Annotated in this window: 182 protein-coding genes and 1 other RNA gene (1 of these 183 cut by a window edge); 97 read left to right on the top strand and 86 right to left on the bottom strand. The window is 31.9% G+C overall.

The genetic code is table 11. From position 1 onward, the window contains the following. Positions 1-2504, bottom strand: a 2504-nt coding sequence (locus tag V8G56_RS11745) for an HYR domain-containing protein (RefSeq protein WP_395438643.1), incomplete at its 3' end; no start/stop codon positions are given. Between the two features lie 546 nt (positions 2505-3050). Here V8G56_RS11745 and V8G56_RS11740 point away from each other — a divergent pair. The 4 genes from V8G56_RS11740 (at position 3051) to V8G56_RS11725 (ending at position 7308) form a co-directional block, all read left to right on the top strand. Next, positions 3051-3536, top strand: coding sequence for a SixA phosphatase family protein (locus tag V8G56_RS11740; protein ID WP_395438642.1), 486 nt, complete (start codon positions 3051-3053; stop codon positions 3534-3536). Between the two features lie 176 nt (positions 3537-3712). Then, complete coding sequence (gene ppk1 / locus V8G56_RS11735) at positions 3713-5776, top strand: polyphosphate kinase 1 (RefSeq protein WP_395438641.1); 2064 nt, start codon at positions 3713-3715, stop codon at positions 5774-5776. Position 5777: 1 nt separating this feature from the next. After that, complete coding sequence (locus V8G56_RS11730) at positions 5778-6683, top strand: Ppx/GppA phosphatase family protein (protein ID WP_395438640.1); 906 nt, start codon at positions 5778-5780, stop codon at positions 6681-6683. A 97-nt stretch (positions 6684-6780) separates the two neighbouring features. Continuing rightward, a complete protein-coding gene (locus V8G56_RS11725) occupies positions 6781-7308 on the top strand; it encodes a porin family protein (RefSeq protein ID WP_395438639.1) in 528 nt (175 codons plus the stop codon). On the opposite strand, the gene miaE is transcribed toward V8G56_RS11725, so the two are convergent. The 3 genes from miaE to V8G56_RS11710 are packed head-to-tail and all read right to left on the bottom strand — an operon-like array spanning position 7305 to position 10219. Next, positions 7305-7886 (bottom strand): tRNA-(ms[2]io[6]A)-hydroxylase, encoded by a 582-nt coding sequence (gene miaE / locus V8G56_RS11720; RefSeq protein WP_331630410.1) that lies wholly within the window; start codon positions 7884-7886, stop codon positions 7305-7307. The two genes, V8G56_RS11725 and miaE, sit on opposite strands and share 4 nt — an antisense overlap. A gap of 1 nt (position 7887) precedes the next feature. Continuing rightward, entirely contained in the window at positions 7888-8460 is a 573-nt protein-coding gene (locus V8G56_RS11715) for a hypothetical protein (RefSeq protein ID WP_395438638.1), read from the bottom strand. A 10-nt stretch (positions 8461-8470) separates the two neighbouring features. Continuing rightward, entirely contained in the window at positions 8471-10219 is a 1749-nt protein-coding gene (locus tag V8G56_RS11710; protein ID WP_395438637.1) for a DNA polymerase III subunit gamma/tau, read from the bottom strand. Between the two features lie 101 nt (positions 10220-10320). On the opposite strand from V8G56_RS11710, the gene rnpB reads away from it, so the two are divergent. Then, positions 10321-10630, top strand: an RNA gene (gene rnpB, locus V8G56_RS11705) — RNase P RNA component class A. Between the two features lie 94 nt (positions 10631-10724). Here the strand turns inward: rnpB and V8G56_RS11700 are convergent. From V8G56_RS11700 to V8G56_RS11675, 6 genes are all read right to left on the bottom strand, one after another. Continuing rightward, the gene (locus V8G56_RS11700; RefSeq protein WP_395438636.1) at positions 10725-11330 is read right to left on the bottom strand and encodes a DUF2306 domain-containing protein; all 606 of its coding nucleotides are present in this window, start codon (positions 11328-11330) and stop codon (positions 10725-10727) included. A 105-nt stretch (positions 11331-11435) separates the two neighbouring features. Beyond that, entirely contained in the window at positions 11436-12182 is a 747-nt protein-coding gene (locus V8G56_RS11695; protein ID WP_395438635.1) for a hypothetical protein, read from the bottom strand. Positions 12183-12222: 40 nt separating this feature from the next. Further along, positions 12223-13161: an ester cyclase gene (locus tag V8G56_RS11690; RefSeq protein WP_395438634.1), complete on the bottom strand. Its 939-nt coding sequence runs from the start codon at positions 13159-13161 to the stop codon at positions 12223-12225. Between the two features lie 163 nt (positions 13162-13324). Next, a complete protein-coding gene (locus V8G56_RS11685) occupies positions 13325-13864 on the bottom strand; it encodes an RsmD family RNA methyltransferase (protein WP_395438633.1) in 540 nt (179 codons plus the stop codon). Then, entirely contained in the window at positions 13864-14721 is an 858-nt protein-coding gene (locus V8G56_RS11680; RefSeq protein ID WP_395438632.1) for a DUF3822 family protein, read from the bottom strand. The genes V8G56_RS11685 and V8G56_RS11680 overlap by 1 nt, the downstream gene beginning before the upstream one ends. Beyond that, the gene (locus V8G56_RS11675; protein ID WP_395438631.1) at positions 14669-15409 is read right to left on the bottom strand and encodes a hypothetical protein; all 741 of its coding nucleotides are present in this window, start codon (positions 15407-15409) and stop codon (positions 14669-14671) included. The genes V8G56_RS11680 and V8G56_RS11675 overlap by 53 nt, the downstream gene beginning before the upstream one ends. A gap of 128 nt (positions 15410-15537) precedes the next feature. Between V8G56_RS11675 and V8G56_RS11670 the strand changes: the two genes are divergently transcribed. Genes V8G56_RS11670 through V8G56_RS11640 form a run of 7 tightly spaced genes read left to right on the top strand, consistent with a single transcriptional unit; the run spans position 15538 to position 21329 of the window. Continuing rightward, positions 15538-16962, top strand: a complete 1425-nt coding sequence (locus V8G56_RS11670; protein ID WP_395438630.1) for an ATP-dependent DNA helicase — start codon at positions 15538-15540, stop codon at positions 16960-16962. A gap of 20 nt (positions 16963-16982) precedes the next feature. Then, the gene (locus V8G56_RS11665; protein ID WP_395438629.1) at positions 16983-17549 is read left to right on the top strand and encodes a DUF4126 domain-containing protein; all 567 of its coding nucleotides are present in this window, start codon (positions 16983-16985) and stop codon (positions 17547-17549) included. A gap of 48 nt (positions 17550-17597) precedes the next feature. Continuing rightward, positions 17598-18326, top strand: coding sequence for a 3-deoxy-manno-octulosonate cytidylyltransferase (kdsB, locus tag V8G56_RS11660; RefSeq protein ID WP_395438628.1), 729 nt, complete (start codon positions 17598-17600; stop codon positions 18324-18326). Next, positions 18317-19021: an HAD family hydrolase gene (locus V8G56_RS11655; RefSeq protein ID WP_395438627.1), complete on the top strand. Its 705-nt coding sequence runs from the start codon at positions 18317-18319 to the stop codon at positions 19019-19021. The genes kdsB and V8G56_RS11655 overlap by 10 nt, the downstream gene beginning before the upstream one ends. Before the next feature lie 2 nt (positions 19022-19023). Continuing rightward, entirely contained in the window at positions 19024-19641 is a 618-nt protein-coding gene (locus V8G56_RS11650) for a CatA-like O-acetyltransferase (protein WP_395438626.1), read from the top strand. A gap of 55 nt (positions 19642-19696) precedes the next feature. Continuing rightward, positions 19697-20779, top strand: coding sequence for an iron-containing alcohol dehydrogenase family protein (locus tag V8G56_RS11645; protein ID WP_395438625.1), 1083 nt, complete (start codon positions 19697-19699; stop codon positions 20777-20779). A 1-nt stretch (position 20780) separates the two neighbouring features. Beyond that, the gene (locus tag V8G56_RS11640) at positions 20781-21329 is read left to right on the top strand and encodes a 1-acyl-sn-glycerol-3-phosphate acyltransferase (protein ID WP_395438624.1); all 549 of its coding nucleotides are present in this window, start codon (positions 20781-20783) and stop codon (positions 21327-21329) included. Positions 21330-21406: 77 nt separating this feature from the next. On the opposite strand, the gene V8G56_RS11635 is transcribed toward V8G56_RS11640, so the two are convergent. Then, a complete protein-coding gene (locus tag V8G56_RS11635; protein WP_395438623.1) occupies positions 21407-23977 on the bottom strand; it encodes a zinc-dependent metalloprotease in 2571 nt (856 codons plus the stop codon). 204 nt (positions 23978-24181) lie between these two features. Here V8G56_RS11635 and V8G56_RS11630 point away from each other — a divergent pair, with 204 nt between their 5' ends. Beyond that, positions 24182-24910 carry an NYN domain-containing protein gene (locus V8G56_RS11630; protein WP_395438622.1) on the top strand — a complete coding sequence of 243 codons (729 nt, stop codon included), beginning with the start codon at positions 24182-24184 and terminating at the stop codon, positions 24908-24910. Positions 24911-25016: 106 nt separating this feature from the next. Here the strand turns inward: V8G56_RS11630 and V8G56_RS11625 are convergent, their stop codons facing one another. The 7 genes from V8G56_RS11625 to gcvT all read right to left on the bottom strand — a co-directional run bounded on the left by V8G56_RS11625 (position 25017) and on the right by gcvT (position 32965). Beyond that, complete coding sequence (locus tag V8G56_RS11625; protein ID WP_395438621.1) at positions 25017-27527, bottom strand: cation-translocating P-type ATPase; 2511 nt, start codon at positions 27525-27527, stop codon at positions 25017-25019. 106 nt (positions 27528-27633) lie between these two features. Then, complete coding sequence (locus tag V8G56_RS11620) at positions 27634-29256, bottom strand: M1 family metallopeptidase (RefSeq protein ID WP_395438620.1); 1623 nt, start codon at positions 29254-29256, stop codon at positions 27634-27636. Between the two features lie 11 nt (positions 29257-29267). Then, the gene (locus V8G56_RS11615) at positions 29268-29723 is read right to left on the bottom strand and encodes a VOC family protein (protein WP_395438619.1); all 456 of its coding nucleotides are present in this window, start codon (positions 29721-29723) and stop codon (positions 29268-29270) included. Positions 29724-29867: 144 nt separating this feature from the next. Next, positions 29868-30584, bottom strand: a complete 717-nt coding sequence (locus V8G56_RS11610) for a YebC/PmpR family DNA-binding transcriptional regulator (protein WP_331630452.1) — start codon at positions 30582-30584, stop codon at positions 29868-29870. A gap of 88 nt (positions 30585-30672) precedes the next feature. Further along, positions 30673-30963 carry a 4a-hydroxytetrahydrobiopterin dehydratase gene (locus V8G56_RS11605; protein WP_331630454.1) on the bottom strand — a complete coding sequence of 97 codons (291 nt, stop codon included), beginning with the start codon at positions 30961-30963 and terminating at the stop codon, positions 30673-30675. Positions 30964-31021: 58 nt separating this feature from the next. Then, the gene (locus tag V8G56_RS11600; RefSeq protein WP_395438618.1) at positions 31022-31849 is read right to left on the bottom strand and encodes a sugar nucleotide-binding protein; all 828 of its coding nucleotides are present in this window, start codon (positions 31847-31849) and stop codon (positions 31022-31024) included. Between the two features lie 33 nt (positions 31850-31882). Then, complete coding sequence (gene gcvT, locus V8G56_RS11595) at positions 31883-32965, bottom strand: glycine cleavage system aminomethyltransferase GcvT (RefSeq protein WP_395438617.1); 1083 nt, start codon at positions 32963-32965, stop codon at positions 31883-31885. A gap of 217 nt (positions 32966-33182) precedes the next feature. On the opposite strand from gcvT, the gene V8G56_RS11590 reads away from it, so the two are divergent. Beyond that, complete coding sequence (locus V8G56_RS11590; protein ID WP_395438616.1) at positions 33183-34667, top strand: aminopeptidase P N-terminal domain-containing protein; 1485 nt, start codon at positions 33183-33185, stop codon at positions 34665-34667. A 33-nt stretch (positions 34668-34700) separates the two neighbouring features. Here the strand turns inward: V8G56_RS11590 and V8G56_RS11585 are convergent, their stop codons facing one another. The 6 genes from V8G56_RS11585 to thrA form a co-directional block, all read right to left on the bottom strand. Beyond that, positions 34701-35051, bottom strand: a complete 351-nt coding sequence (locus V8G56_RS11585) for a hypothetical protein (RefSeq protein ID WP_395438615.1) — start codon at positions 35049-35051, stop codon at positions 34701-34703. Between the two features lie 92 nt (positions 35052-35143). After that, positions 35144-35386, bottom strand: a complete 243-nt coding sequence (locus tag V8G56_RS11580) for a CBU_0592 family membrane protein (RefSeq protein ID WP_395438614.1) — start codon at positions 35384-35386, stop codon at positions 35144-35146. Between the two features lie 19 nt (positions 35387-35405). Then, a complete protein-coding gene (locus V8G56_RS11575; protein WP_395438613.1) occupies positions 35406-35921 on the bottom strand; it encodes a GNAT family N-acetyltransferase in 516 nt (171 codons plus the stop codon). A gap of 5 nt (positions 35922-35926) precedes the next feature. Further along, complete coding sequence (gene thrC / locus V8G56_RS11570; protein WP_395438612.1) at positions 35927-37222, bottom strand: threonine synthase; 1296 nt, start codon at positions 37220-37222, stop codon at positions 35927-35929. After that, positions 37223-38146 (bottom strand): homoserine kinase, encoded by a 924-nt coding sequence (locus tag V8G56_RS11565; protein WP_395438611.1) that lies wholly within the window; start codon positions 38144-38146, stop codon positions 37223-37225. A 4-nt stretch (positions 38147-38150) separates the two neighbouring features. After that, positions 38151-40595: a bifunctional aspartate kinase/homoserine dehydrogenase I gene (thrA, locus tag V8G56_RS11560; RefSeq protein WP_395438610.1), complete on the bottom strand. Its 2445-nt coding sequence runs from the start codon at positions 40593-40595 to the stop codon at positions 38151-38153. Between the two features lie 552 nt (positions 40596-41147). On the opposite strand from thrA, the gene V8G56_RS11555 reads away from it, so the two are divergent. Together V8G56_RS11555 and V8G56_RS11550 are read left to right on the top strand one after the other, a co-directional pair. After that, positions 41148-42431 carry a T9SS type A sorting domain-containing protein gene (locus V8G56_RS11555; protein WP_395438609.1) on the top strand — a complete coding sequence of 428 codons (1284 nt, stop codon included), beginning with the start codon at positions 41148-41150 and terminating at the stop codon, positions 42429-42431. Positions 42432-42584: 153 nt separating this feature from the next. After that, on the top strand, positions 42585-44132 hold the full coding sequence (locus V8G56_RS11550) for an NAD(P)H-hydrate dehydratase (RefSeq protein WP_395438608.1): 1548 nt from the start codon (positions 42585-42587) through the stop codon (positions 44130-44132). 32 nt (positions 44133-44164) lie between these two features. Here the strand turns inward: V8G56_RS11550 and V8G56_RS11545 are convergent, their stop codons facing one another. Further along, positions 44165-45214 carry a TlpA family protein disulfide reductase gene (locus tag V8G56_RS11545; protein ID WP_395438607.1) on the bottom strand — a complete coding sequence of 350 codons (1050 nt, stop codon included), beginning with the start codon at positions 45212-45214 and terminating at the stop codon, positions 44165-44167. Positions 45215-45339: 125 nt separating this feature from the next. Here V8G56_RS11545 and hutH point away from each other — a divergent pair, with 125 nt between their 5' ends. Next, entirely contained in the window at positions 45340-46848 is a 1509-nt protein-coding gene (gene hutH, locus V8G56_RS11540) for a histidine ammonia-lyase (protein ID WP_395438606.1), read from the top strand. A 5-nt stretch (positions 46849-46853) separates the two neighbouring features. Here the strand turns inward: hutH and V8G56_RS11535 are convergent, their stop codons facing one another. Genes V8G56_RS11535 through V8G56_RS11515 form a run of 5 tightly spaced genes read right to left on the bottom strand, consistent with a single transcriptional unit; the run spans position 46854 to position 50815 of the window. Next, positions 46854-47708: a substrate-binding domain-containing protein gene (locus V8G56_RS11535; RefSeq protein WP_395438605.1), complete on the bottom strand. Its 855-nt coding sequence runs from the start codon at positions 47706-47708 to the stop codon at positions 46854-46856. A 4-nt stretch (positions 47709-47712) separates the two neighbouring features. Then, positions 47713-48576: a nucleoside phosphorylase gene (locus tag V8G56_RS11530; RefSeq protein WP_395438604.1), complete on the bottom strand. Its 864-nt coding sequence runs from the start codon at positions 48574-48576 to the stop codon at positions 47713-47715. Beyond that, positions 48566-49507, bottom strand: a complete 942-nt coding sequence (locus tag V8G56_RS11525) for a DUF1835 domain-containing protein (RefSeq protein ID WP_395438603.1) — start codon at positions 49505-49507, stop codon at positions 48566-48568. Before V8G56_RS11525 ends, V8G56_RS11530 begins: the two co-directional genes overlap by 11 nt. A gap of 3 nt (positions 49508-49510) precedes the next feature. Further along, a complete protein-coding gene (locus tag V8G56_RS11520) occupies positions 49511-49840 on the bottom strand; it encodes a translation initiation factor (protein WP_395438602.1) in 330 nt (109 codons plus the stop codon). Between the two features lie 24 nt (positions 49841-49864). After that, positions 49865-50815 carry an isopenicillin N synthase family dioxygenase gene (locus V8G56_RS11515; protein WP_395438601.1) on the bottom strand — a complete coding sequence of 317 codons (951 nt, stop codon included), beginning with the start codon at positions 50813-50815 and terminating at the stop codon, positions 49865-49867. A 133-nt stretch (positions 50816-50948) separates the two neighbouring features. Here V8G56_RS11515 and V8G56_RS11510 point away from each other — a divergent pair, with 133 nt between their 5' ends. From V8G56_RS11510 to V8G56_RS11500, 3 genes are all read left to right on the top strand, one after another. Next, the gene (locus tag V8G56_RS11510; RefSeq protein ID WP_395438600.1) at positions 50949-52952 is read left to right on the top strand and encodes an alpha-ketoacid dehydrogenase subunit alpha/beta; all 2004 of its coding nucleotides are present in this window, start codon (positions 50949-50951) and stop codon (positions 52950-52952) included. Between the two features lie 49 nt (positions 52953-53001). After that, positions 53002-53415 (top strand): 3D domain-containing protein, encoded by a 414-nt coding sequence (locus V8G56_RS11505; protein ID WP_395438599.1) that lies wholly within the window; start codon positions 53002-53004, stop codon positions 53413-53415. 624 nt (positions 53416-54039) lie between these two features. Continuing rightward, the gene (locus V8G56_RS11500) at positions 54040-54708 is read left to right on the top strand and encodes a hypothetical protein (RefSeq protein WP_395438598.1); all 669 of its coding nucleotides are present in this window, start codon (positions 54040-54042) and stop codon (positions 54706-54708) included. Between the two features lie 71 nt (positions 54709-54779). Here the strand turns inward: V8G56_RS11500 and V8G56_RS11495 are convergent, their stop codons facing one another. Next, a complete protein-coding gene (locus V8G56_RS11495) occupies positions 54780-57086 on the bottom strand; it encodes a S9 family peptidase (RefSeq protein ID WP_395438597.1) in 2307 nt (768 codons plus the stop codon). Between the two features lie 161 nt (positions 57087-57247). Between V8G56_RS11495 and V8G56_RS11490 the strand changes: the two genes are divergently transcribed. From V8G56_RS11490 to V8G56_RS11455, 8 genes are all read left to right on the top strand, one after another. Next, the gene (locus V8G56_RS11490; protein ID WP_395438596.1) at positions 57248-58798 is read left to right on the top strand and encodes a DEAD/DEAH box helicase; all 1551 of its coding nucleotides are present in this window, start codon (positions 57248-57250) and stop codon (positions 58796-58798) included. 193 nt (positions 58799-58991) lie between these two features. Beyond that, positions 58992-59441, top strand: a complete 450-nt coding sequence (locus V8G56_RS11485) for a cold-shock protein (protein ID WP_331628644.1) — start codon at positions 58992-58994, stop codon at positions 59439-59441. Between the two features lie 49 nt (positions 59442-59490). Beyond that, on the top strand, positions 59491-60237 hold the full coding sequence (ppk2, locus tag V8G56_RS11480; RefSeq protein ID WP_395438595.1) for a polyphosphate kinase 2: 747 nt from the start codon (positions 59491-59493) through the stop codon (positions 60235-60237). A 40-nt stretch (positions 60238-60277) separates the two neighbouring features. Beyond that, on the top strand, positions 60278-61183 hold the full coding sequence (locus V8G56_RS11475; RefSeq protein ID WP_395438594.1) for an EamA family transporter: 906 nt from the start codon (positions 60278-60280) through the stop codon (positions 61181-61183). 62 nt (positions 61184-61245) lie between these two features. Then, the gene (locus V8G56_RS11470) at positions 61246-62796 is read left to right on the top strand and encodes an SDR family NAD(P)-dependent oxidoreductase (RefSeq protein WP_395438593.1); all 1551 of its coding nucleotides are present in this window, start codon (positions 61246-61248) and stop codon (positions 62794-62796) included. A gap of 72 nt (positions 62797-62868) precedes the next feature. Further along, positions 62869-63756 carry a carbon-nitrogen hydrolase gene (locus V8G56_RS11465; protein ID WP_395438592.1) on the top strand — a complete coding sequence of 296 codons (888 nt, stop codon included), beginning with the start codon at positions 62869-62871 and terminating at the stop codon, positions 63754-63756. Next, positions 63756-64784, top strand: coding sequence for an agmatine deiminase family protein (locus V8G56_RS11460; RefSeq protein ID WP_395438591.1), 1029 nt, complete (start codon positions 63756-63758; stop codon positions 64782-64784). The genes V8G56_RS11465 and V8G56_RS11460 overlap by 1 nt, the downstream gene beginning before the upstream one ends. A 57-nt stretch (positions 64785-64841) precedes the next feature. Continuing rightward, positions 64842-65657, top strand: a complete 816-nt coding sequence (locus V8G56_RS11455) for a DMT family transporter (protein WP_395438590.1) — start codon at positions 64842-64844, stop codon at positions 65655-65657. A 195-nt stretch (positions 65658-65852) separates the two neighbouring features. On the opposite strand, the gene V8G56_RS11450 is transcribed toward V8G56_RS11455, so the two are convergent. The 8 genes from V8G56_RS11450 to V8G56_RS11415 form a co-directional block, all read right to left on the bottom strand. After that, positions 65853-66974, bottom strand: coding sequence for an ABC transporter permease (locus V8G56_RS11450; protein WP_395438589.1), 1122 nt, complete (start codon positions 66972-66974; stop codon positions 65853-65855). Then, complete coding sequence (locus V8G56_RS11445; protein ID WP_395438588.1) at positions 66974-68080, bottom strand: ABC transporter permease; 1107 nt, start codon at positions 68078-68080, stop codon at positions 66974-66976. The genes V8G56_RS11450 and V8G56_RS11445 overlap by 1 nt, the downstream gene beginning before the upstream one ends. 84 nt (positions 68081-68164) lie before the next feature. Beyond that, positions 68165-68887, bottom strand: coding sequence for an ABC transporter ATP-binding protein (locus V8G56_RS11440; protein WP_395438587.1), 723 nt, complete (start codon positions 68885-68887; stop codon positions 68165-68167). 4 nt (positions 68888-68891) lie between these two features. Then, on the bottom strand, positions 68892-69794 hold the full coding sequence (locus V8G56_RS11435; RefSeq protein WP_395438586.1) for an ABC transporter ATP-binding protein: 903 nt from the start codon (positions 69792-69794) through the stop codon (positions 68892-68894). A 6-nt stretch (positions 69795-69800) separates the two neighbouring features. Beyond that, positions 69801-70259 carry an OsmC family protein gene (locus tag V8G56_RS11430; RefSeq protein WP_395438585.1) on the bottom strand — a complete coding sequence of 153 codons (459 nt, stop codon included), beginning with the start codon at positions 70257-70259 and terminating at the stop codon, positions 69801-69803. 49 nt (positions 70260-70308) lie between these two features. Next, positions 70309-71199 (bottom strand): HlyD family secretion protein, encoded by an 891-nt coding sequence (locus V8G56_RS11425; RefSeq protein WP_395438584.1) that lies wholly within the window; start codon positions 71197-71199, stop codon positions 70309-70311. Positions 71200-71202: 3 nt separating this feature from the next. Further along, positions 71203-72453 carry a TolC family protein gene (locus tag V8G56_RS11420; RefSeq protein ID WP_395438583.1) on the bottom strand — a complete coding sequence of 417 codons (1251 nt, stop codon included), beginning with the start codon at positions 72451-72453 and terminating at the stop codon, positions 71203-71205. 4 nt (positions 72454-72457) lie between these two features. Beyond that, the gene (locus tag V8G56_RS11415) at positions 72458-73069 is read right to left on the bottom strand and encodes a TetR/AcrR family transcriptional regulator (RefSeq protein WP_395438582.1); all 612 of its coding nucleotides are present in this window, start codon (positions 73067-73069) and stop codon (positions 72458-72460) included. A gap of 133 nt (positions 73070-73202) precedes the next feature. Between V8G56_RS11415 and V8G56_RS11410 the strand changes: the two genes are divergently transcribed. The 4 genes from V8G56_RS11410 (at position 73203) to V8G56_RS11395 (ending at position 78658) form a co-directional block, all read left to right on the top strand. Next, positions 73203-74975, top strand: coding sequence for a TrkH family potassium uptake protein (locus V8G56_RS11410; protein ID WP_395438581.1), 1773 nt, complete (start codon positions 73203-73205; stop codon positions 74973-74975). 13 nt (positions 74976-74988) lie between these two features. Then, positions 74989-75672, top strand: a complete 684-nt coding sequence (locus V8G56_RS11405; protein ID WP_395438580.1) for a potassium channel family protein — start codon at positions 74989-74991, stop codon at positions 75670-75672. Positions 75673-75695: 23 nt separating this feature from the next. Then, positions 75696-76262: a Crp/Fnr family transcriptional regulator gene (locus V8G56_RS11400; RefSeq protein WP_395438579.1), complete on the top strand. Its 567-nt coding sequence runs from the start codon at positions 75696-75698 to the stop codon at positions 76260-76262. A gap of 74 nt (positions 76263-76336) precedes the next feature. Continuing rightward, positions 76337-78658, top strand: a complete 2322-nt coding sequence (locus V8G56_RS11395) for a glycoside hydrolase family 3 C-terminal domain-containing protein (protein WP_395438578.1) — start codon at positions 76337-76339, stop codon at positions 78656-78658. Positions 78659-78710: 52 nt separating this feature from the next. Here V8G56_RS11395 and V8G56_RS11390 read toward each other — a convergent pair whose 3' ends face one another. From V8G56_RS11390 to V8G56_RS11375, 4 genes are read right to left on the bottom strand one after another with little or no spacing between them, the layout of a single operon-like run. Then, on the bottom strand, positions 78711-80111 hold the full coding sequence (locus V8G56_RS11390) for a TolC family protein (RefSeq protein WP_395438577.1): 1401 nt from the start codon (positions 80109-80111) through the stop codon (positions 78711-78713). A 2-nt stretch (positions 80112-80113) separates the two neighbouring features. Then, on the bottom strand, positions 80114-81466 hold the full coding sequence (locus V8G56_RS11385; RefSeq protein WP_395438576.1) for an HlyD family secretion protein: 1353 nt from the start codon (positions 81464-81466) through the stop codon (positions 80114-80116). 3 nt (positions 81467-81469) lie between these two features. Then, positions 81470-83140, bottom strand: coding sequence for a peptidase domain-containing ABC transporter (locus V8G56_RS11380; RefSeq protein WP_395438575.1), 1671 nt, complete (start codon positions 83138-83140; stop codon positions 81470-81472). Beyond that, positions 83140-83811, bottom strand: a complete 672-nt coding sequence (locus V8G56_RS11375; protein WP_395438574.1) for a TetR/AcrR family transcriptional regulator — start codon at positions 83809-83811, stop codon at positions 83140-83142. Before V8G56_RS11375 ends, V8G56_RS11380 begins: the two co-directional genes overlap by 1 nt. A 399-nt stretch (positions 83812-84210) precedes the next feature. Between V8G56_RS11375 and V8G56_RS11370 the strand changes: the two genes are divergently transcribed. The 4 genes from V8G56_RS11370 to V8G56_RS11355 all read left to right on the top strand — a co-directional run bounded on the left by V8G56_RS11370 (position 84211) and on the right by V8G56_RS11355 (position 88104). Then, on the top strand, positions 84211-84837 hold the full coding sequence (locus V8G56_RS11370; protein WP_395438573.1) for a hypothetical protein: 627 nt from the start codon (positions 84211-84213) through the stop codon (positions 84835-84837). 714 nt (positions 84838-85551) lie between these two features. Further along, positions 85552-86514, top strand: a complete 963-nt coding sequence (locus V8G56_RS11365) for a fatty acid desaturase family protein (protein WP_395438572.1) — start codon at positions 85552-85554, stop codon at positions 86512-86514. Between the two features lie 79 nt (positions 86515-86593). Then, the gene (locus tag V8G56_RS11360) at positions 86594-86785 is read left to right on the top strand and encodes a cold-shock protein (protein WP_395438650.1); all 192 of its coding nucleotides are present in this window, start codon (positions 86594-86596) and stop codon (positions 86783-86785) included. A gap of 245 nt (positions 86786-87030) precedes the next feature. Further along, positions 87031-88104 (top strand): ice-binding family protein, encoded by a 1074-nt coding sequence (locus V8G56_RS11355; protein WP_395438571.1) that lies wholly within the window; start codon positions 87031-87033, stop codon positions 88102-88104. A 175-nt stretch (positions 88105-88279) separates the two neighbouring features. On the opposite strand, the gene V8G56_RS11350 is transcribed toward V8G56_RS11355, so the two are convergent. From V8G56_RS11350 to V8G56_RS11340, 3 genes are all read right to left on the bottom strand, one after another. Further along, positions 88280-90466 carry an amino acid permease gene (locus V8G56_RS11350; protein ID WP_395438570.1) on the bottom strand — a complete coding sequence of 729 codons (2187 nt, stop codon included), beginning with the start codon at positions 90464-90466 and terminating at the stop codon, positions 88280-88282. 216 nt (positions 90467-90682) lie between these two features. Next, positions 90683-91423 carry an acyl-CoA desaturase gene (locus tag V8G56_RS11345; RefSeq protein ID WP_395438569.1) on the bottom strand — a complete coding sequence of 247 codons (741 nt, stop codon included), beginning with the start codon at positions 91421-91423 and terminating at the stop codon, positions 90683-90685. A gap of 69 nt (positions 91424-91492) precedes the next feature. Continuing rightward, positions 91493-92062 carry a Crp/Fnr family transcriptional regulator gene (locus V8G56_RS11340; protein WP_395438568.1) on the bottom strand — a complete coding sequence of 190 codons (570 nt, stop codon included), beginning with the start codon at positions 92060-92062 and terminating at the stop codon, positions 91493-91495. Positions 92063-92212: 150 nt separating this feature from the next. Here V8G56_RS11340 and V8G56_RS11335 point away from each other — a divergent pair, with 150 nt between their 5' ends. Continuing rightward, positions 92213-93556, top strand: coding sequence for a DEAD/DEAH box helicase (locus tag V8G56_RS11335; RefSeq protein ID WP_395438649.1), 1344 nt, complete (start codon positions 92213-92215; stop codon positions 93554-93556). 2 nt (positions 93557-93558) lie between these two features. Beyond that, entirely contained in the window at positions 93559-94872 is a 1314-nt protein-coding gene (locus V8G56_RS11330) for a DEAD/DEAH box helicase (protein WP_395438567.1), read from the top strand. Between the two features lie 320 nt (positions 94873-95192). Here V8G56_RS11330 and V8G56_RS11325 read toward each other — a convergent pair whose 3' ends face one another. The 3 genes from V8G56_RS11325 to V8G56_RS11315 form a co-directional block, all read right to left on the bottom strand. After that, complete coding sequence (locus V8G56_RS11325; RefSeq protein ID WP_395438566.1) at positions 95193-96578, bottom strand: MFS transporter; 1386 nt, start codon at positions 96576-96578, stop codon at positions 95193-95195. 279 nt (positions 96579-96857) lie between these two features. Continuing rightward, positions 96858-97955, bottom strand: a complete 1098-nt coding sequence (locus tag V8G56_RS11320) for a 6-phosphofructokinase (protein ID WP_395438565.1) — start codon at positions 97953-97955, stop codon at positions 96858-96860. A 34-nt stretch (positions 97956-97989) separates the two neighbouring features. Next, entirely contained in the window at positions 97990-99057 is a 1068-nt protein-coding gene (locus V8G56_RS11315; protein ID WP_395438564.1) for a 6-phosphofructokinase, read from the bottom strand. A gap of 251 nt (positions 99058-99308) precedes the next feature. Between V8G56_RS11315 and V8G56_RS11310 the strand changes: the two genes are divergently transcribed. Continuing rightward, positions 99309-100505, top strand: coding sequence for an acyl-CoA dehydrogenase family protein (locus V8G56_RS11310; RefSeq protein ID WP_395438563.1), 1197 nt, complete (start codon positions 99309-99311; stop codon positions 100503-100505). Between the two features lie 44 nt (positions 100506-100549). On the opposite strand, the gene V8G56_RS11305 is transcribed toward V8G56_RS11310, so the two are convergent. Together V8G56_RS11305 and V8G56_RS11300 are read right to left on the bottom strand one after the other, a co-directional pair. Next, positions 100550-101194 carry a thiamine phosphate synthase gene (locus V8G56_RS11305; RefSeq protein WP_395438562.1) on the bottom strand — a complete coding sequence of 215 codons (645 nt, stop codon included), beginning with the start codon at positions 101192-101194 and terminating at the stop codon, positions 100550-100552. Positions 101195-101257: 63 nt separating this feature from the next. Next, complete coding sequence (locus V8G56_RS11300; protein ID WP_395438561.1) at positions 101258-101953, bottom strand: arylesterase; 696 nt, start codon at positions 101951-101953, stop codon at positions 101258-101260. An 82-nt stretch (positions 101954-102035) separates the two neighbouring features. Between V8G56_RS11300 and V8G56_RS11295 the strand changes: the two genes are divergently transcribed. From V8G56_RS11295 to V8G56_RS11280, 4 genes are all read left to right on the top strand, one after another. Continuing rightward, on the top strand, positions 102036-102725 hold the full coding sequence (locus tag V8G56_RS11295; RefSeq protein WP_395438560.1) for an ABC transporter ATP-binding protein: 690 nt from the start codon (positions 102036-102038) through the stop codon (positions 102723-102725). 44 nt (positions 102726-102769) lie between these two features. Beyond that, positions 102770-105265, top strand: a complete 2496-nt coding sequence (locus tag V8G56_RS11290; protein ID WP_395438648.1) for an ABC transporter permease — start codon at positions 102770-102772, stop codon at positions 105263-105265. A gap of 122 nt (positions 105266-105387) precedes the next feature. Beyond that, positions 105388-107082, top strand: coding sequence for a hypothetical protein (locus V8G56_RS11285; RefSeq protein WP_395438559.1), 1695 nt, complete (start codon positions 105388-105390; stop codon positions 107080-107082). Positions 107083-107091: 9 nt separating this feature from the next. Then, positions 107092-108312 (top strand): radical SAM/SPASM domain-containing protein, encoded by a 1221-nt coding sequence (locus V8G56_RS11280; protein ID WP_395438558.1) that lies wholly within the window; start codon positions 107092-107094, stop codon positions 108310-108312. A gap of 31 nt (positions 108313-108343) precedes the next feature. Here V8G56_RS11280 and V8G56_RS11275 read toward each other — a convergent pair whose 3' ends face one another. Beyond that, entirely contained in the window at positions 108344-108979 is a 636-nt protein-coding gene (locus V8G56_RS11275; RefSeq protein WP_395438557.1) for a hypothetical protein, read from the bottom strand. A gap of 310 nt (positions 108980-109289) precedes the next feature. On the opposite strand from V8G56_RS11275, the gene V8G56_RS11270 reads away from it, so the two are divergent. From V8G56_RS11270 to V8G56_RS11245, 6 genes are all read left to right on the top strand, one after another. Then, complete coding sequence (locus V8G56_RS11270; RefSeq protein WP_395438556.1) at positions 109290-110060, top strand: outer membrane lipoprotein-sorting protein; 771 nt, start codon at positions 109290-109292, stop codon at positions 110058-110060. Next, positions 110060-111280, top strand: coding sequence for an ABC transporter permease (locus V8G56_RS11265; protein WP_395438555.1), 1221 nt, complete (start codon positions 110060-110062; stop codon positions 111278-111280). The genes V8G56_RS11270 and V8G56_RS11265 overlap by 1 nt, the downstream gene beginning before the upstream one ends. Before the next feature lie 2 nt (positions 111281-111282). Then, positions 111283-112500 carry an ABC transporter permease gene (locus V8G56_RS11260; protein WP_395438554.1) on the top strand — a complete coding sequence of 406 codons (1218 nt, stop codon included), beginning with the start codon at positions 111283-111285 and terminating at the stop codon, positions 112498-112500. Between the two features lie 4 nt (positions 112501-112504). After that, on the top strand, positions 112505-113203 hold the full coding sequence (locus V8G56_RS11255) for an ABC transporter ATP-binding protein (protein ID WP_395438553.1): 699 nt from the start codon (positions 112505-112507) through the stop codon (positions 113201-113203). A gap of 5 nt (positions 113204-113208) precedes the next feature. Next, complete coding sequence (locus V8G56_RS11250; RefSeq protein WP_395438552.1) at positions 113209-114357, top strand: hypothetical protein; 1149 nt, start codon at positions 113209-113211, stop codon at positions 114355-114357. 345 nt (positions 114358-114702) lie between these two features. After that, positions 114703-115056 carry a hypothetical protein gene (locus V8G56_RS11245; protein ID WP_395438551.1) on the top strand — a complete coding sequence of 118 codons (354 nt, stop codon included), beginning with the start codon at positions 114703-114705 and terminating at the stop codon, positions 115054-115056. A gap of 334 nt (positions 115057-115390) precedes the next feature. Here V8G56_RS11245 and V8G56_RS11240 read toward each other — a convergent pair whose 3' ends face one another. Together V8G56_RS11240 and V8G56_RS11235 are read right to left on the bottom strand one after the other, a co-directional pair. Then, the gene (locus V8G56_RS11240) at positions 115391-115771 is read right to left on the bottom strand and encodes a hypothetical protein (RefSeq protein WP_395438550.1); all 381 of its coding nucleotides are present in this window, start codon (positions 115769-115771) and stop codon (positions 115391-115393) included. An 18-nt stretch (positions 115772-115789) separates the two neighbouring features. Further along, positions 115790-117910: an elongation factor G gene (locus V8G56_RS11235; RefSeq protein WP_395438549.1), complete on the bottom strand. Its 2121-nt coding sequence runs from the start codon at positions 117908-117910 to the stop codon at positions 115790-115792. A gap of 220 nt (positions 117911-118130) precedes the next feature. Here V8G56_RS11235 and V8G56_RS11230 point away from each other — a divergent pair, with 220 nt between their 5' ends. From V8G56_RS11230 to V8G56_RS11220, 3 genes are all read left to right on the top strand, one after another. Further along, positions 118131-118748 carry a YqaA family protein gene (locus V8G56_RS11230; RefSeq protein WP_395438548.1) on the top strand — a complete coding sequence of 206 codons (618 nt, stop codon included), beginning with the start codon at positions 118131-118133 and terminating at the stop codon, positions 118746-118748. Positions 118749-118809: 61 nt separating this feature from the next. Beyond that, positions 118810-119100, top strand: a complete 291-nt coding sequence (locus V8G56_RS11225) for a DUF3817 domain-containing protein (protein WP_395438547.1) — start codon at positions 118810-118812, stop codon at positions 119098-119100. A 1-nt stretch (position 119101) separates the two neighbouring features. After that, entirely contained in the window at positions 119102-120358 is a 1257-nt protein-coding gene (locus tag V8G56_RS11220; RefSeq protein WP_395438546.1) for a mechanosensitive ion channel family protein, read from the top strand. A 157-nt stretch (positions 120359-120515) separates the two neighbouring features. Here V8G56_RS11220 and leuB read toward each other — a convergent pair whose 3' ends face one another. Genes leuB through leuC form a run of 4 tightly spaced genes read right to left on the bottom strand, consistent with a single transcriptional unit; the run spans position 120516 to position 125160 of the window. Continuing rightward, positions 120516-121574: a 3-isopropylmalate dehydrogenase gene (leuB, locus tag V8G56_RS11215; protein WP_395438545.1), complete on the bottom strand. Its 1059-nt coding sequence runs from the start codon at positions 121572-121574 to the stop codon at positions 120516-120518. Between the two features lie 18 nt (positions 121575-121592). Next, positions 121593-123113 (bottom strand): alpha-isopropylmalate synthase regulatory domain-containing protein, encoded by a 1521-nt coding sequence (locus V8G56_RS11210; RefSeq protein WP_395438544.1) that lies wholly within the window; start codon positions 123111-123113, stop codon positions 121593-121595. A 4-nt stretch (positions 123114-123117) separates the two neighbouring features. Beyond that, a complete protein-coding gene (gene leuD, locus V8G56_RS11205; RefSeq protein ID WP_395438543.1) occupies positions 123118-123714 on the bottom strand; it encodes a 3-isopropylmalate dehydratase small subunit in 597 nt (198 codons plus the stop codon). 51 nt (positions 123715-123765) lie between these two features. Further along, a complete protein-coding gene (leuC, locus tag V8G56_RS11200) occupies positions 123766-125160 on the bottom strand; it encodes a 3-isopropylmalate dehydratase large subunit (RefSeq protein WP_395438542.1) in 1395 nt (464 codons plus the stop codon). Positions 125161-125473: 313 nt separating this feature from the next. Between leuC and V8G56_RS11195 the strand changes: the two genes are divergently transcribed. Then, complete coding sequence (locus tag V8G56_RS11195) at positions 125474-125890, top strand: glyoxalase (protein ID WP_395438541.1); 417 nt, start codon at positions 125474-125476, stop codon at positions 125888-125890. 2 nt (positions 125891-125892) lie between these two features. Here the strand turns inward: V8G56_RS11195 and V8G56_RS11190 are convergent, their stop codons facing one another. From V8G56_RS11190 to V8G56_RS11180, 3 genes are all read right to left on the bottom strand, one after another. Continuing rightward, positions 125893-126570, bottom strand: coding sequence for a DUF2461 domain-containing protein (locus V8G56_RS11190; protein ID WP_395438540.1), 678 nt, complete (start codon positions 126568-126570; stop codon positions 125893-125895). Positions 126571-126655: 85 nt separating this feature from the next. Further along, positions 126656-127210 carry a hypothetical protein gene (locus V8G56_RS11185; protein ID WP_395438539.1) on the bottom strand — a complete coding sequence of 185 codons (555 nt, stop codon included), beginning with the start codon at positions 127208-127210 and terminating at the stop codon, positions 126656-126658. Between the two features lie 193 nt (positions 127211-127403). After that, a complete protein-coding gene (locus V8G56_RS11180; RefSeq protein ID WP_395438538.1) occupies positions 127404-128180 on the bottom strand; it encodes a tRNA pseudouridine synthase A in 777 nt (258 codons plus the stop codon). Positions 128181-128284: 104 nt separating this feature from the next. On the opposite strand from V8G56_RS11180, the gene V8G56_RS11175 reads away from it, so the two are divergent. Then, positions 128285-128719 (top strand): hypothetical protein, encoded by a 435-nt coding sequence (locus V8G56_RS11175; RefSeq protein WP_395438537.1) that lies wholly within the window; start codon positions 128285-128287, stop codon positions 128717-128719. Between the two features lie 59 nt (positions 128720-128778). Here the strand turns inward: V8G56_RS11175 and hisIE are convergent, their stop codons facing one another. The 18 genes from hisIE to V8G56_RS11085 all read right to left on the bottom strand — a co-directional run bounded on the left by hisIE (position 128779) and on the right by V8G56_RS11085 (position 147023). Continuing rightward, positions 128779-129372: a bifunctional phosphoribosyl-AMP cyclohydrolase/phosphoribosyl-ATP diphosphatase HisIE gene (gene hisIE / locus V8G56_RS11170; protein WP_395438536.1), complete on the bottom strand. Its 594-nt coding sequence runs from the start codon at positions 129370-129372 to the stop codon at positions 128779-128781. 8 nt (positions 129373-129380) lie between these two features. Further along, a complete protein-coding gene (gene hisF, locus V8G56_RS11165; protein WP_395438535.1) occupies positions 129381-130136 on the bottom strand; it encodes an imidazole glycerol phosphate synthase subunit HisF in 756 nt (251 codons plus the stop codon). Positions 130137-130151: 15 nt separating this feature from the next. Next, positions 130152-130886 carry a 1-(5-phosphoribosyl)-5-[(5-phosphoribosylamino)methylideneamino]imidazole-4-carboxamide isomerase gene (hisA, locus tag V8G56_RS11160; RefSeq protein ID WP_395438534.1) on the bottom strand — a complete coding sequence of 245 codons (735 nt, stop codon included), beginning with the start codon at positions 130884-130886 and terminating at the stop codon, positions 130152-130154. 2 nt (positions 130887-130888) lie between these two features. Then, positions 130889-131479 (bottom strand): imidazole glycerol phosphate synthase subunit HisH, encoded by a 591-nt coding sequence (gene hisH, locus V8G56_RS11155; protein WP_395438533.1) that lies wholly within the window; start codon positions 131477-131479, stop codon positions 130889-130891. Continuing rightward, positions 131480-132613 (bottom strand): bifunctional histidinol-phosphatase/imidazoleglycerol-phosphate dehydratase HisB, encoded by a 1134-nt coding sequence (hisB, locus tag V8G56_RS11150; protein WP_395438532.1) that lies wholly within the window; start codon positions 132611-132613, stop codon positions 131480-131482. 12 nt (positions 132614-132625) lie between these two features. Beyond that, the gene (gene hisC / locus V8G56_RS11145; protein ID WP_395438531.1) at positions 132626-133660 is read right to left on the bottom strand and encodes a histidinol-phosphate transaminase; all 1035 of its coding nucleotides are present in this window, start codon (positions 133658-133660) and stop codon (positions 132626-132628) included. Beyond that, complete coding sequence (hisD, locus tag V8G56_RS11140; protein ID WP_395438530.1) at positions 133657-134943, bottom strand: histidinol dehydrogenase; 1287 nt, start codon at positions 134941-134943, stop codon at positions 133657-133659. The genes hisC and hisD overlap by 4 nt, the downstream gene beginning before the upstream one ends. 10 nt (positions 134944-134953) lie before the next feature. Further along, complete coding sequence (gene hisG, locus V8G56_RS11135) at positions 134954-135811, bottom strand: ATP phosphoribosyltransferase (protein ID WP_395438529.1); 858 nt, start codon at positions 135809-135811, stop codon at positions 134954-134956. 331 nt (positions 135812-136142) lie between these two features. After that, positions 136143-136958, bottom strand: a complete 816-nt coding sequence (locus V8G56_RS11130) for a prohibitin family protein (RefSeq protein ID WP_395438528.1) — start codon at positions 136956-136958, stop codon at positions 136143-136145. Positions 136959-136970: 12 nt separating this feature from the next. Further along, on the bottom strand, positions 136971-139004 hold the full coding sequence (locus tag V8G56_RS11125) for a VWA domain-containing protein (RefSeq protein WP_395438527.1): 2034 nt from the start codon (positions 139002-139004) through the stop codon (positions 136971-136973). Positions 139005-139074: 70 nt separating this feature from the next. Next, the gene (fabG, locus tag V8G56_RS11120; RefSeq protein WP_395438526.1) at positions 139075-139821 is read right to left on the bottom strand and encodes a 3-oxoacyl-[acyl-carrier-protein] reductase; all 747 of its coding nucleotides are present in this window, start codon (positions 139819-139821) and stop codon (positions 139075-139077) included. 179 nt (positions 139822-140000) lie between these two features. After that, the gene (gene sucD / locus V8G56_RS11115; protein WP_395438525.1) at positions 140001-140873 is read right to left on the bottom strand and encodes a succinate--CoA ligase subunit alpha; all 873 of its coding nucleotides are present in this window, start codon (positions 140871-140873) and stop codon (positions 140001-140003) included. Positions 140874-140947: 74 nt separating this feature from the next. Further along, a complete protein-coding gene (locus V8G56_RS11110; RefSeq protein WP_395438524.1) occupies positions 140948-141886 on the bottom strand; it encodes a UDP-3-O-(3-hydroxymyristoyl)glucosamine N-acyltransferase in 939 nt (312 codons plus the stop codon). Between the two features lie 54 nt (positions 141887-141940). After that, positions 141941-142507 carry an elongation factor P gene (gene efp, locus V8G56_RS11105; RefSeq protein WP_331629226.1) on the bottom strand — a complete coding sequence of 189 codons (567 nt, stop codon included), beginning with the start codon at positions 142505-142507 and terminating at the stop codon, positions 141941-141943. Positions 142508-142539: 32 nt separating this feature from the next. Next, the gene (gene lpxA / locus V8G56_RS11100; protein ID WP_395438523.1) at positions 142540-143325 is read right to left on the bottom strand and encodes an acyl-ACP--UDP-N-acetylglucosamine O-acyltransferase; all 786 of its coding nucleotides are present in this window, start codon (positions 143323-143325) and stop codon (positions 142540-142542) included. 2 nt (positions 143326-143327) lie between these two features. Next, on the bottom strand, positions 143328-144734 hold the full coding sequence (locus tag V8G56_RS11095; RefSeq protein ID WP_395438522.1) for a bifunctional UDP-3-O-[3-hydroxymyristoyl] N-acetylglucosamine deacetylase/3-hydroxyacyl-ACP dehydratase: 1407 nt from the start codon (positions 144732-144734) through the stop codon (positions 143328-143330). Beyond that, a complete protein-coding gene (lpxD, locus tag V8G56_RS11090; protein ID WP_395438521.1) occupies positions 144715-145749 on the bottom strand; it encodes a UDP-3-O-(3-hydroxymyristoyl)glucosamine N-acyltransferase in 1035 nt (344 codons plus the stop codon). Before lpxD ends, V8G56_RS11095 begins: the two co-directional genes overlap by 20 nt. A 53-nt stretch (positions 145750-145802) precedes the next feature. Beyond that, complete coding sequence (locus V8G56_RS11085; protein ID WP_395438520.1) at positions 145803-147023, bottom strand: HD domain-containing protein; 1221 nt, start codon at positions 147021-147023, stop codon at positions 145803-145805. 114 nt (positions 147024-147137) lie between these two features. Here V8G56_RS11085 and porX point away from each other — a divergent pair, with 114 nt between their 5' ends. The 4 genes from porX to V8G56_RS11065 all read left to right on the top strand — a co-directional run bounded on the left by porX (position 147138) and on the right by V8G56_RS11065 (position 150014). Further along, positions 147138-148691 (top strand): T9SS response regulator signal transducer PorX, encoded by a 1554-nt coding sequence (gene porX / locus V8G56_RS11080; RefSeq protein WP_395438519.1) that lies wholly within the window; start codon positions 147138-147140, stop codon positions 148689-148691. A gap of 95 nt (positions 148692-148786) precedes the next feature. Further along, complete coding sequence (gene tsaE / locus V8G56_RS11075) at positions 148787-149215, top strand: tRNA (adenosine(37)-N6)-threonylcarbamoyltransferase complex ATPase subunit type 1 TsaE (RefSeq protein WP_395438518.1); 429 nt, start codon at positions 148787-148789, stop codon at positions 149213-149215. A 171-nt stretch (positions 149216-149386) separates the two neighbouring features. After that, positions 149387-149530, top strand: a complete 144-nt coding sequence (locus V8G56_RS11070; protein WP_395438517.1) for a hypothetical protein — start codon at positions 149387-149389, stop codon at positions 149528-149530. Further along, on the top strand, positions 149493-150014 hold the full coding sequence (locus V8G56_RS11065; RefSeq protein WP_395438516.1) for a hypothetical protein: 522 nt from the start codon (positions 149493-149495) through the stop codon (positions 150012-150014). The genes V8G56_RS11070 and V8G56_RS11065 overlap by 38 nt, the downstream gene beginning before the upstream one ends. Here the strand turns inward: V8G56_RS11065 and V8G56_RS11060 are convergent, their stop codons facing one another. Next, entirely contained in the window at positions 150015-152444 is a 2430-nt protein-coding gene (locus V8G56_RS11060; RefSeq protein WP_395438515.1) for a TonB-dependent receptor domain-containing protein, read from the bottom strand. 188 nt (positions 152445-152632) lie between these two features. Between V8G56_RS11060 and V8G56_RS11055 the strand changes: the two genes are divergently transcribed. From V8G56_RS11055 to V8G56_RS11040, 4 genes are all read left to right on the top strand, one after another. Continuing rightward, a complete protein-coding gene (locus tag V8G56_RS11055; RefSeq protein ID WP_395438514.1) occupies positions 152633-153832 on the top strand; it encodes an alanine dehydrogenase in 1200 nt (399 codons plus the stop codon). Between the two features lie 36 nt (positions 153833-153868). Next, positions 153869-154240 carry a hypothetical protein gene (locus tag V8G56_RS11050; RefSeq protein WP_395438513.1) on the top strand — a complete coding sequence of 124 codons (372 nt, stop codon included), beginning with the start codon at positions 153869-153871 and terminating at the stop codon, positions 154238-154240. Positions 154241-154244: 4 nt separating this feature from the next. Then, positions 154245-154838, top strand: a complete 594-nt coding sequence (locus tag V8G56_RS11045; protein ID WP_395438512.1) for a sugar transferase — start codon at positions 154245-154247, stop codon at positions 154836-154838. Positions 154839-154942: 104 nt separating this feature from the next. After that, positions 154943-156010 (top strand): polysaccharide biosynthesis protein, encoded by a 1068-nt coding sequence (locus tag V8G56_RS11040; RefSeq protein ID WP_395438511.1) that lies wholly within the window; start codon positions 154943-154945, stop codon positions 156008-156010. 4 nt (positions 156011-156014) lie between these two features. Here the strand turns inward: V8G56_RS11040 and V8G56_RS11035 are convergent, their stop codons facing one another. Next, a complete protein-coding gene (locus V8G56_RS11035) occupies positions 156015-157190 on the bottom strand; it encodes a proline dehydrogenase family protein (RefSeq protein WP_395438510.1) in 1176 nt (391 codons plus the stop codon). 183 nt (positions 157191-157373) lie between these two features. On the opposite strand from V8G56_RS11035, the gene aroB reads away from it, so the two are divergent. Both aroB and V8G56_RS11025 read left to right on the top strand, forming a co-directional pair. Continuing rightward, entirely contained in the window at positions 157374-158441 is a 1068-nt protein-coding gene (gene aroB, locus V8G56_RS11030) for a 3-dehydroquinate synthase (protein WP_395438509.1), read from the top strand. A 176-nt stretch (positions 158442-158617) separates the two neighbouring features. Then, complete coding sequence (locus V8G56_RS11025) at positions 158618-158932, top strand: hypothetical protein (protein WP_395438508.1); 315 nt, start codon at positions 158618-158620, stop codon at positions 158930-158932. Between the two features lie 71 nt (positions 158933-159003). On the opposite strand, the gene V8G56_RS11020 is transcribed toward V8G56_RS11025, so the two are convergent. From V8G56_RS11020 to V8G56_RS11005, 4 genes are read right to left on the bottom strand one after another with little or no spacing between them, the layout of a single operon-like run. Continuing rightward, positions 159004-161388 (bottom strand): GumC family protein, encoded by a 2385-nt coding sequence (locus V8G56_RS11020; RefSeq protein WP_395438507.1) that lies wholly within the window; start codon positions 161386-161388, stop codon positions 159004-159006. A gap of 15 nt (positions 161389-161403) precedes the next feature. Next, positions 161404-162183: a polysaccharide biosynthesis/export family protein gene (locus V8G56_RS11015; protein ID WP_395438506.1), complete on the bottom strand. Its 780-nt coding sequence runs from the start codon at positions 162181-162183 to the stop codon at positions 161404-161406. Between the two features lie 38 nt (positions 162184-162221). After that, positions 162222-164174 (bottom strand): polysaccharide biosynthesis protein, encoded by a 1953-nt coding sequence (locus tag V8G56_RS11010; RefSeq protein ID WP_395438505.1) that lies wholly within the window; start codon positions 164172-164174, stop codon positions 162222-162224. Further along, positions 164171-165262 (bottom strand): DegT/DnrJ/EryC1/StrS family aminotransferase, encoded by a 1092-nt coding sequence (locus V8G56_RS11005; RefSeq protein WP_395438504.1) that lies wholly within the window; start codon positions 165260-165262, stop codon positions 164171-164173. The genes V8G56_RS11010 and V8G56_RS11005 overlap by 4 nt, the downstream gene beginning before the upstream one ends. A 1022-nt stretch (positions 165263-166284) precedes the next feature. Here V8G56_RS11005 and V8G56_RS11000 point away from each other — a divergent pair. The 19 genes from V8G56_RS11000 to asnB all read left to right on the top strand — a co-directional run bounded on the left by V8G56_RS11000 (position 166285) and on the right by asnB (position 188888). Beyond that, positions 166285-167283: an SDR family oxidoreductase gene (locus V8G56_RS11000; protein WP_395438503.1), complete on the top strand. Its 999-nt coding sequence runs from the start codon at positions 166285-166287 to the stop codon at positions 167281-167283. A gap of 112 nt (positions 167284-167395) precedes the next feature. Beyond that, positions 167396-168676 (top strand): nucleotide sugar dehydrogenase, encoded by a 1281-nt coding sequence (locus V8G56_RS10995; RefSeq protein WP_395438502.1) that lies wholly within the window; start codon positions 167396-167398, stop codon positions 168674-168676. A gap of 42 nt (positions 168677-168718) precedes the next feature. Continuing rightward, positions 168719-170242 carry a lipopolysaccharide biosynthesis protein gene (locus V8G56_RS10990; protein WP_395438501.1) on the top strand — a complete coding sequence of 508 codons (1524 nt, stop codon included), beginning with the start codon at positions 168719-168721 and terminating at the stop codon, positions 170240-170242. A gap of 4 nt (positions 170243-170246) precedes the next feature. Then, positions 170247-171530, top strand: a complete 1284-nt coding sequence (locus V8G56_RS10985) for a hypothetical protein (RefSeq protein WP_395438500.1) — start codon at positions 170247-170249, stop codon at positions 171528-171530. Between the two features lie 92 nt (positions 171531-171622). After that, complete coding sequence (locus tag V8G56_RS10980; RefSeq protein ID WP_395438499.1) at positions 171623-172591, top strand: polysaccharide pyruvyl transferase family protein; 969 nt, start codon at positions 171623-171625, stop codon at positions 172589-172591. A gap of 5 nt (positions 172592-172596) precedes the next feature. Continuing rightward, positions 172597-173694 (top strand): glycosyltransferase family 4 protein, encoded by a 1098-nt coding sequence (locus V8G56_RS10975; RefSeq protein WP_395438498.1) that lies wholly within the window; start codon positions 172597-172599, stop codon positions 173692-173694. A 2-nt stretch (positions 173695-173696) separates the two neighbouring features. Continuing rightward, positions 173697-174827 (top strand): glycosyltransferase family 4 protein, encoded by a 1131-nt coding sequence (locus tag V8G56_RS10970; protein ID WP_395438497.1) that lies wholly within the window; start codon positions 173697-173699, stop codon positions 174825-174827. A gap of 62 nt (positions 174828-174889) precedes the next feature. Further along, positions 174890-175393 (top strand): serine O-acetyltransferase, encoded by a 504-nt coding sequence (locus tag V8G56_RS10965; RefSeq protein WP_395438496.1) that lies wholly within the window; start codon positions 174890-174892, stop codon positions 175391-175393. Between the two features lie 239 nt (positions 175394-175632). After that, complete coding sequence (locus V8G56_RS10960) at positions 175633-177120, top strand: AMP-binding protein (RefSeq protein ID WP_395438495.1); 1488 nt, start codon at positions 175633-175635, stop codon at positions 177118-177120. Positions 177121-177131: 11 nt separating this feature from the next. Next, on the top strand, positions 177132-178622 hold the full coding sequence (locus V8G56_RS10955; RefSeq protein WP_395438494.1) for an AMP-binding protein: 1491 nt from the start codon (positions 177132-177134) through the stop codon (positions 178620-178622). 28 nt (positions 178623-178650) lie between these two features. After that, complete coding sequence (locus V8G56_RS10950) at positions 178651-178890, top strand: acyl carrier protein (protein ID WP_395438493.1); 240 nt, start codon at positions 178651-178653, stop codon at positions 178888-178890. Between the two features lie 10 nt (positions 178891-178900). Continuing rightward, the gene (locus V8G56_RS10945) at positions 178901-180349 is read left to right on the top strand and encodes an MBOAT family O-acyltransferase (RefSeq protein WP_395438492.1); all 1449 of its coding nucleotides are present in this window, start codon (positions 178901-178903) and stop codon (positions 180347-180349) included. Between the two features lie 6 nt (positions 180350-180355). Further along, positions 180356-181282: a hypothetical protein gene (locus tag V8G56_RS10940; RefSeq protein ID WP_395438491.1), complete on the top strand. Its 927-nt coding sequence runs from the start codon at positions 180356-180358 to the stop codon at positions 181280-181282. Between the two features lies 1 nt (position 181283). Then, entirely contained in the window at positions 181284-182381 is a 1098-nt protein-coding gene (locus V8G56_RS10935; protein WP_395438490.1) for an EpsG family protein, read from the top strand. Positions 182382-182399: 18 nt separating this feature from the next. Next, positions 182400-183290 carry a glycosyltransferase family 2 protein gene (locus tag V8G56_RS10930; RefSeq protein ID WP_395438489.1) on the top strand — a complete coding sequence of 297 codons (891 nt, stop codon included), beginning with the start codon at positions 182400-182402 and terminating at the stop codon, positions 183288-183290. Beyond that, a complete protein-coding gene (locus V8G56_RS10925) occupies positions 183290-184438 on the top strand; it encodes a glycosyltransferase family 1 protein (RefSeq protein ID WP_395438488.1) in 1149 nt (382 codons plus the stop codon). Before V8G56_RS10930 ends, V8G56_RS10925 begins: the two co-directional genes overlap by 1 nt. Continuing rightward, a complete protein-coding gene (locus V8G56_RS10920; protein WP_395438487.1) occupies positions 184438-185838 on the top strand; it encodes a phenylacetate--CoA ligase family protein in 1401 nt (466 codons plus the stop codon). The genes V8G56_RS10925 and V8G56_RS10920 overlap by 1 nt, the downstream gene beginning before the upstream one ends. A 2-nt stretch (positions 185839-185840) precedes the next feature. Further along, positions 185841-186980, top strand: coding sequence for a glycosyltransferase (locus V8G56_RS10915; protein ID WP_395438486.1), 1140 nt, complete (start codon positions 185841-185843; stop codon positions 186978-186980). 12 nt (positions 186981-186992) lie between these two features. Further along, a complete protein-coding gene (gene asnB / locus V8G56_RS10910) occupies positions 186993-188888 on the top strand; it encodes an asparagine synthase (glutamine-hydrolyzing) (RefSeq protein WP_395438485.1) in 1896 nt (631 codons plus the stop codon). A gap of 690 nt (positions 188889-189578) precedes the next feature. Here asnB and V8G56_RS10905 read toward each other — a convergent pair. Continuing rightward, positions 189579-191552: a NosD domain-containing protein gene (locus V8G56_RS10905; protein ID WP_395438484.1), complete on the bottom strand. Its 1974-nt coding sequence runs from the start codon at positions 191550-191552 to the stop codon at positions 189579-189581. 533 nt (positions 191553-192085) lie between these two features. On the opposite strand from V8G56_RS10905, the gene V8G56_RS10900 reads away from it, so the two are divergent. The 14 genes from V8G56_RS10900 to V8G56_RS10835 all read left to right on the top strand — a co-directional run. Then, complete coding sequence (locus V8G56_RS10900) at positions 192086-193240, top strand: glycosyltransferase family 4 protein (protein ID WP_395438483.1); 1155 nt, start codon at positions 192086-192088, stop codon at positions 193238-193240. Between the two features lie 20 nt (positions 193241-193260). After that, positions 193261-194670, top strand: a complete 1410-nt coding sequence (locus tag V8G56_RS10895) for an MBOAT family O-acyltransferase (protein ID WP_395438482.1) — start codon at positions 193261-193263, stop codon at positions 194668-194670. Positions 194671-194675: 5 nt separating this feature from the next. Continuing rightward, positions 194676-195611: an SGNH/GDSL hydrolase family protein gene (locus V8G56_RS10890; protein ID WP_395438481.1), complete on the top strand. Its 936-nt coding sequence runs from the start codon at positions 194676-194678 to the stop codon at positions 195609-195611. A 435-nt stretch (positions 195612-196046) separates the two neighbouring features. Continuing rightward, entirely contained in the window at positions 196047-196193 is a 147-nt protein-coding gene (locus tag V8G56_RS10885; RefSeq protein WP_395438480.1) for a hypothetical protein, read from the top strand. A gap of 6 nt (positions 196194-196199) precedes the next feature. Beyond that, a complete protein-coding gene (locus V8G56_RS10880; protein ID WP_395438647.1) occupies positions 196200-196694 on the top strand; it encodes a sugar-transfer associated ATP-grasp domain-containing protein in 495 nt (164 codons plus the stop codon). 414 nt (positions 196695-197108) lie between these two features. Beyond that, positions 197109-197999, top strand: a complete 891-nt coding sequence (locus tag V8G56_RS10875; RefSeq protein ID WP_395438479.1) for a phenylacetate--CoA ligase family protein — start codon at positions 197109-197111, stop codon at positions 197997-197999. A 151-nt stretch (positions 198000-198150) separates the two neighbouring features. Further along, a complete protein-coding gene (locus V8G56_RS10870; protein ID WP_395438478.1) occupies positions 198151-198756 on the top strand; it encodes a sugar transferase in 606 nt (201 codons plus the stop codon). A gap of 2 nt (positions 198757-198758) precedes the next feature. Beyond that, the gene (locus V8G56_RS10865; protein WP_395438477.1) at positions 198759-199856 is read left to right on the top strand and encodes a hypothetical protein; all 1098 of its coding nucleotides are present in this window, start codon (positions 198759-198761) and stop codon (positions 199854-199856) included. Positions 199857-199874: 18 nt separating this feature from the next. Further along, a complete protein-coding gene (locus V8G56_RS10860; RefSeq protein ID WP_395438476.1) occupies positions 199875-201371 on the top strand; it encodes an AMP-binding protein in 1497 nt (498 codons plus the stop codon). Between the two features lie 3 nt (positions 201372-201374). Continuing rightward, positions 201375-201623 carry an acyl carrier protein gene (locus V8G56_RS10855; RefSeq protein WP_395438475.1) on the top strand — a complete coding sequence of 83 codons (249 nt, stop codon included), beginning with the start codon at positions 201375-201377 and terminating at the stop codon, positions 201621-201623. Positions 201624-201666: 43 nt separating this feature from the next. Further along, positions 201667-202332: an acetyltransferase gene (locus tag V8G56_RS10850; protein ID WP_395438474.1), complete on the top strand. Its 666-nt coding sequence runs from the start codon at positions 201667-201669 to the stop codon at positions 202330-202332. 31 nt (positions 202333-202363) lie between these two features. Next, positions 202364-202978 (top strand): sugar transferase, encoded by a 615-nt coding sequence (locus V8G56_RS10845; protein WP_395438473.1) that lies wholly within the window; start codon positions 202364-202366, stop codon positions 202976-202978. A 27-nt stretch (positions 202979-203005) separates the two neighbouring features. After that, entirely contained in the window at positions 203006-203650 is a 645-nt protein-coding gene (locus V8G56_RS10840; RefSeq protein WP_395438472.1) for an acetyltransferase, read from the top strand. A 1-nt stretch (position 203651) separates the two neighbouring features. Continuing rightward, positions 203652-205991, top strand: partial view of a GNAT family N-acetyltransferase gene (locus V8G56_RS10835; RefSeq protein ID WP_395438471.1) — the 5' portion only. It continues 327 nt past the right edge of the window; 2340 of the gene's 2667 nt are visible here — the first part of the coding sequence; its start codon is at positions 203652-203654; its stop codon lies off the right edge, out of view.

Genomic DNA, 205991 nt, shown 5'->3' with positions numbered 1-205991 from the left:
GCATTAACAGTAAGATCTTGAACATCGCTGATAACTAAGGCATCAGCAGGAGTTACCGTAAATGTAGCCGTATCTTGTCCTGTTTGACATAAATCGGTTACATTATAAACGACGTCTACAGAACCACCACATAAAGCAGGAGCAGTATATTGTTCAGCAAAGTCTCCAGATGGACTACATCCACCGCTTACAGAGAAATTATTTAACCATGCAGCAAAGGCAGTATCTAAATCTTCTTGTGTTGAATACGTTCCAGCAGTTACTGTTTCATTTGGTACATCACTAATAACTAGCGTATCGGGGACAACATTAATAGTTTGTGTATGTGTATGAAAATTACCTGTAAGGTCATAAATTGTCCAAGTTCTAGTAATTACAGTTATTATAGGACAAGTACCAGGTGCAGTACTATCAGAATATACGGGATCTAAAGGAGTTGAATCACAATTATCAATATTATATCTCGTAACAGTACCAGTTAGAGTTAAATCGTCTGGATCATCATTACAAGTTATAGTAACTGTAGGAGGCGCATCGAAACGCGGTGATTCATCATCAATTATCGTTACAGTTTGATCACAACTAGCAGTTCTATCTGAATCATCTGTTACAATCCAAGTTACAAGAGTTTCACCTAAATCAAATTCAAAAGTTGTAGGATCAATATCAACACCACCAACTTGAGCAACTATAGATTTTATGACACAGTTATCATTTGCTACTGGACTTCCTAATAACACAGTAGTTGAACAATTTCCTTCACCATCATCAGAAGTATTAGCGGTTACATCACCTGGGCAAGTAATTATTGGGTCTTGAGTATCGTTCACAATCACATTAAAGCTACACTGAGCAGTTCTACCAGCAGCATCAGTTACTTGATAAGTGACAAGAGTAGTTCCTATTGGGAAGGCACTACCAGAAGCCAAACCAGCAGTAAGTACAGTATTAGCATCTGGACAGTTATCTGTTCCAACTGGCGTAGTATAATTCACCACAGCGTCACAGCTATCAGCATCATTACTTACAACAATATCATCAGGACAAGTAATAGTTGGAGCTTCGTTATCGGTTACAATAACATCAAAACTACAGTATGTAGTAAGCCCTACACCATCAGTTGCAGTATACGTTACAGTGGTAGTTCCAACAGGGAAAGTATCACCAGAATTAAAATTACTCGTAAGTGAAGCAATTTCACAATTATCTCCAGCTATAGGTTGTGTCCAAGTCACTAAAGCACCACATTCACCTGTGTCATTATTTACAGATATATCTGTAGGGCAAGATGAAAAAACTGGTGGAGTCGTGTCGGGATCAGTACCAATAGTAACAGTTGTTGTAGCTTGACAGGTAGCACCTCCATTAATTACCTGATCAAATTCAATAGTATACGTTCCAGCACCAATAGGATTATTAGTATTTTCTGGAGTAAACGTATAAACAGTGTTAGGATTAGTAGTTAGTGGATATGAAAATTCTCCTATTTTCACATCATTGGAATCAAAAAGTTTATATGTGGAAGCTGAATTACCATCATTGATTGCTCCTGAACCTTGAACTCTAATTTGTCCATCAGTTTCTCCAGAACAAGAAACATCTGTACCCGTAGCTGTCACTTCTAGACCAACCACAGTAATTGTAAATGAACAAGATTTTGTTATCACACTTCCATCAGGGGCAGTGTAAGTTGCAATATATTGTAAATTATGGACTCCAACAGGATAAAATCCTTGGTTAGGACCAGTTACTGTAAAATCAATTCCAGCCTTACAACCATCTTCATTTAAAAAACCTTCAATAGCAATTATAGTATCACCAGTATTTGCATTAGTAGGTTTGTCGCCTATATATGTAAAAACAAAACGAAGTTTATAAATTCCTGTGATACCTGTTACAGCACCGTTTCCTGGGTCAAAATTAACAGCCCATGAATATGTGGATTGCGCACCAGTAACAGTATAAGTATTAAGAGCTTTATTAGGATAAGGGTTACCAAGATTGTCTATCCCTCCATCTAAAAATAATTGAACGTTATAGTTCCCTTGATCATAAACAAGGTCTATAGTTACATTGGTATCATCTTCTAAAATAAGATAAGGTGTAAGAATTTTAGATTTTTCATCCTTATCACGATCATTTCCAGAAAATAATTTTACATATCCACCACCCGTACCAACACGTGATATATAATTAAAATTCCAGCAATCTTGTGATAGTAATTGTTCATTTAATTCAAACAACATATTGAAGTTACCTCCTGTGCTATTATTAGAACAAGTTTGAGAAACATCTGGGGTGTTCCAAATTACATTTGCACCATAAGGAGAGGACGTATCACCTGGAATTGCATAGGTGTCGGCACAAACCGCAATGTCGCTTGGACAATTAGCTAAGGTAATGCAGCTATTATCCTGACTGTATAAATTGGAAAAACCAAGGCACATAAATAGTATAAGTACTAAATATCTTTGTAAATTAGTTTTTAGAGTAATAGTTTTCATAGGCTTGTAAATTATAATACTATAGCAACTTTTAATATTTAATTTTGATTATACAAATTAATAAAAAGATGTAAAGAGAAAGGGTCTTGTTCTTTTTCATGACTTATTTAGATTTTATTTAAAACTAATATTTAAACAAATTCATGTGAATTTTATTAATTGCGTTTAGCTACCAATAAAAATACACTTAATAAAAGTTTTTGAGGGAAAAACAGTGAGGGAGAAACATTGATTAAAAATGTTTTAATCGTAGTTGAAATTTGATTTGGGGTCATAAATTTCTATTAAATATGTATAACAAAATAACGTACATGTTGCAACTAAAAAAAAATTATATGTTATAGCACATAAATATTCGACAAAACGCTCTAACATTTAATTTTAACGTGATTATCGTTTAATTTAGCGATATAATGATATCAACCATTATTTGTTAATTTTTTTAAAAAATATTTCAAATTCAATTAATATTAATCTGCAAATAAAATACATTTAAACGAAAAAAACAACATTTTGCCGATAAAAAATGCATTTAAACGAGTAAATATGAAAAAATTAATCTTAATAAGGCATGCAAAATCTTCTTGGGAATACGATATCCCAGATCATACTAGGTCTTTAAGCAAGAGAGGATTAAGGGATGCGGATATGATTTCCCATAATTTAAAAAGTCAAATTAATCCAGATTTAATAGTATCCAGTGAAGCTGTAAGAGCTAAAACAACCGCTGAAATTTTTATAAAAAACCTGAATTTTGATTTGGAAAAATTCAATTTAAATGATGAATTATATGATTTTTATGGAGAGTCATTAATAAGGGTTATAAAAAATAGCAATGATACCATTACTGAGCTAATGATTTTTGGTCATAATAATGCCATCACAAACTTTGTTAATAGTTTTGGAGATACAATTATTGATAATGTTCCAACATGTGGCGTTACTATAATAATTTTTGAAATTAATTCTTGGAAGGAACTCAAAAAGGGAAGAACCATAAAAACCCTATTTCCTAGAGATTTAAAATTTTAAAAATTACAAGTTTCAATTTTTTTAAACATTTAGTAAACTAATAATTACTGATTAATCATGATGGAAAGTAATTTTCACATCTCTTAAAAGTCGCAGAAAATAAGCCTTTATTTCATTAGTTATAGTTTATATATTTTGTTTAAATAGAATATATTTGTCAATAATTAGAATTTTAAATGACTAAAAACGAAAAGCACTCTAATATTTACATTAACAGAGAAATAAGTTGGTTACAGTTTAATGCGAGGGTTTTACAAGAAGCTGCAGATAAATCAGTACCACTCATTGAACGCTTGCGGTTTTTAGGTATTTTTTCTAACAATTTAGATGAATTTTTTAAAGTAAGGTATGCAACTGTAAAGCGAATTGTACAGGCCGGGAAAGCAGGTAAAAGCGAGCTTGGAGGTATTAAAGCGGCTGAATTACTTGAAATTATCACTAAAATTGTTATTAAACAACAAAGCGACAGTCTAGACATTTTAAGTAATATTGAAAAGAAACTAGAAAAGGAAAATATTTTTAGAATTGATGAAACTCAAATCCAAGATTTTCATCATGATTTTCTAAAAAACTATTTTATTCAAAAAATTAGTCCTGCATTAGTAACAATCATTTTAAATGATGTTGTTGATCTTCCAAATTTAAAAGACAGTGCTGCTTATTTAGCAGTTAGGATGGTTATGAAAGATAATCAAAAGCAATTTGCTTTGATTGAAATACCTAAAACCTTTAATCGTTTTATTGAACTGCCTCAAAATGAGGGGAAGAATTATATCATTATGATTGATGATTTATTGAGATATTTTTTAAACGACATCTTCAATATATTTAATTATAAGGCCATTTCAGCGCATATGATTAAAATTACACGGGATGCTGAACTTGATTTTGAAAGTGATTTAAGTAAAAGTTTTATTGAAAAAATTTCAGATAGTGTTAAGGATAGACAAATAGGGCAGCCGGTTCGTTTTGTATATGATAAAAACATTCATAAAGAAACTTTAGAATATTTAATGACAAAAATGGGGATTGATACTGCAGACAGTATTATTCCAGGAGGCAGATATCACAATCGGAGAGATTATATGAGTTTTCCAAGTTTGGGAAGAACAGATCTTCTTTATGAAAAAATCAAGGAACTACCAATTAAAGGATTAAGTCTTGAAGGAAGTATTTTTGAAGAAATTTCAAAAAAGGATTATCTTCTATACGCACCTTATCATACTTTCTCCTATGTCGTAAAATTTTTAAGAGAGGCTGCTTTAGATCCAAAAGTAAAAACTATTAAAATTACTATTTATAGACTTGCTGAGATTTCTCATGTAGCTAGTTCATTAATAAACGCCGCTATAAATGGAAAGAATGTGACCGTTTCAATTGAATTGCAAGCAAGATTTGATGAACAAGCCAATATTGATTATGCACATCAAATGGAAAAAGAAGGCATCCATTTGGTTTTTGGAGTTCAAGGCTTAAAAGTTCATAGTAAAATGTGTGTCATTGAAAGGGAAGAAGGAAAAAAAATTAAGAGATATGGCTTTATTAGTACAGGTAATTTCAATGAATCTACTGCAAAAATTTATACCGATAATACCTTATTTACAGCTAATCAAAGTATCCTTAAGGATTTAGATAAGGTTTTTGAATTTTTTGAAACCAATTATCAGATTTTTAAATACAAGCACATTATTACATCGCCTCATTATACCCAAAAAGCCTTGTTTAATTTGATTGACACAGAGATTTATAATGTGAAAAGTGGTAAACCCGGATATATAAAAGTCAAAATGAATAGTATTACAAGTTATAATATGGTTGACAAACTTTATGAAGCCAGTAATGCAGGCGTTAAAATTCAAATGATTGTTCGTGGTATTTGTTGTTTAATTCCAGGGATTAAAGGGATGAGTGAAAATATTGAAGTTATTAGTATAGTTGATAAATTTTTAGAACATTCAAGGCTTTATGTATTTGGTAATAATAATAATCCTAAGGTATATATTTCTTCAGCGGATTGGATGACAAGAAACATAGAAAATAGAGTAGAAGTAAGTTGTCCCATTTATGATGAAAATATTAAGAATGAGCTTTTAGATACTTTTGAAATAAGTTGGAGCGATAATGTAAAGGCGAGGATTCTAAATGATTCACAAAATAATGAATACAGAAAGAATAATAAAGAAGAAATTAGGTCTCAACTGGCAATTTATGATTATTATTCAAAAAAGTTAAATAACTAGTATGTTATTAATTCAAAAATATGCCGCAATTGATATTGGTTCCAATGCCGTAAGATTGCTTATTATGAACGTTATTGAGGAGGCTGGAAAACCAGTTTTATTTAAAAAGAACTCACTGGTTAGGGTTCCCATACGTTTAGGTTCAGATGTGTTTATTTCGCAAAAAATCTCTGAAGAAAATACGCAACGCATTACAGATACGATGCTGGCGTTTAAATTATTAATGAAATCTCATAAGGTTGTTAAATATAAAGCTTGCGCTACGTCGGCCATGCGAGAAGCGATAAATGGCAAAGAAGTGGCTAAATTGGTTTATAAAAATTCAAAGATCCGTATTGATATTATTGAAGGTGAAGAAGAGGCAGCAATCATAGCCGCAACAGATTTACATACATATATTGATAATGATAAAACCTATTTGTATGTAGATGTTGGAGGAGGAAGTACGGAGTTCACCGTAATTCACGAAGGGAAATCGGTTGCGTCAAGATCTTTTCAAATTGGTACGGTAAGGTTGCTAAATGACATGGTTAAAAAGGATGCTTGGTTAGAATTGGAATTATGGATTAAATCTCAGGCGAATTTATATGATAAAATTGAAGTCATTGGTTCTGGTGGAAACATAAATAAAATCTTCAAAGTTTCGGGTAAAGCCATGGGTAAACCTCTAACCTATTTTTATTTAACTTCTTATTATAACATTTTGCAAAGTTACTCTTATGATGAGCGAATTACCATTCTAGATTTGAATCAGGATAGAGCGGATGTTATTATTCCAGCTATGAGAATCTATCTATCCTCTATGAAATGGAGTGGGGCAAAGCATATTTATGTTCCCAAAATTGGTTTGGCTGATGGTATTATTAAAAGTATATACTATGATACGGTTTCAAGCAATACACAGTAAAATTCTGCACTTTAGCTTTTAAATATATATTTTTTCGGAATAAGATATATATTCGTTGGCATTTATTGCTTTAAATTAAAACCCAAACCTATTAATTATGAAAAAATTATTAGTATTAGTTTTAGTACTTGGTTACTCGTATTATGGATTTTCTCAAGATGCAAAATATGGCGTTCGTGGTGGATTAAACATTTCAAATTTAGATTTTGATGGTAATTCTTTAGCAGATAACAAACACAGAAATGGTTTTGTAATTGGTTTTTTTGCAGAATTTAGGTTATCAAATAAAATTAGTATCTCTCCTGAATTACAATTTTCTGCGGAAGGTGCAAAGCAAGAACCTCTAAACCTGGATTATATTCAAGCACCTATCCTATTTGACTTTAAACTTGGTCCTAGGTTATTTTTTGAGATTGGCCCGCAAGTTGGGTTAAAGATCAATAAAGTGGATGATGGTATCAGAAATTTCGCTTATTCAGGGGTTGGTGGTTTATCTTTTAATATTACACCTATGATTTTTATGGACGCTAGATATACCTATGGTTTTTCAAATATTTTTGATGAAGAATTAGGCATTAAGGCCATTAATACGAACATGCAGATTGGAGTTGGTTACAAATTTTAACCATGAATAGCTTCAGTTTTTCCTAAATTACTTATAATTTTAGATTCATATTCAAGGAGTTGTTGCCATTTAGCATCAACTTCTTTTCTATCTCCATATTTACGGGCAAACCCTAGAAACATAGTATAATGATTGGCTTCACTTATCATTAAGTTTTTATAGAATTCTGCCAACTCTTTATCTTTTAACTCTTCTGAAAGTAATCTAAAGCGTTCACAACTTCTAGCTTCAATTAAAGCCGCATAAAGCAATCGATGCACCAATTGCGTAGTTCTGCTACCTCCTTTGGGAAAGAATTTTACGAGTTCTATAACGTAATCATCTCGCCTGTCTCTTCCAAGTGTCCAGCCTCTCGCAATAATTTTATCATGTACCATTTTAAAATGACTGATTTCTTCTTTCACTAAAGAAGTCATTTCTTGAACCAATTCTGAATACTCAGGAAAACTTACTATTAAAGAAATAGCGGTACTTGTTGCCTTTTGCTCACAAAAAGCATGGTCAGTAAGTATTTCTTCTATGTTTTTTTCAACAATATTAACCCATCTTGGATCTGTTGGAAGCTTTAAACCTAACATATTAGCTGTATTTTTGATTTAATTTATCAGTGATAAACAATTTTCCTTGCGCGTCAAACTCTAAGGAGTAATTAATGTTTTTATTAGTCCCAGGCTCAACAAACAATACGTTTATTATCACCTTATTATTGATTATAGAAGCATATTCATTTATCCAAACGCCTTGCAGTATTTTATTTTGTATCATCTTTTCCAAGGATTTATCACATGTAATAAGAGCCTCTTTATTGATAAGCTTTGATAAAATTTCCTGATTATTTTTTATGATAGTTATACTTGAGTTTATATTTCTATAATAGTTTTTGTGCTGGATATTATTTTTAGTGTAAGTATTCAATAAACTATTATTCATATCAGTATATGACTTTATTTTTATCTCGTAGCCATTACTTAAAATTGTATCTGTGCTAGTTTCTAAATAGGATTCTGGGATATAGTTAATACGTTCTGAAAACGCCTCATATAATCCATGTTCTTTTAGAATCTCTTGATTTGATTTATAAATTTTACTTCTGCCATCACAGCTAATTAAAACAAAGGAAATTAAAAAAATAATAAAAGTTAAATGCTTCATATACAACAATTTATATATCTAAATCAAAAGTCTTTCTTAAAGATTCAATATGCGGATTTTTTTCCTTTAATTTGTTATATTTCTCTTTTGCTGTATAGGCATATTGCTTTTCTTTTTCTTCATTAACGGTGATAGATAAATTTATATCAAAATTATTTAAAGATTTTCTAATAAAGGATAAAAGATCATATTGTTGTCGTTCTAACTCAACCTTATTGGTAAAGTTTGGAAATTCTAAATGAATAGTCGTACCGTTTACCTTTGGAATATCAATAGATAAAATTGAGGCTAAATTATGTTTGCCTTCATCTTGAAGAATTTTAATAAACGCTTTCCAGCAATCAATAAGTTGTTTTTCAGTAAAGTCTTCTTTTGGTAAATCTTCTTCATTTATAACAACATCCATTTGTTTAATTTGGAATTCCTTTTTAGCTCTGATGCTGCTTAAAGATAAGCCTGAAGATCTTTTGACTTCTTTATTTAATATTATTTTTGGTGGTTCCGAAACAATTGAATTTTCTGAGCTTAATTCAGATTCTTTCAAGCCGTGATTTTGAATATTTTTTTCAGCTGTTGGTGGAGAAACTGATTCAGAAACTTGATCCTGGTTGGTTTGTGGTAAAGTAACTGGAATAGGTGTAATTCCTTTATTTTTAAAATAGGAAGGCGGAATTATGTAATGTTTAGTATTTTTTTTTTCTCCATCAAAAGTGATAGAGGCAAGTTGCATAAGACAAAGTTCAATAAGTAATCTTTGATTTTTACTGCTTTTATATTTCAGATCGCAATCATTTGCTAATCTTATTCCTTCCAATAAAAACTCTTGGCTGGCACTTTTAGCCTGTTCTAAGTACTTTAATTTAGTTTGTTCACCAACTTCCAGTAAATCTAAAGTTTGCGGGGTTTTACTAACTAATAAATCTCTGAAATGCGAAGCCAGTCCTGCCATGTAATGATGTCCGTCAAAACCTTTAGATAAGGTTTCATTGAATTGAATTAAAAGTTCAGGAATTTTATTATTTAAAATAAGATCTGTACTTGTAAAATACGTTTCATAATCAAGTACATTCAAATTTTCAGTTACAGCCTGTCTGGTTAAGTTTTTTCCGGAAAAGCTCACAACTCTATCAAAAATTGAAAGGGCATCTCGCATCGCTCCATCGGCCTTTTGAGCAATGATGTGCAAGGCATCATCATCAGCGGTAACACCTTGTTCTTTAGCAATGTATTTTAAATATTCTTTAGCATCCTTAACTGTAATACGTTTAAAATCAAATATTTGACATCGTGATAGTATGGTAGGGATTATTTTATGTTTCTCTGTAGTAGCTAAAATAAAAATGCAATGTTTAGGGGGCTCTTCTAAAGTTTTTAAAAAGGCATTAAAAGCTGATTGAGACAACATATGTACCTCATCAATAATATAAACCTTGTATTTTCCAACTTGTGGTGGTATTCTAACCTGATCCGTTAAACTTCTTATATCATCAACAGAATTGTTAGAAGCCGCATCAAGTTCAAAAATATTAAAAGCAAAATCTTCATCATCTGATACACTGCCTTCACTATTTATCATTTTAGCGAGAATTCTGGCACAAGTTGTTTTGCCTACACCTCTAGGACCTGTAAATAATAAGGCCTGAGCTAAATGATTATGTTCAATGGCATTTAATAAAGTATTTGTAATAGCCTGCTGACCCACAACATCCTTAAAAGTTTGTGGTCTGTATTTTCTAGCCGATACAACAAAATGCTCCATTGAAATTTCTTGAATAACAAAGTTAAAAATTCGGTATAAAATTAAGTATTATGCTGTTGAAATTTAAAAGGAGTTATTAACAATTTATGTACTTTTGCAAATAAGTAAATCGCCTTATCGCTATTTTAATTTATTGAAATGGAGGAAAGTCCGAACACCATAGTGCAACATAGTGGTTAATGGCCACCAGTCGTGAGATTAGGAAAAGTGCAACAGAAAGGATGTACAGGTAATGCTGTAGTGAAATCAGGTAAACTCTATGTGGTGCAATGTCATGTAAACCAGTGCTTGAAGGCTGCACGCCTGATGCTGGAGGGTAGACAGCTAAAATGTATTGGTAACAATACATTCAGATAAATGATAAGGGCTCTTTGTTGAGTACAGAATTCGGCTTATAGATTTACTTACTCATAAAAAACCCTTCTTAATTATTAAGAAGGGTTTTTCAATTTAAAACGGTTGGTTAGATAAAAGATATTTTCTTAAAACAATATTGTTGACGATACTATTTTTTCTTGTTCCATTGTAAAAAAACCTCTGTAAGGAAAAGGGGTACAGCCCAAGCGAGCCAAATACAAGTTGGGCCGCGTTCTTCAAATGTTTTCATAATAGATTGAGCTAAAGAGCTTTCATCTAAAAAGCGAAATAACACAAATGCAAAGGTTATGACATACGAGCGAATCATCCATTCTTTGTGTTGTGGTATTCTTTTTAGTCTTATCATTCTGTATGCCATTAATACACTTATAAGCCAAGGTAATGCTAAAAAGAACAACGCTATACACCAAGCTGTATTGACTTGTTTTGCGACTGTAAAGCTCATATACATGGCACATAATGAGCCAATTATTATGGCAATAATGTAGACTTTACCTAAATTTCTGTGAGTTTTAATATAGCGGTTTCTAAATGTGTTGCTAAATTGAATCGGGCCAATAAGTAATGCGGTCATTCCTCCTAATAAATGGCCTACAAGCCACCATCTGTTGGGCCAATAATAATTTCCAAATTGTTCTATGCTAAAATTAGCATATGGAAAAGCACGATCTATAATATAATACAAAGCTATTACGCTAAGAATTATGAGAAAAATTGTTTTTAAGTATTTCATTTTAGTCCGAATTTTTTAATTAAAAAAAAGGATACTTTTTTAAGTGCATCCTTTTTTATTTATTTAATTGGTTGGTTAGGTTGATAATAATGATTTACTAGTTTATTATTTAGGTGAGTATGATAAATCTGGTCTCATGTATCCTGTGACTTCTTCAAGTCTAGATACATATTTCATTAATTTTTCAAATACAGGCCCTCTTTCTTCACCTAATATTTCTTCATTGGCTTTGCCTTGTACAGCAGAATCTAACTCATCTTTTGAAGATACTGCAACTAAATAAAAGTTCTCTGGACAACCAAAACCGCTTCTATACACTCTGTAATAGCTTTTTGATCCTTTACTTTCAAATAATTGCTTAACACCTTTCATGGCTTCCCAAATATTTCTTGAATTTTCTGGCGTATAATATAAATAATACCAATTTCTGTAATTTAATCCTTCTTGAGTCATAGAAATACCTTCAGGCATATAGGTTAATCCTTCAGCAAGTGTTATTACAAAGTCAGAATGAGAATCGTAACATTTATCGAAGTCTGAAAAGATTTTACCCCACGCATCACCCATAGCTTTTGACATATCAGAATAAAGATTTTTATCCAATTCAGCAAAATTTTCCATAGGACTGATGTACATGTATTTCATGTCATTTGTTGTTGCTGTAACCCAAGGTCCTTCAGGATTATGCTCATTGCAGGCATCAACAAATGCTTTTGCTGTTTTCTCATATTCACCTACCATGGAAGGTTTTACGTTATCTACATGAATTTGATAACGCTGTTGAGCTTGAGAAAAATTAAATGTAAAGCTCATTAAAAGAGCCATAAAAAAAGTTGCTTTGATTGTTTTCATATTAGTTATAATATTTAGTTGGTTAATTTTTTTAATATTTCTATTTAGAAGGTGTTGATAATGTTTGCCCTATCTGAGTCATTAAACTCAAATTATCATAATAAACATCTTCCATGGCTACTTTTCCTTCTTTATTAAAGCCTATATGTGACATACCAGTTACTTTAACCTTTTTTCCGGTTGCAGGAATCCCATTAAATTCTCCGGTATTAGTACCAGTTAATTGCCAGTGCAAGACTACATTATTTTCCCAGAAGGATGATTTATGAAGCAACGTAATCTTAAAATCGGGAAATCCAGCAAATAAGGGATTCATATTTTCAACTAATCCCTGACTACCAGAAGCTACTTTTTCATCACTAACGGTTTTTACATAATTATCAGCTAAAATATCAGGTAATACTGACGCGTCTTTTTTATTAAGAAATTCACTCACAAAAATATTAATCTTATCCATCATTGCCTTTTCATCTGCAGGCATCGCATTTTCTTTCTCTATCTGCTGCATTGCAGCTGTAAATTCTGAAAGATTGTAAAACCCTTCTTCTCTCGTTATTTTACCATCTTCAAATTTAAAAGCCAAGTGTACAGGTATTTCAAGTTTTTTATTATTCGCAGCTAGTTCTCCAATCCAATTACCCCAAAAGTAGACCCAAGTACTTCCTTTATCATTAGTAACCATTTCATACCAAGGCAGATCTTTGTCTACTTCAAAATGATAACTAGAAAGATTGCTAAGAATAGCTTTTAATGATTGAGCCGTTTCATCTGCTGAAGCTCCATTTTTCCATGTATTATGGTAAATTTTAGCTGTATCGGCATAGTGGGTAGCCCAAGATTCCCAATCTCCTTTCTGATAATCATTTATTAGCGCTTTTGCTTCTTCAATCTCCGAAGAAGACATTGTAAATTGTTTAGTTTTTTTTTCACAAGCTGTGATTAAAATAGCAGCCAATCCAATTAATAAAAATTTTTTCATATTTATGATTTTAGTTGGTTAATAGTAAGAGCAAACCATAAAAAAGACTCAAAAAAATATTATTTCTTTGGTTTAAGATAAGAATGAGTAGAGTCAGGGACTCTTAGGGAGAAATCTAATGTACTCAAAAAAAAGGAATTATGAAAAAATATTTTTTTGATCTTTATTTTATTTCAAAAAAACTAAAGACATTGCTGCCATAATTTTTTGAATAACTATAAAAATCTTGATTTGACAAAATAGTGTGCTTTGAATGTTCAATAATGAGCAAGCCGCCCTCAAGCAAGAGGTTGTTTTTAAAAACTAATTCAGAAATTAGAAAAAATTGTTCGTCCTCAAAACCATATGGAGGATCAGCAAAAATGATATTGGTTTGGATATTGGCTTTTTCTAAATATTTAAAAACATCACTTTTAATAGTTTGTATAGGCATTTTAAACGTTTCTGCCGTTTGATTAATAAACTTGATACATCCAAAATCCTGATCCACACAAATGAGGCTGGTGGTTCCTCTTGATGCAAATTCATAGCTAATATTACCAGTACCAGCAAACAAATCTAAAACTGATATATCATCAAAATAATATAAATTATTTAAAACATTAAATAATCCTTCTTTAGCCATATCTGTAGTGGGGCGTACAGGTAGATTCTTGGGTGCTACAATTTTTCTGCTTTTATATAAGCCCGATATGATTCGCATTAGAAACTTTTTATTAAAGTGAAATCAGAATAATTTGTTTTTGGTTGATTTTTGTAATTGTAAGAATCAAATCTGTTACCAAAACTTACATTTCTAATGTATTTATAAGATACATCATAAAGTTCACTGTCTTTGTTTATATCACCTAAAAAAACTAAATGTAGTGTTTCCGGATTTAATTCTAATTGTTCTGTAGTAAAAAGCAGATAGTATATAAAGTCTTCCTTAGTAGTGTAATCAAAAGTATTATAGATTAAAAGTTCGCCTTTATTTACAATAATAATTTCGAAATGATCTTGGCTAATATGCACATATACCTTAGTCTCTATAGCATTTTTTTCAAGTGCTAAAATATTTTCAATTAAGACTGTTGAAAAGTGCTTATAGGTAAAGCTGCCATATTGATCATAAATAAAATTATTAAGGTTTACATAAGGTACATAAACATTAACACTATCATTTATTGAAATAGCATCAAAGGTTATAAAATCTGATTTTAAAATTTTTAAATTAAATTTCAAATAATCTGCAAGATAATCTTCGTTAAAAAGTGGTTTGGGCACCAGACTAGAAAGATCATTAACATGGATAACATTGACGGCATTAAAGTTATCATTTAATAATTCTTCACTATTAAAGACCTGTTTTAATTTTTCGAGCAGCTCAATAGGATTAACCTTATTTTCAAATGCAATATGTTTTATATAAGTAATAGTATTCGAATCCTTGTGCAGGATACAAAAAGAAAGTCCACTCAAACTTACTTGAATGGACAATTCTTGATTTATATTTAAATTTAAAGTTTTAGTCGTTTGCGCCATATACTTTTGGCCAGTTTCCATTGGTGTTAACTTCATCCATAGAGCCTACTTTTAAAGCATCTCCATTAACGCCGTCAACTGAAACTACCTGATTTTCTTGAATTACAAGGTCTCTGTTTTGATCAAATAAAATGATATCTTTTTTAACCTTAGCTTCAAAAACCGGAATTTTTACATCATTTTGCTCTAAAACACCAGCTTTCAATTCAAATTTAGCACCTTCCTGTCCTACAGGAACGTTCATCATTGTTTTGTAGCGGGTAGATGTTTTGAATAAAGAATCCTTCACTGAAACATGATCTAAGGTGTCCACAATAACAATACTCTTATAAGTAGTAACTCCACCAAATCTTTTGGTTAATTCAACATCAACTATACTACTATCACGTCTTTGGGTAATAGTAAATGAATCTGTTTCAATAAACTTTACTAAGTCATCAAAGTTATCAGTAAATTTACCTCTCACTTGTTTGTACGCAAGTTCAGAATCCCTAATGTCAATTAAACTTTTAATAACAGCCTCATATCTTTTGTTCTTAACTTTGTTGAACTGAATAGGCTCATAAATGGACATGTAAGTCTGATAGCCTAAAAACCCAATAAGAATCCAGAGAGCAATTATTAAAAATGGTTTAAACTTTGAAGGGATAAATTTGTCAACTAGCTTTACTAAACCAAATGTTACTAGAATTACAACAACAGCAATAATAATTATTTTAAACATAGTAAGTTTATTTATTAATTTTCATATTAATGGTCTTACGCAAATCTACAATTTTTTTTTAATCGTAAAAACCAATGTTCATAAAAATCATTTCTATATTTGAATAATTTAAATATTTAAGCCATTAAATGACTTCATCTGAATTTTATTCACTTATAAAACAGCAATTTCCGTTTGAACCAACCCTAAAACAAAATATTGTATTAAATCAACTCTCTGAATTTATTTTTGACAAGCAACCCAATGCACTTTATTTATTAAAAGGGTACGCAGGTACTGGGAAAACAACCATTGTTGGCACAATTGTGACTAATTTATGGAAGGCAAAAAAAAGTGCTGTTTTAATGGCTCCAACAGGTAGAGCCGCTAAAGTAATCTCCAATTATTCAGGTAAAGAAGCCTTTACTATTCACAAAAAAATTTATTTTCCAAAAAAAGAGAAAAATGGAGGTGTTAAATTTATACTTCAGCCGAATAAGCATAAAAACACTTTATTTATTGTTGATGAAGCCTCTATGATTCCAGATACACCCGGAGAATCAAAACTTTTTGAAAACGGATCACTTTTGGATGATTTGATGCAATATGTATATTCTGGACATCAGTGCAAATTGCTTTTAATTGGTGATACAGCCCAATTGCCTCCAGTAAAATTAGATTTGAGTCCGGCTTTAAATGAAAACACACTCAGTTTAAATTATAATAAACAAGTTACAAAAATGGAACTTGATGAAGTGGTAAGACAAGAAATGGATTCAGGAATCCTGGCTAATGCTACGGTATTACGAGAAGCTTTATTAAACACGTTTCATGACTCGTTCAAGTTTGATTTAAGCGATTTTAAGGATATTGTCAGATTAATAGATGGTCAGGAAGTTATGGATGCTATTAATGACGCCTATAGTACCTTGGGAAATGAAGAAACTACCATTATTGTTAGAAGTAATAAACGCGCTAATTTATACAATAAAAATATTCGTGATCGAATTTTATTTAATGAGAACGAATTAACCCCTGGTGATTATATCATGGTGGTGAAAAATAATTATTTCTGGATTAAACCAACCACAGAGGCGGGGTTTATAGCCAATGGCGATATTATTGAGGTACTTGAAATTTTCAATATTATAGATCTTTACGGATTTCGTTTTGCTGAAGTAAAAGTAAGAATGGTAGATTATCCAAAAATGCAACCCTTTGAAACTGTTTTACTGCTTGATACTATAGAGTCTGAATCACCATCTTTATCTTATGAGGATTCCAATAGATTATATCAAGAAGTCATGAAAGATTATGAGTCTGAAAGCAGTAATTACAGGAAGTTTTTAAAAATAAAATCGAATAAATATTTTAATGCCTTACAAGTTAAGTTTTCTTATGCTATTACTTGTCACAAATCTCAGGGAGGACAATGGCACACGGTTTTTGTGGAGCAGCCGTATTTGCCAAATGGCATTGATAAGGAATATTTGAGATGGCTGTATACTGCAATCACAAGAGCCAAAGAAAAACTTTACTTAATTGGATTCAAAGATGATTTTTTTGAAGCATAGTTTTTGATTATATTTAGATTGTGAATGTAGAGTCCATATTAAGTATCTGTCTCGGGGTTGGCCTTGCAGCCTCTGCTGGATTTCGGGTTTTTTTGCCATTATTTGCAATTAGTATGGCAGGCTATTTTAATTTTTTAGAATTGAATGAGTCCTGGATATGGATTGGAAGTCTTTCCAGTATGATTATTTTAGGAGTCGCTACTATTGTTGAAATAGTTGCTTATTTTATTCCGTATGTTGATAATCTGCTCGATAGTATGGCAGTGCCTTTAGCGGGTTTAGCAGGAACCATAATTGTTTTATCAACACTGGTCAACTTTAATCCGGAAATTACATGGGTATTAGCAATAATAGCTGGAGGAGGAACAGCAGCAGTCATATCTGGCACTTCAAGTGCCACGAGATTAACATCAACAGCCACCACAGGTGGAATAGGAAATCCTGTTGTTTCTTTCATTGAAACAGGAACGGCTATTGTAATGTCATTCATTTCAATTGTGCTTCCGGTTATTGCTATCATTTTTGTTTTTCTTATATTTTTAATCATTTTTAGATTATATAGAAAGTTTACTAAATCCAAAGTTTAGGTTCTTAATAAATATTATATTTTTGACATTCATTTTAGATAAATATTGATGAAAATAATTTCAATGATTCCAGCACGCTACAGTGCTTCTCGTTTTCCAGGTAAGCTAATGCAAGACCTTGGAGGTAAAACGGTTATTTTAAGAACTTATGAGGCTACAGTAGCAACCAATTTATTCGATGATGTCATCGTTGTCACTGACAGTAAAATTATTTATGATGAAATTGTAAATAATGGTGGTAAGGCGATGATGAGCATAAAAGAGCATGAATGTGGTAGTGATAGAATAGCTGAAGCCGTTGAATTTTTGGACATTGATATTGTTGTTAATGTGCAAGGTGATGAACCATTTACTGATAAAGAATCCTTACTAAAACTGATGGAAGTTTTTAAAGATGATGGTGATAAAAAAATAGACTTAGCTTCTTTGATGGGGCAAATCACAGATTGGGATGAAATAAATAATCCTAATACTGTAAAGGTGGTTGTTGACAACAATAATTTTGCTTTGTACTTTTCAAGAAGCCCAATTCCTTATCCAAGAGATAAAAATGTTGGAGCTAAATATTTTAAGCATAAAGGAGTTTATGCGTTTAGAAAGGAGGCTATTTTAGATTTTTATCGTTTACCTATGTTAACATTGGAAGCCTCAGAAAAAATTGAATGTATCAGATATTTAGAATATGGCAGACGCATCAAAATGGTAGAGTCAAATGTGGATAGCGTTGAAATTGATACCCCTGAAGATTTAGAACGTGCAAGAAAAATATGGAAATAAAATATAAAGACATAAAAGTTATTGGTTTTGATGCAGATGACACCTTATGGGTTAATGAAACCTATTTTCGTGAGGCTGAAGAGCAGTTTTGTGATTTAATGGTTGAATATGAAACGCCAAATAAAACAGATCAAGAGCTTTTTAAAATGGAAATGAAGAATCTTCCATTATATGGTTATGGCGTTAAAGCCTTTGCTTTATCAATGGTTGAAATGGCTTTAGAAATATCGAATCACAATGTCTCTCAAAAAACCATTCATGATATTTTGAATATTGGAAAAAACATGCTTGAAAAACCTGTAGAATTATTAGATGGAGTGGAAGAGGTGCTTAAGGATCTATCAAAAAAATACAGATTAATATTAGCAACAAAAGGTGATTTACTTGATCAGGAACGTAAACTTGAAAAATCTGGTTTAACAGAGTATTTTCATCATATTGAAGTGATGAGTGATAAACAAGACGTGAATTATTCAAAACTTTTAAATCATTTAGACATTAAACCTTCAGAATTTTTAATGATTGGTAATTCATTAAAATCAGACATTTTACCGTTGGTTCATTTAAAGGCTCATGCCATTCATGTGCCATTTCACACTACTTGGGCGCATGAGCAAGTAACTGAAAAAGAAACTAATGGAAAAACCTATAAAACAATTAGCAGTTTAAGAGAGTTGAAAAAATTGTTAAATTAGAGATGAAGGTATTAGACATTAACACCTGGAACAGGAAGCAGCATTATTATCATTTTAGGGGGTTAATGGACCCCTATTTTGCAGTTACTATGCCGTATAATGTTTCAAAAGCCTATCAATTTGCAAAAGATAATAATCTGAGTTTTTTTGCCAAATATTTGCATGATTGTATGAAAGCAATTAATGCCGTAAAACCCCTAAAGTTTAGGGTTATTAATGAAGATGTGGTTGAATATGACGTGATTCATGCCTCACCAACTATAATGAGAGAGGATCATACATATGGATTTTCTTTTGTTGATTTTCATAAGAATTTGGAGGTTTTTATAGAAAATATAGAATCAGAAAAATTAAGAATAGAAAATTCAACTGATTTGTACCCACCAAAAAACGGATTGGACTGTATTCATTGTTCCGCTATGCCATGGGTTAATTTTACAGGTCATAAAGAACCAATTTCAAAACATTTTGACTCTGTTCCTAAATTGGCGTTTAGCAAAACCCATAAAACGGGTGATGGTTTAGTAATGAATGTCTCAATAAGTGTTAATCACGCCTTAGTTGATGGTTATGATGTTGGATTATTTGCTGAAAAGTTTCAAAGGTTTTTAAATAATTAATTTCAAAATAGTGTTAATTTTAATATTTATAAAATATTTATAAAATATTGATAAGATGAGTTATAGAAATTTTCCAATGGTACCAAGAGTAGTTTTTGGCAGAGGTAGTTTTAATCAATTAGAAGAGATCATATCACCAAAACGACTCAATGTTAATGCCCCTTTTATTTTTCTGGTAGATGATGTATTTAAGGGGAATGCCTGGTTAACCTCAAGAATTCCTCTAGCCTATGATGATAAAGTTCTTTATATATCGGCTAATGAAGAGCCTAAAACATCACAAGTAGACAGTTTGGTGGAAGAAATTATACTCACATCTAGGCAAGGAACCTCAGGGATTATTGGTATTGGAGGTGGCACAATTTTAGATTTAGCAAAAGCAGTATCCATCATGATAAATAATGAAGGTGAAGCTAAAAATTATCAAGGATGGGACTTGGTTAAAAATCCAGCTGTTTACCATGTGGGTGTTCCCACTTTGTCAGGTACAGGTGCTGAAGTTTCTAGAACCTGCGTGCTTACAGGACCAGAAAAAAAATTGGGAATCAATTCAGATTATACACCCTTTGATCAAGTTATTCTTGATCCCGAATTAACTAAAGATGTTCCAAAAAATCAATGGTTTTATACAGGAATGGATTGTTATATACATTGTGTAGAGTCTTTGACAGGCACTTTTTTAAATGCCTTTAGCCGATCCTATGGTGATATGGCATTACAACTATGTAAAGAAATATTTTTAGGAGACAATCTTTCAGTAAATGACGCTCAGGATAAACTAATGATGGCTTCATGGCATGGCGGTATGAGTATTGCTTATTCTCAAGTAGGTGTTGCACATGCAATGAGTTATGGGTTGTCTTATTTATTAGGAACAAAACACGGCATTGGAAACTGTATTGTATTCGATCAATTAGGAGAATTTTATCCGGAAGGCGTTGCTCTGTTTAAAGACATGGTAAAGAAACACGATATATACATCCCTACAGGGATTTGTGCTCATTTAGATGATTCTGAATTTGATAAAATGATAAATATTTCATTAGGTTTAGTGCCACTTTGGGAAAATGCCTTAGGTAAAAATTGGCAGAAAATAATTACGCGAGAAAAATTAAAAAGTCTTTATAAAAAAATGTAATATGCAATGGCTCGCTAAATTTATATATTTTAAGATTTTAGGTTGGAAAGTTGTTGGAAACACCGATTTATCAAAAGATGAAATAAAAAAAGCAGTTATTATAGCTGCACCTCATACCAGCTGGCATGATTTCTACATTGGTGTTTTACTGCGTGCGGTTTTAAATGTAAAAACTAATTTTGTTGGTAAAAAGGAATTGTTTGTATTTCCTATAGGCTGGCTTTTTAGGTTATTAGGTGGAGCGCCCATAGATCGACATACCAAAGAAAATAAAGTCAGTGCCATTGCTAAACTTTTTAATGAAAAGGATGAATTTAGAATGGCCATGTCACCCGAAGGAACACGCAAAAAAGTTGATAAATGGCGCACAGGTTTTTATTACATAGCTAAAGAAGCCAAAGTGCCAATTATTATGTTTACCCTAGATTTTGAGAACAAACAAAATAAAATCTCAGAACCTTTTTATCCAACAGACAATATTGAAAAGGATTTTGAATTTATGCATAATTTTTACAAAGATGTGAAGGGTAAAATACCAGAATATTCCTAAAAGTACTTATTATATAAAATAAAAAAAACAACTTCAAAGGTTGATCGAAGTTGTTTTTTTTATTGAAATAAGATATTCTATTTTACTTCTTTTAATGCATTATCAATAAGCGTTCTTAAATGTTGCTTATGAGCTCTAGAAGCAATGTCTCCTGTTGGAGCAGCCATTGCTCTAATCGCATTTAAATTGTATAAAGCCATAGATTTTGCATTGTTGGTATAATTATCCGATTGCTTTCCGGTTAATATTGCGATCAAATTATTGGTATATTCTATTTGTAGATTTTGTCTAAATGAATTGACGTTGCCAGAAATATCTGGTTTTAAAATAGCATCATTTAAATCTTTCATAACAGATGAAAGCGTATATTGATTACCATATAATTCAGAATCTGATATTCTTTGAAGGGTATTATAATGTAAAAGATGATTCAATACATTTTTTTGATAACTTAATACCTGGTTGTGAATTTTTGGGTCTTCTGGAGTTCTAAAATTAAATCCTCTGCGTTGCATAGCCAGATAATTATATAGATCATCTGGAGCATCAAAAGCATTAGGAGCAAAGACATACTTACTTAATGCAGCCATAGCTCTTTTTTGGTCTTTTAAGCTTACAGGGGTATAAGGTTGTGTTGCACCTTCTTGCCCTGCAACGGCACGATCTACATAAACACCTCCAATAAATCTGGAAATGGTATTGGCAGCCGAACCTTTTTGTCCACTTAACAGATAATAAACACGTCTTAATTCTTGATAAGAGTCGCCATTTTTAGTAAACCTAGATTTGGTTTCTTTCATTAAATTATTGGATAATTCAATTCTATCAATAGCCCATTTTATTTGGTCATTGGATTGATCTGAAACGTTCACTCTTGGGTCAATTGCTTTTCCAGGAGAACGCATATCATCAGCATCATTTCCAAAAATATGTTCTGGTTTTGTTGATTCATTTAATAAAGCTTGGCGTTCATCTTCTGTTTTAAACGCTGTATATCCTAATTGAATGGCCCAAAGATCATATGGACCAACAGCCACATCGTCATATTGCCCTTGTTTACTTCTATCTTTTGTTACATTTAAAGCAGCATAATCCATTACTGAAGCTGTTAAACATTTTCCTTCAATAAAATCTGCATTATTCAATTGTTCCGGAGAATATAATTGACTGGCCTTCATGTTGTGGTTCAGTCCTAAAGTATGCCCAACTTCATGCATAATCAAAGCCATCATAGATTCCTTTTTTATGCGTTCAACCTCTCTATCTGAAGCTCCAGAAGCAGAAGCAACGGCATTAGCAAACATCAATTCTTGATGTAATTCTTCTCCAAGAGAGCAATATTTTCCGCTTTGATTATTTATATCAGTATTATCAAATGGTTTATGAATTGAAGCTAATTCAAATACTTTATCATATAATACTCTATTAGTAAAATGAGCAAATTCTAGCATAACATCTGCACCCAAAATTTCTCCTGTTTTAGGATTCACAAAACTTGGTCCATAGCCTCCAAAAGGCGGATTAGGTGAAGAAGTCCAACGCAACACATTGTATCTAATATCTCCAGCGTCCCAAGTGGCATCATTAGGTTGCACTTTAACAACCATAGCGTTTTTAAATCCTGCTTTTTCAAAGGCTACATTCCATTGTAGTACAGCATCTTTTATGGTTTCTCTCCATTCAAAAGGTGTAGAATTTTCAATCCACCAAGTTATTGGTTGAACCGGTTCTGAAATCGGGGCTTCTGGATTTTTCTTAACTAAATTCCATCTATGAATTAAATCTCTATATGGTGCAGAACTAGTGGTTGTTTGATCTTCAACCTGAGTTGTAAAATAACCCACACGTTGATCATCAAATCTTGGTTCATAATTATTTTCTGGCATAGCAATCAAACTATGGTAAACTTGAATGCTAACATTTCTTCCGTCTGCAACCGCATTTGAACCTCCGTTTAGTACAGAAGGGGATGAGTAAACATATTCAACAGCTAAATCAGTATTTTTATCATAATTTCTAATCGCGTTAATTTTGGTTTTAGATTTATCTAAACTACCAAGTTTGAATGAAGTGGGAGATTCTCCAGGTCTGGATGGCCTTTTAATTTGAGATAATGTTTCACTTAGAAATAAATTATCTGCTTTAATTAAGTAAAGACCCTTTTCTTTATCATAGGCTTCAATTTCAATACTGGCCATATTTCCGTTGCTAATATTGGCCTCTTTTGATTTTGATAAAGGGCTGTTAGGATTAAAATAAAATGAGGTATTTTGAGTAATAAATTCTAAATTATTGAAATATTTTTCAATTTTGAACACCTTTGATCCAGTATAGGCGCCTCTAAAACCTCCGGCATCAATAACCCCATTACCAATCTGACTGAAGTAAATAAATTCTTTAGCTATTTGATCTTTGGAGATAAGCATTTGGATAGTACCCTTAATTGTATCTTGATAAATTTTAAATAGACCATCAATTTCTTTACTCGACTTTACAAGCTCTTGAATGGTTTTTTCTTTATCCTTGGCTGCCGGTTTTTGAACACTTTCAGAATTATTATCTTTTTTCTTGTTCCTTCTGTTTTGAGCCTCATGGTTTTGAGGTATTATAAACAACACTAATAGCATAAATAAACTAAGAGTTTTCATGCTTTTAAATTGGATTTGTTTCATCTTTTTCTTTAGATATTTCTAATGATTTGAAAATTATTTTGAATTAGTCGCCTAAAATTAAATATTATATTTCTGTCTTCTTTGTTAAAAAGTGTTAAAAGAGAATGATTTAATTGTTATACATGCTTCTTTATAAATAAATATTAACGGCAACTTTAATTATTTTGTAACTTTGACGATATGATAAAAGATTTAAAAATAGCCGTTTTAATTGATGGTGATAATATTCCTTCAAAGTACATCAAGGAGATGATGGAAGAAATTGCTAAATATGGAACACCCACTATAAAAAGAATTTACGGTGATTGGACAAAACCTCATTTAGCAAAATGGAAAAATGTTCTGCTTGAAAATGCTATAAGTCCAGTACAGCAATATAGTTATACAACCGGTAAAAATGCTACTGATTCTGCTATGATTATTGATGCTATGGATATTTTATATTCCAATAAAGTAGGTGGATTTTGTTTGGCTTCATCTGATAGTGATTTCACAAAACTTGCTACTCGTTTGCGAGAAGCGGGGTTACAAGTGTTTGGAATAGGCGAAAAGAAAACGCCTGATCCTTTTATTGTAGCTTGCGACAAGTTCATTTATTTAGAAATCTTAAATACCCATGTCGAAAAGTCGGATGTTAATGGGAAGTCAGAAAAGAAAAATTTATATAACATCACCCCAAAAGTTATACGCATGCTGAAAAATTCTGTAAGCGATGCAGCTGATGATGATGGTTGGGCATTTTTAGGGGATGTAGGTTCTTTAATATTAAAAAAGCAACCTAATTTTGATGCAAGAAATTTTGGTTTTGAAAAACTGACACCACTTTTTAAGTCTTTAGATACTTTTGAAATGGAACAAAGAGATCAAAGTAATGGCAGATTTAAACTCATTTATGTTAGAAATAAATAATATTCTCTTTTAATCTAAATAATTATAATCTACTTTTTTACATTTTTATAAATCGAATTGTTGGCAATTTTACCTATAAGTTCAATGTTTGAAAATGCGTTCATTATTAATTTGTTCTGATTTTAAATATTTTAACCAGTTCGAACCAAATTACCGAAGCAAAACCAATGCCTATGCATAATAATATTTGATTAAAATTTAATTGTTCAAATTCAAAAAAGCCAGTCAATGGTTTTACAAATAGCAATAAACTAACTATTGTAACCGTAATTGAAATTATTAATAGTACTAAGTTGTTTTTATATTTAATGGTGGTTAAAATAGTATAGTAAAAAGAGCGATTTACTAATGTTAAGAAAATATTAGCTGCTATTAAAACAGTGAAAACCATGGTTCTTGTTAAGGTTTCTGCATAATTATTTTGGATTGCATATTGATATGTAAATAATGTTCCAAGTGTAATCGTTAATCCTTGAATAATACTGGTTGTTAACTCTCTAAAACTAAAAAATGTTGTGGACAAAGGTCTTGGCTTTTGAGACATAGTGTTTACTTCCATTGGTTCATTTTCAAATATGATAGAGCAGGTAGGACCCATTATTAATTCTAAAAATATGATATGAATTGGTGAAAATATATTGGGATATACCCAGCCTAGTGCTAATGGAATAAATACCGTAAGAATAATTGGTATATGAATGGATATGATATACTGTATGGCTTTTTTTAAGTTTTTGTAAATCCTGCGTCCCATAGCTATAGCGTCCACCATTTTTGATAAATCATCTTCAAGTAAAATTAACGATGCTGCTTGTTTTGCAATTTCAGTGCCTTTTTTACCCATTGCAATACCAATATGAGCCGCTTTTAATGCCGGACCATCATTTACGCCGTCACCGGTCATTGCAACCACTTGATTTTTAGATTTTAAAGCATTAATTATTTTTAATTTAGCTTCTGGGAACATTCTGGTGAATATATTAGTTTGCATGACACATTCCTCCAATTCTGAATCATTTAATTTCATTAGTTCTCCACCAGATATGCATTTTTCATACCCCTTAAAACCAATTTGTTTGGCTATGGAAGTCGTTGTTTCATTATTGTCGCCTGTAATAATTTTTACTGAAATCCCTGCCTTATAAAAGCTTTCTATAACCTCAGAAATATTTTTTTTAGGGGGATCATAAAAAGCGATAAGGCCTTTAAAATCAAATTTGAAATCCTGTTGTTTTTGAGGAAAATCCTGGCCTTCAAATATATATTCAGCAACTCCTAATACACGATAGCCTTCATAGGAAAATTTTTGAACGATGTTTTCAAACTGTTCTTTTTCAAGTTGAGATAAATTTGAAATCTCAAAAAAAGCCTCCGGAGCGCCTTTAGAAGCAATAACGGTCTTCCCATTTTTATTTTGAAAAACATGAGTCATCATAGGGGGGTTCCCCGACAATGGATATTCGTGAATTATTTTATAATTACTGCGTTCATCTATTCTGTTCATATCTGAATAAGCCTGATGCAAAGCAATTTCCATGGGATCAAAAGGGATAGGCTCACTAGCCCACATGGACAGCGTAATTAGATTTTCTTCATCATTGGTCAAATTACCATCCTTTAGGTTCTTGATTTTTCCGCTTGAGTGCACATATATTTCAGCTAAGCTCATTTTGTTTTCAGTGATGGTACCTGTTTTATCAGTACAAATGACGGTAGCACTTCCTAAGGTTTCTACCGTTTTCAATTGTTTCACAACAATGCCTAATTTCATTAATCGCCAAGCGCCTAATGCCATAAAAGTTGTAAAAGCTACAGGAATTTCTTCTGGTAAAATACTCATTGCTAGGGTAAGTGCCTTAAGCAAACTATCGAGTAAATTATATGATTGGTAGTAATTAATAACCCAAACAATTAGAAAAATGATGGTTCCGGCGAATACCATTTTTTTTACAAAAGCACTTATTTGTGTTTCTAATGGCGTTTTTTCTTCAGAGATGCTTTCTAAACTTTTTCCAATTTTACCAAGCTTCGTTTCATTTCCAATATTTGTTATTTTAACAATGGCTAAACCGCTAGTTACATAGGTTCCCGAATAAACGGTATTATCTTTTTTTGTTTTATCTTTAAATACGCTGAAGGCTTCTCCTGTTAGAATAGATTCGTTTACTGAAAAATCATTGGAATGAATAATGTAACCATCTGCAGTAATAAAGGTGCCTTCTTCAAGTATTAAGTGGTCACCAACAACTAAATCTTCACTTTTAAGCTCTTCAGTTATGTCGTTTCTTATGACCTTACAATGAGGTTGGGAGAATATTTTTAATTTTTCTATGGCATTTCTACTTCTGGAATCTTGATGTAAAGAAATAATTGCGACTAATATAATGGCTGAAGCAAGAAAAATACCATCGCCAATTTCTCCACTTATAAAATAGATGCTGGACGCAACCAGTAATAAAATAATCATGGGTTCTTTTAAAATGTTTTTTATTGCTAATAAAAACGTGTTGTTTTTTTTAGAACTTAAAACATTTCTACCATATTTCGTTCTTGAAGCTTGAACTTCTGCGTCAGTTAATCCTTTTATTTTGGAATTATTTTGAGCAGGAATAGGCATGTTATTTTTATAAAAAATTAAAAGATATAATTATCCATTAATTAATATAAAAGTACAAAATAAATCATCTATTAAATGAGTATATTTTTATTAACCAAGCTAATGATTATTCTTTTTTTATGGAGTTTAAATCAAAAAACAGCCATGTATTGGGGTCTATCTCCATGGACGAAATGTTTTTAGATTTTGGGAATGTTATTTTTTGAAGTCTATCATTTACATCTATAGTTTCGATAGATGAACTGCCGTCTTCAAAATTAATTTTCAAATCAACAGGAAAAAGGAACAGATTTTCTTGAGTTTGTTTAATTTCAATATTTAATCTAGCGGTTGTATTCCAAACAATATCAAGTATTGGATGTCCAGATTGGTATAACCATTGTTTGAAAAAGGAGTTTAAATCTGATCCAGAAATAAGTTCCATGACATGTTGAAAATCTTCAGAAAGCGCGTTGCTGTATTTATAAGTATCGTAATAGGTTTTAATGCCTTCCCAAAATAATTTATCACCTAATTTTTTCCTTAGCATATGTAATACCCATGAAGCTTTTTCATAGGTATGAGGACTTAATAATTTTGCATAATCAGTAACTGTCGTATCTATAATAGGAGATTGATTCTTATTATAATATTGCAAAGCTTTCAGTCTATCTTCTTTTAATTTTCTTACAAAAGAATCACGTCCGTATCTGTTTTCATAAAATAAATTTTCAAAATAAGTAGCAAACCCTTCACTTAGCCAAACGTGATGCCAGTTGAGTTCTGAAGCTGAATCTCCAAACCATTGGTGGGCAATTTCATGGGCAATAACGGCTTCGTAATCACCATTTCCAGTCACACTTTTTTCATTATAGAAAATATTGCCCGCATTCTCCATACCTCCGAAAAGCGTTTTTGACTGCACATTAGCTAGCTTTTCAAAAGGATAAGGACCCACATGATTAATCATAAAGTCCAGAACTGGAACGGCCAAAGCATAATCTTTAAAACCATGGACTCTGTCTTGGGGATAGACCCATGATGATACCGGGATATTATAAATTTCCTCCAGATTTTCAACAGCAAATTGGGCCACACCAATGACCATCACTTTTACGGGTATCGGGGTTTGCATTTTCCAACGTGTTAAGGTTGTATTTCTGTCTAAATTAGTGCGTTCTATTAAAGTTCCATTGCCAATTGTTTGATAATGTGAAGGTGCTGTGATATCCCATTCAACAGTTGCTTTATCAGATGGATGATCAACTACGGGTAACCAATTCTTAGCTCTGTCGGGCCAGTTATCACCAAAAAAGGTCCTGTCTCCATATTTATTTTTTGAAATTATTAAACCATCAGTAGGAATGCCATGATATTTAATAGTATAAATTCTTATATCATTAGTTTTGGATTCAGGAATATTTAATAACAATTGATTGCTATTATGCTTAAATATAATAGGTAAATTGTTTTCCAATATAGCATCTACCTTCATGCCAATATTGTTTGATTGTTGTTCAACTAAATCAAGGTCAAAACTGGTTACAGATTTTTTGAATTTGATGGTGATTTCAGCAAGACCATCAATTTCATTGGATTCATCAGTTAATGTTAAATGGAAATTATAATTGAGAATATCTATAGATTGAAATCGTGAGTCATGATTTTGAGCTGAAACATATAGAAAACTACAATTGAAGATAAAAACTATAAAAAGAAATTGTTTGAAGGACCGCTGTTTAAGTTTCATTTAAAAATAATTTATTGTTCTACACTGTTTATTTCAATCCAGTAGCCATCAGTATCTTGAATATATATCTGTTTAATGCCATCTGCTCTATGTGTTACTTTGTTTAATGCTCCAGGCCAGTCAGAATAGGTTATTTCCATTGCTTGGACTTTTTTTAAAAAAACATCAAAATTTGATGTTGATAGAGCAAAGTGAACCGCTTTGTTTAAAGTAACAGGTTCTTTAACAATTGAAATTAAATGTAGTTCTTTCCCATCTCCAAGCGAAAACCATCTTATTCCTTCCATTTTTGTTCGATTAGTAATTTCATTAAGGTTTAAGACGTTCTTATAAAACTCTGCTGCTTTATCCACATTTTGAACAGAAAGTGCTATGTGATTAAGCTTGACTTGAAACTGATCTTCACTTTGACAAAATGCTTTAGATGAACTTGTTAGTAAGATGAGGAATACAAATATCTTTCTCATGTATTTATTAATGGATTGGTTTGTATGTAAATATAGATAATAAATCTTCAAAAAATGAAATTGATTGAACACGCAATAAAGAATTCCATTCATATAAAAAAAGAGAGCAAATGCTCTCCTTTTATATCTTTAACAAATAATATATTATTCAGTTTCTTGCATGGTGTGATAAACATATTGCACATCATCATCTTCTTCAAGTTTTTCTAATAGTTTTTCAACATCAGCGGCCTCTTCAGCAGACAATTCTTTTGTAACCTGCGGAATTCTTTCAAAACCTGATGATAAAATTTCAATATTCTTTTCTTCTAAAGCGGCTTGAATGGCACCAAAACTTTCAAAAGGCGCATAAATTAATATACCATCTTCATCGGCAAATACTTCTTCTGCACCATAATCAATGAATTCTAATTCTATTTCTTCAGGATCTAAACCGTCTGCTTTGATTCTAAAATTACAAGTGTGATCGAACATAAAAACCACCGAACCAGAGGTTCCTAAACTGCCGTCACATTTATTAAAATAACTTCTTACATTGGCCACAGTTCTCGTATTATTGTCCGTTGCAGTTTCAACTAATACAGCAATCCCATGTGGTGCATATCCTTCAAAAATAACTTCTTTATAATCGCCCTGGGTTTTGTCACTTGCCTTTTTGATAGCACGCTCCACATTGTCTTTAGGCATGTTTACGGACTTGGCGTTTTGAATCACAGCTCTTAACCGTGAGTTACTTGCCGGGTCTGGTCCGCCTTCTTTGACTGCCATGACGATATCTTTCCCAATACGTGTAAAAGCTTTGCTCATAGCCGACCAACGCTTCATTTTACGTGCTTTTCTAAATTCAAAAGCTCTTCCCATATTAATGTTATTTTAAGTCCCTGATTTAGGGTGTTTTATATTTTAAATTCTGAGCGCAAAAGTAATAAGGCTGACCGAAAAAATAAAATTATTCTTCAGGCTCAACAATAGTTTCAATAGCTTCTGCCAGTTTAAAGTCTAAATCTGTAACGCCATGTGCCGAATGGGTTGATAATGAAATAGTTAAAACATTATAAACATTGGACCAGTCCGGATGATGATTTAATGCTTCGCACTCAAAGGCTATTCTGCTCATAGCGCTAAAGCAATCTTTAAAATTTTCGAATTCAAATTCAGCATGTATAGCATCATCATAATATTCCCAATCTGGAAATCTTAATAGTCTTTTTTCTATTTCTTGTTCTGACAGTTTACTCATGATATTTATCTTTTAATGGTCTGTTTACTAATTTAATGATTTGATTGTAGAATATATATTATAATTTCATTTCTGTTAATATTTCTTGACTGTATAACTGCAGATGCTTTGGTAATAAATTATCTTTTGGTAATACTGCTAAATACCGGTCGTCATTTGTAGTATATACATTTTTAAAGACGGCATTTTTTTGTCCTAATGACTCAATAATTTCTTTTATAAAATCATCATGATGCACTAAATCATTACTACCCAGATGAAAAACACCAAACCTGTTTCTATTAATGATATAATGTATTTGCTGACTAACTTTTGAATCTGTGGTCACATTCATAATTAAATTAGGAAAAACCTCAATAGGAATCTTTTGGTTAAGGTTTTGCTTTATTATTTGTATTCTTGGTGATTGAGCTCCAAAAACCATTGGCATTCTAATAATAGCAACTTTCTTTTTTGGCAATCTTAAAAGCATGTTTTCAATTTTTATTTTAAAATGTCCATAAATACTGTTGCTTAATGTTTTGTCATGTTCGTAACTAGGGTATTTGCTATAAGCATCAAAAACATTGGCTGATGATAAATAAATAAGTTTACAAGAATTAGAAGTGATATATTCTATAATATGTTTGTGAACTATTATCTGTGCAGAAAAATCACCTCTTAAAGAGGAAATAATAATAGTAGGTTTTACTATATTCAGAATTTCAAAAATATCATCTTCTTCTAAATGATATTGAAAAAAATGGTTGTTCTTAATATAATTTGCATTCTCTTTGTAGTAAGTACCAAAAGTTCTGAAATAGGGGTAAAGTTCTTTATATAAAGAGCCACCTAAAAACCCACTGGCACCTAAAATTAATATTCTGTGTTTGCTCTCTTTCTTCAAATTCAATTTAATACGGCATTTGAGTCATTAATTTTAGCCCTTATAAAAAGGAAGCTTTACAATGGTTGCAGGAATAGCGTTTTTTCGAATCTGAATATTTATTTTACTTCCAACTTTAGAAAATCCTGTGGTTACATATCCCATACCAATACCTTTATTTAATGAGGGTGCCATGGTACCTGAAGTAACTACTCCAATTTTATTGCCATTATTATCAAAAATATCATAACCATGACGTGGTACACCGCGCTCATCTAATTCAAAGGCCACTAATTTACGTTTTGGTCCGTTTGCTTTTTCTGCTTCTAAAGCTTCAGAATTAGTGAATTTCTTATTGAATTTAGTAATCCAGCCTAAACCAGCCTCAATAGGAGAGGTAGTGTCATCAATGTCATTACCATATAAGCAATAACCCATTTCTAAACGCAAGGTATCTCTTGCTGCCAGTCCAATAGGTTTAATACCATAAGAAGCACCTGCTTCAAATACTTTATCCCAAATTTGTTTGACTTCAGAGTTTTTGCAATATATTTCAAAACCACCACTTCCTGTATAACCGGTAGCTGAAATGATAACATGTTCAATACCGGCAAAATCACCCACTATAAAATTGTAAAATGGAATGGTAGATAAATCATGACTAGTCAATGATTGCATGGCTTCCACGGCTTTGGGACCTTGAATAGCCAATAAAGAGTAATCATCTGACAGATTTCTCATAGTGGCACCTACATCATTTTTTGATTGTATCCAATTCCAGTCCTTCTCAATATTGCTGGCATTCACTACCAATAAATACGTTAATTCCTTTAGTTGGTAAACAATTAAATCATCTACAATACCACCATTATCATTAGGTAAACAACTGTATTGAGCTTTTCCAATGGTTAATTTTTCAGCATCATTACTGGTTACTTTTTGTATGAGTTTTAAAGCATGTTCACCTTCAATCAAAAATTCACCCATATGTGAAACATCAAATACCCCAACAGCATTACGCACTGTTTCATGTTCTGCATTGACGCCTTCATATTGCACAGGCATGTTAAAACCTGCAAAAGGAACCATTTTTGCTCCTAATGCTTCATGTGTAGATGTTAAAGCTGTATTTTTCATACTTATTGTTTAAATTTTTGTTGCGCAAATGTATTGAAAAATTATAGATTTCTTTTTAAGAAACTTAAAGATTAAAGGCAATATGGCGTTAATAAAATCATAATTTCAGAAGGCTTTGGATTGGTCATTTTATCACACAATTTATTAGTAACTCAAAAAATTTAATGTTTAGTTACAAATTTTATTATTATTTTTCACGTTAAAATCAATTCAAAACATGAAACCAGCCATCCAACTCCTTTGTTTTTTCTTAGTAACTTTTTCAACCCTTGCACAAAATGGCACGCCATCAGATTACCTCACTTCAGAATTTCACAAGAGCAGAAGAGACGGATTAAGAGCTGATATGCCTAAAAATACAGTGGCGGTTTTCTTTGCTAATGCTTTAAGAAATAGGGCTAATGATGTTGAATATGTGTACCATCAGGACCCGGATTTTTATTATTTAACGGGTTATAAAGAACCCAATGCAGTTTTAGTTATTTTTTCTGATAAACAAACCAATGATAAAGGAGAAACCTATAATGAATTATTATATGTTCAAAAGCGAAATGCCTTGGCAGAACAATGGACAGGTAAACGCTTAGGGGTTGAAGGTGCTCAACAACAATTGGGGTTTGAAATAGCTTTGAATGGAGAAGAATTTATAAAGAATGGCATTAATTTCGCGAATTTTGATGCGGTCATGTTTGACGAATTTAAAGATGATTACCGAGATTCTGAGCGCGATGATGCAGATTTATTTGATTTAATAAAAGCTTTTAAAACTCAGATTGATTTAATCGAAACCACCGTTATTCCAAATAATCAAATGAATGTGGAATTGAATGGGAATAGCAATGCCATTCAAAAGAAAAAAGCAACTGTTGATAATGAGACTTTATTAAAATTAATGGCCGGACTTCGTGAAATTAAAACTGAAGAAGAAATGAAGTTGTTAACCAAAGCAGTTCGTATCTCTGCTATGGGACAAAGGGAAATTATGAAAGCGATGCATGTTGGTATGTCTGAAGCAGAGATTCAGGGTATCCATGAGTATGTGTATAAAAAATACGGCAGCGAGTATGAGGGTTATCCAAGTATAGTTGGTGCTGGCAATAATGGTTGTGTGCTACATTATGTTGAAAACAGTAAATTAAAAGTTGATAATGATATGGTTCTGATGGATTTAGGTGCTGAGTACCATGGATATACTGCGGACGTAACCAGAACCATCCCTGCTAACGGAAAATTCAATCCGGAGCAAAAACTTATTTATGATTTGGTATATGAAGCACAAGAAGCTGGTATTGCAGTTTCGGTTATTGGAAATAATTTAAGAACGCCAGATGACGCCGCCCGTAAAGTAGTCAATGAAGGTTTGATTGCTTTAGGCATTGCTAAAGATGATATCGAAGCCAGACGTTATTTTCCTCATGGAACTTCACACCATATTGGTTTAGATGTTCATGACACCAGTTTGAGAGGAGCTTTTAAACCTAATATGGTCATTACTGTAGAGCCAGGTATTTATATTCCTGAAGGAAGCCCCTGTGACAAAAAATGGTGGGGTATCGCTGTGAGGATTGAAGATGATGTGTTAATTACTGCAAATGGACCTATTGTGTTATCTGCAGAAGCCCCGCGTAAATCTGAAGCCATTGAAGCCTTAATGAAAGAAACCAGTCCTTTAGGAAGTTTAGAATTACCAACGTTGGATTAGGAGTTTGATTTCATAGCTTAATTTATTATCACCTTATTTTTTAATCTTTTTAAAAGTTAATTGCGTATGTCCCAAAAAGTCATATTCAACAATGAGTGCTGTTGGTTTTAATTCTTTTATGTAAACAGTGATCAAATCAGTTATAACTAATGAATCACCCTTGATTTCCCAAGTATATTTTTCTATTCCTGTTTCTGGTATAATAATAGAATCTGAAGTTATGGTTACGATAAATTTTTCCTCACCTTCTGGTAGCGAAATTTCATTAGATTCAATATCCAATGCAGACGTGCAGTCCCACAAGCCAATAAGATTCTCTTTATCGATTTGATGTGAACATGAAATTATTAAAAATATGCTGAAAACAAAGACTACTTTTTTCATTCGAACTGATTAAATAATTAGTTGAGTTTACTTTAATAAATCTTTAAAACACTAATCTAATTTAGACTTTTCTGAATAAAAAAAGAAGTTTTTTATACTGTTATGCGTTTATATACAATCATTGAATATAATGACACTAATGCCCAAACAGCTTCCAAAATAATAAAGGGCCAATAATTTAGTAGGATAGAGGCAAGGCAAGCCATGGAAGCACCGGTAAAATTAAGTATGATAAATATGAGACTTTTATTTGATGCTTTTCCTGAAACGTTTAAAACATAGGCCAGTAATATTTGAAAAACCCCTAAAAATCCAATCCAGTCTATAAAATTCATGTCGTTGAAAATTTAATTTTTAAAAAGTTAATAGCATTTGATGGTTTGGATTGGAGTGTGTTGCAGTAATTTGAAAGTCATGATGCCCCACAATTTTAAATCCGGCCTTTTTATAAAAATTAATGGCTTTATGGTTTTCTGTCCATACAAATAACCACATGCCCGCCTGTTTATGTTTAACAGATTTATTAAGGTTAAAATTAAAAAGTTCTAAGCCTAATTTTAGACTGTGAAACTCCTCCAATAAATAAAGTCGCTCTAATTTGGTGATGTTTTTAACGGGGATATTTGGATGTTGATAATTATAAATAATTTTAGAATAGCCAACAGCCGTTTCATTAAAGTAAATAATGTAAAAAATACTATTGGCGTCTTTTAATGCGTCTTCAAAGGCTTTATTTGTGAAATTCTTGTTCACATATTCATTAATATTTTCTTCTGAAGCACTTCTGCCATGTGCTTGTAAGAAGGAGGTTTTACCTATTTTGGTAAGTAGTTCAATATCTTTTAAAGTTGCTCTAACAATAGATGTCATAAGAACTATTTATTTAATAAAAAAGCTTTTAATTCCTCATAGGTACTGATTTTGAAAGAGACCTTTTCTTTGCCCATTACTTCTTGTATCTGATCAGGTAAGGGTTGTTTTTCTTTGATCACTTCTTCTACAACGTCTAAAAACTTAGTAGGGTGGGCCGTTTCTAAAAACACACAATGCGCGTCAGGATGTTGTTTTAAATAAGCTTTGCAACCTAAATAACCCACGGCGCCATGCGGATCTGCAACATAGTTGAATTTTGTATAAATTTCCTTTATCGCTGATTTGGTTTCTGCATCTGAAAAACTGTAGGAAGACAGGTTATCCTTTAAAGTCTCAAAGGAATTATTATAAATTTCCTGTATTCTTATAAAGTTGCTGGGATTGCCAACATCCATCGCATTACTAATGGTTTGAATGGATGGTTTTGGTTGGTATAACTGCGTATTTAGAAATTCAGTAACTACCTTATTTTCGTTGTTTGAAGCAATGAAATGAGATACTGGCAGACCTAATTGTTGTGCTATCATACCTGCACAAACATTACCAAAATTGCCACTTGGTACCGAAAAAACAATGTTCTTATGCTTGTAATGTAATTGTTTGTACGCAAATAAAAAATAGAATAATTGCGGTAACCATCTTGCCACATTGATGGAATTAGCAGAAGTAAGCTGCATTTGACCGGTTAATTGCTCGTCAAGAAAGGCTCTCTTGACCATATCCTGACAGTCATCAAACGTACCCTGAACTTCCAGAGCCTTAATATTTTGACCCAAGGTAGTCAGTTGTTTTTCCTGAATATCGCTCACTTTTCCGCTAGGATATAGGATTACCACATTCACACCTTTGACTCCCAAAAAGCCATTAGCTACTGCACCTCCTGTATCACCAGAAGTAGCTACTAATACAGTAACTAAATTGTTGTTGTCTTTATTGAAATACCCTAAACAACGTGCCATAAAGCGAGCCCCAACGTCTTTAAAAGCCATGGTTGGGCCGTGAAATAGTTCTAACGTAGAAATATTTTCATTTAATGGGACCACAGGAAAATCAAATGATAAAGTTTCTTCAATAATGGTTTTTAATACCGTTTCAGGTATTTCAGGAGCAACAAATTGTTTGATGGCTAAAAAGGCAATTTCTGTATAAGATAAATCATCTATATTTTCAAAAATAGTTTTGTCCAAAGGCGTCATGCTCTCAGGAAAATATAAGCCTCTATCCGGAGCCAATCCTTTTATTACGGCTTCCTTAAAAGAGGTATTTGGCGCTAATTTATTGAGTGAGTAATAGTTCATTTAACTTATTATTTTCATTCCTTCTGTATTGATCTTACAGACAAACATGTCAAATTCAATTCCAGTAGTTTTATATATATTATTAATAGCAACTTCCACATCTTTAGCTGTTTTAATTCCTTTACTTAAACTAAAAATAGAAGGTCCAGAACCTGATATACTACATCCTAGAGCACCTGCCTTTAACGCGGCCTTTTTAACATCACTAAAATGCGGAATTAATTGACTTCGGTAGGGTTCTATAATCTCATCGTGCAGTGATTTACTGATTAAATCATAATCATTGCTGTGTAAGGCATGTACCAAACTCCCTAAATTGGCCCATTGTGTAATGGCCTTTTGTAGTGGAATTTCTTTTGGTAAAATAGCTCTGGCTTCTGCCGTTTTTATTTCAATTTGTGGGTGAATTACCGTAACATATAAATCATCCGGAGTTGGCAATTGTAAGATTTCTAAAGGAGTAATGCTTTTAACTAATACAAAGCCTCCGAAAATAGCTGGTGCCAGATTATCAGCATGCTCACATTTGCTTGCAATAGCTTCACCTTTCATAGCAAAATAGGTAAGTATTTTTTTGTTATAAGGCCTGCCCAATAACTCGTTAATTCCAAAAACACTGCCTGCTGCACTAGCTGCACTGCTACCAATACCACTTCCCGGTTTAATTTTTTTGTAGATTTCTATTTCAAAACCACAATCTGGTTTGGCGTCTTCAATAAGAGCTAAAGCAGAAACGCCAGCGACATTTTTTTCTGTTTCATAAGGCAAATCATAGCCTTCAATTTTAGTGATATAAATACCTTTTTTAGAGGTTCTTCTGATAATCATTTCATCACCAACCTTGTCCAGACAAAAACCTAGCACATCAAACCCGCATGCAACGTTAGATACGGTTCCTGGGCAAAATATTTTAATTTCATTCATACTCTTACTTGTTTCCAATGCGTATTATGTCTGCAAATAACCCTGAGGCTGTTACATCAGCACCAGCACCAGCACCTTTTATAATCATTGGTTGTTCAGGATAACGTTGTGTATAAAACATCACGATATTATCTTTTCCTTCTAAATTGTAAAACGGATGCCCTTCTGGAATTTCCTGTAGACCAACACTCGCTTTTCCATTGTTTAGTTGAGCCACATATTTCAACTGACAATTCTTTGACTGGGCTGAAGCGTACAATTTTTGAAAATGTGCTTCATCTGAAATCAAAGATTTATAAAAATCATCAACCGATTTGGTTTCCAAATTAGCCTTTGTTAAGAAGGACGTATTTTCAATAGCTTCCAAATCCATTTCGAGACCACTTTCTCTGGCTAAAATTAATATTTTTCTCGCGACGTCTACACCGCTTAAATCAATACGCGGATCGGGCTCTGTGTAACCTTCTACCTGTGCTTGTTTAACCACCTCATGAAAGGTAGTTGAATTATTAAAATTATTAAAAACAAAATTCAAACTTCCAGATAACACTGCTTGAATGGATGTGATTTTATCACCTGAAGCTATTAAATTGTTTAAGGTGTCTATTATTGGTAAACCTGCACCCACATTAGTTTCAAATAATAAAGGGGCATTGTATTTTAAAGATAATCTTTTTAATAATTTGTAGTTTTCATAATTACTTGAGCAGGCAATTTTATTACAGGCCACAACACCAATACTTTGTCTTAAATACTCTGGATATAAACCGGCTACTTCTTCATTAGCAGTAACATCAACAAAAATACTATTTCTTAAATTAAGCGTTTTTATTTGGGCAAGGAACCCTTGTAAACTGGCCTTTTCTCCTTTTTGCAATTGTTCTTTCCAGGTATTTAAATCTAACCCATCATCATCAAAAACCATCGTTCTGGAATTTGATAAACCAACAACATGTAAGCTGATTTTTAATTGTTCTTTTAAATATTTTTTTTGTTGTTTGATCTGTTCAATAAGTCTTTCTCCAACATTTCCAACACCCGTAATAAAAACATTCAACTGTTTGGTTTTTATTTCAAAGAATTGTTCATGTAAGCAGTTTAAAGCTTTTTTTACATCATTTTGAAGGATGACCGCTGAGATATTTTTTTCTGAAGCCCCTTGAGCAATTGCTCTTATGTTGATATTATTTTTTCCAAGAGAACTAAACATTTTTCCACTAATGCCCTGATGGTTTTTCATATTATCACCTATCAGTGCAATAATGGATAAACCAGCTTCAACAATAATTGGATCAATTTTATTTAAGGCAATTTCGTTTTCAAAAGTAGTATCAATAGCGCTTTTTGCTACGTCTGCATCTTTATCATCAATTCCTATACAAATACTATGTTCAGAAGACGCTTGTGTGATTAAAATGACGTTGATCTTTTCTTGAGATAAGGTTTCAAATAAGCGTTTTGAAAAGCCAGGAATTCCAATCATGCCGCTTCCCTGAAGTGTAAGCAAGGCAATGTTGTTAATATTGCTAATGCCTTTAACCGGTATACCTGAATTGATATGATTATTGGAGATAATTGTTCCAACTGACTCCGGATCTAAAGTGTTTTTAATATGAATTGGAATGTTTAAGTCAAGAACTGGCTGCACCGTTGGTGGATATAATACTTTGGCCCCAAAGTGCGATAATTCCATGGCTTCCTGATAAGATAATTTTTCAATGGGATAGGCCTGTTTTACCAATTTTGGGTTGGTTGTGAACATACCACTAACATCGGTCCATATTTCCAGCTGTTCTACTTTTAAAGCGGCTGCAACAATGGCAGCTGTAAAATCTGAACCACCTCTACCTAAGGTGGTTTGTTCGCCTGTTTTTGAATGTGAAATGAATCCAGGACAAATAGTAATTTTTTGCTTAGTTGATTTAAAATACTCCCGGATATTTTTATTAGTTTGCTTATAATCTACGTCGGCTTTTGTAAAATTGGAGTTAGTGATAATCAATTCCTGAGAATTTTTTAATTCCGCTGACAATCCTCTGGACTTCATTGCTTCCGCTATGATATATGATGATAGTAACTCGCCATAGCTGGTTAATTTATCCGATGTCTTTTGAGATAATTCATTAATAAGATAAATACCTTCTAATAAACTGTTGAGTGTTTCTAATTTATCACTAATTACATTTAAGATTGTTTCATTTGAAAAAGGTATTAATTCTTTAATAATATCTAAATGAATTTCTTTAATGGTATTAAAAGTTTTAGAAAAACCAGCGTCTTTATTTTTAGCTAAGCTACCAGCCAGTAATAATTTATCAGTGATACCACCAACTGCAGAAACTACGCATATGATAGTATCTTTTTCTGCGTAAGAATTGAGAATATCAATGACGTTATTTATATTTTTTGCAGAACCCACCGATGTTCCGCCAAATTTTAAAACTTTCATTTGTAATGAGTTAATGTTTTAATAAAATATTTTTATAGTGGTAATTTTAATAAATTACGAAAATGGCCTGAAGTATATATGATTATCAACCCCAAAGGGTAGTAATAACTGTAGTTGTAACAAAAATAGAAGTATTTCCTCTTGCTGAAAAGGAACGTAAATGAGTTGGATTTTGGTTTAAATGATTCATTTTTTAGAAAAATACTCTTCAAAAGTATTACAATTATACTTATAAAAAAACTAAACTTATTTTTTTACGGTATTCTTATTATGAGGCTTTTTTCGTAGAATAAAATGAACTTAATTGATTGTTAAATAAAAAAATGATAACAATTAAATAAGTCTCCTATTATATTAATCATTTCACTTTAATCAAAATTCACAATTTTCTAAACTCATTTGGCGAGTAAAATTTTATTTTTTAATAAAAAAGTAAGAATATACTGAATATATTCTAGTATTTATTCGATAAAGTGTAAAAATATAACGTTTAAGTGTGTTTTGTATCAAAAAAATTCTATATTTGTATGCGTTAATTATATAATCCTAAAAATGACATCAAAAACCCTTCAAAGTTATAGTTTAATAGTTCTTTTGGTTTTAAGCTATTTTTCTATCCAGGCACAAGTCACTAATGTATTTGATTTTAATACTACAAATCAGTTACAGACTGATTTTACACAAGGTGGTAATTCTAAACTTATCACACAGGGTCAGAAAGATGGAATAGGTGGTTCTGGTACTGTAAATGTATTAGGTGAAACCGATGAGGTTTTTACATCTAAACAAGGTTACTCCATCTCTGGGAAAGGTGCTCATTATGAATTTAAAACATATTTTAAAAGTGAGTATAACAGTGGTTATGGTGGTTTTGGTTTTACTTCAAACCCTAAGGCAACACATCATTTCTATGCGGCTCCAAATGCAGGTCTAGGGATTTCTGTGCATGGTGGTGGCTTTATTTTTAATAGTGGATTAACTGCTGAATCTGGTAAATGGACTAACCCCGATGTGTTAAATAGCACGTCTCCAGATAAATGGTATTTAGCGGTTTTATCAATTGATTTGTTAGGCAACAGTTATTTTGATATGACAGTTAACATATATCCATCCAATGAAGATGGAACTCTTATAAATCCTAATGATCCGATTGAAACCAAAACATGGAAAGTTCAAAATAAGGCAATGGCTAACTCTAAAATAATATACGCCTACTTTGCTTTTGGTGGTCACAGAATTACAAAATTTGATAATTATATTATTAGTCTAAAAGGAGGGTCAACTAGTATAGAAGCAGGGGCGCCAGTGGTTATCGGCAGTTCTGTATTAAATAATTATACAAAGCAAATAGATATAAGTGGAGATGTTACCGATGATAGAGGGGATGATGTCACTGAAAAAGGAATAGTTTACAGTACCTCTGAGAGTCTTCCAACAATATCTGATAATAAAATAACCCTTGGCAGTGGAATAGGTTCTTTTAGTTATGAATTAGAAAGTTTATTAGCAAACTCCATCTATTATATCAGAACTTATGCTAAAAATTCAAAGGGGGTATCTTATGGAAGTCTAAGTTCTATAGATACCAATGACCTTCAGGATATAGAAATTGATTTTAAAGCAAAAATTAAAACATACCCAAACCCTTCAACTAATTATATAAGTCTTTCTGGTTTAGCCGAATCTGAAAATTATACTATTTATAATATGCAGGGAAAACAAGTAAAGCGAGGTACCGTAACAAATGATGATAAAATAGAGGTGAAATCACTGACTAAAGGCATGTATCTTTTAAAATTAGAAAATTTTGAAATAATAAAGTTTATTAAAGAATAGATATTTTAAGGGCTTCTTTCAGTTTTTAAAAAAATTTACTCAAATCCTTAGATGAAATTTAGCTAAGGATTTTTTTATTGCCTAAATTGTAGCTTTATTTTCTCCATTCAAAAACATGAATTCTATATTTTATTTTAAATCTCTTTACAATCCATGAAACTATTTTCTAAAGAACAAATTTATGAAGGCGATCAGCTAACCATTGAGCGTCAAAAAATATCTTCTACAGATTTAATGGAAAGAGCTGGTACTCAAATTTTCAATTGGATAAATCTGAGAATGCAAGGAGCACAGGTGCCAATACATATTTTCTGTGGTATTGGAAATAATGGTGGAGACGGAATGGTTTTGGCAAGACACTTGATTTTAGAAGGTTATAATGTTAAAACCTACATTGTAAATTATAGTGATAAACGAAGCAAAGATTTTTTAATTAATTATGACAGAGTTAAAAATATAACTAAAAAGTGGCCTGAATTTGTGCATAATCAGGATGATTTTCCAGAAATCAAACAAGATCATGTTATTGTAGATGCTATTTTTGGTATTGGCCTTAACAGACCTGTTGCGGATTGGGTAAAAAAATTATTTATTCATCTTAGAAAATCAAAAGCCTTTACGTTATCAATTGATATTCCGTCTGGCCTGCAGACTGATAGTATCCCATTAGATGACGACTGTGTTGTTTTGGCATCTTATACCTTGAGTTTTGCATCACCGAAATTAGTATTCTTTTTGCCTAAAACGGGTAAATTTACTATCAATTGGGAAGTTTTGGATATAGGTTTGGATTCTGAATTTTTGACAAACACAAACACAACATTTAATTTAATTGGAAAGTACGAAGCTATTCCAATTTATATCCCTAGAGATAAATTTTCTCACAAAGGGCAGTTTGGTCATAGTTTAATAATTGGAGGTAGCTATGGTAAAATGGGTGCGGTAACTTTAGCAAGTAGAGGCGCATTAAGTGCCGGCGCTGGTTTAGTGACCGCTTTTATTCCGAAATGTGGATATCAAGTATTACAATCTTCATTTCCTGAAGCCATGGTGATTACCGATGCAAATGATGATTATATTACTAATGTTGAATTTAATTTTAGTCCTTCAGTCATTGCTTTTGGAATAGGCGTAGGGGTCAATATGAAAACTGTGGAGGCATTTAAGGTTTTATTAGAAACTAATAAAGTGCCAATGGTTATTGATGCGGATGGCTTGAATATATTATCCAATCATCCTCATTTTTTGGAGTTATTACCAGAGGAAACCGTTTTAACACCGCATCCTAAAGAATTAGAAAGGTTAATAGGAACATGGAGTCATGATTTTGAAAAATTAGAAAAGGCTAAAGAATTTTCAAATAAACATAAAGTTGTTTTAGTGATAAAAGGTGCTAATACAATTACAGTTTTTGAAAATAAATTTTACATCAACGCTACCGGAAATCCGGGGTTGTCCACAGCAGGTTCTGGTGATGTATTAACTGGAATTATTACAGGATTAATTTCACAAGGTTACAATCCTTTATCTGCCGCTGTTTTTGGAGTCTATTTGCATGGGAAATCTGCAGATATTGCTGTTGAAGACTATGGCTATCAAAGTTTAATCGCTAGCCATGTAATTGAGTATTTAGGAGCGGCTTATATGGATTTATTTAAACAACCTGAAACATCTTCAGAAAAACATAAAGATGATGCATAAAAAAAGCTGCTATTAGCAGCTTTTTTTATTTCTTACAGTTCTAAACTATTAAAAAGTTGTAAGAGTTTTGGACTTGAAGGTCTCGGAGCATCTGGATTAACAACTGTTCCGTCAGGACCAATTAAAATAAATCTAGGAATACTATTCACTTTAAAACCTCTTGTAAAATCTGATTCCCAAGCTTTATCGGCAAATAATTGTGTGCCGCCCATTTCCTTTTCAGCAATCATTTTTTTCCAACCTTCTTTTGAAGCTTCTACGGTTTTTTCTTTATACCCTCTGCCATTATCTACAGAAATACTCACGAATTCTATGTTTTTTCCATGATAATTTTTTTCGATTTCTTTTAACGAAGGTATTTCAGCTTTACACGGACCACACCAAGTTGCCCAGACATCAACATACACGTATTTCCCTTTAAAATCTGATAAGGAACTTGTTCCGCCTTTGTAATTTTCATAATTAACGAAAGCAGGAGATGGGATTCCTAATAAATCTGCAAATTCTGCAGCTCTCTTTTCTTTATATTCCTTTTGCTTGGAGTAGTAACCTAACATTTCATCCATGAACTGGTCAATTTCGCTTCTTTCAGAGGCATATAAAGCAGTATCAATAGCTTTATTTGATTCTAAAAAATCACTTAATGAAGCATTAATATCTGAAATTTTCGATTTAAATTCTGGCTCTTCAAAATCAAACAAACTTGGCGGGTAAATTGTTTCCTGCATTAGCGCTTTTTTAGCCAGGTAATTATTGGTTTCTGCACCAATACCTGAATAACTTATGGTTTCATCAAACATTTTAGCATCTAAATTCATGTTTAATTCATACCCGTTTTTCAAAAACAGTGTGGTACTTTCTCCACCATCGTAAAAGTTATATTTTCCGTCCGCCACTTTTAAGGTGTCACTAAAGGTGCCGTCTTCATTTACTTTAATGGTTTTAGTATATTCTCTATTGCTAATAACGATGCTGTCACTGTTTTTATCAATTATTTTTCCTGTAAATAATACATAATCTTTAGGTTCATTTTTACAGGCTAAAATCCCTAAAACGCTTAATAACAAAATAGTTTTTTTCATTTTTATTTATTTTATAACGTAAAAATAAATATTTCTAAGTTTTAAGCAGATAAATTTATTAATTATTAACATTTGTTGTGTAATTTATACGGAATGTAGACTTTTGGATTAAATTAAAATATTCAATGAATCCCTATCATATCATTTCTTCAAAAGTTTTGGATTTAACTACCATAAAACGTATTATATCTGAACAAAAAAGACTACAACTCTCAGAAGAATCTATTGTAAAAATAAATAAGTGCAGAGCTTATTTAGATAATAAACTAAAAGGTCAGAATAAACCTATTTACGGTATTAACACTGGTTTTGGTGCCTTGTATAATGTAAAAATATCAAAAGAGAATCTCACCATACTTCAAGAGAATTTAGTCATGTCTCACGCCTGTGGGACCGGAGATCGTGTACCAGATGAGATTGTGAAATTAATGCTGCTTTTTAAAATACAATCCTTGAGCTATGGTCATAGTGGCATTCAATTAAAAACCATTGAAAGACTGATTGATTTTTATAACCATGATATTTTACCAATTGTTTATACACAGGGTTCCTTAGGTGCTTCCGGTGATTTAGCGCCTTTAGCACATTTATCTCTACCTTTAATTGGAAAAGGAAATGTCGTTTTTAAAGGAAAAGAGTTGTCTGTTTCTGAGGTTCAAAATCAGTTTGAATGGCACCCTATTTCTTTACAATCAAAAGAAGGACTGGCTCTTCTAAATGGAACTCAATTTATGAGTGCTTATGGGGTTTATATAATTTTGAAATCACATAAACTGGCTTATTTAGCAGATTTGATTGGCAGTATGTCATTAGATGCATTTGACGGTAGAATAGAGCCATTTAATGAATTGGTTCACTTAGTAAGACCTCATAACGGTCAATTAGAAACAGCCAAACGAATAAGGGAGTTTTTGGAAGGGAGTGATTTAATCAATCAACCAAAAAAACATGTTCAAGACCCGTACTCTTTTAGATGCATGCCTCAGGTGCATGGCGCTTCTAAAGACACTTTAAGTTTTGTAACTAAAACGTTTATGACTGAAATTAATTCAGTCACAGATAATCCTAATATTTTTGTGGAGGAAGACAAAATTATTTCAGGAGGAAATTTTCATGGTCAGCCTTTGGCATTAGCTTTTGATTATTTAAAAATAGCCATGGCTGAATTAGGAAATATATCTGAAAGGAGAACCTTTCAATTAGTATCAGGATTAAGAGGTTTGCCAGTATTTTTAGTTAATAATCCCGGTTTAAATTCTGGTTTTATGATTCCTCAATATACGGCAGCAAGTATTGTAAGTGCGAACAAACAATTAGCAACGCCTGCAAGTGTTGATTCTATAGTGTCTTCAAACGGTCAGGAAGATCATGTGAGTATGGGTGCTAATGCAGCTACGCAAGCCTATATGTTGGTAAATAATGTGGAACGCATTTTGGCTATAGAATTATTTAATGCCTCACAAGCTTTATTTTTTAGAACGCCATTAAAATCTTCTGAATTTATTGAATCTATATTGAAAATATACAGAAAAGACATCTCTTTTGTAACGGATGACAGAGTTTTACATGATGACATCAATACTTCAATTGATTTCATTCAATCCTTAGACATTGATAGTGAGGAGTTATTTTAATGAATTTATAACTTATAGATTAAATCCTCATAATGGACAATTTTTGAAATAATTTTTAAGTCAAAAAGCTGTTTTTGGGTATTTGAGATGGTTTGCTCATCGATAACATTTTGAGACCAATCTGTGAGTGATAACCATTCTTGTACATCCTCAATTTTTTGACCATAACGCTTTGCTATTGTCTGGTCTATATCAGGAATATCTTTAAATACTGCCGTAGATTTGTTGATGATGTTTAAGATGGTTTGAATATTTTTTTTATTCGATTTTATAAAGTCTTCTCTTGCCGCAATTACAAAACAAGGCCATGGCGTTGGGCAATGACCCATACATCTAAAAACACCTTCATCTACAATAGGTTTTGTGGTGAATTTTTCCCATAAAAAGTAATCAGCGGCTCCCTTGCTTAATCCTTCAATAGCACCCTCTAAATTATTGATGACTTTAAACTTGAGGTCTTTCTTTAAATCCCAATGATTATTTTGAGCATTTATATAAGCCATTAAATGGGAACCTGAACCATATCTGCTAATAGCCGCTTTAGTTCCTTTTAAATCTTCAATTTTTTTATAAGGTGAATCGTTTGCAACATGTATACCCCAGATTAAAGGTGATTGCACAAAAGTCTGAATAATTTTAACGGCATTACCTTCAATAATGTCTTTAATAATACCTTCAGTTAGAACAACTGCCAAGTCTATTTCCTTGTTTTTAAGTGCTTTACACATTTCGCCTGTGCCACCGGGGTAATCTTTCCAACGCAAGTTAATACCTTCGTTTTTGTATTCTCCATTTTTAAGAGTTAAATACCATGCAAGATTAAAGTGTTCAGGTACGCCACCAATATTAATTTCAATCATTATACTAAATCCTTTCCAAAGTATATTTTATAAGATTTTCAATCACTAGCCCTGGATTTTCGCTAAAAGTTCCGTTGGCTCTGTTTACAATAATCGCATTAATTGACAGGGCTTTATGGCCTAATAATTTTGAAAGTCCATAAATAACGGAAGTTTCCATTTCAAGATTAGTTATTCTCAAACCATTGAAGCGAAAAGAATCAATTTTATGGTTTAATTCTGGGTCTTGCAAAGGTAAACGTAATACACGCCCTTGTGGTCCATAAAAGCCACCGGCTGTAGCAGTTACTCCTATGAAGGTTTTGTTGCTACCCAACTTTTTTTCTAAACTAGTATCATTATTAATGATTAAAGGTCTTCCTTTATTGGGGTTCCAATTAGTGTGTGTTATGAAAGCATTTTCAATTTCTGGATTTGTTACCGGGTCTATTTGATAAGCATGTAACATGGCGTTTAGATCCAATCCATGTGTGCTCAATACAAAAGAATCGACAGGAATGTCATTTTGCAGAGACCCAGAGGTTCCCACTCTTACAATATTTAAACGGGTTAATTTTTCTTTGGGTTGCCTGGTATTTAAATCAATGTTTACAAGAGCATCCAACTCATTTAAAACAATATCAATATTGTCTGGACCAATTCCAGTAGAAATTACGGAAAGACGTTTTCCTTTATAGGTGCCAGTATGCGTTTTGAATTCTCGCTTTTGTGTTTTGAAATCAACAGCATCAAAATATTTTGAAATTTTTTCAACTCGGTCTTGATCTCCTACCAAAATGATGGTTTCAGCTATGTTTTCAGGTTTTAAATTTAAATGATAAACGCTTCCATTTTTATTTAAAATGAGTTCAGATTCTTTAATGGGCATTGCGTATTGTTTTAATGAGTTTATTTTCTTGTTTATTAAAGTGAAAATCAAGTTTATTAACACCTCCAAATGTAATATTGTTATTCAATTCATAAGCAAAATTATACTTGCCCAAAAGGGCTTCATGACCTTTGCGGTTAAGTGAAAGTCTGTTTTCGTCAAATATAATAAAAAGACTAAGCTTATTAATAATTCTGTTGAACTGAATATCGCTATATCCATAATAACCCTGATAATTTAAAGCATAGCCTAGAAGCTGATTTTTAGATTTAATGTCATTATCTTTAACAATTTCTAAAAGATTTTGTTCTAAAACATCAAGTCCAGATTTAGAATCAGGAAAACGTTTTAAATGTGCTTTAAGGCAATTATTTAAATATTTAAAATTTGAAGTTTTAACAATATAAGGTTTTAATAGGTTATGATCTTTACCGCAATAGATATTCCATATACTTTTTGCTAATTCAATATCTTCAGTAGTTAATTTTATTTTTTCAGAAAAATGTTTATGAAGTTGCACAGGAGATAATTCTGTTAAACCTTTTAGGTTTTTCTCTCCTTCAATTCTACCACTACAAACTAAATAAAGAGGTAATCCAATTTTCTTTTGACTTAATAATTTAATAACGCCAAGCATATTTATATGACAGAATAAATCATATTCAAACCATAGAATGATTTCGTCATACTTTTCAGTATGATCAAGAACCATTAATTCTCCTTTAATTTCTTTAATATCTAATTCAATGTCATAAAAAGCATTGAAAAAAGAAGCGCGTTTTTTTAAAAAAGTATCAGAATTTATGTTCGACATAGTAGGGCCTTCGCATAACATTTCTTCCCAGGTAAGGATATCTCCGCTGTAGTCTAATTCTTTTAGAATACCAGTCAAAATACTTCCGTTAGTAATATGAAGTGTTTTTTCAGACATTAATTATCCTCCCACACGTTTTACGTTAAACCCTTTGTCTTTTAACATTTGCATGATTTTATCACGGTAATCACCTTGAATGATGATTTTGTCATCTTTAAAACTGCCGCCAACGCTTAATTTTTGTTTTATTTCTTTGGCTAAAAGTTTAAAATCTTCATTTGCACCAGTATATCCTTCTAAAATAGTGATTGGTTTCCCTTTGCGTTTTTCATATTTACAAATAATGGGCTCGTCCTGCAACCATATACTATTTTGGTCTTCTGTTTTATCTGAAGGAACCTCCTGAATATGTTCAGGGAACAAATTTTTTAATTGATCTTGCAAATCCATAATAGTGTATTGCTATAAATTGAATTATTTTTTAATCAGACCTAGTTCAATTAATCGTTCATTTAAGAATTCACCGGCAGTGATATCATCAAAGGCCTTTGGATTATTTTCATTTATACAACCTTCCAAAACATCTAATTTCATATCACTGATAGGATGCATAAAAAATGGAATGGAATATCTTGAGGTGCCCCATAATTCTTTGGGTGGATTAATGACTTGATGAATAGTAGATTTTAATTTATTATTAGTGTGTCTGGAAAGCATATCACCAACATTAATCATGAGCTCATCAGGTTCAGCAATGGCATCTATCCATTCACCTTTATGATTTTTTACTTGTAGACCTCTTCCCTGGGCACCCATAAGTAAGGTAATTAAATTGATGTCACCATGGGCCGCTGCTCTGACAGCTTCTTTAGGCTCCTGAGTGATTGGCGGATAATGTATGGGTCTTAAAATAGAGTTACCATTTATTATGTAATTATCAAAATAAGTTTCTTCTAAACCTAAATGCAACGCCAAGGCACGTAAAACATATTTAGCAGTTTTCTCAAGCATTCTGTAGGCCTCCTTTCCAACTTTATTAAATTTAGGAAGCTCTTCAACGATGACATTTGAAGGATATTCAGCTTCTAATTTTGGATTGTTTTCCACATATTGTCCAAAATGCCAAAACTCTTTTAAATCGCCTTCTTTTTTTCCTTTGGCACTTTCTTTTCCAAAAGACACATAACCTCTTTGGCCACCAATTCCTGGTATTTCATATTTTTGTTTGATTTCAAGAGGTAAATTGAAAAAATTCTTTACTTCTGTATATAGATTTTCAACTAATGTCTCATCCAAAAAGTGCCCTTTTAAAGCTACGAAACCAATCTCTTCATAGGCTTTGCCTATTTGTTTAACAAACTGTTGTTTTCTTTCATTATCTCCCGAAATAAAATCCTTTAAGTTAACGCTTGGAATGCTATTCATTATTTATTGTTTTATTGGATACAATACAAATGTACAAAAACAATGTAAGGTGCAGATATCATTATTTATTTAACTTGATTCAAACAAATTGCCTTTTTATGGTATATTTGATACGATAATTAAACACCCATTTATGAGTTCATCTTCCTTATTAAATAATATTCATTATAATAGACAAAATATTGATAATGAGACCTTAATAGCGATTTACAAAAATTTATTAAAGCCAAGATTAATAGAAGAGAAGATGCTTATTTTATTGCGTCAAGGAAAAATAAGTAAATGGTTTTCTGGAATAGGGCAAGAAGCCATTTCGGTAGGAGTAACCATGTCTTTAAATCCGGAAGAATATATCTTACCGATGCACAGAAACTTAGGTGTTTTTACAACGAGAGAAATTCCTTTATACAGATTGTTCAGTCAATGGCAAGGAAAGGCCTCTGGTTTTACAAAAGGGAGAGATCGATCTTTTCATTTTGGAACTCAGGAATACAAAATAATTGGAATGATTTCCCATTTAGGTCCACAACTTGGAGTAGCAGATGGCATAGCATTAGCCAGTGTATTAAAAAATAAAAATGAAGTCACTGCGGTTTTTACCGGAGAAGGAGGAACAAGTGAAGGCGATTTTCATGAGGCTTTAAATGTGGCCGCTGTCTGGGGATTACCAGTGATGTTTTGTGTGGAAAACAATGGTTATGGATTATCAACACCAACTAATGAACAATACAAATGTGAGCATATAGCAGATAAGGGTATTGGGTATGGAATAGAAAGCCACATCATTGATGGGAATAATATTCTTGAAGTTTATACAAAGGTTAATGAATTAGCTAAAAGTTTAAGACAAAATCCCAGACCTGTTTTATTGGAATTTAAAACCTTTAGAATGAGAGGGCATGAAGAGGCCAGTGGGACTAAATATGTTCCTCAAGACCTCATGGATGCATGGGCAAAAAAGGATCCTGTAAGGAATTTTCAAACCTTTTTAAAAAAGGAAGGCATCATAAATGAGGAAATTGAAAGTGCTATTGAAGGTGCTATTGTTCATGAAATTAATGAACATTTGAAACTCGCTTTTGATGAAGAATTGATTGTACCAAACAAAAGAGAAGAATTAAATGATGTGTATAAACCATTTATATATCAGGAAGTTAACAGTGATTCAGAACTTAAAGAAATACGTTTTATAGATGCTATTTCTGAGAGTTTAGAAAGCAGTATGGATGTCCATGAAGATTTAATTATTATGGGTCAAGATATTGCTGAATACGGAGGCGCATTCAAAATAACAGAAGGATTTTTACAAAAATTCGGAAAGAAAAGAGTTAGAAATACACCCATTTGTGAATCGTCTATTATTGAAGTGGGCATGGGGCTTTCAATTGCTGGTATAAAAAGTGTTGTAGAAATGCAGTTTGCAGATTTTGTTTCTACTGGTTTCAATCCAATAGTAAATTATTTGGCTAAATCACATTACAGATGGAATCAAGAGGCAGATGTAGTCATCAGAATGCCTTGCGGTGCAGGGGTTAGTGCAGGCCCCTTTCATTCTCAAACAAATGAAGCCTGGTTTACTAAAACCCCTGGTTTAAAAGTTGTTTATCCCGCTTTTCCTTATGATGCCAAAGGATTGTTGGCAACCGCAATTAATGATCCTAATCCAGTATTATTTTTTGAACATAAAGGTTTATACAGAAGCATCAGGCAAGAGGTTCCTTCAGGGTATTATACATTGCCATTTGGAAAAGCTTCAATTATAAGAAAAGGGAATCAAGTAACCGTTATTTCTTATGGATCAGCGGTTCACTGGGCATTGGAAGTATTAGATGAAAATAAAGATATTGATGCTGATGTCATTGATTTAAGAACGCTGCAACCTTTAGATACGGAAACTATTATTGCTTCAGCAAAAAAAACAGGACGCGTTATTATACTTCAAGAAGACACCTTGTTTGGTGGAATTGCAAGTGATATTTCTGCATTAATTATGGAAGAATGTTTTGAAAGTCTTGATGCTCCTGTTAAACGAGTGGCTAGTATGGAAACACCCATTCCTTTTATTAAGCAGTTAGAAGAGCAATATTTGTCTAAAAATAGTTTTGAAGTAGAATTAAAATCATTGCTGGCTTATTAAATTTTATGGTATAAAACGTATATTGTATCGTAATTAAAACGATACATACATGTTTTTACGATTTTATGGATTAGTTTTCTGTGTACTATTTTTGAGTAGTTGTAAAGATGATTTTGAAAAAAAATATACATGGCATACTATTAAAGTGACTGCAACCGCCTATAACTCTTTAAAAAGTCAAACTGACTCAAATCCTCATATTACAGCTTACGGTGATAGTTTAAAGCCTGGCATGAAATATATAGCGGTTTCAAATGATTTGATAAAAAAGGGATTAAGACATAACACTCCAGTGAAAATAAATGGCTTGGAAGGCATTTATTTAGTTAAGGATAGAATGCACTCTCGTTGGCAAAATCGTATAGATATTTATATGGGTATTGACGTTAAAGCGGCAAGAGAATGGGGAAGAAAAAAAGTGACTATTGAATATGGAATGCTAAAAAAGTCTGATTCTTTATAAGAGGTAGCGGTTAATGTTCATGTAAATTAAATCTGGAGATAATTTTTCTATATATTTTAGGTATTATTTCCATACCAATGACATTTTAATTGACGATAAAAAAAAGACGCTACTTATCTGTAACGTCTTTTTTTATTCCAATTGTAACTTTTTGTATTACTTAAAGCGGATATTAGATGATTGCTGTTCAAAGTTTTCATAATTGATTGCGTTTTAATTTTTTTGATTGATTGTTTTTTTTGATGATATTTACCTGAAACGTCTTTTACAATTCCAGTTGTACTTTTTTGAATTTTTTAAAGATTCTGTTAATTGATTGCTGTCTAATGTTCTCATGATTATTGTTTTTTAATTGATTATACTATATAGACGACATGAAATAAAAAATGTTACAGTACTATGTATAACATAATAATAAATTAACAAAATTTAACGTTTTACTTTAAAATAGGAGAGGATTTCTGCTATAATTTGAATACATTCCATTTTTTAGGAATGATTATTGTTAAATGAATGTAAAATATCTTAAGAAGAATGGATACTGTTTATTTAAAGAAATATATTTGTTCATTAATTTGAAAGATCCATACAGATTATGTTGAAATAACATATTTATTATAGTTTATGAAAATTCATTTTATTTATATATTCATTTTTTGTTTATCCTTGTCTCTCAATGCTCAAATTGATAGTCAAAAAAAATCTACACCAATCCCGGCTATTGAAAGTAAAAAGGATACAGCTAATTCAAGTATTTTGTTTCCTTCAAATCCAAAATCAGATAATAATTTTGGTGGATTAAATAGTCCTAAAGCAAATTCAGAATTCAATTTACCTAAAAAGGAATTTTCAATGTTTGGAGAAACTTTTGGTAATCCAGGAGAGTTATATGAAAAGAGATTAAGTAAAAACATGGCCTCTATTAAACAAGAAATGTATTTAGGTTCAAAAGGAAGTACAACCGACCAATATTTTGGCGATTTTACTACAAAATCTAAATATGTTTACGTTATGTATAGTGATTACGGTGAGCAAGATGGCGATTATATTAATGTTTCAGTAAATGATGACATTATAAATCCTCGAATTATGTTAACAAATGCAAGTCAAGGTTTTAAACTTGATCTAAAAGAAGGTTTTAATAAAATTGATTTTTTAGCTTTAACAGAGGGATATCTTATGCCTAATACGGCCTTTTTTAAAGTGGTTGATGATCAGCAAAACGTTATTACATCCAATTATTGGGCTCTTGCGGTAAATGTAAAAGCAACCATTATTATTGTTAAAGAATAGTTTTTGAATGAATAAAAAAAAGCCTCTTAATCTTTTTAAGAGGCTTTTTTTTTATCATTTTTAATTGTTAGTTAATCTTTTAAAGGTTGTATTATTTCTTTTTTTAAATGCTTTGCATAAAAACCCATCATTGCTTTATAAAGATCAATTCTATTTTCCTCTTTTCCATAGCCATGACCTTCATCATATTTTACCATATAAGGCACATCATATCCTTTATTTCTTAGGGCACTCACTATTTGATCAGATTCATCAATATTAACCCTTGGATCATTGGCGCCTTGAATTACAAATAGAGGTTTTTTAATTTTATCTATTTGATAAACAGGAGAGACTTCTTCCATAATAACTTTTTCTTCTGGAATAGACTCATCATACCAAATTTCTTTTATAATCTTTAAGTAAGGTTTCCAATAAGGTGGGATTGTATTCATAAAAGTGAATAAATTTGAAACACCTACATAATCTACACCACAAGCATATAAATCAGGTGTTTTTGTGAGACCTCTCAAAACGGCATAGCCTCCATGGCTTCCTCCATAAATAGCAGCATTATCTTTATCTACCCAACCTTGAGTAACTACATATTGTAAACCATCTTCCACATCATCCATGGCTTTTCTGCCTATTTCTTTGAATCCAGATTCCAAAAACGCTTTACCGTAGCCACCAGATATTCTGAAATTGACTTGTAAGGTAGCATAACCGCGACTTGCAAATAATTGTGCTTCTGGATTAAATCCCCAAGAATCTCTGATTCCTTGAGGGCCACCATGTGGATTTACAATAACAGGAACTTTTTCTCCGTTTAAAGCTTCTTTAGGAAGCGTTATATAGCCATGAATTGTTTTTCCATCTCTGCTTGTAAAAGTAATTGGTCGCATTTCAGCCATATCTTTTTCAACCAATTGTGGCATTAAATTATATAGTAACTGAAACTCATCTTTTTTGGCGTCATAAGAATAATAGACCCCATATAATTTATCACTTTGAAGAAAGATTAAATATTTACTTTCGTCATCTGTTGCATCGGCGATAGTATAGTTGTAATTCGGAAACTTAGAAGTTATTCTTTCGTGCAGTTTTTTGTAATAACTACTCACAGGAACAATAACATTTTTATCTCCTTCATAACTGAAGTAATCCAATTCATAACCTCTATTTCTAGACAAACTCAAACCAGAAACATCATAATTGTCATTTGAAAATAATTCTTTAATAATTTTATCTTCCTTTAAATCATATAAATAGATTTTTGATTTATCGCTAAAAAGATTTGATGACACATAGGCTTCATGAGGATTTTTAGAGGCATAATTAAAACTATTAATTGAAAAGGCATCTTTCCAGCTTAATTGCTTTTTTAAGTCATAGCTTGTTCCGTCAAGAGTATAATAAAGTTCAATGTTAACACCGTCTTTTAATTTTGAAAATCCTCTCAGATTTCCATCTTTATCAAATACATATCCCATAATAGGATTTTCAGCATCTTCATTTTTATATAACTGATTTAATTCTCCGGTAATAATATTGATTTTATACGGTTCAAATATTTGAGGATTGTTTTGATTCATTGATATGATCATATGATCTTTATCTTCCTTTAACCCTTCTAAAATTTCCACTTTTACACCGTCAAAAGGCGTTAATTCTTTTTGGTTATTGCCATCAATATCAACAGCAAATAAATGATAGTCTTCATTACCTCCTTTGTCCATGATATAAACTAATCTAATATCATTTGCCCATCCAAATCCTCTGATAAGCTCCTCTTTTTCTTCAATAACACGTTTAACTTCTCCCGTTTCTAAATTTTTGACATACACATGATTTTTTAAATTTTCATCCTTTTCACTGTATGACATATAGGAGCCATTAGGAGAAAAACTAAAAGATCTTGCTTTGGGTTTTGCAAAATAATCTTCAACTGAATACTTAAAATTTTCAGCATTCCAATTAGCAAGCTTGTCCAAGTCTTCTTTTGATGTAGGTAATGATATATTGCCAGGCAACACTTTTTCAGTTCTTTCAAGGTTTAACGGAAGTTCCATGCCGGCTTGATAAAATGTACCAGTCAAAGTATTGTCTACCAAAGTTCCTACATATTTTATACCTATTTTACTGGATATAATAGTTATGGTACTTTCAGAAAATTTTGTTTCATCCATTGGTATTCCTGTGGCTCCTTGAGAAGGACTATCCATAGTGGAAGAAAAGACTCCAGCTTCTTCACTTACATCAAAAACAAGTGGGATTTGCGTTCCTTGAACCTCTAAGGTTCCTTTCCATGAGCCTGAAATAATTTGAGCATTTACTTGAAACACTAAACCAACAAAAAGAATAAAGGTGGTAATAATTTTTAAAATAGAATTTTTCATATTACAGCTTGGTTTTAAATTAATTTAATATTATTAACTGTTATTAGTTGATTTATTAGAAGCAACTTTTATTTTTTTGTTACATAAAAATAAAAAAACGATTAATCATTCGTTATAAACCCTTTAAAGATGTTATTTTTGCACGCAATCAAAATGCCGATATGTCAAAAAAGACTGATTTAGAAGAAAGAAAAGAGGGTAAGGAATTATACGCATATCAAAAGGGAGCTATTAATCAAATTTTCAAGTTGTTTGAAGAAGCTCCAGACGATTATCATTTATTATATCAATTACCTACTGGTGGGGGAAAAACGGTTATATTTTCTGAAATTGTAAGGCAATACTTGAAGCATCACAATAAAAAGGTATTGGTGATGACTCATAGAATTGAGCTTTGCAAGCAAACGTCTTCAGTGCTTTCAGAATTTGGTGTTTTGAATAAAGTTATTGACAGCAAAGCAAAGTTGGATGACCAAAATGAATTCAGCTGTTTTGTGGCCATGGTTGAAACGCTTAATAATCGTCTTAATGACGACAAATTGGATATTTCAGATATTGGTTTGGTTATCATTGATGAAGCTCATTATAATTCTTTTACGAAACTTTTTAAATTTTTCAGTAAATCATTTGTATTAGGTGTTACTGCTACACCATTAAGTTCTAGTATAGAATTACCAATGACTGATAATTATGATGAATTAATTGTTGGTGAATCTATTGAATCATTAATAGAAAACGGCTTTTTGTCAAGGGCCAATATGTTTACTTATAATGTAGGTTTAACCTCATTGGTTGTGGGTGCTAATGGTGATTATACAGTGAAGTCTTCTGAAGATTTGTATACAGATAATGACATGCTTACAAAGCTATTAAGTGCTTATGAAGAGCGGTCCAAAGGGAAAAAGACACTGATTTTTAACAATGGTATTAACACTTCTCTACATGTTTATGATACTTTTAGGGCAGCAGGTTATCCAATTGCCCATTTAGATAACACAAATACTAAAAAGGAACGAGCTTTTATTTTGAGATGGTTTAAAAAAACACCAGATGCTATTTTAACTTCTGTTAGTATTTTAACTACTGGTTTTGATGAACCCACTGTAGAAAGTATTATTTTAAACAGAGCTACCAAATCGTTAACCTTGTATTATCAGATGATTGGTCGTGGCTCCCGTATCTTAAAAAACAAAAAAGAGTTTGATGTTATTGACTTAGGGAATAATTTCTATCGCTTTGGTCCTTGGGGCGATAGTTTAGACTGGCAACGCATCTTCAGGTCTCCAAATTATTATTTAGATTCTTTATTAAACGATGAAGAGCTAGAAAGTAACTTTAGATATGAAATGCCCGATGCATTAAGAGAAGAGTTTTCAAAATCTGAAGAAGTAAGCTTCAACATCCATGAAACCTATATTAATTCCATAAGAAACGGAGAATCTTCAAAAGTTGTATTAGAACGTTCTATTGCGCAACATGCTAAAATATGTATTGAAAACAGTGAAGATGTTTATGATGCTTTGGCCTTAGCTAAATTACTTGGAGAGGATATAGATTTTAGAATAAACAGGTATACAAAATGTATCAGTAAAAGCACTTTTAATTTTGTAGAATGGCTTAAAGGGGAGTATAGAAAAAAGTTGAATGCTTATTTACGTTCAAATTTTGATGAGATTTTTGAATCTATACATGGTTACGCTCCTAAAGAATAACAATAGTTCCTATTTAAATTTATTATACTAATTTTTAGATACTTAAAATTTACACTACCTTTACAGCATATAAGCATGTTAAGGTAATTTTGTATAATTTTTTTATTACGTAAAAGTTTCTCGTTCAAAATTTTATAAAAAATTAAATTCGCATAAAAAACAAGTATTAATTTAAAGCAAGAAAATATAAAAAATGGCAAAATCGCAAGTGACGTTTAATAAAATTGAAAAAGAAAAAAAACGCCTAAAGAAACGAGAAGAAAAGCAAAAGAAAAAAGATGCTAGAAAAGCGGAATCAAAAGAAAACCCTCAAGGTATTCAATTTGCTTATGTAGATTACAATGGTAACTTAACTGATACACCACCAGATCCTACACTGAAGGTAAAAGTGGAAGCTGAAAGTATAGAAATTGGTGTTCCCAAAAAAGAAGATAGAGAAGAAGAAGACCCAATTAGAAAAGGAAAAGTATCCTTTTTTGATTCGTCTAAAGGGTTTGGTTTTATTATCGATAGTGAGTCACAAGAAAAATATTTTGTTCACGTAAGCGGTTTACTTGAAGACATTCAGGAAAATGATAAGGTTCAATATGAACTTGAAAGAGGTCAAAAAGGAATGAATGCGGTTCGCGTAAAAAAAATCTAAATTTTTATTCTCGACTTCCATTAGTTATTAAATAAAACTAAATCGTTAAGTGGCCTTACATCTTCTAGAACAAGATCAAGAATATATCAATTTACAAACAGAACTAGTTTGGTTACAGCAGCATATTAAAGAGACCAATCAGCGCATCCTTATTTTATTTGAAGGTAGAGATACTGCCGGAAAAGGAGGTGCCATTATGCGTTTTATTCGTTTTTTGAACCCGCGTTTGTTTAAAGTGGTGGCACTTTCAAAACCAACAGAAAAGGAAGAAGGACAGTGGTATTTTCAAAGATATATTGAGCATTTACCAAGCCCAGGAGAAATAGTATTATTTGATAGAAGTTGGTATAATAGGGCAGTAGTAGAACCTGTCATGGGATTTTGCTCAAAAAAGCAATATAATTTATTCAATCGCCAAGTGGTTTCATTAGAAAAAATGCTTATTCAAGATGGGATTCATGTTTTTAAATTTTGGTTTTCAATTGATGCTGAAGAACAAAAGCGACGACTTGAGGATCGCGTACATAATCCACTAAAACAATGGAAATTAAGTAGTGTAGATGTGCAAGCACAATCTAAATGGGAAGAATTCACTTTTTACAAAGAAGCCATGTTCAAAAAAACAGCTAAACCCCATTCTCCTTGGATTGTTGTTAAGGGAAATGAGCGTGATGTTGCCAGAAAAGAGGTGATGCGTTATGTGGTCAATAAACTTGATTATAACAAAAAAGGAGAAACTGGAGAACGCCTTACTTTAGATACGAATATTGTTACCGAGATATTTAATGAAGTTTAAATATCTAAATTTATCAAATTAATTCTTTGAAATTTATTCTATGGGCTTACCTCGTAAAACGGTACTTATTGTATTAGCCTTTATTGCTATTTATGTTATTTGGGGTTCAACTTATCTATTAAACAAAATAGCCGTAACACAAATCTCTCCTCTTTTTTTAGCTTCAATACGTTTTATTACGGCTGGAATTTTAATTTTTGTCATAGCCAAGTTCATGAAACTTAGTTTGGCAATCAATAAAAAACAAATCATTAATTGTATTATCGCTGGTTTTTTGTTTTTAGCCTATGGTAATGGTGTTTTTGTTTGGGCTTTAAGGTATGTTGACAGTGGTTTTGGAGCACTTCTAGCCTCAACTCAGCCTTTAATTGTATTGATTCTTATGAGGATGCTTGACGGTAAAAAAATTAAAGGCATGTCAGTTATTGGCATTATTCTGGGAATTATTGGAATGTATTTATTGGTGAGTCAAAAGGAATTGGTGTTTCAGGAAAACACTGTTTTAGGAATCATGATGATTTTTACCTGTGTGATAAGCTGGAGTTTTGGTAGCTTGTTTGTGGCTAAGGCAGAATTACCTTCTAATTTTTTTATAAATACGGGATATCAAATGCTTTCAGGAGGTATTATATTGGGTATTACTAGTTTTATTATTGGTGAAGAATGGATGTCACCATTTCTATGGACTACCCCGGTAAAAATATCGATGAGTCTTTTAGTGTTATTTGGAAGTATTGTGGCGTTTACATCATTTAATTATTTGCTTAAAGTAGTTTCTACAGAAAAAGTTACGACTTCAGCCTATGTAAATCCAGTTATAGCATTATTGTTGGGATGGCTTGTTCTTGATGAAACGATAACGGGACAATCTATACTTGCTGCTGCTGTATTATTAACAGGCGTCTATTTCATTACCTCAAAAAAAAATATCAGAACATTAAGATAATCTGCTTTTTGAGAATAAAATTAAACTAATTTTGCTCTTTTTTATATCAATAAAATTTTTCTATGGTTAATGAGAATATGAATGGGGATACTGAAATTTCTTCTGATGAAATAAATAAATGTATTGATATTTTAGAACGACTGATTTCTAATTCCAATCAAATTTTTGACATTCCGGAAGAACAGCGTATAGCTTTAATTAAGGCTTCAGGAAAATTGTCTCGTCCTAATAAACAGGAGTTTGTTAAATGGAAAAAGGATGCTAAGAAAGCTGAAAAACGCAAATTAGCAGCCAAGGACCGAACAGCAAGAAAAGAAACAGGAATTAGAAGCGCAAGAGAATCTGTAGTTTTCGTGGCGCCTAAATTATTATCTCCAGTTGATTTAGAAAACAAAAAGGAACTTGAACTTCAATCTCCTAGAAATTGTTATGTCTGCAAAACAGAATTTACAACATTGCATCATTTTTATGACACCATGTGCACGGATTGTGGTGATTTTAATTATGCTAAACGATTTCAAACAGCCGATTTAAGAGGGCAAGTAGCCGTTATAACGGGCTCTCGTTTAAAAATAGGATATCATATTACCTTAATGTGTTTGCGGGCTGGAGCCACCGTCGTTGCAACCACAAGATTCCCTGTGGATAGTGCTTTGCGTTTTTCGAAAGAGGCAGATTTTACCGAATGGGGACATCGCTTAAAAATTCATGGACTAGATTTAAGACACATTCCTAGTGTCGAGATTTTCTGCAATTTTATTGAGCAAAAATATGAACGCTTGGATATTCTGATAAACAATGCAGCTCAAACAGTGAGAAGGCCTGCAGGTTTTTATGCACATTTGATGCAGAATGAAGAACGACCACTGGAGTCATTACCAAAATTTGCTAAAGATTTATTAGTTGATCATGACAGCTGTTTACAAGAATTAAAGGTCTTAACTTCAGGTGCTTCTTCTAATCAGAATATGCCTGTAACCTGGCATGGACCGGAACCAGGAATTGGCTTAAGAGCATCAGCCAAACTTTCTCAAATCCCTTATAGTTTTGATAATTCATTAGTTGCTAAGGAAGTATTTCCTGAAGGACAATTAGATGCTGATTTGCAACAAGTAGATTTGCGTAAAACAAATAGTTGGCGTTTAAAGCTTGGTGAAATTGAAACCACAGAAATGATTGAAGTACAATTGGTTAATTCTGTGGCGCCTTTTGTACTCTGTAACAGACTTTCTGAAATAATGAAGAAGGATAAGACTGGAAAAAAGCATATTATTAATGTGTCTGCTATGGAAGGAAAGTTTCATAGATTTTACAAAGAGTCACGTCATCCGCATACCAATATGGCTAAAGCGGCTTTAAATATGTTAACGCATACGGCTTCAGATGATTTGGCAAAATACGGGATTTTTATTAATGCGGTTGATACAGGTTGGGTAACTGATGAAGATCCGGCTGATTTAGCGAAACACAAGGCTGAAGTTCATGATTTTCAACCACCTTTGGATATCGTTGATGGGGCAGCACGCGTCATGGATCCTCTTTTTGACGGTATAAATACAGGCAAGCATTGGTGTGGTAAATTTTTAAAAGATTACCGACCTATAGATTGGTGATTTAATGGAATTTGATTTACAATTTATCTATTCGAATCTAAATAACTATTTTTGTATTCTTAATCTAAATACATGGGAAATAGAACCTATAAAATAGCCGTCATCCAGCTTAATTTAAATGACAAACCAGAAAACAATTTAAAGAAATGTTTAAGTTGGGTGAAAGAAGCTGCAAAAAAAGGAGCTGAAGTGATTTCATTACCTGAGCTTTATAGCAGTCATTATTTTTGCCAGAGTGAAGACACCAATAATTTTTCATTAGCAGAGCCACTTTACAGCACTTCTTTTAATGCCTTTAGTACTTTAGCAAAGGAATTGGGCGTCGTCATTATTGTTCCTTTTTTTGAAAAGCGTATGTCTGGTATTTACCATAATAGTGCTTATATACTGGATACCGATGGCTCGGAGGCAGGGTTATATCGTAAAATGCATATTCCAGATGATCCCCATTTTTATGAAAAATTTTATTTTACACCAGGGGATTTAGGGTTTAAATCCAATACAACAAAAAAAGGAAATGTGGGTATTCTTATTTGTTGGGATCAATGGTATCCTGAAGCAGCAAGACTGACAGCTTTAAAAGGTGCGGATGTTTTATTCTACCCTACGGCTATAGGTTGGCATCCTAAAGAAAAAGAGGAATATGGAGTGAATCAATATGGTGCCTGGATGAATGTTATGAAAGGACATGCTGTTGCGAATGGCGTTTATGTAGCTGCGGCAAATAGAATAGGACTAGAAAAGTATTTACCTAATACGGATGGTTTAGAATTTTGGGGAGCTTCTTTTATTTGTGGTCCTCAAGGAGAAATTTTAGCGCAGGCTTCACATGACAAAGAAGAAATACTTATTGCCGAAGTCGATTTAGATTTGCAAGAAAATGTACGTCAAAACTGGCCGTTTTTCAGAGATAGACGTATTGATGCTTTTGGAGATATAACTAAACGCGCCATAGACTAATGAGAAGATTTCCTGCGGAATGGGAAAAGCAACAGGGTTTATTACTTTGCTTTCCACATAATGGTAATGATTGGCCGGGAAAATACGGTGCAATCCAATGGGCTTTTGTTGAATTTATTAAAAAAGCAGCATTAATAGAAACCGTTTTTTTAGTAGTTGCAGATAAGAAGCTTAAAGAAAAAGTGGAAGGCATGCTTGAAACTGCCCATGTAAATATTAAAAACATTTCTTTCATTATTCATAAAACCAACAGAAGTTGGATGCGCGATTCTGGTCCTATTATCGTGAAAAATGGTGATAAACGCGAAGCTTTAAACTTTAATTTTAATGGCTGGGCGAAGTACAATAATTTTAAATTGGATAAGTTAGTGCCATCAAAAGTTGCTAATCATTTAAACATGCCACTAACACAGGTTATGTATAAAGGGAAACCTGTTGTTTTGGAAGGAGGAGCCATTGATGTAAACGGTAAAGGCACCTTAATAACATCAGAAGAATGTTTACTGCATCCAACCATTCAAATTAGAAATAAAAATTTCACGAAAGTTGATTATGAAATTATATTTAAGGAGTATTTAGGAATCAGTAATGTCATTTGGGTTGGCGATGGTATAGTTGGTGATGATACACACGGTCATATTGACGATTTATGCCGGTTTGTGAATGAAGACACTATTATAACTGTGATTGAATCAAATCCTAAAAGTAAAAATTACAAGCCGCTTCAAGACAACTTAAAGCGTCTAAAAAAAGCGGTTTTAGAAAATGGAAAATCACCAAAGATTGTCGAATTACCTATGCCAACACCTTTACTATTTGATGGCATTCATATTCCCGCGAGTTATGCCAACTTTTTAATTTTAAACCAATGCGTATTAGTACCAACATTTAATGATGTTCATGATAGAGAGGCCTTAAATATTATTGCAAACTGTTTTCCTACCAGAGAAGTAATAGGCATTAGTGCCATAGATTTAATATGGGGGTTCGGGACCTTACATTGTTTGAGTCAGCAAATACCGGAATAGTAATTATTTTCAAATTCAGCTATGTAACGAGTGGAGATTAGAAATGCCATAAAATTTATGATTATAAGTACTTTGGCATTTGCTTGTATGAATGTTACAGTCAAGTATTTGGTTGCTATTAACGCACATGAAATCGTATTTTTTAGATCCATAAGTTCTTTGTTTTTTACTTTCGGATTTCTTATAAAAAATAAAATACCAATTATTGGAAATAATAATAAAATACTGATATTAAGAGGTTTAGTTGGTGTTACCTCAATGACTTTTTTCTTTATGTCAATCAAATATTTACCAGTGGGAACCGCAGTTTCTTTAAGATATATAGCGCCCATTTTTGCTACTTTTTTTGCCATTATATTTTTAAAGGAAAAAGTAAAACCATTACAATGGCTGTTTTTTATCATGGCATTTTCAGGAGTTCTGATTTTAAAGGGATTCGACACAAATGTCAGCAGCTATGGTCTTTTCTTAGTTTTGGTAGCCTCAGTATTCAGTGGATTTGTATATATTATAATATGTAAAATAGGAAAAAGCGAACACCCTGTGGTTGTGGTGAACTATTTTATGGTAATAGCGACCATTACAGGAGGCATATTGTCAATTGGTAATTGGGTAACCCCAAAAGGCATAGAATGGGTATTATTATTTAGTTTGGGAGTATTTGGATACTTCGGACAAGTATATATGACTAAAGCTTTTCAAACTGCCTCAACAAACCAAGTGGCACCATTAAAATACATTGAAGTCATTTTCACGTTACTTATTGGTCTTTTTTGGGTTGGTGAAGTTTATACCTTTTGGAGTTTACTGGGAATTGCTCTTATAATTGGAGGCTTGATCTTAAATGTTTTATATAAGGGAACTTCTAAATAATCAGTTTTACTTCACCTAATTTATGCAATTTATAGTGAAATTCATCCATCATCTGGCGATACAATAAAAAATAAATTTATTTACATTTTCCAACGTTCTGATAATTCATGAATTTTATCAGGACCAAAAACACCTGGTTATTGCACAAATTCAATATACTATAGAAGTTCCAGTCCATTTTTCTATTTTAAGGATCTAAATAGTTTTTTTATAACTCCAAACAGCCAGGCCATTCATTATAAATGCATATAGTATTGTTTTTAGCAATTGGGGTAAAATATCAATAATACCTGATCCTTTTAGCATCACCATACGCATAACCTGTACAAAATACTTTATTGGATTGAATTCTGTTATTATTTGGGCCCATTTGGGCATACTTTCAATAGGTGTAAACAAACCACTCATAAGAATAAAAATAACCATAAAAAACCATGAAATAAACATAGCTTGTTGTTGGGTATCCGTAAAGTTTGAAATAAATAATCCAATACCAAGTATCACTAATATATAAATAGAGGTATACAAATACATCAAGCCAAGATTACCAATAATAGGGACATTAAACAAAATTTTAGCTATTATTAAACCAATACTTAATAAGCCTAAACCTATAACCCAAAAAGGAAATAATTTTCCAATAATAAACTGACTTTTTTTGATAGGGGTGACATTGATTTGTTCTAAGGTCCCAATTTCTTTTTCACGAACAATGTTCATACCAGATAGAAATAATGTGATCATGGTCACTAATAAAACTAAGATTCCAGGAACCATAAATGTTTTATAATTAAGTGTTTTATTATACCAAAAAGACGGTATAGTATTAATATTCAAAGGGGTTATTTGAGCATCTTCAGGTTGCATTAGGTTTACCTTAATATGTTTATTGTAACTCTGAATAATTTGGTTTATATAGACGCTTTCAACACCTGCAGCAGCGCCATCAATAGCATTAATAGTCACACTCAGATTAGTAAACTTATCTTTTGTTAAATCGCGTTCAAAATGTTGTGGGATTTCTAAAACAACGTCGATATCACCATTTAACATAGCTGAATTGGCTTCATTTTCATTAGGAAAATCTGTAATAACATGAAAGTATTTTGAAGCATCAAATTTGCTAATTAAGTTTCTGGAATAAGAAGTATGGTCATTATCAATATAGGAGAATTTGATATTTTTTATATCAAAAGTTGCTGCGTTAGACAGGATAATTAGCTGAATTAAAGGCATTATGAAGATAATAGGTAACATGCCTTTATTTCTAAAGATTTGCTTAAACTCCTTCTGAATTATAAAACCTAATATCTTCATTACTCTAATCTGATTTTATATTTTTTAGTGCTTAAAACAATAAAAAATAAGGTCATAGATAATAAAATGAGGGTTTCTTTCCATATATAGATAATACCAACTCCTTTTAGCATAATCGCTTTTAAGATGATTATAAACCATTTAGCTGGGATGATGTTGCTAATAATTTGTAATGGAAGTGGCATGCTGTCTATGGGAAAAATAAAACCAGATAAAATAATTACCGGAAGCATTAAGCCCATTAATGAAATCATCATTGCTGTTTGTTGAGTTGCAGAAACTGTTGAAATCAAAATGCCCAAAGCCAATGCCGTGATAATAAATAAAACACTTTCAAATCCTAATAAAATTAAACTTCCTTGAACCGGCATTTTAAATATAAAAATGCTCAAAACTATAATGACAATCGCATTAATTACAGATAAGAAAACGTATGGAATAACTTTTCCAGCAATGACTTGAATAGGTTTTAAAGGAGAAACCAGTAAGATTTCCATGGTTCCTAATTCTTTTTCTCTGGTGATTGAAATTGAGGTCATCATGGCAGAAACTAACATTAAAATAACTGTCATAACGCCTGGAACAAACATAAAAACACTTTTTAATTCAGGATTATAGACCATATGTGATTGCGCGTTTATTTGATAAACGATGGGAGTATCCTTATTTATTTCTTTGACATAAGTTTGTATAATGGCATTTACATAATTTGAAATGGTATTTGCTGTATTTGGATCCGTTGCGTCTGTGATTATTTGAACAGTCGGATTTTTATTAGTGATAAGTTTTTTATTAAAATCTTTTTCGAAAATTAAAACTGCCTTTATCTTTCCTTTTTTAAAAACCGATTCTATATCCTTTTCATTGACAATAAGTTGGTTGATACTGAAATATGAAGATGCTGAAATTTTATTAATAATTTCATGAGTAGTTATATCCTTGGAATGGTCAAATATGGCAATATTCACATTATTAATTTCATTGGTTATTGCAAAACCAAAGAGTAATATTTGAATAATAGGCATGCCAAATAAAATGAATAATGAGCGCCTATCTCGAAGGATATGGTAGAATTCCTTTTTTACAAATCCTAAAAACAGTTTCATATATTCCTTTTATTGTTTTTCATCTGTTACATGGAACATCCAAGTGATTATTTTTCATTTTGATTAATATTAGTCTTAAAGGTTTCATCCTCTAGCCAATTTTAAAAAAACATCATTCATACTATCTACTTCATATGTTCTTTTGAGGTTTTTTGGAGTATCCAAAGCTTCAATTTTTCCATTAACCATAATGGAAACTCGGTCACAGTATTCCGCCTCGTCCATATAGTGAGTTGTTACAAAGATGGTAGTGCCTTGATGCGCGGCTTTGTAAATCATTTCCCAAAATTGTCGTCTCGTAATTGGGTCAACGCCACCTGTTGGCTCGTCAAGAAATACAATTTTAGGATTATGTAATAAGGCCACTGAAAAAGATATCTTTTGTTTCCAACCTAAGGGCAAGGAGCCTACGTGTTGATTCGCTACATTTTCTAAATTTAACTCATCAATGAGCACTTGGGTTTTTTCTTTAATAGCGGCTCTTGTCAACCCATATATACCTCCAAAAAAAGTGATGTTTTCTTTAACAGTTAAGTCATCATAAAGCGCAAATTTCTGGCTCATATAGCCAATATTTCTCTTGATAGATTCTGCTTCTGTGAACACATCAAAACCTGCAACTGTAGCTGCTCCAGAAGAGGGAGTGGATATCCCAATTAACATTTTCATTGCTGTTGTTTTTCCGGCACCATTAGCCCCAAGAAATCCAAAAATTTCACCTTTTTTCACATGAAATGAAATAGCATTAACTGCTGTGAAAGCGCCAAATGATTTTGTTAAATTGTTAGCTTCAATGACGTTTTCCATAAAATTATTTTGCTAAAGCCATAAAAGTATCTTCAATGGTAGGTCGCATTACTTCAATTGTTATTTCCTTCAAACCTTTTGACTGTAAATAGTCATTTAATTCATCAGGGTTCATATTCATTCTATTATCAGAATAATGAACATATTCACCAAAAGGATAAACACTAAAAGTATGCTTATAAAACCTAAGACTTTCCATTAATTGGTACATATTGTCAGCACTAATATTATAAAGTGTCTTTGAAAAATGATTAACAATGGCTTTTGGTGTATCAATTTCTAAAATAGCCCCATTTTGAATAAAGGCAATTCTATCACATAGAGCCGCTTCATCCATATATGGCGTAGAAACCAAAATAGTAATACCCGTTTGTTGCAATCTTTTCAACATATCCCAAAACTCTTTACGCGATACCGGATCAACTCCCGTTGTTGGTTCATCTAAAAAAAGTACTTCTGGCTTATGAATTAGTGCGCAGCATAAAGCAAGTTTTTGTTTCATTCCCCCTGAAAGTTTTCCTGCTCTGCGATTTTTAAAAGGTTCTATTTGAATGTATATATCTTTTATTAAATGATAGTTTTCCTGAATGGTTGTCCCAAAAATTGTTGCGAAAAAATTCAGGTTTTCCTCAACGGTTAAATCCTGATATAGTGAAAATTTACCTGGCATATAGCCTACAGAATTCCTTATTTTTTTATAATCTTTTACAACATCAAAATTTGAAACAGTAGCATTGCCTGTATCAGCAATTAATAGGGTGGTTAGAATCCTGAACAGTGTTGTTTTTCCGGCGCCATCTGGACCAATAAGACCAAACAATTCGCCTGCTTTAACATCAAAAGAGATATCTTTTAATGCCTCAACATTTTTATAGGATTTACTGATATGATTTATGGTAATACTCACCAAGTATTAATTTTGGACCGTTATTTTAGACTCCATTGTAACTTTAGAAGTAATGGAATTTGATATTAAACAGGCTTTTTCAGATTTTTCAAGAATGCGAAGAGCCTTGTCTTTCTGGCTTTCATCAGCAATAAATACCTCTGGAAACAACAACACTTCTGTCATGACAAACTTGCCATCTACTTTGTCCAAAATTCCTTTTGATCCACATTTAAAACTTATAAATTCAAATTTTGAATATTCGGCAATGGCTAAAAAAGTAGTCATTAAGCAACTGCTTACAGCCGCAGTAAATAAATGTTCTGGAGACCAAATGTTTGGCATTCCTTTTTCAAATTCTGGAGGTGTCGCCACCTCTATACAGTTCATTTCAGTACTTTCATTCTTATGTAGTTCAGGTGAACACATAACTCCTTTACGGTCTTTTTGCCAAGCAATGTTGACGTTATAAACATGTTGATCCATTGTATTATTATTTAATTTATTTTTAAAATATTTGTTGTATTCATTTTTACTAATCTAACCACATTTCTGCAGGCATTCCTATTTTTAAACCGCCATCATTTTTAACATTGATTTTAACGGCGTAAACTAAAGCAACACGCTCATCTTTGGTTTGAATGATTTTAGGTGTAAATTCAGCTTCAGAGGCTACCCAGGCAACGATTCCTTTATAACTTTTTAAACCAGATTCAGAATCAATTTTAACAGTAACTTCCTGACCAATATTGACGCTTTCAAGTTGCGTTTCACTAATATAAACACGCAGTTCCATGGTGCTTAAATCGCCAATTTTATAAAGTGGTTTTCCAAAAGAAGTAATTTCGTTTGGTTCGGCATATTTAATTAGAACCGTACCTTTAAAGGGGTTGATAATTTTGCTTTTATTAATTTGATCCTCGACTTGTTTTATTTGAATATCAATGTTTTTTAACTCATTAACGACAGGAGCATTTTGAATTTCAATGCTTAAAATCCGTTGTTTAATAACATTAATTTCTCCATTTACATCATCCAACTGCTTTTGTGTTGCTGCGTTATCTTTTATAAGGTTTACTATTCTATTTTGGTTGATTTTAGCGGATGTTAATTGGGCATTTAACACGTTGATATGAGACAATACGCCTTTCGATTTTGAAATGGTAACATCCTTTAAAACTTTTAATTGTTCATGTTTTAAACTTAACGGAATGGTATCAATATAACCTATAAAAAAATCCTTTTCTAAATGCTGTCCTTCTTCAATATTAAACATTTCTAATTTGCCATTATTTTCAGCAGAAACAGTGATTTCAGTTGCCTCAAAATTGCCATAACCGTCCGCTTTATCATTTCCATTTCCACAGGATAGTAGGGCAGAAGCAATTAGTCCTAATGCAATTATGTTTTTGATTGTTGTAATCATGATTTATAATCCTTTTGTGATGTTATAGTTAGCTTTTACCAATAATAGTTGAATATTGTGTGTTTTTAAATTGGTTTCATCTTCAAATAAATTGGTGAGTTGTGTGATGTAAGCGGATGATGTAATCACCCCATTTTTTAATTGAGATTCGGCAGTTTGCAAAATCTGCTTTCTTAATTCAATAATTTCATAATCAGATGTTATAAAGCTTTCAATTTTTTTCATTTCAAATTCTTGCTGACGTAATTCAATGTTGATATTTAAATTAAAAATCTCAACTTCATTATTAATGATATCTTTATTAATTAATAAAGATTCTCGTTCTTTTTTGTTTGAATTCCAATCAAATACGTTCCAATTAAGTTTTACTCCAACGGTATAAAAACTTTTGAAAGCATTGTCTAACATATTTAATCCTGGGTTACCATAACCTCCAGTTGCAAAACCAGATAGCTTTGGTACCATTTGTTTGGAAATAATTTGTTGGTTGGCATCAATCTCATCTCTTTTCAATTGAAATAATTCCAATTCTGGTCTGGAGATCGTGTTTTCAATATTGAGATTAAATTCAGGGTTTTCTAAAACAGAAGTGGTTTCTAAGTCTTGTCCTATTAAAGAAGATAAGGATTCAAACAAGCTTATCTTATTAAATTCAATATCTGTAAATTGTTGTTTTATTTTTATTAATTCTGCCTCTAAAACCTTATCTGAAGCTGGTAGAATCGTTCCGTATTCTATTCCTGATTTCACTTCTTTAATTCTGGATAGCAACTGCTCTTTTTTAGCATTTAATAAATACTTTTTCTCTTGTAGTAATAAAATTGAAAAATATAATTGGTTGATCTGCTTTTTAAGTTGGTAGATGTTAACTTCAACCTGTTTTTGCTGTACTTTTAAGGCAATTGATTTTGCTTCTAAAGAAGCATCAATGAATCCACCGTTATAAATTAATTGGCTTAGAGTTGCAGTCGTTCTGTATTGATCTTTATTGAGTGATTCAATTCCTGAACCAGGTATGGGTACTTCAGTTACTTCAGATTGATAGGTTGCTTGGGCTTCAATACTTAATTGAGGTAAGGATTTGTTCGTTATGATCTCAGAATCAATTTTATTTTGAGTTTCTAAAAGTTCTTTTTGTTTTACCAAAGGATAACTCTTATCAACTAATTGATAACATTGAGTTAATGATAAATGATCTTGAGCAAAAAGTCCGGAAGTAATAAGTAAAACAAAATAAAAAGAAGTTTTTTTCATATTGTTATGCTTTAATTGAATTGATTATAAAACTTGAAACCTCTGTTTTTCTGTTTTCCATAAGTTTATTAAAATGGTCATCATCTGCATTTAAAAACACTTTTATGAGAGGTTTACCCATAAAAGGGAAAATGCACATTGAAATAACATTAACAAATAGTTGTTCTGCGTCAACAGGTTTTAAAACACCATTTTTAACTTCAGTTTCTACTTGCTGTTTGAATTTTTCAGTATTTGGAAACTCTGGTTTTTCTTTCAGATGTATTATGAATTCTGGGTTTCTGTTAATTTCCTGAATAACAAAACTTGGTAAGTAAGGGTGTTCACTCATAAATAAAATATAGTTAGAAGTAAATTTTATTATTTTTTCCTCAATGGATGAATCATCATTTAAAATACCATTTAATTGGGGAGCTAATAGGGAAAAGGCAGTCATAAAAACCGCTTCAAACAATTGTTGTTTGTTTCTAAAATAATAATGCAGTAGTGCTTTGTTAATACCTGCTTCATCAGCTATTTCTTGCATTCTGGCACCATCCATACCTTTTTTTATAAAAATATTTTTGGCGGCATTAAGAATTAATTTTTCTGAAGTGTCATCCTTTATTTTTTTCATTTTAACTAATTGGTTTAACCAAATGGTTAACAAATTTAGATATTTTATTCTACTTCTCAAATATTTTAAGGATTAATATATTTGAGTAAAGCATTAAAACTTATTTTTGTTGTGTTATTTTAAGCTATAAATTTTGATTAATTCTAACTTCACTCATATCAATATTTTAAAACTATTTTATCGATTTGTATTTGTCATAAGTTTTCTTGGTTTATTCTTATTTGTATTTGATTATGGCTATGACCAATCATCTGATGTTCAGATCTTTTTAAATGCTTTTTATTTTGTAATTATTGTACTAGGTGTTTTTTCGTCTGTTTTACGATATAGACTTAAAGAAAAGATAATTAAGCGAAGTGTTTTAATATTCGATATTATTAGTATCATAATTTCTTTTGTAGTGCTTTATATTCACTTCTTTTCAGAGGAGGCACATCAACATTTAACGTTTTTGTATAATGATAATTGGGTGAAGTTTGCCATCATTCTCACTTTTATTCGAGAATTTTCTGAACAAAATATTAACTTCAAAAGAGCTATTTTAAACCCAGCACAGTTATTTATAGTCAGTTTTTTAGTAATTATATTTATTGGGTCTTTATTGTTAATGTTACCTAATGCAACGTATGAAGGCCTGTCATTTATAGATGCTTTGTTTACATCTACAAGCGCTGTTTGTGTAACAGGTTTAATTGTTGTGGACACAGGAAGTTACTTTACAATTTTTGGTCAGGCCATTATTTTAATACTCATACAAATTGGAGGTTTAGGGATTCTTACGTTTGCGAGCTATTTTAGTTATTTTTTCAAAGGTGGCTCAACCTATGAAAATCAATTGACCTTAAGTGATGTAACAGGCTCCAATAAACTAGGAGAAGTTTTTTCTACTTTAAAAAGAATCTTAGTTATTACTTTTTCCATAGAACTTGTTGCTGCTCTGCTAATATACTTAAGTATTAATAGAACGCTTTTTAAAACTTTTGGAGATCAATTATTTTTCTCAGTATTTCATTCAATTTCCGCCTTTTGTAATGCTGGTTTTTCAACCCTACCTAATAATTTATTTGAAAGTGGTTTTAAATACAACTATTTTTTACAAACGGTCATAATTTTAGCTTTCGTTCTGGGGGGACTTGGTTTTCCAATTGTCGTAAATATTTTAAAGTACTTAAAGTATTTCTTACTTAAACGAGTATTAAATTTTAGTAACAAAAAACATCCATATATACCCTGGATCCTAAATTTAAATAGCAGAATAACATTAGTAACAACGCTTTCATTAACGATCATTGGCACTATCGGTTTCTTTATAAGTGAATATCATAATGTACTTTCAGATCATCATGGTCTTGGCAAGTTTATTACGGCATTATTTGGCGCAACGACGCCAAGAACGGCTGGTTTTAATACTATTGATATGAGCGCTTTAAGTTTTTCAACGGTTATGATGATCTTTTTGTTAATGTGGATTGGAGCTTCGCCAGCTTCTACCGGTGGTGGTATTAAAACAAACACATTTGCAATTGCCATTCTTAATTTTATAAGTTTAGCAAAAGGAAAAGATAAAATTGAAGTCTATAGAAGAGAAATTGCTGATATATCTGTGAGAAGAGCTTTTGCTGTAATTTCATTATCCTTATTAGTCATTGGTATGGCTATTATGTTAATTTCTATTTTTGATAAAGAAAAAAGTTTGTTAGATATTGCTTTTGAATGTTTTTCAGCATATAGTACGGTAGGATTAAGTTTAGGAATTACAGCTCAACTCAGTACCATAAGTAAGTTTGTAATTATAGGAGTTATGTTTGTGGGTAGAGTGAGCATGCTTTCCATACTCATCGCAGTGATAAAAAAAGTTAAAGAAAAAAATTACAGATATCCAAAAGAGGAAATTACCATAAATTAAAAATATTGAAACTATGAAATATATTGTTGTAGGACTAGGAAATTTTGGAGCGTCATTAGCAAAAAAGCTCACAGAGCAGGGTAATGAAGTAATAGGAATTGATACCGACATGAACCGGGTTGAAAATTATAAGGAGAAAATTTCACATACCATTTGTATGGACGCTACTGATGAATTTACGGTTTCTGGTCTACCCTTAAAGGATACTGACATGGTGGTCATAGCCATTGGAGAAAACAAAGGCGCCAATGTAATGGCAACGGCTTTATTTAAGAATTTTCAAGTAAAACGCTTGATAAGCAGAGCTATTGAACCACTGCATGAAAAAGTGCTCTATGCGATTGGAGTAGATGAAATAGTACATCCTGAAGAAGAATCCGCTGAGCGTTGGGCTAAAAAGCTTTGCTTAAAAGGCGTGGTTGATTCTTTTGAACTTGGAGATGATTTTAGCATTGTGGAAGTTAATTTACCTCCTAAATATGATGGAAAAACTATTAAAGAAATAGGTGTTAGAGAAAATTACGGATTATTGGTTCTTACAACCATATCAAATAGAGAAGAAAAGAGCTTAATAGGAAAAAGCCGAAATATCAATAAAGTTGAAGGTGTCGCGTCTCCGAACAATATCTTGAATAAAAATGATATTTTAGTAGTTTACGGTTCAAATAAGGATATCAAACGATTTTTAAAAGGGTAATTATCTTTTTATAAAAGTATATTATGTTTACAGAATACCTTAATATTTTAAGCAAGTATAGTCCTCTAAGTGAGAATACAAAATCACAATTAGAACCCTATATTTCTATTAAAAACTTAAGTAAAGAGGAGTTACTTTTAAAACATGGGGATGTTTGTAGACATATTTATTATGTAAATAAAGGGTTTATAAGAATCTTTTATTTTAAAGATGGTAAAGAAGTTACAGAATGGTTAACTAATGACAAGCACTTCTTTTTCTCTATCACGAGTTATTTTGAAAGTTCTCCTAGCCATTTAATTATTGAAGCAATTGAAGACTCTGAGATTATTCAGTTATCAAAAGTGGGCTTGGATAAGCTCAGAAAAGTAAATTTAGAAATTGCCAATCTGATGATTGAATGGATTTCTCGTTCTTTGGTTTTATCACAAAAGCGAATGGATTCCATTCAGTTTGAAACTGCCAAACAACGGTATGATTCTCTTCTTAAAATGCAACCAGAAATACTCAATAGGGTACCATTACAACATATAGCTTCTTTTCTTGGAATCACCCAAGAAACCTTAAGTAGAATTCGTTCAAAAAAATAAAGTGCTTTTTGACATATGTCAAATGTATCGTAAAAGTTAAGTTGGAACTTTGGTGAAACTAAAAATTCAACTTAATGAAACACATTATTGTAATTCTGTTTATAGTATTTACGGCACAAATAATAGCTCAAACAAATACTGATGAAAAAATCAATCAAATTTTAGATCAACTATCTCTTGAAGAAAAATCATTCTTAATTATTGGAACTGGAATGAATTTTCCTGGATTGTCCTCAAAGGAAAATGGGCCAGCGGATATTGTAGGACCAACGATTGATGTCGTTCCTGGTGCTGCCGGTACAAGTTATACACTTAAAAAGTTTGATTTCCCTGCAGTTATTTTTGCTGATGGTCCTGCAGGAATCCGAATTGATCCTAAGAGAGATAGCCTATTAAATCAAACATTCTATGCTACAGCTTTTCCTACAGCATCAAGCTTAGCATCGTCATGGGATATAGAAATCTTAAATGAAGTTGGGCATGCTTTTGGTAATGAAGCTAAGGCTTATGGTGTTGATTTTTTATTGGGGCCAGCCTTAAACATTCATCGTAATCCTTTGGGAGGAAGAAATTTTGAATATTATTCAGAAGATCCTGTACTCGCAGGAAAACTTACGGCAGGTTTTGTAAATGGCATTCAAGCTGAAGGTGTTGGGGCTACAATAAAACATTTTGCCGCTAATAATTCCGAGACAAATCGACTTCAATTGAATACTGTTGTAAGTGAGCGTGCTTTAAGAGAAATATATCTCAAAGGCTTTGAAATTGCAATCAAAGAAAGCCAACCTTGGTCTGTAATGTCTTCATATAATAAAATTAATGGGGTGTACGCTTCAGAAAACAAAGATTTGTTAACCAAAATATTAAGAGATGAATGGGGTTTTGAGGGTTTTGTAATGACAGACTGGATGGCGGGTAAAGATGCCGTAGCCCAAATGAAAGCTGGAAATGACCTACTAATGCCTGGAAGAAAAGATCAAGCAAGCGCTATTGTGGAAGCCGTAAAATCGGGAATATTGGATGAAAGTATTCTCGATAGAAACATTAAATATATAATGAGACAATATCAAAAAACTTTATCATTCAATAATAAAATAAGTTCAAATGCTCCAGATTTTGAAGTTAATAAAATTGTTGCACGTAAAGCTGCTGCAGAAAGTATGGTGTTATTAAAAAATAAGGAAGTACTTCCACTTACTAATGATACTAAAATTGCATTATTTGGAAATTCATCTTATGAAACTATAGCCGGAGGAACGGGTAGTGGTGACGTTAACAAAGCCTATATGGTCTCAATTAAAGAAGGGTTAACAAATATGGCTTTTAAATTAGACTCTAAATTAATTTCTGATTATGAGACCTTTTTAAAAATAGAAAAGGCGAAAATACCACCAAAAAAAAATTTCCTTGAAATGGATGTTTTAGTTCAAGAAAAATTGTGGGATATTAATTACTTGGAAAAAATAGCGAAAAATAATGATATTGCTGTTTTTACACTAGGAAGAACTTCTGGAGAAGTTCAGGATAGAAAAATTGAGGGTGATTTTGTTTTAACTCAAGATGAATTAAATGTCATAAAAAATATAAGTGAAGTCTTTCATGCTCAAAATAAAAAATTCATTGTATTACTAAATATAGGTTCTGTTATTGAAACGAAAAGTTGGGTAAACCATGCTGATGCTATTTTATTAACATGGTTATCTGGACAAGAAGCAGGCAATGCTGTTGCAGATTTAATTTTAGGCAAAGTAACACCTTCGGGTAAATTGGCACAAACTTTTCCAATTCAAATAGCGGATGTAGCTTCGACAAAAAATTTTCCTGGTAGAGTTCTTGACTCAAACGAAAAGCCTGTGAATCCTATTTATGGCGTTCCATCAGAAGAGATTTATGAAGAGGGAATTTACGTAGGCTATCGCTATTTCGATGCATTTAATGTAGATGTTTCTTATCCGTTTGGATTTGGTTTATCATATACAACTTTTGAATATTCTAATTTGAATATACTTCAAGATGGTGACGATTTCACTATTTCTTGTGATATTAAAAACACAGGAAAAGCTTCTGGAAAAGAAGTGGTCCAATTATATGTAAAAAGCGCTTTAGGTGCTATTGAAAAGCCTGTAAAAGAATTAAAAGGATTTACTAAAACTAAACTTCTTAATCCTGGAGACTCACAACAAATTGTGATTAAAACAAATGTGAATGAATTGGGTTATTATGACACCAAATCACATTCGTGGAAACTGGATTCAGGTTTATATAATTTTATTTTGGCCAGTAGTTCAAAACAAATTGAATTAAATAAAGAGATCACTTTAGAAGCTCGAACTATTAAAACTACAGAACAACTTTTAAGTCCGCAAGTTGACATTAATGAATTATCCAGAAATTAATTAATAGCAATTAATTTTATAAAGGGTTAGATTGTTATAATCTAGCCCTTTTTTATTCTATGGTATTGACAGATAATATATTTAAAAGGTTCGCTTTAGTTATTAAAAAGCTATTTTCAATAGAGATAGCTTTTAATTTAGCATCAATTAATTTTGACTCTCGGGAATTAACTAAGAACAGAGAGCTTTCTCCAAGGAAAAACTTTCGCTCTTCCGCCACTAATAAAGTTTCATAATCACTTACAATAACATCTGTAAAGGCATTCTGAGATTGATAAGAATCTAATTCTTGATAAATCCCGTCAATTTTGTTTTTTAAGGAAACCTTAGTTGATTGTATTTCAAATTCAGTATTTTGAATTTTGATCTTCGCTAAGTTCAAGTCACCACGTTCTTTTCTCAAAAACAAAGGTATACTAATATTAAAACCAGCTTTATAGGCAGATGAACTAAAAGATCTCGCTATTTCAGGGGTTTGTGATAAAAAATTATATTGTAAATCTATCTTAGGTAATAACTGATTTAATTTTAAGCGTTTTTCAATGACCAAACTTTTATATTTATAATCAAGTGATTGAAGCTTCGGATGATCTTCAAAATCAAAGGTTTCAAAATCAGAAGCTAAAGGCTGATAATAAGTGTCAAAATTATTAACCGTGTTGGTGTCTGGTATAATATTTTCCTTAATTTCAATAGGCGTATTGTCGTTCAACCATAAAAAATTAGATAGCTCTAAGGAAGATTTAATGTAATTTATTCTGGCTTTTTCTAATTCAAGTTTTCGGGTATTTAATGTTATACGTGCTTCTAAAGTATCTATAGCTGGATTTTCTCCAACTTCATAGCTTTTTTTTATGCCCTTAAATCGCATATCGGCATTTTGTAAAAAATCTTCAAAAACTTGTTTTTCCCTAAATGCTTTTAACCAATTAAAGTAGGTAGTTGTTGCATTAAACAAAATATCATTGACGGCTAAAGTTCTGTCTGCCTGAGCTTGCCTTACGTATAATTTGGCCTGTTTTAGCATGGCCATTCTTTTATTAATGAGTAAATTTTGGGCAACAGATACCGAAACACCAACACTATATAAACCATCCTCGGGAACTACAGATTCCGGATTTAAATAAAACCCCTCATTTTCCTCAAAATTCCCTTTAAATTCAATGCCATACCAAGTGGGTATTTTAAATGTTGCATTAAGTTTATCATAATAGTCCGTGCTTTTAAAATTCTTTTGAACGCGGTCAATTTCTATTTTTGGGTCAAAAGCACCGCGTTCTTTTAATAGCTTAGCCTCACTTTCAGTAATAATTAAATTAGCTTGCTTAACTACGGGATGAAATGCTTTAACATAACCTAAATATTCAATTAAGGGCATTATTTCTGAAGGCCTGTCTTGAGCATTACCTGTAGCGCAAATTAAAAACAGAAACAGGATTAAGTTTTTTTTCATCATTACTTTTTATCAGAGGTTTTCTCAATTTTATTAGGTTGATAAAAGTTAGGAGGGAAGCTGTTAATTTGCCTCCATAGTTCAAACCAAATCGGAACATCTTCTAACAAAGCAATAGTCTTTGCACCAGAACCGACTCTGATTGCCGTTGGCCATGGGTGATCATCTAAGTCAGGAGCAAGCAGCAGACGATATTTGCCATTATCACTAATAAAGTTTTCAATGGCAACAACTTTTGCACCATAGGTACCATAGGACACATTAGGCCAACCACTGAATACAATAGCAGGCCAACCGTCAAACTGTACACGTACTTTTTCATTCAGATGAATTAAAGGTAAATCTATAGGTCTAACATAGGTATCAATAGCTAAATCATAGTACTCAGGCATGATACTGACTAATTCTTCTCCTTCTTTAAACGCTTCACCAATTCCGCCAATTATTGCTTTATTTATATATCCATTTTGAGGTGCTGTTATATATAACAAACTATTTCTTATTTTATAATTTGTATAATTATTTTCAAGTTTACTTACTTGAGCTTCTGCATCAAATTGACTCGATTGCGCAGTAAACATATCACTCTGTGCTTTTGATATTTTATCAATATATGAGGCATTAATTCTTGAGATTTCTACTTCGGCATTGATAATTTCATTAATACTAGCTAACAGTTTGTTTTCTTGAGATATCAATTTAGCTTGTGTTTCTTGAAGTTTTAAACGTTTTTCTTCAACGTCTTTCATGGCTTTCAATCCTTCATTTTGAAGCGTTTCTATTCGATTAAATTGACGTTTAGCAATTTCTATATTGGTTTTTGCAGCTTCAAAATCGATGCTATCACTTTTCACTTTTAAATGAGCCTGTAACAGTTTGTTTTTGGCTTGTTTAAGTTTCAACTGTTGTTCATTATTTAAAGCCTGTATTTGTCTATTTAATGCTTCTACTTTTCCACCATATGCGACAACTGATGATGCTTTTGCTGCCCTTTGATCATTAGTGCGCTCTACTAATTTATCATCAAAATACTCACTTTTAACCTCTGAAATTCTTAAAATAGTATCTCCCTTCTTGACATAATCACCTTCTTGCACAAACCATTGTTCTATACGACCTGGAATTTGTGATTGAATAGTCTGTGGCCTTTGATTGGGCTTTAAGGTTGTCACTTTTCCCTGACCCGTAATGTTCTGTGTCCATGGCAGAAAAAGTACTATTAAAACAACGATAGCGAAGACTAATAAGAGTTTGTTAAACTGCTTATAATATTTTTTATCAAAAATAATTGCACCTGACTTAAATCTGGTTAAATCAACTGTTTTATTTAATTGGTTATGAGATATATTCAGCATAACTTATAGTTTTAAGGTTTTTATACGTCCGTTTTCCAACGTAATATTCTGATTACATTGTTCTTTCCATCGCTCATTAGTGCTTACTACTATTAAGGTCCAGGCGTGGTTATTACTGGTTAAGTAATCAATAATTGAATTGGTTTCTTCTAAATTAAACTGATCTAATGCATCTTCAAGAATCAATACTTTTGGTTGCTTTAAAATAGCTCTGGCCAGTATTAATTTTTTTGCAACGGTGTAAGAAATTTGCTTCCCTTCTGGATGTAAAATGGTTTTTAATCCTTGAGGCTGTTCTTTTATAAATTGCGCTAAACCTACAACATGTAGAATCTTAAAAATAAATTCATCAGAAATTGACTCGTTTCCAAAAGTCAAGTTTTCCTTTATTGAGCCTTCAAAAGGACTTTCCTCTGAAACAGATAAACCTAGTTGAGACCTGTAATGATTTAATTGCAAACTATTTAATGAGAGCTGGTCTACAAATATATGTCCTGAAGTCGGCTCAATTACCCCAGAAATAAGCTGTAATAAAGTTGACTTACCTGAGCCACTTTCTCCGCTAATTAAAACACGACTTTTTGGTAGAATTTTAAATGAAATATCCTGTAAAATAGGATTTTCTTTGTTTAAAACCTTATAAGAAACCTTATCAAATTCTAAAGTCAAACCATCTTTATATTCAGGTGTTTCTCCTTCTTGTACTTCCAGTTCTTTGTCAACAACCTGTCCTAGTTTTTCTAATGAAGTTAAAACATCATAAAAAGACTCTAAACCAATAATAAGCTTTTCAACAGAGGCTATTACAAGTAATATGATAATTTCGGCTGCAACAAACTGACCAATGTTCATTCTCTGATTTAAAACGAGTGTTCCACCAATAACTAGTAAACTTGCAGTTACTATAACTTTAAATCCTATCATTTTAACAAACTGAATCATAAGTATTCTAAAATGCTTTTCTCTGGCAACTAAATATTTACTTACTAAATCATCATTTTTAGTAATAGCTAAGTTCGTATTTCCCGAAAGTTTGAAACTAACAACGGATCTAGCAATTTCTTGTATCCAATGAGCAACTTTGTATTTATATTTTGATTCTTCTAAACTTGTTCGTAATCCTTTCTGTGCGGTATATTTAAATACTACATAAATTAGTAGCAGTAATAGAATACCAAAAATGATAAAAAATGGATGATAAAATGATAATAATATTAACGCGAATATGATTTGTAAAACGGCTGAAGGAACATCTATTAAAATTTTAGACAATCCTTTTTGAATAGTTAATGTATCAAAAAACCTATTGGCCAATTCTGGTGGATAATAATCTCGCAACTCTTTCATTTTTATCTTTGGAAAACGATAACTCAATTCAAACGAAGCTCTTGTGAAAATACGTTGTTGTATGGTTTCAATGATTCTTAATTGCATCAACTGTAGCGTTCCTGAAAAAATAACCCCAACAGTAACAAGGATCACCAAAACGATCCATGAGGTTGATATTTGAGCTCCTTGAATTAGATTAATAATAGCCTGAATACCAAGAGGTAATGATAATGAAACGAGCCCGGAGAATATGGCATAGTAAAATATTTGTAAAATATCTTTTCTTTCCAACTCTAATAATCCCAATAAGCGTTTCCAAGGTGTTTTTTGAGCTTCTATTTCCATTATTTTAATAAATTAAGTGTTAAACTAGATAAAAATTCAGTTGGATCTTCATTACTATTACAATCTGTAATGGAAGAAAAGTGATCTTTCAAAAAGTGCTGATGCAAACTAGCTTCAATAATTGTACTTGCTAGGCTTGTGGCGAATTTATAGTTCGAATTTACTGCTAAAATCATTTCTCTTAATCGGTGTACAATGCGTTTGTAAACGATAAAGAATCCTTCTTTATTTTCTTGATCTACTTCTTTGGTTAGAAATGATTTTGAATTTTCATTAATAATAATCCTATTCAATATGGTTTCGTTAATATGAGAATAATTGGAATCTTCTTTTATAGATCTGGTAACTACTTCAATGGCTTTAGTAAGTTTTTCTATTTCAGTGGGAAGGTTATAAGTTTCAAAAACTAATTGATATTCAATCCAAGCCCAATACCATGAGGTCAAATATAGTAGAAGCTTGTGCTTGTTTTCAAAATAACGATAAATGGAACTTTCGTTCGAACCTATAACGACCCCTAGTTTTTTAAAATTAAAATTGTCAAAGCCCTCTTCATTGATTAAAATAATACTTTGTTCTATAATGTTTTTTCCTAATTGAGACGTTTCCGGATCTTTGATATAAATTTTTTCAGGAACTGCAATCTTGATGTTGGATAATAAATGGGTCATATTAATTTAATGTATATAATGTGTAAATATAATAGTAATACTATTAATTATGAAATAATCACTATTGTTTTTTTATAGTATGCCATAAGTTTTATTTATTGCTTAAAATGAAAAGAAAATGCCTTAGCTATCCAATAATTAATTGTTGATTAAATAGACATAAAGCAATTTATAATAAATCATAATACATCAGAAATAAAATTGATTGGACATGGAAAAATGAAGATGGTTTTGTTCAATTTTATAAAGAAGGATACATTCTAAATAAAAGTGCTCATTTCATCGAAGGTTTTTGAAATTAATATCTGTTTAACGAAAATTTTTAGAGTTTATAAGATTTTTAATTGTTAAATCACACCAATAGTTTAGTTTTGAAATAATTAATTAATCATTATCCCTATGAAAAAACTAATGTCCCTCATTTGTTTCTTTTGTTTTATTGGTGCTTTCAATTCCATTTCTGCGCAAGAAACAGCAGATGCCTCAGGAGTAGATCAAATTAACTACAAAAAACGCAGTCCTGTCTATGATTATTCAGAACATCAACTAAACAACATAGATACAATTCCAGATTTTGACATAAAACCAAATAAACTCATGATTACTGGAACCATTTATCAAAATGATGGTGTAACACCAGCGAGAGATGTGGTCCTATTTATTTATCAACCTGATGAAGATGGAAATTTTCAAATGAAAAGAGATAGCAGTCGCAAACGTTATGTCCATCACAGAGCTTGGATAAAAACGGATTCTGATGGAAAATATACATTCTACACATTCATGCCTGGTAAATTCTTGCGAAGTAAAGAGTTAAAACAAATTCATCGTGTAATCAAAGAACCTGGTAAGCCTGAATATGATATTAATCCTTTCTTTTTTAATGATGATCCATTAATTCCTGAATTAACACTTGCATGTAGATCCAGAATGATTAATAGTCTACTGAGGTTGCAAAAAAATGGTGATATGTACGTGGCAACAAAGGACATTAAGTTAGAAAAAAATGTATTGTTAGATCAGTAATATCAAATATTACAACATTCTATCTGTGCTTATTATTGATATCAACTCGTTCCATTTATTAATGGCATTTTAAATAGTACTCTTATGTAAAGTGTTTTGCCATGTCAGTTTACATAGTAGAGACAGTTTAAATTATAGTCTCACAAAAACATTTTACTTCATAAGTTTCTTCTGTAATGATAATATAACCGTTTGAATTTTATGATTGCCCATACATTGCAAAAGCGGGCGTAACTAAACTCTTTTATAAGGGTTTTTTCGTAGGAAATTCTATATGCATAAATGAATATATAAAATTGATTATCAATTATTTAACACAATTTTGGAAAAACTAAAGTTAATTTAGTCTACTTTTACAGCATTAATTATTAAGGCAGCTTCTCTTTTTTTAATTTCTTGCAATTTTAATCAATCCTTTGCTTTCTTCATTTTTTAATAGACATGGTCTAGATTTATGATTTGGATGTGTCGCAAGTCTTTAATACAATTCTTAGATAGTTTAGAAATTAAGTAATAGTTTCTTATTTGATCTGATAGGTTGTTTTTAAAGTAACTGTAATCCAATAAAAAATTAATAGCATCGATAATCCAAAATTTTCAAGAGATATAAATCCTGACTTTTCAAAAGCGCTTAGAAGCAGGGTAAACACCTATTTTAAAACACATAATAAAAGTCGCAATGCTAATGGAAATATGGTGGTAAAGACCATCATTATGTTAGCCTTATTTTTTGTCCCATTAATGTTGCTGGCATCGGGTTTAGTCACGAATGTTTTGACGCTTTTTTCTATGTATATATTAAGCGGATTTGGTATGGCAGGAATAGGTATGGGTGTTATGCATGACGCCATACATGGCTCGTATTCAAAAAATAAAAATATAAATACAATATTGGGTTACACCTTCAATCTTATTGGAGCTAATGCAACTGTTTGGAAAATACAACACAATGTCTTACATCATACTTACACGAATATTGATCATGCTGACGATGATTTAAACGCTCCTTTTTTCTTGCGATTCTCACCTCATGCCAAACACTATTGGTTGCACCAATTTCAGCATATTTATATTTGGTTCTTTTATGGGATATCAACTTTATCCTGGATTACCACAAAAGATTTTGTTCGCATGAAACGCTATAGGGATATGGGTTTTTTAGACAAGAAAAATGAATATAAAAAAGCATTGATAAGTATGATCGCTTGGAAACTATTTTATTATTCTTATGCATTGTTTCTGCCTTTGATAATGGTCCCTTTTTCGTGGTGGATTATTTTATTGGCATTTATTAGCATGCATTTGGTTACAGGACTTTTGGTTAGCATCATTTTTCAGATCGCACATATTATGCCGATTAATGAATTTCCGCTACCTGATGAACAAGGTTTAATAAACGATAATTGGTATGGACATCAATTCGCAACGACAAGTAATTTTTCTCCGAAAAGTAATCTTTTGTTTTGGCTCATAGGCGGCCTAAATTATCAAATAGAACATCATGTACTGCCAGACGTGTGCCATGTTCACTATAAAGAGCTCACAAAGATTGTTTCAGAAACTGCGAAAGAATATGGTATGCCATACCATGTTAAAAAATCGTTAGTACATGCCATTTGGGATCATACAAAGATGCTTCGGTCCTTAGGAAAAAAGCATGAAGCAGCTATGGGATAAGCACTCATTTTAAATAAAAACAGAAATAATGATAAAACAATTTATAAATAAATTAATGAACACTAATAAAGTAAACAACATGAAAGAAGGTACTGTAAAATTTTTTAATAATACCAAAGGATTTGGTTTTATAAACATAAAAGATTCTGATGAAGATATCTTTGTGCATTCAACTAATCTGATAGACCAGATTAAAGAGAATGATCAGGTAACATTTGAAGTAGAAAAAGGAGATAAAGGGTTAAGCGCCATAAACGTACGCTTGGCTTAATAATTTTATTCTAAAATATTATTTATAAAAAACCATCTTAGTTGATGGTTTTTTTTTTATTAATTTTTGAAATAATTCTATAATTTTTCTATCTCTTCATAAAGGGTTTTATATACTGGTAATCATTACATTTTATTATATGTGAATGATATAACTTAATCACGCTTTCATGTAACCTTGCTGGCTTATGTAGTTCTACCTTTGGACTGTGATAATTTACTCACACTAATTAATACCTACAAATCATGAAAATTAAAAATTTATTACCAGCCTTTGCAATTGCAGCGGTTGTTTTATTTACAGGATGTTCAAATGATGACGATGTTGTAAAAAACCTTTCTCCAACTGCAATTGTATCAGATCCGGCAGATAATGAGATAGGCGTTGCAAGAAATAAGGTTGTTTCTGTAAACTTTAGTGAAGAAATGGATCCATCATCCATTAATGCTTCAACTTTTTTAGTAAAAAAAGCAGGAGTTGCAATAGAAGGAAATGTTTCATATTCAGGAACCACTGCAAAGTTTATTTCGTCAACTGCTTTCGCAGCTGAAACACTCTACACAATGACCATAACTACAGGAGCAAAAAATTTAGAAGGAACTGCTCTGGCAAACAATATGGAACGTAGTTTTACTACAAATACAAATGTAGCTGGTTTAGCAGTTGTGGATTTAGGGGCAGCAGGAAACTATGTAGTTCTTGCAAAAACAGCAATCAATAATAATCCAACTTCTGCAATTACAGGTAAAATGGGATTAAGCCCAGCAGCTACTTCATATATAACTGGATTATCCTTAACAGATTTTACAGGTTATGCAACGTCTGCACAGGTTACCGGACAACTATTTGCAGCTGATATGGCGTCACCAACCCCAATTAATTTAACTACAGCAGTTCAAAATATGATTACTGCTTACAATAATGCGGCAGGACGTCTTTCACCTGATTTCCTTGAATTGGGAACAGGAAATATTGGTGGCAAAACATTAAGTGCAGGTCTTTATAAATGGACCAATACGGTGACCATACCTACTGATGTAACTATTTCAGGAACAGCAGATGATGTTTGGATTTTCCAGATTTCAGGAGATCTAACAATGAGTGCGGCAGTAAACATAACCTTAGAAGGCGGTGCTAAAGCATCCAACATTTTCTGGCAGGTAGCAGGTGAGGCCACATTTGGAACAACTTCACATTTTGAAGGAATTATCTTGTCAATGACAGGGATAACTTTTCAAACAGGAGCCTCTTTTAATGGTAGAGCCTTAGCACAAACGGCTGTAATATTAGATGGAAACACAGTGGTACAACCACAATAAATTATAACATAATATTTAAAATAGAGAGATGTCCAAATGGGATATCTCTCTTTTTTTGTTTGTTATAACTAAGATTCCTTATCTAATTGAGTATTTGGAATAGGTTTAGGCTAAATCTTTGTTGTCCTTTTTTAATTAACCAGAAATTATGTTTGAATAATATTATCAATATGCTTTAAGATTTTTCTTGAATAAAATTCAAGTCCAATACATTAAAATTGTTTGCCGCCTTTACTAAAAGCGCAGAGCCAATGGTTTCAAATAACTGATTGGTTTTAACAATAAATTCTGCTTGCTGCTCAATTTTATAATTAGGAATACCTACAATAGTTAAATCAGTAGTACTTGAATACTGCTTAATCAAGTCATAAAATGCTATTTGCTGTACAGCATTATCTATAATTTTTATCTCTATATTAACTCGCAAATCTTCAACAAGTTTATCTATTTTATTGTGAATGATTTTATCATCAACATTATTGTTATTAACAAATAGTACCCTGATGTTGGTTTCATGCCAACGGGCGGAAGCAATGATAAACCGCGCTATATTTAGCATCATTTCAGCATTTTTACTATCTGTTTCGCGCCACCATAAATCGACGGCTTTATAGTTTCCAAATTTTGTTTTTTTATCAAAATCCAGATATAATAAATTATAATCCAAATGCAGTAAGGTCTCCGTCATTTCAGCATATTCCTTTGAGCCTTCCAACCCTTTTGGCCAACCCATCATGATGGTATTGGGTTCAACTCCTGAAAAGCCAAACGTGGTGGCAATATTTTTAATACCAGTATAAATATTGTCCACTTTCATTTGCCTTGCAAAGATGCCTAGGTCAGAGAAAACATCATCTGAAACGACCTGTTCGGTTTTTTTGAGTGGTTTATTATTGTTTTCATCAACAATGAGTTTAAAATTGGTAACAATGCCCGTGCGACCCGAAACTGTTTTACTTAATTCCAATAAATAAGATTGGTGTTCACTTTGACCACTAAACAAAATGATATTGGGATTCCAACTGGATTGCACTTCGGTATTTGCATTGATTTTTTTTAACCCTTTATTCACAATATTTTCCCAAACACTTCGCCACACATCGTTTGATTGAATTTTTACTTCCTTTCGCTGTAGCCAAAAGTACAAACTGGCAATAATTGCCAAAGCACCAATCATGGCAAAAATATCTAATTTAAACATAACAGCAAAACACGCAAAAAAACCAAGTAAGCCAATCCAACGCTTAATTTTAAAGGTGGGTTGAAAATCAGGATTTGCCCAGTTTTCTAAGAAAAAGGCAATATTTATAAAACCATATGCTGTAAGATAAAACATAGAAACTACCCGGGCAATAACATCTAATTCTCCTATTAAAATGCCGGCTTCAGCAATAATAAATACCAACATAAGGGCATTAACAGGCTCATTATTTTGTCCTTTTCCCTTTGAAAACACTTTTGGTGTTACTTTATCCATTGACATGGCTTGTAAAATTCTTGGACCACCAAGAATACCACCCAAAGCAGACGATAAGGTAGCTCCCCAGATACCGGCTACAACGGCAGGTGAAAATAGAGCCATTTTCATTAAAATATTATAATCAGATTTTAAGGTTTCTGAATTGATAGTAAGGGCCATAAAAACCGACAGAAAAATATAAACGATAAGCCCAACACCAATAGCCCATAAGGTGCCTTTAGGAATGGAAGTTTTAGGATCTTTTAAATCGCCACTCATGGCTATACCAGCAGTAAAACCAGTAACAGCAGGAAAAAATACGGCAAATATAATTTCCATTGGCACAGCATCTTTTGTAGCCACCATACTAACGGTCTCAGGCGCAAAATCTCTTGTTCCAAACACAATTGAAATAATGGACACCACTATGGCCGTTAAAATGATATATTGTGTTTTTAAGGCTATGGATGTGCTTATTAAAGCCAAGAGGGTAATGCCAACCAAGGCTATGGTTCCAGTAATCCTAAAATCATTAATGGTCATACCAAAGTTGAAGAAATCATTAAAACTTTCTGCAAATCCAATTAAATATAAAGCAATGGAAAGTGCTGTGCCTACGTATAAGGCAATGCCAATTGAGCCTCCAATAGGAATTCCCATACTGCGTGAAAGCACATAATAAACACCTCCTGCGCCAATTTTTTTATCCGTTGCTACTGATGAGATACTCAATCCGGTAGTTACTGAAATGATATGGGCGATGATGATAATGACAATAGTGCCAATTAATCCCGCATTACCAACAACCCAACCCAGACGCATATACATGATAACGCCCAAAATGGTAAGTAATGAAGGGGTGAAAACACCTGCAAAGGTGCCGAACTTTTGAATTTTTTCCATTGAAAACTTGGAAAGTTAATTTTGAGGAGTGAATATAACTAATCTTTTTTATAACTGTAGTATATTCAATTTAAATGAAGAATAAATACTGATTTCTATTTCAATATTTACTATTATTGAATGTTTGAAATTTTATTGACGTAAGTACAGGATGGAAACATGAATATGTTGCTTAGGAAGCAAAGATTCATAATTACTATCAAAAAAAATAAATGATTAATCCTTAACTGAAATTGTTTTCAACCGAATAAAACCAAAGGCATTCAATAATTTAATAATCACATAGGTGACATCAATCTCATACCATTTTACACCAAAATTTGCTCTGCTGGCATGCCTGTGATGATTGTTATGATAGCCTTCACCCATCATTAAAAAATCAAAACGAAAGAGATTTTTACTGGTGTTTTTCATTTTATAATTCACATAGCCATAAATATGACCAAACCAGTTAATAATCACACCATGAATAGGCGCCATTAAAAACGTTATTGGTAATAATAACCATTGCCACCAGGCAGTAGCAAAGAAAGCAAAGACTAAAACGTAAATGGTGATCCAAAGTAATCTTGAAAAGCGAGACCCCGCAAAATTATCAAATCCTTTCCATTGCGGAACGTTTTTGGTAAAACGCTGATCAATTTCAATACGCTGTTTATTTATATCCTGATAAATCGTTTTTGTTTTCCACATCATCGTAAATAAATTAGCATCGTAAGAAGGTGAATGCGGATCCTTTTCAGTATCGGTATAGGCATGATGCATGCGATGCATAATCCCATAACCATATGCGCTTAAATAACTTGAGCCTTGAAAAATCCAAGTTAAGATAAAGGTGATTCGTTCCATAGTTTTAGACATGGTAAAAACCTGATGTGCCGCATAACGATGCAAAAAGAAAGACTGGAAAAATAAGCCGCCATACCAAAGCACTAAAACGAAAAGAATGATAACCATAATTTTTTTTGGCAAAGGTAAATTGATGTTTCAAGCGAAACAATGAACCCAAATCAATAAATTTGAGTATTACAAACGCTTTCTAATTCTGCTTAAAGCTTGTGGAGTCACACCAATATAAGAACTGATGTATTTTAATGGAATCACCTTCAACAGTTCCGGACGCTCTTTAAACAACTTCATATAGCGTTCCTCTGCAGAAAGATTCAATAAATTTTGTTCCCGCTTAGATTTTAACAAAAAGAGCCGTTCTGCGGTCAATCTGCCAATAAGATTTCCAATTTGGGTCTTGTTATACACCTCTTGTAAATCATCATAAGTGATACTTAAAAGGGACGTTTCTGTAAGCGCTTGTAATTGATACGCTGAAGGTGTTTGTGTTAAGAAGGAATCGTAAGCACTTATAAACTGGTCTTTAAAACTAAAGCCAAAAGTGATTTCTTTTTCTGGGTCTTCTTTTGGGATATATAAGCGTACAACTCCAGATTCAATAAAAGAAATATAATTCTCTATATCATTGAATTTTAAAAAAATCGCCTTCTTCGGAATAACACGTGGCTGTAATTTTGAAGTAAAAAAATCCCAATCTGAGTTAGATATGGTGGCTATTTGATCTAAGTAAGCTTTTATTTGTTGCAAATCTTTTAAGCATAGTGATTGAGTGGACAAATATAAGAATTCATAGATACTTAATAAATTGCGTCAAATTCTTTTTAAAACAATTTTTTAAATAGACTATTTGTCCAATTCCCAAAAATGATAAGATTATCTTTGCAAAAAATGAATGCCATGTTAAAAGCTTTTTCCGATTTAGGAATTAATAAACAATTACAACAAAGTTTAGTAGAATTAAACATTTCTGTTCCAACAGATATTCAAGAAAAAACCATCCCCGTTGTATTAAAGCAAAAAAAAGATGTCGTTGCTTTAGCAAAAACAGGAACCGGTAAAACGGCAGCTTTCGGATTGCCTTTGTTACAATTAATTGATACTAAAAACAACAATATACAAGCCGTTATACTAGCACCAACAAGAGAACTGGGGCATCAAATATTTGCTAATTTAACAGCATTTGCTTCTCATAGTCCTGCTATTTCCATGGCATCCGTTTGTGGAGGTATCCCTATAAAACCTCAAATAGAGCAATTAAAAAATGACATCCATATAGTAGTTGCAACACCAGGTCGATTAATCGATTTAATGCAACGTAACGCCATCAACATCAAAAACATCAACTATTTAGTGCTGGATGAAGCCGATGAAATGGTAAGTGCTTTAAAAGAAGGTTTGGATATAATTATTAAAGAAATTCCAAAAACACGTCGCACTTTATTGTTTACGGCTACCATGCCAGGAACTATCAAACAATTGATTCAAAATTACATGTCAAAACATGTGGTACATATCGAAGCAGATATGGAAACTGTTGGGCATCAAGGCATCGATCACCAATATGTGGTGGTAGAACCTATCGAAAAACTGGAAGTGTTGCTTCACTTTTTAAATTCAAAAGAAGGCCAAAGGGGCATCATTTTCTGTAAAACCAAAGCAGCGGTTAATAAACTGGCAAAAAACTTAGCCATTAATAAATTCTCGTCCGGTGCGCTTCACGGGAGTTTAACACAAGGCATTCGCGATCGTATTATGGGGCAATTTAGAGAAGGCTATATAGATATATTAGTGGCAACCGATTTAGCGGCCCGTGGTATCGATGTCAAAGAAATAGCCTATGTGGTAAACTATCATTTGCCAGATACCTATGATACCTATGTGCACAGAAGCGGACGCACCGCCAGAGCAGGAGCAAAGGGACTTTCGCTAACTGTATTACAACAAGAAGAAGTCGCAGACATTGCCGATTTCGAAAAGGAGTTAGGCATCGTTTTCAAACTATTTAAAAAAGCAGACACCCAAAGTATTGAAGAAAACAACACCCTGTTATGGGCAAAAAAAATATTTAAAACCAAGCCTAATCATACAGTTTCTGAAGCCTTAAAAACCAAAGTAAGAACGGTATTTCATCATTTAACAAAAGAAGAACTGATTGAAAAAGTATTAGCAAATTATTTGGCACAAACAAGGATTGGAACGACCACGACACCTGAGCCTAAAAAGAAGAAAAAGAACCAATAGCCATGGCAAACGATATAAAAGACCAACAAGATATTTTAGCAAAATTAAATATCCATACCTTAAACCCTATGCAGGAGGAGGCTATTGCGGTAATAGAAAAAACAACCAATACCATTTTACTGTCGCCAACAGGCACCGGCAAAACCCTGGCTTTTTTACTACCCTTAATAGAAGCCTTAGACCCCGAAAACCCCGACGTACAAGCCTTAATTTTAGTACCATCGCGTGAACTAGCCATACAAATAGAGCAAGTAGCACGCACTATGGGTACGGGTTTTAAAGTCAATGCGGTATATGGCGGTCGCCCCATGAGTAAAGATAAAATAGAAATCAAACACGTGCCTGCCATTTTAATAGGCACACCCGGTAGAATATTAGATCATTTTAGTAACGATCGGTTTTCTAAAGCAAGTATAAAAACGCTTATATTAGATGAATTTGACAAGTCTTTAGAAGATGGTTTTGAGGAAGAAATGAAAGGTATTATAAGTCAGTTACCTAGCATAAATAAGCGTGTTTTAACCTCTGCCACACAAGGTGTTAAAATCCCTGGTTTTGTAAGATTAGACAAGCCATATATTATAAACTATTTAAAAGAAAAAGCCGCATCAACATTAGCTATTAAAACAGTGGTTGCTCCTTCAAAAAATAAATTAAAAACCTTGTTAGAACTGTTACAGCATATTGGTAATGAATCCGGAATTATTTTCTGTAATTTAAGAGATAGCATAGATGAAGTAGATCGCTTTTTAGAGCGAAATAAAATTAGCCATGCTTGTTTTTCCGGTAACATGGAGCAAAAAGATAGAGAACGGTCTTTAATTAAATTTAGAAACGGATCTTGTCAAGTATTAATAGCCACCGATTTGGCTGCTAGAGGCATCGATATTCCAGAAATGAAATATATTATTCATTATGAATTACCTCGACATGAAGAAGAATTTATTCATAGAAATGGCAGAACAGCTAGAGTCAATGAAAAAGGAACAGCTTATATATTAAAATGGGAAAACGAATTATTGCCCGAATTTATTAAAAAAGTTAATGGAATTAATATTTCTAAGAAAGCGCCCTATAAACCACAATTTTGGGAAACCCTGTTTATTTCTGGAGGGCGGAAAGATAAAATTTCTAAAGGCGACATCGCTGGTATGTTTTTTAAACTAGGTGGCATCAACCCAGATCAATTGGGAACTATAGAGTTAAAACAAGATTGCGCCTTTGTTGGCGTACCCGTAACCATAGCAAACAGTTTGGTGGCAGCATTAAACAATACCCGACTAAAAAAGAAAAAAGTACGCGTCACTATTTTATAAATTTGGGCATTACCAAAGAGTCGGACTATTCGCTATATCTTCTTAAGCGTCATTGCGAGGAGACACGACGAAGCAATCTGTTTGTTTAAAGTGTATTGTATAACACCATGCTGTTTCAAAACGTTTAAAAAGGATGCCGCTACATATCTCTATAATGTTAATGAAACTGCTTGTTGTTCACAAGTTACAATTTCCCAAATAGGAGCGAAGCGCGTAAATACTTTTTATGCGACTACATAGGAGGGAAGCATTATGTGTTAGCCCCTATAACTCGTTAGAAATATTTATTGTTTTTTAGTTAATATAACAAGTATTTTAAATTACAATTTGTTAGCCTTTGCATCCAATCTATCAATCACCTTTCCGTAAATAATTAATGAAATTGCAGCTGTTAAAGCAATTGCAGCAAAATAATACCAAATATAATGAGCATTAACAGATGCTATTTCCCAAGCTTCACGTGTTTCAAATAATTTTGGTTCAGGACAGTATTTTGAGAGTAAATATCCCGATAATCCAAAACCTAAAATAGATGACAGGAAGGAATGCAAGTGACTAAAACCAAGATATAATCCTTCTTCCCCTTTTGGAGCTTGTATAGAGAAAAATTGTAGGTATCTAGGTGAAATAAAAGATTCAGCTAAAGCTTGTAGTGCAATACCAATAATCATCATAATGGCTATAGGGTGTATGCTTATTATACCAAAATCAATATCACCACTACTAAACCAATTTCCTGAAGCCATGGCAATGGCAGAAAGCGGCATGATAAACATACCAACTGTCATAGAAAATAACGGTGTTTTGCTGGCCATCATTCTTGTTACAAAAGTAACAGTAAGCACTACTATTAAAGGGTTCACGTTGGCATACCAAGAAGGAGAAGCCCCTTCTCCAGCCATTCTAAGAACGTATTTTGGCATGGTCGCGTATAGTTGATGTTGCACCATCCAAAATCCTGTGATTATTAATATAAGGGTTATTAATCTACCATTAAACAATACCTTTATTAAAGCGCTCCAAATTTCTTTAAAGGTTTTTCCTTCACCCTGATGTTTTGAACTTTTATAAAAGAAAATAATCATTATCAAAGCTATAAGGGTCATAGCAGTTGAAAAGTAATTTATATAAACAAACCCCTTGTCTCCCATAGAATCTCTTAAAGGTTTTACAATTGTTTTTCCTGAAAAGGCTCCAATATTTACCATCATATAAAATATGGAGAAACCTTGGGCTCTATTTTCCTCTGTTGTTTCTTTAGCAACTGTGCCAGTGATAACGGATTTAATAAAAGAACCACCAATCATGATGATAATCATTATCGGAACTATAGCCCATCTTTGACTTGATTCCAGTAATCCAGTAAATGTAATATCACCCGAATAGTCTACAAGCCCAATTGATTCAAGAGCGGTTGGTAATATACCCAAGCCAAAATATCCTAAACTTAACAGAGTGAAAGCAATTAATAAAGAATTTTTAAATCCAATTTTATCAGCCAAAGCGCCTGTAAACGTTGGTAGTAAATACAAACCACCTGAAAAAACACCAGATATTAAACCAGCTTCTACATCGGTAAACCCTAAGATTCGGGATAGATAAAGTGTAATAACTATAAATACACCATAATAGGCTCCTCTTTCTAGAAGTTCAACAATATTTGCTGTCCAAAATGCGCGTGTAAATCCTTTTAATCTATTAAACATATTTTTTGTTTTGATTTAATAATAATGGCATAAGATAGGTATTTGTTAATAAACTGATTATTCATTCATCTATATTTAAATAGTCCTTTTTTTATCTAAATAATTCTCAAATGGCTCTACCACGGGGTTTCCAATTCACCTCGACTTGAGAGAGGTTAGAACTGCCTTTTCGCAGTTCCAGCTGAGGCAAAATATCTATGGCTCTGCTTTAGGATAGTCGGTTTCAAGAGTGTCTTTATTTCAGGTATAAAAAAAGTATGTTTTATAAAATTTGTATAATTAATTTCCTAAATACATTCCAATTCCTCGAGCAGTATGCACCAAAGATGAATCGGGTTTTACAATATTATATTTACTGATTGCTTCTAAAAACGGAACAGCAACAATGCTTGGATGTTGATACGCAACCATTTTACCAAAATCACCTTCAAGTGCTAATTCCATAGCTTTTACTCCAAATTGAGTCGCTAAAATACGGTCAAACGCAATTGGAACACCACCACGTTGTAAATGGCCAAGTACAGTTTCTCTCATATCGGCATCACAACCGGCAGCTTTTAAATCTTTCAATAGTTTATTTGCCACACCACCTAATTTTAAATTAGCTCTACCAACTTCATCACTTTCTTGAGATAAAACATAACCTTCAATTGGTTTTGCACCTTCAGCAATAACTATAATGACATGTCCTTTTCCATCTACAAAACGTTTATTTATAACATCTAAGACTTTATTTAAATCATATGGAATTTCAGGAATTAAACAAATCTCTGCACCACCAGCTATGGCTGAGCTTAAAGCAATCCAACCTGCATCGCGTCCCATTACTTCAAGTATAATTACGCGATTATGTGATGAGGCAGTAGTTACAAGTCGATCTACTGCTTCGGTTGCAATTTGAACAGCCGTTTGATATCCAAAAGTATAATCAGTTGCAGATAAATCATTGTCTATAGTTTTAGGAACACCAATAATATTTAGCCCTTTTTCAAACAGCACTTGAGAAATACGTTGAGAACCATCGCCTCCAATACTTATAACAGCATTAACACCCATATGCTTTAGTTTGCGAATCATTTCTTCAGATCGGTCAATGAATGACCAAGTTCCGTCATTTTCTTTTACAGGCCAAGCAAGAGGCCCTCCTTTATTAGTAGTTCCTAATATGGTACCCCCTTGATAATGAATCCCTGAAACTCTTTTTTCACTTAACTCAATTATTTCTGTCGGTTCCCTTAAAACGCCGTCAAATGATTGAATACTTCCTATAACTTCCCAGTCTTCAGTTCGTGCAGCACGTTTCACAATTCCTCTAATAACTGCATTTAATCCTGGGCAATCACCTCCTCCAGTTAATACTAATACTTTTTTCTTCATTATTAATTATATGTTTTTATATCTTAATTAACTTCTAGTCTCCAAAGCTAATGCCTATCCCTTTTGCCGTATGAATTAAATTATGTGATAAATCAACTTTATTATACTGGTCAATAACTTCCTTTAAATCTATATTGGCCAATTCAGAATTTTTATGAATCGCCATGGTTCCAAATTTCTTTTCTTTTACTAATTCAAAAGCCTTTACACCAAGTTCTGTTGCTAAAATTCTATCAAATGCATTTGGCGTTCCGCCTCGTTGCAGGTGGCCTAAAATAGTTTCTCTAATATCAGCTTCAAAATTTATTTCTTTTAAAATATCGACAATTTTATGAGTTATACTTCCAGAACCAATTTCTGCTTTATTATCTTTAAAATAAGCACCTTCAGCAACTACTATGTTCGCAAATCCACGGCCATCAGGTGAATACCTTGATTTCAATTTTTTTAAAACCTTATCCATACAAAATGGAATTTCAGGAATTAAACAAACATCGGCCCCACCTGCAATGGCAGCATGCAAGGCTATCCAACCTGCATTACGACCCATGACTTCTAAAATTAAAACTCTATTATGTGAATTCGCAGTAGTTACTAATTTATCTACAGCTTCAGTTGCAACTTGAGCAGCCGTTTGAAAACCGAAAGAATAATCTGTAGAAGCTAAATCGTTATTGATAGTTTTTGGAATTGCAACAATATTAATCCCTTTTTGAGATAGTTTTAATGAAATTTTATGAGATTCATTACCTCCAATATGGATTATAGCTTCAAAGCCAAAAACTTTAAGATTGTATATTAATTTATCTGAAACATCTTCATTTAACATGGTGCCATCCGCTTGCTTCACTGGATAAAAAAAGGGATTACGTTTATTGTTTGTTCTTAAAATTGTTCCTCCTTGAATATGAATTCCTTCAACACGTTCTTTAGTTAATGGCATTATTTCAAGTGGTTCTGATAAAAACCCGTCAAAACCATTGATACTACCTATGATTTCCCAATTTGATTCCTGTGAAGCACGTTTTACAATAGCTCTAATAACGGCATTCATTCCTGGGCAATCTCCTCCGCTGTTAACAATTAAAATTCTTTGTTTCATCTAATTTCCGTTTTCTCAAAGGATTATTTCTAAAATAAAGTAGTTAAATACCCTGTAAAAGTTTGTGAAATTATAAAACATTAAGTAATTATAAATGATTAAAATCATAATAATTTAAGTTTATAAAACTTGTGCTGTGGTGACAACTCATCAAGTAATGCTTAACTTTAATCACAATACTTTACAAGTTGAAAAAAGCTGAAAGGATTATCATATTTTATTTGAATTAATAAATAAAAAGATCAGGTACTATGTTACAAAATGTTTTATTAGCACGCGATATATACGCATCAGAAGAACATAAAATGATGCAAAAAATGATTCAGGATTTCATCCGCAATGAAATTATTGATCATATAGACGAATGGGAAAAAAATGGTATGGTAAGCCGAGATATTTGGGAACGCGCCGGAGCCCTAGGTTTATTATGCATTGATATGCCTGAAGAATATGGCGGCACTGGTTTAGATTTCAGCTTTAGCGCCTTATTTATTGAAGAATTGGCAAAACAAGGGATTAACGGACCAGGGTTTTCATTGCATTCAGATATTATTGCGCCCTATCTCTTAAAATATGGTAGCGATGCTCAAAAACAAAAATATCTACCCCTTATGGCTACCGGGAAAATGATTACATCCCTTGGTATGACAGAGCCAAACTGTGGGAGTGATCTTAAAGCTATCAAAACAACCGCAGTAGATAAAGGCGACCATTATTTGGTAAACGGACAAAAAACCTTTATTACCAATGGTTATATGAGTGATATGAGTATAGTTGCAGTAAAAACCAATACAGGAACAGAAAAAGAAGGCGTGTCTTTATTAATTATTGAAAGCGCTTCTGAAGGTTTTGAAAAGGGTATCCCTTTCAAGAAAATAGGCATGAAAGCTCAGGATACCTGTGAATTATTTTTTGATAACGTAAAAGTTCCGAAAGAAAATTTATTAGGAGAAGAAGGATTAGGTTTTAAAATTATGATGACAGAATTGGCCAGAGAGCGTTTAACGGTAGCGCTTAATGCTATTGGTGGAGCCGAAGGAGCCATTGAAAAAACGATTGAATATACCTCGACAAGAACCGCTTTTAAGCAACCCATCGCCAATTTCCAAAATACACAATTTAAACTGGCTGAATGTGCTACGCAATTACAAATTCATCAGGCTTTTTTAGATCGCTGTACGTTATTATTAGCAAATCATGAGCTTACTACTGAAAGTGCCTCTATAGCTAAGTATTCAGCAACCGAAATGCACAGTAAAGTGGTAGATGAATGCCTGCAGTTATTTGGAGGTTATGGTTATATGTGGGATTACCCAATCGCCCGTATGTATGTGGATAATAGAGTGGCCAGAATTTATGCGGGAACTAATGAGATTATGAAATTATTGATTGCCCGCGGTTTGTTTGAAGAACTGTTTCAGCAAATGAAAGCCATGAAAAAAAAATAAATTCACTTTAAAAGGAGCAATAGAATTCTATAAGCGTTCCTTTTTTATTTAAAAGTATGCCGTTTTTCTTCTGTTGCAGATGCTTTTAGTAATAGGTTGAAGGTTCTTATGGAATCAAAATTTCTGGTAATTGCTTCAGATACCGCTATGCCTGATATACCAGTTTCTAATATGGCTATAACATCTTCTGTGGTGATGCCTCCAAAACCAATAATTGGGGTCTCCGTTCGTAAGGTTTCAATCATGGCAATATAACCCTTTAAACCTAAAACCGGACTTAAATGAGCTTCGGCTGTTGTCATTCTAAAAGGACCTAAACTAATATAATCGACTGCTTTGTCAATTAATGTTTGACAATCTTGCAAGGTATTTGCAGTTCCGCCAATAATTTGCCAGGAGTATAAATGCTTTCTTGTCAGCGTAGGGCAGGTACCTGTTGTTCCCAAATGCACACCATCTGCTTTAACCGCGATGGCTATTTTATAATCATCGTTAATGATTAGCCGGGTTTGAAAATGAGACGTGATTTCTCTGGCCTCTTTGGCAAACTTTATTAATTTTTTTTCTGAAACATTTATTAGACCTAACTGCACTAATTCTATACCAGAAGTACATGCTTTTTGGATGTTTTCCAGGTGCTCTTTTGGAGTATTTCCCTGAGATATATAATGTAGTTTAGGTATACTCATTTCTTAGTTTCTTGAAAATTATAAGCCATAATACATTTTTTATTTTTATCAAAGGTGAAATTATTATAAATTAATGATAGGCTCTAAAACGGTCCAAACATTTTTTGCCAGAATTTTTTGACCTTCAACCGTTGGATGAATCCCATCTGATTGGTTTAATTCTGGAATACCACCTACATCTTTCAATAAAAATGGAATTAAATAGAGTTCATTTTTTGCAGCCAATTCAGGAAAAATAGTTTTAAAATCCGTAATATAATCTTCTCCCATGTTTGGTGGAAGTTGCATACCGGCCAATATGATTTTAGTTTCTGCATTTTTTTCTAAAACAGCATCTATGATAGCTTGTAAATTATTTCTTGTTTCTTTTAAAGGAATACCACGCAAACCATCATTAGAACCTAATTCCAAAATAAAAACATCAATTTTTTGATTCAGTACCCAATTTATTCTATTTTTTCCACTGGCCGTTGTTTCGCCACTTAATCCTGAATTAATAACAGTATAATCCAATAAAAGTGAGTCTATTATAGTTTGAATAACTGTAGGGTACGCATCATTTACATCGTCTAAACCATAACCCGCGGTTAAACTATCTCCAAAAATTAAAATAGTTTTTGTAGTGGAACTTTCTTTAGGATTGCTTTCTGTTTCAACTGAAGCTTTTTCAGTAGTCTTTCCCTTTTTAGCGGCATCGGAACCACAAGAGAGTAGGATCAGCAATAATGAAAAATAACAAAACTTTAAGAAAATCTTCATAACATTAATATTAAAATTTAAAAGCAATTGTCTATTTTTCAACTTTAGCATATTTGGGTAAATTTTATATTAAATAAGTACCATGACAAAGATATTAAAGATTCATGAACTAGAGAAAACTTATACAAGTGGTTCGAAAAAATTAACGGTGTTATCTCATATTTCTTTTGAAGTTGAAAAAGGTAGTATATTTTCTATTGTTGGCCCTTCAGGTAGTGGTAAAACTACCTTACTTGGTTTGTGTGCTGGTTTAGATTACCCAAGCGCCGGAAATATAGAATTATGCGGAAATAATTTAGAAAACTTAGATGAAGATGAAAGAGCTCAATTACGAAATAAAGAAGTTGGTTTTATTTTTCAGAATTTTCAATTATTACCTACACTCACGGCTTTAGAAAATGTAATTGTGCCCTTAGAATTACAAGGTGATAAAAATGCGACGAAGATTGGTATGGAATTGTTGCAAAAAGTTGGATTGGCAGATCGTTTTCATCATTATCCATCTCAATTATCAGGAGGTGAGCAGCAGCGAGTGGCCTTAGCCAGAGCTTTTTCTAACAAACCTAGTATTTTATTTGCCGATGAACCTACGGGAAATTTAGATGAAGAAACCGGCGAAAAGGTTATTCAATTACTTTTTAAATTAAATAAAGAAGCCGGAACTACCTTAGTTATAATTACCCACGATTTAGATCTCGCGAATAGAACACAACAAATATTGAGATTAAAAGGAGGGAAAATTATGTCTAACGAAAAAACAATGGCGGGTTAATGAGCAATTTAACCTCAAAAACTTCAGTACAATGGCTGTTTAAAATGGCATGGCGAGATGGAAAAGCAAGCATTTCCAGATTAATGCTTTTTATGGCATCTATTATTCTTGGTATTGCTGCTGTTGTTTCCATTCAATTGTTTAGTGATAATTTAAAACAAAATATTAAAGATCAGTCGAAAGCCTTAATGGGTGCTGATTTTATTATTGACAGCAGACAGCTTCCTTCTAAAAAAGTACAAGCAATTATAGATTCCTTAAATGTGGCCGCTTCAGAAGTTAATTTTGTTTCTATGGCGGCATTTCCAAAAAACGATGGAACAAAATTAGTAAAAGTGCGCGCTATTGAAGGCAATTTTCCTTTTTATGGAACTTTAGATACCGAACCAGAGAACGCTGCTAAAAAATATCAGGAATTAGGCGGGGCCTTGGTAGATGCTACCTTAATGCTTCAATACAATTTAAAACCCGGAGATTCTATTAAATTAGGAAAAATAACCTTTCCAATTACTGGAATTTTAAAATCTATTCCGGGGAGTACCGCTTTTTCTTCTTCTGTCGCACCCACGGTATTGATTCCTTTTCGTTTTATAGACGAAACAGAGTTGTTGCAATTAGGAAGTAGAAAGGAATACCAATACTTTTTTATTGCGCCACCAACAATGGATTTGGAATTATTAGATAAAAATTTAGATGCTATTTTAGATGATGAAAATGCCGATTTAGATACACATACCAGTACCAGTGAGCGCTTAGGTAGAAGATATGAGAACGTAAGCAAATTTTTGAATTTAGCTGCCTTTATTGCGCTCTTATTAGGTTGTGTAGGCATTGCAAGTTCTGTTCATATTTATATTAAAGAAAAATTAAAAAACGTAGCCGTTCTAAAATGTTTAGGAGCCACAAGAAAACAAACATTTTTAATCTATTTAACGCAAGTTGTTGGCATTGGTTTTACTGGAGGCGTTTTAGGTGCTGTTATTGGTATTTCATTGCAGTATGCCTTTCCTTATATTTTAAAAGGGTTTTTACCTTTTGATGTTCAAATAACCATTACAGTACAGCCATTAATAATTGGAATAACCCTGGGTGTTTTGATGTCTGTATTATTTGCCCTACTGCCATTGTTAGGTACTTGGTATGTATCTCCCTTAGAAGTTTTGAGAGGCACAGATGAAAACTTAGTAAAACCAAGAAAAGCAAGACTTTTTACATTAGCGGCCATTTTAGTTTTTGTGTATTTATTTTCATTCTGGTTGTTGAAAGATGCTTTATTCGGATTGGTATTTACAGTTGGTATTTTAATTACATTTTCTATTATGGCGGTTATTGCAAGCCTTTTTATGCATGCTATTAAAAAATATTTCCCAAGCCATTGGGGGTTTACAAAACGTCAGAGTTTGTTAAACTTATTTCGCCCAAACAATCAAACAATGGTGTTAATGTTAGCTATAGGTTTGGGAAGTTTTTTAATTAGTACTTTATACTTTACGAAAGATATTTTATTGGCCAAAACATCCATTGAAAATAATTCGGATAATGCAAATATCATTTTACTGGATGTGCAAACCAAACAAAAAGAAGCAGTTATAAACACACTGGTTCCTAAAGGTTTCAAGGTGATTGATAATATTCCCATTGTAACTATGCGATTGCACCAAATTAAAGATGAATTGGTAAATACTATAAGAAAAGACACGACTTCAACTTTAAAAAAATGGATTTTGAGTCATGAATTCAGAGTTACTTATCGCAATAATTTGTTAGATTCAGAAGAATTATTAGAAGGAACTTGGACTGGTGAAATAGGGCAGGGTGAACCTGTTTTAATTTCAATATCAGATAATATTGCAAGTGATGCCGATTTAGAAATTGGAGATCAGCTTATTTTTAATGTTCAAGGAGTTTTAATGAAAACTACCATTGGAAGTATTCGAAAAATAGATTGGGGACGTATGCAATTGAATTTTTCGGTGGTATTTCCAACAGGTGTGTTAGAAAATGCGCCTCAGTTTAATGTGTTAACTACCTATGTGCCAAATGAAGCCAGTTCTGCTGACTTACAAGGAGATTTGGTAAAGAAATTCCCTAATATTTCAGTCTTAGATTTAAGACAGGTATACTCTATAATTGAAGATATTTTAGATAAAATTTCTTGGATTATTAATTTTATGGCTTTCTTTAGTATTCTTACAGGAATTATTGTTTTAATTGGTTCGGTTAGAAATAGTAAATACCAGCGAATTAAAGAAAGTGTGTTGTTAAGAACTTTAGGTGCAAAGAGCAAACAAATTTTATTAATTACCGCGCTGGAATATCTTTATTTAGGAATGTTAGGCAGTTTAGTTGGAATAATATTGTCTCTTTTAGGTAGTCAATTATTGGCAGTATTTTTGTTTAAGGAGCCTTTTATTCCGTCTGCAATTCCATTTTTAGTATTTCTTCCAGGAATTACAGTATTGGTTTTATTCATTGGTTTAAGTAATATTAGAAGTGTTTTAAAAAGTCCACCGCTAGAGGTACTAAGAAAAGAAGGATAAGAATTGTTTCCTGTTTAAAATTAGTGTACATTTAAGTTATTCATTGTCAGTTATAAAAACATTTTTTGCTTTAGCCTCAAAGTTTCTATAGAATAAGACTTCCTTATAAAATCTTTATTGTCATGAAGTCTTCTGCTAATCAAAAGTTTCGTCCCTTATTCTTTTTTGTTAATAACAAAAAGGTTACTTCGTTTTTATCGATGTTATTAGCGCTTTCATTTTTAAGCCTTATTATAGGCTGTTCTTATTACAACGTAAGAAGTGTAACATCTAGTTCTGAAACAATGTCCAATCAAATTAATGAATTCAATAAGACGAAGAATTATGCTATTATACATTCTGGACAGAACACATGGCACTTAAAAAATCTAATTTTAAATGAAGATAATAAAACAATATCCGGCACTGTTGACATTGTTGTTCCAAATCACATTCCACTTAAACCTCGGGATTCAAAAAGAGTTCATAGATATAATAGTCAAAAAACGCCACTAAATGAAATTCATTTTTATTTAAACACAATTAATGTTCCTGAATATGGCTCGCAAATTACTATTCCGTTCTCTGAAATTGTTTCAATATCTGTAAATGATAAAAATACTGGTCGCTCCATAGCAAATGCGTTTTTAGGAACTATAGGAGTAATAGCAGGGATTTTTATAATTGTTCTTGCAACAAAGAGCTCTTGTCCATTTATATATGTTAAAAACGGTGAAGAATTTATTTTTACTGGTGAGTTGTACCCAGGAATTTTAACAGCCAATCAGCAACGTGATGATTATTTATTATTACCTCATTTAAATGAAGTCAATAATGAATATAGCATTAAAATTACAAATGAATTAAAAGAGATCCAATATACTGATTTTATCCAATTATTAGAAGTGAATCATCCGGACAATGTGAAGGTGCTATTAGATAAAAATGGTCATACTCAAACATTTTCCAATATCAATTCACCAGTTAATGTTTTAGTAGATCATTTAAATATAGACAATACTCCAGCATTAGCTAAGGACAACAATTCTTATTTGTTTAATTCAAAAATCAACACAACGAGTAGTATTAGAAATATTGAATTAGAATTTAATAAGCCTAAACATTCTGAAAAAGCAAAATTATTTTTAACCGTTAAAAATTCTATGTGGTTAGATTATGTTTTTGGAAAATTTAACGAACAATTTGGGACATATTACGCGCAATTTCAAAAAGATCAACAAGAATCTACAAAAGAAAAAAGCAACCAATGGATGAACGCCCAAAACATACCATTATCAGTGTATTTAAAAACCAATAGTGGATGGGAATTGGTTGATACAATTAACACCGTAGGCCCGATGGCTTCAAGAGATATTGCTATCCCAATTGATATAAGTAGTGTTTTAGAAGAGCAAGTAGTAATAAAACTTGAAACAGGATTTATGTTTTGGGAAGTAGATTATGCCGGTATTGATTTTACAGAAAATTTGGTCTTAGATGTTAATTATATTAATCCTGATGAGGCGATTGATGGTCATAATAACAATGTGACTAAACTATTATCCGCAGCAGATCAAAATTATTTTGTTCAGCCTAATATAGGAGATGAAGTTGTGGTTAATTTTAAAATAAGTGACTCAAAACCAGATGGAAATAGAACGTTCTTTTTGAAAAACAGAGGCTATTATAATTATATCAGGAACTATGATGGTGTGCCCAATTTTAAAAAATTAAGATTATTCAAAGAAGCCGGTGCATTTACTGATTTTTCAAAGTATGAATATGAAGCCTTAATGGATTATGAAAATCAATTTGATTTAGCCTCTAATAATAAATAGATTCGGGTAATGATAGTTGAACTTCAGGAAGAAAAGCTAAAAGAAAGAAGATTAATTTCCACAACAATTGATATTTCTGGCAAACTGCGAATTGTAAACGGTTTTAGACTGAAGCTAATCCGTTTACGAATAAAATTAACACTTTTAAAAGTTATTGTAAAATGTTATCGTAATCCTGTAGATTGGATTCGAGCTCTTCGCTATTTAATTCAATTAAGAAGACGGTTTCTAGGAAACAATAAAGTCCGTAAAATGGCCCATATCAATGGTAAATATCATATTGGCATCTATACACCAGGATGGAAAAGTAAAATATATGAGCAGTTTATTGCCTCTCAGCTAAATGATTTTAAACAAATAACAAATCTTAAGGTTAATAGATTTAATAACATTTTTTTTGCGATTACCAAAAAATGCGCTTTGCAATGCGAACATTGTTTTGAATGGGATAATTTAAATAAGAAAGAAGTTTTAGAAACTAGCGAATTACACGCGATAGTGCAAAAAATTCAAGATAAAGGAGTTAGTCAAATTCACTTATCTGGTGGAGAACCTTTGATTAAAATGGACGCATTGGTTGAAATTTTAAAAGGTGCTGATAAATCATCGGAATTTTGGGTAGTGACTTCCGGCTTTAAATTGAATGATACTAACGCTAAACGTTTAAAAGAAGCAGGTTTGACGGGTGCCATTATTAGTTTAGATCATTTTATTCCAGAACTTCATAATAAGTTCAGACATTTTAATGATGCTTATTATTGGGTTGAAGAAGCCGTTAAAAATGCGAATAATAATAATCTTATTACCGCACTTTCGCTTTGTGCCACCAAAGACTTTATAAGTGAAGATAATTTAATGTCGTATATGACTTTGGCAAAAGAATTAAAGGTATCCTTTGTTCAACTTTTAGAACCTAAAGCCGTTGGACATTACTCAAACAAAGATATTATTCTCAATAATGAACAAATAGATTTATTAGAAAATTTCTTTAGAAAAATGAACTTTAATAAAGAATATAGTACATATCCTATAATCGTCTACCACGGATATTATCAGCGTAGACAAGGTTGTTTTAGTGGTGGAAAAAAAGGAATATATATTGACACAGACGGTGACATGAACGCCTGTCCATTTTGCCATAAAAAAACAGGAAATGTTTTAGATTCAAATTTTGAACAAAACCTTGAAATTTTAAAAAATGAAGGCTGTAAGAGTTACAATATGTATTGAAAGCTACTTAATTTGACTTCATGAAGCTTTTTTATTTTACTTGTAGTTTTTTATGTAAAGCTCGATTCAGTAGAATGAACCAAGAAAGACAAAAGATGAAGGTAATTTTTTGTATTAACGGTAATGTGTATAATAATAGCTCTGTTTCATAGATGTAATAATTTGTCAAAAACAAAACTAAACATATAATCCCTAGATAAAAAAGCATGAGATATTGGTCTCTGTATAACTCAAAAACGGCAAGAATCAGAGCTACAGTTCCAAAAACACCTGCAATACGAATGATAATATCATGAACTTCTGAAGCTAAAAATAAGGTAATAACCATGGAAAGGATTCCTGCGACACTCATAATAATTTGGCCCTTATTTTTTACCGTAAATAGTTTGGGTAAATAGACCCATAGCAGCATTAAACTAAAACAAAGAATGGCTAATGCCATACGTGCATAGGTCCGTGCTGTATTTTGTAGGCCATTTATGGTTTGTCCATCTAATAAATCGCATAAATAATTATCCTTAAGATTAAATCCCATCTTATTAGGAAACGTATATGACCCCCCAGGATATTGCATAGCCGCAATAATATAAAATACAACAAAAAGTATCATACCAGCCATAGGTAACCGAATAAATACATGATGTTTTTTATTGATCAAAGTAGTCATTTAACAATTCTTTAAATTATAACCAAGAGCAATTCATAAATATATAAAAACTGAATGTCAGTACTCTTGATTTTTATCAGTGTAGACTCCAGTTAATGTTATTAAAGATTTGCTGAAAGTATGTGCCATTAAACCACATGAATCTTGGTGAACAGACACTCTCTTTTTGCACAAAATAAGAGGAAAGCATAAAGCATGGAATGGATTATATTCTAAACATGAACCAAAAATCATAAACACTTAAAATCATTCCATTTCTGACTGATAAACATCATTTCTTATAACAATAAGGCTAATTAACTTTAAAGTTATGAAAAAATCACACTTCTTAAAATTTACTTTAAGCATTATCATTTTCATAATGCCTTTGATAATAGCATTCGGTCAAAAAGATCTTTCAGCAACAGATATTGTTAAAAAGGCTGATGATAATATGCGTGGTAAAACTTCAGAAGCGACTATTACTATTAAAATAATCAGACCTACTTGGAGTAGAGAAATGACTATGAAAGCCTGGAGTAAAGGCGATGATTATTCAATGATATTAATTACAAGTCCTGCCAAAGAAAAGGGCACTGTTTTTTTAAAACGCATAAAAGAGGTTTGGAACTGGATTCCATCAATAGAACGAAACATCAAATTACCTCCCTCTATGATGTCACAAAGTTGGATGGGAACCGACTTTACCAATGACGATTTAGTAAAGGAAGCCTCTTCAGTAGTAGATTATGACCATACCATTTTAGGTAAAGATTCAGTTTTAGATAAAGACTGTTATAAAATTCAAATGATCCCTAAGCCATCAGCTGCGATTGTTTGGGAAAAGGTAATTGTCTGGATAGATACTGCAGATTTTTTACAGTTAAAAGCTGAATTCTATGATGAAGACGGCGCATTAGTAAACATTATGAATTCTAGTGATATAAAAGAATTAGGTGGAAGAAAAATAACCTCAAAAATTGAAATGTTTCCTGTTGATAAAGAAGGACACAGCACCGTAATAATATACAATGATATCAATTTTGATAAACCCATTAACGATAACTTCTTCACCACAAGGAATATGAAACAATTAAAATAATGTTACTAAAACTAGCTTGGTTAAATATATGGCGTAATAAACGTAGAACAATCATCACGGCCACCTCTGTGTTTTTCGCCGTGTTACTGGCTATAATTTTTCGTTCGTTAACCGATGGTATTTATGATAATATGATTCATAACGTGGTGAGTTATTCCTCCGGTTACCTGCAAATCCACCAAAAAGGGTATTGGGATGAGCAGTCTATTGATAATACATTTGAAGAAGATGAACAATTGTATAAAGAGTTACTTAAAAACCCCAAGGTGACGCACCTTATGCCTCGTTTGCAAACATTTGCATTGGCATCGTATTCTAACAAAACAAAAGGCGTTCTTGTTTTAGGTGTAGATCCTGTTAAAGAAAAAGAAGTAAATAATCTACACGATAAAATTGTAGCTGGTAAATACATTGAAAGTGTAAACGATAATGCGGTTGTATTAGGTGAAGGATTAGCGGCTCAATTAAAACTAAAAGTAAATGATACTTTAGTGCTATTAGGACAAGGCTATCACGCAAGTAGCGCTGCAGCTAAATTCAGAGTAAAAGGCCTTATAAAACTAGGTGCAATAGAACTGAATAATAATGTGGTGTATATGCCTTTGCAACAATCACAATACATGCATGGAGCTGAAAATAGATTAACATCCGTTTCGGTAATGTTAGATAAAGCTACCAATTTAGAAAAACTAAAACAGTCTATACAAGAATCAATAGATTCTGATACTTATGAAGTAATGAGTTGGAAAGAAATGATGCCAGAAATGGATCAGTTTATCGAAGCAGATAGTACAGGACATAATATTATTATCGGCATCCTGTATTTTATCATTTCTTTCGGGTTATTTGGTACGTTGTTAATGATGATTTTTGAGCGAAAGCACGAGTTAGGAATCTTGATTGCTATAGGAATGAAAAAGCATTTACTGGCTTTGGTACTGTTATTAGAATCTATTATGATTTCCTTAATTGGTTGTTTTACAGGTGTTATTGCAGGTATACTTTTAATAAAATGGTTTACCATACATCCCGTTTATTTTACTGGAGAACTGAAAGAAGTTTATGAAGATTACGGTATAGAATCCATCATATACTTTTCTGATCATGAGAAAATTTTTATTATTCAAACTTTAATCGTTTTACTATTATCTATTCTATTAGCCTTTTATCCAGGTTATAAAGTGATGAAATTAAAACCTGTTGAAGCTATAACTAGTTAATTATGTTGTTTCAAATTGCTTGGCGAAATATTTGGCGTAATAAAGCCCGAAGCTTAGTTGTAATAAGCTCTATTATTATTGGTGTGTGGGCAGGTATTTTTATTATGTCTTTTGCTTGGGGTTTATATAAAAACAATATTGATGAATCTGTTTATAGACAACTATCTCACATTCAAATTCATCATCCAACTTTTGGTGAGGAGAATGATTCTAAATTCACTATCACAAATACGGATAAGATTGTAAAACAATTACAATCTGATAATCGCATTGCTTCAGTAAGTTCTCGCGTTATTTCCACCGGAATGATCACTTCGCCAACAACAGCAGGTGGTGTGACCATTTACGGAATTAATCCTGCTTCAGAAATTATTCAAATTAGATTGAATGAGTATGTAAGAGAAGGCGCCTATTTTGATTCAGGTAAACAAAATGAAATTCTCATTGGCGAAAAATTAGCAAAAAAACTTAAAGTTAAGTTCAAAAGTAAAGTGGTTTTAACCTTTACCAATGTTAATTCAGAAATCGTTTCGGGTGCCTTTAGAATTAGTGGAATTTACAGATCTAAAAATATTTCGTTAGACGAAGTAAATGTATATGTGCAACAAAAACACTTGCAGGAACTGTTGGAGCTAAAATCATCAGAAAGTAACGAGATAGCCATATTGGTAAAAGATGAAGAACAATTAGATACCATTAAAAAGTTCAGTGTTGGAGTAGTGCCTAAAGGAAAAATTGAAGATTGGAAAGCGCTTTCGCCAGAGTTAAGCATGATTATAGAGTCATTTAATTTATACACCTACATTATTAGCGGCATTATTCTTTTAGCATTAACATTTGGCATTATTAACACCATGCTCATGTCTGTTTTGGAGCGTATTCGAGAACTTGGAATGTTGATGGCTATTGGCTTGAATAAGCGTAAGATATTCCTAATGATTATGCTGGAAACAATCTATTTAACAGTAATAGGCAGCCCAATTGGTCTGTTAGTTGGATGGTTAACCGTTGAATTATTAGGAAAAACAGGCATCAACATCTCTATGTTTTCAGAAGGATTAGCGTCTTATGGATTCAGTTCCATGATCTATCCAGAATTAGAGCAAGAAAAATATCTAATTATTGTGACTATGTGTTTAATAACAGCTGTATTGTCTGCTATTTACCCAGCTTATAAAGCCCTGCAATTAAACCCATCTGAAGCAATACGTAAAATTTAAAGTTATGGCAAAAACAATTATAGATGCACATAATGTGAGTAAAACATTCAACCCAAAAACGGTTCCAGTACATGCGGTTCAAGATGTGCATCTTCATATAGAAGAAGGGGAGTTTATCGCTTTAGTTGGACCTTCAGGCTCAGGAAAATCTACTTTATTGAATATGATGGGTGGATTAGACGAGCCCACTTCAGGTACTGTTTTTATTGATGGTGTAGAAATTACGAAGCTTTCAGAAAATAAATTGATAGATTTTAGATTACGAAATATCGGTTTCGTCTTTCAGTCATTTAATTTGATTCCTGTTCTTACTTCAAAAGAGAATATAGGCTTTGTTTTGCAACTGCAGCATATGACAAGAAAAGAACGAGAAAAAAGGGTGCATACTTTATTAAAAGAAGTAGGTCTTGAAGATAAAACAGACAGTAAACCTGGCGAGCTTTCAGGTGGACAACAACAGCGTGTAGCCGTTGCCAGAGCTTTAGCTTCTAAACCAAAAATAATATTAGCCGATGAGCCAACAGCAAATTTAGACTCTAAATCTGCTGCTAATTTGCTGGATATTATGGCAAAGCTTAACAAAGAAGAAAAAATCACCTTTTTGTTTTCTACTCACGACCAAAGAGTGATAAATAAAGCAAGAAGAGTAATAACATTGGTTGATGGTAAAATAGATTCAGATGTTGAGCAAGTACCTACCTAATCATTATGAAAAGGTTGTTTTTAACATATCTGTTACTAATCACTTTGACTACTATATGCGCCCAAGAAAAGGAGGAAAAGTTAGTGCTGTATGGTTATATTAAAAATCTACACGAATTCAGCTTTATTAACAACTTAGATCAGTTACAATGGACCAGCTTATTGCACAACAGATTGAATTTTAAATATATTCCTACTGAAAAGCTTAGGGTTAGGTTAGAATTAAGAAACAGGCTGTTTTACGGTGACAATGTTAAAAATATATTCGGTTTTTCAAAATTCATTTCTCAAGACCATGGGATTACGGATCTTTCCTGGAATATAATCGACAACAAAGACATTCTTTTCAATACAACCATTGACAGGGCTTTAATTAATTATGCAAAAGGAGATTGGGATATTACCTTAGGAAGACAGCGTGTTAACTGGGGAATGAATTTAATTTGGAACCCGAATGATATCTTTAATACCTACAATTTTTTAGATTTTGATTATGAAGAACGTCCTGGTAGTGATGCTTTAAGAGTACAATATTATATAGGCACCTTTAGCAAAATTGAAGTGGCGGCCAAAAAGGGGAAAAGTGCTGATGATAAAATAGTAGCAGCTATGTATATGTTTAATAAAGAATCTTATGATATACAGCTCATTACAGGTGTTTACCTAAATGATTGGGTTATTGGAGCCGGTTGGGCTGGAAATTTGAAAAATGCCGGTTTTAAAGGAGAAGTTTCCTATTTTATGCCTTATGAAACTTATTTTAATTCAGAAAATGTTTTGAGTGCAGCGATATCCATTGATTATGGTTTTAAAAAAGGATTGTATATCAATGGCTCTGTTTTATATAATAGTAGTGCAGACGAGGCGTCTGGTAACATAGGGTATATAATATATACCGATTTAAATCCAAAAAATTTAATGCCTTATAAGTATTCAGGATTTCTGCAACTGGCTAAAGAATTTACACCCATTTTCAGGGGTGCTGTGAGCACCATTTACTCACCAACCAATCATTCCGTCATCATAATGCCAACCTTTGATTATTCAGTGGCTACCAACTGGGAACTTAATTTTACAGGGCAATCTTTTTTTGAATTTGAAAATTATCAGACTTTAGGGAATAGTCTTTTTGTAAGATTGCGATGGAGTTTTTGATTTTCTTTTAATATGTTAAATATTGCTCAAAGAGCTACGGCCTGGATTATTCTAAAATCTATTATAATGTACCGCGTTATGTAACTTGAGCTTTATTCACAATATTTTTATTTGATATTATTATGCTCATGAATCTTCAATTTCTATTTTATATAATATTAATAGTTACTATCAAAAAGTTTAAATAGGAATATGAAGATAGTAAGTGCTTGGAATTTTATTTTTCTTAAAATTTAAGCTCTTACAGAAAGCCACGAGAATCGCGTATAAAAAAATACTTTTTGTAAAATATTAAAAAATAATCTATAACTTGTAGCATTAATAATTAATCTAAATTTAGACACCATGAAGTTAATAGTTAGCGAAATAAACCATTATTGGGTTCACTTTCAAGCAGGACAGAGCAAAGAACATCTTATTTACCCGAATATCATTGTAAAATGTTATCATGATGATGATTTTATTTTGCAGTTAAATTTCTATCCCGATAATAAAACCCTACCCGATAATTATTACGACGTTAATTCTAAATTAGTGTACTTGCGCTACCGTTTGTCTATGTATGCCAATGTTATAGACCTTTTGAGAAATGAAAAACCAATTTATTTTAGTTATTCTCAAAAATCGAATGTAGGTTACGTACGAACTGGGAAAGAACCCATAGGAGAAGGAGATAATGATGTTGATTTCGATCATTAATAGTATTGCGTTGTAAGTTAGTTGCCAATAAACATACGTTAATTGCCTTTATTAAAATTTCTGGACCATTTTAAAGTATAGAAGAATTGAATTAGTTGTTTTGATCCTATGTCTTTTTACAAAATATGTATCAATATGAATCCTTAAGAATGCATATCTAATATTATATGAAATAGCAAAGCTAGACGGCAATATCAATATATGATAAAATGTTCTATAATTTATATTATGTAAAATAGCGTTTTTTGGTAACTACTCTATCTGGAGATTTTATTATACAAAAAAACCATATACTTAAGCATATGGTTTTAATATTCTTGCTGACACTTATATATTATAAATATTCTAAGAAATACTTCATCATTTCTTCTTTTAATTCATAATGCATTCTAATATAGGTTTTCATATCTTCTCGCAACGTATGTTGTTCATTTTGTAACCTTCCATCAATCTCTTCACTATAATCAGCAACATGTATTTTTTGCATTTTTCTTTTGCATCTATGCATCAATTTAGAAATAACATCTTTTTCAATCATAATTCTATTTTGGAAATTTTCTAATGGTATTGTGGCACTTTTTCCAAATTCTCTACTTGCTATTTCTTCTAATTTCTCTTCAAACGTATCCATTTCATTAAAATGGAAACGTAATTCCCTCTTCCAGGTTTCTAAATTAAATTTTAAATCACTTAAATATGATATTTTAGTTTGCATATGACTTGTTTTTATAAATTATACTTCTTCTTTTTGTACTTCTTTTACCAACTCATTTTGAACATTTGGTGGTACGGGTTGGTATGATGAAAATGCCGTGCTAAAAGTAGCCCTACCTTGTGTTAATGATCTTAAATCTGTTGAATAACCATATAATTCAGCCGCTGGCGTAATAGATTTCAATATTTGATAGTTATTATTGCTCTCAAAACCCTGTATGATGGAACGTCTCGATTGCAGATCAGTCATGACATTACCTACCATTTCTTCAGGTACTTTAACTACAAGCTCATTAGTTGGCTCTAATAATTTAGGATTTGCATTTAAAAAGGCTTCTTTAAAGGCATGTGCTCCAGCTATTTTAAAGGAAATATCATTAGAATCTACTGAATGCATTTTACCATCATAAACCATGACTCGCACATCTCTTATATAGGAACCTGTTAATGGGCCGTCTTCCATAACTTCTAAAACACCTTTCATTATAGATGGTAAATAACGTTGGTCAATAACACCTCCAACAATACAGTTATAGAAAATCAATTTTCCTCCCCATGGTAGCTCAATTTCTTCTTTTCCTCTTAAGCTAAACCCTTCTGGTTCAGGCATGCCTTCATTCCAAGGCTCTATTTTCATATGGACTTCACCAAATTGACCAGATCCACCAGATTGCTTTTTATGTTTGTAACTTGCAGTAGATGAACGCTGTATGGTTTCCCGGTAAGTTATTTTTGGTTTTGTGAATGTAGCATTTATCCCATAAACATTTTTTAATGTCCAGTCTATGGTTGCTAAGTGCAATTCGCCTTGACAACCTAACAATTGTTGTTTAGACTCTTGTGAATATTCTAATACTACTGTCGGATCTTGACTATGAATTTTTTTAATTGCATCAATCAATTTTTCTTCATCTTGTTTTGCAACTGCACCTACACTTTTTTTGATTCTAGGTTCTGGAAAATTAATTGGTTTAATAGTAATTTTGCTTTTTGCAGCTCTTAACGTATCGTTTGTATCTGTATATTTTAATTTTAGAGTGGCTCCAATATCACCAACGGTTAATTTTGTAACGGGCTGTCTTTCTTTACCATCCATTATAAATAACTGATTTATAATTTCGGTTTCGTCGTTTCTTGAATTAATTAATTTATCATTAATATTCACTTCACCTGATTTTACTTTAAAAAAAGTAATCTGACCTAAATTGGGCTGTTGAATAGTTTTAAAAACAAATAAAGAGGTTGGCGCTCCTACTTCACGATTTATAGTTTCTCCTTCTTCACTTTGCTCCTCATTTAATTCTGATGCTGCTGGTGCCACATTATCTATAAAGCCCATTAAGCGTCCGGTTCCCATATCATTTAAGGCGGATACACAAAATACAGGGAATAATTCATGATTCAACATGCCTGCCTTAATACCCTGACGCATTTCATTTTCGTTAAGAGTCCCTTTATCAAAGAATAACTCTAATAATTCTTCGTCGTTTTCTGCTGCTTTCTCAACTAATTCATTGTGTAATGCATCTGCTATAGCCTTTTGATCTTTTGGTATTTCCAATTTTTCAGGTTTCCCTCCTTCTTTACCAAATTTGTACATCTTCATTTTTAATACATCAATGATGCACTGTGAGCCATCAACAATTAATGGATACTGCATTTTTACAGCATTATTTCCTACTAAGGATTTTATGCTATTAAAACTTTCATCAAATTTAAAGTCCGGATGATCAATCTGATTTATAACAAATAAGGTTGGTCTGTTATATTTATCTATATAGTTCCAGATAATTTCAGTACCAACCTCTACGCCTTGTCTACCGTTAATAACGGCGACAACCGTGTCTCCAACTTTAATAGATGAAATAATTTCACCAATAAAATCGTCTAAACCTGGAGTGTCAATAATATTTATTTTGTAATTACGCCATTCTGTATGCATAGGCGTTGCATATATTGATGCTTCACGCTCCTGTTCAATACTTTGATAATCAGAAACGGTGTTACGATCTTCTACGGTGCCACGTCTGTTTAATAGACCTGCTTCAAACAACATGGTTTCAGAAAGTGTGGTTTTTCCACTGTTATGAGCCCCAACTAAAACAATGTTTTTTATGTGTTTTTCGTCAAATATTTTCATGCTACTGGATTAATTATTATGAAAATAAAACTAACTCCATTAAAGTAATAAAAAAATGATTTAAATCATCTAAAAACTTTAAAAAAATATGTAGTTAAATAATACATGATGAATTTTGATGTTTGTTAAAACAATATTAAACTTTCCTTAAATATGCGATTAAGGTCCTTTAAACAATCTTATAAAACTATATTTGCACGCTTGTAGAAGAAAATTAATAATGAAACAGAAGACTAAATTGAAATCGGAGAAATCGCGTGTAAAGTTATTACATCAGTATTACTCTTATACCGGGTTTTATACGTTTGTAGGACAGGCTATCAAAAAAGCATTGCCTTATATAATCGTCATTGTTTCCATTATATTTGTGTTAAACAAGTTTTTTAATATTGATAAAGGTTTAGTACATCTTACAGAAGTGCTTCCTGTACCAGGAGTATTGATATTTTTCTTTGCCTCAGAATCCTTTTTTGGTCTGGTTCCACCAGAAATTTTTATTGCATGGTCTGGTAAATTAAACCATCCATGGCTTTATCTAAGCATTTTATCTTTTTTGAGCTATTTTGGAGGACTTTGTTCTTATTGGATTGGTATAGGGATTACTAAAATTCCTTCTGTACACAACTATTTAGAACAAAAAATGGAAAAACAACTTAAAAACTCCAGGAAATGGGGAGGATTTTTAATTGTAGTCGGCGCTCTGTTACCTCTACCCTTTTCTATTTCCTGTATGGCTGCAGGTATTATTGAATTTCCCTTTAAAAGTGTTATTCTTTTTGGCTCCTTGCGTTTAGTGAGATTCCTGATTTATGGATTAGTTATTTTTCATGTTTTTTAATTGTAAGTAGAATTCAGTGTTTTAAATATCTATATACTATTTTTGCAAAAAAAATAAACCGATGTTATCATTTATAAATATCTTTAGAATAGTGGCCTTTTTAGAAGGTATGTCATATATATTATTATTGTTCATAGCGACGCCAATAAAATATTTTTTAAGCGACCCTAAATATGTAAAATTGTTAGGGATGCCTCATGGCCTGCTCTTTATAACTTATATAGTGATTGCATTTATGTTTAAAACGGACACTAACTGGACAAAGCCACAATTTTATTCGGTTTTATTAGCATCAATTATTCCTTTTGGAACTTTTTATGTAGATAGAAAGTATTTAAATATCATAAAATAATATGGACACTATAAAGCATTTACTTTACGATTATTTGATTTCTGCCAATTTTTCAGAGACTTCTGCTAAATACCTTAATATGATGGCATTAGCGATTTCCTTGTTTGTTATTGTATTGATTATTGATTTTATTACTAGAAAAATATTAGTTCAAATATTTACAAAGTTTGCTTCTAAATCAAAAACGAATTTTGATGATTTATTAGTCACCAATAAAGTCCCTAGAAACATTGCTCATGTCATTCCATTATTGTTCATGATAGAATTAATGCCAATTGTACTTACTGATTTTAATTATTATGAAAATATAGCAGAAAAGGGATTAAAAACTTTTTCTATTTTATTAACGCTTTGGATTGTACGCAGTGTTTTAAACGCATTAAAAGATTATTTTAAAACATTGCCACAACTAAAAGATAAACCTATAGATAGTTACATTCAGGTGTTTATGATTTTTGCATGGGTAATTGGTGTTTTTTCAGCCATTGCCATCCTAACAGGAATTGCATTTATAAATTTCATTACAGGTCTAGGTGCTGCTTCAGCGGTTATTATCTTAATTTTTAAGGATACTATTTTAGGATTTGTGGCCAGTATACAGGTTTCGATTAATGATATGGTGCATATTGGCGACTGGATTACTTTTGAAAAGTATGGTGCTGATGGCGATGTTATTGAAATAAATTTAGCAACTGTCAAGGTTCAAAACTTTGATAAAACGATTACTACCATTCCAACTTATGCCTTGATTTCAGATTCTTTTAAGAATTGGCGAGGTATGGTCAATTCTGAAGGCAGACGTATTAAGCGAGCTTTAAATATTAAGTTAAATAGTGTTAAGTATTTAACTAAAGATGAAATAGATAGACTAAAAAAAGTTCAATTAATTACTTCTTATTTAGACAAGCGTGAAAGTGATATTAATGGTTTTAATACAAATCATAAAATTGATAAAGAATTACCTTTAAATGGAAGAAACCTCACCAATATAGGTGTGTTTAGAAAATATGCACAAACCTATCTTGAACAGCATTCTGCCATCAATAAGGATATGATGATTATGGTGAGGCAATTAGCGCCGACGGCACAAGGAATCCCTTTAGAAATTTATGCTTTTAGTACAGATAAGCGTTGGGAAAATTATGAATATATCATGTCGGATATATTTGACCACTTAATCGCCGCCGTTCCTTATTTTGATTTAGAGGTTTATGAACTTCCAACGGGTTCAAGTTTTATAATGCATCAAAAGAGTTAAAAAAGCAAATTATTTAATAATTAGCTTTTTATTTCTAATTCTATATTTGAATTCCCGTCAAAAGTCTTATCAAATAAAGGCTTATCAATAGACTTTAGATAAAAAAAAGCGAGCTTCAAATGAAGCTCGCTTTTTTAAAATATAAAATAATCTTTATTTATAGGTTGCTCGCCAACCAATCACCTACTTCTTTCGTTCCAAAAGACTTACCACCATCGGCTAAATCTTCAGTAACCATACCTTCAGCCAAGGCTTTATTAACGACTGATCTAATAGCAGCACCTTCTTCTGGTAAATTAAATGCCATTTCAAACATCATAGCTGCAGATAACACCGTTGCTAAAGGATTAGCTATGTTTAATCCTGTTGCTTGAGGATACGACCCGTGAATTGGTTCAAATAATTGGTTGTCAGTCCCAACAGATGCCGATGGCATTAATCCCATAGATCCCGAAATTACAGACGCTTCATCCGTTAAAATATCTCCAAATAGATTTTCGGTAATTAATACATCATAACTGTTTGGCCATTGTACCAAACGCATCGCTACGGCATCAACAAACTCATAACTCACTTTTACTTCTGGATACTCTTTTTCCATTGCTTGAACAGTTTCTCTCCATAATCGTGAAGTTTCTAATACATTAGCCTTATCCACACAACATAACTTTTTAGAACGCGTCATAGCTAACTCAAATCCTTTTTTAGCCAAACGTTGTACTTCTGATCGTGTATAAACACAGTTGTCAAAAGCAGTTTCACCACCATCTCTTCTTCCCTTTTCACCAAAATAAATACCACCTGTTAATTCCCGTAAAAACACTAAATCAGTACCTTCAATACGCTCTCTTTTTAATGGTGATTTATCAATTAATGATGGAAACGTGAATGTTGGACGCACATTAGCGAACAATCCTAATTTTTTACGCATTTTTAATAAGCCTTGTTCGGGTCTTACAGGTGCAGATGGATCGTTATCGTATTTTGGATGTCCAATAGCACCAAATAAAACAGCATCTGCATTCACGCATACTTCGTGTGTTGAATCTGGGTAAGGTTCTCCAAAAGCATCAATAGCTGCCGCTCCAGTTAATGCTGGTTTCCAAGTAATTTCATGTCCGAATTTCTTAGCAACCGCATCACTTACTTTTACTGCTTGTTCTATAACTTCCGGTCCAATACCGTCTCCGGCTAATAGCGCTATATTAAATTTCATGTATTTATGTTTAATTTCTTAACTAATAATAATATTGAGCATTTTTTCAGTGGCTTTAATCGCTGAAACCGTTTGATCGGAATCTAATCCTCTTGTTTTAAATTCTTTTTCTACACTTTTCCAAGTGATAATAGTTTCACATAAGGCATCTGAATGGCTTCCAGGAGGGATTCTAACGGCATAATCAATTAAATTCGGTAATATGATATCCACTTTCCTGAAAATGATTCTAATGGCGTTCATGAAGGCATCAAACTGCCCATCACCCAATGAGTTTTCTTCAAAAGTTTTACCATTTATAGTTATGGATACCGTAGTAGATGGTTTTAATCCTTTTGCATGGGTTAATACATAAGATTCCACTTTCACCTTTTCTTCATATGCAAAATCTAACACATCAGAAATAATATAAGGTAAATCTTCCTTTGTTACTACTTGCTTTTTATCGCCAAGTTCAATGATGCGCTGCGTGACTTTCTTTAAATCTTCATCATTCAATTGCAGCCCAAGTTCTTGAAGATTCTTTTGAATATTAGCTTTGCCAGATGATTTACCTAAGGCATATTTGCGCGTTCTTCCAAACCGTTCTGGTAACAAATCACTGAAATATAAATTCTTTTTATTGTCTCCATCTGCATGAATACCAGCTGTTTGCGTAAATACATTTGCTCCTATTACTGGTTTATTCGCCGGAATCATCACTCCAGAAAAATTTTCAACTAATTTACTTACGGTATATAAAACCTTTTCATTGACTCCAATTTCAATAAAAGGCATAAAATCATTGATAACTGCAATGGTACTTGCCATTGGTGCATTTCCAGCACGTTCACCCATTCCATTTATAGTTAAATGTAATCCGTCGGCTCCTGCTTTTAAAGCTTCCATAGCATTTGCCACACCTAGATCATAATCATTATGGGCATGAAAATCAAAATGGATATTAGGATATTTTGATTTAATTTCTGATACAAAAACAAATGATTCTTCCGGAGTTATGACTCCCAAAGTATCAGGAAGCATGACTCGTTTTACAGGCTGTGTTTTTAAAAACTCTAAAAACTCATAAACATACGCTTTTGAATTGCGCATGCCATTACTCCAGTCTTCTAAATACACATTGGTTTCAATCCCTTTCTCTTTAGCTAGCGCAATAGTTTCTGAAATTTCTTTAAAGTGCTGATTAGAAGTCTTTTTTAACTGATGAGTTAAATGATTTAATGAGCCTTTTGTAAGCAAGTTTTGAACTTTCGCTCCTGCTTCTAACATCCAATTAATTGAAACACCATTATCAACAAAAGTTAATACTTCAACAGCATCAATGTAACCATTATTACTCGCCCAGCTTGTAATACTTTTAACTGCTTGAAATTCACCTTCAGAAACTCTGGCAGAGGCAATTTCAATTCGATCAACCTTTAGTTCTTCTAATAAAAGCTTTGCAATGGTTAATTTTTCTGATGCAGAAAACGACACACCCGAGGTTTGTTCACCATCGCGTAACGTCGTATCCATTATTTCAATTTTTCTGGAAGCCATTTAATTATAACAAAAGCTTATTTGCAAACGATTCAATGTCACCTTTTATATTTTGAAGATAATCAATATCATCAAAACCATTTAGCATATTATCTTTCTTATAACTATTAATTTCAAAAGACTCTTGCGCTCCTGTTGAAAGAATAGTTATTGTTTGATTTGGAAGATTAATTTCTATTTCAGTATTTGGATCCTCATAAATAGCGTTGAATATTTGTTCTGAAAACTCAGGAGTAACCTGTACCGGCAAAACGCCTATATTTAAACAGTTATTTCTAAAAATATCTGCAAAGAAACTTGATACTACACAACGAAATCCATAATCATAAATAGCCCAAGCAGCATGTTCTCTGGAAGAACCAGAACCAAAATTCTTGCCACCAACTAAAATTTTGCCACTATAAATAGGATTATTTAATACAAAACTTTCTTTAGGCGTATTATCGTTGTTATATCTCCAATCTCTAAACAAATTGTCGCCAAATCCTTTACGCTCCGTAGCTTTTAAAAACCGAGCGGGAATAATTTGATCTGTATCGACATTTTCTAATGGTAATGGAACCGCTTTACTTGTTAGAACTTTAAATTTATCGTATGCCATTTTGTTTTGTTTAATTGTTTAATCGTTGATATGTTTATTAAAAGTCAATGATTATAATAAGTCTCTAGGATCAGTTACTACGCCTGTTACAGCCGCGGCTGCCGCTACTAATGGGCTGGCCAATAAGGTTCTTGACCCTGGGCCTTGACGACCTTCAAAGTTTCTGTTTGAAGTACTCACTGCATATTTTCCAGCAGGTATTTTATCATCATTCATCGCTAAACAAGCAGAACAACCAGGTTGTCTTAAAGTGAAACCTGCTGCCGTAAGAATATCCAAAATGCCTTCTTCCTGAATTTTAGCTTCTACTTCATGCGAACCAGGAACTAACCAGGCTGTAACATTATCTGCCTTTTTCTTTCCTTTAACAATAGATGCAAAAGCTCTAAAATCTTCAATTCTGCCATTAGTACAACTTCCTAAAAAGACATAATCAATTTTTTTACCGATCATAGAGTCATTCTCATTGTAACCCATATAATCTAATGATTTTTTGTACGTGGCAATACCACCTTCAATGGCATCTGCATTAGGAATATGTTTTGAAATACCCATACCCATACCAGGATTTGTTCCATAGGTAATCATAGGTTCAATATCGCTAGCATTAAAATTTAATTCTTTATCAAAAATAGCGCCCTCTTCAGTTTTTAATGTTCTCCAATGAGCGACGGCTTTATCCCAATCTTTACCTTTAAGTGATAATGGTTTTCCTTTTAAGTAAGCGAAAGTGGTTTCATCAGGAGCAATCATACCACCACGTGCACCCATCTCGATAGATAAGTTACAAACAGTCATACGTCCTTCCATAGTCATGTTTTCAAACACATTACCAGCGTATTCAACAAAATAACCTGTTGCACCAGAAGTAGATAATTTTGAAATAATATATAAAGCCACATCTTTAGGAGTAACCCCTTTACCTAATTGCCCATTCACATTAATGCGCATTTTTTTAGGCTTTGGTTGCATAATACATTGCGTAGAAAGTACCATTTCAACTTCTGAAGTACCAATTCCGAATGCAATGGCACCAAAAGCACCATGGGTAGAGGTGTGAGAATCGCCGCAAACAATAGTAGCTCCTGGGAAGGTTATACCGTTTTCAGGTCCTACCACATGTACAATACCGTTTTTTTGATGTCCTAATCCCCAATGACTTATTCCATATTCATTTGAATTATCTTCTAAAGCTTTTAATTGATTAGCAGATAATGGATCTTCAACTGGTAAATGTTGATTAATTGTAGGGGTATTGTGATCGGCCGTTGCAAAAGTTCTTTCCGGATACATGACTTTTAAGCCTCTACTCTTTAATCCAAGAAAAGCCACAGGGCTTGTTACTTCATGAATAAAATGGCGATCAATAAAAAATACATCCGGTCCACCTTCAATTTTTCTAACTACGTGTGAATCCCATACTTTGTCAAACAATGTTTTGCTCATAAAAATCTAAAAATTTAAAATTGAAACTTGAACATAAAATAATAATTACATTAGATCAAGCATTAGGATGGCAAATTTATAAAAATGAACCCTTTTTTCATCATAATAGCAAATGTTACGAGAATTATTCCAACATTTTTATAGTATTATTAATGGAATGAGAAAAAATCGATTTTATCTCAATAGAATTGATTGTTTGCTTACAAATTTAAAAGGTGCTTTTTTTTATTTGTTAATAAACTGGTTAAAAAGTATAAATGCATTCCATTCATTTAGCTTCATAAATTTATAATTTTAAAAAAATTCCAACGCCATGAACACAAGACAATCTGACCTTAAAGCTATTCGACCCGAAATTTTAACGGCAACAATAAATGAGAATATGAGTAATGATGAACGGTTTCAAAACATAGTACTAAGACCAATCATTAAACTCCAAAATGATTTACTTATTGAAGTTTTCAAAAACTATGTAAATAAATATAAATGTTCATTTTATGATTTAACTGTTGAAAAGAAAATCAGCTATATTGAAAATTCTATTCAAAGAGATATTAAATTCAGAAACTCATTGAAAGGCATTATTATTGGCTTTTTTACAGTTGATGAATATTTAATTTATATCCAAAATTCCTCGGCTTTAAACAAACGCATGATGGGTATTGTAAAAGACAGATTAATTAGCAATATTCAATTGATTGTTCGGTCAGAATTTTTAGACGCTGTTTAGATTTATATTAAGGAAACACCATTCAAATCAGTAGTTAGGGCATCACTCATATAATTAAAATAAGGGCGAATGGCTTGAAATGCCGTATTGATGTCTGATAAAAAATCAGCGTCCAGTACTTCTGTATCCGTATATTTTTTTGTGAAAATATATTGTTTTTTTCTTATCAAATCAATGGCTTGGTGTTCTTTGTTAAAACCTTTTGGTGCTGATTTAAGTTCATCTCCAACCAGATCTCCCCAAATATTTTTAAATGATTTCTCATTGATTATATTTCTAATTTCTTCATCATCCATTTCAAACTCCTTTCGAATTCTAAGTAAATCTTCTTTATTTGGCTCCCAAAAACCTGTTGCAATAAATGATTCATTATTTGGAGCAATATGTAAATAATAACCGCCTCTTAAACCTGGTTTTACTCGAAGAAAAGAGCCCCCAAAATGGGTTTTATAGGGTTGTTTGTTCTTTGAGAAACGAACATCTCGATATATTCTAAAAATTTTAACCTTATCAACATCGTCATGAGTTTTTAAATTATCAAAAACAACATTGTAAATTTTTTTGATATCGGTTTCAATAGACTTAAACTCTTTTTTATGTGCATTAAACCATTCACGATTATTATTTTTTTCTAATTTTTTTAAGAAGTCAAATACAGATGGTGAAATAGTAATATTCATATCTAGTAATTATATTTTTTTCTAAAATACAAAAAGTCCCGATTCATTCGGGACTTTTTGTATTTAGTTAACATTATTTGAAAACTTAATTTTTCATATATGTTTTTACTTCAACTTCATCTGTGTCTTTATTATAGTATTCAATAGCAAAATTTCCATTTGCATCAAAATAACCAATCCCTGAGTGCATGTCTCCATTTAAAATATAATAGTTATTGGTACTAGTTGTCCATGCTTTTCCAACTTTATTAAATTTATTATTTTCTTTGTTTTTATCAAAAGCAATATCAAAACCTCTTTTATTTGGCGTAAACATATATTTTTCATCACCTAAAACATAGTAAGTTTCTTCTGTTAAAAAATCATAATTATCGTCACTATCGTTGTCAATAAAAACTGTTTTTTTGACTTTCTTAGTTGCTTCGATACGATCTTGGTTAGTTTTGTTTTTATCCTTATCATCTAATTCAACTGAATTTGTTTCACGAGTTACTACTTTTATTTTCTTTTCGGTAGTTTTATTTTCGTCTTTTGTTGTAATCGTTTTTACTTCAGTTTCTTGTTTTACTTCTTTTGGTTTTTCTTGTGCAAATAAATTCCCTGAAAGTATTATTGCTAGAAATAATAGTAAATTTTTCATTTGTTTGTTTTTTTAAGTTAAATTAATATAGTAATATTTAGATCCTATAGTCTTAAACTAAATATCTTACCACAAAGATGGCTATATAAGCTATCTGATCTGTTATAGGTTTTTTGCTAAGAGTTGCAAAATTCACATATAACAAATAATAAATTGAGTAAAAAACGGGAACTTTGAGCGTTTAAAATGAAAACTATATAAATTCTATTTTATTTAGGATTAGCCCTGAAGCCGGCGCAATATAATCCATGATTTCTTCACTTTCGGGTTTCAAACTGTTTTCAATATACTCCAAAGAAATTTCTCCTCTGCCTAATTTAATTAAGGCCCCCATCATTAAACGTATTTGATTTCTCATAAAACCTTTGCCTTTTACTTTTAAAATATAGCTTTTTTCAGGAAAAAAATTAGCACTAAACAGGTTGTTTTCAAATAACTCACAGGTTTCTAAGGTTCTATTATAAACACCTTCATTGGTTGCTCTAAAAGCATATGTTTTAAAGTTATGATGTCCTTCAAAACATTTAGCCCCTTGTTTCATCAATTCTATATCTAAAGGTTCAAGTATAGTGGTCATTAAAGGTGCACAAAATGGGTGGTTTTTACTTCCTTGAGAAAATAAATACAAGTATTCTTTTATTTTTGAATTCTGTATTATATTAAAATCTTGATCCACTTCTCTAATTTTAAGAGCCCTAATATCCTGTGGTAAGTTTTGATTGAATAATTCCATGAAATTGTCAAAATCATCAAGTGGTTCCTGTAAAAACAGCTCAAAAGCTGCTTCTTGAGCAGAGACCATCGCATCGGTTCTTCCTGATCCAAGTGTTTTAAAGGACTTTTTCTCTAAAATAAATTTTAAAGTTTTATCAATCATCAAATGTACTGTTTTTACATGCGGTTGTTTTTGCCAACCATGAAAACGATAACCTAAAAATTGAACAGTGATTACATAGTAGTATTTTTTCAAAACTTTGATAGGGAATTTAAATGTACTGAATGTAAGTTATTTTATCAATTATGACAAAAATTTTATAAATTGTATAACAAAATAACGAACTAAAATTATTTTATATGAATGAAAACACAAAAAATCCTACAACAAGTTTTTGGGTTATAAGTGGTATTGCCCTTTTTTGGAATGTGTTAGGAGTATTGGCCTATTTAGCTCAGGCATTTATGTCTGAAGAGACCTTACAATCATTACCTGAGCCTGAACAAGCCATATATCTGGATGTACCCGCATGGGCTACTGCTGCCTTCGCCTTGGCAGTTTGGGGAGGGGCATTAGGATGTTTATTGTTATTACTGAGAAAACGATGGGCAAAAATTGTATTAGTAATTTCCTTTTCGGGTATTGTAGTTCAGATGATCAATAATGTATTCTTAAGTAAATCTTTGGAAGTATATGGCCCTGGTGGTTTAATAATGCCCATTTTGGTAGTATTTATAGGAGCTTTTTTGGTTTATTATTCAAGAAAAGTAGACACCAACGGCTGGTTGAATTGATCTGAAAGTAGTATTAAAATAAAAAAGACCTTAATTAATTAAGGTCTTTTTTATTTTAATTATTTGTGCCGTTTTTCAAGAACCTGGACAATATCTTCAAGTTTAAATCCTTTTGCCTGAAGTAATATTAAATAATGAAATAATAAATCAGCACTTTCTTCCAAAAATAAGTGATCATTGGCATCTTTTGCTTCAATAACAACTTCAACGGCTTCTTCTCCTACTTTTTGAGCAATCTTATTGATTCCCTTTTTAAATAGTGAAGCGACATAAGAATTTTCGGCTTCGGCATTTTCTTTCCTATTTTTTATAACACTTTCAAGTTGTGTTAAAAAACCAAAGTTTTGACTATTTAATTCATTCCAACAGGTATCACTTCCCTTATGACAAGTAGGTCCGACAGGATTTGCCTGAACTAACAAGGTATCATTATCACAGTCATTTTTAATATCTATAAGTTGTAAAAAATTTCCACTTTCTTCTCCTTTTGTCCATAAGCGCTGTTTGCTCCTGCTAAAAAAGGTCACTTGCTTGGTAGATACTGTTTTTTGGAAGGCCTCCTCATTCATATATCCCAGCATTAAAACATGCTTTGTTTTGGCATCTTGTATGATAGCAGGCACTAGTCCTTCATTATTATATTTTATTTTCATGATTTAAATTATAATCGTACTTCTATGTTATTATTTTTTAATTCTTTTTTCAATTCTGGAATCATTATTTCTCCAAAATGAAACACACTTGCTGCCAAAGCCGCATCCGCTTTCCCTATCTTGAAAGTGTCAATAAAATGTTGCACATTACCTGCGCCTCCTGAAGCTATAATGGGAATGTTCAACTCTTCAGATAATTTTGCCAAAGCTTCATTTGCAAAACCATTTTTGGTACCGTCATGATTCATTGAAGTAAATAAAATTTCGCCTGCACCACGTTGCTCAACTTCCTTAGCCCATTCAAATAAGTCAAGTTCTGTTGGAATACTTCCGCCTGCTAAATGTACTTTCCAATGATTATCGACTTGCTTGGCATCAATAGCCACTACCACACATTGGCTTCCAAATTTATTTGACAACTCATTAATCAATTCAGGTCTTTTTACAGCCGAAGAATTGATAGAAACTTTGTCAGCACCACATTGTAATAAGGCGTCTACATCTTCTATTGACGAAATACCACCACCCACTGTAAAAGGAATATTGACCTGCTCTGCCACATGAAGCACCATATCTAAAGTGGTTGCTCGGCCTTCTAAAGTTGCTGAAATATCTAAAAAAACTAATTCATCAGCACCCAAATCAGCGTACTGCTTAGCTAATTCCACTGGATTACCAGCATCTCTTAGATCTACAAAATTGACCCCTTTTACAGTTCTGCCATTTTTTATATCCAAACAGGGAATGATTCTTTTTGTAAGCATACTTTAAACTTTGAATTATACGTATTTTTCAAGTTGTTTTAAACTAATTCTGTTCTCATAAATAGCTTTACCTATGATCACGCCTTCACAGCCTATGTCTTTTAAAACAGGTATTTCTTCAATTGATGAAATACCTCCAGAGGCAATTAGTTTAATGGATTGACCAAAACTACTGTTGCTGCATTCTGAAATAATTTGTTTGTATAATTCTATAGATGGCCCCCCTAACATGCCATCTTTTGAAATATCAGTACAAATCACATATTGAATACGCTTTTTTTGATACTCTTTAATAAATGGTATTAAATCTTCTTGACTTCTCTCCATCCATCCACTTATTGAAACTTTACCATGATCGCTATCTGCGCCTAAAATTATTTTAGTGGCTCCATATTTTGAAATCCATGATTCAAAGGTTTTTGGGTCTTTGACAGCAATACTACCTCCCGTTATTTGTTTAGCTCCAGAATTAAAGGCAATAAGGATGTCTTCATCAGCCTTAAGACCACCACCAAAATCTATTTTCAAACTTGTTTTAGAGGCTATTTGTTCTAAAACCTTATAATTGACAATATGATGAGCCTTGGCACCATCTAAATCAACTAAATGCAAATATTCTATACCAGAAGCTTCAAAAGCTTTTGCAACTTCCAGAGGGTTTTCATTATACACCTTTTTTGTTTCGTAATCTCCTCGTGTCAGGCGAACGCATTTTCCGTCTATAATATCTATGGCAGGTATTATTCTCATGTCTATTTAATATCTAACTTTAAAAAGTTTTCTAAAATTCTTTCTCCTGCGAAGCTACTCTTTTCCGGATGAAACTGTACTCCAAAAAAATTATTATGTTGTAAGGCTGACGCATAATTTATATCATAATCCGTTGTAGCAATGGCTTGTTCACATTGTTCAGCATAATAACTATGCACTAAATACATATATTCGTTTTCTTTAATACCCGTAAATAATTCAGACTTTAAATCTTTGATTATATTCCAACCCATTTGAGGTACTTTTACTTTATTTGAAAATCGTTTAACCTGAGTATTAAAAATGCCTAATCCTTTTGTGTTTCCTTCTTCGGTAAAATCGCATAATAATTGCATCCCTAAACAAATGCCTAAAACGGGTTGTTTCAAATTTGGTATTAAAGTGATTAAACCGCTTTCTTTTAACTTTTGCATGGCGGTGCTAGCTTCACCAACGCCAGGGAAAATAATTTTATCGGCACTTAAAATTTCATTAGGATTACTAGATAAAACAGCATTTACTCCCAGTCGATTGAAAGCAAACTGAATGCTTTTTATATTGCCAGCTCCATAATTTATTATTACTAAATTCATTTAAAGCATTCCTTTAGTTGATGGTAAAATCATTTTTTCAATGTCTCGTTTTACAGCCATTTTAATTGCTTTTGCAAACGCCTTAAAAATAGCCTCTATTTTGTGGTGTTCATTGGTGCCTTCGGCTTTAATATTTAAGTTACATTTGGCCCCGTCAGTAAAAGATTTAAAGAAATGATAAAACATTTCAGTTGGCATTTTCCCCACCATCTCACGTTTAAAATCGGCTTCCCAGACTAACCAATTTCTACCGCCAAAATCGATGGCAGCCTGAGCCAAGCAATCATCCATTGGTAAACAAAAGCCATAGCGCTCAATACCCAGTTTCTTTCCTAATACGGTATGAAACAATTCCCCTAAAGCAATAGCCGTGTCTTCAATAGTGTGGTGCTCATCTACTTCTAAATCACCTTCTACTTGTATCTTTAAATCTAATTGTCCATGGCGCGCTATTTGGTCCAGCATATGATCAAAAAAGGCAATGCCCGTATTAATTTTGCTTTTTCCTGTACCATCCAGATTTAATTGAATGGCAATTTTGGTTTCATTAGTATTTCTGATGATTCCGCCACTTCTATCATCTGCTTTTAAAAAGGCATAGATTTTTTGCCAATCATTTGTTTCTAAAGCGATATAGGTATTTAACTCTTCTCTTTTAACTGTGATTTCATGAACCCCCAAATGCGTTTCTTCATTGATAAAAACACCTTTTGACCCTAAGTTTTTAGCTAATTCCATATCCGTTAGCCTATCCCCTATTACAAATGAATTTTCAAGATCATAATCTTCAGAAAAATACTTGGTCAGCAACCCAGTATTAGGTTTTCTTGTAGGCGCATTATCTTTTGCAAATGTTCTGTCTATTAATTGTTCAGAAAAAACAACCCCTTCATCTTCAAAACATTTAATAATAAAATTATGAACGGGCCAAAAAGTGTTTTCAGGATAAATTTCTGTACCTAAACCATCCTGATTAGTGATCATGACTAATTCATAATCCAGTTCTTTTGCAATTTTACTCAAATATTGAAATACTTTTGGGAAAAACTGAAGCTTATCAAAAGAGTCAATTTGCTCATCAGCTGGTTCCTTTATAATCGTGCCATCACGATCAATAAACAATACTTTTTTCATACTTTTTATGCTTTACAAATCCTTTAATATTTTTAATAATCGCTTGTTTTGTGTACGCGTTCCAACAGTAATTCTTAAACAGTTTTCGCAATTATGTTGATTCGTTCTGTTTCTAATAACAATACCTTTTGATATAAGCTGATTATAGCGCTTGTTGGCATCATCTACTTTTATCAAAATAAAATTAGCGTCCGATGGAAATATCTTTGAAATAAAATTGATTTTATTTAATTCATTAATTAAATCTGTCCGCTCTTTTAATATTTCACCAATTTGATTTTTTACTAAATTGGCATTTTTTAAGTTTTCAATAGCTTTATTCTGAGTTAACTCATTAACATTATAGGGCGGTTTAATGGTGTTTAATGTTGCTATAATTTCTGTAGAAGCATAGCAAATTCCTAAGCGAATACCTGCCATGCCATAGGCTTTTGATAAGGTTTGAGTTACTATTAAATTTGGAAATTCTTCCAATCTGTCTAACCAGCTACTTTGTTTAGAAAAATCAATATAGGCTTCATCAATTACCACAATACCACCAAATTTATTCAGTAGGGTTTCAACCTCTATACTAGAAAAACTATTCCCTGTCGGGTTATTTGGTGAGCATAAGAATAAAATTTTACTTTTAGAATTAGAGGCATTTAAAATAGAATCAATTTCTGGTTGAAAATTATTTGATAATGGAACTTTTATTGTTTTAACAGCATTGAGATTAGCCAGTACTTCATACATACCATAAGTAGGCGGTAAAATAATGACGTTATCTACATAAGGTTCGCAAAACATTCTAAATATAAGATCCAAAACTTCATCACTTCCATTACCTAAAAGCATGTTTTGAGTTGGAACATTTTTTATTTGGGATAACAGCGTTTTTAATTTATTCTGATGTGGATCCGGATATCTGTTAACCCCGTTTTCAAAAGGATTCTCATTAGCATCCAGAAATACCATCTCAGCAGAAACACCTTGAAACTCATCTCTGGCAGATGAATATGGTTTCAATGCTTTTATTGTTGGTCTTATTAAATTTTGAATAGTCATTGTTTCAAATCCTTTAATCGTATTGATACGGCATTTTTATGAGCTTGCAAGCCTTCAGCTTCAGCCATTAATTCTATAGTTTCACCAATATTTAACAACCCCTCTTTAGAGATCTTCTGAAAGGTCATACTTTTCAAAAAGCTGTCTAAATTGACTCCAGAATAAGCTTTTGAAAATCCATTGGTCGGCAAGGTGTGATTCGTTCCAGAAGCATAATCCCCCGCACTTTCTGGGGTATAGTTTCCAATAAAAACAGAACCGGCATTGGAGATGCCATTCATATAAAAACTTTCATTTTTTGTACAAATTATAAAATGTTCCGGACCATATTCGTTAATTAACTGAAGCGCGAATGCGTCATTTTCAATATAAATAAGTTTTGAGTGAGCAATCGCTTTTTCAGCAATGGCCTGTCTTGGCAATTTTTTAATTTGTACCTGAATTTCTTTAGAAACTGCTTCAATAATGTTTTTAGAAGTAGATACTAATATAACCTGACTATCAGTTCCATGTTCTGCCTGACTTAATAGGTCAGAAGCTATATAAGCTGCATTAGCAGAATCATCAGCAACCACTAGTAATTCACTAGGCCCTGCCGGCATATCAATGGCTATACCATGTTTTGTGGCCAGTTGTTTCGCGACGGTGACAAATTGATTGCCTGGACCAAAAATCTTATAAACTTTAGGAATTGTCTCAGTACCAAAAGTTAATCCAGCTATGGCTTGAATACCTCCAACTTTGATGATTTTTGTAACACCACAAAGTTGAGCAGCATACAAAATCTCTGAAGCAATGGAGCCTTCCTTGTTAGGTGGTGAACATAAAACAATCTCTTTGCATCCTGCAATTTGTGCAGGAACTGCTAACATCAAAACGGTTGAGAATAACGGGGCTGTTCCTCCGGGAATATACAATCCCACTTTTTCAATAGGTCTCTTTTCTTGCCAGCAAAGCACCCCCGGCGTGGTTTCTATTTCAATTTTAGAAGATTTTTGAGCCTTATGAAACGCTTCAATATTATGTTTAGCTAATTCGATGGCCTTTTGCAATTCAATGGAAACAAACGATGCAGCATTCTTTATTTCTAATTGGCTGACTTCCATTTCCGCAAGACTTATGCCATCAAAATAAGAGGTGTATTTTTTAATAGCCTCATCCCCTTTCTGATTGACTTCATTAAAAATCTGATTGACCGTTTGTTCAATATCATCAACAGTTTGCGTGGGTCTTTTTAAAATTTCAGACCATTTACTTTTATTCGGATTATTTATTATCTCCATAACTTTTAATCTAAAGAACCATTTTTTCTATTGGACAAACTAAAATTCCTTGTGCCCCTTTCTTTTTTAATTCATCAATAATATCCCAAAATTGATTTTTACTGATCACAGAGTGTACTGAACTCCAACCAGCTTCTGCCAAAGGCAATACGGTTGGGCTTTTCATTCCTGGCAATACATTAATGATATCTTGTAATTTATCATTTGGGGCATTAAGCAATATGTATTTTGAATCACGCCCTTTTAGAACAGACTGAAGTCTGAACTGTATTTTATCTAAAATCTCTTGCTTTTCCGCACTTAGAATTGGAGAAACAGCTAAAACTGCTTCAGATTTCATGATGACTTCAACTTCCTTTAAATTATTTTTAAATAAGGTGCTTCCACTGGAAACAATATCACAAATGGCATCAGCTAAACCAATATTTGGAGCAATTTCTACAGAACCATTAATGATATGAAGATGCGCTTTTATGCCGTTTTTATCTAAATAACTCTGAATAGTGTTTGGATAGGAAGTAGCAATACGCTTACCCTCTAAATCTTGAATGCCATTATATTTTATGGACTTAGGTATAGCAATGGATACTTTACAGGTTGAAAATCCTAATTTTTCAGCAATGGTGATCCCATTACCCTTTTCAATCAAAATATTTTCTCCAATAATAGCGGCATCAACAACTCCATCTTTCAAGTATTGTGGGATATCTCCATTTCTTAAATAAAATACCTCTAATGGAAAATTTCTGGCAGAAGCCTTTAACTGATCTTTACCATTATCAATAGAAATACCAATATCTTTCAATATTTCCATTGATTCATCATGTAATCTCCCTGCTTTTTGTACTGCAATTTTTAATTTACTCATCTTTCTTTTTGTTATGAGTTTGAAACAATCTTTTTAGGAACAAAAAACCCGTTTGATTGTCTCAAACGGGTTTAAAATATATGTTGAATTTATTCAATACATTTTCATTTCGCCTGAGTGCAAATTTGAAAATGATGATGATGTAATTGAATAAAGTTCATGTTTTATTATTTATGATGACAAATATCTAAAATTTAATCTTAGTATTCCAAATATTTGAATTTAAATTTTTCAGAATTAAATAATATGTATGTTTTTACTACAAAAAATATTTATTAACAATAATATACCTTTCAGAATAAAAATTACATAATTAATAAATTCTTCTAAGCTATTGGTTTCCTAAAATGATAGGTAACCCAGAATCTCCTGAGCCAATAACAATCACTTTACTATTTGGTGATTCCGCTAATTTCATCGTAGCGTCAATACCCTTATCTTGTAAAATTTTATCCGTTAAAGACGCACTTAAAATTCTGTTAGATTCGGCTTTACCTTCCGCTTCAATAATTACCTTTTCAGCCTCTTTAGCAGCAGTAACCAATCTGAATTCATATTCTAAAGATTCCTGTTCTTGCTTTAATTTACGTTCAATAGCTTCTCTAATGGTTGAAGGCAAAGTGACGTCGCGCACTAATATTTCATTAAGCTGAACATATTGCTTTTCTAAAATCTTTTTCGTTTCTAAAAATATTTCATCTTGAATCGCATCACGCTTACTTGAATATAATTGTTCAGGTGTATATCGACCGACAACACTTCTAGCAGCACTTCTAATAGCCGGTTGAATAACCCGTTGTAAATAATTTTGACCAAGAGACTGGTGTAAATTTCCTAAATCATTATAAACGGGCTCATACCAAGCAGAAGCATCAATTTGAATTTCTAAACCATTAGAAGACAGTACTTTCATTTTCTCAAAAAGTTCTTGTTGGCGTACCTCATAAACGTATACTTTATTCCAAGGGGCAATCACATGAAATCCTTCACCTAAAGGCGGTTCATCTGTAACAACTCCTTCACTAAAGGTTTTAAACAATACGCCGGCTTCACCAGAGTCTATGGTGATTGCAGATTTTGCGAGTACGATAATTAATATGATGGCAACAATAATAATTGGGATGCCGATTTTTGGTAATCTTTCCATGTTTTTATTTATTTAAATTAATCCGTTATATTTTCTTAAAAACCATTCTATTGTTAGGCTTATTGCTATTAGAAAAAGTAAATATTTCCAATCTATCAAAGGTATGGTATTTTTATTTTCTTTTAGAATGGATTGATATCTATTATCATTTAAAAGGTCTTTTAATACTGAACTAGTATTTGCTATAAAATAAGGGGTTCCAGAACTATTAGTGGCAATTTGCTCCAGTTTTGTTACATTGGCATTTAAAAATTGTTGCTCAACATTATACTCCAAAATTTTAAAATTACCAGATTTTGAAATATTTTCTTTGGAATTACTAACTGTAAAATAATAGTCTGAAGGAGGCAAACTACTCATGTCTACTTGATATACATTGTTTTTAAGAATGAAAGGAAAGATCTTTTCTTCCTTTAAAATAGAATCTTTCACTTCTATCACTAAACTTGCTCTTGCATCAAATTCAAAATTTTTATCAAAATATTCCGCCTTAAAATTAACTCCATTGGTTCCATTATAGAAGGACTCATATTCTAAGTTTAATCTACTTTTTTTATTATTAGAAGATAAATACTGAATAATTTTACCAAAAAAATCATCAAATGCTTCAAATGATTCAGAATTTAAAAAACTTTGGGCTCTCCATTGCCAAATATTTTCACCTAATAAAAGAGCCTCTCTCCTGCCATTAAATTCAAAAGTGGCCAATAATGGCTGATCTGTTACAAGATTTCTTAGCTTTTTAAAAATAATAGTTTCAAAGGGAATACTAAATGAAATAGAACCAAAATTAGACTGCAATGGTGGAAAAGATTCAAAGTTGATATCATCCACTAAAAATGATGCATAATTTGTATTTAAAGAAACTAAGTAGTCTTCCTTTTGATTGGTAATTTCATGTTTATAATTTTGACTCACTGAATTCAGAAAGTTTAAATCTGTTTTAGGGCCTATAACTATGAACTTATTCTTCCTTTCTGTGTCTAAAAGTGCTAATAATTTTCTAAATGTATTGTTTGGCTGGTAGAGTATAAATAATTGAAAATCATTGGTTTGACCTAAAGCTTCTGCCGGTTTTAAAATGGAGGCTGTATGTTGCTCGTTGCTTTCTATACTCTTTTTAAAAACGCCTAAATCCGGGTGTGAAAAATCACTAACTATTGCAATGTTGGTCTTTTGGTCAATAACTTCGATAGCAAAAGACTTCGTGTTATTCACTTTGTTTTTTTCGTTTTCCTGAGGCGCTATAGTTGCTTTATAACTAAAAACACCCACAGCATTTGCTGGCAAAGTGATATTTATAATTTTCGAATTATTACTCTTTGTAAAATTGATAGTTTGCGAATACAGTAAAGATTTTCCTGAGTGCACTTGAAAATTAGTACTGATATTATCATCCCCATTGTAGGCAACAATACATTCTACAGGAAATTCATTTTTTAAAAATGCGTATTTATTGACATTAAGTTGTTGGATACTTAAATCTGTATAAGTTGTGGTATCACCTAAAATAACTGGGTAAATGGGTTGTCCATATTTTGTAGCATTGTATTGATAATCATTCCCAATGGTTTGATTTCCATCAGTAATTAATAGCATAGGCGCTATGTCGTTTTTATAAACTTGTGAAAGCTGATTGAACACATCATCAAAATTGGTTTCGTTTTCAGAAAAATTAATGGAATCAGAAACTTTTAATGAATTGCCGAAGGTGTAATAATCAACATTAAATTTTTTGTTAATTTCTGCACTATTATATATCGTTGAAACAAAATTTAAGGCATTTTTATCTTGATTTAGGTTTTTTATTGAGGCAGAATTATCAACAGCAACGATAAGTTTAGGCTTTTCAGAATAAAAATTTATATGCTCAAACTTTGGATTTATAATTAGTAATAAAATAGAAAAAATAGTGATAAATCTTAAAAAAATAAATAAGATATTGAGCTTCTGTCTAGAATCAGGCCTATAATAATACAGAAATAGCGCTAATAAAAGCGCTATAATTCCTGCAAGAATAATATATAGAATGGTTAATGTAGACATATTCAATTTACGATTTGAATTTTTGAGATCATTATTTTGTTGAACAAAAACATTGGTCTCAAATAAAAGCTTAAGTTAACATGCCACCATCTACATTGATTGTTTGTCCTGTTACATAAGCACTTAAATCACTCGCTAAAAACACGCATACATTGGCAACATCTTCAGGCGTTCCACCTCGTTTTAATGGAATACCTGCGCGCCAGCCTTTTACTACTTCTTCATCAAGTTTTGCAGTCATTTCGGTTTCTATAAAACCTGGAGCAATAACATTACTTCTTATATTTCTTGATCCCAGTTCTAAAGCAACAGATTTTGAAAATCCTATGATACCTGCTTTTGACGCTGCATAATTAGTTTGACCGGCATTTCCTTTAACGCCAACAACAGAACTCATATTAATAATGGAGCCTTTTCTTTGTTTAAGCATTGTTTTTTGAACCGCCTTGGTCATATTGAAAACAGATTTTAAATTCACTTCTATCACCGTATCAAAATCTTCTTCAGAGATCCTCATTAATAAATTATCTTTTGTGATTCCCGCATTATTTACCAGGATATCAATACTTCCAAATTCATTAACAACCTCATCAGCTAATTGTTGTGCTTCATTAAAATCGGCCGCGTTACTTTTATACCCTTTAGCCTTTATACCCAAAGCATTTAATTCATTTTCCAGCACATTAGCTGCTTCTACAGAAGAACTATATGTAAAGGCTACATTAGCTCCTTGTTCTGCAAAAACGTGTGCTATTCCTCTTCCTATACCTCTACTTGCTCCTGTAATAATGGCTGTTTTTCCTTCTAGTAATTTCATGGTAGTCGCTTATATTATTTTGTAATCAATTATTACTTCAAATATAGGAATATTTATAGTGTGTTAAAAAATGTTCTCTTAACAATTTAAACCAATTTTAAATTCCAAAGACAATTTCCTGATAATAAAAAAGCCCTACTAATAATAGCAGGGCCTTGTATATATTATTTTTAGTAAAATTATCCTAAAACTTCTTTTACTTTTTTTCCAATCTCAGCAGGGGAATCAACCACGTGAATACCACAAGCTCTCATGATTTTCTTTTTCGCTTGCGCAGTATCATCACTTCCACCTACAATGGCACCTGCATGTCCCATAGTACGCCCGGCAGGAGCAGTTTCTCCAGCAATAAAACCAATAATGGGCTTTTTGCTCCCACTGGCCTTATACCAGTTAGCGGCATCAGCCTCCAATTGACCTCCAATTTCACCAATCATAACCACTGCTTCTGTTTCAGGATCATTGATGAGTAATTCTACAGCATCTTTGGTTGTGGTTCCAATGATAGGATCTCCTCCAATTCCAATGGCAGTAGTAATTCCTAGTCCTTGTTTTACCACCTGATCAGCAGCCTCATAAGTCAATGTTCCAGATTTTGAAACAATACCAACCGTTCCTTTTTTAAATACAAAACCTGGCATAATACCAACTTTGGCTTCACCTGGAGTAATCACTCCGGGACAGTTAGGGCCTATCAATCGGCATTCTTTATCTTTTATATAATCAGCAGCTTTTATCATGTCTGCCACGGGAATTCCTTCAGTAATCGTAATAATAACTTTAATTCCAGCGTCTGCAGCTTCCATAATAGCGTCTGCAGCAAAGGCCGGTGGGACAAAAATAATAGTAGTATCTGCTCCAGCCGTTTTAACAGCATCAGCTACAGTATTGAAAACCGGTTTATCTAAATGTGTTTGACCACCTTTACCTGGTGTTACACCACCAACAACATTGGTTCCATATTCAATCATTTGACTTGCGTGAAAAGTGCCTTCACTACCCGTAAATCCTTGAACTATTATTTTTGAATTTTTATTTACTAAAACACTCATTTTTATATTTTTTATTTAAATAAAGCATTGCAAAAGTACTTTTTTTCAAAATACTTTTAACACCTATTGTATTTTTATTTTTTTGATTTTATATACTCTAATATTTCAGGAAGTCGCTTGATATTAGCCATTTCTTTCATTTCAGATCTCGCATCTTGCGCAGGTGTCCCCCAATAGGTTTTATTGCCTTCTAAAGATTTACTAATACCAGATTGCGCATGAAAAACCGCCTTCGTTCCAAGGGTGACACCACTGGTACAACCAACTTGTCCCCAAATAGTGACTTCATCTTCAATTACAACACAGCCTGCAATCCCAACCTGAGAGGCGATTAAACATTTTTTACCCACAACTGTATCATGTCCAATTTGTATTTGATTATCTAATTTGGCACCTTCTTTTATAGTAGTATCTCCTGTAACACCTCTATCTATGGTGCAATTAGACCCAATATCAACATGGTCCTGGATTACAACACGACCACATGATTTTAATCGATCATAGCCTTCCGGTCTTTTCTTATAATAAAAAGCATTGGCGCCTAATACGGTTCCCGCATGGATAGTGACATGATTACCAATGACAGTATCATCATAAATACTCACATTTGAATTTATAATACAATGATCACCAATAACGACATTATGACCGATAAAACAATTTGGCTGAATGATGGTATTTCTTCCAATTATTGCAGTATCAGAAATTGAATTAGTTGAAGCCTTAAAAGGCTTAAAGTGATCAGTCAGTTTATTGAAATCTCTGAAAGGATCCTCACTAATTAATAAAGCTTTGCCTTTTGGACAGTCAACTTCTTTATTAATTAAAATGATGGTTGCGTTTGAGTTTAAGGCTTTATCATAATATTTTGGATGATCAACAAAAACAATATCACCTGAAGTAACCACATGAATTTCATTCATGCCCAAAACAGGGAAATTGGCATCACCAATAAAGTTACAATCAATTAATTTTGAGATTTCAATTAAGGAATAAGTTCTAGGGAATTTCATCTAATAGTTTGCAAATTAACTTATCAAAAAACAATCAAAACGTATTAAAAAAATCTATTCTTTCACACGTTCTTTATAAGTTCCTTTCTCGGTTTCAATTTTTATAAGATCACCTTCATTTATAAAAAGTGGCACGTTAACACTGGCACCCGTTTCAACGGTTGCTGGTTTGGTGGCATTCGTTGCTGTATTTCCTTTAACCCCTGGTTCTGTAGCTGTAACCATTAATGTTACACTGGCAGGCATTTCCACAGACAGAGGTAAATTGTCTTCTGTATTAATAATAACCGTTACAACTTCACCTTCTTTCATTAATTGAGGGCTATCCAAGGCACTTTCCCTTAACTGAATTTGGGTGTAATCTTCTGTATTCATGAAATGATAATATTCGCCATCACTGTATAAAAATTGAAACTTATGAGTTTCCACTCTCACATCTTCTATTTTATGGCCAGACGAAAAGGTATTGTCAAGTACTTTTCCAGAAGTAACGCTTTTCATTTTGGTTCTTACAAAGGCCGGACCTTTACCAGGTTTAACATGTAAAAACTCTATTATTTTATAAATATCATTGTTGTATCTTATACATAATCCGTTTCTAATATCTGATGTACTTGCCATATAAATTGTCTTCCTTTATTATTTTTAATTTTTTAATTGGATTTGAAATAACCCTTCATGATTCCGCGATGTGAATTTTTTATAAATTGAAGAATCTCATCACGTTCAGGCGTTGCTTCCATTTCTGCTTCAATTATTTCTACAGCCTGTGTGTTATTATAATTCTTTTGATACAATATTCTGTATATATCTTGTATTTCTCTGATCTTATCAGAGGAATATCCTCGTCTTCTAAGACCTACTGAATTAATTCCAACATAGGATAAGGGCTCTCTGGCTGCTTTAACAAATGGAGGCACATCTTTTCTTACTAAAGATCCACCAGTAACAAAGGCATGGTTACCAATGGAAACAAATTGATGTACAGCGGTCATGCCCGCTAAAACAACATAATCTCCAATAGTAATATGACCCGCTAGAGTGCTATTATTTGAAAAAATACAATTGTTACCTACTATACAATCATGAGCGATATGACAATAGGCCATAATTAAGCAGTTATTGCCAACAACCGTTTTCATTCTATCTGAAGTGCCTCTATTAATAGTAACACATTCTCTAATGGTAACATTATCACCTATTTCAACAGTCGTATCTTCATCATTATATTTTAAATCTTGTGGTACAGCTGAAATAACGGAGCCAGGAAATATATTACAGTTTTTTCCTATTCTAGCACCTTCCATAATGGTAACATTACTACCTATCCAGGTTCCTTCACCAATAATGACATTGTTATTTATGGTGGTAAATGGTTCAATTACAACATTTTTTGCAATTTTAGCACCAGGATGTACGTAAGCGAGAGGTTGATTCATAATTATTTTACTTTAGATATTTGAGCCATTAGTTCTGCTTCTGCGCAAAGTTTTCCGTTAGCATACGCATAACCTTGCATATGGCAAATACCTCGACGAATGGGCGTAATTAATGAACATTTAAATATAAGCGTATCACCAGGGACTACTTTTTGTTTAAACTTAACATTATCCATTTTCATAAAAAATGTCAAATAATTTTCAGGATCCGGAACCGTATTTAAAACTAAAACGCCACCCGTTTGCGCCATGGCTTCAACAATTAAAACACCTGGCATCACTGGTGCTCCAGGGAAATGACCAGCGAAAAAAGATTCATTCATGGTCACATTTTTCATAGCAGTCACATAGTTATCGGTAAGTTCAAATACTTTATCGATTAATAAAAAAGGCTGTCTGTGTGGTAACATAGCCATAATTTGATTGACATCCATTAAAGGAGTTTGATTCAAATCAATATTAGGTACGTTATTGCGTCTTTCATTTTTAATTATCTTAGACATTTTTTTTGCAAACTGCGTGTTCACAAAATGTCCAGGCTTAGTAGCAATGACTTTTCCTCTTATATGCGTTCCTATAAGAGCTAAATCACCTAAAACGTCCAATAATTTATGTCTTGCAGCTTCATTAGGGTGATGAAGCGTCAAATTATCTAAAATACCATTAGGTTTAATGGCAATAGACTCTTTTTTAAAAGCTATTTTTAACTTCTCCATAGTTTCGGGAGATAAGGCTTTGTCAACATAAACAATAGCATTATTCAAATCTCCACCTTTGATTAAACCATGTTCCAAAAGCATTTCAATCTCATGAAGAAAACTAAAGGTTCGTGCATTAGAAATATCTTTTTTAAAATCTGAAATTTTATTTAATGTGGCATTTTGGGTACCTAGGACTTTAGTACCAAAATCAACCATGGCTGTAATTTGGTATTCTTTACATGGCATTACTAATATTTCACTTCCAGATTCTTCATCCGTATATGAAATCACATCTGATACAATATATTCTTCTCTAAAAGCATCAAGTTCTATAATTCCAGCTTCTTCAATTGCTTTCACAAAGAATTTGGAAGAACCATCCATAATTGGGGGCTCAGAGGCATTTAACTCAAGTATAACATTGTCAACATCCATTCCAACTAAAGCAGCAAGAACATGTTCAGATGTTTGAATAGTGACACCGTTTTTTTCTAAACAAGTACCACGTTGTGTATTCGTTACATAACTAGCATCAGCTTCAATAAGAGGCATGCCTTCTAAATCGACACGTTTAAAGGCTAATCCAGTGTTCGCTAAAGCAGGCTTAAAAGTTAAGGTTACATTTTTGCCTGTATGTAAACCAACTCCAACCAATGAAACGGCTTTCTTTATAGTTTTTTGTTTTATTTCAGTATTTACTATTCCCATGTATCTTTTTTTCTAAATCATCAATATCTTTAACAATCTTGCCCAGGTTTTTAAAATGAACATACGATTTGTTATAGTCTGTTAAGGCAATAGCCGGGGAACCCTGCAGGATTTCATTATCCTTTACATTTCTTGCTATTCCTGACTGCGCTTGAATTCTTACATTGTTGCCAATGGTAATGTGTCCCGCGATTCCAACCTGGCCTCCAATCATACAATTTTCACCTATTTTTGATGAACCTGCAACACCTGTTTGTGCAGCAATGACCGTATTTTTGCCAACTTCTACGTTATGTGCTATTTGAATTTGATTATCTAATTTAACACCTTTTCTAATGATTGTAGATCCTAAAGTTGCCCTATCTATTGTTGTGGTCGCTCCAATATCTACAAAATCTTCTAAAATAACATTTCCAATTTGAGGCACTTTACTATATTCTCCATTTTCCATTGGAGCAAAACCGAAACCATCAGCTCCAATAATAGACCCAGAATTTAAAACACAAAAATTACCGATCACAGTCTCAGAATAAATTTTAGCCCCTGAAAAAATAACTGTATTATCGCCTATTGTTACATTATCACCAATATATACCCCTGGATAAATTTTGACATTATTGCCTATTGTTACATTATCACCAATATAAGCGAAAGCACCTAAATAAATGTTTTCTCCATATGTAACAGTGTCAGAAATATATGAAGGTTGTTCTATGCCTGTTTTATTCAGTTTAATAACATTATAATATTCCAGCAGTTTAGAAAAGGATTGGTAGGCATCATCCACTTTAATAAGCGTGGTTTCAATAGCATTTTCAGCATTAAAAGACCGGTTAACTATGGTTATAGAGGCTTTTGTTGAATATATAAAAGGGGTGTATTTTGGATTGGCCAAAAATGTCAGAGAGCCTTCTACCCCATCTTCTATCTTAGATAGTTTAGAAACTTCCACATCTGCATTCCCCACAATATCACCTTCTAAAATTCCTGCTATTTGTTGTGCTGTAAATTTCACACTATAAAGTTTGTTGTTTTAAGTTTGATAGTCGCAAAAATATGAAAAATGTCCTAAAGTTTTTCTTTAGGGAAGCATATATAATATTTTGTGACTGGTTTTGATAAGGCTTTAGCATTAAATAGGTCAGATACTTTTGATAAATCTTCAACTTTTCCGGATTTATGTAAAATATTAATACCCTGTGTTTTTAACATATATGCCTGATTTGAAATGTGTCCTGTAAAGACAAAATAGTTAGCTTCCTCTTCGGTGATTTGATGTTTTTTTATCACGCTATCTATATGATATTCAATATCTTGAGTTTTAATTTTTTTATTTTTTAGTTTAATTTTAAGTAGGTTTCTGTTAAGAATCATTTTGCATAAATTACTCAAAACAAAATCCTCATGGTGCTGCCAAGTTTTCAAAGAAGAGATGATATCAAAATCATCAAGCTCAGAAAATATATCTAAAACCTCCTCATTAAAATCTTTTAAAGAAATATCATGAATTAAAAAAAAATGAAGCGGTTGACTTGTTTGCAAGTTTACTCCTTTAGTTATTAATTCTTTTGCCCGCTTTAAAACTCTAATCAATAATTGTTCTGCAACGATGCTTGTTTTGTGCAAATACACTTGCCAATACATAAAACGCCTGGCATTCAGGAATTTTTCAACACTATAAATCCCTTTTTCTTCAATAACAAGTACCTCATTTACAACGTTTAGCATAGTAATTAAACGCTCACTGTTAATATTTCCTTCAGCAACGCCCGTATAAAAACTATCTCTTTTTAAATAATCGGCACGATCCATGTCTAATTGTCCTGAAACTAACTGACACATAAATTTTCTGGGATACTCCCCTTTAAATATTTTAATGGCCAGCGTTAAACTTGAGTTAAATTCTTCGTTTAATCGTTCCATAAAAAGCATTGAAATTTGCTCATGTGGTACATTATTAACAATGCTATGCTCCATAGCATGAGAGAACGGTCCATGACCAATATCGTGCAATAAAATGGCTACATAAAGCGCCGTTTCTTCTTCTTCTGAAATGCTAACCCCTTTAAAACGAAGTATTTCAATGGTTTTTTGCATTAAATAAACACAACCAATGGCATGATGAAAACGCGTATGATGGGCTCCCGGATATACCATATAAGACAGGCCCATTTGGGTGATTCTGCGTAAACGCTGAAAATACTTGTGTTGTATTAATTCAAACACAAGGCTATTTTGAATAGTAATAAAACCGTAAATTGGGTCGTTAAAGATTTTAAGTTTATTCAACCTTTAAATTTTAATAGTTATTGATACAAATATAATTATATAGATAGCATTAAAGCTTAATTAGGCTTAAAACAATCAAATTAGAATATAAATTTATAAATACTTATTTATTAAATGAATGCAATAAATATACTTTGGATTGATGATGAAATTGATTTATTAAAACCACATATCCTTTTTCTTGAAAAACGAAACTATAAAGTCACTACCTGTACCAGTGGTTCTGAAGCTTTGGATGTTTTGGAGGACACGAAATTTGACATTGTTTTTTTAGATGAAAATATGCCAGGTTTGACAGGTTTAGAGACCTTGAATGAAATTAAGGAAAAACAAGACAACCTTCCGGTGGTCATGATTACTAAAAGTGAAGAAGAATACATCATGGAGGAAGCTATTGGTAACAAAATAGCCGACTATTTAATCAAACCTGTCAACCCGAACCAGATTTTATTAAGTTTAAAGAAGAATCTGGATCATTCCAGACTCATTTCTGAGAAAACCACCTCAAATTATCAGCAGGAATTTAGAAAGATTGCTATGGAATTAGCCATGGTCAATACTTATGAAGAATGGGTGGCTTTGTACCAAAAACTAATTTACTGGGAAATACAATTAGAAGATATTGAGGATATTGGTATGTTTGAAATTTTGGAATCTCAAAAAGTGGAAGCCAATGCCCAATTTGGAAAGTTTATTGATAAAAATTATGCCGATTGGTTTGATTCTCGTTATGAATCACCAGAGATGTCTCATACCTTGTTCAAAAATAAGATTGCACCGCAATTAAGTAAGGACCAACCCACCCTTTTAGTGGTAATTGATAACTTGAGATATGATCAATTTAAAGTTTTTGAACCAATTATAAATAATTACTATAAAAAAGAAAGCGAAACAGCCTTTTTCAGCATTTTACCAACCGCTACACAATATGCCAGAAATGCTATTTTTTCAGGTCTTATGCCTTGTGAAATGGAAAAATTATTTCCGCAATACTGGAAAAATGATACAGATGAAGGTGGAAAAAATTTACACGAAGAAGATTTCTTAAAGGCACAAATAAAAAGATTAGGCTTAAGCCATTTAAATTATGAATACCATAAAATAACCAATTTAAAAACTGGAAAAAAATTAGTTGAAAATTTTAATTCATTAAAGAATAACGATTTAACGGTGGTGGTTTATAATTTTGTAGATATGCTTTCACACTCAAAAACTGAGATGGAAGTGGTAAGAGAACTGGCATCTAATGATAAAGCATACCGTTCTTTAGCCTTGAGCTGGTTTAAAAATTCTCCCCTTTTGGAAATGATTCATCAGGCACAGCTATTAGGTTTTAAATTAATTTTAACCACAGATCATGGGACTATAAATGTAAAAAATCCTTCTAAAGTGGTTGGAGACAGAGATACCAGTTTGAATTTACGCTATAAAACTGGCAGAAGTTTAACCTTTGAAAATAAAGAGGTATATCATGCTAAAGACCCTAAAGACATTCATTTACCATCCATAACAATGAGTAGTTCTTTTATTTTTGCTAAAGGTGATTTCTTTTTTGCCTATCCCAATAATTATAATCATTATGTGAGTTATTACAGAAATACCTATCAGCATGGAGGTGTTTCTTTAGAAGAAATGATCATTCCATTTGTAGTTTTCACACCCAAATAAATCCATGTAATGCAAAAAACCTCGATGAAATACACTTTTTTCTTGTTTATCTCAATTTTTATTAATAATATTGCATTATAATTTTTGTAATAGAAATGGATTATTTTTTAAAAGATATTGAGGGTATTGCTAAAACAATACTTCAAAATGTAACATCAAAAGTAATTTTGGTATATGGCGATATGGGGTCTGGTAAAACGACTTTAATTAAGGCCTTATCAAAAGCTCTGGGTAGTATTGATGAAGCCAGCAGCCCAACCTTTTCTATTGTCAATGAATATAAAACAGCAAATGATAAAATTTATCATTTTGACCTGTATAGATTAAAGAATTTAGAAGAAGCCTATAATTTTGGCATTGAAGAATATTTATATTCAAATCACTGGGTGATTATAGAATGGCCGGAGATTATAGAAGATATGCTTCCAGAGGAAAGTAATAGACTGGATATTGTGATCAATAAGGATCAATCCAGGTCTATAGAATTAAATTTTAAACCCAATTTTAACAAACAAACCTGCTAAGTTTATGGTAAAATAACATTAAAAAAGCTCCGAATTTTGAAGGGTTACGGTAAAACCGCATCATGATTTTTTAAAAAGCATGTTTTTTAACATAGTTTTAACATTTCAACTAATTCTTCACAATACTTTTCTATAATTTTGAGGTAATTAATTAATTAATCCCTTATAATTATGAAAACTAAAAAGTATTTAATTGCACTTGCAATTTTCGGGGGTATGTTGTTTACAGCTTATGTAGCTAATGCAATAAACCATGATGGAAGTCAAACCGCAAAAATTGAAAAAGCAAGAATTAAAGTTCCTCCAGCAGGATAAGAAAAGTATTATAGTGGGTAGTATCATAGCTACAATTATTGCAATGACGCCCTATTTATTTTATCTTTATGAAAGTGTACCAGATGTAAAAGTGTGGCACACTTTTTTATTTTCTTATAATAGTGGTTTTTATGAAAGTGCTTATACTTCTATGTGGGTGCTTACCTCCAAGGGAATTCCTTTACTTTTATTGATAATTTGGTTTTTTACCTGTCGTCACTGGTGGTATCATGCATTATTGGTGCCTATAACTATGTATGCTTATCAAATGTTCATTACTATAAAAGCGGATGCGGAATTTATGGATACTAATCAACTCATCTTTTTGATACCTATAATGATCGTTATAATCCCTTCTATTTATTTAATAAGAGCCAGAATTTTTAATGAAGTCCATACTGCAAACCAAACGATGCAGGAATTAGAAGACGAACTAAAAATATCTCCTAAGGGTTTTTGGGATAAAATAAAACAATATTTTTAATTAGTTTGATTTTGATTGTAGGCGTTCTCTTTCTTCTAAATCGAAATCTTTTTGATTATTTTTTAGACGCGTGTTTCCAAATTTATAATTGAATCCGAAAGTAAATAAACGATTTTCAAACCTTGTTTTTACAAAGGTATCTTGATTTAAATATTTTCTGGTCTGTGTGAAATTTTGAGTATTAAAAGCATCTGATATTCCAATATTCACAGAAGCTTTGTTTTTCCATAGGGTCTTTTTTAAATTAATATCGAGCCCATGCCTACTGCTAACATCTGACGAACCATAAGCTATTGGTGCTACATATAAATAGGATACATCTGCAGTTAAGCTTTTATCTTTTAGAAATGAAAAATAATTTATAATTTGGGAATAAAACGACCATTGATTGTTAGTTACTAAAATATTATTAATTTCTTGACTAGAAAATTGGAATTCGTCATAAAACAAAGAGGATAAAACATACAAGTTCCAATCTGTCGCAATCTTAGTGTAGGTTGTAAAATCCAATCCATAAGATATAGTCTTGTCAACATTTATATAAATGTATTTCAAAATATTTTCAACATTATCTTGAAACTGTATTTCAAGCGTTGCATTATTTTCATTTCTAAAATAAGCCTCAAACGTGTATTTTTTATTAAGGGTATAGCCTAGTGTAAAAACATCATCAACTTCAGGTTTCAAGTTTGGGTTTCCCATTGAATAAGAATTATCATTTAAATAATATTTAAAAGGGTTTAATTCTATATACCTAGGTCTATCAATTCTTTTTGTGTAATTAAAATAAAGATCATGGTGTTCGTTAAGGCTATGAAGAACATATAAAGAGGGAAAAAGTTTTAAATATTCATTTTCATTAATCTCAGTTGTGGATAAAGAATTTCCTTGAATATTGGTAAATTCACCTCTTAAGCCCCATTTGAAGTTCCAATGATCTAAATCTTTGGAATAACTTAAATAGGCTGCATAATTTGTTTCATCATATAAAAAGGTGTCCGAATTTTGTAAATCTTCTATTTTAGAACCATTAACAAACGTAAACTGATTTATAATATTTTCAGAATCTATGTTCGATATTTTAAAACCTGTCTCAAATTGAGTAGACTCATCTATTGGTAATTCATAATCCAATTGTGCGGTAAATAAGCTAATGTCTTGGCTTGAAAATGTTTGAAACCTGTTGGTTCTAATCAATGATTCATCTGGAAACCTATAATCAGTATCTACATTTTGATAACTTGAAAAATCATAATCTGTATAATGTGCATTAATAGATAGCTTTTCTCCTTCTCTTTTAAATTTATGAACATAATCAAACGTAAAACCTAAATTATAGGTTTCATCAACTAATCTATTTTTGGTTAGAAAGGTAGAATCTAAAACTGAATTAGAACCAAAAACTTCAGTTAAAGAATTTACTGAAATTTTGTTATTATCTCGTGGAGAAATAAGCATATTAGTAGAAATACCAATACTATTATAATCATCTAAAGTAAAATCAATATTTGCATTGACTGTTTGGTTAGATGATTCTCTCGTTCTTTTAAAATCTGTTTCCCAACTTGATGAAACAGCATTGTTTTCAATAAAATGGATGCTTTCATTTTCATGTCTGTAATCTTTTCTTGGGCTAATTCCATAATTGATATAGGCATCAACTTTTTCTGTTTTAAAGAAATGACTAGTTCCAACAGAGTATTTAGGGTATTGTTCACCTTGTTTATAATTACCAAAGATGCTTCCATTATATCCAGACACAATATTCTTACTGGTTATAATATTAATAACAGCGCCACCTTCTGCTTCATATTTTGCAGGAGGATTGGTAATCACTTCAATGGATTTAACATTGCTCGCCGAAGTGCCTTCTAACAGTTGTTGCACCTCATTGGAAGACAAATGCACTTTTCTATCATTTATATAAATTGTTGGAGTACTATTTTTTACTAAAATATCTTCATTAAAAATTAATACTCCGGGGGTGTTTTTTAAAACATCTAATACATTATTGTTTGAAAGCGTACTATTTTCAACATTAAAAACAATTCGATCTACCATGCGTTTAATGGTAGGTCGTTTTGCAATAACAATCACACCATCTAAATTCTGAGTTTGCTCCTTCAATATAATAGCTCCAATGGATAGATTATTCTTTAGGCTAATACTATCCTGATAAGATTCAAATCCTAAAAAACTAATTTTTAACAGGTAATCTATGGGCTTTAGGTTATCAATTATAAAGGTACCATCGTCATTAGTAGTAGTGCCTAATACAGAAGTTTTATTTTCTACTTCAGTTAAGCTTACATTACAAAAAGCAATAGGTTGATTATTTTGATCCTTTACAACACCATTAATAGATAATTGCTGAGCTAAACTTGTTAAAGAAAACAAGAAAATGAGAGAAACTATTAGCTTTAAATTCATAAAAAATTAATAGACGTAAAGTTACGACTTTGAAAATAATTACTATTACGGTAAAACCGTAACTCGATATTATATTCTATAGATTTGACCGGTTAATTATATTGAATTTAATCAACAATATTTTAAGATTCCCTTCCTACAATCAAAATTTTATTTGTAATTTGATTTTTTATTAAACGAAACAGATTATGTCTAAATCACTGTCACCATTTACTAAGCAACAACTCTTGCCACAAGAAGAGATGTTGGAGATTTTCAAGCGTAAGGGTGAATTATATATTGGAATTCCAAAAGAAACCGCTTTTCAGGAAAAACGTGTTTGTTTAACACCTGATGCTGTTTCTGCTTTGATCAGTAACGGACATAAGGTTCTTTTAGAATCTGGAGCCGGCAATGGTGCTAATTTTAGTGATTCTGATTATAGCGAGGCTGGTGCTGAAATCACTAAAGATGCCGCAAAAGTCTATGCCTGTCCTATGATATTGAAGGTGGAGCCGCCAAGCCTGGAACAGATCAAATTACTGAACCCTCAAACCATACTTATTTCTGCCTTACAATTAAAAACGCAGAGCAAAAAATATTTTGAAGCCTTGGCTTCAAAAAGAATTACAGCCCTCGCTTTTGAATTTATCAGAGATGAATCTGGATTATATCCTGCCGTAAGGTCCTTAAGTGAAATAGCCGGAACCGCAAGTACTTTGATAGCTTCAGAATTACTTTCAAACAGTTCAGAAGGCAATGGTTTATTGTTTGGTAATATTAGTGGGGTTCCACCTATTGAAGTGGTGATCATTGGAGCTGGCACGGTGGGAGAATTTGCTGCGAGAAGTGCCATTGGATTAGGAGCGAGTGTAAAGATCTTTGATAACTCCATTTCTAAATTGAGACGCATTCAAACCAATTTAGGAAGACCAATGTTTACCTCTACCCTACAACCTAAAAATTTAACCAAAGCCTTGAAGCGCTGTGATGTGGTTATTGGTGCGGTAAGAGGCAGCAACAGATCACCCATTGTGGTTACTGAGACGATGGTTGAATCTATGAAAAATGGCGCTATTATCATTGATGTCAGCATTGATATGGGAGGTTGTTTTGAAACAAGTGAAGTCACCTCACATAAAAATCCAACCTTTGTTAAACATGGTGTGGTTCATTATTGTGTGCCCAATATTCCTGCAAGGTATTCCAGAACCTCTTCTATTTCTATCAGTAACATCTTTACACCCTACTTACTCAAGATAGCAGATGATGGTGGTATTGAAAATTCTTTAAGATTTGATAAAGGTTTAAAAAATGGGTTGTATTTTTACCACGGAATTTTAACCAATAAATCCGTAGGAGAATGGTTTGATTTAAAATACAGCGATATCAATTTACTCATATTTTAAACTTCTTACACAGATTTCAAAATTTTAATTTTTTAGATGACATTATTACAACGTATTGGATATTACCTTGGAGGTTTCTCTATTGGTTTGATCATATTAGCCTTTTTTTTAAATGGAAAAAAAGTATCCTGTGATTATGGTCCTGAAGCCAGAGTTTTAAAAAATATTAACACCAAAAAAATCATCTTTTCAGAAGCCATACTTAATGATTTATCAACCAATAAGATTGATTCAACTACTATATCCTATTTACTAAAAAAAGGAGATGTTAATTTCTCTAAAAGTACGCCCAGAGAAAAACCATGTGGCATTTATGCCATTGAAGGGGAATATAAAGACAAAGAAATGCTGATGACCGTGCAAAACTGTGACAGTATTGCGACCATCTTAAATGTTTCTTTGGATTAATCCTATGCTCAAACGGATTTTTGATATCGTTTTTTCCTGTTTAGGTTTAATTTTACTGGCTCCTGTGTTGGTGGTTTTGGCTATTATCATAAAATTAGATTCCAAAGGCCCTATTTTATTTATACAACCCAGAGTTGGTCTAAACAATCAAGATTTTAATATTTTTAAATTCAGGACCATGTACATGGAATCTGATAAAAAAGGATTATTAACCTTAGGGAATAAGGATTCCAGAATTACTAAAGTGGGCTATTTTTTAAGGCGTTATAAAATTGATGAATTTCCTCAGCTTTTAAATATTTTACTGGGCGATATGAGTTTTGTAGGTCCCAGGCCAGAATTGCGAAAATATGTTAATTATTATCCTAAAGAAGATTTGAGTGTCCTGTCAGTAAGACCGGGAATAACCGGTCTGGCCTCTATTGAATTCAGAAATGAAGTAGAACTTCTAAAAGCTGCAAAAGACCCTGAGACGTATTTTATTGAGTCTATTATTCCTGAAAAACTAAAACTAAACAAGCTATATATTGAGAAAAGTAGCTTTTGGTTTGATTTAAAACTCATCATCATTACCATCTTTAGAGTTTTAACGAAATAACTGTTTTTGAGTTTCTGAACCCTCCATTAGGCTTAGAACCTTATTTTTTATATTTTGCATAAGCAATTCACCCCTTTATATCTACCTTTTAACGAACAAAATCTATGGATAAGGACATTTCTAATCACATAAGAAAATTATTAGAGGATGGCTCCTTAGTAACAAAAGATAATAATGACTTACTATCCGTTCATTTTGATTTTTCTGAGGACACTATATTAATTACCGGAGCTGCAGGAACCATTGGAAGCGGCCTTACTAAACTTATCTTAAACTGTCCGTTTAAAAGCCTCATTCTGCTTGATAACGCCGAATCACCGCTTTACTATTTGCAAAAAGAACTGGAAGCGCATGAAACACCAAACGTTCATTTTGTCTTAACAGACATTAGAGATGAAGCCTCTATGCTGGAACTATTCAGTGAATTTAAACCTAGCCTGATATTTCATACAGCAGCCTATAAACACGTACCTATGATGGAGGCCAATCCGTACGAAGCGGTCAAATTAAATATTTTAGCAACCAAGTTTTTAGCAGATTTGGCCTTAATAAATAAGACTAAGAAATTTGTATTCATTTCAACGGATAAAGCGGTGAATCCTATAAGTATCATGGGGTTGACCAAATGCATTTGCGAACGCTATTTAATGGAATTAAATTCAAAAAACAGCACAAAATTCCTAATTGCAAGATTTGGAAATATTATAGGGTCCAATGGGTCTTTAATACCACTTTTCAAAAAGCAACTGGAACTAGGAAGACCTTTAAGTGTAACGAGTCCTGAGGTTACACGATATTTTATTAATAAATTGAAGGCTTGCCAGCATATTTTGCAAATTTCAAACGAAGCGCATTGGAAGCATGCCTTATTTACTTTTAATATGGGAAAACCCATTAAAATCATTGATTTGGCCACATGCTATCTAGAATTTTCTGGGTATGACATCCAAAACAATATAGAGTTTATTGGCCTCCGACCTGGAGAAAAACTTCATGAGGACATGATTTCAGAATCTGAAGCATTAAAATCAACACCTTATAAGGATATCTTATACGTCCTTCAAAAAACACAAAATAAACAAAATTCTTTAGACTTAGAACCAATTAAAAGTATTACTCCTAATGATAAAACCTATAGAATTAAAGCTATTTTAAATACTATTTTAAAATAAATTACTAGAGTAGTTTTCGTCTTTGTTTTTCCTTAGTTAATAAAGACAGCTCTCTGCCTGTTTGCCCGGCAACCGAGGTGTTTTCTTCAGCACGTCTTATTAAATACGGCATCACGTCTCTTACAGGGCCAAATGGGATGTATTTTGCCACATTATAGCCTTTGCTGGCCAAATTAAAACTAATATGATCACTCATGCCATATAATTGTCCAAACCAAACCCGGTCATCATTATTTTTCAAACCTTTTTCAGCCATCATTTGCATGGCAAAATAAGAGCTGTCTTCATTATGTGATCCTATAAAGATGGACATGTCCTTTAAGTTATCTAACATATAGGCGACCGCATTATTAAAATTAGTGTCTGTTTCTAATTTACTTTTACACATGGGAGTTGGATAGCCTTTTTCTTTAGCACGCTCATTTTCCTTTTCTAAATAAGCGCCTCTCACTAATTTCATACCTAAAAAATAGCCTTTTTCTTTAGCAAGCTGATGTTCTTTTTTTAAGAAATCCAGACGATCCGTGCGGTACATCTGCAAGGTATTGTATACAATGGGTTTTTGGGTGTTGTATTTTTGCATCATTTCTCGCACCAAAATATCAGAAGCGTCTTGCATCCAGCTTTCTTCTGCGTCAATTAATACTTCAATATTGTGCTCTTTGCCTTTCTTGCAAACAGCATCATATCTGTTGACTACTTTTTGCCATTCTTCTTTTTCCTGATCAGTTAGAGGCACCCCACTTCCAATTTTTTGAAACAGTTTAAGTCTTCCAAAACCAGTAGGTTTAAAAACAGCAATAGGCATCGATTTCTTTTCTTTAGCAAAATCCATGATCTTTAAGGTCATGGTCATGGCGGCATCAAACTCCTTATCATTTTCTTTGCCTTCAACGGAATAATCCAATACAGAACTCACCCCTGTTTCATACATTTTGTCAATCACTGGCAAACAATCTTCCTCATTAACACCACCACAAAAATGGTCAAAGACCGTCGATCGTATCAAGCCTTCTATTGGCAAATGGGCCTTAATAGCAAAATTGGTCGCCGCAGTGCCAATTTTTACCAAAGGTTCAATGGAAATCATTTTAAATAAGAAATAAGCGCGTTCAAGTTGCGAATCACTTTTTAACGAAAAAGCAATTTCTGTATTATCAAAAATAGGTTCGGAAATCATTATTAAAAAAATTAATACAAAGATAATGATGCTGGAGTTATCATTTTATATAAAATCTCCTTATTTTCACGCCCAAAGATTATTTTTTTGTTTATGAAATGAGCATAAGCAAAAAGATTAAAATAAGTAAATAAACAGACCCTTTCAAATTCATTTTAAAGACATTTCAATACCTATTAACTCATGAAATCCATCACTGCAAATAATTCAATCATACATTTCAATAAGCATTGTTATACATCTCTAAATAAGCATATTAAAAACAAAAAATTTTCAAGTATTTTTATTTTAGTCGATGAAAACACCCATGAATTATGTTTACCCATTTTACTGGAACAATTAGAAACCTCTGCAACTATTGAAATTATTGAAATTGAGTCGGGCGAAATAAATAAGACAATTGACACCTGTGTTGGTGTCTGGAACACCTTATCTGACTTAAACGGGGACAGAAAAAGCCTGCTCATTAATATAGGAGGTGGTGTGATTACCGATTTAGGAGGCTTTGTAGCCTCTACTTTTAAAAGGGGGATTGCCTACATTAATATCCCTACTACCCTATTATCCATGGTAGATGCTTCTGTAGGTGGTAAAACGGGGGTTGATCTGGGGACTTTAAAAAATCAGATCGGAGTGACAAGTATTCCTGATCTAGTATTAATAGATACGCAATATTTAAGAACTCTGCCATCCAACCAAATGCGTTCTGGGTTGGCTGAGATGCTTAAACATGGTTTGATCAGAGATGAAGCGTACTGGAATAAATTTAAAGACTTATCGGCTTTAAATCTGGATGATTTAGATCAATTAATATATGAATCTGTCCTGATCAAAAAGGAAGTGGTAGATATTGATCCTTTTGAAAACAATATTCGTAAAACCTTAAATTTTGGTCACACCCTTGGGCATGCGATTGAGTCCTATTTTTTGAGCCATCCAAATAAACCAGAGCTATTACATGGTGAAGCCATAGCCATTGGGATGGTGTTAGCGTGTTATATTTCCACACAACTGGTTGATTTACCTATGGAAACAGCGCAAGAAATCAAAACAGTCCTGAATAAGTATTATGGAGTCATTCCTTTTGACGCTGCAGATTATCAGCCTATTATGAGCTTATTGAAGTATGATAAAAAGAATCATCATGGTAATATCAACTTTGTACTTCTGGAGGCCATAGGGAAGCCAAAAATGGATTGTATCGTTGAAGAATCTATTATTTTAAATGCTTTTAAATTTTACGCCTCTTGATTTAAAATCAAAAAAAAATTGTAACTTTATAATATAAGTGTTTGCATACTTTTAATGCAAATATTTAGCATCAACCACTATTTTATTTTGAATTGTTTTTGTGTTTTTGGTGATTGCCAAAAATGATAAATAGGTATCACATCTGAACAATAGTATTTTTTTTAAAAATTTTACAGATGAAAAGAATTATAGTTGATTACAAAAAGTTAACACCGCAACTCCTAAAATTACTTACGGAAAAATTTCCTGACGGCTATAGTGACAAGGATATCATCACTTTTGACAATCATCATAATGAAACCATTGAAGCAGTTGAAATTGAAACCGAAGATGCCGACTATTTAGTGAAAGTAAGCACCAAATTGCACTATACCATGACCAATTTTGACAGTGAAGATTATGAGGTCAATGAATTAGGAAATGTGATAGTAGATCCAGACCTAGAAGATATCGTGGAGCCTAATCTTTTTAAGGATGACGAGGAAGAATAAAAGGCCTGCCTAGGTATAAACCTCAAAACTAGGCTTTCACTTTTCATGTCATATCAAATCCATAAAGCTTGTTAACTTTTTGAAAATGGGTTAAAGAAAGATTTCTTCTTAGCCCCATAATACCCATATCTCGCACCATACCCAAAATTAGCCTGATTGACATCATTCACTACCAGCATCATCCCGTTCAGTTTGTTTTTGTCATGCAGATCTTTCGCAAAATTTAAGAGACTCTTTTCGGTATAATCCGCTCTCGTGACATAAACAGTATGCCCAGCGTATTGACTAATCAATAAGGTGTCCGTCACTAACATAGAAGGAGCTGTATCTACAATCACATAATCATATTTATTTGACACATGATCAAAAAGAGGCTTCATCCGTTCACTCATTAACAGCTCAGCCGGGTTTGGTGGAACTTTTCCTGATAACAACACATCTATTTTATTATCACTGATGGTATAAGTTTCTATGGCTTCATCTACAGCTATTGAATTATCGGTTAAATATTCGGTAAGCCCTGTTTTAGATATCTGCTTTTTCTTTTGATTTGCCAAACCTAAATAGGTTTGAGGGTTTCTAATATCCGCACCTATCAATAATACACGTTTATCGGTATTAGCGAGCGTAAGTGCCATATTAATGCTGAAAAAGGATTTACCTTCCCCATTAATAGTGGAGGTTATAAAAATGACATTATCATAGGCTTGTACGTGTCTGCCTCTTCTAACAAAATCAAAATTAGTTCTAATAATTCGGAATGATTCAGAGAGTAGAGATCGGTCATTTCTTGCCACCAGACTATTTAATTCTTTACCTTTAAGTCTTGGTAATTCGCCTAAAACAGGCATGTCCTTTATAATTTGGTCTAGATCTTCTTTATTATGAATCTTGGTGTCTAATAAATCGCCCACGTAAATAATAGAGAAAGGTAAAAATAATCCAATAAAGAGGGCTCCTATATAAATCATACGGCTGTTGGGCGATACAGGAGCGCCAAAAGTATATGCGGTATCCACGATCTTTAAATTAGGAGAGGTGGCTGTTAAGGTAATAGCCGCTTCTTCCCGTTTTTGTAATAAATATAAATATAAAGATTCCTTGATGCCCTGTTTACGTTCAATAGATCTTAACCTACGTTCCTGACCAGGTACAGAAAATATTTTTGAATTGATCCGGTCAGATTGGGTTTCCAGACTCCCCATGCGAATATTCAGTGATTTAGTCGCATTATTAATATTTTGTCTTAAGCTTTGTCTGATACTATTTAAAGACTGATCCAGCTCTACTACTACTAAGTTTTTCTCTCCTGCACTGCGCAAAAGCCGTTCACGATTACTCAATAACTCACTATAACGAGCTGCAAGTGCACTGATGGCAGGATCACCTATCCCTAAATTAGCGGGAATGGGTTCAAAACCGGCAGAACTATTTAAGGATTCGTTCATATAATCTAAAATCCGCATCTGGGTTCTAAGCTCATCTAAGGATTGTTCATTTTGCGCACTGGAACTCAAAAATTGACCCGCTTCAGAACTAACATCTGTAATTTTGTTACCGGTCTTAAAACGCACAATGCTGTCATCTACATTCACTAGATCAGAAGCGATTAATTCAACCCTGGAGTCAATAAATTCTGCTGTGTTTTTAGCACGTATATTTTTAACTTTGGAGGAATAACTATCATACTCCATAATCAGCGTATTAATAATATCTATGGCTTTGTTAGGTAAAGGATCTACCAAACTGATCGTTAAAACTTTGGAAGATTTACCGGACTGATAAACAAAAATATTATTCCTTAAAGATTCAGTCATATAATTGACTGAGGTCATTTGTATATTAAGATTGGTACCCGATAAATTTTTCTTGGATTCTGTTTTAGGCGTAATGATCATGCCTCCAAAAGCGGTAGGAATGGTTTCTCCAAAAGTAAAATGCTTAGGATTATCATCTTTATTAATACGATAATCAAAGCCTACATCTGAAGTAATGTCAATATGAAAATTAAAATTAGTTGCATTAATAATGGAATCTGAGGCTATAAAATTAATGGCAATGGGCGCATTATTATAAAGTTCAGTAGTTAAAACAGTGCCTTCGACAAAATACTGCAGGTTCAAATGTAATTTTTTCACCACACTTTCAATAACCCCTCTTGACTTTAATACTAAAATTTCATCCTCCACCTGGGCATCGGCATTTTGTGAAAACATAGAAATATCATTAAAAACGGCTCCTGGTGAGCTCTGGTCTTTTTCACTAATCAGCATGATATTAGCAATGGACTGATATGCAGGAATTTCGTAACGCAAATAAATGAAAGCGATAGAAAAACAAAGCGCAGCACTTAAAACAAACCAAAACCATTTTTTGGTATATAAAGCGAGTGTTTTCTTAAGATTAAAACCTTGTGAATTTTCAGGAACAAAAGATTGGTTTTGATTTGTAATCATAAGTAATAAGTCGAATTATCGGGTGACTAAAATGGCAATACTGATTAAAAAGGCAGAAACAGATAAAATAGTCCCTATTCTGGTATCACCTTTTGCCGAGGTTGAAGCGGAGTGATTTGGTTCTACATACACTACATCATTTTGGGTTAAAAAATAGACGGGTGAATTAAAAACTTCTTTATTGGTTAAATTGATGCGAGTATAAGTTTTGGTGCCATTAAAATCTCTAACAACTAAAATATTATCTCGTCTTCCTTTAATCGTTAAATCACCTGCTAAGCCCAATGCTTCCATGATTGTAATGCGTTCTCCGGAAATGGGATAAGTACCTGGCGAACCAACTTCTCCTAATACCGTAATTCGAAAATTTAAAATTCTCAAATTAACAATGGGATCTTTTAAGTAGCCTTCAGCCAGTTTTTCTTTAATGAGCTCTTTCGCTTGTTCTACAGTCAAACCTAATAGTTTTACTTTGCCTAAAACCGGAAAATCAATATTACCATCGGTATCAATCAGATAATCAAGAAACTGAGCACTTCCACCACCACTTTCCTTAATAAGATTAAATGGCTTCGATGCTTCCGGATCAAAAGTCGAAATATAAATACTAACAATATCATTCACTTTAAATTTAGGTGTAAACGTATCGGTATCTACAATAGTTTCAAAGTTTTTGGCATTTTGAAAATACACCACTTCTTCTTTCAGAGAGCTACAGGAATTAAAAAGAATACTAATCAGAAATACTTGCATAAAGAAAGTATTTCTGGAAATTAAAATTAAAGATGATTTCATAAAATATGTATTTGGGGACCTGATTATAAACAACTAATTTAAAGATTTATAAAAGTTTTATCAATCTGATTATTAACAGTGTCTTGCTCTTTTTTATAAACCTTAGAACGTTTGTCAAATTTCTCATAATCAGAGTTATTCGATTTGTATTCAGGAATCAATTGTTTCATTTTTAAAACGATATTGTTATTCTGAAAACGATTGGTTATGCATAAGGCCTCAATATCACTCTTAATTTTGTCATAATCAAGTTCCCGTGTTTTACTGATCATAATTTTCTTATGATACGTAGACAAGGTATTCTCACCATTAGCTAATAATTCCTCATATAATTTTTCACCAGGTCGCAATCCTGTGATTTGAATATCAATATCTTCAGGATAGCGTAATCCAGACAATTTGATCATATTAAGCGCAAGGTAATAAATCTTTACAGAGTCTCCCATATCAAAAATAAATATTTCACCCCCTTTTCCCATAGTGCCTGCTTCCAATACCAGTTGCGAAGCCTCTGGAATGGTCATAAAATAGCGGGTAATGTCTTTATGCGTCAAGGTTAAAGGACCACCATTTTCAATTTGTTTCTTAAATAAAGGAATCACAGAACCATTAGATCCCAAAACATTTCCAAAACGCGTGGTAATAAATTTTGTTTTACTCTCTTTTTGGAGACAACTAATATACATTTCAGCCAAACGCTTGGTGGCTCCCATCACACTGGTTGGGTTGACCGCCTTATCGGTAGAAATAAATACAAATTTCTTCACATTATATCGTGATGAGATATCCGCTAAAATTTTAGTACCATTCACATTTATTTTTATGGATTCGTAAGGCGATGCTTCCATAAGAGGGACGTGTTTATAGGCAGCCGCATGAAACACCATGGTGGGTTTAAATTCCTGGAAAATACCATCTATCCGCAAGCCATCACGGATATCAGCCACAATCGTGGTGAAATTATATTTTCCTTTTCTATGTAATTCCTGCTGCAGATCATAAAGAGGGGATTCTGCCTGATCTATAAGCACTAAATGCTTGGTATCAAAATGAGAGAGTTGAAGCACCAGTTCACTGCCTATAGAGCCAGCAGCACCAGTAATCACAATGGTTTCACCTCTGAATTCGTTCAATAAATTAGGATTTTCTATTTGAATGGGTGCGCGCCCTAAAAGATCTTCTATCTGAACCGTTTTTATTTGACTTGTATTCAATTCGCCATTGATCCATTTTTCAATAGGTGGCACTTTGGTGATTTTAACTTTAGAATCAATCAAAGAATCTATTAAAGAAATTAATTTACTGGTATCTAAATGTTGGGTTGCCACCACAATTTCTTCTATCTGATTTATTTTAAGATAAGCAAGGCTTATTTCTTTAAAAGATAAAACAGGAACCCCGTTGATTTTTTTACCTACCTTTTTTTCATTGTCATCAATAAAAGCCAGCACTTCAAATCTGGTCTTCACATTATTCACCAAGGCATTATAAGTCACTAAGCCTGAATCTCCTGCACCATAAATTAAGATCTTTTTTGAGGTAATAAAGCGGCATTTAACATAACGGTAGAGTGCCTTAAACAAAAACCTGCTGGCACTTAAGACCATAAAACTTAACAAGGCATGCATAACAATAATTGATAAAGGAATAGTAAAGCCAGGAATCAATTCAATAATTCTATTAGAAACTACCAAAAAAACCGCCATAAAAGTCATGAGCGTCACCGATTTAAACAAATTGATCACATCGGTTAAGCCTGTATGACGAATGACACTTTTATAGGAGCCAATGCTTAAAAAACTGACACTAGCAATAAAAAGTGTGATTGGTACTTGAACTAATAATTGCTTTTTATCAAAATCAAGCGTGAAGTTAAAACGTATTAAATAGGCCAATAAAAAAGTTGTAACCACAGAAACTAGATCAATAACCAAAACCAGCCATTTAGAGGCATACTTTTGAGAGTAATAAGTAAAGTAATTTTTTATCATAGTGAGAGTGTATTAGAAATTATTTGGAGCACACGGTTTAAATCGTGTTCGGTTAAATTAGAACCACTTGGCAAACAAAGCCCATGGTTAAATAAATGTTCAGAAATACCATTGGTATAAGAATCAGCCTCTTTAAAGACGGGTTGCATATGCATAGGTTTCCATAAAGGTCTGGACTCAATATCTTCTTCTAGCAAGGCCAGGCGCACAGCTTCACGCTGTTCAGTTGTATCAAAAGTGACGCAGGTGAGCCATCTGTTAGCATAAAACCCTTCAGGTTCATTCAGAAAATGAACAGAATCAAAACTTGATAAATTCGATTTGTAAAACAAATAATTAGCTCGACGTGCATGAACCCTTTCATCAAGAACTTCCATTTGACCTCTGCCGATGCCTGCGAGGACATTACTCATCCTATAGTTGTAACCAATAGAAGAATGTTCATAATGTGCGGCCTCATCACGTGCCTGAGTGGACAAGAACACCGCACGTTGTTTTAATTCCGGTTGCTTTACGATGAGAGCACCGCCTCCAGAAGTGGTTATAATTTTATTGCCGTTAAAAGATAAAATACCGATGTCTGATAAGCTACCACATTTCTGACCAAAATAAGTGCTTCCTAAAGCCTCTGCACTGTCTTCAATGACTGGTATCTCATATTTTTTAGCAATGGCATTGATTTCATTGGCTTTATAAGGCATCCCGTAAAGATGCACGGCAATAATAGCTTTTGGTTTTTTATATTTTTGGATCCGGTCATTGATGGCAATTTCCAATAATTCCGGGCTCATATTCCAGGTATCTTTTTCACTATCAATAAAAACAGGATGCGCCCCTTGGTAAACAATAGGGTTTGCTGAGGCTGAAAAGGTAAAACTTTGACAGAGTACTTCATCCCCTTTTCCAACACCTAATAGCTGTAAAGCCATATGTATAGAAGCAGTCCCTGAACTTAAAACAGCCGCATACACATCGTTTTCTAAATAGGTTTCAATAGCCTGTTCAAAACCATCAACATGAGGTCCCAATGGGGCTATCCAGTTGGTTTCAAAAGCATCATTGACGTACTTTTGCTCCGACCCACCCATGTGAGGTGATGATAAATATATCTTAGTTTTAGTGATCATAAAAAATAATACCTCCTTTTTTTTGAAGTCACGTCTGGACATAACTTATCTAAGCAACAATTATAATTACTTATATAAATTTTCAAATGTGTTTTGTGAATTCCCTCATTCATAAAAACAAAATCGACTTCATTAATTTCAAATTTTAAATCGTATCATTTATAATGCCTCTATTCCTATAGAAACAAAAAAATCCAATGATTCAAATTAATTGCTTTGCTATTAATCAATTCAATCCTGAGTTTTACGGGGTAAATTTAATAATTGTTTCAATGCAACAGAGCTAATTTGAGTTTAATTCGCTCAAATCCTTGTAAAAATCGGTTAACGACATCTTACCTAAAGTTTTATCCAAAACATAAGTCACTCATCGATGTTAAAAACCCAATAGATCTTAAAAAACAAAAAACAAATCCTCATTACGGGACAAAGCGTAAAGAAAATGTATGGTATACATTTTTAGCGAATGGGCCAGACGGCGCGATGGCTAAGCGACTGCAGTAAATGCAAAGCATTCATGAATACCACTTTATAAAAAATAGAAACGCATGAATAATCTCATTAGGAACTCCGAATCAAAAGACTGCCACATCCTATGTCCTCGCAGTGACGATTCGTCATTACGAAGGAAGAATGACTGCAGTAAATCCAAAGCATTCATGAATACCAATTTATTAAAATAAAAATGCATGAATAATCCCACGAGGAACTCAAAATCAAAATATTGCCATGTCCTCCATCCTCGCAGTGAAATTCTAATAATATATTCACTAACCATCTAACCATCTAATGTTCTAATTATCTTACCTATTAGCTCCTCACTGTTCCCTCTTCACTATTGACTACACAAATCACCGTTAAAACTAGTCACTTAGTCATTTTGACAGTAATTTCATCGTAAAAATCAGGACTTCATATAATAATGTAATGATGAATGGTTTATTTTTCACATATTTGCATGGTTATAAACGAACCCAAATCGGATGCAATATCAAGAATTACAAAATCTTAAAGGATGTACAGTGCTCGTCACTGGAGGTGCAGGCTTTATAGGCTCTAATTTATGTGAAACCTTATTAGAACATGATATTAAAGTGGTTTGCCTGGATAATTTTGCAACTGGCAAAAAAGAAAATATCGTGCCTTTCCTATTGAACCCGAATTTTAAACTCATAGAGGGAGATATCAGAAACCTTGCAGACTGTCATAAAGCTTGTGAAGGCGTTGATTATGTGTTACATGAAGCTGCTTTGGGGTCGGTACCACGTTCTATAAACGATCCGATTACTACTAATGAGGTCAATATATCAGGATTTTTAAACATGCTGGTGGCAGCCAGAGATGCTAATGTAAAACGCTTTGTGTATGCGGCGAGTTCGTCAACCTATGGTGATCATGAAGCCTTACCTAAAGTGGAAGACGTCATTGGCAAACCCTTATCACCGTATGCTATTACTAAATATGTGAATGAATTATATGCTGATATTTTTTATAAAACCTATCAGTTTGACAGCATTGGCTTAAGATATTTTAATGTCTTTGGAAGGCGACAGGATCCTAACGGAGCCTATGCGGCCGTCATTCCAAAATTTGTGCAGCAACTCATGAGTCATGAATCGCCGGTGATTAACGGCGATGGCAGTTATTCAAGAGATTTTACCTATATAGATAATGTAGTTCAAATGAATGTGTTAGCCATGACCACCACCAATAGAGAAGCCATCAATACGGTGTATAACGTCGCTTATGGAGACAGAACTACCCTGTTGCAATTGACAAATTTATTAAAAAAGCATCTTTCTGAATTTGATCAATCCATAAGTAACATTGAAATAAAACATAGAGATAACAGAGCAGGTGATATTCCGCACTCCTTAGCCTCTATTGACAAAGCAAAAAAATTATTACATTATAATCCAAAATATAATATTAATGATGGCATCAAAGAAGCAGTCCATTGGTATTGGGAGCATTTAAAATAACTGTGAGTAGTGAATAGTGAATAGTGAATAGTGAATAGTGAATAGTGAAAATGGTATCGAAAACCGAGTAACTAACAAATCAAATAATTAAAGAAATAAACAAATACATCCTATGCAAGATATTAAAATAGCCATTATTGGTTTAGGCTATGTGGGGCTACCTTTAGCAAGATTATTTTCGACTAAATATAACGTGGTAGGTTTTGATATTAATCAAAAGAGAGTGAGTGAGCTACAGACAGGAATTGATGTGACACTTGAAGTTGAAGAAGCTGTTTTAAAAGCTGTTTTAAAAACTTCCATCAGTTCAGAAATGGGCTTATTCTGTTCAGCAAATTTAGAAGATATTAAGGATTGTAACTATTATATCATCACAGTCCCAACGCCTATTGACAAAAACAACAGACCTGATTTAACACCCTTGTATAAAGCTAGTGAATCCGTTGGGAAAGTATTAAAAAAAGGAGATATTGTTATTTATGAATCCACAGTATATCCCGGCGCTACAGAAGACGACTGTGTACCCGTATTAGAAAAAGTAAGCGGTTTAATATTTAATCAGGATTTCTATGCAGGCTATTCGCCGGAACGTATCAATCCAGGTGATAAATTACATACCGTTGAGAAAATATTAAAGGTAACATCTGGTTCTACACCTGAGATTGGTAAAAAAGTAAATGCACTATACGCAAGTGTCATCACCGCTGGAACACATTTAGCTCCAACTATAAAAGTTGCTGAAGCAGCAAAAGTGATTGAAAATTCTCAACGCGATATTAATATTGCCTTTGTCAATGAATTAGCAAAAATTTTTAATCTTATGGATATTGACACTCATGCCGTATTAGAAGCTGCTGGAACTAAATGGAATTTTTTACCATTTAAACCTGGTTTGGTTGGCGGACACTGTATTGGGGTCGATCCTTACTATTTAGCTCAAAAAGCTCAAGAAGTAGGCTATCATCCTGAGATTATTCTGGCAGGACGCCGTGTTAATGATAGTATGGGGCAATACGTTGCCTCAGAAGTCATTAAACTGATGGTCCAAAATGATATTCGTATAAAAAATTCTAATATTTTAGTTCTAGGAATAACGTTTAAAGAGAACTGCCCCGATGTAAGAAACACGAAAGCTGTAGATGTTATTAATCAACTTAAAAGTTATGGCACCAACATTACGGTATACGATCCATGGGCAAACCCCGAAGAAGTAAAACACGAGTATAATTTAGAAACATTAAAAAAAGTACCAAAAGATAAATTTGATGCTATAGTACTAACAGTAGCACATAAAGAATTTCTTCAAGAAAATTTGAACGTTTTATTAAAACCAAATGGGGTCTTATATGATGTTAAAGGAATTTTAAAAGAACGTGTAAACGGCAGATTGTAAACTATTTTCTACTAGTAAATTACATAACTAATACCAACAATTTTGAGTCAAATAAAAACAGGAGCTTTTTTAAATTACACAACCATTGTTGTTGTAAATATAGTTGGGTTGGTAATGACGCCTTTAATACTTAATTATTTAGGTAAAGCACAGTACGGTATATATTTAACAATTGGCGCTTTAGTAGGAACTATCTCTTTATTAGATTTTGGACTAAACAATACGGTAGTTCGTTTTGTGGCCAAATATAAAGCAGAAGAAGACACCAAAGGGCAAGAAAACTTCCTTGCCACTACAATACTCATATACATAGGAATTTCATCCTTAGTACTTATTACTGGATTTATTTTCTATGGATATATTGACACCTATTTTACTAAAATGACTTCTGAAGAAATTGGAATCGCTAAGGTCATTTTTGCCATTTTAGTTTTTAATGTGGCTATTGGTTTACCTGGCGGAGCCTTAACAGGAATATGTTACGGCTATGAAAAATTTGTTTTTCCAAAAACACTAGGCCTAATCAAATACATATTAAGATCTCTGGTTATAGTAGGCGTCTTACTTTTTGGTGGTAAAGCCATTGCTCTAGTAGTTGTTGATACGCTATTTAATATACTTATAATAGCAATTACGGGTTACTTTGTATTTAATAATCTCAATGTAAAAATTAAGATTCATTCATTTTCAATTAAGTTTATTAAAGAAATATTCAGCTATTCAGTATGGATATTTATATTCGCATTAGTTGGAATATTTCAATGGAAAGCTGGTCATTGGGTTCTGGGAAGAATAAGCCCTCCCGAAGTTTTAAGTGTATATGGTATCGGAATTGTTTTAGGTACATATTACGGAGCTTTCTCAACGGCAATATCAAGTATGTTTTTACCTAGAGCTACAAAAATGTCTGTGGATAATGTTTCGGGTGAAGAATTAACGGATATGATGATTAAAATAGGGAGGTTATCATTTATAATTTTAATGTTTATTTTAACATCCTTCATCCTTTTTGGAAAACAATTTGTGACCCTATGGGTTGGTGGAGAGTTAGGAGAAGAAGGCAGTTATCAGTCATGGATAATCGCGTTAATGATCATGGTGGCTTATACATTACCCCTGGTACAAGGTTTTGGAAATTCAATTTTAGAAGCTAAAAACAAGTTGAAATTCAAAGCTATTTTATATCTTTCATTTATGATACTGGGAACAGGTTTAGGAGCTATTCTGGCTATAAAATATGGTGCTATTGGTATGATGGCTGGTTCTGTGATTGCATGGATTATTGTTCAAAATATAATGAACTTGTATTACCATAAAAAAATTGGATTAAATATTCCCAGGTTTTTTAAAGAGTTACTTAACAAAACTTTTTTAACGGTTATAGTGGCATTTGGTTTAGGGTATCTAATTAATCTACTACCATTTTTTGGTAATGGATGGTTCAATTTTATAACCAAAGCTATCCCTTATACCTTTGTCTTTTGTTTATTAATGTACTATACTGGTTTAATAGAGTTTGAGAAAGCATTATTTAAAAATACTTTTTCTAAAATATTAAAACGATAAAAATATGAGCAGTGTATTAAAACTTAATACTATTTCTTTTTCAAATAACGGAAAAAGAGTTGATTATGACTACACAGCTAGTAAGCATGTGCAAAAGTACTTGAATCAGAAGGAGGCCTACTATATAAAATATGGCATGGATGTTAGTGCCGTTCCGTACAGTATTTTAACGATTCCCTTTATTTCAAACATGCTACCAATCGCTTGGTTTGGAGGCTTTGATATAGAAGTTCCTGAGGTAGATGAAGATTTTTATAATGCCATGAAACTTGTTAAAGAGGCGTTTGCAAAACAATTTTCGGGTTACGAACTAACAGGAAATTTAATTACTCAAAAATTAGTAAAAAACAAAATAAAAGGTGAAAATACGGCCATGCTTTTTAGTGGTGGCGTTGATGCCTATGCCACATATATACGAATATATGATAAAACCCCAGATTTAGTAACTATTCTGGGAGCTGATATTGAAATAGAAGATGAGTCCCAATGGAATTCATTTACGAATTTTATAGAAAACGAAACACTATTAGCTAAAAATAAAAAGCAATACATAGAAACTAATGTTAGAAGTTTCTACACGTATCAAGTTGAACTTTTACTTAAAGATATTGGCTGGTGGGGAAAGGTTCAACATGGTTTGTCTCTTATTGGGTCGCTTGCGCCTCTTTCTTATATAAAATCCTATACTCATATTTTTATCGCATCCTCGTATACAGAGGCCATTGATATTGCTTGGGGGTCAACTCCAAAAATAGACGAAAACATATCATGGGCAGGAATTAAAGTACATCATGATGGCTACGAGCTAAAAAGGCAGGACAAAGTAGATTTAATTACTAAGTTTGCAGCAAAAAACAATACCGATTTTAAGCTGCGGGTATGCTATTCTGAACTTAGAAATAGTTTTAATTGCAGCCATTGTGAGAAATGTTACAGAACCATATTAGGTATTATATTAAATGGGAAGAACCCTAATGACTATGGCTTTAATGTTGATAAGAATATATACAAAGATATATTTGAGGTACTAAATATAGGTGGTGCAAGTAAAGGTATGCAGTATTTTTGGTGGGAACTTATGGAAAAAGCAAAAACGAGTAAATCTGTTTTCGTCTTTGAAAACGAAGCACAAGAAAAAATAAAATTAGATAGAATACGGAATGGCGAAATTCACCAACTTTTAGAAAGAAAAATAAACAACCCAAACAAATTTTCGGATAAAATAAAATTTATAGCTAGAAATAAATTTTCAGGTGTTTATAAACTTTTAAAAAAATATAGACATTAAATATTATGAAACATCCATAACTTAATCCTGATACCTAAGGGAATGATTAAATGGATGCTGCGTGACCAATAAAAAACAATAGATACAAACACATGAAATACGGATTACTTAAATACGACGAGAATAAACGTTTTTTTAATGTTGGCGATAATATACAAAGCTTAGCCGCTAAACAATTTTTACCAAAGGTGGATATCTTTTTAAACAGAGAAAGACTAGCAGACTATAAAGGTGAGAAAACAAAATTGATTATGAACGGGTGGTTTACTCATAACATACATAATTGGGTGCCTTCTGATGATATATCACCAGTATTTGTATCGTTTCACATGAATAATACAGCAGCCCCATCGATGCTAAGCGACAAAGGCATTGCCTATTTAAAAAAACATGAACCCATTGGTTGTAGAGACCAATTTACTGCCGACACCCTAATAGCAAAGGGAATCGATGCTTACTTTACCGGCTGTTTAACACTTACGCTAGATTCCTATAAAGTTGATGATTCTCTAAGAGATTATAAAGTTTATATAGTCGACCCGCTTTATAGTTATCCAAGACCAGAGAAAATATTTTATAATGTTAAGGCTACAATAAGAAACATTTTGAATGGAACTGCATTTCAATTATCAAAAAAGAAAAAACACTTAAAGAATTTTATTAGTGAGGACATATTAAACTCCGCAGAATTTATAAATCAGGAACCTCCATCAAACACTTACACAGATGACGAGAAATTTGAAATGGCAGAAACATTATTAAAAAAATATGCTAAGGCAAAGTTAGTGATTACCTCTAGGATACATTGTGCCCTACCCTGCTTAGCGCTTGGAACGCCTGTAATTTTTGTTAACGGTTTTGATAGTTTTGTTGATTCATGCAGATTTGATGGCATTTTGGAGCTATTCAACCGTATAGACATTAATAGTAAAACTGGTGAATTTTCATCAAATTTTGACTTAAATGGTAAAATTGATAGCAATACAAATGTAAAAAACCTTGAAAAGCATCATGATTTAGCTAATGCATTGAAAGAAAAAGTTAAAAGCCATTTAAAATAGTCTCAATGAAACTTGTATATCTTGCTAATAGAATAGACGGCCCAGGAGGACTGGAACGAGTTTTGTCAATAAAAGCTAGTCTTTTGGCAGATCGATACAATTATGAAATTGATATTATAACTTTAAACCAGGATAATAGGGATTTATTTTATGATTTTAGTTCTAAAATCAACTATCATAACATTACAGTGCAAGGAAATAACCTAGTATACATATATAAATATATAACTGAGCTTAGAAGCATAGTTCAAAAATTGAATCCAGATATCATAGCTGTTTGTGATGATGGATTAAAAGGTTTTTTTGTTCCACTAATATTAGGAAAGCCATGCCCTATGATTTACGAGAGACATGTTTCTAAAAATGTGGAAATTAAAACGGGTAGCTTACTAGGTAAAATTATAGGTGGTCTAAAATTTAGTATGATGAATTTTGGAGGAAAATTTTATAATCACTTTATAGTGTTAACCAACGGTAACCTAAATGAATGGAGGTTTGAAAACATTAAAGTTATACCAAATCCTCTTTCATTTTACCCAGAAGAACAAAGTACATTAAATAACAAAAAAGCAATAACTGTAGGCAAACAAAGCTATCAAAAAGGATATGATAGACTGTTAAAAAGTTGGAAAGAAGTTAATAAAAAGCACCCAGATTGGTCCTTAGATATTTTTGGAACGATAAGTAAAGATGAAGATTTTAGTGCTTTAGCTAAAAAATTAGGTGTTAATAAAAGTGTGAATTTCTACCCTCCCGTCAAAAATATTGCTGATAAATACAAAGAAGCATCTATCTATGTCATGTCTTCTAGATATGAAGGGTTTGGTATGGTTTTAACGGAAGCAATGGCATATGGTGTACCTTGTGTTTCTTTTGATTGCCCATATGGTCCTTCAGATATTATATCACAAAATAAAAATGGTTTTCTAGTTGAAAATGGTAATATTAGCGAATTGGCAAACAAAATTATCAAGTTGATGGAAGATACTGATTTAAGAAAATCTATGGGTAAAAATGCCAGAAAAGATGTAGAAAAATATTTACCCGAAAAGGTAGTTTCCCAATGGGATCAATTATTTCAAAGCTTAATTTCTAACGCATAAGCATGAACATAGTATTTATTATTGATCAGGTTTATAGGCATGGCGGTATTGAAAGAGTGCTTTCAATAAAAGCAAATTATTTTGCAAAAAATCGTGATAATAAAATTTCTATACTCACTACTGAACAAAAACATAAAAAGCCATGTTATAATTTTGATGATCTTATTTTTTTTCAGGATTTAAGTATAAACTATTTCCGTGATAAATCATATTTTCATCCCTTAAATCTTTTAAAATCAATAAAGCATTTATTTAGGTTAAGAAAAGTTATAAATCAAATAGCACCTGATATCGTTGTTGTTTGCAGTCATAGTACCGATACACATTTTGTGCCTTTTATAAATAAATCGATTCCGAAAATTAAAGAGTTTCATTATTCAAAATTCATTGAAGAAAAAAAGCGTAATAAGAAAGGAATAACTTTTAAGAAGCTATTTTTTTTAATTACTGATTATGTTGAATCAAAGTATAATCGGCTAGTAATATTAAATCCAGACGAAACAAAATATTATAAAAGTGATAATACCATTGTAATTCCTAATCCCTTAACTTTTTTTCCATATGAAGTTTCAAATCTTTCTAACAAAATAATTATTTCTGCTGGAAGAATAGCTCCTGTTAAAGGATATGATTTACTAATAGATATATGGGGAATAGCCAGAACTAACATTCCAAATTGGAAATTGCATATTTACGGTGATGGTAATATTGATTATATTGCACAATTACAAAGGAAAATTGATAAAGCAAACCTTCAAGAAAGTATAATTCTGAAAGGTTCAACAAATGAGGTAAAAAACAAAATGTTAGGTGCTTCTATTTTTGTAATGACGTCTCATAATGAATGTTTTCCATTGGTATTACTAGAGGCACAAGCTTGTGGATTGCCAATTATTTCGTTTGACTGCCCAAATGGCCCTAGAAATATCATAAATGATAATAATGGGATATTAATTCCGCTGGGTGACAATGAATTATTTGCAAATAAATTAGTCTCATTAGCAAACGAAAAAGAGCTACTTATTACTATGGGTAAAAATGCACGTGAAAACGCAAATAATTATAATGTTGAAAAAATAATGACAATGTGGAGCGATATGTTTGAAAGAATACTTAAAGAAAGGAGCAATTAAAAATGAAATTTGTAATATTTATTTTCAAAATCTTTTTGATTCCTCATATTATTCTTTATAAAATGAGTAGAAACAGAGTTGATATAAATAAAGATATTGACCGTTGGGCTAATGCTCAGAACAAAAGCGGAAGTAAAGCCTCTTTGTTATTAAATTTATTGGCTTATTCTTCAGATTTCAGAACCATCTTTTATTTTAGAAATCGTGGTATTATATCTAGTGTATTAAATCTATATTGTCCGAAAGAAAAATATTTCCGAATAGATATCAGTACAAAATTAGGTGGCGGAGTTTTAACAGGGCATCCGTATAGTACCATCTTAAATGCAGAAAGTATCGGTGAAAATTTTTATGTTAATCATTTAGTAACGGTTGGTGAAGTGAATGGAAAAAGACCTACTATTGGCAATAACGTGTCAATTTACACAGGTGCCATAGTTATTGGAGATATTACTATTGGTAATAATGTAAACATAGGTGCTGGCGCTGTTGTGGTAAAAGATGTGCCTGATAATTGCACAGTCGTCGGAAATCCTGCGAAAATTGTAAAACATAAAGGCGAGTAAATTTAGTTAATCAAAATGTCCAATTTCTATTCCATCGCTGTCATAATTATTCTTACAACGAAATTATTGTTAATTCACAGATTAAACATTGCACAATCGTCCAAATACTGTATGTTAGCGGTATTATTTTTCATCCCTCATAAATAAATTTAAAGCTATTAGAGTGCTAATATAGTGCTTAAGAGAATGTACAATTAAAATTCACTTTTGCACATAATTTGATATAAAATAATAACCAAATGAGCTTACTTTCTACCCTGCAAAATTCTATTCAAGACAATTTCGAAAACAACGCATTTTTTTTAAATGACGTATTTTATAGTTATAAAGATTTTGCTCAAGAAATATCTAATATTAGAGCGGTTTTAAAAAAGAAAACTAAAAAAAACGAACTCAATATTGGACTCGTATCCAATAATGACGTACAAACATATGCTTCCATAATCGCATTATGGATGGAAGGAAAAGCTTATGTTCCATTGAATCCTGAGTTTCCAATAGAAAGAAATACATCCATTATAAAACAAGCAGAAATTCTAACTATTCTTGATTCATCAAAAAGTATAATATATAGCGGTCATCAAACAATACTTACCAAAAAATTGGATCAAACAAAGATTGATTTAACTCCTAATGAATTTTTAAATGATGCACTTGCTTATATTTTGTTTACTTCTGGTACTACTGGTGTTTCTAAAGGGGTCCCTATCACTTTCGGTAATCTAGCAGGTTTAACTGACGCCTTTTGGGAACTAAATTACCCTTATAATAATCAAGATAAATGTTTACAAATGTTCGAGCTAACATTTGATTTTTCAGTAATGGCATATTTATTTCCATTGCTTAAAGGAGCTTGTATATATACCATTCCAAAAGACCAAATAAAATATAGCTACATATATGAATTGATGGAAGACCATGGTTTAACAATTCTTCCTATGGTCCCTTCAATACTCCACTATTTAAGACCATATTTTAATGAGATTCTTTGCGAAAATGTAAAACTAAGTCTCTTTTGTGGAGAAGCACTTCCATTAGACATAACTGAAGAATGGAGCAATTGCATACCAAATGCTTCTATTGCCAACGTATATGGACCGACGGAGTGCACTGTTTTTTGCACAGATTACACCTATAAGCGTGGAGCAAATAATAAAACAGATAACGGTATTTTGTCAGTTGGTAAAGACATGAAAAACACTGTTACTATTATCGTTGATGATAATAACAATGAAGTACCTACAGGTGAAAAAGGAGAATTATGCTTAAGTGGCAGTCAGTTAACTCCAGGATATTGGAAAAACGAAGAAAAAAACAAAGAAGTCTTCTTTTACAAAGAAAAGAACGGAAGCGAAACTAGGTTTTATAGAACAGGAGACCTATGCAGAATAGACGAAGACGGAGATATTCTGTATTTAGGTAGAGTTGATTTTCAAGCAAAAATACAAGGGTTTAGGGTTGAATTATCTGAAATTGAATTTCACGCAAAACAAGCCATTGAAAAAACCAATATAGCTGCTATAGCTTTCCCCAATAATTTAAATAATACTACTGAGGTTGGGTTGGTTATAGAATCCGAAAAGTTCGAAACGAATGATTTATTGGACTATATGAAAAAGAAAATGCCCCAATACATGATTCCAAGTCAGATACGCTTTATAGATAGCTTTCCTTTGAACACAAATGGAAAGACCGATAGAAATAAATTGAAAAATCTTTTTAATTAATACTCAATAAAATGAATTTGCAACAAGAACTATGTAATTCCATTTTACAACACCATGATAGAGTGGCATTTGTCATTAATCATGTTGAGCACACCTATAAGGATTTAGCTTTTTCAATTTCTAGCATTAGAAGAGAAATAGAGGATAAAATCCCAAGCGATGAGATACAAATTGGACTAGTCGCAAATAATGATTTACAAACCTATGCCGCAATATTTGCTATTTGGTTTGAAGGGAAATCTTTTGTGCCAATCGATTTAGAAAGCCCAGAAGAGCGAAATAATAATATTATAAGCCAAACCAATCTGAGTTTTGTAATAGATTCTTCGGATGAACCAACTTTTAAAAAATTAAATACGGTTTTATCAAAATCATTATCGGGCGATTTTGATCTCTCAAAAGTTAAAACCATTCCTAATGAATCCACTGCGTACATTCTGTTTACATCTGGTACAACCGGCATTCCTAAAGGGGTTCCAATTACATTTAATAATTTAATAGCTTTCCGTGAAGCTTTTTATGATTTCGGAATTGAACTTAACAAGGACGACAGATGCCTGCAAATGTTTGGCTTAACCTTTGACGTCTCGGTCATGTCCTACATGCTTCCAGTTCTTAAAGGGGCAAGAATATATACCATTCCAAAAGATGAAATAAAATTCAATTATATTTTTGAATTGATACAGGATGAAAAATTAACTTATGCCTTAATGGTTCCTTCAATATTGCATTATCTAAGACCTTACTTTGAGGAAATTGATTCTCCTTATCTAAGGTATTGTTTGCTTTGTGGAGAAGGTTTGCCTCAAGATGTAACGGAGGAACTTGCTCAAAGATTGCCGAATACGGAGATAATGAACGTATATGGCCCAACTGAATGTACTATGCTATGTACTGGTTATAAATACAAAAGTGTAGAATCAAAGGATAAATCCCATAATGGAATTGTATCAATTGGAAAACCATGGAAATCAGTTGATGTTATCATCATTGATGAAGCTAATAATATTTTGGAGACTGGCGAAAAAGGAGAATTGTGCTTGGCAGGATCACTTTTAACTCCCGGGTATTGGAATAATCAAAAGAAAAACGAAGAAGCATTTTTTTATATAGATTACAAAGGAAAAAGAACCCGGTTTTATAAAACAGGTGATTTGTGCTATATGGATAAAGATGATGATATTATGTTCTTAGGAAGGATCGATTTTCAAGCCAAAGTACAGGGTGGTTATCGTGTTGAATTATCAGAAATTGAATTATATGCAAAAAAGGGATTGGATAAAACGAATGTGGTAGCGGTAGCCTATACAAATAAAATTGGAACAACTAATATTGGGTTGGTAATTGAATCAGAGAATTTTGATACAACAATTTTTATTAAATATTTAAAAGAACATTTACCGAGTTACATGATACCTTCCCAAATAAAATTTGCAGAAAATTTTCCATTAAATGTTAATGGAAAAATTGATAGGAATGAATTAAAAAAAATGTTTGATTAAAATAATATAATTTAAAAAAAGTAAAACTATGGAAAGCAAAATTGTAAAAGATAAAATAAAAGAAGTTTTAATATCAGTATTGGAACACAATAATTTTGAAATGATAGATGAATTGACGGCACAAGATGTAGATGGGTGGGATTCGCTTTCACATATGATGATTATTACCAAGATTGAAGATAAATTTAATATAAAATTCAAAATTCGCGATTTAAACAAGTTAAAAAATATGGGTTCATTGGTATCAGTAATCCAATCAAAAATTTAATTTTAAAAGTATGATTTTTAATTCATTTGATTTTGTCATATTTTTAATTATAGTGCTAATACTCTATTGGTTTGTTTTTAAAAAAACGGCCTTATTACAAAACATACTACTATTAATATCAAGTTTTATTTTTTATGTTTGGGCTGATTGGAGGTTTGTGTTTCTGTTAATAGCAAGCATATTAGTTAATTATTATTTGGGCATTAAAATCCGTAATCTTTCGCATAATGAAAAATTACAGAAAAGATTTTTAAATGCCGGACTAGTATTTAATATTGGGTTGCTATTGTACTTCAAGTATTTCAATTTTTTCTATGAAGGCTTTTATAAAGTATTGAATGTGTTTTACTCTGATCTAAGCTATAGCACGCTTTCAATTTTGCTTCCATTAGGTATAAGTTTTTTTACTTTTCAGACCATAGGCTATATTATCGATGTATATAATGAAGAGATAGACCCGAGTGAAGACTTACTAGAGTTTTCGGTTTTTATTGCCTTTTTTCCGAAATTACTTTCAGGCCCAATAGAAAGGTTAAAAGGCTTTATGCCTCAAATCCAAATTAAAAGAGAATTTTCCTATGCTCAATCCGTAGATGGGTTACGTCAAATATTATGGGGGCTGTTTGCCAAAGTAGTAGTGGCAGAAAATTGTGCTGCTATTGCTAACCCAATATTCAATAGTTATGAAGATAAATCAGGAAGTGTGTTATTGATAGGAGGATTTTTTTATGCCATACAAGTTTATGCTGATTTTTCAGGGTATTCAAATATGGCGATCGGTATTTCAAAACTATTCGGAATCAATCTTAGCCGTAATTTTGCAACTCCGTTTTATTCAACAAATATTAGTGATATGTGGAAAAAATGGCACATATCATTAACGTCTTGGATGATGGATTATGTTTTTACGCCACTTTCATTCACTTTAAGAAGATACCAAAAAAGGGGGCTGGCAATCTCAATTATAGCTACTTTTATTTTGGTTGGATTTTGGCATGGGGCGAACTGGACATATATTGTGTTCGGATTACTTCATGGTCTTTATTTTGTTCCTTTGGTGTATTCCGGTAAAATGAATAGTTCGTATATTGTTGCCAATGGCAAGTTTCTGCCATCATTTAAAGAATTTTATAAAATGTTTCTGCTATTCATGCTCGTAATGTTAACAGATTTTATTTTTAGAGCTGATAATATTTCCGTTGCATTTAGTTATTACGGAAAAATTTTCTCGACAAGTCTATTGGATTACCCAATAGGGTATTTAAGCACCGATGTAATTGTGGCCGTTGGTTTAATATCTATTTTTCTTTTTGTTGAATGGATTCATAGAATGAAAAAACATGATTTTGAAATAAGTCATTATAATGCGTATGTAAGATGGTCATCATACATTACGCTGTTTTTCTTTATTGTGATTTTTGGCAGAAGTTCGGAATCATTTATTTATTTTCAATTTTAGATAATTATGAAGGTATTTATAATAAAACTAACCATCTTTTTTGCTATCTGTTTGAGCATTATTACCGTAGTTCTAGTTAATTATGGTGGTAATGTAGATTACTTTTATGAAAAATTCACAACACCTAAGGCAAAATCAATGATAATTGCTGATTCAAGAGGTTTCCAAGGGATACAGCCGAGTGTAATTGACAATTATTTTGAAGGAAAAGGATATGACCTGCCAATACTTAACTTTGGGTTTACAATTGCTCAAGCAGTAATTGGCCCTTTGTATAATAAAAGTATTTTTAAAAAATTGGATACCACATCAAATAATGGCATTTTTATTATATCAATAACTCCAGATATGATAGCTTCCAGAAAAAATTATGACAATAAAAAAGGTGAATTTAGAGAAGCCGATCAACCTCCCCACAACATGAATTTTGTGGATATAAATCCTAATTACGAATATTTAATAAAAAATATCTCGTTTTTTCATTTTAAAGGCATGTTTAGAAAAAGTTCTACCTTACACAAGGATGGTTGGTTAGAAGAAACTAATCTGCCAAAAAGTGAGGCTGTTTATAATGAGTGGAGTAAAAACCAAATAGCCATGTACCTAAGGGATATAGATAATTATGAATTATCTCCCCTAAGAATACAAAGTTTGGATACTTTGATGAAACGATTAAGTAACTTTGGTAAAGTATTTTTACTTAGAATGCCAATAAGTAAAGAATTTTTAGGATATGAAGAATATTTTTACCCTGAATTTGATGGAATCATAGATTCACTAACAAAAAATCAAAATATTCCCTATTTTAATTTCACTAAAATCGATAAGATTTATAAAACTTATGACGGCCATCATTTAGATAAATATTCAGGAAAAATATTTACTAAAGACTTATGTGATTTAATTGAAAATAGTTTAAAAAAGCAACAATAATATGAATACTCTAGTACCCATAGATTGGTACTATCCATTGTATCTTAATCTGTCTTTTTTTTTAGCTCTTTTTACCTTTTTTCATGCATTAATTTTGGACTTAGATGATAAAAAAAACTTAGTTTATATTAATTTCATAGGTTATCTTTTATTGTTTTTTTTAATAATCCATATTGGACAAAGACCTATTAGCGCAAGGTTTGGTGATACCACGAATTATTACAAATCGTATTTAGCATATGCTAATGGGGCTCCTATAAATGATGCAAATGATTATGGTTGGCATATATTTATGAAAGCCATGGCTAGTATAACTTCAATACACACTTTCTTTACTGTTTGTGCCGTTATTTACATCTTTCCAATGTATCGTATTTCTAAACTGTACTTTAAGGAGTATTGGTTTTATGCTTTTTTTATGTTTATTATTTCATTTTCATTTTGGACCTATGGAGTTAATGGAATGAGAAACGGAGCTGCATGTTCCCTTTTTTTATGGGGAGTTACTTATCAAAGAAATAAAGTAGTAATGAGTCTGTTCTTTTTAATTGCAGTTCTTTTTCATAAAACAACATTATTACCAATTTTTGCTTTCATTGCAACATCTTATTTTAATAATCCAAAAGTATATTTTAAAATTTGGTTATTATGCATTCCTTTATCTCTTACATTGGGAACTGTTTGGGTTTCACTATTTGCTAATTTAGGATTTGGAGGTGACGATAGACTCGCGGGATATTTAACTAGTCAAGCTGAAGCAGGCACTTTTTCTCAAACAGGTTTTCGATGGGATTTTCTTTTTCACAGCACATTTGCTGTTTTTGCCGGATGGTATTTTGTGCTTAAAAAGAAGTTTGTCGACCAAATTTACTTTCAGCTACTTAATACTTATTTAATATGTAATGGTTTTTGGATTTTAGTAATTAATGCTAATTATTCTAATAGATTTGCCTATTTGTCTTGGTTTATGATGGCTATAGTAATAATATACCCGCTTTTGAAAGAACGCTTCTTTATTAATCAACATTTAATGATTGGAAAGGTAATGGTTCTTTATTTCTCTTTCACTTATTTTATGTATTATTTTTTCTGGGGATAAAAATAAAAAAAATCAACTATGAAAACAATTACAGTATTTACCCCAGCTTATAACAGAGCCTATTGTCTTGACCAATGCTATCAAAGCTTATTAAGGCAAACTAAAAACGACTTTATTTGGCTAATCATTGACGATGGCTCTACAGATAACACTAAAGAGCTCGTGCAATCTTGGATTAATGAGAATAAAATTGAAATCAACTACTATTATCAAAAAAATCAAGGGATGCATGGTGCTCATAATGCAGCTTATAGGTTAATAAAAACAAAATTAAATACCTGTATTGATAGTGACGATTTTATGCCAGACGATGCCATTGAAAAAATACTGGATAATTGGGAAAAAATTAAAAATTACAATAAGTTTGCCGGATTAGTTGGACTTGATGCAAATAACAATGGAAAAATAATAGGATCTAAAATGCCCAATGATTTAAATGAAACTACTCTTAGCGAAATCTATGAAAAGCATGGCGTTAAAGGTGATAAAAAGCTGGTTCTTAGAACTGAAATAGTTAAAAAATACCCGCCCTACCCTATTTTTGAAGGTGAACGTTTTGTGCCGTTAGGCTATTTATATAAACTCATAGATCAAGATTACAAACTGTTCCCAATAAATGAGGTACTCTGTATTGTGGAGTATTTAGAAGATGGCTCCAGCCGAAATATGCTCAAACAATACAGAAGGCATCCACAGGGTTTTGCTTTTTCAAGAAAAAATAGAATGTTATTGGCTACTAATTTTAAAGAAGTATTTAAAAACGCCATTCATTATGTGTCCAGTTCGATGTTTATAAAAAATGGCAGGTTTTTACAGGAATCTCCAAAAAAAATGGTTACTTTTTTAGCCATTCCCTTTGGTGTGTTATTGAATATTTATATAAGAATAAAAACCAAAAATAACTTGTAATGACACCAATAAGAGTTTTACAAGTTTTTACGATTATGGACAGAGGGGGGGCTGAATCGATGATTATGAACTATTATCGAAAGATAGATAGAAGTAAGATTCAGTTTGACTTTTTAGTACACCGAAACAAAAAAGCGGCTTATGATGATGAGATAAAAGCTTTGGGTGGAAACATCTATAAACTACCTTCGATAAACCCGTTTTATCCCAAATCTTATTATAAAAAATTAAGAGCTCTTTTTGACGCGCATAATGACTATAGTATAGTGCATTCGCATATAAATACATTTAGTTGCTTTCCATTAAAAATTGCTAGAGAGTTTAATATTCCATGTAGAATAGCACATGCGCATATTGCCCTCGATACCTTTAGTTTAAGAACTATTATTAGAAATAATGTAGATGTAAGCGAAGTTTTAAAACACATCATTAAGCTTTTTTTGAGAAGGCGAATTAACAAATATCCCACACATTATTTTTCATGTGGACAAAAAGCTGGAAACTGGTTATTCGGAAACACTTCTTTTGAAAGGATGAATAATGCGATTGATTCAGAAAAATTTCAATATAATTCTGAGATTGAAAAAGAATACAAAGAAAAATTTAATTTAAAAGAGTCCATTGTAATTGGTCATATAGGCCGCTTTGATAGCCAGAAAAACCATAGTTTTTTACTCAATATATTTGCACAACTTTTAAAAAAAAATCCAAATAGTAAATTAATTTTAATTGGTGAGGGGCCTTTAAAGAGGAAAATAGAAAATGAAGCAAAGAATCTTGCTATTTATGAAGATATATTTTTCTTAGGCGTTCGCGACGATATCGTCGAATTGCTTCAAACAATGGATGTCTTTGTTTTTCCGTCAATATATGAAGGTTTACCCGTTACTTTAATTGAAGCGCAGTCTTCTGGTACGCCAATATTGGCTGCTGATACTATTTCTGAAGAAGTAAAAATAACAGACTTAATCGAATTTATATCATTAGATAAATCTCCGGAGTTTTGGGCTGAAAAAATAATGGATATTAAAAAGAATAACATGCCTAAAGCTGACACAAAAAATTTAATAATTGGAAATGGTTACGATATTATTTCTAATGTAAATAAATTACAAGATTTCTACCTTCAACAAAATACCAATAAATAATGGCAGGGTTAACTAAAAAATTATATAATAATGCACCTTATTTTATTAAATATATATTATTAAATATTAAAGGGTATTTAAACAAAAAAAAACGATTTAATAAAGATTTTAAACGTTTTTTGAAAGAGCATTTAGTATTATGGGAAGCTGATTTAAAAACTGTTGAGACTTATCAAAAAGAAAAGTTATCACTTCTTCTTTCAGAAGCTTTCAAATATTCCGAATGGTATTCTAGCATCATGAAACAACAAGGTATAACGCTAGATGCTATAGAGTCAAATCCGATGGAGGTTTTAATAAAAATGCCACTGCTTCTAAAGGATGATAGAAAAAATAAGGTGGACTTAATAGTAAATTCTAGTAGAGAAACCGTCATGTTAAATTATACCAGTGGCACCAGTGGTACTCCTATGGTTGATTATCTTGATTTGTACTCTTTAAACCAATCATTTGCTATATGGTATCGTTTTCATAAGGTCATTGGAATTAAAAACAATTGCAAACAGGTACGCCTTTCTGGTAATCTTATTGTAAGCCCTAAAACAAAAAAACCGCCTTTCTGGGTTTATAACAGTTTTAATAAGCAACTACTTATGTCTACCTACCATTTAACAGATGCTAATTTGAGCAGTTATATAAAAAAACTTAATACGTTTAAACCCAGTTTAATCGATGGCTATCCGTCGGCAATTTATATTCTTAGTCGATTTATAATTAAAAATAAATTGGTATTGAATTTTAAGCCAGATGCAATAGCCGTAACAGCAGAAACATTATACGATTACCAAAGGGATATTATAGAATCTGCGTTTAATTGTAAAGTGTTTAATCAATACGCCTCAAGTGAGGGAAGTCCCTTTATTACAGAATGCATTAATGGAAACTTACACCTAAACACAGACTCTGGTGTTTTTGAGTTTTTAAATATGGAGGGTGGTCCAGCTAAACCTGGTGATATCGCCAAATTGGTGGTAACGAGTTTCATTAATTATAAAACCCCCCTAATACGCTATGATATTGGTGATACCATACTGTTGGCCTCGGAAAATAAAAAATGTAATTGTGAATGTAGTATGCCTATAATTGAAAAAATTATTGGTCGAGAAGATGACATCTTATGGTCTGAAGAAAAAGGCTTTGTAGGCAGAATGGATACCGCTTATAAAGGTTTAACAGGTATTAAAAAAAGTCAACTCATCCAAGAAAATCCAAACCAACTGATAGTTAACATAGTTGTCGACAATGATTTTTCAGATGATGTTCAGAAAACATTAATAGCTAACTTAAAAGATCGTCTTGGGGAAAACATAAACTATCATGTTAATATCGTTGAAGAAATACCTACGGGGTCCAATGGTAAAATTGATGCCGTAAAAAGAAATTTTGAAATCAATATTTGAATATGAAACCAATAAGAGTCTTGCAGGTATTAACTATTATGAACAGGGGCGGTGCAGAAACTATGATTATGAACTATTATAGAAATATGGACCGCGCCAAAGTTCAGTTTGATTTTCTACTTCATAGAATGGAACATGGCGTATTTGATGAAGAAATTGAGCGCTTAGGAGGCAGAATACACAGACTATCAAATATTAGTTTTAAAAATTTAAGTGATTATAAGAAATCGCTCAATATTTTTTTCAAAGAAAATCCAGAATATAAAATAGTGCATTCTCATTTAAATGCATTAAGTGTTTTTGTATTAAGGGCCGCTAAAAACAATAGTGTACCCGTTAGAATTGCTCATAGTCATACCAGTTTATATAATTTAAACATAAACCCATTTTCAAAAAAAAGACACAGTTTAAGTTTTATTCTGAAGTTTGTTGCACAAAATTATTTTAAAATAAAAGTGCCAAACTATGCCAATTACTATTATGCCTGTGGAGAAAAAGCTGGAGTTTGGCTTTATGGAAAAAAAAATAAGTCAAAAATTAAAATAATAAATAATGCTATTGATGCCGCTCAGTATAGTTATGACCCAAAAATAAGTACAAGTATTAAAGAAAAATTAGACTTGAGTCATAAATTTGTAATTGGTCATGTCGGGAATTTTGTTCCGGAAAAAAATCATGCCTTTATTATAAAAGTGTTTAATGAAATACAAAAAATAGATAAAAGTGCTGTTTTAATTCTTGTTGGCGGGGGTGATAGGGCCAATTATGAAAAAATGGTAAAAGTCCTTAAGTTAGAAAACAATGTTATGTTTCTGGGCGTAAGACCCGATGTTAATAACCTATTACAGGCAATGGATGTTTTTTTGTTTCCTTCAACAAACGAAGGTTTACCAGTGACGCTTATTGAAGCTCAGGCATCGGGACTTAAAATTTTTGCTTCAGATGAGGTTTCTAATGAATTAAACATAACGGGATTAGTAGATTTTGTAGCGTTAAAAAATCCTGCTTCCTTTTGGGCAAATTTAATTTTAAACTCAAAATCATATCATAGAAAAAATACAATTGAAAGTATAATAAACGGTGATTATGATATAAATAAAAATGCATCGTTGCTACAAGAATTTTATTTAAAAAACACTTAAATCTAAGTAAATATGTGTGGAATTAATGGATTCATCACTAAAACCGAAAAGAGTTTAAATGAGTTACAAAATAACTTAACTCTTATGAATAATATGATTATTCACAGAGGTCCTGATGATGACGGTATTTTTAAAATGTCAAGACCCAATTTTTCAATAGCAATGGGCATGAGACGACTATCGATAATAGATTTGAGTTCTGGTAAGCAACCCATTTACTCAGATGATAAAAAAATTGTAATAGTTTTTAATGGTGAAATATATAATTATCAAGATTTAAGAAAAGACTTGCAAGCTCAAGGTGTTAATTTTAATACACATAGTGATACGGAAGTTATATTAAAATTATACGAAAAAGAAGGGACATCATCTTTTAAAAAATTAGATGGCATGTTTGCGTTTAGTATGTATGACTTTAAAAAACAAAAAGTATTTATTGCAAGAGATTTTTTTGGAGAAAAACCACTGTATTATACGCAAACAAACGACGGATTTATTTGGGCATCAGAGTTAAAATCTTTGATAAAATTACTTCCAAATAAACCAAGTATTAATAAAACGGGGCTGAATTTATATTTTAAACTTACCTATATTCCAGCACCTTTTACTATTTATGAGGATATAAAAAAACTAGAATCGAATCATTTTATTACCTATGATTTAAGCAAACACGCTTTTGATATTAGTATTATTGAAGAGAAAAAAACGATTACTAAATCAAATCCTACTTTTGATACAGCGAAAAAGAAAGTTAAAGATTTAGTTGAAAAAAGTGTGAACAGTCGCTCCGTATCAGATGTGCCGATAGGTACTTTTCTTTCTGGTGGTGTAGACTCTTCCGTGGTGTCATTGTGCCTATCACGTATGAACGAATCAAAAATAAATACCTTCTCTATTGGTTTTGAAAAAAAATCTTATGATGAAACAGATAAATCAAAAATAGTTTCGCAATTAATAAATAGCAATCATCATGAATTTATTATTGGTGAAAAAGATTTAGAAAGTAACATTGATGATATTTTATTAAATTTTGATGAGCCTTTTGCCGATTCCTCCTCACTTCCAACTTATATTGTCGCCAATAAAACGGCAAATCATGTTAAAGTCGCTTTAACAGGTGACGGTGGCGATGAAGTGTTTGGGGGTTATAACAAATACCACATGGGCAGCATCAATAATAAATACACTAAATACATACCTAAAGCTATTCATTCCATTATTAAAAAGAGTAGTAATCCGTTTTTAAAAACGAAAGATGATGTGAGAGGTAAAAAGTTTATTATTGAGAAAATATTGAATTCAATCGATTATACCGGCAATTATTATTGGGATATTATTTCATTAGGGTATCCATCAGAAACTTTATCAAACTATCTTTTACCTGAACATATAGATAACAACGTATTTAATTATTACAAAAAACACACCAATATACCGTCTCCAAAAGATTTAAACGAATATCGTGAGATAGATAAGCATATAAGTTTAGAAGGCGATATGCTGGTTAAAGTGGATAGGACGAGTATGTTAAATTCTTTAGAATGTAGAGCGCCGTTTTTGAACAAGGAACTTTGGGAGTATACCTTTACCCTACCAGATTCTTTTTTAATGAAAGGTTGGGATAAAAAACACATACTTAAAGAAGCGTTTAAAGAAGACTTTCCAAAAGACTTTTTAAACAAATCTAAATCGGGCTTTGGTGTACCCGTTGGTGATTGGCTTAGAACTTCGTTAAGAAAAGATTTAGAATCTTATGTTGAAGATCATTTTCTAAAAACTCAAAATATATTTCAAAAAGAAAACATACAGAAATTAGTCTCAGAACATTTAAATGGAAAGGATAACACCTTTAAAGTCTGGACTTTTTATTGTTTCCAGAAATGGTATAAAAAAAATTACTTAAATTAACTTAGACGAAGTGTTCTTTTGGCACATATAGTAGTGTTTAACAATGTTTTATATAATATTTTTATATGTGCTTATATTCAATATCATAGATTAATATATGAAAGCAGATTTCAATCAAGTACCTATCTATATTATAATTTAGTAAACAGAGGAATAGTTTTTAAAGTATTACTTTTTATAGTAAATGTAATTAGAAAGATAATTTTTTTTTTTACCAAACTATCCAAAAAAAAGTAGCCTGTGATATTATAGCAATATTGGTTACATCCTTGTTGTTTTATTTTGAAGCCTTTTTAGAATTTTTGGATTGAAGCACATTTCATGAAAACGCCTTTAAGTACTTGTCATAATAAAGTATTTTTATAGTTAGAAACGAAACTTTAGATAGGTTCTTGACGTCATTAGAACAAAGGATTTTAAGAAGTGAATATCAGAAATGATTGTTTCTGCAGGCTTAAGTGAAATATAATTTCAAATGAGGAAGCTTATTGGAAAAAGTAAACATTAGCATTTTATAAAAACACCTAGTTTTTCCAAATAAACTTTCAAATAACCGATTAAATTCGAATTTATTATCAATCATTTTAAAAAGTATTTGTTAATACATATAAAAACCAGAGAAATCAATATTTCTCTGGTTTTTTATTTTATGATAAGACTGTCAACCAGTTTTAGAGCGACTCAATAATACTAATCACAAGTATTATTTGAAATGCCTAAATTTTGAGTATTATCCTTATCATAAATACATTCAAAATTTGTAGGTCTACTAATATCATTGTTTCTTATAATAATATTATTACTAGTATCACCAATTGCTATACCATGGCCATCAGGGCTAATAATCGTATTACTTTCAAATTCTAATTTATTTGAATTACTTATCTGTACTCTACCTTTAAACAGATTATTACGTAAAGTTAAACCTGTAGATTTTGAAAATTGAGTAACTGCAGATGAAATAAATTGATTATTATCAAATAATATATTATTATTTTGATCGTCGAAGTTTTGATTTAAGTCAACTGCTCTTATATGAAGCCCTACCACATTTACTTCATTATCATATATATTAATATTATTCGCCCTAGTAATCTGAAATGTAAATCCATTACTGTTAGATAGATTAGAATTAATTATATTACTATATACTTCCATGTCGTCAACGTTGTCCATTACAACTCCTCTAAAATTATTCGTCATTATATTATCAAAGATTTTCAGCTTACCATTGTACACTGTTACACCTGTACTATATCCACTTATTTCATTTCCAGACACTTCATTATTAAATACTGTTTCACCAAATCCAGCAGCTAAAATTGCCGTACCATTAGAACCGTCTCCAGCAGTAAATGTATTATTTCTAATTTTCGAATTAGATGCATAACTATAACTTACTACATTTTCAAAATCATTATTCTCAATAATTATATTGTCTCCAGCATAAATTGTAAATGCTCCAATTCTACTTCCTCTTTCTTTATTTCCCCTTATTGTTATATCTTGAACTCTTTGATAATACCTCAATTCTCCATTCGAATCTCTATCTCTAACTGGCTCCATATCTATGGCATAACCTACAACTCCTCCATCTGAATTTTGAGTAGACTGTGCTGTATCAATAAACTCATTGTTTTCTATAAGAATATCACGTCCATCGGTTAATGCAAGTGAAATCATTCTAATTTTGTCAAAAACACAATTTTTTACAGTAACATTCTTTGTCGGATCGTAATCTGGATTAAATGAAAAACCTTGAGAATTTATATTTAAACCACCTATTGATCCCATAGTAAATTTAATGCCATCCAATATAACATTACTCCCGGATCTTATAGTCAACAGATGCGAACCATCTTCAACATTAGGACCAGAATATTGGCGAAGATCTCGATCTCCATATAATACACCTCCCTTTATTGTTACATTACTTGCTTCAAAAATACCTAAAAGAGTTGCAGAGCCTACTCGAGTTGTTGGAAACACTCTAAGTATCGTATTGTCTGTCATTTCTAAATTAAAATCTGAAGGAATATTTACACATTCAATCATTGCATAAAAATTCTGATTAGTTGTTGTACTCGTTAATTTAGATACCTCAAAATAAGCATCTAATTTATCTATTTTAAAGGTACTAACACCTAAATCCTTAACGGTAAACATAATTTTTTCTAATATATTATTATTTCTCAAAGCTATCTCTGATGTAGTTTCTCCTTCAACAATACCCCAACGTTTGGGGTCAAAATTAAAAACTGCGTCTTTAATTTGAGGGTTGGCACCTCCTAGTATAACCGTAGAATTTAATAATTCACCAGAAATGATAGAATTATCAGAGAAATTAAGGCTTCCGTTTATAATGTCTCCACCTTCATAGATAATAGTTACATTAGAAGGCAACGTAATGGTTTGACCACCAAGATCCATCAAACAATTAATAATAACATTGTCACCCGGTTGCACAGCATTTAAAGTAAAATCACAAGGCGTTGTGACATTATTCGTTTCTGAATTGGTGTCTTCAGCAGGAGCATCTGGATCTGCAGGGGTATCGTCAATGACCTCAACAAGGTCTTCTACAAAAATTTCTTCATTATTACAAGATACTGTAGAGAGCATCAAAAGAAAAACAAATAACATAGGGTTTACAACAGTCTTCATAAAATCATAAATTTGGGGTTAATCATATTTCAAAATTAAAAATTATTACATATTTATCGTTTAAACAATTAATATATTCGACGAAATACTGGGTCAAGTGGAATATTAATCTTTAAAGTGTAGTTTTTTATCGATAAGATGTTATTTAATAGTTAATTTACCCTATTTACGTGTAAAAAATAGTTTTAGATTTTTTAGGACACAAAAATATGACGAATCTAAGAAGTAGAAAAAACTTGTTAATAACTATTAATAAATTTATTATGAGGAATTTAGATAGCACCATAATTTCAAAGAATCTAATAGATGTAATTAATTTTTAACTTTTGGTTACGTTTTAAACTAAACCATTCTCATCTTTGCTTATGCTCCGGTTTAATTGAAATTATGGATGATTAATTTTTAACTTGAGTACTAAAAAAACACTTAAACTGAAAACTTTGTATTAAAAGGGAAAAATTATGAGTGCACAAAATTACTTTAATATATTTGTGCGCTACCAATAAATTAGGTCAATAGGATTAATTTTTTTTATGAAAAAAAAAATAATTAGAATTACGACAGTCCCTTTGTCATTAAGCGGCTTACTGCAAGGGCAACTAGCTTTTATGTCCAGTTATTTTGATATACTAGCTGTTTCTTCAAAAGGAAAAAATAATGAACTGGATGTTGTTTCAGAATCTGAAAGTATTCCAACGTTCCCCATTGAAATGACCAGAAAAATCACCCCTTTTAAAGATTTATATGCCTTATGGGAACTTTATAAATTGTTTAAAAAAGAACAACCCTTTATTGTACATTCCCATACACCCAAAGCAGGTACCTTATCTATGCTAGCTGCAAAATTAGCCGGAGTTCCTCATAGATTACATACCATTGCTGGCTTACCCCTTGTTGAAGCAACGGGGTTTAAACGACGTTTACTGAATACCGTAGAAAAGGTAACCTATAAATGTGCCACAAAAATATACCCAAACGCTTTTGGACTGGTAGATATCATTTTAGAAAACAACTTTACTCATAAAAGCAAATTAAAAGTGATTGCTAACGGAAGCTCAAACGGGATTGATACCTCTTATTTTAATCCAGAAATCTTTGATGATATTGAAACACATAAATTTAGATCTAGTTTTGGTATAACAGATGATGATTTTGTTTTTGTTTACACCGGTAGATTAGTTTCTGATAAAGGGATTAACGAGTTATTACTTGCTTATGATAAAATGGACCTTGAGCATGAAAAGATTAAACTATTGCTTGTAGGTACTTATGAGAATGAATTGGATCCACTTCTACCAAAATCGATGGACATTATAAATAATAATAAGAACATTATTTCCACTGGATGGGTAGACGATGTACGCCCTTATTTTGCAATATCGAATGCCTTAATTTTCCCAAGTTATCGCGAAGGATTTCCCAATGTTGTTTTACAAGCAGGAGCCATGCAATTGCCCAGTATTGTTACTGATATTAATGGTTGTAATGAAATAATCGATAATAAAAAACATGGTTTAATTATCCCTGTAAAAGACGATGAGGCTATTTATAATGGTATGAAATACATTTTAACACATCGAGAAGAAGCTGCCCAAATGGGTATTAATTCAAGAATAAATATTGTTTCAAAGTTTGAGCGTAGAAGAGTTTGGGAAGCCATATTAGAGGAATACCAGAGTTTAAAATAATTTAAAACGCCGCAAATTACATGCTATTTAACTCAACCGACTTTTTTATTTTTTTAGCTACAGTTTTCATTCTATATTGGCTCTTATCAAAAAAAATAAAATGGCAAAACATCCTACTTCTGGTAAGTAGTTATGTTTTTTATGGCTGGTGGGATTATCGCTTTTTAGCTTTAATCGCTACAAGTACTTTGGTTGATTATTATGTAGGATTACAATTACATAAAGCCGAAGACAAAACGTTACGAAAAAGATGGCTATTAATAAGCCTTTTATTCAATATTGGTCTTTTAGGATTTTTTAAGTATTATAATTTTTTTATTGAATCCTGGATAGATTCGTTGGCATTATTAGGATATACCATTGAAAATAATTGGACTTTAAAAATTGTATTACCAGTAGGTATTAGCTTTTACACCTTTCAGACATTATCGTATTCTATAGATATATATAAAAGAACCCTTATACCAACAAAGGACTTTATTGGGTTTGCTTCTTTTGTTTCTTTTTTCCCTCAATTGGTTGCTGGACCCATTGAAAGAGCCTCAAATTTATTGCCTCAAATTTTAAGTACAAGAACCTATACGCATAAAGCGCTCTCTTCGGGCCTTAAATTAATGATTTGGGGCTTTTTTTTAAAACTCGTTGTTGCCGATAGAGCGGCAATATATGTCAATCATGTTTATAATAATATTGAAAATCATGATGGGCTAAGTTTTATTGCTGCCACTTTGTTTTTTTCGTTTCAAATTTATGGAGATTTTGCAGGATACTCGTTAATAGCCATTGGTGTTGCAAAAATGTTTGGATTAAATTTAATGACAAACTTTAACAGACCTTATTTTTCAGCATCCATTGGTGAATTTTGGAATAGATGGCACATATCATTATCAACATGGTTTAAAGATTATGTTTATATCCCTTTAGGTGGTAATCGTTTAAAAAAAAGCCGCTGGCTTTTCAACCTTTTTATCACGTTTTTAATAAGTGGTCTATGGCATGGTGCAAACTGGACTTTTGTTATTTGGGGTGCACTAAACGGTGTATATTTAATAATTGAAGCCTTAATTTTTAGGCCAAAGAGAACTGGCATAATAAATATACTAGTAACATTCATTTTAGTAAATTTTGCTTGGATATTTTTTAGAGCAAACAATTTAGAAAACGCAGTTTATATAATAAATAAAATTTTCACTTCCCCTGGAAGCCTTTATATTGGGAGTGGTGACGATGTTACGGCATCAATATACACAATTTTAGCTATTGGGATTTTAGTGTTTATAGAATTAAAGAAAGAGTTTTTCAATACGTTGTTTTCAATTTCTAATAATAAATTTGAAATTGTTAGATTAACAGGATATGCCTTAGTAATCTTTATTATTTTATACTTAGGTGTGTTTGAAGAAAGTCAATTTATTTATTTTCAATTTTGAAGCACATGAAGTCTGAACTTACATTATCAATAAGGCAAATTTTAAAATTTATAATTATCTTTTTAATTGTAGACTTTTTATTCGGTTCAATTTCAAAAAAAATATTTTATGAACAAAAAACAGGTAAATTTTATAGATCTACATATGCTATAAAAGAGGCTAAAGAGGATATACTTATATTTGGTAGTTCTCATGCGCACAGACATTATGTGCCTGAGGTAATGGAAAAGGAATTATTAAAAACATGTTACAACGTGGGTGCTGAGGGTCAGCAGTTATTATTCCATGCCGCTTTTCAAAAAATGATCTTAAAAAGAAGGGTTCCTGAGTTAATTGTTTTAAATATTGACGAAAATTTTCTTTATAAATCCAATGCCGCTTATAATAGACTCAGTGATTTACACCCCTACTATTCTGAATTCAAAAATGAATTAAGATCTTTTTTAAGTTTAAATTCAAGCTTCATGGATTTTAAATTATTTTTTAAATCCTACCAAACAAATTCTACACTTATACATGCTATTAGATATTATATATCACCACAGATTGATTATAAAGGCTATCGTCCGCTGGACGGCGTTATGACATTAAATAAAGTTGCTTTTTACGAAAAGGATAATTCTGAGAAAGAATACATCCAGGAAATTGACCCTGTTTTTGTTGCCGCTTTTAAAGATTTTATTTTAACCGCAAAGAAAAATAATATTAAACTTGTATTTGTGACGTCCCCCAATTTAATCGAAAGAAGCATTTCTGAAAATGAATCATTTAAAATGATAAAAGTAATTTCTAAATTAGAAAAAATTCCTTTTTTTGATTTTTTAAATTCGCCAGCCTATATCAATCAATATGATTTATTTCACGACCCTTCTCATCTAAATGATAATGGCGCAAGGATTTTTACTAAATCCGTTGCAGAACTAATCAATGTTATAGATTAATTTCATAATATCGTTGTACAATTATATAATAGCCATTCATGATCTCAAGAATTAAACATTTAAACGTATTTATAAAGGATCCGGATAAAAAACATTTTTTTAAAATTTTAATAGAACTTATACATTTTTCTTGGATAAAAAAGACCTTACCAACAGACTATTTTAGGAAATTTTTATATCGTAAAGAAATCAAAGATTATAAGCAGTATTTAAGTATCAAAGAACATAATAGTATCCTTGATTCTAAAAATATTGTTTTTTCCGAAATTTCAGCCTTATTAAATAATAAACTGAGTTTTAAATTAATTTGCAATAATCATAATTTGCCCGTAGCAAAAATTAATAGGTTATAACTTAAAAAATCGATTTGTTTTAAATAAGAAGAATCATTTAATACTGAATCGAGAAGAATTATTTGTTTTTTTTAAACGTGCAATGAGCCAGGTTAATAACACAAAAATTTTCTTAAAACCTATTGATGGGATTGGCGGCTCTGGATGTATTTTACTTACCATCGAAAATATTGAAAAACAAATGACTAAGTATTCAGATATTTTGTTAAATACCTCTTATATATATTAAGATTATATCGAACAACATCCTCTTTTAAGTCAAATCCACCCTAATGCTATAAACAGCTTACGAATGGTTCACTATATCGATAAAAATAATACTGTTCATATAGTATCTACCTTCATTCGTTTTGGTGTTGGTACCAGTATTATCGACAACACATCAAAAGGTGGTTTTGCTGTTGCTGTGAACAACGAAACCGGTGAATTACAAGGCGTTGGCAGACAAGAGGTTTCTAAGGGCGCTGCAACCTATTTTGAGCACCCAAATACGCATTTTAAATTTAAAGGGTTTATTATTCCTTATTTTCAGGAAGCATTAAACTTAGTAAAAGAATTTGCTTTTTATTTTCCAAATCGAATTGTTGGCTGGGATATCGCTATTACACCCACTGGTCCTCTAATTATAGAAGGAAACCACAATCCTGGTTTGCGTGGTTCAGATATAGCGTATGGCGGTTATTGTAAGCATCCATTAATTCAAGAAATCTTAGAAGAAATCAAAAAATAAGATGAAAGTAATAATACGTTTATTAGAATATTTACGGTATTTGTCTTTCTGGACTTTAGATTTTCTTGATGGATCTAAAATAAGAAAACATGTTAATGATTTTAATAAAATACTAAGTGATTATGCATCTTCGAAAAACATTTGAGACACTTATTTGGAAAAAATACTAAAGCATGCCACACAAACAACAGTATATTATGGAAAGTATAATAATTATAAAACTTTAAACGATTTTCCGATAATAAATAAAAACAGTATTCAAAATAATCCAATTGAATTTGAATCCTGGATTTATATTAATAAAAAAACAAGCACATTTGTACAAGTGGATCTACTGGCGCCATATTAAAAATAAAACATAATAGAAATAAAGTTTTAAGAACAACAGCAGATACCCTATATTTTTCACAAAAGGTGGGGTTTAAAATTGGCTTTAAGTTATTTTATTTCCGTCATTGGAATACATATTATAAAAAAAGCAAGTTAATATGCCTGCTCCAAAACATAAGACAAATCGAAGTTTTAAAACTTAATAAAAATCATATTCATGAGTTATTTGATAAAGTTAAAAAAGAAAAATCAAATATATATTGGCTAGGTTATTCATCAGCCTTTGATCAGGTTTGTAATTATTTAGATCCCAAAAAGCCTAAACACTCAAAGAACAAGGTTGCCGGAATAATAGCTATTTCTGAAGGCCTTAGCATGAGTACTAAAAACAATTTAAAAAATTATTTTAATGCTCCAGTAGTCTCCAGATATTCTAATATGGAAAATGGAATTATCGCACAGCAAGAAATAGATACAGAGCATTTTATAATAAACTGGGCTAGCTTTTATATAGAAATATTTAAATTAGATGAAGATGTTCTGGCTAAATCTGGTGAACTTGGACGCATTGTTATTACAGATTTGTTTAATTATTGCACACCTATGATAAGATATGATACTGGTGATTTAGGTGTAATTGATTATAATTGCACCCCTCCTATTTTGAAAACTGTTGAAGGAAGAAAAATGGATGCCATTTTAAATACTGAAGGAGACATCGTTTCATCATTTATGATGATTAGTAATTATTCTTATCCTGGAATTAAACAAAGTCAATTGATTCAAGAGGATGCAAAGAAATACATTTTAAAATTAAATGTCACTAATGTATTTAATCAAGAAAAAAAAATACTAATGGACTTTAAGGATTACTTAGGAAAAGACGCAGAAATTAAAATAGAATATGTTGATGAAATTCCTTTATTAGCTTCGGGTAAAAGAAAAACGACTTTAAATGATTATTTAAAAAAATAGTTATACCCCTAAATAAAACAAGCAACTCAACGATAAAACAATAAAAGAGAACGTTTTTAATTAATATAAAAGCTCATTATTTTCTTAAAACAATATATTTGGTTAGAATTATTATTAGTATTTAAATCAAATAATAAATAAAACAAGTGATTTGTATAAAGGCGTACTAAAGCGATTATTAGATATCATTTTTTCTCTTATAGGATTAATTTTACTATCACCCATTTTAATTGTAGTATCATTTATTTTAACAGTATCCATCAAAGGATCACCTTTATTCTTTCAGAGTAGACCTGGCAAAAATGAAAAGATATTCAAAATTATTAAGTTTAAAACAATGAATGATTTTAAGGATAAAAAAGGTAATTTACTTCCTGACAACGATCGTTTAACAGCTATTGGGAAATTCATAAGAAAATATTCCTTAGACGAAATCCCTCAACTTTTTAATGTATTAATTGGAGATATGTCGTTAATTGGCCCTCGACCGCTTATCGTGGAATATTTACCATTTTATAATGACATTCAAAAAAAGCGCCATAATGTAAAACCAGGTATTACAGGGTGGGCCCAAGTAAATGGAAGAAATTCTATCTCATGGAATAAGAAATTTGAATTTGATGTTTGGTATGTTGAAAATATGTGTTTTTTGGTAGATTTTAAAATATTAACACTAACCTTAATAAAAGTGCTACAAAGAAAAGATGTGAACCTATCTGAAGAATTAACATCTGAGTATTTTAATGGTAAAAATTAATTATGAATAAAGATTTAAATGTATTAGGGCTTACCAAAAAAATGCTCAGAGAAAGTATTGATCAAAATACCTATTGGGAAGGGAACCTTGCTCCTATGCCTAAAAGTAAAGCGCAATGGATGTTGACAAACCCCAGAATTGAAGACGATGATTATTGTGGTGTAATTACAACGGCTAATAATCAAATACTTTCATTCATTTTATTAGTCCCCGACTATTTAAATCTAAAAAACAACAACTTCAAAAAAGTGTATTGGATGGTCTCATGGTGGGTTCATCCAAAAAACGAACATGCCATTTTAGGAACTTATACATTTCATGAAGCTTTAAAGCTGACAAATAATAGAATTTTAATAAAATCCTATGCAGAGCATATTGACTCTTTTTATAAAAAAATGCCATTTACCATAATTGAATCAAGATATAGGTATACAGTTTTTTTAAGTGCTGACCCTTCTATGCTTATTGGTAAATTTAAGTTTTTGAAACCATTTAAGTTTATTTTAGTAGCGGTAGACAGGGTTATATATTCTATCATTAATTTTTTTAATAATTTAAAATTTAAAAACACTGTAAATAAAGTATTTTACGAATATATAAATGAAATTGACCAAAAAACTTGGGGTTTTATTGAGCCGCTATGCCAAAATGATTTAATATATAAAACCAAGGACTACGTGAGTTGGCATTTGGATAATAAGCAATATACTCAAACGCCTGTAACAAATAAATTCCTTTATAAATCCATAGAAATAGGAACCAGTCATAATATTTATCAGTATAATTTAAATATTATTGAAGACAATAAAATTATTGGCTTTCTTTCATATATTATTAATTACAATGAATTTAATGTAAAATACTTTTTAGTTGAAAAAGAAGAAAATTATAATGTGTGCATAGATGCGCTAGTTGAGAATTTTATCAATAAAAAAGCAAAATATATATTTACAGATGACACAAAATTAGCCGAAAATATAAAAAATCGTTTTATAACAGTTTTTACTCATAAATCTTTAAAAAATGGATTAGCGCATAATAGTTTAGAGTTAAATTCAGAAGAAGTTAACCTCTATAATAGAGATGGCCATTTTTACTAAAACAGTATAGTAAGTAACATGAATTTTATACAAAACATACAAAACTCTATTTTATCTAATACAAATAATAATGTACTATGTATTAATAATGTGTTTCATACTTATAAGAATTTTGAGACCGAAATAAAAAAAATACGTTACGCTATTGTAAATACTATCGAAGCATCAGAAAAACTTGTTGGTTTAGTAACCAATGATGATATCCAAACCTATGCTAGCATTATAGCGCTTTGGTTAGAAGGAAAAGCTTATGTACCAGTAAACCCTGATGTGCCTTTAGATAGGAATCTTCATGTTTTTAAATCTACCGAAACTCAATACATAATTGATTCTTCAAAAAAAACTGTTTACAAGAACTTTAAGGTTATTAATTCTTCAACCTTAAAAAATCTTTATCCAGATTTAAGTCCAAAACCTTTTTCTGGTGAAGATTTGGCTTATATTTTGTTTACATCGGGTACCACAGGGAGTCCAAAAGGAGTTCCTATTACGTTTAATAATTTACAAGCTTTAGTTGACGCTATTGATTCAGAACCAGATTTTAATCTAAATAATACAGACAAATGCCTTCAAATGTTTGAACTAACATTTGATTTCTCTGTAGTTACATACCTTTTCCCTATATTATCAGGTTCATGTATGTACACTATTCCAAAGGAAGCTATTAAATATTTTTATGTTTTTAAACTTATTAAAGAAAAAAAGCTTACCGTGTTGACAATGGTACCATCTATTATAAATTATCTACGCCCCTATTTTCCTGAAATTAATGAAGAATCCGTTCGTTACTGCAGTTTTGGTGGTGGTGCTTTACATAGCGACATAGCAAAAGAATGGAGCAACTGTTTACCAAATTGCAAGATTTTTAATTATTATGGTCCTACTGAATTTACTGTATATAGTGGCTATTATCCATACCACAAGGAAACCAATACAAAAGCACATAATGGAATTATTGCTATTGGCAAACCTCAGAAAAACACTTTATATCTTGTAGTAAATGAAAATAATGAAGAAGTACCCTTAGGTGAAACGGGGGAACTTTGCTTAGGAGGCCCACAAATTACACCTGGCTATTGGAAAAATGAAGAAAGAAATAAAATTAGTTTTTTTACTAGAGTGGAGCCAAATCAAAAGATTAGGTATTACAAAACAGGAGACTTATGTATTAAAGATGAAGAAGGCGATTATTTATATGTAGGTAGAGCAGATTTTCAAGTAAAAATCAGAGGATATAGAGTTGAGTTGTCTGAAATAGAATTTCATGCCAAAAAGAAATCAAAAAAGAAAGTAAATATAGTTGCTTTAGATATTTTTAATAATTTAGGAAATGCAGAATTAGGGCTTGCTATAGAATCTGAACCTTTTGACACTAATGACATGTTTGATTATATGAAATCAAAAATGCCAAATTATATGGTACCAATGCATGTTAAATTTGTAAAAGAATTTCCACACAGTATTAATGGAAAAATTGACAGAAAGGAATTAAGAAAACATTTTGAAATAAATTAAAAGATGACAAGAGAGGAAATTTTAGTAAAAGTAACTACCGCATTTTCAAATATTTTGGAACATAATAATTTTAAATTAACCGACACAACCACAGCGGATGATGTAGATGGATGGGAATCTATTACACATATGATGATTATATCTGAAATAGAAAAAACATTTAATATTAAATTTAAATTAATGGATTTAATGAATATGAATAGTATTGGAGACTTATTAAACAGTATAGAGTCTGAGTTGTCAATGAATTAGTAATTTCAATACCTTTATAAAAACTTAAACCCAATACAAAAAGTTGAAAAAAATTGTAATAATAGGTGCATCCGGTCATGCAAAGGTTATAATTGATATCATTGAAAAACGCAATGAATATAAAATAATTGGACTTATTGATTCTTATAAAACCCATAATGAGAAGATAATGGGATATTCAATTTTAGGTAATGAAAATCTAATTCCTCAACTGATGAAAAATCAGGAGATAATTGGAGGAATAATTGCCATTGGAGATAATTGGTCAAGAGGTAAAGTTAGGGACCTTATAAAATCTTTGGCTCCCAACTTTAAGTTTTTACCAGCTATACACCCTGATGCAATTTTATATAATAAATTTAAAATAAAGCAAGGAGTCGTAATAATGGCTGGAACTATAATTAATTCAGATGCAATCATAGAAGAATTTTGCATTCTTAATACAAAGTCATCTTTAGGACATGATAGTTTAATGAAGAGGTTTTCTAGTTTGGCACCCAATGCAACTACTGGAGGGAATGTTACAATTGGTAAATTTTCCTCAGTATCTATTAGCTCAACCCTAATTCACAATATTAAAATTGGTAACCATACAATTATAGGTGCAGGTTCTTTAGTTGTAAAAGATTTTGAAAACAATATAATTGCTTATGGGGTACCAGCAATAAAAATAAGAAAACGAGAAAATGGAGAATTGTATTTAACATAGTAGCCGATCTTTTAACAATTAATATTAAATAATGTATAAATTATTTTTAAAAAATATTTTTGACTTTTTAATTTCACTAATTGGTTTAATCCTTTTATCTCCAATTATTATAACAATAATTGTATTATTAATTTTTACTAATAATGGTCAACCTTTCTTTTTTCAATTAAGACCTGGTAAACATGGTCGTATATTTAAAATTATTAAGTTTAAAACGATGACCGATTTAAAACAAAACTCAAATAATGAAGAGCATAGTTTAAGTCGTATTACTGCTATTGGCGCTGTTATTAGAAAATACTCGATAGATGAAATTTTACAACTTATAAATGTTTTAAAAGGTGATATGAGTTTAGTAGGACCTAGACCTTTATTAGTTGAATATCTTACTCTTTATAACGATATTCAAAAAACCAGACATGATGTAAAACCTGGTATTACTGGATGGGCACAAGTACAGGGAAGAAATGCTATAGGTTGGAATAAAAAGTTTGAATATGATGTTTGGTATGTTAAAAATTTAAGTTTTAGTTTAGATGTGAAAATTTTATTGCTGACTGTATTAAAAGTTTTTAAAAAGGATGGCGTTAACACAAATGAAAATATGACTATGCCTGCATGGAAAGGCAATAATAATACTCATTAATTTATAGACAAATTAAAACGTTATAAAATGGAAAAATCAATTACCAAAAAACAAGTACGAATTTATGGTGCTGGTGGCCATTCACAGGTTATAATAGAGGTTTTAGAAGCGAATGGCTTCGATATTATTGAAACGTTTGATGATAAACCTAAAACTGCTCATTATGCATCTAAAAATGTTGTAATTGGTGCAAGAAAAGACGTAAAAAACTTTCCTCATGATGGAGCACCTGTAATAATCGCAGTAGGTGTAAATTCTGAACGGGCAGAAATTGCGGGATTTTTAAAATGCAATTATGAAAAAGCCATTCATCATTCTGCAATCATATCAGATGCATCAAGCGTGGGTGAAGGAACCGTTATCTTCGCAGGAGCTATAATTCAACCAAACACAACTATAGGAAAGCATGTTATTATCAATACAGGGGCGAGTGTAGATCATGATAATAAAATTGGAGATTTTGCTCATATTTCGCCAAAAGTAGCTTTATGTGGTCATGTAGAAGTTGGAGAAGGTTCTCATATAGGGGTAGGAGCCGTAGTTATTCCTAAAGTTAAAATTGGTAAGTGGTGTATTATTGGAGCCGGAACAATAGTTTTAAAAGACATCCCCGATTATTCGGTAGTAGTAGGTAATCCTGGTAAAATAATTAAGAATATAAAACCCAATTAAATTGAAAAAACATAAATTAATATCTGACATTACTTTTGTTGGTTCTGGGATTTCTACTTCTTTTAGTATTATAAATTTCTTAGATCTCTTAGACAATCATAAGAAACTAGAACATAAAATAGTAATTAATATTATTGAGGAATATTCAGAGTTCAATCTGGGAGTTCCATATGGAACGCGATCAGGGTTTTCGACACTTTTAATAACTTCTTTAAGAAATTTTTTAATTGAACCAGAACTCAGTTTATTTATAAAATGGCTAAATATAAATAGGACTTGGCTTTTAGATGAATTTGAAAAAGAAGGCGGCGATTTATCAAAAAAGTGGCTTCTTGAAAATAAAGAAAATATTCAAAACAATAATTGGGAAGAATTATTTATACCAAGACGCTTTTTTGGGTGTTATATTAATTTAAGAGTAAATAATAAAATAACTGCGCTAACAGAAAATGGGCTTATTGCTGTTAATTTTATAAGAGGAGAAGTTGTAGATATAGAAAAAAACAATAGCTCTTATAATATCATACTTCAAGATAAATCTGAAATTGAAACAAAAAAAGTAATCCTATCTGTAGGTTCCCTACCAATAAATTATTTATGGAAAAACAAAGATTTAATTGAAGATGAAAATTTAATGTTTATAAATAATCCTTACAAACCTGAATTGAGAGTTGTTTTGGATAAAATAGACAAATTTATTCATCAAAGGGCGAATAAACCTACAAATATTTTAATAGTTGGTGCAAACGCTAGTGCACTTGAATTAACTTATAAAATAAATGATTTTCTTAATGAAAATAACAACACTATTTATTTTACTTTTTTATCTACATTAGGAAGTACACCAGACTCTGTAATTGATAAAAAAAGACAAAAGGAATTTTTTCCTAGTCATTTAAATTCTTTGAAAAAAGAAAAGAATTTAACAGCTAAATTAATTGCTGAGGCAACATTTAAAGACCTTGATTTTGCAGACAAAATTAATTTGGGTGCAGCATCAACTGTTGATATAGTTTCAAGATATTTTGGAGTTTTACTAGAAGGCCTAAGTACTAAAGAACTTCAAATATTCGCAACTCAATATGGAAATAATATTGGCAAAAGGCAGCGCTGTGCAGGAACGCATTATTCAAATGTTATTGCAGAATTAAAAAGACAAAAAAGATTTCAGCATATCTCAGGACGTTTTAAAGACTTAAAACTTAACAATAAAAATGGAGATTATAGCTTAACTTATTTAGACACAAGCACCAAAAAAGAGAAAGCACATGAAGTTCCTTTTCACATTATTATTAATTGTGTGGGAAGTATGAACCTAAATAATAAACACCTCCCTTTACTCCATAGAAACTTAATTAAAAAAGAATATTGTATTCCAAACGAATCAAGAATTGGGTTTCATGTAAATGAAACGTTAGAAGCCCATAAAGACTTGCATGTAATGGGGCCAATGTTAGCCGGAAATGTTATAGATAATAAAGCTGTTTGGCACGTTGAGCATTGTGGAAGAATCATTTGGCTTTCTAATTTTTTATCCAAAATCATATATGATGATCTGATTAATAACAAAGGTCATGAACAAAAAGAACATAATTTTAAAGTTGTTAACTTGAATAATGGTCATAATCTTAAAGAATACGATAAATTATTGAAAGAGCATTGGCACAATAATATTTATTATACCTATGAACATTTAAAGTATTTTAGAAATGACAAAAACAGTTTAAAATATTTTCATTTTAAAACCCATGATTCTAATCACATAATAATGCCTATAATATTAAGGAGAATAGAGTCTGTCAAAGAAGGAATAAATTATTTTGATGCTATTACTCCTTATGGATATAGTGGGCCATTATACACTAAAAATATAGATGAAATAGATTTAAAGGCATTTTGGAAAGAAGTGGATAATTGGTATAAAAATAACCATATTGTTACAGAGTTTATACGTTTTAGCTTAAACAATAACCATAAAGGATACAATGGCTTGTTGATTAGTACTCTTTTAAATGTGACAGGTAAACTACCTAGTGAATTTGAAAAACAATGGCACATATTTCTCCCGAAAGTTAGAAATAATTATCGCAAAGCCCAATCATATAACCTCTTGTTTAAAATTTTTAATGATAATGATATTACCGATAATATTATTGTTGATTTTTATGAAATTTATACTCGAACCATGTTGAGGAATAATGCAAAATCTATATACTTTTTCCCCTTAGATTATTTCAAAAATTTAATACTTAATAATATTAGTAATTTTGTAATAGCTTTTGCCTATGTGGAAGATGTTCCTATTTCTGCCGAACTTATCATTAAAAACAAGAACACTATG

The organism is Gaetbulibacter aquiaggeris (assembly GCF_044003965.1).
Classification (GTDB): Bacteria; Bacteroidota; Bacteroidia; order Flavobacteriales; family Flavobacteriaceae; genus Yeosuana; species Yeosuana aquiaggeris.
The sequence above is the reverse complement of the archived record's forward strand: the minus strand, read 5'-3'. Positions and strand labels throughout refer to the sequence as shown.

Excerpts from the sequence above, each read along its gene's own strand:
- V8G56_RS11035 (WP_395438510.1), bottom strand. The coding sequence starts at position 157,190 with ATGATTTCCGAACCTATTTTTGATAATACAGAAATTGCTTTTTCGTTA.
- V8G56_RS11285 (WP_395438559.1), top strand. The coding sequence starts at position 105,388 with ATGAAGTCTTCTGCTAATCAAAAGTTTCGTCCCTTATTCTTTTTTGTT.
- V8G56_RS11670 (WP_395438630.1), top strand. The coding sequence starts at position 15,538 with ATGACTTCATCTGAATTTTATTCACTTATAAAACAGCAATTTCCGTTT.
- V8G56_RS11300 (WP_395438561.1), bottom strand. The coding sequence starts at position 101,953 with ATGAAGATTTTCTTAAAGTTTTGTTATTTTTCATTATTGCTGATCCTA.
- V8G56_RS10945 (WP_395438492.1), top strand. The coding sequence starts at position 178,901 with ATGATTTTTAATTCATTTGATTTTGTCATATTTTTAATTATAGTGCTA.
- V8G56_RS10905 (WP_395438484.1), bottom strand. The coding sequence starts at position 191,552 with ATGAAGACTGTTGTAAACCCTATGTTATTTGTTTTTCTTTTGATGCTC.
- V8G56_RS11455 (WP_395438590.1), top strand. The coding sequence starts at position 64,842 with ATGATTATAAGTACTTTGGCATTTGCTTGTATGAATGTTACAGTCAAG.
- V8G56_RS11375 (WP_395438574.1), bottom strand. The coding sequence starts at position 83,811 with ATGACCCATTTATTATCCAACATCAAGATTGCAGTTCCTGAAAAAATT.
- V8G56_RS11190 (WP_395438540.1), bottom strand. The coding sequence starts at position 126,570 with ATGAATATTACTATTTCACCATCTGTATTTGACTTCTTAAAAAAATTA.
- V8G56_RS11400 (WP_395438579.1), top strand. The coding sequence starts at position 75,696 with ATGTTTACAGAATACCTTAATATTTTAAGCAAGTATAGTCCTCTAAGT.
- leuC (WP_395438542.1), bottom strand. The coding sequence starts at position 125,160 with ATGAGCAAAACATTGTTTGACAAAGTATGGGATTCACACGTAGTTAGA.
- V8G56_RS11630 (WP_395438622.1), top strand. The coding sequence starts at position 24,182 with ATGATAAAAGATTTAAAAATAGCCGTTTTAATTGATGGTGATAATATT.
- V8G56_RS11250 (WP_395438552.1), top strand. The coding sequence starts at position 113,209 with ATGAAAAGGTTGTTTTTAACATATCTGTTACTAATCACTTTGACTACT.
- V8G56_RS10965 (WP_395438496.1), top strand. The coding sequence starts at position 174,890 with ATGAGTAGAAACAGAGTTGATATAAATAAAGATATTGACCGTTGGGCT.
- V8G56_RS11095 (WP_395438522.1), bottom strand. The coding sequence starts at position 144,734 with ATGGGAATAGTAAATACTGAAATAAAACAAAAAACTATAAAGAAAGCC.
- V8G56_RS11505 (WP_395438599.1), top strand. The coding sequence starts at position 53,002 with ATGTTTTTACGATTTTATGGATTAGTTTTCTGTGTACTATTTTTGAGT.
- V8G56_RS11525 (WP_395438603.1), bottom strand. The coding sequence starts at position 49,507 with ATGTCTGAAAAAACACTTCATATTACTAACGGAAGTATTTTGACTGGT.
- V8G56_RS11675 (WP_395438631.1), bottom strand. The coding sequence starts at position 15,409 with ATGTTTAAAATAATTATTATTGCTGTTGTTGTAATTCTAGTAACATTT.
- V8G56_RS11445 (WP_395438588.1), bottom strand. The coding sequence starts at position 68,080 with ATGAAACTGTTTTTAGGATTTGTAAAAAAGGAATTCTACCATATCCTT.
- V8G56_RS11615 (WP_395438619.1), bottom strand. The coding sequence starts at position 29,723 with ATGAGAAAGATATTTGTATTCCTCATCTTACTAACAAGTTCATCTAAA.
- V8G56_RS11255 (WP_395438553.1), top strand. The coding sequence starts at position 112,505 with ATGGCAAAAACAATTATAGATGCACATAATGTGAGTAAAACATTCAAC.
- V8G56_RS11280 (WP_395438558.1), top strand. The coding sequence starts at position 107,092 with ATGATAGTTGAACTTCAGGAAGAAAAGCTAAAAGAAAGAAGATTAATT.
- V8G56_RS10955 (WP_395438494.1), top strand. The coding sequence starts at position 177,132 with ATGAATTTGCAACAAGAACTATGTAATTCCATTTTACAACACCATGAT.
- V8G56_RS11550 (WP_395438608.1), top strand. The coding sequence starts at position 42,585 with ATGAAACTATTTTCTAAAGAACAAATTTATGAAGGCGATCAGCTAACC.
- V8G56_RS10865 (WP_395438477.1), top strand. The coding sequence starts at position 198,759 with ATGAATAAAGATTTAAATGTATTAGGGCTTACCAAAAAAATGCTCAGA.
- porX (WP_395438519.1), top strand. The coding sequence starts at position 147,138 with ATGAATGCAATAAATATACTTTGGATTGATGATGAAATTGATTTATTA.
- V8G56_RS11730 (WP_395438640.1), top strand. The coding sequence starts at position 5,778 with ATGTTATTAATTCAAAAATATGCCGCAATTGATATTGGTTCCAATGCC.
- V8G56_RS11360 (WP_395438650.1), top strand. The coding sequence starts at position 86,594 with ATGAAAGAAGGTACTGTAAAATTTTTTAATAATACCAAAGGATTTGGT.
- V8G56_RS11345 (WP_395438569.1), bottom strand. The coding sequence starts at position 91,423 with ATGGTTATCATTCTTTTCGTTTTAGTGCTTTGGTATGGCGGCTTATTT.
- V8G56_RS11440 (WP_395438587.1), bottom strand. The coding sequence starts at position 68,887 with ATGGAAAACGTCATTGAAGCTAACAATTTAACAAAATCATTTGGCGCT.
- V8G56_RS11335 (WP_395438649.1), top strand. The coding sequence starts at position 92,213 with ATGTTAAAAGCTTTTTCCGATTTAGGAATTAATAAACAATTACAACAA.
- V8G56_RS11490 (WP_395438596.1), top strand. The coding sequence starts at position 57,248 with ATGTCAAAAAAGACTGATTTAGAAGAAAGAAAAGAGGGTAAGGAATTA.
- V8G56_RS11125 (WP_395438527.1), bottom strand. The coding sequence starts at position 139,004 with ATGTCTACATTAACCATTCTATATATTATTCTTGCAGGAATTATAGCG.
- hutH (WP_395438606.1), top strand. The coding sequence starts at position 45,340 with ATGAATCCCTATCATATCATTTCTTCAAAAGTTTTGGATTTAACTACC.
- aroB (WP_395438509.1), top strand. The coding sequence starts at position 157,374 with ATGAAATCCATCACTGCAAATAATTCAATCATACATTTCAATAAGCAT.
- V8G56_RS11425 (WP_395438584.1), bottom strand. The coding sequence starts at position 71,199 with ATGATTACAACAATCAAAAACATAATTGCATTAGGACTAATTGCTTCT.
- V8G56_RS11015 (WP_395438506.1), bottom strand. The coding sequence starts at position 162,183 with ATGAAATCATCTTTAATTTTAATTTCCAGAAATACTTTCTTTATGCAA.
- V8G56_RS11685 (WP_395438633.1), bottom strand. The coding sequence starts at position 13,864 with ATGCGAATCATATCGGGCTTATATAAAAGCAGAAAAATTGTAGCACCC.
- V8G56_RS11010 (WP_395438505.1), bottom strand. The coding sequence starts at position 164,174 with ATGATAAAAAATTACTTTACTTATTACTCTCAAAAGTATGCCTCTAAA.
- V8G56_RS11365 (WP_395438572.1), top strand. The coding sequence starts at position 85,552 with ATGTTAGCCTTATTTTTTGTCCCATTAATGTTGCTGGCATCGGGTTTA.
- V8G56_RS11530 (WP_395438604.1), bottom strand. The coding sequence starts at position 48,576 with ATGCCCATTAAAGAATCTGAACTCATTTTAAATAAAAATGGAAGCGTT.
- V8G56_RS11025 (WP_395438508.1), top strand. The coding sequence starts at position 158,618 with ATGAAAAGAATTATAGTTGATTACAAAAAGTTAACACCGCAACTCCTA.
- V8G56_RS11390 (WP_395438577.1), bottom strand. The coding sequence starts at position 80,111 with ATGAAAAAAAACTTAATCCTGTTTCTGTTTTTAATTTGCGCTACAGGT.
- V8G56_RS11510 (WP_395438600.1), top strand. The coding sequence starts at position 50,949 with ATGAGTTCATCTTCCTTATTAAATAATATTCATTATAATAGACAAAAT.
- efp (WP_331629226.1), bottom strand. The coding sequence starts at position 142,507 with ATGGCAAGTACATCAGATATTAGAAACGGATTATGTATAAGATACAAC.
- V8G56_RS11240 (WP_395438550.1), bottom strand. The coding sequence starts at position 115,771 with ATGCAAACTAAAATATCATATTTAAGTGATTTAAAATTTAATTTAGAA.
- V8G56_RS10900 (WP_395438483.1), top strand. The coding sequence starts at position 192,086 with ATGAAAAAAAAAATAATTAGAATTACGACAGTCCCTTTGTCATTAAGC.
- leuB (WP_395438545.1), bottom strand. The coding sequence starts at position 121,574 with ATGAAATTTAATATAGCGCTATTAGCCGGAGACGGTATTGGACCGGAA.
- V8G56_RS11470 (WP_395438593.1), top strand. The coding sequence starts at position 61,246 with ATGGTTAATGAGAATATGAATGGGGATACTGAAATTTCTTCTGATGAA.
- V8G56_RS11055 (WP_395438514.1), top strand. The coding sequence starts at position 152,633 with ATGTCTAAATCACTGTCACCATTTACTAAGCAACAACTCTTGCCACAA.
- V8G56_RS11325 (WP_395438566.1), bottom strand. The coding sequence starts at position 96,578 with ATGTTTAATAGATTAAAAGGATTTACACGCGCATTTTGGACAGCAAAT.
- V8G56_RS11515 (WP_395438601.1), bottom strand. The coding sequence starts at position 50,815 with ATGAATAGCATTCCAAGCGTTAACTTAAAGGATTTTATTTCGGGAGAT.
- V8G56_RS11405 (WP_395438580.1), top strand. The coding sequence starts at position 74,989 with ATGAAATATATTGTTGTAGGACTAGGAAATTTTGGAGCGTCATTAGCA.
- V8G56_RS11500 (WP_395438598.1), top strand. The coding sequence starts at position 54,040 with ATGAAAATTCATTTTATTTATATATTCATTTTTTGTTTATCCTTGTCT.
- V8G56_RS11650 (WP_395438626.1), top strand. The coding sequence starts at position 19,024 with ATGAAGGTATTAGACATTAACACCTGGAACAGGAAGCAGCATTATTAT.
- V8G56_RS11040 (WP_395438511.1), top strand. The coding sequence starts at position 154,943 with ATGGATAAGGACATTTCTAATCACATAAGAAAATTATTAGAGGATGGC.
- V8G56_RS11520 (WP_395438602.1), bottom strand. The coding sequence starts at position 49,840 with ATGGATTTGCAAGATCAATTAAAAAATTTGTTCCCTGAACATATTCAG.
- V8G56_RS11680 (WP_395438632.1), bottom strand. The coding sequence starts at position 14,721 with ATGAAGTTAACACCAATGGAAACTGGCCAAAAGTATATGGCGCAAACG.
- miaE (WP_331630410.1), bottom strand. The coding sequence starts at position 7,886 with ATGTTAGGTTTAAAGCTTCCAACAGATCCAAGATGGGTTAATATTGTT.
- V8G56_RS11295 (WP_395438560.1), top strand. The coding sequence starts at position 102,036 with ATGACAAAGATATTAAAGATTCATGAACTAGAGAAAACTTATACAAGT.
- V8G56_RS11290 (WP_395438648.1), top strand. The coding sequence starts at position 102,770 with ATGGCATGGCGAGATGGAAAAGCAAGCATTTCCAGATTAATGCTTTTT.
- V8G56_RS10980 (WP_395438499.1), top strand. The coding sequence starts at position 171,623 with ATGAAATACGGATTACTTAAATACGACGAGAATAAACGTTTTTTTAAT.
- V8G56_RS10920 (WP_395438487.1), top strand. The coding sequence starts at position 184,438 with ATGGCAGGGTTAACTAAAAAATTATATAATAATGCACCTTATTTTATT.
- V8G56_RS11235 (WP_395438549.1), bottom strand. The coding sequence starts at position 117,910 with ATGAAAATATTTGACGAAAAACACATAAAAAACATTGTTTTAGTTGGG.
- thrA (WP_395438610.1), bottom strand. The coding sequence starts at position 40,595 with ATGAAAGTTTTAAAATTTGGCGGAACATCGGTGGGTTCTGCAAAAAAT.
- V8G56_RS11740 (WP_395438642.1), top strand. The coding sequence starts at position 3,051 with ATGAAAAAATTAATCTTAATAAGGCATGCAAAATCTTCTTGGGAATAC.
- V8G56_RS10840 (WP_395438472.1), top strand. The coding sequence starts at position 203,006 with ATGGAAAAATCAATTACCAAAAAACAAGTACGAATTTATGGTGCTGGT.
- V8G56_RS11175 (WP_395438537.1), top strand. The coding sequence starts at position 128,285 with ATGAATGAAAACACAAAAAATCCTACAACAAGTTTTTGGGTTATAAGT.
- V8G56_RS11225 (WP_395438547.1), top strand. The coding sequence starts at position 118,810 with ATGTTATCATTTATAAATATCTTTAGAATAGTGGCCTTTTTAGAAGGT.
- hisA (WP_395438534.1), bottom strand. The coding sequence starts at position 130,886 with ATGAGAATAATACCTGCCATAGATATTATAGACGGAAAATGCGTTCGC.
- V8G56_RS11370 (WP_395438573.1), top strand. The coding sequence starts at position 84,211 with ATGAAAAAACTAATGTCCCTCATTTGTTTCTTTTGTTTTATTGGTGCT.
- V8G56_RS11260 (WP_395438554.1), top strand. The coding sequence starts at position 111,283 with ATGTTGTTTCAAATTGCTTGGCGAAATATTTGGCGTAATAAAGCCCGA.
- V8G56_RS11305 (WP_395438562.1), bottom strand. The coding sequence starts at position 101,194 with ATGAGTATACCTAAACTACATTATATATCTCAGGGAAATACTCCAAAA.
- V8G56_RS11210 (WP_395438544.1), bottom strand. The coding sequence starts at position 123,113 with ATGGCTTCCAGAAAAATTGAAATAATGGATACGACGTTACGCGATGGT.
- V8G56_RS11420 (WP_395438583.1), bottom strand. The coding sequence starts at position 72,453 with ATGAAAAAAACTTCTTTTTATTTTGTTTTACTTATTACTTCCGGACTT.
- V8G56_RS11620 (WP_395438620.1), bottom strand. The coding sequence starts at position 29,256 with ATGAAACTTAAACAGCGGTCCTTCAAACAATTTCTTTTTATAGTTTTT.
- V8G56_RS10855 (WP_395438475.1), top strand. The coding sequence starts at position 201,375 with ATGACAAGAGAGGAAATTTTAGTAAAAGTAACTACCGCATTTTCAAAT.
- fabG (WP_395438526.1), bottom strand. The coding sequence starts at position 139,821 with ATGAAATTACTAGAAGGAAAAACAGCCATTATTACAGGAGCAAGTAGA.
- V8G56_RS11275 (WP_395438557.1), bottom strand. The coding sequence starts at position 108,979 with ATGACTACTTTGATCAATAAAAAACATCATGTATTTATTCGGTTACCT.
- ppk1 (WP_395438641.1), top strand. The coding sequence starts at position 3,713 with ATGACTAAAAACGAAAAGCACTCTAATATTTACATTAACAGAGAAATA.
- V8G56_RS10995 (WP_395438502.1), top strand. The coding sequence starts at position 167,396 with ATGCAAGATATTAAAATAGCCATTATTGGTTTAGGCTATGTGGGGCTA.
- V8G56_RS11565 (WP_395438611.1), bottom strand. The coding sequence starts at position 38,146 with ATGAATGAAATTAAAATATTTTGCCCAGGAACCGTATCTAACGTTGCA.
- V8G56_RS10940 (WP_395438491.1), top strand. The coding sequence starts at position 180,356 with ATGAAGGTATTTATAATAAAACTAACCATCTTTTTTGCTATCTGTTTG.
- V8G56_RS10930 (WP_395438489.1), top strand. The coding sequence starts at position 182,400 with ATGAAAACAATTACAGTATTTACCCCAGCTTATAACAGAGCCTATTGT.
- hisG (WP_395438529.1), bottom strand. The coding sequence starts at position 135,811 with ATGAGTAAATTAAAAATTGCAGTACAAAAAGCAGGGAGATTACATGAT.
- V8G56_RS11395 (WP_395438578.1), top strand. The coding sequence starts at position 76,337 with ATGAAACACATTATTGTAATTCTGTTTATAGTATTTACGGCACAAATA.
- V8G56_RS11545 (WP_395438607.1), bottom strand. The coding sequence starts at position 45,214 with ATGAAAAAAACTATTTTGTTATTAAGCGTTTTAGGGATTTTAGCCTGT.
- V8G56_RS10885 (WP_395438480.1), top strand. The coding sequence starts at position 196,047 with ATGAGCCAGGTTAATAACACAAAAATTTTCTTAAAACCTATTGATGGG.
- V8G56_RS11330 (WP_395438567.1), top strand. The coding sequence starts at position 93,559 with ATGGCAAACGATATAAAAGACCAACAAGATATTTTAGCAAAATTAAAT.
- V8G56_RS11700 (WP_395438636.1), bottom strand. The coding sequence starts at position 11,330 with ATGAAATACTTAAAAACAATTTTTCTCATAATTCTTAGCGTAATAGCT.
- V8G56_RS11605 (WP_331630454.1), bottom strand. The coding sequence starts at position 30,963 with ATGAGTAAACTGTCAGAACAAGAAATAGAAAAAAGACTATTAAGATTT.
- V8G56_RS11315 (WP_395438564.1), bottom strand. The coding sequence starts at position 99,057 with ATGAAACAAAGAATTTTAATTGTTAACAGCGGAGGAGATTGCCCAGGA.
- hisD (WP_395438530.1), bottom strand. The coding sequence starts at position 134,943 with ATGGAGATAATAAATAATCCGAATAAAAGTAAATGGTCTGAAATTTTA.
- V8G56_RS11220 (WP_395438546.1), top strand. The coding sequence starts at position 119,102 with ATGGACACTATAAAGCATTTACTTTACGATTATTTGATTTCTGCCAAT.
- V8G56_RS11385 (WP_395438576.1), bottom strand. The coding sequence starts at position 81,466 with ATGCTGAATATATCTCATAACCAATTAAATAAAACAGTTGATTTAACC.
- V8G56_RS11000 (WP_395438503.1), top strand. The coding sequence starts at position 166,285 with ATGCAATATCAAGAATTACAAAATCTTAAAGGATGTACAGTGCTCGTC.
- V8G56_RS11045 (WP_395438512.1), top strand. The coding sequence starts at position 154,245 with ATGCTCAAACGGATTTTTGATATCGTTTTTTCCTGTTTAGGTTTAATT.
- V8G56_RS11355 (WP_395438571.1), top strand. The coding sequence starts at position 87,031 with ATGAAAATTAAAAATTTATTACCAGCCTTTGCAATTGCAGCGGTTGTT.
- V8G56_RS10985 (WP_395438500.1), top strand. The coding sequence starts at position 170,247 with ATGAGCAGTGTATTAAAACTTAATACTATTTCTTTTTCAAATAACGGA.
- V8G56_RS10935 (WP_395438490.1), top strand. The coding sequence starts at position 181,284 with ATGAATACTCTAGTACCCATAGATTGGTACTATCCATTGTATCTTAAT.
- V8G56_RS11270 (WP_395438556.1), top strand. The coding sequence starts at position 109,290 with ATGAAAAAATCACACTTCTTAAAATTTACTTTAAGCATTATCATTTTC.
- V8G56_RS10950 (WP_395438493.1), top strand. The coding sequence starts at position 178,651 with ATGGAAAGCAAAATTGTAAAAGATAAAATAAAAGAAGTTTTAATATCA.
- V8G56_RS11350 (WP_395438570.1), bottom strand. The coding sequence starts at position 90,466 with ATGGAAAAAATTCAAAAGTTCGGCACCTTTGCAGGTGTTTTCACCCCT.
- hisIE (WP_395438536.1), bottom strand. The coding sequence starts at position 129,372 with ATGAAAATAAAATATAATAATGAAGGACTAGTGCCTGCTATCATACAA.
- V8G56_RS10925 (WP_395438488.1), top strand. The coding sequence starts at position 183,290 with ATGACACCAATAAGAGTTTTACAAGTTTTTACGATTATGGACAGAGGG.
- hisH (WP_395438533.1), bottom strand. The coding sequence starts at position 131,479 with ATGAATTTAGTAATAATAAATTATGGAGCTGGCAATATAAAAAGCATT.
- V8G56_RS11580 (WP_395438614.1), bottom strand. The coding sequence starts at position 35,386 with ATGAATTTTATAGACTGGATTGGATTTTTAGGGGTTTTTCAAATATTA.
- V8G56_RS11230 (WP_395438548.1), top strand. The coding sequence starts at position 118,131 with ATGAAACAGAAGACTAAATTGAAATCGGAGAAATCGCGTGTAAAGTTA.
- V8G56_RS11060 (WP_395438515.1), bottom strand. The coding sequence starts at position 152,444 with ATGAATTTAAAGCTAATAGTTTCTCTCATTTTCTTGTTTTCTTTAACA.
- V8G56_RS11715 (WP_395438638.1), bottom strand. The coding sequence starts at position 8,460 with ATGAAGCATTTAACTTTTATTATTTTTTTAATTTCCTTTGTTTTAATT.
- V8G56_RS11110 (WP_395438524.1), bottom strand. The coding sequence starts at position 141,886 with ATGAAATTCCCTAGAACTTATTCCTTAATTGAAATCTCAAAATTAATT.
- V8G56_RS11585 (WP_395438615.1), bottom strand. The coding sequence starts at position 35,051 with ATGAAAAAAGTAGTCTTTGTTTTCAGCATATTTTTAATAATTTCATGT.
- V8G56_RS11485 (WP_331628644.1), top strand. The coding sequence starts at position 58,992 with ATGGCAAAATCGCAAGTGACGTTTAATAAAATTGAAAAAGAAAAAAAA.
- V8G56_RS11245 (WP_395438551.1), top strand. The coding sequence starts at position 114,703 with ATGAAGTTAATAGTTAGCGAAATAAACCATTATTGGGTTCACTTTCAA.
- tsaE (WP_395438518.1), top strand. The coding sequence starts at position 148,787 with ATGGATTATTTTTTAAAAGATATTGAGGGTATTGCTAAAACAATACTT.
- V8G56_RS11430 (WP_395438585.1), bottom strand. The coding sequence starts at position 70,259 with ATGGATCAACATGTTTATAACGTCAACATTGCTTGGCAAAAAGACCGT.
- asnB (WP_395438485.1), top strand. The coding sequence starts at position 186,993 with ATGTGTGGAATTAATGGATTCATCACTAAAACCGAAAAGAGTTTAAAT.
- V8G56_RS11535 (WP_395438605.1), bottom strand. The coding sequence starts at position 47,708 with ATGATTGAAATTAATATTGGTGGCGTACCTGAACACTTTAATCTTGCA.
- V8G56_RS11645 (WP_395438625.1), top strand. The coding sequence starts at position 19,697 with ATGAGTTATAGAAATTTTCCAATGGTACCAAGAGTAGTTTTTGGCAGA.
- V8G56_RS11710 (WP_395438637.1), bottom strand. The coding sequence starts at position 10,219 with ATGGAGCATTTTGTTGTATCGGCTAGAAAATACAGACCACAAACTTTT.
- V8G56_RS11635 (WP_395438623.1), bottom strand. The coding sequence starts at position 23,977 with ATGAAAACTCTTAGTTTATTTATGCTATTAGTGTTGTTTATAATACCT.
- V8G56_RS11590 (WP_395438616.1), top strand. The coding sequence starts at position 33,183 with ATGAAACCAGCCATCCAACTCCTTTGTTTTTTCTTAGTAACTTTTTCA.
- V8G56_RS11005 (WP_395438504.1), bottom strand. The coding sequence starts at position 165,262 with ATGGGTGGGTCGGAGCAAAAGTACGTCAATGATGCTTTTGAAACCAAC.
- kdsB (WP_395438628.1), top strand. The coding sequence starts at position 17,598 with ATGAAAATAATTTCAATGATTCCAGCACGCTACAGTGCTTCTCGTTTT.
- sucD (WP_395438525.1), bottom strand. The coding sequence starts at position 140,873 with ATGAGTGTTTTAGTAAATAAAAATTCAAAAATAATAGTTCAAGGATTT.
- leuD (WP_395438543.1), bottom strand. The coding sequence starts at position 123,714 with ATGGCATACGATAAATTTAAAGTTCTAACAAGTAAAGCGGTTCCATTA.
- V8G56_RS11130 (WP_395438528.1), bottom strand. The coding sequence starts at position 136,958 with ATGGAAAGATTACCAAAAATCGGCATCCCAATTATTATTGTTGCCATC.
- V8G56_RS10895 (WP_395438482.1), top strand. The coding sequence starts at position 193,261 with ATGCTATTTAACTCAACCGACTTTTTTATTTTTTTAGCTACAGTTTTC.
- gcvT (WP_395438617.1), bottom strand. The coding sequence starts at position 32,965 with ATGAAAAATACAGCTTTAACATCTACACATGAAGCATTAGGAGCAAAA.
- V8G56_RS11265 (WP_395438555.1), top strand. The coding sequence starts at position 110,060 with ATGTTACTAAAACTAGCTTGGTTAAATATATGGCGTAATAAACGTAGA.
- V8G56_RS11185 (WP_395438539.1), bottom strand. The coding sequence starts at position 127,210 with ATGAAAAATTTACTATTATTTCTAGCAATAATACTTTCAGGGAATTTA.
- V8G56_RS10860 (WP_395438476.1), top strand. The coding sequence starts at position 199,875 with ATGAATTTTATACAAAACATACAAAACTCTATTTTATCTAATACAAAT.
- V8G56_RS10845 (WP_395438473.1), top strand. The coding sequence starts at position 202,364 with ATGTATAAATTATTTTTAAAAAATATTTTTGACTTTTTAATTTCACTA.
- V8G56_RS10975 (WP_395438498.1), top strand. The coding sequence starts at position 172,597 with ATGAAACTTGTATATCTTGCTAATAGAATAGACGGCCCAGGAGGACTG.
- V8G56_RS11195 (WP_395438541.1), top strand. The coding sequence starts at position 125,474 with ATGAACACAAGACAATCTGACCTTAAAGCTATTCGACCCGAAATTTTA.
- thrC (WP_395438612.1), bottom strand. The coding sequence starts at position 37,222 with ATGAACTATTACTCACTCAATAAATTAGCGCCAAATACCTCTTTTAAG.
- V8G56_RS11460 (WP_395438591.1), top strand. The coding sequence starts at position 63,756 with ATGAGAAGATTTCCTGCGGAATGGGAAAAGCAACAGGGTTTATTACTT.
- V8G56_RS11415 (WP_395438582.1), bottom strand. The coding sequence starts at position 73,069 with ATGAAAAAAATAAAGGATGACACTTCAGAAAAATTAATTCTTAATGCC.
- V8G56_RS11555 (WP_395438609.1), top strand. The coding sequence starts at position 41,148 with ATGACATCAAAAACCCTTCAAAGTTATAGTTTAATAGTTCTTTTGGTT.
- V8G56_RS11575 (WP_395438613.1), bottom strand. The coding sequence starts at position 35,921 with ATGACATCTATTGTTAGAGCAACTTTAAAAGATATTGAACTACTTACC.
- V8G56_RS11690 (WP_395438634.1), bottom strand. The coding sequence starts at position 13,161 with ATGAAAAAATTTTTATTAATTGGATTGGCTGCTATTTTAATCACAGCT.
- V8G56_RS10970 (WP_395438497.1), top strand. The coding sequence starts at position 173,697 with ATGAACATAGTATTTATTATTGATCAGGTTTATAGGCATGGCGGTATT.
- V8G56_RS11655 (WP_395438627.1), top strand. The coding sequence starts at position 18,317 with ATGGAAATAAAATATAAAGACATAAAAGTTATTGGTTTTGATGCAGAT.
- V8G56_RS11610 (WP_331630452.1), bottom strand. The coding sequence starts at position 30,584 with ATGGGAAGAGCTTTTGAATTTAGAAAAGCACGTAAAATGAAGCGTTGG.
- hisF (WP_395438535.1), bottom strand. The coding sequence starts at position 130,136 with ATGCTTACAAAAAGAATCATTCCCTGTTTGGATATAAAAAATGGCAGA.
- V8G56_RS11725 (WP_395438639.1), top strand. The coding sequence starts at position 6,781 with ATGAAAAAATTATTAGTATTAGTTTTAGTACTTGGTTACTCGTATTAT.
- V8G56_RS11310 (WP_395438563.1), top strand. The coding sequence starts at position 99,309 with ATGTTACAAAATGTTTTATTAGCACGCGATATATACGCATCAGAAGAA.
- lpxA (WP_395438523.1), bottom strand. The coding sequence starts at position 143,325 with ATGAATCAACCTCTCGCTTACGTACATCCTGGTGCTAAAATTGCAAAA.
- V8G56_RS11625 (WP_395438621.1), bottom strand. The coding sequence starts at position 27,527 with ATGCCTATTCCTGCTCAAAATAATTCCAAAATAAAAGGATTAACTGAC.
- V8G56_RS11320 (WP_395438565.1), bottom strand. The coding sequence starts at position 97,955 with ATGAAGAAAAAAGTATTAGTATTAACTGGAGGAGGTGATTGCCCAGGA.
- V8G56_RS11020 (WP_395438507.1), bottom strand. The coding sequence starts at position 161,388 with ATGATTACAAATCAAAACCAATCTTTTGTTCCTGAAAATTCACAAGGT.
- V8G56_RS10960 (WP_395438495.1), top strand. The coding sequence starts at position 175,633 with ATGAGCTTACTTTCTACCCTGCAAAATTCTATTCAAGACAATTTCGAA.
- V8G56_RS11695 (WP_395438635.1), bottom strand. The coding sequence starts at position 12,182 with ATGAAAACAATCAAAGCAACTTTTTTTATGGCTCTTTTAATGAGCTTT.
- V8G56_RS10890 (WP_395438481.1), top strand. The coding sequence starts at position 194,676 with ATGAAGTCTGAACTTACATTATCAATAAGGCAAATTTTAAAATTTATA.
- V8G56_RS10915 (WP_395438486.1), top strand. The coding sequence starts at position 185,841 with ATGAAACCAATAAGAGTCTTGCAGGTATTAACTATTATGAACAGGGGC.
- hisB (WP_395438532.1), bottom strand. The coding sequence starts at position 132,613 with ATGAAAAAAGTATTGTTTATTGATCGTGATGGCACGATTATAAAGGAA.
- V8G56_RS11640 (WP_395438624.1), top strand. The coding sequence starts at position 20,781 with ATGCAATGGCTCGCTAAATTTATATATTTTAAGATTTTAGGTTGGAAA.
- V8G56_RS11450 (WP_395438589.1), bottom strand. The coding sequence starts at position 66,974 with ATGAAGATATTAGGTTTTATAATTCAGAAGGAGTTTAAGCAAATCTTT.
- V8G56_RS11380 (WP_395438575.1), bottom strand. The coding sequence starts at position 83,140 with ATGGAAATAGAAGCTCAAAAAACACCTTGGAAACGCTTATTGGGATTA.
- V8G56_RS11050 (WP_395438513.1), top strand. The coding sequence starts at position 153,869 with ATGACATTATTACAACGTATTGGATATTACCTTGGAGGTTTCTCTATT.
- V8G56_RS11475 (WP_395438594.1), top strand. The coding sequence starts at position 60,278 with ATGGGCTTACCTCGTAAAACGGTACTTATTGTATTAGCCTTTATTGCT.
- hisC (WP_395438531.1), bottom strand. The coding sequence starts at position 133,660 with ATGACTATTCAAAATTTAATAAGACCAACAATAAAAGCATTGAAACCA.
- V8G56_RS11495 (WP_395438597.1), bottom strand. The coding sequence starts at position 57,086 with ATGAAAAATTCTATTTTAAAAATTATTACCACCTTTATTCTTTTTGTT.
- V8G56_RS11070 (WP_395438517.1), top strand. The coding sequence starts at position 149,387 with ATGAAAACTAAAAAGTATTTAATTGCACTTGCAATTTTCGGGGGTATG.
- V8G56_RS11465 (WP_395438592.1), top strand. The coding sequence starts at position 62,869 with ATGGGAAATAGAACCTATAAAATAGCCGTCATCCAGCTTAATTTAAAT.